Below are 226,891 nucleotides of genomic sequence, written 5' to 3' on the forward strand. Positions count from 1 at the left end.
GAGTTGCACCTACGAGATGTCCCTTGTGATCAGGTCGAATAGAAGCGTCAAGAACTTCGATTCTCCTGCACCACAAGGGATTTCTCATGCAACGACCCGCATCCAGACCGCTACGACATGATCCCGATCGGTGGATCCGGGCTTAGCCCCCAGTTCACCGTAAGTCAGATCCCCCAGCGAGGCTCCTAGCTGGTCAGGCTCGTCGAGAACACCGATCCGATCACGGTAGACAGCAAGCGCGCGATCCAGGAAGTCGATGGCACTAAAAGGAACTATCACGGGAGCCTCTCCTCGAACGTCACACCTGTCCCTGATCACCAACGGAAGCTCCCGGCCCTAACAATGACGGCTGAGCAGCCACCGCGCTACCCACACCAGAAGAAGTCCCGGACAGAGGGCGAGGACGGCAACAAGTCGGGCGATCATCATCGAGGCGGACCGTCCTAGGCGGGACAGCCGCGCCACGAGGTCCACGACGCTTGCCCCGAACACTCCTCTCACCGTTGGCGCTTGTCAATGACTCCCGGCAACCGCAGCTCCGCACTGCAGGACACTCCACCTCTCACCTCTGTAGAACCTCTCACGCATTCTCAGACGGCACCCACCCACGCCTCCCGGGCCAAGACCGGATCCGGTCCTCGCCGACACCGTCGACCCACCGGAATGCTACGTAGAGACGCTGAGCGCCGGGGACGAGCCACGAGTTCCATGCCTATCGCTGTGTTGGGGGGCACGCCCACGTCGGTGGCCTGCTCATTGGCTAGGTTCGATGCGTGACGACCTCGGACCGGCTCTACTCGGCCCTGATGAGACGCGACCTCGAGGCCGAGCAGGAATTGCCCGGCGACGTCCGCGACGATGTCGCACGAAACGGGCTGCGTCAGGTGGCGGCCCAGACCTTCCAGTCGTCGGGAGACCAGACCGTCAACGCCTCGACCGTGCTGCCGTGGCTGTTCCAGGCGCTCGGCGTGCCATCGGCCCTCGTCGGGCTGCTCGTGCCGATCCGCGAATCGGGGTCGATGCTGCCCCAGGCGTTCATCACTCCCCTGGTTCTGCGGGTGCGCCACCGACGATGGGTCTTCGTCGCCGGCGCCCTCGTCCAATCGGCCGCCGTCGCCGTGATGGCGGCGACTGCGGCCCTCGGGAACGGGCTGTCGGCGGGCGTCGTCATCGTGTTCGCCCTCGCGGTCTTCGCCCTCGGGCGCAGCCTCTGCTCGATCTCGTCCAAGGACGTTCAAGGCCGCACGGTCCCCAAGGGAGAGCGGGGCCAGATCAACGGGCTGGCGACGACGGCGGCCGGCCTGACGGCGGTCACCCTCGGCCTGGCCATCCGCTACCTCGGCGGCGCCGGCCTCGACCCCGCGAGTCTGGCGCTCCTCCTCGCCTTTGGGTCCGCACTGTGGGTCGCCTCCGCGATGATGTATGCGGGGGTCTCCGAGCCCGAGAACCTCACCGAGGCGGAGCGCGAGTCCGACGGGGCCCGACCGTCTCTGGCGCTCCTGCGCGAGGACGCCGTCCTACGCGGGTTCGTCACGGTCCGCAGCCTGCTCCTGGTCTCGGCGCTCAGCCCGCCCTTCGTCGTGGCCCTGTCGCTGGCCTCCGGGGTGGACAGCCTGTCCGGTCTCGGCGCGTTCATCATCGCTTCGGGCGTCGCCGCCCTGCTGGGAGGTCGGCTCTTCGGGCGGTGGGCGGACCGCTCGAGCCGCAGCCTGATGAGCGTCGGAGCCGCCGTCGCCTCCGCCGTGGTCGTGACCCTGGTCGTGCTCGTCACGGCGTTCGACGTGACGGGTTCGAGCTGGAGCGACGTCCTCTTCGTCGGCGCCTACTTCCTCCTCACCCTGATGCACACCGGCGTCCGGGTCGGCCGCAAGACCTACGTCGTCGACCTGGCCGAGGGCGACCTGCGCACGACCTATGTCGCGGTGTCGAACACAGCCATGGGCATCATCCTGCTGGTCGTCGGCGGCATCAGCTCACTCATCGCCGCGTTCGCCGTCGAATGGGCGCTCCTCTTCCTCGCCGCTCTGGGACTCGTCGGGGTGGCCGCTTCGGCCCGGTTGCCCGAGGTCTCACGTCGAACCGCCACCTGACCGGCTGGCACGGGCGAAGTCGGACTCAGCCCTCGGAGCGACTTCGCAGCAATCCGGGACAGATGACCCTCGCCATGGGCTCCGAGCCCCACGACCATGGACTCCAGCCGAAGGGAGCCGTGTCCGTGTCAGCGCCTGCGCCAATGCCTCTGCCGTCCCTCTCACGTCCTCTACCGTCCGTATCGCGGTCGCCGTCGACGCTCGCCCACCCTCCCGTCACCCTGACAGCCTCGACGCGCCGTCTCGACGACGTCGTCATCCTGTCACTCACTGGCCGACTGGACACGCAGCACCCACTTGTGGCCGGCCAGTGCGTCGAACGCACCCTCGGACAGATCGACGCGTGTCTCGCCGAGCGTCCGCGGGGCGTCATCGTGGACCTCTGGGACGCGGAGCCTACCCGCTTCGTCGTCGCGCTCCTCGGACTGGTCAGGCGTCGGGCGGAGCGCTGGAAGACACCGCTGGTGCTGGCTGCGCCGGAGGGCTGTCGAGACCTTTTGGAGGAGGTGCAGGTCGCGTCGCTGTACGCCGTTCACCCAAGCCTGGACTCCGCACTCGACGCCCTCGCCGCGCCGCCCCCGCCGCGCCCGCGCGGCCGGTAGCAGTCGCCGGAGTCGCAACCCTCGCCTCTCGACCGATACGGACCGGCCGACGGAGCTGACGGGCACTCGTCAGCCTTCCTGTGACCGCTCGTCGAACCGTCCGGGCACGTCGAACCTTCCGGGCGCGTGCCGCCGGATCGCGTCGAGGAGCTCATGGCCGTCCGCGACCTTGAGGACGAACTCATCGGCTCCTGCGGCCCGGGCCCGGTCCTCTCCTTCGCCGTCTTCGGCGGTGTGCACGACGAGAGCGACGTCGAGAGCCGCACGTCGGATCATTTGGCACAGATCGAGTCCGAAGCCGTCGGGGAGTCGGTTATTGACCACCGCGACGTCGGGGTGGTGCGACATGATCGCGTGGTAGCCGCCCCGGACCGTGCTCGCGGTCGCCAGCACGGTGATCCCCTGTACGGCCAAGAGATCGACCACGGCGGCGAGCAGTGCCGGATGGTCGTCGACGACCACGACGGTGACCGGCTGTCGGCCTGGCGGGGCGGCTGCTGTCGCCCTCTCAGTCACCGTGACGGCCGAGTACTCCGAGCCCGCAGATCGCTGCGTCGCCGACCGCATCCGTGCCGTCGCTCATGACCTCGCCTCCTCCACATCAGGGTGCGAGTCCCCCGCGCCGGCGCACAGTGCCGAAGGTCCTACCGGCGGCGCGGGCAGCGCTGGAATGCCACAGGTCACACATCGACCCGGGACGGTTGTCCCGGGGTCGGCTCCGGACGGCCTGCTTAGCATGAGGATGTGTTGGAGAAGGACCCATCGGCCGAGGAGCTCGTCCGCGTCTACCTCGTCGATGACCACGCACTGATCCGCAGGGGGCTGCAGGATCTCCTCGACCGCTTTCCCGACATCGAGGTCGTCGGCGAGTGCGCCAGCGCCGAAGAAGCCAAGCGCGCGATCCCGGTCACGCGGCCTGATGTCGCGGTCCTGGATGTCAGGCTCACGGATGGGTCCGGGATCGACGTCTGCCGACATCTTCGGTCAACGTGTCCGTCGGTGGGAGTGATCATGCTGAGCTCGTTCCATGACGAGGCAGAGGTGATGGCCGCCATCGTGGCCGGAGCGAGTGGGTACGTCTTGAAGGCCGCCTCCCCGCATGGCCTCGTCGACGCGGTGCGTCGGGTGGCGGCAGGACAGAGCGTCCTCGACCCGGTTGTGACGTCCCGTGTTCTCGGACAGGTTCGGGACGGTCGCGCGGGCAGCCTGGCCCACTCGCGGCTGACGACCGGCGAGATGCGTATCCTCGGACTCCTGGCCGAAGGTCTGACCAACCGCCAGATCGCGGGACGGCTGCACCTGTCCGAGAAGACGGTCAAGAACTACGTGTCGAACGTACTCGCCAAGCTCGGCCTGCAGAGTCGCACACAGGCGGCCGTGTATGCGGTCGAGCACCGATCCGAACTGGCCGCCGCCGGCGTCGGCTGAGTTCCGGTGGAGACTCAGAGCCCGGACCTCCGCTCGGACGACCGCGAAGAAGTGACCCTGTGCGCGGGGCGCCTCCGCCTAGAATGGTGGGGCTGGGCACGAACGGAAGGGCGCATATGACCGGATCCGGCCGGGAGTCGGCAGGACCCGACACGGCCGAGCGCCACGAGGTGCGGGTCTTCGTGGTCGACGACCACGAGCTGATCCGCAGGGGTTTCCGAGATCTGCTCGACGCGGATGCGGGTATCGAGGTCGTCGGTGAGTCGGGGTCCGCCATGGAGGCGATCCGGCGGATTCCAGCCCTGCGTCCGGATGTCGCCGTCCTCGATGTGCGACTTCCCGACGGCTCCGGAATCGAGGTGTGCCGGTCGGTCCGGTCCCGGGATCCGAAGATCAGGGTTCTCATGGTCACCAGCTACGACGACGAAAAGTCGCGCACCGAGGCCCTGCTCGCCGGCGCATCCGGCTTCCTGCTCAAGGAGGTCCGCGGTCACGAACTGGTCGACGCGGTCCGACGGGTGGCCGCCGGGGAGGACCTCCTTGGGCGCGACAACGGCGCCACCCGCTCGACGGCGGTGAGGATGGACGAGCTCGCTCTCTCCTCGCTCACTCCGCGGGAGCGTCGCATCCTCGATCTGATCGTGGCCGGGCTGACCAACGCTCAGATCGGCGAACGTCTCGGCATCTCGGAGAAGACGGTGCGCAACCACGTGACGAGCGTGCTCGCCAAGCTCGGCTTCGTTCGCCGCACCCAGGCGGCCGTCTTCATGGCACGGCGGGGCTCCTGAGGACTCCTGCGGTCCCACGGGCGATGGCGATGGTCGAGTAGACACACCCCACCGCCCCGAGGCCGGTCGTCTCGTCATCGTGGGGGGCGACCACCGCATACCGGATCCTGAGTCGGTCGAGGCGTTCGATGAGGCGGTCGACACCACCACTCTGGCGCCGGCGGCGGCCGGCCGAGAGATCGAGGATCACCATGTGCACTCGGGCCCGCAGGGCGCGTTCGAGCAGAACCCAGGGTCCGGAGTCGTCAGCGCCGTCCCAGTCGGACGGGATCCTGACGACAGCCACCCGGCCGCTGCGCCCCGAGTGGAGGGTCACGTCCGGCTCGGGCGCCGACCGCGCACCGCCTTCGCTCGACGAGCTCGGCAGACACGTCCCGATCGCTGCACTCAACATCCCGGACGTCCTCCCTCATCGGTGGCGACATGGGCCGCGCTGCCCGCACCGTGTCGAGCATGCGGCCCTCCTGCGGCTGCGCGCCAGTGACAGGTGTCCCGGGACGTCGGCTAGGGGTTGTTGAACGGCGCCTGCCGCGGACAGGTCCAGATCACCCGGGTCCCGGCGTCCGGGAGGCCGGCGACCTCCACGTGACCGCCGTGCCGTCCCGCTCGGTCCTTGAGGTTGGCCAGACCGTAGCAGCCCCCGGCGGCCCCCTCGGGGCCGACACCGTCGTCCTCGACGACGAGGATGACGGCATCCGAGTCGACCGAGAGGGAGACCGCGCTGTGGGTGGCCCTGGCATGACGCGCGACGTTCGAGAGCGCCTCACGCAGCACGGCGATCACATCGTCGACGAGATCGGGGGGGAGATCGTCGACCGGACCTGCGATGGTGAGCAGGGGGAAGTGACCGAGGACCCTGGATGCCTCACTGACCGTCTCGGTGACCTCGGCCGCGGTCGAGGTCCTCCGCACCGTGGCGCGGAGCTCGAAGACGGCGCGTCGGAGATTCCTCGCCGCAGCCTCGAGCTGGGCCACCTTCTCGAGGTCCCGCACCTGCCGACGCGGATCGGACTCGACGTCCACGTCGGCGCTGATCTGCATACCCACCGCGATGACGTCCTGGATCACCGTGTCGTGCAGGTCCCTGGCGATGCGCTGGCGTTCCTCGAGCACGGCCAGCCGCGCCTCGGCGGCCCGCGCCCGCGCGAGGCGGACGGCGACCTGCGCCTGGGTCACCATCCGCGTCACGCGGTGGTCGTCCTCGATACTCAACGCGGACGCGCCCTGACCACGGCAGGCCGCGACGAGACCGTGCGGATCCGAGCTGCTCTCGCCCAGAGGCACGAGGAGAACGGGCCCGATGTCGGGTTCCTCCGCTCCGATGGCCGTTGCCCAGCCGCTCATCGCACCGACCGCGGTCGTCGCACTCTCGACGAGGAGCTCACGACCGGCCGCGTCGACCCGCTCGATCAGGTCGACCGCTCGCGGTCCGCTCGCGCCGACCCATCGTGCCGAGGGTTCGTCGCTGTCCCCCATGAGCAGGACTGCGACTCCGTCGGCGTCGATCGCCTCGGCGACGCCGTCCGCGAGGAGCGTGAGGATGTCCTCCTCCGGCTGGTCCTCGAGGGCCGCCCTGGAGACCTCTGCGACGGCGCGGTTGACGATCGAGTCGCGACGCAGTTCACGCTCCGCGGCGACCCGCGTGCTCACATCGACGGCATGGACGAGGTAGTACTGCCCGGGGACCGGGAGGTCCAGCATCGAGACCCGCACCTCCGCCCACAGCACCGACCCGTCGCGTCGTCGGTAGCGCCGGATCACCGTCCGGTCCGGGCGGTCCGTCTCCGCCTGGGCCCGCTGCGCGGCTGAGACGAGTCTGTCCTCGGGTGCCCGCAACACCGCGATGTCGGCACCCACCAGCTCGCCCGCGGCATACCCCAACATCTCGTCGAGTGCCCGGTTCGTGCGCAGGACGCGAAGCGGCCCTCCGTCCGCCTCGTCGCGCTCGAGGAGTCCGATCCCGACGGGCGCCTGCTCGAAGGTCGTCCGGAACGACTCCTCACTCTCGCGCAGCCGCATCTCGAGGGCGAGCCTCTCGCCGACATCTCGCACCACGTTGACCAGCAGCGGGCCGTGGTCGGGGTCCTCGACCAGGGAAGCGTGCACCTCGCAGTCGACGACGGATCCGTCCCGGGTCGCCAGCCGCTGCCCGTGCAGTTGACTGCCGTCGGTCAGCAGCACCTCCCCCTCCGCGACGTGGTCCGGGGACTCATCGTGGAGTGCGGCCAGGCGTCGCACCGGCATGCCCCGGAGCTCGTCCTCGGTGTACCCGAGCAGCTCGGTGGCGGCGTGGTTGGCGTCGACGACGACCTGCAGCCGCGGGTCCACGACCAAGATGCTGTCCGGCACCAGGTCCAGCAGCTGGACCAGCCGGGCGCGCTCGGCCTCCCTCCCCCTCCAGGCGGTGGCATCGCGAACGGTCGCGAGCATGGTCGGGCGACCATCGATGACGAGTGGGGCGAGCGCGATCTCGACCGGCAGCTCGGACTCGTCCGCCCGGCGCAGATGAACCACTCGACCGGATCCCATCTGCCGGGACCGCGCGTCTCCGGAGAGGGTCTCCTCGACCAGCTCAGCATGCCGGACCCTGTGCTCGGACGGAACCAGATCCGCCAGGACCGTTCCGCCGAGCTCGGCTACCTCTCGGCCGGCCATCCTCGCCAGGGCGGGATTGACGTACACGATGCGGCCGTCCCGGACGAGAAGCACGCCATCAGGCGACTCGTCGACGAGCTGCCGCCACGTGTCCGGCCCGGAAACATTGCGCTGCCGAATCTCGGTGGCGGCGCCGGGATCGCCGGTCGCTTCCGTCTCCGGTCCGATCGTCGTTCGCTCAACCATCCGCGTAGGGCACCTCACACTTATCGCTGAGTCGCGTCGCAGACCTATCGACCACAGAGACTGACACCGAATCTTCGCCCTGCGGGGCGCCCCGCCGACCTCACGGTAACCCCGGGCCCTCTCGCGGTCAACGGATCGGCGGAAAGGTTTACCAACGGTCACAGGCAATGTCGGTGAGGCACGTCGAGGCCAGTCATGCGACGGTTCGGTCATCGCCGGGGATCAGAGCCAGAGCGGCGCGAGCCATCCGGTCACGCACGCCGAGACGAAGAGGGTTCCCACTACGAGAGCGACGATCCGCCATCGGGCGACGATCAGCATCCCGCTGACAGCGCCGATGCTCGTGCCGGCGCCGGTGACGAGGAAGGCCAGCGCCGGACCGGCGCCCATGCCGCCGTCCATCAGCGACGCGACGAGCGGCAGCGAGCCCTCGGTGTTGACGTACATCGGGATGCCGAGCAGCGCGGCGAGCGGCACGGCGGTCAGGGCGTTGCCGTCGCCGAGGTGGTGCTCGAGGAGGGCTGTCGGGACCAGTCCGATGATGAGATATCCCAGTGTCGTGAAGGCCAGGAAGTACCACGCCAGACGGCGACCGTTCGTGACGAGAGCCCGTCCGAGCTCGCGGGTTCGCGGGTCGCTGCGCACGGCGCTCAGCCATGTGGTCGCCGCTGCAGTGTCGGCGCGGGGGGTCCGCCGGTCGGGACCGGGCGTTCCACAGCAGAGAGGGTCGGCGGATCCGCACGTGCCACCGGTCGACAGTGACGGCGCCACGGCGAGGGCCGCCGGTGTGGACACCAGCGACTCGAGCGCAGCAGGGCAGCACGGAGCGCCTGCTCCCTCGACCGGCTCGAGCGAGCGGGAGGCCCGCACGGCGACCGGCGCCACCCGTGACTGGCCGGCGAGCCACCCGGCCCGCTCGAGCACCCACGCCGCCACGCCACCGACCAGCCCGACGCCGATCGCCGCGATGACGAAGGCCGTCGCGAAGCCCGGACCGAAGAGTCCGACGGAGAGTGTGTACTCTCCCGGGCTCGTGAGCGGCGAGGACGCCATGAAGGCGACGATCGGGGCCCAGGGCACGGAGGTGGCGAGCGAGCCGAGGACGACCGCCATGGTGCCGCACGAACAGAACGGCGTCAGGGCACCCAGCAGTACGGCACCCACGACGGCCACCGGAATGCTCCGGCGCATCCAGCCACCGAGTCGGTCCGCGCCGACGTAGACCTGCACGATCGAGGCAAGGACGACGCTGAGAACGAGGAACGGCCAGGTGCTCTCGAGGGTGTCGATCACCTGAGTGACCACCCGCGTGAGAAGGTCGAGCAGAGGGGTGGTCACGACATCTCCTTTACATAGACATCAATCGAATGATTAGATGACTATCTATGAACGCCATCGACCTGTCAAACCATTCCGGACAGTCCGCCTCGGAACGACTCAGCGAGCTCTGCTGTTCACCCCTGCTCGCCAGCGAGCTGGCCCAGGACGAGGCGGAGTTCCTCGCCCAGGCGCTGCGGACGCTCGGTGAGCCGGCCCGGCTGCGCATCCTCGGCCGGATCCGGACCCGCCCTCGGTCGCGCGCAACGACGACCGAGCTCGCCGCGCATCTCGGCCTGAGCCAACCCACGGTGTCCCACCACCTGGGCGCCCTGCACGACATGGGGTTCCTCCGGCGTGAGCGCGATGGCCGGCGGACCTGGTACTCGATCGAGCCGGCCGCGTTCGAGGCTCTCCAGCAGCTGCTCGAACCCGAACCGCCGCTGGGCGTGGGGGCGAGCGAGTAGTCGCGTCAGCAGGCCCCGACGTGCAGGAGCACCACGGTGTCCGGCTGCATGAGTGGCGGGCTGACGCCGACCGTGGCCAGCACCGACCCCGGCAGGACCACGCCGGCGAACTCGGCGCCCCGGTTCACCCAGCGCGGCGGGGCCGGTGGGGACGGTGCGGTGGCGCGGTCGGGGGCACCGACGTCGTCACCCCACCACGGGGGGGCAACGACGCCGGCGGGCGTGCCGACGACGACCGGCCGGACCCGGTAGCGCCGGTCGGGCTGCAGACCGGGAAGCCGGACGGCCGGGCCAGGCAGCTCGAGGAGGGCGCCGACCGTCGCGATCGCGAAGATCGCCTCGGACCGGTCCGGCCGGACCACGCCGTGGACGAACAGGTCGTCGACTCCGGTGTCCACTCGCACAAGGTCGCAGGCGAGCAGCAGGTCGCGGTGCGCCTTGTAGAACGCCACCCACTCGGCGATCTCGTCGAGGGTCGCGTCGTCGACGGTCGTGAGGTCCCACTCGATGCCCAGGTGCCCGAAGATCGCAGTGCCGGCCCGGAACGACAGAGAGTGGCTGCGTCCGGTGGAGTGCGAGTGCTGGGACGCGATGTGCGACCCCATGTACTCCGGCGGGATGAGCTGCGTGGTCCAGCGCAGCATGTGCTGACGCTCGAGGGGGTCGATGACGTCGCTCACCCAGACCCGGTCGGTCCGCTCGAGGACACCGAGGTCGACCCGGCCGCCGCCGGAGGAGCAGGACTCGATCTCGAGTCCGGGATGGGCGGCGCGGATCTCGTCGAGGAGTCGGTAGAGGGCCAGGGTCTGCTCGTGGACGGCCGGTCGGCCGCCGCGGACCTGGCTGCCGGCCTCGACGAGGTCGCGGTTGTGGTCCCACTTGAGGTAGCCGATGTCGTACTCGTCGAGGATGGCGAGGATCTGGCCCTTGACGTGCTCGTAGGCCCCGGGGGCGGTCAGGTCGAGGACCTGCTGATGGCGCGACGGGACCGGCAGGTCGTCGCGGGCTGCCATGACCCAGTCGGGGTGGGCGCGCGCGACGTCGGAGTCGAGGTTGACCATCTCGGGCTCGAACCACAGGCCGAACTCCATGCCGAGCCCGTGGACCCGGTCCACGAGCGGGTGCAGCCCGTCCGGCCACGCCTCGGGCGAGACGACCCAGTCGCCGAGACCGGCGACGTCGTGCCGGCGTCCGCCGAACCAGCCGTCGTCGAGGACGTAGCGCTCGACACCGACTCGCGCCGCCCGCTCGGCCAGCTCGACCAGCCGGTCGAGCGAGTGGTCGAAGTACACCGCCTCCCAGACGTTCAGCGTCACCGGCCGGTCCGGCGACACCGGGCGCGGCCGGGAGCGCAGATGCGCGTGGAACCGCCGGGCGACCGCGTCGAGGCCGTCACCGGCCGCGAAGAAGAGCCACGGACTGGAGTATGCGTCGCCCGCCTCGAGGCGGACCTCGCCGGACAGGAGCAGCTCGCCGGCGCCGATCAGCCGGTCGCCTGTGAAGGCGTGCTCCGCGTAGTGGACGTGGTTGCCGCTCCACGCCGCATGGACGGCGCGCACCGAGCCCCTCTCGAACCCGAAGCCGGGGGTGCCGACATGGAGCAGGTATGCGCTGTCCGCCCCCGTGCGACCGCGGCGGTTCTCCCGCACGTGCGCTCCGATCCGGAAGGGCAGCCGTTGCGGTGCCCGCTCGCCGCCCCACCGGCCGGTGAAGTCGAGGATCTCGTCGTGTCCGGAGGGCACTGGGAGTGCGAGCGCGAGACCGTCGACGGCGAACGTCCCGTCCGCGGTGTTCGTGAGCGTGGCCCGGGCCCGGACCAGCCCCGTCGCGTCGAGCCCGAGCTCGATGACGAGGGCGAGGCCGGCGTGTGCGTCCGTGGCGCGGACGGTGAGCAGCCCGGGTCCGTCGACGCGACTGCTCTCGACGGGGGACCCGTCCAGCTCCACCCGGTCGACGGTGAACCTCGTCGACCAGCCGCGGCCGTCGCGCGAGCCGGTCAGGCCAGGCCGCCCGGTCCAGCCGGTGTGATGCTCGGGGAGCACAGCCACCCGCGGTGGGACGTCGGTGAGGTTCGGGCCGGGGAGAGAAGTCTGCGCGCCCACGAGAGCGGTCAGGTCGACCACGTCGACGTGGTCGAGGCGCTCACCCCAGTGCACGACCCGGGGCAGCGCACCACCGCTGAGATCGACGACGAGCGAGACGTCGGACGCCGACAGGGCGACGACGAGGGACTCGGGGGCGGGGATGGGCATCGGTCCTCCGGAACGCGACGGGATGGGTACGCGGAGCACAGCATCCCACGCCCTCGGGACGCCGCCGCGCGGCCCTAGGATCGGTCCAGCACCGATCGCGCGCACGCTTCCGACCGCCACCAGAGGACAGGCGACCCGATGACCCACGATGCACTGCCGAGCACCGCACCTTCGCCTGCGTCGCTCCTCGACACGTTCGAGAGTCTGCACGGTCGCCCCGCCGATGGGGTGTGGTCGGCGCCCGGTCGGGTGAACCTGATCGGTGAGCACACGGACTATGTCGGCGGCCTGGTCCTGCCGATCGCGCTGCCCCAGCGCACCGTGGCCGCATGCGCCCGCCGCGGCGACGACCTCGTCCGGGTGCACTCGGCCACCCTCGACCAGACCGCAGAGATCGCGCTCGGCGAAGTGGGTCCGGGCTCACCCGGCGGCTGGCCGAGCTACGCGGCTGGCGTGCTCTGGGCGCTCCGCGAGGCCGGACACGAGGTCGGCGGCATCGACGCGGTCATCGACAGCTCCGTGCCGGTCGGCGCCGGACTGTCCAGCTCGGCCGCCCTGGAGTGCGCGGTCGGCGCGGCGGTCAGCGACCTGTTCGACCTGGCGCTGCTCGCCGACGACACGGCCCGCCGAGAGCTCATCGCCGCATGCATCCGCGCCGAGAACGACGTCGCGGGCGCCGCCACCGGAGGCATGGACCAGTCCGCCGCCCTCCTCTGCCGACCCGGGCACGCGCTCTACCTCGACTGCCGCTCCGGCGAGGTCGAGCACATCCCCTTCGACCTCGAGGACCACGGACTCGTCCTGCTCGTCACCGACACCCGAGCCGCGCACACCCTCGCCGACGGCCAGTACGAGGTGCGGCGGCGGGCCGCCGAGCGGGCCGCCGAGCGGCTCGGGTTGGCCACATTGCGCGATGTCGACCCGCATGCTCTCGACGAGGCACTCGAGACCCTGGCCGGCGACTCACCCGGCGACCGTCCCGGGAATGACGAGCTCGTCCGCCGTGCCCGGCACGTCGTCACCGAGATCGACCGGGTCCGCGCCACGGTCGCCGCCCTGCGCGAGGACGACTTCGACACCGTCGGCGAGCTGTTCACCACCTCACACGTGTCGCTGCGCGACGACTTCGAGGTCTCCTGCGCCGAGCTCGACCTCGCGGTCGAGACCGCGCTCGGAGCCGGCGCTCTCGGAGCCCGGATGACCGGCGGCGGGTTCGGCGGCTCGTCCATCGCCCTCGTCCCCGCCGAGGCCGCCGCCCACACGGCCGACCTGATCACGGCGGCCTACGCCGACCGCGGCTGGAGCGCGCCCCACTCCTTCGCCGTCACCGCCGGCGGCGCCGCACGCCGGGATCTCTAGGAACCCGTCCTCTAGAACTCGTCCTCGGCATCGACATCTTCGTCGCCGACATCGACGCCGGCGTCGGTTCGTTGCTCGATGACGTCCGCCTCGTCGGCGTCGACGGGCAGGGGTGCATCGTCCGGCAGGGTAGTGACGACGTCGTCCGGCTCGTTCTCCACCGCCTCCCTCGACAGGCTGTCCGGGTCCGGTGCCGGCCAGTCCTCCGGTTCGGGCTCGAACCCGTTCGCCGGGCCGTGGTCGGTCGTGCTCATCGTGCCCACCTCCTCGAGTCGTGCCGTGCTCTTCGACCATAGCGCGATCGGTGGCTGTCGCCCGGGCCGTTCCCGGGCTCAGCCGCCCATTCGGCGGGCATGCAGGTCGCGGACTCGCTGGGCCAGCTCGGGATCCGGCCCGTCGACCACCGCATCGGGCACGATGTCGGTGACGGACAGGGGTTGCACCGGCGAGCGGGGGAACCCGAGCTCCGCGCCCCAGGACACAAGCTGCTCGGTGGACGACGCATACACGATCCGGCCCAGCCCGACCCAGCCGTGGGCGGCTGCGCACATCGGGCAGTGCTCCCCGGAGGTGTACACGGTGCACTCACGCCGGACGTCCTCGGGCAGATGCGCGGCCGCCCACCGCGCGATCGCCAGCTCGGGATGCTGGGTCCGGTCACCACCGGACACGTGGTTGTGATCCTCGAAGAGCACCTCGCCCGTGGGCGAGACGAGCACCGAGCCGAAGGGCTCGTCCCCGGCGATGAGGGCCTCCTCCGCCAGGTCGACGGCGCGGGTGAGCAGCTGACGGTCGGCATCCGTGATGGGCATGCTCCACGCTAGCGAGGTGCACGCCCGGGCGCGCCCCTTCCGCCGTGGTCACGCGTGGCGCCCGGAGCGACGACGCCGTGCTCGTAGGCGAACACGACGACCTGCACACGGTCGCGCAGGCCGAGCTTGGCCAGGATCCGGGCGACGTGCGTCTTGACGGTGGCCTCACTGACGAAGAGGCTTGCGGCGATCTCGGCGTTGGAGTCACCTGCGGCCACGTGGACCATCACCTCGCGCTCGCGCTCGGTCAGCTCCTGGAGCGTCCGCGGCGGTGGTGACGGGCGAGGACCACGGGCGAACTCCTCGACGACTCTTCGGGTCACCGCTGGGTCGATCAGGCCCGCGCCGGCCGCAGCCGCGCGGATCGCACGCACCAGGTCCTCGGGCGCTGCATTCTTGAGCAGGAAGCCGCTCGCCCCCGCGCGGAGAGCGTCGTAGACGTGGCTGTCGACGTCGAAGGTCGTGAGCATCACCACGCGAGAGCCGGCGAATGCCGGATCACCGAGAAGCCGTCGGGTCGCCTCGATACCGTCCAACCTCGGCATCCTCACGTCCATCAGGACGACATCGGGTGTCAACCGGCGTGCCTGCGCAACCGCGGCCAGTCCGTCACCGGCCTCCCCGACGACCTCGATGTCCTGCTCGGCCGCCAGGATGAGGCGCAGCCCGGCGCGGACCATCTCCTGGTCGTCGGCGAGCAGGACCGTGATCACGGCTCGCCCCCGCCGGCCACGAGACCCCGGGCGGCCCCGAGGGCCCGGGAGTCCTCGTCACTCTCGGCGGTGCCACTCGGCGGCAGCGGGAGACACGCTCGGACCACGAAGCCACCGCGCTCGCCCGGACCGGCGACCAGGGTGCCCCCGTATGCGGTGACGCGCTCCCGCATACCGGTCAGGCCGTGACCTCGGAGCGGCTCCCCGCCCGGCGACCCCGCCCCGTCATCACGGACCTCAACCACCAGCTCGGTCGGGCGATAGTCCACTGTGACCTCGACCCGGCGCGCGCCGGAGTGCCGGCGCACGTTCGTCAACGCCTCCTGGATGATCCGGAACGCCGCCTGGTCGATGCCGTGTGGCAGCGCACGGGGCCGGCCCCGCTCGCGGTGGTCCACCCGGAGACCGGCGTCGATGGCCACGCCGATCAGTCTCGGCAGCTGACCGAGTGAGGTCGCCTCGAGGTCGACCCCGGACGGGTCGCCGCCGCCCTCACCGTCGCGAAGCACGGCGAGGATGCGGTGCAGCTCGGCGGTCGCCTCCCGCCCGGCGGCCTCTGCCGCTTCCAGCGCCGCCCGCTCGCGGACCTGGCCGGGCGCGAGGAGTCGCCGCACCCCGCCCACGTGCAGCTGCATGACACTCACGCTGTGCGCCAGGGAGTCGTGGATGTCGCGGGCGATCCGGAGCCGCTCGTCCACCAGCGCCGCGTCGGCGCGCAACCGCGAGCGCTCCTCGACGAGGTCGGCGTGGTCCCGGGCGAGGCGGGTCAGCGACGCCTGAGTGGCCAGTGCATACCCGGCGAACCACGCGCCCCCACCGAGGATCCAGCCGAAGAGGATCTCGCTCACCGCGGGAGCGTGCTCGACGGCCAGGGCGACGCCGATCAGTCCGAGGACCAGGACCAGGCCGGCCAGAGGCGGCCGCGCGTGGTAGCCGCACGAGGCCGCCGCCGCGAGACAGACCATGAGCCACCCGAGCGTCGTCGCCGCCTCGTTGCCGACGAGGGCGGGAACCACGAGTGCCCCCACGATGCTGATGGCCGTCGAGGTCAACGGCGCGACCCGCCGGAAGGCCAGACCCACGCAGCCGACCGTCAGCGCCACGGCGAGAGTGGGCGCGAGGTCACCCACGTCGACGGTCCACACCTCCACCTGCACCACCGCCAGGAGGCCCGCCGCGAGGAGTACGTCCCGTCCGGGAGGTCGCCACCGGCCCACCCAGCCAGGGTAGATCCGCCGACCCGGTCGGCGCCTCCCTCCACAGGCCGACGTCGGTCCGGCAGTCGTCATCCTCACGGATGACCGAGGACTGGCGGCGGGGCCGATGCGTCCCGGCGGCCCGCAGAGCCACCGTTGGGGTACAGGCCGGCCAGCGGGGTCGGCCGAAGCTCTCAGGAGGACACCATGACCACCGACGCACGCATCGGATCCCGTCGCGCCGACTCGCTCCGCCGCTGGACCTGCGGCCTGGCCCTGGTCGCATTCCCGGCACTCCTCGTCGTCCAGGCGGTCGTCATGCCCGAGGACGGCGACGGCGGGGCCATGTACGACGCCGCGACGAACGACCGCGGCGCGCTGCTCGCGTCGGCGGCGCTGATCATCGTCTCGGGGGTGCTCATGGCCCCGGCCGCCGCCGGCATCCTGTCGATGGCGCGAGGACGGGGCGCCGCCCTCGCGAACGTCGCCGCCGTGCTCGCGGTGCTCGGCGGCACGGGACACATCGCCCTCGGGTACTACTACGTGATGGCCTCGGCGTTGCCGGGGGGCGACCGGGCCGAGATGACCGCCTATGTCGACAGACTCGGCGCCAGCGCGCCGCTGGGGATCTTCGTGTTTCCGCTGCTCCTGTGCTTCGCCCTCGCGGTCGTCGCGATGCCGTGGGCGGCCTATCGGGCCGGCACCGTCGGGCGGTGGGCTCCGATCGTCGCCGGCGTCGGCGTGCTGCTGCACGAGGGCCTTCCCCCGGAGGTCCCGAACCAGGACCTCATCGGTCTCGGGATCCTCGTCACCCTGACCGTCGTGCACGGATACCTCGGACTGACGCTCCTTCGCGGCTCGCGGGACGTCACCTCGGCATCGCCGGCCGTCGTTCCGGTATCAGCGAGCCTCCCGGTGGCTCCTTCCTGACGTGGGCCCGCACCGGAGCGGGTTCAACACGGACAAGGAGACACCATGGCGAGCATCTGGAAGCTTCTCTCCCGCGTCGGCAGCCTGCCCCCGGAGGCCTTCGACGCGATCTTCCCGCAGGGCCCCGACCTGGTCCTCGTGGACCAGCCGACCCGGTTCCTCGGTGCAGCGAGCAGGTTCCGCGGCGCGGACGAGGTCATGCTGAACCCGCAGCCGCTCCCCCCTCACGAGGCGGCTGTCGGGGCGGCTCTGGTCGGACGCCTCCTCAACAGCGCGATCATCGTCGTCAGCGGCCGTGAGGAGAGTCCGGGTCGCGCGTTCCTCACCGAGATCGACGAATGGTGTGGCACGGGGTGGCCCCGCAAGTGGCCGCGCCCGAAGCCCCGCGGCTGGGACAACGAGGCGATGTTCACCGGCGCGGCTCTCTACGCAGCTCATCTGGCGGCTCACTACGAGCACAACCCGGACATGCAGGAGGCGCTCGGCGTGGCGGTCGACCAGCTCGTCGCGCAGGTCGCCTGACCATCAGGGCGCTCTGGAAACGACCCGAGGTATGCGGTGCGCACCGGGTGCGCACCGCATACCTCGGGTGTGTGGTCGGCGGTGCCGAAAGGGCTCAGCCCTCGCCGGACCCGTCCGTCGTCGTGCTCTCGATGGTCTGCCGACCCGAGCCGTGGCTGACCGAGATCTTGCGCGGCTTGGCCTCCTCGGCGACCGGGATGCGCAGGGTGAGGACGCCGTCGGCGTAGTCGGCCCCGATCTTGTCGAGCGCGACCCCGTAGCCCAGGGTGAGCTGGCGGGCGAACGTGCCGCTCGGGCGCTCGTGCGAGAGCCACTGGACGTCGTCACCGCTCTCGGTGCGACGCTCGGCCCGGATCGTCAGGGTGCGGTCCTCGACGTCGATGTCGATCGAGCCGGGGTCGACACCGGGCAGGTCGATGTGGGCGACGAACTCCTCGCCGGAGCGATAGAGGTCCATCGGCATCCCCGCAGCCGCGGGGGTGCGCAGCGCGCCGGACATGATGCGGTCCAGGTCGCGGAAGGGATCGAAGGTGGTGGCCATGTCTCCTCCTCACGAGAGTGGTGTCGATCCGGCACCGGCACTGCGCCGGGTCCGGCGTTCGGGCCGCCCGGCTGGCCGGCCGGAGCGGTGGGTCCGAGTCCATGATGAAACATGAGCGTGAACGACTCAACTTTGGATTGTATTCCCACGTGAGGATGAGTGCGAGCCGGCCTGTCTGCGCACCTCACGATTTCTGCGGAAACGCGGACGAACGTCGGTCGGATCCGCCATGCTGTGACTCGACGCACCAAGGGAGGTCCGCCGCCATGACATCGAGGTCATCGCTGAAGAGCCTGTTCGCCATCCTTCTCGCCGCCGCCATGATGCTGGCGGCGACACCGTCGCAGGCGGCCCCGCCCGGGGGTCCGCGCGGCGGGGCCCAGCCGGCCTCGAGCGCACCGGGCAAGCCGATCACAATGATGACCCGCAACGTCTACCTCGGCGCGGACATCAACCGGCCGATCCAGGCGGCGCTCGCCGCGCAGGCCGCGGGCGGGACCACGCCGCAGATCGTCGGTGCACTGGCGAACGGGTCCGCGGTCACCCGCGCCGTCGTCGACCAGACCGACTTCACCGTGCGGGCCCGCCTGCTGGCCGACGAGATCCTGCGCACCTCACCCGATGTCATTGGCCTCCAGGAGGTGGCCCTCTGGCGATCAGGCCCGCTCGAGCTCGGAGCGATCGGTGTTCCGAACGCACAGACCGTCGACTACGACTTCCTCCGGCTACTCCTCGACGAGCTCAACTCGGACCGCCCGCTGTATCGGGCCGAGGTGATCGGGCTGCGGGCCGACGTCGAGTCGCCCAGCTTCTTCGCGAACCCGGCCGAAGCGGGAGCCCGGGACGTCCGCCTGACCATGCGCGACGTCATCCTCGTCCGCGACACCCCGAGCCTGCGGGTGACCGGTGAGCACGACGAGATCTACGACGCGAACCTCTCCCTCGGTGTGCTCGGCGTGACTTTCGCCTTCGACCGCGGCTACCAGTGGGTCGACGTCCGCGCCGGTGGCCGGGACTTCCGGGTCGTCAACTCTCACTTCGAGGCGTTCAGCTCGAACATCGCACTCGCGCAGGCGAGGCAACTGGTCGACGAGGCGACCGCGGAGGACCGGTCGACGGTCATCCTCTGCGACTGCAACTCCGACCCGCTCGACGAGCGCATCAAGACCGGCATCGGCGACACCGTCCCGCACAAGGCGGCCTACGACTTCATCACGCAGACCTACACCGACCAGTGGCTGCAGTGGGCGCCGGCCGAGGATGGCTGGACCTCCGGCCTGAACGAGACGGTCGACGAGGTCCCGCCAAGCTGGACGCACCGGATCGACATGGTCTTCGGACGAACCGCCGACGGCGGTCCCCTCGGGGTCGACCGCGGCGAGGTCACCGGCACCGAGCTCAGCGACCGCGACCCGGCCACCGGACTGTGGCCGTCCGACCACGCGGGAGTGGTGCTACGCCTGCGCGGCCTCTGACCGCTCCGCGCTCCGAGTCCAGCCACCCTCGCCGCCGGCCGTGTAGTGCCGCCCCAGCAGATAGGCGGCCACCGCGCACAGGACGTGCCAGAGCGCGTGTCCCTGCAGCCATGACTCGGGGATGCACCAGGCCCGACCCGTCTGCGACGGCAGCCAGATCGCGAAGGCGACGAGTAGCACGCTGACCGAGGCGACCCCCCACCACGGCGTGGCCGCTCGCCGGCGGAGCAGCACGGCCTCCCCGACGACGGCCACGAGCAGCAGGACGGCGAAGAACGCGTTGCCGGGGTGACGCACCACCGGCACCGAGCCGCCGGACAGGGATGCGACCGTGCCCAGGCCGACGAGGACCACGAACAGCGCCACCGTCCGGCCGGCACCCCATCCGCTCAGCCGAGCCACCGCATACGACGCCGCGAAGCCGGCGAGCAGGTGCATAGAGAACACGTCGAGGTGACCGCCGAGGTCGCTCTCGGTCGCGTGCATCGCCATCGAGCCGGGACCCAGGAGGGCGACGATCACCGTGAACGGCACGGTCAGAGCGTCGATCTCGAGCCGACCGGACGGGAACCGGGCGCGCCACGCCAAAGCGGCGCCTGCGGCGACGAAGGCGAGGTTGCTCAGGGTGTTCGAGGGCTGGGCGAAGAAGCACCAGTGGTCGGTCTCGCAGAACCCCGCGCCGCGATCGACGTCCGGCCCGAGCCATCCGTATGCGGTGGCCAGGACGACGAGCACCACCCCACCGACTCCGGTGGCCAGGGTGACCACCACCGGGGTGAGCGAGCCGCCGGAGGTGCGTCGCGCATACCCGCTCATGGGCTCACGGTAGCGATCGGACCGGTCGGCCCTTGGGAGGACTACGGTGGGTCGCTATGAGCGGCAACACTCGCGAGATCGAGCACAGTGTCCACACCGACCTGCGCGACACGATGACCTACGGGTCGTACCTCGCGCTCGACACGCTCCTCGACGCACAGCGGCCGGTGTCCGACCCGCCGCACCACGACGAGATGCTGTTCATCATCCAGCACCAGACGAGCGAGCTCTGGCTCAAGCTCATGCTGCACGAGCTCCGCTCGGCCGCAGGGCTGCTCGCGCAGGACGAGATGCGGGTCAGCCTCAAGCGGATCGCCCGGGTCAAGCACATCCAGCGCTCGATGGTCGAGCAGTGGTCGGTCCTCGCGACGCTCACCCCGACCGAGTACGCCGAGTTCCGCGGCTTTCTCGGCAAGGCCTCGGGTTTCCAGTCCTGGCAGTACCGCGCCGTCGAGTTCGCACTCGGCAACAAGCACCCGGGCATGCTCCGCGTCCACGAACAGGACCCACAGGCCCACGCCCTGCTCGGCGAGCTGCTCGAGGCGCCGAGCATCTATGACGAGTTCCTCCGCTGCCTGGCCCGGAGGGGGTATGCGGTGCCCACCGCCGTCCTCGAGCGGGACGTCACGAGAGCGCACGTGTGCGACGACGGACTCGTCGAGCTGTTCACCCAGGTCTACGCGAACGCCCAGGACCACTGGGACGTCTACGAGGCCTGCGAGGAGCTCGTCGACCTCGAGGACAACTTCCAGCTGTGGCGGTTCCGGCACCTCAAGACCGTCCAGCGCACCATCGGCATGAAGACCGGAACCGGCGGCTCCTCGGGCGTCGGCTTCCTGCAGAAGGCGCTCGAGCTGACCTTCTTCCCCGAGCTGTTCGCGGTGCGCACCGAGATCGGCCGGATCGATCTGACGACGGAGAGCGACGGATCATGACCGGACATCAGCAGACAGGCGCAGCACTGCACGAGCGGGCCGCTTCACTCGACGCTGCCGACGAGATCGCCTTCACTCGCGAGCGGTTCGTACCCGCCGGGTCGGGCTCGACCGCGGTGCAGGCCTACCTCGACGGCAACTCGCTCGGTCGTCCGCTGAAGGCGACCCAGCGCCGGATCAACGAGCTCATCGAGGGCGCGTGGGGGACTCGGCTCATCCGGTCGTGGGACGAGGCGTGGATGGAGCTGCCGCTCACCCTCGGCGACCGCATCGGGGAGGTCGTCCTCGGCGCAGCGCCGGGACAGACCTTCGTCGGGGACTCCACGACGGTCATCCTCTACAAGCTGATCCGGGCGGCTGTCGCGGCCGATCCGGGACGCACCCGGATCGTCATCGACACCGAGAACTTCCCGACCGACCGATACGTCGCCGAGGGCATCGCCACCGAGACCGGCGCCGAGCTGGTGTGGATCGAGCCGGAGCCGAGTGAGGGCGTGACGGCCGAGCAGGTGGCCTCGGTCGTCGACGAGCGGACCGCGCTCGTCGTGGTCTCGCACGTCGCCTACAAGTCGGCATGGATCGCCGACTTGGCCGAGATCACGCGGGTCTCCCATGACGCAGGCGCGCTCGTCCTCTCCGACACCTGCCACTCCGGAGGTGTCGTGCGCGAGGACGTCGACGAGCTCGGGATCGACCTCGCCGTCGGCTGCTCCTACAAGTTCCTCAACGGAGGCCCGGGAGCCCCCGCCTACGGCTACGTGGCTGATCGTCACCAGGACCGCCTGCGCCAGCCAATCCAGGGCTGGATGGGGCACGCGGAGCCGTTTCGGATGGGTCCGGGCTACCGCCCGAGCCCGGGAATGCGGCACTTCATCTCCGGCACACCTCCGGTGCTCGGGATGGTCGGGATCGCCGACACCGTCGACCTCATCGAGGAGGCCGGGCTCGACCGGATCCGCGCCAAGGCCGTCGCACTCACGCGGTTCGTCATCGACGCGGTCGACGGCGAGCTGGCGCAGCTCGGCGTGGAGGTCGCCTCACCACGCGAGGACGACCGGCGCGGTGCGCACGTGACCATCACCCACCCGCGCAGCCGTGAGCTCTGCGCCGAGCTGTGGTCCCGCGACGTCATCCCCGACTTCCGCGAGCCCGACGGCATTCGGCTCGGCCTCGCCCCCTTGTCCACGTCCTTCGCGGAGGTCGCGACGGCGCTCGACGTCATCGCCGGGCTGCTGCGGGACTGACCGCGTCTCAGCCTGTTCCTTCCTGCGTCCCGACGTCGCCCAGACCCATCGTGGCCTGCATGTCGAGGATGCGGTCCATCTCGATGCGCTGGTCCCCGTCGATCTCCTTGACCAGACGGAAGACCCACGAGTCCTGACCGCCGTCGGCCTCGAAGAGCTCCTCCACCATCTGCACGGCGCCGGCGTGGTGCTGGTACATGAAGCGGAGGAACAACCGGTCGAACTCCTCGCCCGACGCCGCCTCGAGCCGGGCCAGCTGGTCGTCGGTGAGCATCCCGGGCATGAGCTGGTCGCCATCGTGATGGCCGCCCCGCAGGTCGTTCACGGGCTCGTTCCGCTCGCGCAGCCAGTCCTCCATGAGGTCGATCTCCTGGTCCTGCGAGATCTCGATGCGCTCGGCGAACAGTGGGATGTCCGTGCGCGCGGTGCGCTCCGGCACCAAGGAGGTGAGTTCGAGGGCCTGCGCGTGGTGCATGAGCATGTGTTGCACGAAGGTGACGTCCGCCTCGGTGACGAAGTCAGGGATCTCCGGAGCCGCTGTCAGGGTCGTGTTGGGCTCCCCGGGGGCACCGGGCTGGACAACCCGCTGGGTCGGCATCTCGGTCGACGTCGCCTGCGCCGATCCCGGGCTGCATCCGCTGAGCAGGCCCAGAGCGGCCGCGCCGAGCAGCGCGACGACGCTCTGTCTGACACGTCTCATCGATCCTCCCGGACGATCGCTGCGCTGCGTGGCCGTGCCGGGCGGCGCCCGGGACGAGGTGGACACGGTGAAGGATACGTCGCGAAAGGCCGCAGTGCGCGGGATGGCCCGATCGGATCGTGGATCTGGAGTACTCGTCGACGACGAGATGCGGCGCTAATCCCCTACCGGGCCGACACCGGGCCCTAGATTGTGACCACTGCGGCGTCCTAGGCAGGGAACCCGACGGGCGTCACGGGACTCATCAGATCCGGCCCGGATCCTGGCTCACCCCATGGCCACGGAACCGGTCCTGCACCGAAAGGCCGTTGCCCATGCCTGCTCCCTCGAGGAGTCGCGGCGCGCTCGCCCGCAGACTCCGTGCTCCATTCGCCCTCGCCGCCGCTGCGGCGCTGGGCATGACCGTGCTCCCGGCGGGTGCCACCGCCGACCCGAACCTCCCGAGCACCGACGACCCGCGCTACAGCCTCGAAGGTGACGACTCCGCCTCCCTGGGTGCCGACCTGCTCGCGAACCTCCCCAACACCGCACCGCTCGACACGGACACGTACATCAACTCGGATATGGCCTTCACCGGGGACCATGTCATCCAGGGCAGCTACGGCGGGTTCAACGTCATCGACGTGTCCGATCCGGCGAACCCCTTCGTCAGGACGTCGGTGCTCTGTCCCGGCAGCCAGGGTGACGTCAACGTCTACGGCGACCTCATGTTCACCTCGGTCCAGGCTGCGACCGCGCGGGTCGACTGCGGCACCGAGGGTGCGGGACCGTCGAGCGTCCCCAACCCGGAGCGTGCCCGTGGCGTCCGGATCTGGGACATCTCGGACCTCGACAACCCCGTGCAGCTCGCGGTCATCCAGACCTGCCGCGGGTCGCACACGAACCGACTCGTCGAGGACCCGAACGACCCCGACCACGTCTACATCTACAACAGCGGCACCTCGGGTCAGCGCGCCGCCGGCGAAGCCGTGCACACTCCGGACGGCCTCCAGTCCGGGCGCTGCGGGCAGTTGGACGCGTCGGGAGAGAACCCGTCACAGTGGATGATCGAGGTCATCAAGGTGCCGCTCAGCGACCCGGCCTCGGCCTCGGTCGTCAAGGAGGCCCGCCTCTTCGCCGACCCGGGCACCGGCGCGGTCAACGGTCTGCAGAACGGTCCGACACGTGCGGGTCACCCGTGCACGGACTTCTCGAACCCCTTCGACCCGACGAGGCCGAACGCCTGCTCGCCGGCCGGGAGCAACTACAGCCCGACGCCCAACACGAACACCTGCCACGACATCACCGCCTACCCGGAGATCGGCCTGGCCGCCGGCGCGTGCCAGGGCAACGGCATCCTCATCGACATCTCGGACCCGGCCGACCCGGTTCGGATCGACGCGGTGGCCGATGAGAACTTCGCGTACTGGCACTCGGCGAACTTCAACAACGACGGCACGACCGTCATGTTCACCGACGAGTGGGGCGGTGGCGGCGGCGCCCGCTGCATGCCGCAGCACCGCAAGGAGTGGGGCGCGAACGCGTTCTTCTCGATCGACCGCAGCGGCGCCACTCCGAAGCTCGTCTTCCAGGGCTACTACAAGCTGCCGGCGGCGCAGGATGCCGACGAGATCTGTGTCGCCCACCAGGCCAACATCCTGCCGGTTCCCGGACGGGACATCGCCGTCCAGGCGTGGTACTCCGGAGGCGCCTCACTCTTCGACTTCACCGACCCGGCGAACGTCAAGGAGATCGGCTACTTCGACCGCGGTCCCGGCGAGACCGGTGACGGCTACTGGTCCGTGTACTGGTACAACGGCGCCGTCTACGGCAACGAGATCGTCCGCGGCCTCGACACCATGCGGCTCACTCCGACCGCTGACCTGACCGCGAACGAGATCGCCGCGGCGACCACCGTGCAGCTCGCTGAGCACAACGCGATGGCGATGCGCACGTACGAGTGGGAGCTGAGCCACGTCCTCGTCCGCGCGCAGGTGGACCAGCTCGAGCGCGCCGGGGGCATTCCCGCCAACAAGGCGGCGAACGTCAACCGGGCTCTCGAGAAGGCCGAGACGGCGAACAACGCCAAGCAGGCCACCGCCCAGCTCCGCGCGGCGTCGAACCAGCTGGATCGGAACGACCCCGATCAGGCGGCGATCCTGGCTTCGATCCAGGAGCTCCTTCCTTCCTGACCGGCTCACCAACCGGGGCGTCCGATCACCGATCGGGCGCCCCGGTGGCATTCCCACCCCTCGTTCGACCTCCCCTCCCGCGCGAACGTGCGGACGAGTGTCGGAGTGACGACCTACGCTGAGATCCATGAGTCCGGCGCCGCAGCCCCACATCCCCGAGGTCGAGGCCTGGTTCGCAACCACCGGCGATCGCGAGCCCGACCTGCGCGCCGTCGACGCACTCATCCGCGAGCACGCACCGCACCTGCGGCCGGCGATGTCCGGCGACATGATCGGCTACGGACTGATCGACTACCGGCCGCGCAGCGCGAAGGAGACGCGGCAGCTGCCGATCCTGAGCCTCGCCAACCAGAAGCGGCACATGTCGCTGTACGCATGCGCCGTCATCGACGGTGAGTACGTCGCAGAGTTGTATGCGGACCGGCTCGGATCGGTCAGCTGCGGCAAGAGCTGCATCCGCTTCACCCGCGCCGACCGGCTCGATCAGGCAGGTCTCGCCGAGATGCTTGCCACCATCGACGAGCGCTATGCCCGAGGCGACACGCTCTACGGCTGAGCGGTGACCCCCTCGATGGCCGCGACGACCTCGGACCAGGCGGCCGACTCGGGGTCGATGACGTCATAGTGGTGAGCCCCGAGGACCTGCCGCACCGGGACACCGACAGCCTCCGACTGTTCCACCGGAACGACGCCGTCGTCAGAACCGTGGACGCACACGACCCGATCCCAGCGCTCCGGCAGGTCGCTCGCCAGTCTCACCGGATCGAGCCGCGCGTACCGGCTGGGTTTGGCCGCAGTGCGGTCCCCAAGCCACTCGACCACGGCGCCCTCCCCCAATCGCTGAGCGACGGCGGATCGCAGGTCGGCCACCGGCGCCAGCGCCACAGTGGGGACCGCCGGGCGGACCTGGTCGAACGCTCGCTGCAGAACGAGCGCACCGCCCGCAGAGTGCCCGACCCACACGGCCGGCTCCTCGCTCAGCGCCTCCATGAGGTCGGAGACCGCGTCGACGTCGGCGACCGCGGCCTCCGGCTGTCCCGGCACCCGCCGGTACTCCATGAGGACGACCGGCGCGTTCAGCCGCTCGGCCAGCGCCGCCGCCATCGGCCGCGCGTGGGTGCGGTCGATCGTGGGACGGAAGAACCCGCCGTGGACGACGACAACCGGCGCCCGCTCGCCCGAGGTGGTCGCCGCATACCACTCGATGACCTGGTCCGGATGCGGTCCGTACGACTCCACCCGGCCGCGTGGCACCCGCTCGGCGCGGGAGAGGAGAGCCGCGAGCGCGGCGTCCTCACGCTTCGCCGACGCGCCGGACATCGGCCTAACGCTGGCCGATCTCGCCCAGCAGGTCCTGGAACCAGCCGACCTCGGCGTCGAACTTCTTGTGCCCCTTGATCCGGGGGAACTCGATGGCGCGCAGCTCGTCGCCGCGCTCCTCGTCGTGGCCGACGACTCCGGACTCACCGCGCATGGCCGCGTCGACGGCGAGGTCGGTGCACTGCCGGATGAGCGATAGATCCTCGTCGTTGGGGGCGGCCGACCGTGAGAAGTAGCCGGACTTCTGGACCATCGTCTTCTCGGCACCGACGAGCTCGGCGAACTGCTTGGCGAACCAGGCACCGGGGTTGACCTTGTCGATCTGGACGTGCCCGAACGGGTCGACCGGCACCTCCTCCCCCTTGGCGCGCAGCTCCTCGACGATCTCGTCGACGCCCGCGCCTTCGGAGAGAAAGATGTTGACGCAGCCGATCTCGTCCATGACCGCCTTGAGGCGGTCGGCCTCGGCGTGCAGGTCGGGGTGCAGCTCGGGGACGTACACCGCATGGACGTCCCAGCAGCGCGGGTCGTTGCCGAAGCCGGCGACGAACTCCTGCTCGCCGACCCACGCGTGGTAGCGGCGGGCGGTCTCCGCCGTGAGCCAGCCGCAGTTGCGGCCCATGACCTCGTGGACGATGAGCATGCGCGGGTTCGACGAGTGCTCGGCGATGATGTTGCGCGCGAAGATCGCGCCCTGCTCGGCGGCGGTCCAGGCCCCCAGGCTCTGGCGGATCGGGACGACGTCGTTGTCGATCGTCTTGGGGAGCCCGACGACGGTCAGCTCGTAGTCGTTCTCGTGCAGGTACGCCGCCAGGTCCGCGGCCGTCGTGTTCGTGTCGTCGCCGCCGATCGTGTGGAGCACGTCGACGCCGTCCTTGGTCAGCTGCTCGGCCGCGACGTGCAGCGGGTCCTGACCCTCACGGACCAGGCCGCGCCGGACACAGTCCTCGACGTTGGTCAGCTTGACGCGACTGTTGCCGATCGGCGAGCCGCCGCGCTGATGGAACAGGTGCGCCTTCTCGCGGACCTCGGCCGTGACCTCGACCGAACGGCCGGTCAGCAGGCCCGCGTAGCCGTCGAGGTAGCCGATGATCCGGATGCTCGGGTCGAGCGCGGTGTACTTCTCGATGAGCCCCCCGACGGCGGAGGAGAGGCAGGGGGCGAGGCCGCCGGCGGTGAGCAGGGCCACGGTGCGCACGGTCATGGTCGTCGAACACCTTTCGTCGCTGAGTGGGTCGGGACAGAGTTGGATCGGGACAGTGGCGGATCGGGACTGAGGTGGATCGGGCTGGACAGGTCGGATCCATCGGGTATGCACGGGTCGCCTCCATCATGTCGCATGCGGCAGGTGCGTTGTCGTCGGAGGTGCGGCCGGTGGGAGGTCCGCTCACCCGCCGCGCACGCCGCTCTTTCGCTAGGCTCCCCACACAGCGCCACCGACCCGCGCCGGACCCGGCCGAGTCTCGACACCACCTGGGAGGCGTCGGCAGGATGCTCGAGCCACGGGACGACGTCGTCCCATCCGAGCCCCGGACCTCGGGCCAGCGCGTCGCGCTGTTCGCCACCTGCTTCAACGACACCCTCTGGCCCGAGACCCCGAAGGCGACCGTCCATCTCCTCGAGCGCCTCGGCGTGTCCGTCGACTTCCCCGCGGACCAGACCTGCTGCGGTCAGATGCTCACGAACTCCGGCTACGGCTCGTCGGCTCTGCCGCTCGTCCGGCGCTTCGTCGACGTCTTCGGAGGCTACGACGCGGTCGTCGCGCCCTCGGGATCGTGCGTCGGGTCGGTGCGGGTCCAGCACCGCCGGATCGCCGAGGAATCCGATGACGACAGCCTCGCCGACCGCGTCGCGGAGCTAGGACCTCGGGTGTACGAGCTGTCCGAGTTCCTCGTGGACGTGCTCGGCGTCGAGGACGTCGGGGCCTCGTTCCCGCACCGGGTCACCTATCACCCGACCTGCCACTCGCTGCGGATGCTGCGGGTGGACGACCGGCCGTTGCGGCTGCTCCGGGCGGTGCGCGGAATCGACCTCGTCGAGCTGCCCGAGGCACAGGAGTGCTGCGGCTTCGGGGGGACCTTCGCGCTGAAGAACGCCGACATCTCCATCTCCATGGGCTCGGACAAGGCCCGGCACGTCGTCGGGACGGGCGCCGAGGTGCTGGTCGCCGGAGACAACTCCTGCCTGGCTCACATCGGCGGCATCCTCGGGCGCTGGCGCACGGGGATCCGTCCGATGCACCTGGCCGAGATCCTGGCCGCGACGGAGGGGACCCCCGCGTGACCACGACACCGACGCCCTCCCGACCACCGGTCCCGGGACCACCACAGGACACCTCGCCCACGTTCGTCGGAATGCCGACGTTCCACCGGGCTGCTCGCGCGGCACTGGACGACACCCAGCAACGGCGCAACCTCCACCACGCGACCCGCACGATCCGTGACAAGCGGTCCCGGGCCGTCGCCGAGCTCCCGCACTGGGAGGAGCTCCGGCGAGCTGGGGCGGCCGCCAAGGACGAGGCGCTGGACCACCTCGCCGACTACCTCATCCGGCTCGAGGAGCGCCTCACGGCCGGTGGCGCCACCGTGCACTGGGCCCGCGACGCCGCCGAGGCCAACCGGATCGTCCTCGACATCGTCCGGGCCAAGGAGGCCGAGGAGGTCGTCAAGGTCAAGTCCATGGTCACCCAGGAGATCGAGCTCAACGAGGCGCTCGAGGCCGCCGGTGTCAACGCCTGGGAGACCGACCTCGCCGAGCTCATCGTCCAGCTCGGCCACGACCGGCCGAGCCACATCCTCGTGCCCGCCATCCATCGCAACCGCCGCGAGATCCGCGACATCTTCCAGCGCGAGATGGCCGCGGTCGGGCGACCGGCGCCGAAGGATCTGACCGACGAGCCCTCCCGGCTCGCAGAGGCGGCCCGGCTGCACCTGCGGGAGAAGTTCCTTCGCGCCAGGGTCGGCGTGTCCGGGGCCAACTTCGCCATCGCCGACACCGGCTCCCTCGTCGTCGTCGAGAGCGAGGGCAACGGGCGGATGTGCCTCACCCTGCCCGAGACGCTCATCTCCGTCGTCGGCATCGAGAAGGTGCTGCCGAGCTGGGACGACCTCGGCGCGCTCCTCCAGCTGCTCCCCCGGTCGAGCACCGGTGAGCGAATGAACCCCTACACGACGATCTGGAGTGGGGTCCACGAGGGCGACGGGCCGCAGGAGGTCCACGTCGTCCTCCTCGACAACGGCCGCACCCACGTCCTCGGCGACCGCCTCGGACGACAGGCGCTCCGGTGCATCCGGTGCTCGGCCTGCCTCAACGTCTGTCCCGTCTACGAGCGCACCGGGGGGCACGCATACGGCTCGGTCTATCCGGGACCCATCGGAGCGGTCCTCAACCCGCAGCTGCGCGGCACCGAGTCGGACATCGACCGGTCGCTGCCCTGGGCCTCGAGCCTGTGCGGCGCCTGCTACGACGCCTGCCCGGTCGGGATCGACATCCCCGAGCTGCTCGTCGAACTGAGATCCCGAGTGGCGGGTGACCGCGGTCGGACTGCTGAGTCGGTCGCCATGGCTGCGACGACGTGGCTCTTCTCCGACCCGCGGCGCCTCACTGCGGCGCAGCGGGCGACCGGGGTCGCCGGGCGGCTCGTCGGCGACCGCACCATCCGCTCGGTCCCGGGCCTGGGGGCCTGGACGAACGCGCGGGACCTGCCGAACCCACCGCCGGAGTCGTTCCGCACGTGGTGGGCCAGGGAGCGCGGCGGCGGGACACGTGAGGGGTCGGGCCGGTGACTGCACGCGACGAGATCCTCGCCCGCGTCCGCGCCGCGACGGCGGACGTCGAGACGACCGCCGGCGCGTGGGCACCTCTCACGGTCCCCGAGGTGGCCGCATCCCGGGCGGACACCGTCGGGACGTTCGCCGAGAATGTCGCCGACTACCGCGCCGAGGTCGTGCGGGTGCCCACGAGCGAGTCCGCGACGGCGATCATCGAGGCCCTGAAGCGGCACGAGGCCGCCACCGCCGTCGTACCCGCAGGTCTCCCCGAGGACTGGCTGGCCGCGGCGACGGCCGCGGCTCGGGTCGTCATCGACGACGGTGGGCTCACCGCGCCCGAGCTCGACCGGGTCGACGCCGTGGTCACGGCTGCGGCTCTAGGCATCGCGACGACCGGCACGATCGTGCTCGACCACCGCGCCGACCAGGGACGACGGGCGATCACCCTCGTGCCCGACATCCACGTGTGCCTGGTCCGCTCCGGCCAGCTCGTCCACGACGTCCCGGAGGCTGTCCGGCGGCTCCGGCCCGAGGACGACGCACGACCGCTCACCTGGATCAGCGGGCCGAGCGCCACGAGCGACATCGAGCTGGAGCGGGTCGAGGGCGTCCACGGCCCGCGGACCCTCGTCGTCGTCCTGGTCGACGAGGACGGTGACGCCGTATGAGCGGCCACTCGGCGCAGGGGGCCGCGGCCCGAGGCGTGCCGACGCCGGTGTTCTTCCTGGCGGGAGGCACCGGCATCTCGGCCGAGACACTCGGCAACCTCATCCTCAGCCAGTTCCCCAACGTCGAGTTCGAGCGCACCAAGATCCCCTTCATCACCAGCGTCGACAACGCGCGTGAGGCGGTGGCCAGGATGGACGCGGCGATGACCGACAAGGTCACCCCGCTCGCGTTCTCCAGCGTCGCCGACGAGTCGGTGCGGGAGGCGCTGCGATCCACGCAGTGCGCCTTCATCGACCTCTTCGGGTCCCACCTCGATGTCGTGGAGCGCGTCCTGCACGTCAACGCCAGTCCCAACGTGCCCGCCCTGCACGGGCTCGGCGACATCCGCGCCTACGAGAAGCGGATGAAGGCGGTCGAGTTCTCGCTCGAGCACGACGACGGGGCGAGCCTTCGCAACCTCGCCCACGCCCAGCTCATCCTCATCGCCCCCTCGCGCTGCGGCAAGACTCCGGTCTCCCTCTATCTCGCACTACAGCACGGCATCAAGGTGGCGAACTACCCCCTCGTCGAGGAGGACTTCCTCTCGGCCCATCTCCCGAACCCGATCCGGCAGTACGCCGACCGGTGCTTCGGCCTGCTCTCCACGCCGCGCCGCCTGAGCCAGGTGCGTGAGGAGCGCCGTCCGGGGTCCCGATATGCCTCCCTCCACCAGTGCTCCTTCGAGCTCCGGCGGGCCGAGGAGATGTACCGCGCCCACCGCATACCGTCCCTGTCCTCGGCCGCGATGTCGGTCGAGGAGATGGCGGCCGTCATCATCCAGACCACCCAGCTCACCGGACCCGGCTGAGCCCCGCCGTTCCCCGTGCCAGAACGCACCCGTCGCGACAGGCACCCGGCCGAAAGGATCACCCCATGACCGCAAACGTCCGCTGGTTCCATGAGTTGGGGCTGCACGACGTCGACTCCGTCGGAGGCAAGAACGCCTCCCTCGGCGAGATGGTGCAGCACCTGTCCGCCGCTGGGGTGGCGGTGCCCGACGGGTTCGCCACGACGGCCGACGCCTACCGCCGGTTCCTCGGCGAGACCGGCCTGGCCGACCGTATCAATGCTCTCTTGGACGACCTCGACGTCGACGACGTGCGGCGGCTCGCCGAGGTCGGCGCCGAGATCCGCGACGCTGTCGAGGCCCAGGCCTTCCCTGCAGACCTCGAGGCCGACATCCGAGCCGCCTACGACGACCTCGTCGGCGGACACGGCGAGGAGGTGAGCTGGGCGGTGCGCTCCAGCGCCACCGCAGAGGACCTGCCCGACGCCTCGTTCGCCGGACAGCAGGAGACCTTCCTCAACGTCCACGGCATCGACAACATCCTCCACGCGATCAAGCTCGTCTTCGCCTCGCTCTACAACGACCGGGCGATCGCCTATCGCGTGCACAGCGACTTCGACCACGCGCAGGTCGCGCTGTCGGCCGGCGTGCAGCGGATGGTCCGCTCCGACATCGGCGCCTCCGGAGTGATGTTCACGATCGACACCGAGTCCGGCTTCTCCGACGCGGTGTTCATCACCAGCGCCTACGGCCTCGGCGAGGGCGTGGTCCAGGGCGCGGTGAACCCCGACGAGTTCTACGTCTACAAGCCCGCCCTGCGCGAGGGCCGTCCGGCGATCCTCAAGCGCGGGATCGGAGCCAAGGCCACGAAGATGGTCTACACCGAGGACTCGACGGTGGGGCGCACGACCGAGTTCGTCCCTGTCGACCCCGCAGAGCGGCGGCGTTTCAGCCTCAGCGACGACGACGTGCTCGAGCTGGCGCGCACGGCGCTGCGGATCGAGGAGCACTACGGCCGCCCGATGGACATCGAGTGGGGCCGCGACGGCGTCGACGGGCGGATCTACGTCCTGCAGGCACGTCCGGAGACCGTCAAGTCACGGGCCTCGGGGAGCACGCTCCAGCGCTACCGGATCCAGGAGCGCGGACCGGTCGTCGTCGAGGGCCGTGCGATCGGGCAGAAGATCGGCGCCGGTGCGGTCCGCGTGCTGCGCGATGTCGCGGCGATGCATGAGTTCCAGCCCGGGGAGGTCCTCGTGGCGGACATGACGGACCCGGACTGGGAGCCCATCATGAAGCGGGCCAGTGCGATCGTCACCAACCGCGGTGGGCGCACCTGCCACGCGGCGATCATCGCCCGCGAGCTCGGCATCCCGGCGGTGGTCGGCACCGGCCTGGCGACGGTCGAGCTGCACGACGGTCGGGAGGTCACGGTCTCCTGCGCCGAGGGCGACACCGGCTTCGTGTATGACGGGCTGCGCGAGTTCGAGGTCAGCGAGACAGCCCTGGACGAGATGCCCGAGCTGCCGGTCAAGCTCATGATGAACGTCGGGACCCCTGAGCAGGCCTTCGAGTTCTCCCGGCTGCCGAATCACGGCATCGGCCTCGCCCGGCTCGAGTTCATCATCAACCGACAGATCGGCATCCACCCGAAGGCCCTGCTCGAGCTCGACGACCAGGAGCCGGAGCTCCGCGCCGAGATCGAGGAGCTCATCGCCGCATACGACAGCCCTCGGGACTACTTCGTCCGCCGGCTGAGCGAGGGCATCGCCATGCTGGCAGCGGCCTTCACCCCCGAGCCGGTCATCGTGCGGATGTCGGACTTCAAGTCCAACGAGTACGCCGGACTCATCGGCGGGCGGCGCTACGAGCCGCACGAGGAGAACCCGATGCTCGGGTACCGCGGTGCGGCACGCTACCTGTCCCCTGACTTCGAGGAGTGCTTCGCCATGGAGGCCGAGGCCCTCAAACACGTCCGCGACGACATGGGCCTGACCAACGTCAAGGTCATGATCCCGTTCGTGCGGACGGTGGCCGAGGCCGAGGGGGTCGTCGACCTGCTCGCCGAGCACGGGCTGCGCCGGGGTGAGAACGACCTCCAGGTCATCATGATGTGCGAGCTCCCCTCCAACGCCGTCAACGCCGACGCGTTCCTCGACCACTTCGACGGCTTCTCGATCGGCTCGAACGACCTGACCCAGCTGACCCTCGGCCTGGACCGCGACTCCGGCCTCGTGGCAGCGGCGTTCGACGAGCGCGACCCCGCCGTCAAGAAGCTGCTGTCGATGGCGATCTCGGCCTGCCGGGCGCGGGGCAAGTACGTCGGCATCTGCGGTCAGGGGCCCTCGGACCATCCCGATCTCGCCGAGTGGCTGCTCGACGAGGGGATCGAGACGATCTCGCTCAACCCGGACACCGTCGTCGACACCTGGATGCGGCTGGCCAAGCACGGGGGCTGAGCTCCCGCTTCGCCCGGCTGCACGACGGGTATCCCCGCGGTCACCCCACCGCCCGTCGGGGATGGCTCTCGCGCGCTCGACGGCGGAGTGTGTGTCAGACGCCGGTCAGCTCACGCGCGACGATCGCCGCGGTCTGCAGCATGTTCAGACCGGCGCCCTTGCGCAGGTTGTCGCCGCTGACGAAGAAGTCGAGGGACCGTGGGAAGTCGGGGCTCTGGCGGAGCCGCCCGATGAAACGCGGGTCGGCGCCGACCACGTCGACCGGGGTGGGGAACTCCTGCCCTTCGGTGTCGTCGAGCACGACGACCATGGGGGCCTCGACCAGGGTGCGACGGGCTCGTTCCAGGTCGATCGGCCGGGAGAACGTCGCGTGCACCGAGATCGAGTGCGACGAGATCACCGGCACGCGCACACACGTGGCCATGACCTTCAGGTCGGGGATGTCGAGGATCTTGCGCGTCTCCTCCCGGATCTTGACCTCCTCCGACGTCCAACCCTCACCGGAGTAGCTCCCGACGAACGGAATGACGTTGAGCGCCAGCGGCGCGGGGAAGCACGAGTCACCGAGCTCGTGCTCGATCAGGCGACGGATGTCACCGGGGTGCTGGGCCAGGTCGCGCTTTCCGGCGACGACGTCGACCTCGTCGAGCAGCCGTGAGATGCCCTGTCGGCCGAGTCCGGAGGCCGCCTGGAACGAGGTGACGACGAGCTGCTGCAGACCCCACCCGCGGTGCAGGACCCCGAGCGCGTCGATCATCGTCATCACCGTCGCACCCGGGTTCGCGATGATGCCGTGCGGCCGCCGCGCGGCTTCCTCGGGGTTGACCTCGGCCACGACGAGGGGCACACCGTCGCGACCCCGGTAGACGATGCTGTTGTCGATCGCGATGACCCCCCTGTCCGCCGCGTGCTCGACCCACCGCGGCGTCACGGAGGGTGGCAGGTCGAAGAGCGCCACGTCGACGCCGTCGAAGAAGTCCTCCGAGAGCGGCTGGACCGACAGCACCTCACCGGCGACGACGTGGGTCGAGCCGACGTCGGAGTCCTCCGCGCACAGCCGGACCTCGGACCAGTCGTGTCGGAACAGCGGCAGACAGGACAGAACCACGCGCCCCACCGCACCGGTCGCCCCCACAAGACCGAGGACGGGTGCGGCCCCTTGGGTCGCCATGCTCCAGCTCCCTCGATCGACAGGTGGGTCGCGGCGGCTCCGCGACCCGGTGACGTGCAGGTATGCGGTGCGAACCGCATACGCATCCTCTCACGGAGGTGGGTTCAGCGCCCCGTTCCGGCGTAGACGGTCGCCTCGCTCTCGCCGTCGAGACCGAACGCCTCGTGAACCGCGCGGGCGGCCTCGCCGAGGCGCTCCTCACCGGTGATCACCGAGATGCGGATCTCGGAGGTGGAAATCATCTCGACGTTGATCCCGGCATCGGCCAGAGCCTTGAAGAAGGTCGCCGAGACCCCGGTGTTGGTGCGCATCCCCGCCCCCACGAGCGAGAGCTTGCCGATCTGGTCGTCGTACTGCAGGCCGGTGAAGCCGACCGATCCGCGGATGTCCTCGAGCGCCTGCAAAGCCGACCGTCCGTCGCTGCGCGGCAGGGTGAACGAGATGTCCGTCCGGCCGGTCTCCACGGCCGAGACGTTCTGGACGATCATGTCGATGTTGAGGCCCGCACGGGCCACCGCCTCGAAGATCGCCGCCGCCATCCCGGGGCGGTCGGGGACTCCGACGACGGTGAGCTTGGCCTCCGAGGCGTCGTGCGCGACGCCCGCGATGATCGGGGCTTCCACGGTCTCTCCTTCGCTGTAGTCCGCGACGATCGTCCCCGGCTTGTCGGTGAACGTCGAGCGGACATGGATCGGCAGGTCGTAGCGACGGGCGTACTCGACGCAGCGCAGGTGCAGGATCTTGCTCCCGGCGGCGGCCAGCTCGAGCATCTCCTCGGCGGAGATCCGGTCCAGCTTGCTCGCCCTGGGCACGATCCGCGGGTCGGCGGTGAACACCCCGTCCACGTCGGAGTAGATCTCGCAGACCTCGGCCCCGAGAGCCGCTGCCAGCGCGACCGCGGTGGTGTCGGAGCCGCCACGGCCGAGGGTCGTGATCTCCTTGGTCGTCTGGCTCACGCCCTGGAACCCGGCGACGATGACGACGTGTCCGTCGGCCAGTGCCGTGGTGATGCGGCCGGGAGTGACGTCGATGATCTTGGCCTTGCCGTGCTCCTCGTCGGTGATCACGCCGGCCTGCGACCCGGTGAAGGAGCGGGCAGTGAAGCCCAGGTCGTGGATCGCCATCGCGACGAGCGCCATCGAGATCCGCTCACCTGCGGTGAGCAGCATGTCGAGCTCACGAGGTGGGGGCAGCGGGCTGACCTCCTCGGCGAGGTCGAGCAGCTCGTCGGTCGTGTCGCCCATCGCCGAGACGACGACGCAGACGTCGTTGCCGGCGCGCCGGGTCTCGGTGATCCGCCGCGCGACGCGCTTGATGCTCTCGGCGTCGGACAGGGACGAGCCGCCGTACTTCTGGACGACGATCGGCACGAGGGGCTCCTGGTCGAGGTGGGCGGTGGGTCGGTCTCGACGGTCGATGCTAATGCCGCGCGGGCCGCGGCCCGCGGCTCGGTCGTATCGCGGACCGCTCAGGTGTGCAGGGCGTCGAACTCGGCCTCCGCGACGACCTCGTCGTCGGCGTCGAGGCGGACATGGCCGAGGACGGTCTGCAGGACCCGCAGCGCCATCGACGCGCGCACCCCCCACTGCGAGAGGTAGCTGAACTGCCACCACCACAGCGCCTCACTGTCCCGACCCGCCTCGTGGTGCTGCAGGCCGTGCAGCAGGCACGAGGCGATCTCGGCGAGGTCGGCACACAGCGACCCGGCCGCGAGGTCGGTCGAGGTGACCGGGTCGACGAGGTCGGTGTAGTCGTCGAGACCGTCGAACTGCTCCCGGAGACCGACGAGGAGGGGGTCGAGGTCGACGTCCGGACCGGCGTCGTGCTCGAAGCGGTCGCGCGGGACGACGTCCTCGATCGCGCCGAGACGGGCGCCCATGACGAGGACCTGGGACACGGCGAGCAGCCCCATCGGGATGGCCGCCGCGGCGTTGTCGCCGGAGGCCATCTCGCGGACCGTCGTCAGGTACGACCGGGCCGAGGTGGCGCACTCCTCGGCGAGGTCCGCGACGACGTCGTCGACCGTGGTGACCTGGACCTGGTCAGGAGCCATCTCTCACTCGCTTCCCGTCGGTGCGTATGCGGTTTTCGCCTCGCGTGCGGATGCTGCGGTCTGGTCTGCGGCCGGCTCTGCGGCACTCGGGTCTGCGGCCGGCTCTGCCGCGCGCGGGTCGGCGGTCGGCGCCGGCGGCCGGGCCCGGCTCATGACGCGCCGGCCCTCGAAGGCCCGTCCGAGGGTCACCTCGTCGGCGTACTCGAGGTCGCCGCCGACGGGCAGACCCGAGGCGAGCCGGCTCACGGTGATGCCTTCGAACGAGGAGAGCAGCCGGACGAGGTAGGACGCGGTGGCCTCGCCCTCGAGGTTGGGGTCGGTGGCGACGATCACCTCGGTGACCTCGTCGCTCGCGAGTCGCGTCATGAGCTCGGCGAAGCGCAGCTCCCCCGGACCGATGCCGTCCATCGGGCTGATCGCCCCGCCGAGGACGTGGTAGAGGCCGCGGAACTCGCGGGTGCGCTCGATGGCGACGACGTCCTTGGGCTCCTCCACCACGCAGATCGCGTGCGCGTCCCGGCGCGGGTCGAGGCAGATCCGGCACCGCTCACCCTCGGCGACGTTGCCGCAGACGTCGCAGAAGCGGACCTTGTCCTTGACCGCCTGGATGGCACCGACGAGACGGGTCACATCGACGGGGTCCGCCGCGAGCAGGTGGAAGGCCATCCGCTGGGCGCTCTTGGGTCCGATCCCGGGGAGTCTCCCGAGCTCGTCGATCAGATCCTGAACCGCGCCGTCGTACACAGTGGCGAGCCTATGCGTTCGTCCCGACACCGCACCGGACGCCGTCCCGGACCGGGAGGAGACGCGACGCTGTCGGGCGTGCCATGGTCAGGCGCCGAGGGGGGTGACCAGCTCGTAGCCGCCCGCCTCGTCGAGAGCCGCGGAGACCTCGTCCTGCCCGAGGTCGCGGACGGTCGTGACGACGATCGTGGAGGCACCGTCCTTGACCACGGTCACCTCGGCTCCCTCGACGCCGTCGAGCGCGGTGAGCTCCTCCTGCACGGCGCTCGCGCAGTGTCCGCAGGTCAGTCCTGTCGCATGGAAGGTCTGGGTCGACATGCCTCCACTCTAGGCCCGTCCGCGCGGACGCCGTCCACGTGATCTCCGTCCATCGACGACCGGACCGTGAGGCCGCGGCACACCGCCGCTCCACAACTCCCCGGCATGCCATCCGCGCCACATCCCACGCCCCTGACATACCCCCAGCCACACCACAACTCCCCGGCATGCCACCCGCGCCCCTGACATACCCCCAGCCGCTCCACACCTGCCCGGCATGCCACCCGCGCCCCATCCCACGCCCCTGACACACCCCAAGCCGCACCACAACTCCCCGGCATGCCACCCGCGCCACATCCCACGCCCCTGACATACCCCCAGCGACACCACAACTCCCCGGCATGCCACCCGCGCCACATCCCGCGCCCCTGGCATACCCCCTGCCACTCCACACCTCCCCGGCATGCCACCCGCGCCACATCCCGCGCCACCGCTCGGCAGGCCATGGACACCGGCTCGCCGGTGTCGACCCGAGGGGCTAGCGTGCTGTGCGTGTTCTTCCGCGCGGTCCGACAGGTGCTCATCCCGCTGAGCCATGCCGTGTACCGGCCGACCATCGTCGGCACGGAGAACGTCCCCCGCTCCGGTGGAGTCCTCCTCGCGAGCAACCATCTGTCCTTCATCGACTCCTTCGTCATCCCGCTCGCAGCCCCGCGGCCGGTCAACTTCCTCGCCAAGTCCGACTACTTCACCGGACCCGGCATCGGCGGCGCCATCCGCCGCGAGCTGTTCACCGCCATGGGCGCGATACCGGTGGACCGCAACTCCGCGAGCGCCGCGCAGGAGTCGCTCGACTCGGCGCTCGAGGTGCTCAGGGCGGGCGGGGCCTTCGGCATCTACCCCGAGGGCACGAGGTCGCGCGACGGGCGCCTCTACCGCGGCCGGACGGGGGTCGCGTGGCTCGCTCTGACGGCGGATGCTCCCGTCGTGCCGGTGGGGCTCGTCGGCACCGAGGAGGCGCAGCCGGTCGGGGCGTCGATGCCGCGACTGGCCAAGGTCACGGTGCGGTTCGGCGAGCCGATCTCCCCCGACTCCTACGCCGGGATGCCGGCCGGTCGGGCCCGGCGCGAGCTGACCGACGACGTCATGACCGCCATCCAGGCGCTCACGGGCCAGGAGCCGGCCGGCACCTACAACGACGTGCCGGCCCGCCCCGCGGGGTAGCCACCACAGCGGGCGGCTCGTGCGGCGGCTACTCGTCGCTCTCGCGGATGACCGTGCCGCCGAGCACGCGCTCGACGACCGCCTGCCCGATCTCCCCCGATGTCTCGATGTCCTCGTCGTCGGCGCTGATGGAGTCGGGATCGTCGACGACCTCGGCGGCCTTCGGTGGAACCGCTGCGGGTGTCGCGGCGTCGCGCCCACCAGGGCCCGGCGCGCGCTCGATCGGGTCCTCGCCACCGGTCGCCCACGACGGAGCCGACGCGGCCGGGGGTGGAGCGCTGCTCCAGTCCGGCTCGCCCGTGCGGGCCGTCGCAGCGCCGGGGGTCTGTGCCGTATGCGCCGGTCGCCCACCACGCACGGGCGGCGGACCGTCGCCGGTCGGGTCCGGCGACCCGGGCCGAGCACCGATGGCTGCAACGGGGGACGCTCCGGCTCCCTCCGTGGCCGGTCCCTGACCCGCTACCCGGAAGTCTGGCGGGGCCGCCACGGCTTCCGGCCGGTCACCCCGCGATTCCGGTCGGCCACCTCGGGGGTCGTCCGGGGCGGCACCGTCGGCCGTCGACCCGACGCCGGACGCACCGGCGGCCCGCTGAGCAGCCGGATGGTCGGCCGGCCCGGACGCATCCTGGGCGGTCTGCGGTGGACGTGCGCTGAGCGCGGCAGGAGTCGTCACCGGCCCACCTCGGATCCCTGCCGAGTGCCGCGCCGCGTCGGGCGCATCCGCGTCGACGACGCACTCGACCCGGGCGTCGAGGCCCAGGACCTCCATGAGCGCCTCCTGCACCCACGCGGGGTGGGCGCCACGACGGAAGGTCTCCGCGAGACCCGCCGTCTCGATGGCGAGCACCAGCCGTGACCCATCGAACGACGTCGGCTGGGCGCTCGCCGAGACCAGCGTCCAGGTGACGCGCTTGTGCCGGGACAGCCAGTCGAGGATGTCGGGCCAGGCGCGCACGATCGCGGCATGGTCGAGTCCGCCGGCTGTCGGTGCACGTGTCGGTTCAGGTGCAGGTGGTGACGCTGGTATCGACTCGGGGACGGACGCGGACGCGGGCTCAGCCACCCGCGCCGACGGGGTCTGCTCCGGGGCCGCGCCGCTCGAGTGCGACAGAGCATCGCCGCTCGACTCCGACCGCTCCTTCGGGGGAGTGTCGGTCCTGCCGTCGGGTGCCGGTGACGCCGACAACCCGTCCGTCGGCGAGGCCGTGACGGGGGGCACGCCCGCGGTCGGAGGCAGGGCCGAACCTGCGGCCGGTGCGGTCGCCGAGGACGCGGACGCGGCGTCCTCGGACACTGCGGTCGAGGGCTGCGCTGCCGGCGCCACCTCACGGGCAGGAGGGGCCATCCCGGACCCGACCCCCATCTCGAGGCGCCGCTCGACGCGGTCCAGGCGCGCCGCATACCCCTGCGGGCCGGAGGCCCCGGGCAGAAGCAAGCGGGCGATGATCAGCTCGAGCTGCAGCCGGGGCGCGGTCGCCCCGGTCATCTCGGTCAGGCCGGCGTTGACGATGTCGGCCGCCCGGGAGAGACCTCCGGGGCCGAAGGCAGCGGCCTGGACGTGCATCCGGTCGAGCTGGTCGCTGGGCACCCCCCGCAGCACGCCGGCGGCGCCGTCCGGCACCGCGGCGCAGATGATGAGGTCGCGCAGCCGCTGGAGCAGGTCCTCGACGAACCGACGGGGGTCCAGGCCCGTCTCGATGACCTTGTCCACCTCGCCGAACGCGGCCGCGGCGTCACCGTGCCCGATCGCGGTGATCGTCGCGTCGAGCAGCTCGGCGTCGGTGAATCCGAGCAGCGCCGCGGCACCGGCGTAGGTCAGACCCTGCTCCCCGGAGCCGGCGATCAGCTGGTCGAGCACCGACAAGGAGTCACGGACCGACCCGCCGCCGGCGCGCACGACGAAGGACAGGACACCCGGCTCGACCGGCACGCCCTCGGACGCGCACACGGTCGACAGGTAGTCCTGCAGCTGGGCGGGCGGCACGAGCCGGAACGGATAGTGGTGGGTGCGCGAGCGGATCGTGCCGATGACCTTCTCCGGCTCGGTCGTCGCGAAGACGAACTTCACGTGCTCGGGCGGCTCCTCGACGATCTTGAGCAGGGCGTTGAAGCCCTGCGGCGTGACCATGTGCGCCTCGTCGATGATGTAGATCTTGTAGCGGCTCTGGGCCGGGCCGTAGGACGCGCGCTCGCGCAGCTCGCGGGCGTCGTCGACGCCGCCGTGCGAGGCCGCGTCGATCTCGATGACGTCGACGGTTCCGGCACCGCGGCGCGCCAGGGCGACGCACGAGTCACAGACGCCGCAGGGGGTGGCGGTCGGCCCCTCGGCACAGTTCAGGCAGCGCGCCAGGATGCGGGCGCTCGTCGTCTTGCCGCATCCGCGCGGGCCGCTGAAGAGGTAGGCGTGGCCCACCCGCCCGGTCCGCAACGCCTGCTGCAGCGGCTCGGTCACGTGCTCCTGGCCGATGACGTCCGCGAACGTCTCCGGGCGGTAGCGGCGGTAGAGGGCCTGGGTCACGTTCGCAACCCTAACCGCCGAGGCCGACGGTGCACCGCCCGATCCACAGGCGCCTGCGGCGCCACCGGTCCGTACGCCGACATCGCGGCCTCACCGCCGCCGGAACCGCCGCCGGAGCCGTTCGGTCCGGGTCCCCGCGAGGGCCCGCACGACGGCGCCCCCGTCGCGGGCCGCCGCGCGCCAGTCACCGTTGAGGGTGTCGACGACGGTACGCACCATCTCCGGTGTGAGCCCACCCTGGAGCATCATCCGCGGCACGACCTCGCGCGCCAGGTCCCGGGCGTCGCCGGCGAACACGGTGCCGTCGCCGGCCATGTCCCTCGCCAGGGCGCCCGCGACGAGGTCGTGCAGGCGCCGCCCGGCGGCACTGTGCAGCACGTCCGCGAGGGGCGTGTTCTCGGTGAACTCGCCCGGGCGGTCGGCGACGTTGTCCGGGAGGTCCTCGTCGAGCAGGTCCTCGAACGCCCGCCGGGAGAACACGTGGTGCGGATGGAGGGACCGGTATGCGCGGCACGTGGGCGAGCAGTCCGGCTCGGCCCCGCCGTGGGTCACGACCCGATGGCTCGCGCGGACCTCGCTCGACGACGCCGAGACGTGGACCTGCCAGGCCCCGTTCTCGACGACGAACGCTCCGCTCGCGACGTCCCAGTGGTGAAACGCCGCGACGTCCACGGGGATGGTGACCCGCTCGCTCTCCCCCGCCAGCAGGTGGACCTTCGCGAACCCGGCCAGCGTGCGGCGCGGCCGGTGGATACCGACGTCGGTGCGTTCCGCATACACCTGGACGACGTCCGAACCGGGGCGGGTTCCGGTGTTGGTCACCGTCACCGACACCTCGAGCCGGCCGTCGGTGAGCTCGGCGGGCGTGACGTCGGCGGCGCTGAGCGACGAGTCGGTCCACTCGAACGTCGTGTACGAGAGTCCGTGCCCGAAGGGGAAGGCGACCGGCACGTCCGCGGTGTCGAACCACCGGTAGCCGACGAACAGCGACTCGCGGTACTCCGCCTGACGTGGGCCGTTGGGGATCGCCGCGACGGGGTGGTCGCCGAGAGCGGCGGGGAAGGTCTCCGCGAGCCGTCCGCCGGGGTCGGTCGCGCCCGTGAGCACGTCCGCGAGGGCGGCCCCGGCGGCCTGGCCGCCGAGGTAGGCCTGGAGGATCGCCGGGACCTCGTCCCGCCAGGGCAGCGTGACGGGGGCTCCGCTCACGACCACGACGACCGTACGTGGGTTCGTGGCCGCGACCGCCCGCACGAGTGCGTCGTGAGGGGCGGGCAGGTCCATCGCGGTGCGGTCGAGACCCTCGGTCTCGTGGCTCTCCGGCAGCCCCACGACGACGACCGCGACATCGGCCTCTGCCGCCTCGCGCACGGCGACCTGTCGCAGGGGTGGGCTGTCGACATCGTCGTGGCGGCGATAACCGGGCACGTAGTGGATCTGGCTGAACGGCAGCCGTTTGCGCAGCTCGGACCGCAACGTGGCCACCCGGGTCGGCACGACGCGGGAGCTGCCGGAGCCCTGGAACCGCGGCTCGCCGGCGAGAGCGCCGATGAGCGCGATCCGGTAGGGCGCCTGCAGTCGGGGTGCGAACGGCAGCACCGGCGCGCCGTCGACGGGCTCGTTGCGCAGGAGCACCGTCCCGGCCGAGGCGGTCAGCCGGCCGAGGTGGTGGTGCGCATCCTCGTCGAACGGCTCGACAGGGTCCGCCCTGCGCTCCTCGGCGCGCTGGATCAGCCGCAGGACGGCGCGGGCGGCACGGTCCAGGTCGGCCTCGTCCAGGCGACCCCCTTCCACGGCGTCGACGGTCTCGGCCACGCGGTCCGCCCCGTCGCCGGGCATCTGCAGGTCCATCCCGGCGGCGAGCGAGGCCACCCGGTCGTTCACCGCGCCCCAGTCGGAGATCACCGCGCCGTCGAAGCCCCATTCCTCCCGGAGCACCCGGGTCAGAAGCGTCGGGCTCTCCGTGGCGTAGGTGCCGTTGACGCGGTTGTATGCGCTCATCACCGTCGCGACCTGCGCACCGACGGCGGCCCGGAAGGCCGGGAGGTAGATCTCGCGCAACGCCCGCTCGTCGACGATGGCGTCGACGGAGAAGCGCCGGTGCTCCTGGTTGTTCACCGCGAAGTGCTTCACGCAGGCGTCGACACCCGCTGACTGGACCCCCTCGATCCAGGCCGCTCCCGCGACCCCGGAGAGGAGCGGGTCCTCGCTGAAGTACTCGAAGTTGCGGCCGCACAGCGGTGACCGCTTGATGTTGACGCCGGGTCCGAGCAGGACGTCCACCCCGGCGGCCCGGGCCTCACGTCCGAGGGCCTGGCCCACGCGTCTGACGACCTCGCGGTCCCACGTCGACCCGAGGAGCGAAGCGGTCGGGAAACACGTCGCCGGTGCGGTCCCACGCCCCCGGGGGTCGCCCTCGGTCCGAACCTTGCGTACGCCGTGCGGACCGTCGGCGAGGGACAGTCCGCGGACGCCGTGCTCGGGGAGGGGTGCCACGGCCCACGCGCCCAGCCCGATCGTCAGCGCGGCCTTCTCGGCGATGGTCAGGCGGCTCAGCACGTCCTCGACGTCGAAGGTCACGCCCGGGTTCACCATGTCCGGATTCAAGCAGACCCAGGTGCCGTGCCGGGCACCACCTCTGCGACACTAACGTGATGGCCACGGACGTCAAGGACCGGACGGCACGCACCCGAGAGGTGATCTCGGACTTCGTCGACGTCGTCCATGCGCGGGACTACGACCGGATGCGGTCGATGCTGACCCCGGACTTCACCGCGGAGTACCCCCACACGGGGGAGGTGTTCGACCTCGACAGCTATATCCGACTCAGCCGGGACTACCCCGGAGGGCCGTGGCGGATCCACATCGAGGAGCGGGTCGTCGAGGGCGACCGCGCGGTGTGCAGGGCGACGATCGAGAACGGGCAGGCGACGTTCTTCATGGCCTGCTTCGTCACCGTGGACCCCTCCGACCGGATCAGCCGGATCATCGAGGTGTGGACCACCGAGGTCGCTCCCCGCCAGTCGGAGTACCGACCCGGCTGACCGAACCAGGCCGAGGAGCGGGGCCGCAAAACCCCGCGACCGGGTCCGTGGCGCGTACGGTCGATGATGACCTACGGGAGGACTTCGATCATGTCGGTGCGATCTATGAAGGGGCGGGCTGTCGCCGCGATCCTGACGGCCGGCGCGCTCGCGCTGAGCGGCTGCGGGAGTGGTGCGCCGGACGGAGCGGAGGTCGGCGAGGCAGTCGAGTCGGCGGTCGCCGAGGCCACGGACGCGGTGACCGACGGCTCGCTGGAGGAGATGCAGCAGGACGCCGAGCAGATGGCCGAGGAGATGGCCGAGGGACTCGAGGCGCAGCAGGAGGCTCAGGGTGGTGGCTCGGCCACCCTGACCGCCGGCGACCAGACCTGGACCTTCGACCGCGTGCTGTGCGCGTTCGGCGAGGAGGAGATCGGCCAGGAGGGAGCGGAGTTCGTGCTCTCCTCGATCCAGGACGGCCTGCAGTTCTACGTCTCGATCGACGAGTTCGGCCACTTCGTCAGCATCGACGACGTCGAGGACTTCGAGAACCCGTCCGTCGCTCTCTCCAACGACGGCGCCGCCGGGGAGTTCATCACGCTCGACGGCAAGGACGTGAGCGGTGAGGTCACGATGGTCGACGACACCGGCGCCGACGACGTCGAGGCGAGCTTCGAGGCGACCTGTCCCTGAGCCGGACTCGACCCGCGCGAGGTCGGCGGATCAGCGGAGGCGGACGACCGCATACCCTGGAAGGCGTGCGTATCGATGTCTGGTCCGATTTCCTCTGCCCGTTCTGCCACCTCGGCCGCCGTCAGCTCGAGCTGGCCCTGGCCGAGTTCGAGCACGCCGACGACGTCGACGTGGTCTGGCACAGCTTCCAGCTCGACCGCACCGCCCCGGACGTGATCGACACCCCGAACGTCCAGCGGGTCGCGGACAAGTACGGCGTGAGTATCGAGCAGATGGAGGAGACACACCGGCAGATGGCCGAGTCGGCCGCCCAGGTCGGGCTCGACTTCCAGTGGCAGCGGACCGTCGGCGGCAACTCGTATGCGGCGCACCGGCTGCACCACTACGCCCGGTCCGCGGGACGCGAGCAGGAGTTCATGGACCGGCTGATGCGCGGGTGGTACAGCGAAGGCGCGTCGATCGGCGACCACGAGACGCTCGTCCGCCTGGGGCTCGACGCCGGTCTGCACGCCGGTGAGATGCGTTCGGTGCTCGAGTCGGACGACTTCGGCCAGGACGTCCGCACCGACCTCGCCCTGGCGAGCCAGATCGGGATCACTGCCGTGCCGACCTTCGTCCTCGACCAGAAGTACGGAGTGTCCGGTGCCCAGGGTGTCGAGCCGATGCTCCAGGCGATCCGCTATGCCTGGGAGGACCAGGGCAACCGGCCGGAGCCTGTGTCCGGCGGCTGCGGCGGCGGATGTTGTGGCGGGGCGTGTGGTTCCGGCGAGGGCGCCGACGTCAGCGGGTCGGCGGAGACCGAGGTCGACGCGGCGGCGGGTTGCGGCGGGGGCGGATGCGGCGGCATGTGCGGCACCCACGAGGACGCCGCGACCCACTGAGGCGACCACGGCGGGTCGTCGGAGACGAGGACACCCCGCGTACCTGGAAGAGCTCACCTGCCCTTGCTGCATTCCTGCCCTGGGGGAGTTCAGTGAGGTACCACCACGCGGGGTGCCGGGAGCCAGTCTAGGTCGGAGCATGGTCGGAGGCGAAAACGGGCCCGGCTCGGCTGCGTGGAACGGATCGCCCTCGCCGCGGCGCAGGGCCGGGAGGCTCCTCCTGTCCGTGCGACGGATTTCGTGGCCACACCGGGACTCGGGTAACCTCCTCCGTTGGAGGATTCGCATAGTGGCCTAGTGCGCACGATTGGAAATCGTGTTGGGATAAAACCCTCGGGGGTTCAAATCCCCCATCCTCCGCCACACGACTCAGCCCCGGGAGCATGCGACCGGGGCTTTGTCGTGGGCGGGGGAGGGTGATGCTCGATCCCCATCCTCCGCCGACGACGGATGGTTGTGCACACGTTTCAGGCGTCGAACCGTGAATGGAACCATCTCTCGTCGGACGTGAGAGCGTCAGCGAGTTCCTGCCGCTCGTCGCCCGCGAGGCGCCGCCCACGGACCGGGGTGACCCACGCCCTAGCCAGGCCGAACCCGGCCCAGCAGGATGGCGATCATGGGCAACGGCGCGTACACCACCGCATACGAACAGGCACTCACCGACCCCAACGCCTTCTGGGGGGAGGCCGCGTCGGCGATCGACTGGATCACGCCACCGACGACGGTCCTGGACGACAGCAACCCGCCGTTCTACCGGTGGTTCACCGGCGCCACGCTCAACACGTGCTTCAACGCGCTCGACCGGCACGTCGAGGGCGGCCGCGGCGAGCAGGTGGCGCTGTACTACGACAGCCCCGTGACCGGCACCACGGAACGGTTCACCTACGCCGAGCTGCTCGACCAGGTCAGCCGGTTCGCCGGCGCCCTCCGCAGCCTCGGCGTCGAGAAGGGCGACCGCGTCGTCATCTACATGCCGATGGTCCCGCAGGCCGTCGTCGCCATGCTCGCGTGTGCCCGGCTCGGGGCGATCCACTCCGTCGTCTTCGGCGGCTTCGCCCCGGCCGAGCTCGCCGCCCGCATCGAGGACGCCAACCCCAAGGTCATCGTCTCCGCATCCTGCGGGATCGAGCCGACCCGCGTCGTCGAGTACAAGCCGTACCTCGACGCCGCGATCGAGCGCAGCAGCCACAAGCCCGAGCGGTGCGTCATCCTCCAGCGTGAGCAGGCCAGAGCCGAGATGGGCGTGCGGGACCTGGACTGGGACGAGCTCATGGCGAGCGAGGCGGCCCGGCCGACCGAGTGCGTCGACGTCGCGGCGACCGACCCGCTCTACGTCCTCTACACCTCGGGGACCACGGGCCGCCCGAAGGGGATCGTCCGCGACAACGGCGGCCACGCCGTGGCGCTGCGGTGGTCGATGGAGAACGTCTACGGCATCGGGCCCGGCGACGTGTGGTTCACCGCCTCCGACGTCGGGTGGGTCGTCGGCCACTCCTACATCGTCTACGCACCCCTCCTCACCGGAGCCACGACCGTCCTCTACGAGGGCAAGCCGGTCGGCACGCCGGACGCCGGCGCCTTCTTCCGGGTCATCGCCGACTACGGGGTGAAGGCGATGTTCACGGCACCCACCGCATACCGCGCCATCAAGAAGGAGGACGCGGCCGGCGACCTCATGCGCCGGCACGACCTGTCGTCACTGCAGACCCTGTTCCTCGCGGGTGAGCGCCTCGACCCCGACACCTACGAGTGGGCGAGCGAGCGGCTCGGGATCCCGGTCGTCGACAACTGGTGGCAGACCGAGACCGGGTGGCCGATCGCGGCGAACCTGCGGGGTCTGGAGCCGATGCCGATCAAGCCCGGCTCCCCCTCGGTCCCGGTGCCCGGGTACGACGTGCACGTCCTCGACGAGCTCGGCGGGCAGGTCGAGCCCGGCCACGAGGGCGCCATCTGCATCCGCCTGCCCATGCCTCCGGGCACATTGCCAACACTGTGGAACGACGACGAGCGGTACGTCGCCGGGTACCTCTCGACGTTCGAGGGCTACTACCTCACCGGCGACGGCGGCCTGATCGACGAGGACGGCTACCTCTTCGTCATGGGACGCACCGACGACGTCCTCAACGTCGCCGGGCACCGCCTGTCCACGGGCTCGATCGAGGCGGCGCTCGCCGGCCACCCCGCCGTCGCCGAATGCGCGGTGATCGGGGTCGCCGACGACTTCAAGGGTCAGATCCCCCGTGGCCTGGTCGTCCTCAAGGGCGGGATCGACGTCGACGGCGACGGCGACCGGATCGTCGCAGAGCTCGTCCAGCGGGTCCGCGACGAGGTCGGCGCCGTGGCCGCTCTGCGCCAGGTCGACATCGTCCCTGCGCTGCCCAAGACCCGCTCGGGCAAGATCCTGCGCAAGACGATGCGCGAGATCGCGGACGGCAAGACCCCTGCCGTCCCGGGCACGATCGAGGACGCCTCGGTCCTGGACCGGCTCGCGGACACCCTGCGCAACACGCGCCACTGAGGGCTTCCGTTCGGGCAGGTCCTCCGCAGGCCGGGGGTCGTGGCCGCACCCGACCCGGTCGTCGTGCAGGCGAGAACACCGCGAGCCCGTCGCCGGCTCGCACGGGTGGCAGCATGGTGGGCATGCTCACCGTGCAGCTCGCCCGTGACCTCGCCGCCGCAGGCGTGCTGTGGCAGCCCCAGGCGGGAGACCGCTTCATCATCGACGCGGAGCTCCTCACCGGTGAGGTGTTCTGGATCTCTGACCTGACGGTCGAGGTCTACCACTACGAGGGGCAGTCGCTGCTCGGCTTCAACGGCACGACGGAGTGGGCCCTGGACGCCGTCACCCTGGACCAGGCGCTGTGGTTGCCGCGGGAGGACCAGCTGCGCGAGCTGCTCGGCGACCGGCTGCTGTGGGTCGCCCCCGCAGCGCAGGGATGGGAGGTGCGCTACACCGTCGGCGACGCACCGCGCACCCTGACCGACCTCAGCCTCGAATGCGCCTACGCCCGGGCCATCCTCTCGCTCGACGGCTCCCGCTGAGCGCTCGGTCCGGTCGGCCCCCGGGCGTCAGCGCCGGCGCGAGTTGCCGAAGATCGACCGGGTGATCTCCCGTCCGATGACCGTTCCCGCCGATCGGAGCATCGACCTGAAGGCGCTCGACTGCACGACCGACTCGACGACGCCGGGGTCCTCCTTGGCCTGCCGGGCCGCCTGCTTCTCGGCGGCGGCGCGTTGCTTCTCCGCGGCCGCACGGTCCTTCTCCGCCTGGGCCGCGGCCGCCTCACGGATGCGGGCGTTCTCCTCCTCGAGGCGCGCCTGCTCCTCCGCGGCGGTGCGCGTGGCCTCCTGCTCGGTCAGCATCTCGAGCGCGGACTCCCGCTCGACCGCCTCCCAGTACTTCGCCCGCAGCGGCGAGGACTCGACCGCGGCGTCGAGGACGGAGTCCGACGACGGGTCCATGAGTGACTGCGGCGCCCGCATCCTCGTCCACGCCACGGGTGTGGGGGCCCCCTTCTCGGACAGGACCGTGATCACGGCCTCGCCGATTCCGAGCGAGGTGAGCAGCTCCTCGAGGTCGTACTCGGTGTCCGGGTAGGTCCGCACCGCGGCCCGCAGCGCCTTCTGGTCATCCGGAGTGAAGGCCCGCAGGGCGTGCTGGACCCGGTTCCCGAGCTGTGCGAGCACATCGCCCGGGACGTCCTTCGGTGACTGCGTGACGAAGAAGACGCCGACCCCCTTGGACCGGATCAGTCGCACCGTCTGCTGGATCGCGTTCAGGAAGTCCTTGCTCGCGCCGTTGAACAGCAGGTGCGCCTCGTCGAAGAAGAACACGAGCTTGGGCTTGTCGAGATCGCCCTCCTCGGGCAGCGAGGCGAACAGGTCGGCCAGCAGCCACATGAGGAACGTCGAGAACAGCTCAGGCTTGTCCTGGACCGCGGGCAGCTCGAGGAGCGACAGCTGGCCCCGGCCGTCGGCCGCCTGTCGGATGAGGTCGTCGCTGTCGAACTCGGGCAGCCCGAAGAACACATCGGCACCCTGTGCGGCGAACGCGGTCAGCTCACGCAGGATGACCCCCGCCGTCGCGGTGGAGATCCCGCCGATCCCTATGAGCTCGGCCTTGCCGACGTCGGAGGTGAGGAACTGGATGACCGCCCTCAGGTCCTCGAGGGTGTCCAGCCACAGTCCGTTGCCGTCGGCGTAGTGGAAGATCAGCTGGAGGCTGGACTCCTGGGTCTGGTTCAGTCCAAGGACCTTGGCCAGGAGAATGGGGCCGAACTGCGAGACGCTCGCCCGGATCGGGATGCCCTTGCCCTGGCCGCCGAGCGAGAAGAACTCCGCGGGGTATGCGGTGGGCACCCACTCCAGACCGACGTCGGCCGAGCGTTCGAGCAGCTTGTCGTTGCTCTCCCCGGCGCTGGCCATACCCGAGAGGTCGCCCTTGATGTCGGCCAGGAAGACCGGCACGCCCTGCTCGATCAGCTGCTCGGCCATGAGCTGGAGCGTCTTCGTCTTGCCCGTCCCAGTCGCACCGGCGACCAGACCGTGCCGGTTCATCATCGACAGCGGGATCCGCACCCCTGCGTCGGGGAAGGCCCGGTCGTCGACCACTCCGGCGCCGAAGTGCAGCGCCGGCCCGTCGAAGGCATAGCCCTCCCGGATGGCGGCGACCAGGGCCGGCTCCCCCGAGCCGGACGGGTCCTCGGAGGTGCTCACGGCGTCTGTGCCCACGGCGTCGTCACTCACGCGCCCCAGGGTAGTGGTGCACCGGTCCCGGTACGGCGGTGGCCCGATGGGCACCCTGCCGACCTTGCGTTTCGATAACGACCGGGCTGCGCCGGCGACGGGTACGCCACGGTGAGCACCGCATACCTCGTAGGCTGCCTGAGTGATCTTCAAGGCTGTGGGCGACTCCCGCCCCTATCCCGACCACGGGCGGGTGACCCCGAAGGACTGGTCCGACGTGCCCCCGCGGATGGTGCGCCTCGACGACCTGATCACGACCAAGCGGAGTATAGACCTCGGGACGCTGCTCTCGGAGGACTCGACCTTCTACGGCGACCTGTTCGCGCACGTGGTCGACTGGGAGGGCGACCTGTACCTCGAGGAGGGCCTGCACCGGGCGCTGCGCGCCGCGCTCCAGCAGCGCGCCACCCTGCACGCCCGGGTCCTTGTTCTTCACTAGGGTTCGGTACAGGCACAGGGTCGACCAGGTCGGAGCGGACGTGCGGAAGAAGAGAGTATGAGCGACTACGTCTACGAGAGCGGCATCTCGAGCCGGAGGCGGCGGCAGCGACGCACCGCCATCACCCTGCTGCTCACGGTGGTGTTCCTCGCCGGCTCCTTCTACTGGGCATGGTCGTACATCCGTGACGGTGACAGCGCCACCGCCCAAGGTGGGTCCACGCCGACCCCGACCCCCTCCGCCACCTGCGTCGGACCGCGGGATCCCAAGACGATCACGGTGCACGTCTACAACTCGACCAGCGTCCCCGGACTCGCCGCCCGGGCCGCTGAGGAGCTGAGTGCGGCCGGGTTCCAGAAGATCGGGAACGTCGCGAACGACCCGCTCGACGCCAACGTCGAGGTGCCCATCGAGGTGCGGTTCGGTCCGCCCGGGCAGGGCTACGCCGAGACCTTCCGCGACGCGTACGTGCCCGAGGCCGTCCTCTCCGACAACATCCGCGAAGGTGGCTCGATCGACATCGTCCTCGGGTCGGGGTTCACCTCATTCGGCACGATCCCGGATCTGCCCCCTTGTGAGTAGCCCACCCGGCGGACTCCCCCAGCCTGCGCCGGCGACCAAGGCGGCGCACGTCGTCGTCCCTCTCGACGCGACAGCCGGGGAGACATTCGCCATCGCGATCGACTCCTGCCTGGATCACCTGCGGCCGAACCGGCTGTGCTGGCTCGAGACGGAATACCCGGACTGCCTGCACCAGACCAGGGTCTCCACCCGCAGGCTCCGGGCCCTGTTCTCCCTCATGCGCGTTCTCGTGCGCGATGACCCCGTGGCCCAGGAGATCAAGGTGCGCCTGCGCCTCGTGCTCACTCCCCTCGGCCCGGCCCGCGACCTCGACGTGGCGATCGCCCGGGCCCGCGACGAGGGCTGGGACACCGCCGACCTGCAGCGCCTCCAGACGGCGCGATCGGTGGCGTATGCGCGGGCCCGGTCCGCGCTCGAGAGCGTCGCCTGGGAGCGGGTCTGGGACGAGCTCGCGTGGTGGCGGAGCCGGTCGACCTGGTTGGGCCATGTCGCATCCCTGCGCGACGGGCCGGCACGCCACGTCACCGACGAGGCTCTGGACCGGCGGTACCACCGCATAATCCTCGCCGGTCCGCACCTGATGACGATGTCCGACCACGCCCTGCACCGCGTGCGGATCGAGGGCAAGAAGCTGCGCTACGGATGCCAGTTCTTCGATTCGCTGTATCCGGAGGCGGGGGTGGTCCACACCGACGACGGGGGTGCGGTGTCGGTGCCGCTGCACTTCGCCGACGCCGTCGCGGGTCTGCAGGACACCTTCGGCCTCGTCAACGACCACGCCGTCGCCGAGAACGTCCGCGACGACCTCGGCCTGGTCTCCGGCACCGACATCGCACGCCCCAGCCGCCTCGAGTGCGTGCGGGCCTGGCAGCGCGTCGCCGATCTCGCCCCGTTCTGGCGCGTGGGCTGAGGCGGTCTATGGCGTCGACCCACCTTTCTCTCCCCGGGAAGAAAAGCCCTACTTCGGGAGAGAACCCTTGTCTCCCGAACCCACGGGTTCCTTCCCGAAGTCAGGAGGACCCGGTGCTCGGCCGCGGCAGGTCGACCGAGTCCGGACCGCTGAAGAGCGGCGCGACCCGCGGCAGGCTCGCCCCGCCCTCGGTGCCGAAGACGCCGCGGGCTTGCAGATGCGGGTGCTCAGCGGCCTCGCCGAGGCTGAGCACGGGCGCGACACAGCCGTCGGTGTCGGCGAAGTGGGCGGCCCACTCGTCACGCGACCGCGTGGCGAACACCTCGGCGAGTGCCGCCCTCATCCGCGGCCAGCTGGACAGGTCGTCCTGGGACACCCGCTCGGCGGCGAAACGCTGCCCGAGCCCGAGTCCGTCGACGAGGGCGCGATAGAAGTGGGGCTCGAGCGCACCGACTGCGATGAAGCCCCCGTCGGCGCACCGGTAGGTCGAGTAGAACGGCGCCCCGCCGTCGAGCAGGTTGGTGCCGCGCCGGTCCGACCACAGGCCTTGGGCGAGGAGGCCGTGCAACATCGTCGTCAGCGCCGCCGCTCCGTCGACCATCGCCGCATCGACGACCTGGCCGACCCCGGTCCGCCCGCGCTCGAGCAGCGCCGCGAGGATGCCGACGACGAGGAACATCGACCCGCCGCCGAAGTCCGCGAGCAGGTTGGCCGGCGGCGCGGGCTGCTCCGGGGACCCGGCGAGATGAAGGGCTCCGGCGAGCGCCGCATACGTGATGTCGTGCCCGGCCCGCTGCGCGAGAGGCCCGTCCTGACCCCACCCGGTCATCCGCGCGTAGACGACCTTCGGGTGGCGGCGCAACACCTCGCGAGGGCCGAGACCGAGTCGCTCCATGGCCCCGGGCCGCAGACCCTCGACGAGGACGTCCGCACCGCGGAGCAGGTCGAGGACCTCGCGTCGGCCGGCGTCGGTCTTCAGGTCGACGGTATGCGCAGGTCGCCCGATCGTCAGGGCCCGGCCGACCTCGCCGAACGCGCCCGAGTCCGGCCGGGTGATGCGCAGGACGTCGGCCCCGAGGCCGTGCATAAGCCGGCAGGCGAACGGGACCGGCCCGATGCCGTCGATCTCGATGACGCGGATGCCGCGCAGCGGCTGGTGCCCGAGGTGCCCGGTCATGGTCGTCCTTGGGTGCGGCCGGTCAGGCGCCGAGCGCGGCAGGCTGGAGCTCCCGCAGTCCGGGCAGGACGGCGTCGGCGAAGGTGCGCAGGAACCGCTCCTGGTCATCGCCCGGTGCATGCACGACGAGGTGGGTGAAGCCGAGGTCGGTGTATTCCTTGACGGCCGCGACGATCTCGTCGGGGTCGGCGCTGACGATCCACCGCTTGGCGACCCGCTCGATCGGCAGGGCGTCGGCCTTGGCCTCCATCTCGGCGGCGCTGTGGATCGAGTGCTTCTCCTCGGCGGTCAGTGACAGCGGCGCCCAGAAGCGGGTGTTCTCCAGCGCGCGCTCGGCGTCGGGGTCCCAGGAGATCTTCATCTCGATCATCCGGTCGATGCCGGCCGGGTCGCGATCCTTGGCCGTCGCGCCCTCGACCAGCCCCGGCAGCAGCCCGTCCGCGTAGAGCTCGCGGCCCTTGCCCGAGGTGCAGATCATCCCGTCGCCGTAGCGGCCGGCGTAGCGCGCCATCATCGGCCCACCCGCCGCGATATAGAGGGGTATGCGCTGGTCCGGGCGGTCGTAGATGACCGCCTCGTCGGTGCGGTAGTAGTCGCCGTCGAAGGTCACCGGCTCGCCCTCCCACAGGTCCCGGATCACGGTGACCGCTTCGCGCAGCCGCGCGAACCGCTCCTTGAACTCCGGCCACCCATCCTCCGGGACCGAACCCACCGCGACCTCGTTGAGCGCCTCCCCCGTCCCGACACCGAGCGCGACGCGGCCGGGGGCGAGGCAGCCGAGGGTGGCGAAGGACTGCGCGATGACGGCCGGGTTGTAGCGGTAGGTCGGCGTGAGGACGGAGGTGCCGAGCAGCACCCGCTCGGTGCGCGCCGCGACGAAGCCCAGCCAGGTCAGCGCGTTGGGCGAGTGCCCGCCGGTGACGCGCCACGGCTGGAAGTGGTCCGAGATCGTCACCGTGTCCAGCCCGACCTCCTCGGCGAGCACCGCATACGACGCGAGTCGCTGGGGGTCGAACTGCTCGGCGGAGGCCTTGTAGCCGATCTTCAGCGGCATCGTCGACGGCGCAGTCATGGGCTCAGCCTATGCGTGGGTGCGCGGGCCCAGAGCCGCCGCCGGTGATTACCGATCGGCCGCCCACCTCGGGTACCCTCGTCGGCGGTGGCGTGTCCGAGCGGCCTAAGGAGCACGCCTCGAAAGCGTGTGAGGGTGCAAGCCCTCCGTGGGTTCAAATCCCACCGCCACCGCCATCGACGAGGGATGGTTTCCGGCACGACTTCGCTCGAGAAGCGTGTCAGGAACCATCCCTCGTGCGCGTCTGGTGCCGAGCCAGGCCGTTGCGGAGCCGATGGATGAGCAGGTGGCGCCGCGACGGTGTGAAGATGTCGCGCTTGTAGAGCTCCACGAGCCACCACCCCTGGTCCTCGAGCAGGAGGCGCTTGGAGTTGTCGTCCTGACGCGACGGACTCTCTTCATGCGTCGGACCGTTGTACTCACAACGCCGGACGAGAGATGGTTTCGAGCGCGATCCATGGCCGAAAACGTGTCTGAAACCATCCCTCGTCGAGGGGTGGGCGAGGTATGCAGTGGGTCGGCGCGGTGGAGGGGTGGGGGGATGGGGCAGACGACGGGTGCGGGCGGACGTGACCCCTAGTTGACGACGCCGTAGAGCCGGTCGCCTGCGTCGCCGAGGCCGGGGACGATGTAGCCGTGCTCGTTGAGCCGCTCGTCGATCGCGCCGGTCACGAGGGTGATCGGCGGGTCGATGTCGGTGAAGGACTCGCGCATGTGCTCGATGCCCTCGGGGGCGGCGAGCAGCGTGACGGCGGTGATGTCCCGGGCGCCGAGCTGGACGAGGAACCTGATCGCGTCGACCATCGATCCGCCGGTCGCGAGCATCGGGTCGAGGACGTAGACCTGCCGGTCGGTGAGGTCCTCGGGCAGCCGGTTGGCGTAGGTCGTCGCCACCAGCGTCTCCTCGTCGCGATGCATGCCGAGGAAGCCGACCTCGGCCGAGGGCAGCAGCCGCACCATGCCCTCGAGCATCCCGAGGCCCGCCCGCAGGATCGGCACGACGAGAGGCTTGGGGTTCGACAGCTTGATGCCGGTCGTCGGCGCGACCGGAGTCCGGATCTCGAACGGCTCGACGCGCACCTCGCGCGTCGCCTCGTAGGCGAGCAGGGTCATGAGCTCCTCGGCGAGCCGTCGGAAGGTCGGGCTGTCGGTCCGCTCGTCGCGCAGGTAGGTCAGCTTGTGGGCGATGAGCGGGTGGTCCGGGTTGATGACTCGCATAGGGGAAACTTAGCGCGTGAGCCCGCACGCCGAACGGTCGGACAGCGAGTGGTCGCCCGAGTGGCTGGACGAGCCGCTCCGGCTCGCGCACGAGTGCCTGGTACACGGCGACGTCCCGGTCGGTGCCGTCGTCGTCGGCCCCGACGGGACTCCGCTCGGCTCGGGCCGCAATGTTCGCGAGCGCGACCACGACCCGACCGGGCACGCCGAGATCCTCGCGCTCCGCGCGGCCGCCGCGCGCCTCGACACCTGGCGGCTCGACGGATGCACCCTCGTCGTCACCCTCGAACCGTGCGCGATGTGCGCCGGCGCCCTCATCCAAGCTCGCGTGCACCGGGTCGTCTTCGGCGCCTGGGACGAGAAGGCCGGGGCCTGCGGCTCGGTGTGGGACCTGGTCCGCGACCGGGCCGCCCTGCACACAGTCGAGGTCGTCGGAGGGGTGCGCGAGCAGGAGTGCGCCGCGCTGCTCACCGACTTCTTCGCGACCCGCCGGGACTGAGCCCGCTCCTGCCCCAACCCCGTCGTTCCGGTGCTGACGGACACGCCCGGACCACCGCATACCGAGTTCACACGAATCACTTCTGTCACACTTGCGCTTAGACCCTGCCTGTGCCGTGCGTGGACCCGCTCGGCAGACCCGCCGTGAAGGAGCGCCACGATGCCACCGATCAAGAAGATCGTCACGTGGATCCTCGTGATCTTCCTGCTGTATGCGATCCTCACCAACCCGGACGCGGCTGCGGACATCGTGGGCTCGGTCTGGGACCTCCTCTACAGCGGCATCCAGAACATCTTCGAGTTCTTCAACGAGCTCCTCCAACGCTGACGGCCGCCCCGGAGGCGAGATGGCGTACGACGAGCACGGCCCGGTCTGGTCGGACGACGACGGCGGGGAGGACTCGGCCGAGTCGATGAGCTGGCGGATGGAGCGCGACATCGAGCGCGCCGAGAACAACCCGCACCTGCGCGACCACCTCACCGAGACCGAACGGATCCGCCTCGCGACCCGTCAGCACGTCATCGTCCTGTGGCTGCCGGTCCTCGCAGTGGTCCTCGCTGCGGCGCTCTTCCTGCGCGCGGTGGCCGACGGCGGCTCCGCAGGCACGACGCAGGACTTCTTCCTCTGGCTCCTCTTCGCCGCGGTGCTCTGGCTCCTCTCCAAGTGGCTGTGGTGGCGGCGCAACCTCTTCGTCGCGACCGACCGTCGCATCCTCAAGATGTACGGCGTCCTGTCGACCACCGTCGACAGCATGCGGGTCCACAAGGTCACCGACATGCGCTACCGGCGCGACTTCATCGGCGAGCTCCTCGGCTACGGCGGCATCACGATCGAGAGCGCCGGTCAGGAGCAGGCGCTGCACGACATCAGGTTCCTGCCCTACCCGCGCGAGAACTACCAGGAGCTGTGCCACGTCATCTTCGGCGAGGCCCCCCGCAGCGGCGGGCGCAAGAAGCACCGTTTCCGTCGCCCGCTCGAGCGCCTCGCCGGCCGCCGCTGGATGCCCGAGCGGTCCCGCGCATACCCGATGGACTATCCGGACCACGACACCGTCGGCGAGGTGACGACGGGCGAGGCGAGCCAGCGCATGCTCTACAGCTCCCAAGAGCACCGGACCGCTCCGACGGGCCCGATCCCGATCTACCCGCCGGGCTTCTTCGACGGCCGCGACGACGACGAGGGCGAGACGCAGACCGACCCGACCCGGCCCTAGGGCAGGTCAGCCGAGGACCCGATCGAGGTAGTCGTTCGAGAAGACCCCCGCGGGGTCGAGCCGCTCGCGCAGCGCCCGGGCGTCCGCGAGCCGGGGGTAGAGCCGACCGAGCCGCTCGGCGTCGAGCGTGTGCAGCTTGCCCCAGTGCGGTCGCCCGTCGTGCTCGGCGACGATCGCCTCGAATGCGGCGAGATAACGGGACATGTGCCGGCGGTGGTACTGGTGGATCGCGACATAGGCGCTGTCGCGGCGGTATGCGGTGCTCAGGGCCACGTCGTCGGCCGCGGCGAAGCGCACCTCGACCGGGAAGGCGATGTGCTCGCCACTGCGCTCGATCCAGGCGTCCAGCTCGCGCAGCACGGGGGCGAGGGAGGCGCGCGGGATCGCGTACTCGCTCTCGACGAAGCGCACCTCCCGACGGGTGCAGAACACGCGGTGGGATGCGTCGGTGAACTCCCGCCGGCTCAGCGCACGGGCGCTGACCTGGTTGATCCGCGGGGCCAGACCGGGGAGGCGGGTGACGAGTCGGTTCAGACCCTCGAAGAGGACGTTCGAGAGGAGGTGGTCGTCGAGGTGCTCGCGCCAGCGGGGCAGCGGCGTGCCGGCACCGTCCTCGGCCGGGTCGTTGCGCTTCGTGAGGACCCGGTCGGTGTGCGGGAACCAGTAGAACTCGAAGTGCCGGTGCGCGGCGGCGATCTCCTCGGCGTCGTCGAGGACCGCCGCGAGCGGCTCCGGCCGCTCCACCGCATGCAGCCGGTAGGCGGGCAGGACGTCGAGCTCGAGCTCGGTGACGATGCCGTATGCGCCGAGCCCGACCGCGAGCAGGCTCACCAGGTCGGGGTCCCGGTCCCGGTGGACCCGGTGGACGGTCCCGTCACCGGCCACGAAGGTCAGGCCCCGCACCGCCCCGGCGAGACCGGTGAGCCCGGCCCCGGTGCCGTGTGTGCCGGTCGAGACCGCCCCGGAGATGCTCTGCCGGTCGATGTCGCCGAGGTTGACCATGCCCAGACCGATGCGCTCCAGCGCCGGGCTGAGCTCGTGCAGCGGCGTGCCGGCGGCTACCGTGACGCTGCCGGCGGCGAGGTCGGCGGCGAGGATGCCGCACATGAGGTCGAGTCGGACGTGGGCGTCGATCGGCTCGGCGATCGGGGTGAAGGAGTGACCGGACCCGACCGGGCGCAGCCGCTCACCCCGCTCGAGAGCACCTCGGACGAGGTCGACGACCTCCGCGGTCGAGGCCGGCGTGTGGACCGCGGTCGGTTGCGCGGTGACCGTGCCGCCCCAGGTCCGCCAGGTGGTCGGCGGGCTCGCTGCAGTCGTCGACGCCCGCGCCTCGCTCATACCCGATGGCTCCGGTGTCGGCTAGCGCGCCGTGACGACGTCGGCCGCGAGCGCCTGGACGATGTCCTCGACACGGTCCTTGGCGTCGCCGAAGAGCATCTGGGTGTTCTCCCTGAAGAACAGCGGGTTCTGCACGCCGGCATAGCCGACGGCCATCGACCGCTTGAAGACGATGACGTCGTGGGCCTCCCAGACCCGCAGCACCGGCATCCCGGCGATCGGCGAGGTCGGGTCGTCCATCGCGGCCGGGTTGACGGTGTCGTTGGCGCCGATGACGAGGACGACGTCGGTGTCGGCCAGGTCGTCGTTGATCTCGTCCATCTCGAGGACGATGTCGTAGGGCACCTTGGCCTCGGCGAGCAGGACGTTCATGTGACCGGGGAGCCGGCCGGCGACGGGGTGGATGCCGAAGCGCACGGTGACACCGCGCTCGCGCAGTCTGCGGGTCAGGTCCGCGACGGGGTACTGCGCCTGGGCGACGGCCATGCCGTAGCCGGGGGTGATGACGACCGAGCGCGCGCTGCGGAGCAGGTCGGCCGCCCCGTCGGCGGTGATCTCGCGGTGCTCGCCGTAGTCGGTGTCGCCCGAGACGACGACCTCCTGACCGAACCCGCCGGCGATGACGGAGATGAACGACCGGTTCATCGCCCGGCACATGATGTAGCTGAGGATCGCACCCGAGGCACCGACGAGGGCACCGGTGACGATGAGCAGGTCGTTGCTCAGCATGAAGCCGGCGGCGGCCGCCGCCCACCCGGAGTACGAGTTGAGCATGGAGACGACGACCGGCATGTCGCCGCCGCCGATCGACGCGACGAGATGCCAGCCGAAGGCGAGCGAGATGGCCGTCATGACGAGCAGCGGGACGATCGAGTGTGACTGGATGTACCAGACCATCAGTGCGAAGGACACGAGCACGGCGACGAGGTTGAGCCAGTGCCGGGCGGGGAGCATGAGCGGGGCGGACTTCATCCGGGCGCTCAGCTTGAGGAACGCGACGATCGACCCGGTGAAGGTCACCGCGCCGATGAAGACGCCGAGGAAGATCTCGACCGAGTGCACGGCGGTGTACTCGCCCGCGGCCTCGGCCTCCAGGTGCGAGGTGTAGCCGACGAGCACGGCGGCGATGCCGACGAAGCTGTGCAGCATTGCCACCAGCTCGGGCATCTGGGTCATCTCGACGACGCGGGCCCGCCACAGGCCGATCACCGCGCCGATGAGCATGGCGACGACGATCAGGCCCAACGTGACCGTCGGGTCCGCCGCCCGGGAGAGCGACAACCAGATCGTCGCGACGAGGGCGATGGCCATGCCGGTGACGCCGAAGCGGTTGCCCTCCTTGGCCTTCTCGTGTTTGGACAGGCCCGCGAGGGACAGGACGAAGAGGATCCCCGCGATGAGGTACGCGGACTGGACGATGGTCTCGGTGCGCATCTGCTTCAGTCCTTCCGGAACATCTCGAGCATGCGGCCGGTCACCGCGAAGCCACCGAAGATGTTGATCGAGGCGACGAGCGTGGCCACGAAGGCGATGCCCTGGATGAGCGGGTCGGAGCTGCCGAGCTGGAGGATCCCGCCGACGAGGATGATGCCGGAGATGGCGTTGGTCTCGGCCATGAGGGGCGTGTGAAGGGCGTGGCTGACGTTGCTGATGACGTAGAACCCGACGATCACCGCGAGCGCGAACACCGTCAGGTGTCCGAGGAACGTCGGCGGGGACACCGCGCCGACGAGCAGCAGCGCGACGCCGGCCGCCGCCATGAGCGCGTACTTGCGGGACGGCGAGCGCGGCGCCGGCGGAGCGGCGGCGACCGGCGCGACCGGCTGCGCCGCGGGGGCCGGCGCTGCGGACACCTGGACCGGGGGCGGCGGCCAGAGCAGCTCGCCGTCGCGGGACACGGTCATGCCGCGCTGGACCGGGTCGTCGAGGTCCAGCCGGAGCTCCCCGTCCTTCTCCGGCGTGAGAAGCGTGAGGAGGTTGACGAGGTTGGTGCCGAACAGCTGCGAGGCCTGGGTCGGCAGCCGCCCCGGGAGGTCGGTGTAGCCGAGAATGACGACGCCGTTCTCGGTGAGGACCCGCTGGTCGGGGACCGAGCCGGCGACGTTGCCACCGCTGCCGGCGGCCATGTCGACGACGACCGATCCCGGCTTCATCGCCGCGACCATGTCCTCGGTGATCAGGCGGGGTGCCGGTCGGCCCGGGATGAGCGCGGTCGTGATGACGATGTCGACGTCCTTGGTCTGCGCGGCGTACAGCTCGGCCGCCTTCCGGTTGAAGTCCTCGCCGGTCTCCCGCGCATACCCGTCTGCGGAGACCTCCTGCTCGACGTCGATCCGGAGGAACTCAGCACCCATCGACTCGACCTGCTCGGCCACCTCGGGACGGGAGTCGAAGGCACGGACGATGGCGCCGAGCGAGCCCGCGGTGCCGATCGCGGCGAGACCGGCGACGCCCGCGCCGACGACGAGGACCTTGGCGGGCGGGACCTTTCCCGCTGCGGTGACCTGGCCGGTGAAGAACGAGCCGAACTCGTGCGCGGCCTCGAGGACGGCGCGGTAGCCGCCGATGTTCGCCATGGACGAGAGCACGTCCAGCGCCTGGGCGCGCGAGATGCGGGGGACGGCATCCATCGCGAGCGCCGTGACGCCCCGGGCGCGCAGGTCCTCGACGAGGTCCGGCGACAGCGCGGGCGCCAGCAGGCTGGCGAGCACCTGGCCGTCGTGCATCCGCGCGACCTCGGCGTCGGTGGGCGCGTTGATCTTCAGGACGACGTCGGAGTCCCAGACGTCCTCGACGACCTTCGCCCCGGCCTCGACGTAGGCCTCGTCGGCGAAGCTCGCCCCTCGACCGGCGTCCCGCTCGACGGCGACGGTATAGCCGAGGCCGATCAGCTTGGCGGCGGTGGCGGGAGTCGCAGCGACCCTGCGCTCCCCGGACCTGGTCTCCCTCGGGACACCGATGCGCATGGGTGACAGCCTCCGGATCGAGCACTCGGACATGGTCACGCGGTGGCGCCTGGCGCAGGGGTGCTCGGCGCGCGCCGCGTGCGGTCCCCACCCTAGGCCCCCCAGGGCGGCGAGGTGGACGAATGTGACCTGATGCGCAGTGCGGTGTCAGTCACCCACCGGCGTCTCATCTGCGCCGATGGTTCCGCGCAGGCTCTTCGCGGGAGGTCGGTCCCCGCGGATCGAGGCGACCATGTCGAGCACCCTCCGCGTGGCCCGCACGTCGTGGGCCCGGAACACCGCGACCCCGAGCCACGCTGCGACGGCCGTGCTCGCGAGCGTGCCCTCGAGTCGGTCGTCGGCCTCGAGGTCGAGGGTCTCGCCGATGAAGTCCTTGCGGGAGAGGGCCTGCATGACGGGATAGCCGAGGGCGACGGTCTCGGCCGAGTGCCGCAGCAGGGTCAGGGAGTGCCGGGTGGTCTTGCCGAAGTCGAGGGTGGGGTCGAGCAGGATGCGCTCGCGCGGGATGCCCGCGGCCTGGGCCCGGGCAGCGCCCTTGCCGAGCACCCGCAGGACGTCCGCGCGCACGCCGTCCGGCTCGGGTGGGTAGGTCACCCCTCGGGGGTCGGTCCGCGGCGCGAGGCCGCCGGAGTGGGAGACGACGAGTCCGGCCCCGAGACCGGCCGCGACATGGACGAGCTCGGGATCCGCCCCCTGCCAGGTGTCGTTGACGAGGTCGATGTACGGGCCGGCCGCGTCGGCGACCTCGGCTCGCCACGTGTCGAGGCTGAGGACGAGCTCCGGGTATGCGGTGCGCGCCTGCTCGAGGAAGGGCACCACCCGCTCGACCTCCATCTGCGCGGTGACGACCTCACCCTCCTGCCCGGCCCGGACTCCGCCGACGTCGACGATGTCGACGCCGAGCTCGACGGCGGAGTGGAGTGCGGACATCGCCGAGTCGAGGTCGGCGTGCCGGTTGCCGCCCCAGAAGGAGTCGCGGGTGCGGTTGATGATGGCCATGACCCCCGGTGCGGCGGAGGAGAACTGGTGCCCGCGCAGCCGCAGCGGCGCGGCCCCGGGTGGGACGGGGCTGGTGGGCAGGTCGGCGGCGCTCGCGGTGGACTCGGGCACGAACATCACTGTAGGGAGTGCGCGGTGGCGGCCCGCGCATACCGAGGTGACCTGCGAGGACGCGGACCGCTGACCGTGCGCAGGGGGCTGCCACGGGGTAGGTTCACTGAGGCTCCGGAGACACCGGGTCCAAAGGAGGACAGGACATGAACAGTTCCATCCTGATCGTGCTCATCGTCGCGGTCATCGCGATCATCGCGATCGCGGCGTTCTTCGCTCTGCGGGGTCGCGGCGACTCGGCGAAGCGGGAGCAGGCCGAGCGGATCCGCGAGGAGGAGGCGCAACGGGAGCAGGACCTGCGTCGCCGGGAGGCGGAGGCCGCCGAGGCGGACGCCGCAGCACGCAAGGCGGCTGCGGAGGCGGACGAACAGTCCGCGCACGCGGCGAAGCTGTCCGCGGAGGCCGACGAGCAGGCCGCACGGGCACGTCAGATGGCCGAGGACGCTCGCGTGCGGACGACCGAGGCAGAGGGAGTGCGCAGCGAGCACGCTGAGCGGATGCGCGAGGCCGACCGGCTCGACCCCGACGTGCCCACCGACAAGGCGGGCAATCGCATCGACGCCCCGGCGGCCGGTGCCGCTGCGAGTCACGGCCACGTGGACGACCGGCAGGACGGGCACGATGAGCAGGGCGCGACCGGCGACCGCGACAACGACGGAGTGCCGAACGCCGTCGACCCGAACGACCGCGGACACTCGGACGGACACACCGACTCGGCGGCCGCCGATGGTGGCCCGGTCGACCGTGACGGCGACGGCATCGACGACCGTGAGGAAGCGCACTGGGACCGCCAGACCCGGGAGCGCGACGAGCAGCGCCGCGAGCACGACGGCGTCTGACAGTACGCCTCACCTTTATCTCCCCCACCGGGAAAGGGGTTCTTCACCACGGTTAGTTCCTGTGGTGAGGAACCCCTTTCTCTCCCCTACCGGGAAAGATGATGTCGCCGGAGGAAGGGGTGAGACGGATCAGCCGGGCTTCGGGGCGCCGGGTCGGGCGTAGCGCCACCAGGTCAGTGCGATGCACATGACGGCCCACGCTGCGCCGATCCAGTAGAACGCGACCGGGCCGAGAAGGTTGAGCCCGACTCCGAAGAAGAACGGTCCGAAGGCGGCGATCGCCGCGGTCCAGCCGATCACCCCACCGGCCTGCCGGCGCTCGAAGATCATCGGCATCTGCTTGAACGTGGACGCGTTCCCGATGCCGGCGAAGAGGAAGATCGCCAGCATGCCGTAGAGGAAGTGGTTGAACCCGCCCTGGAGCGCCTCGGCCGACGAGGTGTCCGGCGTCAGCGCCGGGATGGTCGCCACGACGGAGATCGCGATGCCGATGCCGGAGATGAGCGTCCAGATCGCGCCGCCCATCTTGTCCGTGAGGGGCGAGAACGCGAACCGTGCGACGGCACCGATGAGCGGCCCGAGGAAGACGTACTTGACCGCCTCGGGCACCGCATACCCCTCGATGAGCAGTTGGGCGGAGGCTCCGGTGCCCTGGACGATCTCGGGGTTCCCCGACCCGTAGAGGTTGATCATGAGCAGGCCGAACTGGGCGGAGAGCCCGGAGAACGTGCCGAACGTCATGATGTAGAGGATCGTCATCCACCAGGTGTCCTGGTTCTTGAAGATGTCGAACTGCTGCCTGACGTTGGCCTTGACCGGAACCGACTTGAGCATCGTCCACGCCAGGACGGCGCCGACGATCATGAGGGGGATCCACACGAACGCGGCGTTCTGGTACCAGACCGTCTGGTCCGGCTGGCCCGGGAAGGTCATCTGCTGGCTGCCGCCGAAGACCGCCAGCGCGCTGATCGCGATGAGGTACGGCGTCAACAGCTGGACGATCGAGACCCCGAGGTTGCCGATCCCGGCCTGCAGACCGAGCGCCGTGCCCTGCTTGGCCCGGGGGAAGAAGTACGAGGTGCTCGGCATGAAGCCCGAGAACGCGCCGCCGCCGATGCCGGCGAGGAAGGCGAGGACCATGAGCTCCCAGTACGGGGCCGTCGGCGCCTGGACGCGCACGCCCCACCCGAGGGTCGATGCGATGAGCAGCACGGTGGTGAGAGAGACCATCTTGCGGGTGCCCATGATCGGCGGCAGGACCATCCACACGAGCCGGAAGAGGCCCGCCGACAGACCCGGCATGGCCGCCATCCAGTACAGCTGGCCCTTGCTGAACTCGTAGCCGAGCGCGGTGAGCTTGGGGATGATCGCGCTCGGCAGGAACCAGGCGATGAAGGCCAGGGTCAGGCAGAACGTGGTGATCCACAACGTGCGCCAGGCCAGAGATGAGTCCCAGGTCTGCTCGTTCTCGGGGTCCCAGGACTCGAGCCACTCCCCCTTGTACGTCGCCTTCGTCTGACTCATCGGACTGCCTCCTTGAGTTCGAGGTCACGAGCGAGCTCGGGACTCTGCCGGTGGAGCATGTGGACGACCGTCCAGTGCATCCACGCGGCGCACAGCGCCGTCAGGACGAAGAGGACGAAGAAGGTGCTGGTGGGGAACGCGGTCCAGACTTTCGTGTATGCGAACAGGGGCGGCAGGAAGAAGCCGCCCAGACCGCCGAGCATCCCGACCAGGCCGCCCACCGAGCCGACATTGTCCGGGAAGTACTCGGGGATGTGCTTGAAGACGGCGGCCTTGCCGACCCCCATCGCGCAGCCGAGCACGAAGAGCAGCATCGTGAACGGCACCACCCCCATGGTGTAGGCGAGGTGCTCGGACGTCGAGCCGTCGGGCTGGACGACGGTGATGAAGCCGTTGGGCATCATCAGGATGCCGGTGGTGACGAGCATGACGGCGAAGGTCCAGTACATGACCCGACGGGCGCCGAAGCGGTCACTGAAGATCCCTCCGACCGGGCGCAGCAGCGATGCCGGGAAGATGAAGAGGGCCGTGAGGAGAGCCGCGGTCCGCAGGTCGATGTCGAAGTTGTCGACGTAGTACTTCGGCAGCCAGGCGGCGAGGGCGACGTAGGCGCCGAAGACGGCCACGTAGTAGAGGCTGAACCGCCACACGCGCATGTGCCGCAGCGGAGCGAGCATCTCCGCCAACGGCTTGCCGGCCCCTCCCATCCGGTCCTTGCGCGGGACGACGAGCAGGGTGAGAACGGCGACGACGACGAGGGCGACGGTGTAGATGGCGGGGAAGACCCGCCAGCCGGAGGGGAATATCCCGGCCACGGTCGCCCCGCCGCCGACGACCAGCCCGGGGAAGAGCACGACGAGGAGCTTGGTGACCGAGGCACCGACGTTGCCCGCCCCGAAGAGCCCGAGCGCGAAGCCCTGCCTCTCTCTCGGAGTCCACGCGGAGTTCCACGCGATGCCGACGGAGAACAGGTTCCCCGCGAAGCCGACGAGGAAGGCGAGGATCAGCAGCGCGCCGTAGGAGCCGACCTGGGTGAGGAAGAAGCAGGGGATGGCGGTGAGCAGGAGCATCGAGATGGTGACGATGCGTCCGCCGATCCGGTCGGTGAGCATGCCGGCCGGGAGCCGCCACATCGAGCCGTTGAGCACGGCCACGGCCGAGATCCAGGCGAGCTGCGGATCGGTGAGGCCGAACTCCTGCTGGATCGGGACGCCCAGCACTCCGAACATCAGCCAGACGGCGAACATCAGGGTGAAGGCGATCGTCGACATGTACAGCACCCGGTTGGCGCCGCTCCTGTCGGCGGGCGTCGTCGCCGCGAGCGGTGGCGCCGTCGTGGTGGTCATCGTGCTCCTCTCACGTTTAGAGGATTTTTCTCCTCTAAAATGGGATCAACGCGAACCGTACACCCAGGCCGAGCGACCCGGAAATCAAGGTCGACCTTACTCCGACAAGAGATGACACGGGCGGTTGCAGTACGGGAATTCCGCTCCGTTAAATCCCCTATTCTCGACCCGATGGGCGTAGGGTGGCTCAGGTCGGTGGTCACCGGGCCGCGCCCGTCGACCTGACGAGCAGGGCGCGACCAGAGGACGGTGGAGGTGGACGTGGAGGCCGAGAGCGGCGTCGGGGCCGAGCAGAGCCACGCGCTCCTCACCTCGCCGGTCCGACGCCGGATCCTCGAGGTGCTCGAGTCGGTCGAGCCTCGCGACCCGAGCCGCCTCGGCGCCGAAGGACTGACCGCCGGCCAGCTCGCCACGCAGCTGTCCCTCCACGTCACGACGGTCCGCTTCCACCTCGACCAACTGGTCGCGGCGGGTCTGGTCGAGACCAGCTTCCACAAGCACGTGGGCGCCGGCCGGCCCCGCAAGGTGTATGCGCGGGTCGCCCAACCACGCCCGCAGGTCTCCTCGCAGGAGTCCCTCCGGCTGCTCACCGCCCTGCTCACCGAAGCCTTCGTGGCCCAGGGCGCTGAAGGCGCCCCGCTCAGCCCGGAGGAGGCCGGTCGCCGGTGGGCCGAGGAGCACGTGCCGGCCGAGGCCGGGGAGCCGGCGGTCACCGCGGGCCAGTGGATCGCCAAGCTCGGTCGGACGATCGACGTGCTCGCCGACTGGGGGTACGAGCCGGAGCTCGCCGCCGACGGCGCGAGCCGGGACGCCCGGATCGAGCTGACGCACTGCCCGTTCCGCGACCTCGCCCGCGCCAACACCGACGTCGTCTGTGGGATCCACCGGGGACTCATCGCCGGCACGATGAGCCGGCTCGGGGAGCCGGACACCGAGGTGGACCTCATCCCGTTCGCGGACGGAGACCGCTGCATCGCCCGCATCCACGCCACGGCCACCCCCGGTGGTGCCGCGGCAGAGATCGTCCCGAACCCGCCAGCACCGAATCGGACAACCACGGCCCCCGCCACCACGAAGGAGACACGATGAACTCCCCTCGCATCGACGGACCGCTCTCCGAGGCCCTCGTCGGCACTCGGCGCTACTTCACGCGCGGGGAGGTCTCCGACGACCAGCGGACCATGCACCTCGAAGGCGGCCGCCAGGGGGACAGCTTCTACCGCGACCGCTGGAGCCACGACAAGGTCGTCCGCTCGACCCATGGGGTGAACTGCACCGGCTCGTGCAGCTGGAAGGTCTACGTCAAGGACGGCATCATCACGTGGGAGGCGCAGCAGACCGACTACCCGTCGGCCGGCGCGGACCGGCCCGAGTACGAACCCCGTGGCTGCCCCCGCGGCGCGGCCTTCAGCTGGTACACCTACTCCCCGACGCGGGTGCGCTATCCCTACGTCCGCGGTGTCCTGCTCGAGATGTTCCGCGAGGCCAAGGCGGCGGTCGGCGGCGATCCCGTCGTCGCGTGGGCCTCGATCGTCCAGGACCCCGAGAAGGCGCACCGCTACAAGAGCGCGCGCGGCAAGGGCGGTCTGGTCCGCTCGACATGGGACGAGGTCGTCGAGCTCGTCGCGGCCGCACACGTCTACACCGTCAAGCGGTGGGGTCCCGACCGGATCGCCGGGTTCTCCCCCATCCCCGCCATGTCGCCGGTGTCCTACGCGTCCGGCGCCCGGTTCCTCGAGCTCATCGGCGCTCCGATGCTCTCCTTCTACGACTGGTACGCCGACCTGCCCAACGCCTCGCCGCAGATGTTCGGCGACCAGACCGACGTCCCCGAGTCCGGCGACTGGTGGGACGCGGGCTACCTCATGATGTGGGGCTCGAACGTCCCGCTCACGCGCACCCCGGACGCGCACTGGATGACCGAGGCGCGCTACCGCGGCCAGAAGGTCGTCGCGGTCGCGCCCGACTATGCCGAGAACGTCAAGTTCGCCGACGAGTGGGTGACCTGCAACCCCGGAGCCGACGGCGCACTCGCTCTGGCCATGGGGCACGTCATCCTCAAGGAGTACTTCGTCGACCGGCAGGTCCAGTTCTTCGTCGACTACAACCGCAGGTACACCGACCTCCCGTTCCTCGTCACCCTCGACGAGGTGAGCGAGGGCTCCGAAGACGGGACCGACGGGACCACCGCATACCGTCCGGGGAAGAACCTCGTGGCGGCCGACTTCGACAACCGGCAGCGCGAGAGCGAGAACGCGGTCTTCAAGCCGGTCGTGTTCGACGGCGCAACCGGCCGGCCCGCGGTCCCGAACGGGTCGATCGGGTTCCGCTACGGCGACGAGGGCTGGGGCAAGTGGAACCTCGACCTCGAAGGGATCGAGCCGGTCCTGACGATGTATGCGGGCGGCACCTCGACCTCCGACCCCGCGTCGGGCGTTGCCGAAGTGGTCCTCCCCCGCTTCGACACCGCCGACGGCCACGTGACCTACGTGCGTCGCGGTGTGCCGACGCGGCGGGTCGGCGGCCGGCTCGTCACGACCGTCCTCGACCTGATGCTCGCCCAGTACGGCGTCTCGCGGCCCGGGCTCCCGGGCGAGTGGCCGGCCGACTACGACGATGCGAGCACGCCGGCGACTCCGGCCTGGCAGGAGCCGATCACCGGCGTTCCCGCCCAGCAGGTCACCCGGCTCGCCCGCGAGTGGGCGCAGAACGCGATCGACACGACCGGGCGCGGCATGATCCTCATGGGCGCCGGCACCAACCACTGGTTCCACTCCGACCAGATCTACCGGGCGATGCTCGTGCTGACGACCATCACCGGCTGCCAGGGCCGCAACGGCGGCGGCTGGGCCCACTACGTCGGCCAGGAGAAGATCCGCCCGATCATGGGCTTCCAGCACATGGCCTTCGCCCTCGACTGGCACCGGCCACCCCGGCACATGAACCAGACCGCGTACTGGTACGTCAACACGAGCCAGTACCGCTACGACACCTTCACCGCCGACGACCTCGACGCCGGCACCGGCGTGTTCGCCGACAAGGGTGTCATGGACCTGCTGGCCCAGTCGGTGCGGCTCGGCTGGACGCCGAGCTACCCGACGTTCACGAGGAGCAGTCTCGTCCTCGCGGACGAGGCCCGCGCGGCCGGCCAGGAGCCCATCCCCTACGTCGTGGACCAGCTCAAATCCGGCGAGCTGAAGTTCGCGGTCGAGGACCCCGAGGCCGAGGAGAACCACCCGCGCATCCTCAGTCTGTGGCGCGCGAACCTGCTCGGCTCTTCGGCCAAGGGGAACGAGTACTTCCTCAAGCACCTGCTGGGGGCCGACAACGCGGTCTCGGCGGCCGAGGCGCCGCCGGAGAAGCGGCCGGCCGGCATCGTCTGGCCGGAGCACGCGCCGGAGGGCAAGCTGGACCTGCTCACGACCCTGGACTTCCGGATGACCAGCTCGACGCTGTTCTCCGACGTGGTCCTCCCGGCGGCGACGTGGTACGAGAAGCACGACCTCAACACGACCGACATGCACCCCTTCGTGCACGCGTTCAGCCCGGCGATCGCGCCCCCGTGGCAGAGCAAGACCGACTGGGACACCTGGAAGGCGGTCGCCAAGAAGTTCTCCGAGCTCGCGGTCGACCACCTGGGGACGCGAACCGACGTCGTGGCCAAGCCGCTGTGGCACGACACTCCGGAGGCGATGGCCACGCCGCACGGCATCGTCAAGGACTGGCGCACGGGAGAGGTGGAGCCCGTCCCCGGACGGACCCTGCCGGTCCTCGCGCTCGCCGAGCGCGACTACCCGGCCGTCTACGACAAGATGACGTCGATCGGGCCGCTCCTCGAGAAGGTGGGCATGCTCACCAAGGGCGTGCCCTACGACGTCACGCGGGAGGTCGACATCCTCCGCGGGCGCAACGGGGTGCGCAACGGCGGCGCCGGCGACGGCCAGCCGCGCCTCGAGACCGACATCCACATGGCCGACGCCATCCTCCACCTGTCCGGCACGGCCAACGGACACCTGGCCACCCACGGCTTCAGGAACGTCGAGAAGCGCACCGGAACGCAGCTGCACGACCTCGCAGCAGAGCACGAGGGCAAGCAGATCACCTTCGCCGACACCCAGGTCCAGCCGGTCCCCGTCATCACGTCCCCGGAGTGGTCCGGGTCGGAGTCCGGAGGCCGGCGCTACAGCCCCTTCACGATCAACGTCGAGCGGCTCAAGCCCTTCCACACCCTCACCGGGCGGCAGCAGTTCTACCTCGACCACGACTGGATCCTCGGAATGGGCGAGGCGCTGCCGGTGTACCGTCCGCCGCTCAACATGACGACGCTCTTCGGCGAGTCCGAGATCGGCGTGCAGAACGAGCTCGGGGTGTCGGTCCGTTACCTCACCCCCCACAACAAGTGGTCGATCCACAGCGAGTACCAGGACAACCTGTTCATGCTCAGCCTCTCCCGTGGCGGGCAGACGATCTGGATGTCCGACCGCGACGCGGCCAAGGTGGGCATCAAGGACAACGACTGGGTCGAGGCGGTCAACCGCAACGGCGTCGTCGCGGCTCGCGCGATCGTCAGCCACCGGATGCCCGAGGGCACGATCTTCATGCACCACGCCCAGGACCGGCTCATCGACGTCCCGCTGACCGAGACCAACCAGCGCCGCGGCGGGATCCACAACTCGCTCACCCGGATCCTCATCAAGCCGAGCCACATCATCGGTGGGTATGCGCAGCTCGCCTACTTCTTCAACTACATCGGCCCGACGGGCAACAACCGGGACGAGGTCACGATGATCCGCCGCCGCACCGACCAGAACGTCACCTACTAGAGCCGCCCGAGAACGAGAGAGGACCGATCGACATGCGCGTCATGGCACAGATGGCCATGGTCATGAACCTCGACAAGTGCATCGGGTGTCACACCTGCTCGGTGACCTGCAAGCAGGCCTGGACCAACCGGGCCGGCACGGAGTACGTCTGGTTCAACAACGTCGAGACCAGGCCGGGTCTCGGGTACCCGCGCGGGTACGAGAACCAGGAGGAGTGGCTCGGCGGCTGGGTGGCCAAGAACGGTCGCCTGTCGCTGCGGGCCGGGGGGCGGCTGAAGAAGCTGCTCACCATCTTCTCGAACCCGAAGATGCCGTCGATCCAGGACTACTACGAACCCTGGACCTACGACTACGAGACCCTGCTGGGCGCCCCGGCGCAGGAGAACTTCCCGGTGGCGCGGCCGTACTCCCTCATCTCCGGCAAGCCGATGAACGTCTCGTGGTCGGCGAACTGGGACGACGACCTCGGCGGCAGCCTGGAGCACGCCGCCAAGGACCCGATGCTCAAGGGCATCGAGGACAAGGTGACGTTCGAGTTCGAGCAGACCTTCATGTTCTACCTGCCCCGGATCTGCGAGCACTGTCTCAACCCGAGCTGTGCGGCGTCCTGCCCGAGCGGGGCGATCTACAAGCGCTCCGAGGATGGCATCGTCCTCGTCGACCAGGACCGGTGCCGAGGCTGGCGGATGTGCGTGACCGGCTGCCCCTACAAGAAGGTCTACTTCAACCACAAGACCGGCAAGGCCGAGAAGTGCACCTTCTGCTACCCGCGCGTCGAGGTCGGCATCCCGACGGTCTGCTCCGAGACCTGCGTCGGGCGGCTGCGTTACATCGGCCTGGTGCTCTATGACGCCGACCGCGTCCTGGAGGCCGCCTCCATCGAGGACGACCACGCGCTCTACGAGGCGCAGCGCTCGCTGTTCCTCGACCCCAACGACCCGGCCGTGGCCGCCGCGGCCGAGCGCGACGGGATCCCCGGCGACTGGATCGAGGCCGCCAAGCGCTCGCCCGTCCGCCGGCTCATCCAGGACTACGCGGTCGCCCTCCCCCTCCACCCGGAGTACCGCACCATGCCGATGGTCTGGTACATCCCTCCGCTGTCTCCGGTCGTCGACGTCATCAAGGACACCGGCTACGACGCCGAGGACAAGGACAACCTCTTCGCCGCGATCGAGACGCTGCGCATCCCCGTGGAGTACCTCGCCAATCTCTTCACCGCCGGCGACGTCGCACCGGTGAACCGCGTCCTCAAGCGGCTGGCCGCCATGCGGTCCTACATGCGCGACATCAACCTCGGCCGCGACCCCCGCGACGAGATCCCGGAGTCGGTCGGGATGAGCGGCGAGGCGATGTACGAGATGTTCCGCCTCCTCGCGATCGCGAAGTACGAGGAGCGCTACGTCATCCCGACCGCGCACGCCGAGCAGGCCCACGCGCTCGAGGAGCTCGCGACCGACTGCCCGGTCAGCGAGTACGGCGGCGGCCAGCCCGAGGGCATCCTCGGCGAGGGGTCCGGACGTCCCACGCCGGTGGCGGCCGAGAACCTCCGGATGCTCCAGAACCGGCAGCGAGCCGACTCTCTGGAGAACCCGCTCATCGGCGGCGGCAGCAAGCAGGGCCGGGTCAACCTGCTCAACTGGGACGGCATCGGCATGCCCGAGGGACTGTTCCCGGACCGTGACGCCGAAACGTCGCGGGAGACGAGCGGGGACCGGTCATGAGATGGCTCCGGAACCGCGGCTCGGTCCCGGCGGCGGACCCCCGCGTCATCGCCGACACCTGGCAGCTCGTGTCGCTGTTGTTGGACTACCCGGACGAGGCGCTCGTCGGGCGTGTCCCGCTCCTCCGCCCGGTCGTCGCGGATCTGCCGGCGCCGCATCGAGAGCCGCTCACCGCATACCTCGGCACGCTGGAGCGGATCCCGCTCGGTGAGCTGCAGGCGGACTATGTCGACACCTTCGACGTCACCCGCAAGTGCTCGCTGCACCTGACGTACTTCACCCACGGGGACACCCGCAAGCGCGGCGTAGCGCTCGTCGAGTTCCGCCAGGCGTACCGCAGGGCGGGCGTGGAGTTCGACATCGACACCGAGCTGCCGGACCACCTGTGCGTCCTCCTCGAGTTCGGGGCCGCTCACGACCGGGACACCGCGTGGACGCTGCTCAACCGGCACCGGGTGGGGATCGAGCTGCTGCGGATGGCACTCGCGAAACGGGAGTCACGGTGGCTGCCCGTCGTCGAGGCGCTCCGGTCGACCCTGCCGGACCTTGGGCCGGACGACCATGAGGCGCTCGCCGCGCTGATCGCCGCCGGACCGCCCAAGGAGGAGGTGGGTCTGGACTCGGCGCCGTACGCCCTCGATCCCCGCCTCTCGGAGCACCTCAATCCTCGCCCCGAGCCGTTCGACGCGACGGCGCCGCCCACGACCGACACGACCGAGTTCCTCGGCACCACCATTCCCGTAGGAGTCCCGCGATGAACACCGTGCTCTGGGTGATCTACCCGTACATCTGCCTGGCGATCTTCGTCGTCGGTCACTTCTGGCGGTACAAGTACGACAAGTTCGGGTGGACCACCCGCTCTAGCCAGCTCTACGAGGACAAGCTGCTGCGCATCGGCAGCCCGCTCTTCCACTTCGGCATGCTCGGGGTGATCGCCGGCCACGTCATGGGTCTGCTCATCCCCCAGTCCTGGACCAGCGCCATCGGCATCAGCCCGCACACGTACCACTACATCGCGCTGATCGGCGGTATCCCGGCCGGTCTCGCGACGGTCGCGGGTCTGATCATCCTCGTGTACCGCCGCCGACGCACCGGTCCGGTCTTCAGCGCGACGACGGTCAACGACAAGGTCATGTATCTCGTCCTCGGCATCGTCATCCTCCTCGGCATCTGGAACACGATCGCGGGGTCGCTCCTCCAGTTCGGGGGCGAGTACAACTACCGCGACGGCGTCTCACCGTGGTTCCGCAGCATCTTCTACTTCCAGCCGGATGCCGCGCTGATGGCCGGAGCACCCATCGGCTTCCAGCTGCACGCCTTCTTCGCGTTCCTGCTCTTCGCCATGTGGCCGTTCACCCGGCTCGTGCACGTCTTCTCCGCACCGATCGGGTACTTCACGCGGCCCTACATCGTCTACCGGTCCAGCGATGTCCGCCCCGGCGTGGGGGTGGGCACCCACGCCCCGGCGCGCGGCTGGGACCGCCCCGAACTGCAGAAGAAGGAGTAGTCCGTGTCGTCGCCGGCTGGGGCGCCACACCACGACGCGGTCGTCCTCGCCGGCGGCCGCGCCACGCGGCTCGGTGGAGCCTCGAAACCCCTCGTGGAGGTCGCGGGGCGCACCCTGTTGGATCGGGCCCTGGACGCTGCGTCCGGCGCCGACAGGGTCGTCGTGGTCGGTCCGGTTCCGGTCCCTCCGGGGGTCCTGCGAACCCTCGAGGACCCGCCCTTCTCGGGTCCGGCTGCGGCCCTGGCCGCCGGCCTCGCGGCCCTGGTCGATGCGGTCGGATCGGCCCGACCCGCACCGTGGACCCTGGTGCTCGCCGCCGACGTGCCCCGGGCCGCCTTCGCGGTTCCTGTCCTGCTCTCCGCCGCGGCGGATGACCCCGAAGCCGACGGAGTGTGCTTCCACGACGCCCAGTCGCACCCGCAGTGGATGCTGGCGCTGTACCGCAGCCCGGCGCTCCGGGCGGCCGTGTCCACGGTCTCCACGACGGACCTGTCGATGCGGCGCCTGCTGGCGCCCCTGACCCTCATGACCATCCCAGGAGAGGCGGCCGAGATCGCTGACTGTGACACGTGGCAGGACATCGAAGCGGCTCGGGAACAGGAGTCCTCGTGGGTCAGAACGAGCGAGCGGGAGGAACGACCGTGACGGATCTGGAGCAACCTCAACGACGGTGGACCGAGTGGGTAGGCGAAGCCTGCCAGGCGGTCGGGGTCGACGCGAACCAGGTCGACATCCCGGAGCTCCATCATCTGAGCAAACAGGTGGCCCACCGGCTGGAGCGACCTCTCGCGCCCGTGAGCACCTTCATCCTCGGGCTCGCCATCGGTGCGGGATCGGCTACACGCCAGGAGCGAGCGGCCGTCCTGAACCGGATTCTCGATACGCTGCCGAAGGATGAGCCGGAGACCGACCGACGAGGCACCGACCAGCCCACCTGAGGAGACTTCCATGGACGCGCAGAACGACATCCGGACCCTGGCGACCGAGGGGCAGGCGCTCCTCGAGCAGGCGCGCGGTGAGACCTCGGGACGGTCGAGCGTCTCCCTCGTGCACGAGCACCGGATCCGTGCCGTTCTCATGGGACTGACCGCGGGGGCCGGCCTCGCGGAGCACGACGCACCGCCGGGGGCCACCTTGCAGGTGGTCGCCGGGAGGGCGCGGCTGTACGTGGCCGGTGACGACGGCCGTGAGTGGCTGCTCGAGGAGGGCGACCTCATCGCGGTGCCGCACACGCGACACGGTGTGGATGCCCTCAGTGACAGCGTCCTCCTGCTCACGGTCGCGCTCGACGCCTAGGACTGCGGCCCCGAGATTTCCCGTTATCAACTCGTGACAATCGGCGTCCTCCGGGGTTAGGGTGCAAGAGCCCTCCCCCCGAGGGCCCCGGAACGGCCGCCGAGTCCTGCCACCGTGACGGGCCCGTCACCATCCGCCGGCAGGAGCGGGGAACCCATTCGCCGGGACGGTCACGTCCCTTGGGGTGCAGTCGGTGGCACGAGCCGCCGACCGGACATCTCCAGTCCGAACCCGACAGCTAACCCCGCAGGCGCTGGAGAGAGCTCATCATGTCCCCCACCGCCCCCGGACGTCACCGCGCGCCTCGGCAGCCCCTGTCCGCCCGCGCCACTCGTCTGTTCCCGCCTGCCCCAATCGTCCGCGGATCCGCGGTCGCCGCCGCCACCGGTGGCCTCATCCTGTCCTTCCCCGCCGGGGCCTCGTCCGCCCCCGCGGCGGGCGTGACCCAGCTGCCCGCCGCACCGGCGCCCGTCGTCGCTCCCGTGCTCACCCCCGCGGCGGTGCCGACTGTGACGCCGTCCCTGCCGGCCCGACCCGCAATCTCCGGAACGCTCCGGTTGGGGTCTCGGGGCGAGTCCGTGCGTGTGATCCAGCGCATCGTCGGAACCGTGCCGGACGGTGTCTTCGGGCCGAAGACCCACGCCGCGGTCAAGCGGTACCAAGCGCGCAAGGGTCTGGTCGTCGATGGCATCGTCGGCCCGAAGACGGCCCGGGCCATGGGGCTCGCCTTCGGCACCGCGGCATCCCGGTCGACGTCCACCGCGTCGCGGAGCGCGTCGCGTACGAGCACGTCGACGAGCGGCGTGCTCGCGGTCGCGGCGAAGTACACCGGCATCATGTACCGCTACGGCGGCACCAGCCCCTCGACCGGGTTCGACTGCTCGGGGTTCACCCAGTTCGTCTTCGGCAAGGTGGGCGTCAAGCTTCCCCGCACCGCGGACGCCCAGCGCAGAGCGACGACGCGGGTCTCCAGCCCTCGGCCCGGGGACCTCGTGTTCTTCGGCTCACCGGCCTACCACGTCGGGATCTACGCGGGCAACGGCATGATGTACGACTCCGGGCGCAGCGGTCTGCCGACACAGAAGCGCAAGGTGTTCTCCGGGGTCAGCGGGTACGGCCGCGTCGGCTGAGCCGAGGCCGCCCTGCGGCTACTCGGCGCGGTGGAAACCCGCCCGCTCGGCGAACCCGGCGTCGAGGAACCACACGTCCGGCTCCGTGGTGTCGTACCACTGGCTGTGCAGGTCCTGATACGTCTTGGTGTCCACGTTGGCCTTGATCGGGTGGCCCAGCGGCTGGGCACCGTCGGCGATGGGCGCTGCCGAGCCGATACCGAAGCCGCCGTCGACGACCTCGTGCAGCTCGGAGATGCGGCGGACAAGGGGCTGCTCACCCCGGGCCGACGACTCGGCGGCCGTCTCGTGGGTGGCGATAGGAGCGCTGGTCTCCTGGTCGGTGGGCACGTCGTGATCCTCCTCATCGGTTGCGGCAGCACCCCCGTCGGGTGCCGCCCCATGTGTCGCGACGGCTGCCGGGACATCCGGGACATCGACGGCACCGTCATATTCCTCCGCGTGAACCGTGGCGCCCTCGGAGTCGGTGACCCCGGAGCGCGGCTCGACCGCTGCGTCGTGGGCCTGCTCGTCCCAGCCGCGCCGTTCGCTGCTCCAGGAACCGTGCGGCTCGAGCCGGTCGCGATCCGCGAGATCGGGCTGCTCGCCCACGACCTCGGGCGCCTCGGCCGGGAGCGTCGTCCCCGCCGGGGCGCCACCCCCTCCGGCGAGCCGTTCCTCGCGCATGCTCCGGAACAGGGGGGTCGAGTCCACGTCGGGCTCGTCGAGCACCGACGGTCCCGAGCCCGGTCCCGGACGGTCGGCCATCGCCACGCCGTCGGCCTCGCCGAACGCCTCGGCCGGCGTCCGTGGAGCCGGTGTCAGCACGTCGTCGGTGTCGCCGTGGTCCGCACTGCCCGGCGCCAGAGTGCCCTCGGCCGCTGTGTCCTGGCCCGAGTCACCGAGGCGGCTCAGGCCCGGATCCGCGTACTCCTCCGCCAGATCGGCCCCGTCGGACGGGTCGCCGCCGGGCGCACCCGGGGCTGCCGCGCCGGTCTTCTCGACCTCGTTCGGGTCCGCCGGGTCGGGCGCTGCCGCCGCACCGACACCTGCCGGCACGGTCGAGTCAGGCACGGCCGCGTCAGGCACGGCCGAGTCAGGCACGGCCGAGTCCGGGTCACCGGTCCCACCGTCACGGGGATGGTCCGCGCCGACGCCGTCGGTGGCGGACCGAGCGGCCTGGGGCGCATCCGTCGATGACGACCTCGTCCTCAGCACGAGCCACACGATGAGCAGCACGACGGCGATCAGAACCAGCGCGAGCAGGACCGCCATACCGGTGTTCATGTGTCGTCGAGCCCCTCACGTGTCATGGTGCGCCACCGACTGCAGGTCACGCCTGAAAGATATCGCCCCGACCCCTCGGTCGTCGCAGCGGTCCGCGTACGATAACCCGATTCTCGGCGCAGGCCGGCCTCAACTCCCGTCCAGGCCGAGCTCGGCGGCACTCTGCTGGCGCATCTCGACCTTTCGGACCTTTCCCGTGACCGTCATGGGGAACTCCTCGACGATCTTGACGTACTTGGGGATCTTGTAGTGCGCGAGCTTTCCGCTCGCGAACTCCCTCACGCCCTGCGCGGTCAGCGGCTCGGCCCCCTCACGCATCCGGATCCAGGCGCAGAGCTCCTCGCCGTACCTCGTGTCGGGGACGCCCACGACCTGGGCGTCGAGCACGTCCGGGTGGGTGTAGAGGAACTCCTCGATCTCCCGGGGGTAGATGTTCTCGCCTCCGCGGATGACCATGTCCTTGATCCGCCCGGTGATGCGGACGTAGCCCTCGTCGTCCATGACGGCCAGGTCGCCCGTGCGCATCCAACCGTCGACGACGGCCTGCGCCGTCTTGTCGGGCTCCTCCCAGTAGCCGAGCATGACGCTGTACCCCTTGGTCCAGAACTCGCCCGCTTCTCCCCTGGGCAGGGCCTGGCCGGTCATCGGGTCGGCCACCTTGATCTCCAGATGGGGGCAGACGCGTCCCACGGTCCCGACCTTGCGGTCGAAGTCGTCGTCGGTGCGCGTCTGGGTGGACACCGGGGAGGTCTCCGTCATCCCGTAGCAGATCGTCATCTCGTCGATCCCGCTCGCGATGAGCTTCTTCATCAGCTCCGCGGGGCAGGGCGAACCTGCCATGATCCCGGTCCGCACGCTGGAGAGGTCATAGGAGTCGAAGTCCGCCAGCGACCACTCGGCGATGAACATCGTCGGCACCCCGTAGAGCGACGTGCACCGTTCCTCCTGGACGGTCGCAAGCGTGAGTGCCGGGTCGAAGCCGGGTGCGGGGATGACCATGGCCGCCCCGTGGCTGGTGCAGGCAAGGTTGCCCATGACCATGCCGAAGCAGTGGTAGAAGGGCACGGGGATGCACACCCGGTCGTGCTCGGTGTAGCGGCAGACCTCACCCACGAGGTAGCCGTTGTTCAGGATGTTGCGGTGCGAGAGGGTCGCTCCCTTGGGGAACCCGGTCGTGCCCGACGTGTACTGGATGTTGATCGGGTCGTCCGGATGCAGGCCCGCCTGGATGCCGGCGACGCGGTCCGGGTCGACGGACCCACCCGCGTCGACGAACCGCTGCCAGGACTCCGTGCCCAGGTAGACGACGCCGCGCAGGTCCGTCACTCCGTCCGCGACCTCCTCGACCATCGAGCGGTAGTCGCTGGTCCGGAAGCCCTCGACGGCGAAGAGGTATGCGATGCCCGCCTGCCGCAGGACGTACTCGAGCTCGTGGCTCCGGTAGGCGGGGTTGATCGTGACGAGGATGACGCCCACCTTCGCGGTCGCGTACTGGACGACGGTCCACTCGGCCCGGTTCGGAGCCCAGATCCCGACCCGCTGCCCCTTCTCGATGCCGGCGGCCACGATCCCGCGGGCGAGGCGGTCGACCTCGTCGGCGAACTCGCGGTAGGTCCACCTGATCCCCTGCTCCCGGTCGACGAGCGCGAGCCGGTCACCGTGCCGGGCGACCGTCGCGTCGAGGTTGTCGGGGATCGTCTCGTCCAGCAACGGTGGTTCGGTCTCGCCACGGGTGTGCGACAGCGCGGGGTCGCGCTCGTCGCCGATGACCGAGTCGTGGGTGCTCACGTGCTCACCCTGCCACGGCTCCCACGCCGAGGCGAGGCATCGGCACTAGAGGACCGCGCCGGGGTTGAGCAGCCCGAGCGGGTCGAGCGCCGCCTTGATCGCCCGGCTGACGTCCATGACGTCCTCGCCGAGCTGGGCCGGGAGCGCGGTCTTCTTCAGCCGCCCGACCCCGTGCTCGCCGGTGATCGTGCCGCCGAGGGAGATCGCGAGGGCCATCACCTCGCCGAAGGCGAGCCTGGCGTGGTCGGTCGCGACCTGGTCGCTCGCGTCGTAGACGATGATCGGGTGGGTGTTTCCGTCCCCGGCGTGGGCCACGACGGGGATGTCCACCTCGAGCCGCGCGGCGATCCGGGCGATGCCCTCGAGCAGGCCAGGGAGGACGGGGACCGGCACGCCGACGTCCTCGAGCAGCAGTGAGCCCCGGCGCTCCATCGCCGGGAAGAACGCCCTCCGGGCGGCGCAGAACAGCTCGCCCTCCTCCGGGTCGTCGGTCGTGAACAGCTCGATCGCGTCGTGCCGCTCGCACACCCGCGCCATGGCCTCGACCTCGGACGCGCGCGCCTCCCCCGGCGCGTCGGACTGCGCGATGAGCAGTGCGCCCGCGGACCTGTCCAGTCCCATCGGCCGGAGGTCCTCGACGGCGTTGATGGCCGCGTTGTCCATGAGCTCCATCATCGAGGCGCGGAGCGACGCGCCGATGACCACGACGGAGTGGGCCGCGTCCGCCACCGAGGCGAAGGAGGCGACGAGTGTCGCCGCCGGGGGCGGCGCCGGCACGAGCCGCAGCGTCGCGCCGGTGATGACGCCCAGCGTGCCCTCGCTGCCGACGAAGAGCTTGAGCAGGGACAGCCCCGCGACGTCCTTGACCCGCGGCCCGCCCAGCCGGAGCAGCCGGCCGTCGGCGAGGACGACGTCGAGTCCGAGCACGTAGTCCGTCGTGACGCCGTACTTCACGCAGCACAGGCCGCCGGCGTTGGTCGCGAGGTTGCCCCCGATCGAGCAGATCTCGAAGGAGCTGGGATCGGGCGGGTACCACAGCCCGTGCCCGGCGGCGGCCCGCTTGACCTCCACATTGAGCGCACCCGGTTCGACCCGTGCCGTTCGGGTCGCGACGTCGACCTCGACCGCGCGCATCCGGTCGAGGCTGATCGTCAGTGCGCCGGCGACAGCGGACGACCCCCCGGAGAGCCCGCTCCCGGCCCCCCGTGGGACGACCGGCGTCCTCGTCCGGGTGGCCCACCGCATCGCCTCGACCACCTGCTCCGGTGACCTGGCGCGCAGGACTGCGCACGGCATACCCACGTCGGGATCCTTGGCCCAGTCGCGCCGGTACGCCTCCATGGCGGCCGGGTCGGTCAGCAGGTCCCCCGCCCCGACCGAGGCTGCCAGGTCGGCCAGCGCGAGCCGACCGGGGCCGTGCCCGGCGGCGGCGTCAACGGCGACCTCGACCATCCCGCTCACCGTACCCGGGTCTAGAGTCGTCACGCACGAGCGGGAGGCACGAGGAGGAGCGGGAGCGAGGGATCGCGATGGCAGAGGACTTCCGCTTCCGCGACATCGCCCTTCCGGCCTACGGTCCCACGCTCGTCAACTCGCTCGGCCACGGCGCGATGATGCCCGTGCTGGCGTTGCGCGCCCGCGAGCTGGGGGCGAGCGTCGCGGTCGCGGCACTCGTCGTGGGGCTCGTCAGCGTCGGCATGCTCATCGGGTCCCTGCCCGCCGGCGCGGTCATCGCCCGGATCGGGGAGCGCCGGGCGCTCGTCGTCGCGGGTGTCCTCGACGCCCTGGCCATGGCCGCGGCGGCGGTCACGCCGACCGTCGCGTGGCTCGCCCTCGCGGTCGTGGCGAGCGGCATGATGTGGACCGTCTTCCTCATCGCCCGACAGGGCTTCATGATCGACGCGGTGCCGTTCCACCTGCGCGCCAGGGCGCTCTCCCTGCTCGGCGGCTCCCATCGGGTCGGACTGTTCGGCGGACCGCTCATCGGGGCGGCCGTCATCGCCGCCGACGGCATCCGCGCGGTCTTCCTCCTCGCGGCCGCGTTCTCGCTCCTGGCCGCCCTCCTGGCCCTCACCATGCCCGACCTCGGCGCCGAGCGGCGGATCGCCGCCAAGCACGAGGGGTATGCGTCGGTCGCCTCGGTCCTGCGGCGACACCGCCGGGAGATGCTCACGATCGGCGTCGCCGTCGCCGTCATCGGCTCGTCCCGCTCGATCCGCACCTCGCTGATGCCGCTCTGGGCCGAGCACGTGGGCATCTCCGCGAGCACGACGTCGCTGATCTTCGCCATGGCCTCGGGGGTGGAACTCCTCCTCGTCTATCCGGGAGGGTGGGTCATGGACCGGTTCGGCCGCTCGGTGACGGCGGTGCCCGTCGTCGCGAGTGCGGCGCTGGCGTGTCTGCTGCTGCCGTTCGCCGGGACCGTCGCGGCGGTGACGGCCGTCATGGTTCTGCTCGCGGTCGGCAACGGCCTCGGGTCCGGGGTCGTCATGACGATGGGCGCGGACACCGCGCCGGTGGAGTCGCGCGCCCAGTTCCTCGGTGGGATGCGGCTGTTCGGGGACATCGGCATGACCAGTGCGCCGCTGCTGCTCAGCCTGCTGACCGCAGCCCTGCCGATCGCCGCGGCCTCGCTCGTGCTCGGCGCTTTGGGGGTGGCGGGGGCCGGGTGGGTCGGGTACTGGACGAGGCACCTCGACCGGCGCCTCGGGCTGGGCGTGCGGAGGGTGACCGTACGCCGCGACTGACCGCCGTGAGCCGGTGGCTGCCGGAGGACGCTAGGCGCTCGCCAGGGCCTTCTCGAGGTCGCCGAGGATGTCGCCGGCGTCCTCGAGCCCCACCGAGAGGCGCAGGATCCCCGCGCCGGGGCGCGCGTCCGGGGGACACGGCCGGTGGGTGAGGGCGGCCGGGTGCTGGATGAGCGAGTCCACCCCGCCGAGTGACACGGCGTGGGTAATCAGCTCGACGTGTTCGGCGACCGCCGCGGCGGAGCCGAAGCCGCCGGAGAGCTCGAACGCGAGAATGGCACCGGGACCGCTCTGCTGACGGCCGATCAGCCCCTGCGGGTCGCACTCCGGGAGCGACGGGTGCCAGACCCGCGCGACGGCAGGGTGGGAGCGCAGCGCCGCCGCGACGGCGGTGGCGCTCGCCTGCTGGGCGCGGACCCGGACCGGGAGGGTGGCCAGACCCCGGTGCAGCAGGTACGCCGCCCACGGGTGCAGGATCCCTCCGGTGATCGCCCGCACCGGGCGGATCCGTTCCGCGGTCGCCTCGTCGGTCGCGACCACCCCGCCGAGCGCGTCGCCGTGTCCGCCGATGAACTTCGTCGCCGAGTGCAGGACCAGGCTCGCACCGTGCGCCAACGGGTTCTGCAGGACGGGGGTGGCGAAGGTGTTGTCCACGAGCAGCGGCACCTCACGTCCGGTGGCCGCGATGGCGTCGACGACGGCGCGGATGTCGACGAGCTCGAGGGTGGGGTTGGCCGGGGTCTCGAGGACGACGAGCCCGGTGGCATCGGTCAGCGCGGAGGGAACGTCCTCGACGCTCGCGTAGGTCACCGTCGTGCCGAGCAGGCCCGTCGTCAGGAGGTGGTCGGTGCCGCCGTAGAGCGGCCGCACCGCAACGACGTGTCGGCGATCGGGGGGCAGGGCGAGCAGGACCGCGCTCATCGCCGCCATCCCCGACGCGAAGGCGACGGCCGCCTCGGCGCCCTCGAGCGCCGCCAGCCCGCTCTCGAAGCGAGCGACGGTGCCGTTCCAGAGCCGCGCATACACCGGTGTCTGACCGGGCAGCGGCGGCGCCCCGCCCGCGAGTCGCTCGTATGCGTCGCCTCCGGCCTCAACCCCCGGCAGGGGGCTGGTGGTCGAGAGGTCGATCGGGAGCGCGTGCACGCCGAGGTCCGTGAGATCCTCGCGGCCCGCGTGCACGGCTCGGGTGTCTATGGGGGCCAGGGGCGCGCTCGGGACGGGGTGCGAGGTGGGCGTGACGGACATGGCGGACCTCCGATGCGACGGTGCACTTTCCTCCTTCAGGATCGCGCATCCTGCGGTCCTGTAGCACTCTGATCGAACAAGTCCTGCCATAATCGGTGTTATCCCGCGTATTCTTCGACTCGTGAGAGGTTCGACATGGATCTGCCGAACAGCTCGGACCCGGTCCCCCTCGACGAGGTCGACCGCGTCATCCTCGACACGCTGACAGCGTCGGGACGCCTGGCCAACAACCGGATCGCGGCCAGGGCCGGCGTCGCTCCGTCCACGGCCCTGACCCGGATGCGGGCCCTCGTCGAGCGAGCGGTGATCCGCCGGTTCACGGTCGACATCGACCTCGGGGCCGTGGGGCGCCCCGTGCAGGCGATCATCGCGGTGCGGCTCCGCTCGCACGACCGCGCCCAGATCGCGGCGGTCATGCGGCTGCTGCCGACACTGCCGGAGGTGGTGCAGAGCTTCCACGTCGCCGGCGACGACGACTGGCTCTTGCACGTCGCTGTCTCGAGCGCCGAGGACCTGCGCGACTTCGTCCTCGACCATCTCACGGTGCACGAAGCGGTCGTCCACACGCGCACGACGCTCGTCTTCGCCCACGACCGCGGCCACCCCGGCCCGCTCCCGCGCTGACCCACCGCCCACCTCTCGCGCGTGGTGCGTTGCACGGTGGTGGGGCCGCTACAGTGCGCCGAACTCAGTGCACCACACCACACCCGGCGACGCCGACGCGTCAGGGACTCGGGCGCTGCAACCGGTCCAGGAAGGCGATGAGCAGCGCTTCCCGCACCGGCGGAGGCGCCGCGTCGAGCAGCGCGTTGACCGGAGCCATCCGCTCGGGCAGCGCCGGGCCGTCCGGTCCCACGAGGCCGGCCAGCTGGAGCAGGCCGTCGAAGGCCGCGTCGTCGAGCCCGGCCGGGTCCAGCGTCGCCGCCGCCTCGGCGAGGCCCGGATCGACGTGGACCGGCCCGGCGAGGACCGAGGCCCGTACCGAGTCGACGAGGTCGCGGACGAAGTCCTCGACCGACGGCTCGGTCGCGGCGCTCACGGTGAGGTGCAGTGTCGCCGGCATGGACCGGAAGGCCATCTGCGGCTGGACGAACCAGCCCCGGGCGAGCATCTCGTCGGCCACGGTGAAGACGTCGCACGTGTCGTCGCACTCGACGGCGACGAGCGTCGAGTCCGGTTCGACGACCACCCGCAGGTGCTCGACCCCGCGGTCCCACTCGAGACCCACCGCGGCGGCGAGCGCCACGGCACCGGAGCGGGCCTGCCGGGCGAGCACCGCATACCCGCTCTCCCCGATCGCGGTCGTGACTGCCCAGGCGGCGGCGAGCGGCCCCCCGGACTTCGTCGACTGCATGGTCGAGTTCAGCATCGTGTAGCCGGGCCAGGCGGCCGAGCTGAAGTACTGCGGACGACGCAGCTCCGGCGTGCGGTGGAGGAGCAGCGAGACGCCCTTGGGGGTGTAGGCGTACTTGTGCAGGTCGACGCTGATGCTGCTCACCCCGGGTACGGCGAAGGTCCAGGCCGGCACGGATGCGCGGTCGACCGCGGTGAGGTAGGGCAGCGCCCAGCCCCCGATGCAGGCGTCTACGTGACAGCGGATGCCGGCCTCGGACGCCAGGGCGGCCAGCTCGGGAACCGGGTCGACGACGCCGTGGGCGTAGGACGGCGCGGAGGCCACGACAAGAACGGTCCGGTCGGTCAGCGCCGCCTCGGTCGCGGCCGGGTCGGCACGGTAGGTGCGCGGGTCGACGTCGACGAGCACCGGCTCGACGCCGAAGTAGTGGGCCGCCTTGTGGAACGCCGCGTGCGCGGTCGTCGGCAGGACCATCTGCGGCCGGTCGACGTCCGGTCGGGCGTCGCGTGCGGCGAGGACGGCGAGCAGCACCGACTCGGTGCCACCGGAGGTGACGGCCCCGACCGACTCGGGTCCGTCGAGGAGCCGCGCGGCCCACGCCACGAGGTCGTTCTCCATCCGCAGGAGGGAGGGGAACGCCGTCGGGTCGAGACCGTTCGTGGACGCGAACATGCCGAGCGCTTCGCGCCCGAGGGCATCGACATCGGCGAGTCCCGAGTCGTAGACATAGGCGAGCGTGCGCCCACCGTGCGTGGGCAGGTCGTGCGCGCGGAGCTCGTCGAGGCGGCGGCGGACGTCGGCCAGGCGGGCGGACGACACCTCTGCGGTTGGGTGGGACGGCACGGACGGCTCCTTCCGGACGGGCGACTTCCTCAGGTTGGCGGCTGTTGCACGGATCGCTCGGCGGCGACCGCGGCCTCGACCTCGGCCTGGTCGAGCCGGTAGCGGACGAGGGTGATCAGGGACAGGGCGACCAGGACCGCCGGCACGAGGGCGAAACCCCAGGCGATGGCTGTCAGCGCCGATGCCGGCTGGTCGGCGAGGCCGTCGGTGGAGGACACATAGCCTCCGAGGGCGAGGACCGCCGCATAGACGAGCGGCCCCAGGGCCAGGCCGAAGGTCTCACCTGCGGTCCACACCCCCGTATAGACCCCGACCCGGTTCTCGCCGGTGCGCATGCCGTCGACCGCCGCGTTGTCGGGCAGCATGGCCATCGGGAACATCTGTGCACCGGCGTAGCCGATGCCGATGACCGCCGTGGTCACCACGAGGGCGACGAGGGAGACCCGCATCGTCACCAGGGTCACCAGGGCTCCGCCGCCGAGCAGCCCCGACGCGACGAGATAGCCGGTCCGCTTCCCGCAGTGCTCCCCGAACCGCTGCCACAGCGGGGTGACGAGAAGCGCCGGCGCGACGAAGGCGAGGAAGAGCGCGGTCGACATCCCGGGTGCCTCGAGGTAGACCCGTGCCACGTAGTCGACACCGGCGAGCATCGCGCCCACCGCGAGGGCCTGGACGACGAAGGTGACGAGCAGAAGGCGGAAGCTGCGGGCGCGGGCCACGATTCGCAGCTGCTCACCGAGGCTGCCGCCGGCCTCCCCGTAGGTACGCATCGGGATTCCGCGGGTCCCCCGCCAGGCGCCGAGCGCCCCACCGAGGATGAGCAGGGCCACGAAGACCCCGACCGCGCGGTAGTCCCAGTCGGCCGGCAGGGCGTCCCGGATCGCCGGGGAGACCCCGCCGCTGACGAGGATCGCGACGGCGAGGATGGCGACCCGCCAGGTCATCAGCCGGGTCCGCTCGTCGTAGTCGTCGGTCATCTCCGCCGGCATCGCGACATAGGGAACCTGGAAGAACGCGTATGCGGTGGCGCAGGCGAGGAACGCGACCACCACCCAGGTGGCCGCGAGGCCCTGGGGACTCGTCGGACCCGCGAACAGCAGGGCGAAGCAGACCGCGAGAGCCACACCGGCCTTGAGGAGGAAGGGTCGGCGCCGGCCGCCGGGGTTGCGCGAGCGGTCCGAGATCCGGCCGGCGACAGGGTTGAGGATCGTGTCCCAGGCCTTGGGCAGGAAGACGATCAGGCCGGCTACGCCGGCGGCGATCCCGAGCCGGTCGGTGAGGTAAGGCAGCAGCAGCAGTCCTGGAACCGTGCCGAAGGACCCTGTCGCCACCGACCCCAACGCATAGCCCCTGCGCGCAGAGGGGGGTAGCGCGGTCAGGCTCATGACCCGGACCATACCCCCGCCCCGAGGGGCGTGGCTGGGGAATAGGCTGGACTCAAGGCGGCACGATCCAGCGTCCATGATCCTGCGTCCGCGCAGGACAGACCTCGCGGGGCAGAGGCTCGCGGGACGGAAGGAGCGGCACCATGAGCGACAGCGACGTCACCACCACCGAAGCGGGCCGGGTCGACTCGGTGCCGTCCGGGGCCGTGGTCGTCGGCATCGACGGCAGCGACCGCGACGAGACCTGCATCCGATGGGCGGCGGGTGCTGCATCCCGCACCGGCCGGGCGCTGCACCTGCTGCACGCCCAGGACATCGCGGTCGAGCTCGCCGCCGCCAACCCGATCGCGGCCCGCGGCCTCGCGTTCGTGCCCGACCTCGTCCTCGACAGCACCGTCCTCTCGACCGCGCTCGAGCGCGCCAGGGCCGAGTGGCCCGACCTCGACGTCACCGGCTCCGAACCCTGGATGCACCCGGAGGAGGCGCTGATCGAGGCCTCGGACGACGCATACCTGATCGTCGTCGGGTCCAGCCGGATCAGCGGCCTCGAGAGGCTGCTGCTCGGCCGGTCCGCCCTCGCCGTGTCCTTGCACGCCCGGTGCCCGGTCGTCATCCTCCCCGAAGGCGCCCGCACCGACGCCGAGGGCCCGGTCGTGCTCGGCTTCGACGGAAGCGACGGGTCGCGTGCGGCGGCCGAGCGGGCGTTCTGGATCGCTGACGTCCGCGGCACCTCGGTCCGCACGGTGACGAGCTGGTATGCGGAGGTCGTCGACGGCTCGGTCGTCACCACCCCTGGCACACCGGCCTGGGAGCAGGTCGAGGGCGGGTACCGCCGGATGGTCGAGGAGGGGATTGCCGACCTGCGCGAACGGTACCCGGGCGTCGACGTGGACATCCGCGTCCTGCGCGGCCCGGCCGCCGCGGTTTTGACAAGGGAGGCCGCCGACGCCTCGCTGCTCGTCATCGGCAGCCGGGGCCGGGGTGGGTTCCGCGGCATGCTGCTCGGTTCGGTGTCGCACAAGGTGCTCGAGACGGCGACCTCGCCCGTCATGGTCATCCGCGGGCCGAAGCGGTGACGGTCGCTGCCCGGGACCGCGGTCGTCCGGTCGACCGCCGCTGGTGAGACGCGGCGACCGCTTCGAGGGGCACATCGCCGGGGTCGGCACGACGTCCGGGGTGCGGCTCGTCGTCGGGCGCTGGCTCCGTTCTCCCTTGCCCGCCGGTGAGGGCGGGGCGTTCGCCGACGTCATGGTGGAGCGGGCCGACGGCCACCGGATCCTGCTCGCGCCGAGCGACGAGGTCGCGGACTACGTCACGAGCACGTACACCTTCGACGAGGTTCGGGTGGAGCGGGTCGAGGTAACGGTCGAGGGGGACCTCTGGCGGGTGTCGACCCCGTCGTCGACGCTGTCGTTCACAGTCGGGCGACGGCTCCCCCTGGGCTGGGCGCTGCGGGCCGTGCCGGCCCCGGTGGCGACATCGCCTCGGTGGAGCCGGATCATCGCCCCGGTGGCCGAACGGCTCGTGCCGGGCGTCCGTACGGTGGGCATGGCACGAGAAGGACGGGTCGAGTACTACGGCGCGACCGACCTGCGGTCCGTCACGACGGCGTCCGGGGTTCTCGACGGGGAACCACTGGGTTCGCTGGCGCCCATCGACCCACCGTGCCGGTTCGGCTTCTCGTCCACCCCGCCGTGGCCGTCCCTCACGACGGTGACGACCACCGTGGAGCATCGCCGACCCAGTCCGGCCGCATCGGCTTCGTGACGCCGCGTGTGGTTCGAGCCGGCCGGGTCCTGCCGTTCGACCTACCCGCAGCGCGGATCCTGGCCACCTACCCCGTCCCCGACCACCCGCCCCTGGACGTCGCACTCATCGCCGCCATCGCCCAGAGCACCGGATCGACCATCGCCACCCGCGGCACCACGCACTTCGAACCCCTCGGTGTCAGCACCGATCGACCAGTGGGGCCAACCTGCATAGCGGCCTTCGGGCCGGCCGTCTTACCGCCGCGAGTCGACCAGCCTGACGAGCCGCCCAAGCGGTCAGCCGACCACCTCGTGGAGATGGACGCCGTTGTCCGCGGCGATTATCTCTGCCGCCTTTTCGCCGATCATCAACGCCGCAGCGTTTGTGTTGCCGCTGACGACGTTCGGCATGACACTCGCATCGGCCACGCGCAGGGCCTTGATGCCGTGAACGCGCAGCCGCGGGTCGACCACGTCGCCGATCCGACAGGTCGAGGTCTCGTGGTAGACAGTCAGCGCGTAGTGGCGTGCCAGGTCCTCCAGGAGCGCGTCACTCGGTTCGGAGCCGGCGAGGTGGCCGTGTGCCTGCGCAAGGTGCGGCGGAATGACTGGCTCACCCAGGCCGCCGCCGGGCCATGCGTTCGCGACCTCGAGGGCCTTGCGCATCACGGCGACCATGACCTTCACATCGTGCGGGTCATCGAAGTAGTTCAGCTCGATCCGCGGTGGGACCGCGGGGTCTGCGCTGGCCAGCGTGACAGACCCCTCGGAATGGGGCTGGACGGGATTGGGCAGCACGACCACCTGTCCGCGCGTCGGGTCCAAGAAGGACTGCGGGTCCTCGAAGAACGCGGAAGGCGGGAGTCGGAAGACGCTCTCCCAGATCGATGGTGTGTAGCCGGTCGCGAGGAATCCGATCTGCGCGTCGTGGGTGTGCTCGTCGCCCAACCCGGTCGAGAAGAACGCGACAGCGTCGTAGAGAGAGGATGAGGCGAGGCCGCGACCGGTGGTGAACCACTCGGCGATGCGGCGCTCTGCCTCGGCCTTGGCGGCGACGAGGGGTTCGGGCAGGTCGTCATCGTCCGCGGGGTCGGCCGGCAACGGACCAGCCGGTGCCCGCAACGCGTCCGGCCCAAGGGACATGGCCACCTCGGTCATCGGCTCGCCGATGCCGTCGGCGGCGAACATCAAGGGTGTGTGTAGATGGTCTTTGAGGTGACGCCCGACGTCCGGGAGGTCGACGATGCAGTCCACACCCACGGCGGTGAGCTCCTCGCGTGCCCCGATCCCGGAGAGGAGCAGCAGGTGCGGTGACCCGATGGCGCCTGCGCAGACCACCACCTCGGTGCTCGCTGCCACATCCTCCGCCGTGCCGTCCTGCGTCCGGTAGGCCACCCCGGTCGCGCGGACCTCGTCCCCGTCGGCATCGAGCAGGACACGCTCGACGAGCGCGCCGGTGACTACCGTGAGGTTCTCCCGGTCCATGGCGGGCTCGAGGTAGGCGTGGAAGGTCGAGCTCCGTCGGCCGTCCTTCGTCGTGGTCTGGAACAGCGAGGCCACTCCTTCAGGGCTGAGGCGGTCGCGACCGTTGTAGTCACCCTGCTTCATCCCTACCGCGCCCGCGGCGTCGACGAACTGGCTCGAGGCACGCAGGATGGGCTGTCGCACCGACACGCCCACCGGGCCGTTGAGCCCGTGCACATCGGGGTCAGCGTGGAGTTCGGGGCTGTCCACGAATCCCTCCGCCTTCCGGAAGTACGGCAGGACCTCCTCATAGGACCAGCCGTCTGCGCCCGCGGCGGCCCACGAGTCGAAGTCGCCCGGGTGCCCCCGCACGTACGCCATGTAGTTCAGGCCGGATGAGCCGCCCAGCATCCGTCCCCGGGGCACCATCATCTGGCCGCCGATCAGCCCCTTGCCCACCCCACCAGGGTCCCCGTTGTACATCCAATCGGTCGCCGGGTCGTTCTGCAGGCTGGCGACCGCGGCGGGCACCTGCTCCGAGGGCGGCGGCGGTCCGCCTGACTCGAGCAGGCACACCCGGACATCCGGGTCCTCGCTCAGCCGGGCGGCGACCACGGCGCCCGCCGATCCCGCTCCCACAATCACATAGTCGTACGTCGAGCCCATCAATCCCACCTCGTTGTGGCACCTCGCCGAACGGCGGGGATGGTCTCGCCACGCAACCACACTCACCAAGCGAAAAGCAAGGAGGCCAGTGCCCCGGATTCCCCGACGTACCGAACTCTCTTCACGAGGGGGGTGCCGCAGGCGCGCGCGATCCCACTCGAAGCGACCATGGCGCGACCTCGGGAGCCGAACCCAAGGAGCGCCCCTGGCCGAGCAACCCAGACCAATGCGTTGGCGCTGCCACGCTGGAGGCAGACAAGAAGGGCGATGACATCGTCGAACGTCACTCCGTCCCAGAGCCTGGCGATCTCAGCGAAGGTCGTCCTCGTGCCTTCGTTGACCAGCGTGAGTGTGACCTCACCCGGGGACAGCTCAGTCGGTCCGTCGTGGGAGCAGGGTTCCCTATCCGAGACGGTCAAAGTCACCGAGTCTGATGGTGTATCCGTGGTCGGGTCTCAGCCGGCGCCGAGGAACAGGGTACGCAGCCGCCTCGGCGGTGTCGTCTCCGCTGCTCGGGTAGACACCCGCCGTTGTCGCAGTCGACTCGTCGCACATGCTGTTCGACCGCGTGGGCGGAATTGACCGGTTGTACTGGAACAGATACTCGACCGTGGGGGAGCCGACCAGTCCGGTGGGGCCGGTGACCTGGACGGCACTCACGGCCGCGCCCCGACCCGGCTCAACAGCTCGGCCAGATGCGTCAGTTCGCCGTCGCTGAGATCCTTGAAGCTCGGCATCAATCGTCGGACGACGCCTCTCTCGAAGTCGGCTACCCGCGTCCGCTCGGCCTCGGTCAGCTGCAGGATGCGTGAGCGGCGATCGTGGGGGTGGGGCACCGACTCGACCAGGCCCGCTGCCCGCAGCCCGTCGACAACCTGGGTGACGGCGCCACGGGTGATGCCGAGCGTCGAGGCCACCTCGCCCGGTGTGACGACCCGTCGGGAATGGGCGAGGAGGAACAGCACCGACAGCTGGCTCGCGGTCAGGGCGACACCCTCGAACGGCGTGCGCTGTTCGGCCGTGATGCTTCGACTGAGCGCGACCACCTCGGCCAGGACCCCTCCCAACAGTTCTTCACGGTCGGCCATGGGTCAGTTGGACAGGAACGGCATCTGGTGGACGAACGTGCGGTCGTCCACCTGGGTGAGGATGAAGTCAGCCAGGTCGTCACGGCTGATCGCGGTGCCGGTGCCGACACCGACCCACCCCTGCCGATAGGTGCCGCGCCCAGGCTCCTCGGTCAGCCGCGGGCCCCGAATCACGGTCCAGTGCAGCCCAGAGGCCCTCAGCACCTCCAGATGACCCTGTGCATCGGCGAGCACATGTCCGGACAGGGTCCTGAGCAGGAACCGGATGACATGGTCGGCGACCTTCGGCCGGTCGTGCGGGTCGCGCAGGCCGCCTCCGGACAACGTGACGATGCGGCTCACGCCGGCTGCCTGCATCGCCTCGACGATGATCCTCGTCCCGTCCGTCTGCAGGGTCCTCGGCGAACCCTTCACCTGGCCGAACAGGCTCAACACCACGTCAGCGCCGGCGACCACCTCCGCCACAGCAACAGGATCCAGCACGTCACCATGGACGACGGTGAGGTCCGGGTGCTCACAGTTCAGCCTCTCCGGGTCACGAGCCAGCGCACGCACCTCGTAACCGGCCGCGAGCGCGCGGTCGAGGACACGGCGGCCGGTCTTGCCTGTGGCCCCGAACAGAGCGATCGTCGTCATGTCACTAGTTTAGCCACTAAATCATAGTGCTCAGTCGTACCGGAACGGACGCGAGGCTGCTGACATCACCGGTGCTGACGTTCTTCAGGTCATCGACCGGGCGCAGCGCCAAGCCGGTCAGGTGTCGACCTATGCGACCGCCCTCGTGCCCGACGATGAGGCGGCTCAATTTCGCAAGCCGGGGCCCGGACGAAGAGTCATCCGGCTGATTGGCTGCGATGGCAACGGCAACGCCCTCGGCGCGGGTCTCCGCGCGCGCTGCGACCTCCACCGCGTCGACGGTGTACGCGTCCTGCCGCCAGCGCCGTTCGACCTCGTCGGCGACGACGTCCAGGTCCGGGACCTCCCGGTCACGGCGGGCGGCGTCGACGGCAAGGTTGTGCAGGATCCGGTGCAGCCATGTCGCCAGCGAAGACTCCGCACGGAATGTGCCGGCGCTTTGCAGTGCCCTGGTCAGGGTCTCTTGCACCAGGTCCTCGGCGCGGCCGGGGTCGCTGGTCAGAGACCGGGCATAGCGCAGCAGCCCCGGCATCTCGGGGACCAGGCGGTCCCCGAGATCCGTGACGTCCATGCCGGCCAGGGTAGCGATGGTGCCCTACCGGCCACCGGCTCGCGGGAGCGCCGGCGAGCACCGCTGGTGCTGATACCCAGCAGCCGGTACAGCGGGCAGAACCCGACCGTCGCCGTCGCGAGCAGAACCACGGCCAGGACGAGCAGAACCAGCCCAAGTCCACTGGTCACGCCGGTCACCAACGCCCACACGAGAGCAGCCACACCCAGCACCGCCCGAGCGGCCCGGTCGACGGTTCCAACATTGCGATTCATGATGTCCTCCACAGGGGGATCGGTTGAGACGAACACCCCATAGACGCACCACACCCATAAAGGGATACATCACCGAGGTGACGTTGATGTGGCTGATCGGTTGCCGCGCGCGTCATCATCCCGAGGCGTCACCTCGACCAACGCCGTGTCCGGACGCATACGAGGTCCACGTCCCGATGGCCGGCGTCACCGGTCGCCCGCCCTCCACTGAGGGTGGTGCCGGCATCAGACCAACTCAGGGACCGGCCGGCGTGACCCGCAGAACCTTGTCGTTCTCCCCGTTGGAGGTCGTGACGTACACGGCGCCGTCGGGGCCGAGCCGGGCCGCCCGCAACCGGCCGAACTCGTCGTCCAGCTCCTCGGGCACGGACACCTCGGCGACCTCGCCGCCGTCGTCGAGCGTGAGCAGGACGGCCTTGGCTCCGCGGAGGGCGGTCACGAGGAGGGCGCCGTCCAGCGCTCCCCACTGCTCGCCCTCGAGGAACGCCGCCCCGCACAGTGCCTCGGTCATCCCACCGGTCTGCCACACGGCGGGCACCGCGTCCGGGAACCGCTCGAGATCGGTCATCGGCACCGACTCGTCGTAGCCGCCCACCTCGCCGCCCTGCGACGGGTCCCACCCGTAGTTCCCCCCGGCCACGATCCGGTTGACCTCGTCGTTCACGTTGGGTCCGTGCTCCGCCGTGTAGATCTCGCCCGTGCCCGGGCGCACCGTGACGCCCTGGATGTTGCGGTGGCCGTAACTGAGGACATAGCGCTCCCGCTCGTCCGCCGAGTCGAGGAAGGGGTTGTCCGGAGCCGGCTCACCCGTCGAGAGGTCGAGCCGCAGGACCTTGCCGCCGAGGCTCGTCAGGTCCTGAGGCACCGCCCCGTCCGCGATGTCGCCCGTCCCGACGACGAGCATGCCGGCGGCGTCGACCGTGGGCCGGCAGCCGGAGTGACGCCCGGATCCGGTCGGGATGCCGGTGAGCAGGTCGCGGACGCGCTCGGCGGAGCGGGCGTCCTCGGCGAGCCGCCAGGTGACCAGGCGGATGTCGACCGGGTCGCCGCCCTCCTGGTAGTTCATGCACACGGTGAACTCGCGGCTGGTCGCGAAGTCCGGATGGACGACCATGCCGAGCAGACCCCCCTCGCCGGAGGCGAACACTCCCGACAGGTCGGCCTCCACCCGGGACACGGTCGCCCCGGGGGAGGTCGACGAGAGGTGGCTGATCCGACCGGACCGCTCGGTCACCAGGGCTCCGCCGTCCGGGATGAACCCGATGTCCCACCCGTGCGCGAGGCCCTCCGCGACGACCTCGACCTGCAGCGCCGGCACCTCGCCCACGGGCGGGACCGTCACAGAGCCCCCCGGCTGCGCAGAGCCGGACGCCGTCTGCGGGGGGATGGGCACCTCTCCCGGGCCAGCGTCCCCGCCTCCGGCGCACGCCGCCAGCGCGGTCGCCGCGAGCACGGCGAGAGCCGCAGGGACGGATCTGGGCGAGCGTCGCATACTCCATCATGCGGCGTGCGCGGGGTGCCGAGGGCGCCCTGCCCGCCCGGCCAGCCCCAGTCCAGCGACCCTGTCCAGCCCCGTATGGTCGAGAGGTGACCATCCAGCTGAGCGGCGCGGGCGCACCCACGACGAGCGACACGGACCTGGCGGGAGCCATCCGGAGGGTGCTCGACGGGCGATGGGGCGACGTTCGTGACACGGTCCGACGGGAGCTGGGCAGCGCGGACTGGTCCACGCCGACCACCCCCCTGCCCGTCGCGGACTACCGCGAACGGACGACCGGCCAGCTCAGCCGGCTGCTCGCCGAGCCGTGGATGACGGCCGGGTTCTCGGCCGAGCCCGGTGAGCACGGCGACGTCGGCGCCTCCCTCACCGCGTTCGAGAGCCTCGGTCACGTCGACCTGTCACTGTTCGTCAAGACCGGCGTCCAGGTCGGCCTCTTCGGGGGCGCGGTCGCCGGGCTCGGCACCGAGCGGCACCACCGCGAGTACCTTGCCGGCATCGCCGACGGCACCCTGCTCGGCTGCTTCGCCATGACCGAGGTGGGCGGCGGGTCGGACGTGGCCAACCTCGAGACGACCGCGACCTACGACCCGGCGACCGACGAGATCGTCGTGCACTCCCCCAGCCCGGCCGCGACGAAGGACTACATCGGCAACGCGGCGAAGGACGGGACGCTCGCGGCGGTCTTCGCCCAGCTCGTCGTCGGCGAGGGCGAGGCCGCCCGCAGCCACGGCGTGCACTGCGTTCTCGTCCCGATCCGCGACGAGAACGGGCGGGCACTGCCCGGCGTCACCCTGAGCGACTGCGGCGCCAAGATCGGCCTGCCGGGTGTGGACAACGGCGAGATCTCCTTCGACCACGTTCGCGTCCCGCGGGCCAACCTGCTCGACCGGTTCGGCGCCATCACCGACGAGGGCACCTACGCCTCCCCGATCGACAGCGACGGCCGCCGCTTCTTCTCGATGCTGGGCACGCTCGTGCGCGGTCGGGTGTCGGTGGGCGGCGCCGCAGGGGCGGCCACCCGCAACGCCCTCACCCTCGCGGTCCGGTATGCCGCGGCCCGCGAGCAGTTCACCCGCCCGGACGGCGAGAGTGGCATCCGCCTGCTCGAGTATGCGACGCACCGGCGCCGCCTCCTGCTGCCCCTCGTGCGCAGCTACGCCCTCGCACTCGCCACGAACGAGCTCGTCGAGGACCTCCACGAGCTGACCAGCGGAGCGGGCGACGGCGGCCAGGGTGAGCCGGACGAGCTCGCCGTGCGCCGCCTCGAGGAGCGCGCGGCCTCCCTGAAAGTGGCCAACACCGCGCACGCGACCCGCACCATCCAGGAGTGCCGTGAGGCGTGCGGCGGCGCCGGCTACATGTGGGAGAACCGGTTCGGTGCGTGGAAGGCGGACTCGGACATCTTCACGACCTTCGAGGGCGACAACACGGTGCTGCTCCAGCTCGTCGCCAAGGGACTGCTCACCCAGTACAAGGACTCCTTCGACTCCTTCGACACGCGCTCGATGATGCTCTTCGCCGCCCGCAACGTCGCCGAGTCCTTCGTCGAGCGCGCCTTCGGCGGCTCGATCGTGCAGCGGCTCGTCGCCGGCGCTCCCGGCCGCGACGCAGACAACGCGCTCGAGGACCGCGGCGGGCAGGTGGCGATCCTCGAGGACCGCGAGGAGCACACCGTCGCCACCCTCGCCGCCAGGATGCGGGCGCTCCAGGGGGACGACACCGACCCGGTCGATGCTCTCGGCGCGGTGCAGCCGCACATGGTCGCGGCCGCCTGGGCCCACATCGACCGCCTGCTCCTCGAGGCGCTGGCGGCCGCCACGGAGAGCAGCGCCGGTCCCGTGCGCGAGCTGCTCGGCCGGGTGTGTGACCTCTTCGTCTACTCGACCGTCGAGGACAACGCGTCCTGGTTCCTCGAGCACGGCCGGACCTCCGCCGCCCAGTCCAAAGCCATCACGACCCGCGTCGACGAGCTGTGCGCCGAGCTCGCGCCGGACGCGCTGACCCTCGTCGACGCCTTCGGCGTCGCCGACGCCTGGGTCGGCTGCCCCCTGCTCGAGCGCGCCTGACCGCGGGACCCGGCCCGCGCATACCGGATCCGCCGGCGCGGCTGCCGCCTGCGAGGATGTGGGCATGCGCCCGATCGTCCAGAGCAAGAAGCTGCAGCACGTGCGCTACGACGTGCGCGGCCCGATCCTCGTGGAGGCCCAGCGGCTCGAGAGCGAGGGGCACAAGATCCTCAAGCTGAACATCGGCAACACCGCTCCGTTCGGTTTCGAGGCACCCGAGGCGATCGTCGCGGACATCGTCCACAACCTCCCCGACTCGCAGGGGTACGCCGACTCCAAGGGGATCTACTCCGCCCGCACGGCGGTCGCCCAGTACTACCAGGCGCGGGGACTGCGCGAGACGACCGTCGAGGACGTCTACATCGGCAACGGCGTCTCCGAGCTGATCTCGATGGTCCTGCAGGCCTTCGTCGACGACGGCAACGAGATCCTCGTGCCGGCACCGGACTACCCGTTGTGGACCGGGGCCGTCACGCTCTCCGGCGGGACGGCGGTGCACTACCGGTGCGACGAGAGCAACGGCTGGAACCCGGACCTCGAGGACATCGAGTCCAAGATCACCGAGAACACCCACGCGATCGTCGTCATCAACCCGAACAACCCGACCGGCGCGGTCTACAGCGAGGAGACGGTGCGCGCGCTCGTCGACATCGCCAGACGGCACCGGCTCGTCGTCATGGCCGACGAGATCTACGAGAAGATCATCTTCGACGACGCCGTCCATCACCACGCCGCCACGTTCGCCGGGGACGACGTCCTGTGCCTGACCTTCAGTGGCCTGTCCAAGGCGTACCGGGTCTGCGGCTACCGCGCCGGCTGGGTCATGGTGTCCGGGCCGAAGCACCTTGCGGAGGACTTCCTCGAGGGCCTGACGCTGCTGGCCAACATGCGCATGTGCGCCAACGTCCCGGCCCAGCACGCCATCCAGACCGCTCTGGGCGGCTACCAGTCGATCACCGAGCTCATCGTCCCCGGTGGCCGGTTCTACGAGCAGAGCAAGCTCGCCTCCCGGCTGCTGAACGAGATCCCGGGGGTCTCGTGCGTCGAACCGCGCGGTGCCCTGTACTGCTTCCCGCGCCTCGACCCCGAGGTGTACCCCATCGCGGACGACGAGGCGTTCGTCATCGACCTCCTGCGGGCCAAGAAGATCCTCGTCACCCATGGGACCGGCTTCAACTGGTTCGAGCCCGACCACTTCCGGCTCGTGACGCTCCCGGACACGGACACGCTGACGGAGGCGATCGGTCGGATCTCCGACCACCTCGCCACCCTGCGCACCCCGTGAGGTCGCGCGGCCACTCATGGCCGAGCCGGCGGGCCCGCCCGCCGGCGACCCTCGAACGCTAGGCTGACCGCGATGCGCAAGAGAATCCCGCTCTCCCAGCGTGAGGACTACGACGTCCTCGCCGAGTTCGAGGGCAACGACGACCCCACCGACGACACCGACTTCTTCGCCGACCGCGGCAGGATGGCGCGGTCCGCGGGTGCGACCCTGGCGCTCATGCTCCTCGCGGCCGTCGCCTTCGCCGGCGGGGTGGCCTGGGGGGCGACTCGCGAGGTGAGCGTCGCCCCCGGCAACGCGGTATGGGACATCGTCATCCACATCGGCTTCGCGGTGGCGTGCGGGCTCCTCGCCGGTGCCGCGGTCGTCGCGGTCGGGATGCTCGTGATCGGCATCCCCTACGCCCGAGGGAAGATGGCCGAGACACGCGCCCGCAACGCCCGACGCGGCTCCTGATAGATTCGTACAAAGTTTTTCCAAGGAAGTGCATCCAGACCTGCACCCTCATCGGAATACATGGGCAGGACGCACCACCGCGTCCCCTGACGAAGGGAAACGCTCATGCGCATCACCACCGCTCTTGCCCTGACCGGGGGCATGTCCCTGGCACTCGCCGCGCCGGCCATGGCCGACAACCACGAGTCCCAGGTCTCGGTCCTCCACGGCATCCCGGACGCCGTCGTCGACGTCTACGTCAACGGTGACCTCACCCTGGACGACTTCGCTCCCGGCACGCTCACCGACCCGCTGACGCTGCCGGCCGGTGACTACGACCTCAAGGTCGTCGCCGGCGACGCCGAGAACGGCGACGCGGACGCGATCGTCGAGGCCAACGGTGTCGCCGTTCCCGGCGGCGCGAACATCACCGTTGTCGCACACCTCACCGAGGGTGGCGACCCGGCGCTCACCCCCTTCGTGAACGACACGAGCGAGACCGCTGCGGGTGAGGGCCGGATCACCGTCCGCCACACCGCTGCCGCCCCGGCCGTCGACGTCCGCGCCAACGGCGACGTCGCCTTCGCCGACCTGACCAACCCGAACGAGGCCTCCGCCGACCTGCCGGCCGGTGAGATCGAGGCCGACGTCGTGCTGGCGGGCACCGACACCGTCGCGCTCGGTCCGGCCCCGGTCAACATCACCGAGGGCACGAACACGATCGTGTACGCCTGGGGCTCCGCGGAGGCCGAGAACCTCGACCTCGCGGTCCAGGTGATCGACGGTCTGCACAGCTCGCCCGAGGGCGTCCCGTCCGGAGTCGGCGGTCAGGCCGGTACCACGAACGCCGCGCCCTTCGCCGCGCTCGCCGCACTCGGTGCCGCCGGCCTCGCGCTCGTCGCGACCCGTCGTCGTGTGAGTGTCGACGCCTGACATGTCGCTCAGGTACGGACCCGGGAGGGTGGTCGCGGTCCTCGCGGCCGCCCTCCTGGCCGGCCTGCTCGTCTATGTGCTGGTAGGCGCTGGAAGCCCCAACCGGATCACCGAGGAGACCGCGGCGTCGGAGGCCCTTGCGGAGTCGACACCCACGGCGACGTCGCAGGCACCGGCTCCCACGGCGAGCTCCTCGAGCACTCCGGTCCCGACGGTCGCGGCCAAGCCCGCGACCCTCCCCCCGGTCCGCCCGGCCGCCGCCCCGACGGAGGTGGCGATCTCCAGCATCGACGCCGAGCTCTCGGTCATCCCGACCGGGGTCACCACGGACGGTCTGATGGAGATCCCCGCCGACCCCCGGGTCGCCGGCTGGTACAGGTACGGCCCCGACCCCCTCTCCGACTCCGGCGCGGTGGTCGTCTCGGCCCACATCGACAGCAAGGAGCGGGTCGGCCCGCTCGCCCGTCTCGGGCAGGTGTCGCCCGGCGACGAGGTCATCGTCACGACTGCAGGTGAGGAGGTGCGCTATGTCATCGAGCGAGTCGACAGTTATCCCAAGACGGTCATCGATCTGGATGCGGTCTTCACCCGTGATGGCGCCCCGCGACTTCACATCGTCACGTGCGGGGGCGAATGGGACGCTTCAGCCGGCTCCTACGAGGACAACATCGTCGCAGTCGCAGTGCGCTCCGACGCCGTCTCGTAGAGTGAGTCGGGTGACGGAGACCGCCTACCAGACCGACGACAGCGACCTGCTGACCCGGGTCAAGGCCGGCGACGAACACGCCTTCGCCGAGCTGTACTCGCTGCACGGACGACTCGTGCACAGTGTGGCGCTGCGCCTGCTCGGCAACCACCACGACGCCGAGGACGTCACGCAGCAGGTGTTCGTGTCGGCGTGGAAGAGCCGGGACTCCCTCCGCGAGGGAGCAGGGTCCCTTGCGGGTTGGCTGGTGACCATCACCCGACGCCGCTGCGCCGACCTCGCTGCGACGCGGGCCCGGACCTCACGCACGGAGGAGGCCGCGGCCGCTGTGGCGGTCCCCATGGCACCGGCCGACCCGGCCCGAGCGGTTGAGAAGGTCATGCTGGCACATACCCTCGCCACCCTCGGCGAACCCCGCACCACCATCGTGCGCATGGCGGTCATGGACGACCGCCGGCACGAGGACATCGCCGAGACTCTCGGCCTGCCGCTCGGCACCGTGAAATCCCACATCCGCAGGGGACTGCTCCACCTGCGCTCCCGACTCGAGGAGGTGACCCCATGACCCATCTGACCGACGACCGCCTGGTCGATATCGCACTCGGATCCCCGAGCGACGCGTCCGAGACTCAGCACCTGATCGACTGCGCTGAGTGCGCGGCCGTGCTCGGCGGGGTCACCGACACCGTCTCCCTGACGCGCACCCTCGACTCCTCCGTGCTCGTCGCGCCCCCGGCGCGGGTGTGGGAGGCGATTCAGACGGAGATCAGTTCGGTTTACCCCACACCGTCGACGAACGTGGCCACGTCTCCCGACTCGCTCCCCGGCGGGCCGGTCGACGACCGCCCTTTCGAACCGGATGCTGAGGCGACCGTCACGAGTCTCTCCTCCCGGCACCGCCGGGGACGGCGCCCGGCGCTCCCCGGGGCCTGGCTCCTGGCCGCGGCGTGCGTGCTCGGCATCGTGCTCGGCGTCGGCGGTGCAGCGATCGCCGGCCGCATGGGCACCGAGCCACAGCCGAGTGAGACGACGGTCGCAAGCACCGATCTCGCACCCCTGGACGCCCCCACGACCCAGGGCAGGGCCGTCCTCGTCGACCGCGCCGACGGACTCGACCTCAACGTGTCGACGGCCGGACTCGACCCGGGTGACGGGTATCTCGAGGTCTGGCTGATCAACCGCGACCTGACCCGGATGGTCTCGGTCGGAGTCCTTCCGAACGACGCGACGGAGATCGTGCTGCCCGTGTCCCAGGACCTCATCGACCAGGGCTACGTCATCGTCGACATCTCCCGCGAGCAGTTCGACGACCAGCCGGCCCACTCCGGCGACACGGTCGTCCGCGGCGAGCTGCCGGTCTGAGTCGTATCCCGCCGACCCCGGTCTAGACGAGCTCCGAGCTGGTCAGTCCGAGCAGGCGGCGGGCGACGACGAGGAGCTGGATCTGCTGCGTGCCCTCGAATATGTCGAGGATCTTGGCATCCCGGGCCCACTTCTCGAGGAGCTCCCGCTCGGCGTAGCCGCTCGCTCCGCAGAGCTCGACACAGGACAGGGCGACCTCCACACAGATCCGCCCCGCCTTCGCCTTGGCCATCGAGGCCTGCATGGAGTTCGGGAGACCGTTGTCGGCCATCCAGGCCGCCCGCAGCGTGAGCAGGTACGCCGCCTCGTACTCGGCCTCCATCTGCATGAGGGTCCCGGCTGCCGATTGCTGGCTGTGCGCGGGCGCGTCCCAGTCCACCCGGACGCCTTCGGCGGCCAGGAGTTCGGTCGTGCGGTCCAGACATGCCCGTGTGAGGCCGACCGCCATCGCGGCGACGAGAGGCCGGGTGTTGTCGAAGGTCTGCATGGCCCCACCGAACCCGGTCTCCGATCGGATCTCGGGGTCGCCGAGCAGGTCGGCCGCGGGAACGCGGCAGTCCTCGAGGACGAAGGCCGCGGTGTCGGAGGCCCGGATGCCGAGCTTGTGTTCGAGCCGGATCAGGCGAAGACCCGGGTTGGACCGCTCGACGACGAACGACCGGATCGCGCGCTTGCCGAGCGACCGGTCGAGGGTGGCCCAGACGACGACGAGCTCGGCCCGCTCGCCGGCGGTCACATAGATCTTCTCGCCGTTGAGGACGTAGCGGTCGCCGTCCCGGGTGGCCGTGGTCCGGATCGCGCCCGAGTCGGATCCGCAGTCCGGCTCCGTGATCGCCATCGCGGCCCAGCGCCGTCCATATCGAGCCTTCTGCTCATCCGTCGCGACGGCGGCGATGGCTGCGTTGCCGAGCCCTTGGCCCGGGAGGGACAGGGTGAGTCCGACGTCGCCCCGGCAGGTCTCGAGGACCGAGAGCACCGACGCCAGGTTGGTGCCGTTGCGGTTGCCTCGGGTGTCGCGAGGACCCTGCGAAAGGGCCTGGTCCGCCGCACTTCCGCGGCTCGTCGCCCCGCGCGCCCCGGCTCCCTGACCTGCGCCGGAGTCCCCGAGGCCGTCGATGACCGCAGCGAGGAGGTCGAGCTCGACCGGGTAGGCGTGTTCGGCCCGGTCATAGGTCCGCGAGATGGGCCGGAGCACCTCCTCGGCGACGGCCCGCGCCTGCGCGACGAGCGGGCGGAAGCGTCGGGGCACCTCGAGATCGATCATCACGCCTCCTAGACCGTCAGGGTTCCCTCGAGCAGACCGGCGCCACGCAGGTCACGGAACCAGCGCTCGTTCGCCCATTCCTTGACGAACCCGTGACCGCCGAGCAGCTGCACCGCGTTGCTTCCGATCCACGTCCCATGCCGCGTCACGAGACGACGAGCCGCGGCCACCTGCCGGGAGGCGTCCAGGCCGGCGTCGAGGCGGGCGCCGGCCCGCCAGACGACGAGCCGCAGGGCGTCCAGCTCGATCGCGATGTCGGCGACGGTGAAGGCGACCGCCTGGCGGTGGGCGATTGGCGCGCCGAAGGCGTAACGGTCCTTCACGTAGGGCACGACCTGGTCGAGGACCGCCTGGGCAGCGCCGACCGCGCACGCCGACCAGGCGAGACGTCCCCGGCGGACGAGGTCGCGGTGGTCGTCGGCCGTCCCGAGGAGGTGGTCCTCCGGCACCTGCGCCGAGCGCAGGACCAGGCGTCCGGTCGCGGCCGCGCGAAGGCCCATCGCCGGGTCGTCCTCGACGAGCACCCCCGGGGTGGCCGCGGGGAGAAGGACCAGTCGGGGCGCTCCGTCGAGGACGGCGCTCACGACGAACAGCTCGGCGGTCCGGGCGAGGGGCACCAGCGCCTTGGTTCCCTCGAGGAGGAGCCCGCCTCGCCCACGGGATGCCGTGGTCCTCGGTGCGAGCGGGTCGAACAGTGGCTGGGGCTCATGGAGGGCGATCGCCGCCCGGGCGCGTGCGCCGTCCGATGCGTTGGCACTCCGCTCCGGCCCGACCAGGTGAGGCAGGTAGGTCGCCTGGTGGTCCGCGGTGCCGTAGCGGGCGACGGTCGTGGCGACCGAGCCCCCCGCCATCAGCGCGACTGCGATGGACAAGTCCCCCCGGGCGAGCTCCTCGAGCACGAGGCACGTCGTCAGCGCAGGACTCTCGTCGGCGACCCCACCGAGCGCGGTGGGCACCCCGAGCAGACCCAGACCCATCTCCTCAGCGGCCGCATGCACGTGGTCCGGCACCCGGCGTTCGTCGTCGGCGACCCTCCCGGCGGGAGCGATGAGGTCCTCCGCGAGCCGGCGTGCGGCGGCACGGAGCATCTCCTGCTCCTCGCTGGGGCGCAGGTCGAACAGGCCGGGTGACGTCGTCGGGCGGGTACGCACGGCCTGACCGCTGGTCGTGCGGCGGGCGAAGCTGCGTCCCACCGCGGCCTGGGCCGAGAACCCGCGGGCCGCACCGCGGCTGAGCACGCGGGCGACCCGGCGTCGCACGTCGCCGTTCTCGAGGACCGGAATGGCGCCGGCCCTGCTGAGCAGACGAAGTCCGGCGCGCTGACCGCGGTCGAGCAGGGAGGGGGCGGTCATGTCGCTCGCTTTCGTCGCAGCGGTGCCATCGCGACGATCGGGAACCGTCGGTGACAGTATGCGGTACTCGCTGTGTCCGGTACCGAGCGTACTGCATATCTCGGCTCAGCCGAGGAGGGCTGCGGCCCCCGGCACGGTCGGAGCGTTGGCCACCGCAAGCATCCGCGCCGTCATGACCTGGACCCATCTCGCGGATGCGGGGTCGAGCCGCTGACAGACCCACTGCCAGTGCATGGCCACGACATCGCCGGCTCGCAGCCGGTCACCCCCCGATCCCGGCCGGATGTCACCGCCGAGATGCATGACCACGTCGACCGAGTCCGGGCCGAGGCCGAGGTGGTGACCGTCATAGGTCAACGGTCGGTATCGGACCTCGGCCTCGTGCCCGTCGACGGAAAGCACCGTCCCGGAGCGGATGCGGCACCGGTCCAGGACGTGCAGCGGCTCGTCGACGAGTCGGCCCGTACGCAACAGGCCCACCCAGGGGTACACGGCGAAGACGTGGAAGTCATGGTGCGGTACCGCGTCGGCCGTCATGCCGTCGCGCAGGTGGGCCCACGAGGCGCCCGCACGGTCGGCGAAACGCTCCTCCATGGACCGGAACAGCAGCGCGGGACTGACGGCGTCGAGGAGGCGGTTGCCCACCCAGTACGCCGAGACGACGTCGGGGTCCAGCGGGTCGGCACGACCGTTGGCGGCCGCGATGAGCTGGAGGTAGGGCCAGGCACCCTCGAACCCCTGCGCGAGGTTCCGCAGGCCGCGGTCGTCGCCGCCGTCGGCTTCGTGATGCGACAGCTCCGCGAGCAGCTCATCGCCACCTCCCGGCCCGCAGTACCCGAGCGCGTTGGGTGGATAGGCGTAGCGCGCGAACAGCGCGGGGCCGGATCGAGCCCGGAGGGCGGCGATCACCGCGGTGCTGCCTCGACCGCCGGACGCCGGGCCATTGTCGCTCCCACGAGGAGGGCTCCGGCGGTGATCGTGACGAGCCAGGGCACCTGCGGTGCGAGCGAGGCCCCGTCGAGGACGCCGGCGAGCACGGCCGTGCCCACGGCGCCGACGACGAGGATCGCCGTGACGTCGATCGCCTGCGCCCGGGCGAGGGCGGCGAACCAGAAGCCGACATAGCCGGCCAGCAACAGCCCCGTCAGGACCAGCCACTGCAGCTGCACAGCGGTCAGCGAACCGAACGCCCCGAGCTGTCCTTGCACGGCTACCCAGACGAGCAGCACGATCGAGCCCAGACCCATCCGGGCGACGGCGAGAACGGAGCTGGGCACGTCGGCGAGCAGCCTCTTGGCGACCACGACCTCGATCGACCAGAGCAGGGTCGCCGCGAAGATCATCACCGCCCCCGCGTCGAGCGGGAACAGTCCCGCGCGCGAGAGGCCGACCTGTCCGAGCAACAGGAGTCCGACAGCGGCCAGGTGCGGCCACCGCAGCCGTTCCCGCAGCACGACGGCGGCGAGGATCGCCACCCAGACGATCAGCGTCTTGTGCAGGAACGCCGCTTGGGGGGACGACGCCCGGGACAGGCCCTCGAAGAACAGCACGAACGGCACACTGCCACCGACGACCCCGACCGCCGCCAGGCCCAGCCACTGGCGCCTCCCCCGGGGGTGGAACCGTTGCCCGCTCGAGGTCCGGCTGCGCTGGGCGGAGAGGATCGCGACGAGCCCGAGGACGAGCGCCGCGACGAGGTTCTTCGCCGTCGTGTAGACGGTTGCGCTGTCGAACAGCCGGACGGCCAACCCGTTGACGTACACCGAGAACGCGCTGATGGTGGCGGTGACGAGCGCCAGGACGAGTCCGGCCCGCCTGGTCTGGTTCATGACTCCTCCTGTGGGTGAGACGACGGAGAGGACGCGTCGGAGATCGAGCCCTGCACCGACGGACCGTGGCGCCAGGAGCGGAGGGCAAGCGCCTCGACCGCCTCATCGGGCTCGAGACGATGCAACGCGAATCCCGAGTGGACGAGGATCCAGTCCCCTGGGGCCACGTGCTCGTCGAGGGTGACGAGCGACACCGCCACCACCTGGTCCCCCAGCCGGGCTCGAGCCGAGGCTCCGCTCACGGCGTCGAGTCGGACGACCTCACCGAGGCACATCGACGGCTCGACTTTCCCGACCCACCTCGGTCGCATCCGACACGAGCAGCCGGCGCACGAGCGCGACGGCTTCGGGGACGGCCGCGGCAACCGCCGCGGTCAGCCCTCTTCCCTCTGCGACGTCTCCCGCCTCGACCCCCACGAGGGTCAGCCGGGCGGGTAGGCGGCCCAGGGTGCGGGAGAGCTCGACCGCTTCGCCGAGCCCGAAGGCGTGTGTGCCGCCGAGGGCCAGGCGACTCCAGTCGCGTGCTCCGCAACCGTCCTCCGCGATCTCTGTGACCGTGACCGTACCGGGCCGTGCCCCGGATACGACGGCGTCGATGACGACGACCCAGGGCTGGCCGCCCCAGTGCAGGACGAGATCCATCGGGTCCTCGCGCTCGAGCATCTCGACACCGGGGGGTGCCTGCGGGGTGAGCAGACCGGTGACGACGGGGCCGACCGCGTCGTCGCCGCGGTCGGGGTGGCCGAGTCCGATCACGAGGGTCACGACCGGTCCACCTGCAGGTCGAGGAAGTGGGTCGCGCAGGAGATGCACGGGTCATAGTTGCGGATCGCCTGCTCGCACCGATGCGTGAGCTCGTGGTCGTCGAGGTCGATCCACGCCTGGGCCGCAGCGCGCAGGTCCGCTTCGATGCTCGCCTGGTTCTGCGAGGTCGGTGGAACGATCTGCGCGTCCGTGATCAGGCCCGAGCCGTCGAGGACGTAGCGGTGGAAGATCGTCCCCCGGGGAGCCTCACTCGCGCCGCAGCCCTCACCCGCCCGCGGTGGGACGTCGACGAACGCGACCCGACCGTCGACCCACTCGTCGATGATGCGCAGGGCCTCCTCCACCGCATACAGCAGCTCGACCCCCCGCACGATGATGGACCGGAACGGGTTGCGGCAGGACTCCTCCAGTCCCGCGGCGCGGGCGGCTTCCTGACAGGTCGGCGAGAGACGGTCGAAGCCGAGGGTGTAGCGGGCCAGCGGCCCGACGACGTAGATCTCGCCGTCCAGAGTGGCCTGGAGCGCGTTCGAGTGCGCCACGTGGTGCTCGGTGATGTGCCGGGTGAAGTCCGAGACGGGAAAGGTGAGCCCGCTCGTCGTGACCGGGGTGCCGGACTCGATGGCGTACCCCCGCTCGGCCCGCAGGGCGAGATAGGGGTAGGGCTGGGTGAACTCGGGGAAGTCGAACTCCGCGACCAGCCGGATCGCGGCGAGCGCATCGTCCCGGGCCCGCTCGAGATCGGGGACGATCCGCCCCAGCTCGGAACGCGTCGGAAGTCTGTAGAAGCCGCCGACCCGCACGTTGACCGGATGGATCGCCCGCCCCCCGACGAGGCTCATGAGCTCGTTGCCGACCTTCTTCAGCCGCAGCCCGAGCTCGACGGCCCCCGGGTGGTCGGCGGCCATCTCGACGGCGCCGTCGTACCCGAGGAAGTCTGGTGCGTGCAGGAGGAACATATGGAGGGCGTGGCTCTCGATCCACTCCCCGCAGTAGAGGAGTCGGCGAAGGGCGAGCACGTGGGGTGGAACCTCAACCCCGCAGGCCGCCTCGATCGCCCAGCAGGCGGCCGTCTGGTAGGCGACCGGGCAGATGCCACAGATGCGCGCGGTGATGTCCGGCGGCTCGGTGTGGGCGCGGCCCCGCAGGAATGCCTCGTAGAACCGCGGCGGCTCGAAGATTTCGAGCCGGACCGTCTCGACGACTCCGTCCCTGATCTCGATGTGCATGCCGCCCTCGCCCTCGACCCGCGCCAGCATGCCGACCTGGAGGACCTGACCGCCGTCCTTCATCGTGTGCGTCACGTGGACACCTCCTCGGCGGTCGCCGTGCCCGCGGTCGACCCGCTCACCACCCGCTGACTCTCTGCCCTGAACGCCTCGGCCCCCGTGTTGAACGTCCGGTACAACCGGATGACCTGCGGCTCGCTCATCCCCTGCGCGCGTAGCCGCCGGGTCATCGACGGCAGGTTCGCCGAGTCCTGCGGGCCGAAGCAGCCGTAGCACCCGCGCGCGAAGGACGGACAGAGCGCGCCGCAGCCGGCCTGGGTCACCGGTCCCAGACAGGGCGTGCCGTCGGCGACCGCGACGCAGACGTTGCCGCGCTCCTTGCACTCGATGCACACGCTGTAGGTGGGGATCCGCGGTTTGCGGCCGGCCAGCAGTGCGGCGAGGAGCTCGAGCAGCTGTCGCTTGTCGATCGGGCAGCCGCGCAGCTCGTGGTCGACGCTGACGTGGGCCGCGATGGGGGTCGAGCGATCCAGGGTCTCGACGTACTCGGGATGCGCGTAGACGACGGAGCGGAACTCACGGACGTCGCCGAGGTTGCGCAGTGCCTGGATGCCACCGGCCGTCGCACAGGCTCCGATCGTCACGAGCGTGCCGGACATCGCCCGGATCTGCTGGATCCGCTCCGCATCGTGGGGGGTGGTGACCGACCCCTCGACGAGTGACACGTCGTAGGGCCCCTCGACCACGGCCCGGGTCGCCTCGGGGAAGTACGCGATGGTCACGGCGCCGGCGATGGACAGCAACTCGTCCTCGCAGTTGAGCAGCGTGAGCTGGCACCCGTCGCATGACGCGAACTTCCAGACGGCCAGGGACGGCTTGCCCGCGGTACCCATCACAGCTCCCACCTGGACATCAGCGGCTCGAGCCGGTCGAACCCGAGCACCGGTCCGTCGACGCAGAGGAACAGCTCCCGCAGCTGGCAGTGCCCGCAGAGCCCGACGCCGCACTTCATGTTGCGCTCCATCGACAGCCGGATCCGGTCGGCGCGCACCCCGCGGTCACGCAACGCCAAGGCGGTCGAGCGCATCATGACCTCCGGACCGCAGACGTATGCGGTGGTCCGGCTGGGATCGAAACCCGCCCGCGGCACGAGGCGGGTGACCAGCCCGACGCGGCCGCGCCAGTCGTGCGGGCCGTTGTCGACGGTCACGGCGACCTCGACGTCGTGGTCTCGCTCCCACCGCTCGAGGTCCGGCGCGAAGAGGATGTCCTCGGGCGTGCGTGCCCCGTAGAGGAGAAGGACGCGGTTGTACCGCTCCCGGTTGCGAACCACCTGGAGGAGCGCCGGCCGCAGCGGCGCCAGGCCGATCCCGCCGGCGACGAGGACGACGTCGCCGCCCTCTCCGCGCTCGACCTCCCACCCCGTCCCGAAGGGTCCCCGCACTCCGAGCACTCCCCCGCGCGGCGTCGCGACCAGTGCTCGGGTGACGCTGCCGACGTTGCGGATGGTGTGCTCGAGGAGACCGCCACCAGACGGGTCGCCGCTGATCGAGATGGGCACCTCCCCCACCCCGGCCGCGAGGAGCATCGTGAACTGGCCCGCCGCGAACCTGAGCGGGTCGCCACCGACCGGCGCGAGCTCGAGCGTGAAGGTGTCGCGCGTGTCCCGCCTCGTCCTCTCCACCCGGAACGACCGCGGCAGCATGGCATCGACGGCCTGACTGCGCTCGGCGGAGAGGACCTCGGTCATCGCGTCCTCGTCCCGTACAGGTCGACGAGCCGAACGCGCGCCGCCTCGAGTCGTTCGTGCATCGTCCGGGCGACGCGCGACAGCAGGACGTACCCGACCGCCGGGTCGGCGTCGCACTTGGTGCGCAGACAGACTGCGTCGAAGCCGACCGCGCGGGTGTCCACGGTGGCCCTGGCGTCGAAGACCCACCGGTATGGCGGGACGAGCCATGAGAAGCCGAGGACCTCGCCGGCGTCGACGGTGTCGATGATGCTGGCTCCGCCGGCGACCTCGTGCAGCTGGATGGCGACCCGACCCTCCTTGATCAGGTAGAAGAAGTCGGCGGGCTGGCCCTCCTGGAAGACGAGCTCGTCGGGGCGGAAGTGGACATTGCGCGCGCATCCGGCGAGGAGTGCGACGACCTCCTCGCCGACCCCTTCGAAGAAGGGATGCTCCCGCAGGGTCTCGTCCAGGGTGCGTACCGTCATGGCTGTCTCGCCCTCCGTTCCTCGCGGTGCTCCGCGACGCGGCGCAGCTCGCCCGCCTCCGCGGTGATGTCGATGGCCGCAGGGCACCACGTGATGCACCGACCGCAGCCGACGCAGCCCGAGGTCCCGAACTGGTCCTTCCAGGCCGCCAGCTTGTGGGTCATCCACTGTCGATAGCGCGACCTCGTCGACTCGCGCACAGCGCCCCCGTGGATGTAGGAGTAGTCGGCGGAGAAGCACGAGTCCCACACCCGGTGCCGCTCGGACGTCGCGCCGGCGAGATCGCTGACGTCGGTGATCGACGTGCAGAAGCACGTCGGACAGACGAGGGTGCAGTTGCCGCAGCTCAGGCACCGGTCGGCCACGTCGTCCCAGACGGCCGACTCGGCGTTGTCGTAGAGGATGTTCTTCAGGTTCGTGTCGTCGAGCCGGCGCCCCATCCGCTGGGCCGCCTGCTCGCCCACGCTTGCGGCGTGCGCGAGGTCCTCATCCGTCGCATCGCGCGCGGCGAGCCGCTCGAGCAGTTCCGCACCGCGTGGTGATCCCGGCCGGGCGACGAAGCGGTGCGGTCCGTCCGCATACAGCTCGGTGAGGGCGATGTCGAACCCCTCACTGGGCACGGGACCGGTGTCCATGGAAACGCAGAAGCAGGTGCCGGCCGGGTCGGTGCACGTGACCGCGATGATCACGGAGTCCGTGCGGCGCGTCGCGTAGTGCGCGTCGGCGACCGCGCGTCCGGTGAGGACGCGATCGTGGATCCGGATCGCAGCCAGGTCGCAGGAGCGCAGTCCCAGGACGGCGTACGGAGGGCCGTATCGATCGTCGTCCGGCCGATCGTCGTCCGGCCGGTCGATCTGCGGGCCGTCGGGTCCGGACCGGCTGCGCCACAGCAGCTCGTCCGCGGGGAAGAAGACCGGTTTCGCGGACTGTGCACCGCAGGCGAACCCGAAGACCGCATCGTCGCCGCGGCGACGGAGTCGGTAGTGGGCACCGTCCTGCTCGTCACCCCAGCCGTGCGGCAACTGGGAGACGGACGTGAGGGGGCGGATGTCGATCGCACCGTCGACGACAGTAGGGCCCAGGACGGAGTACCCGCGGCTCGACAGGATGTCGATCAGTTCTTGCAGGTCGTCCAGGGCCAGGGTGTGAGCACCGGTCATGACGTGACCTCCGGCTCACACGCTACTCCGCACGGAGCGGCCCCGGGACGGGTCTGAGAGCACGGCCACAGGGCGGGGAGTCTGTGGTCTCCCCGCCCTGCGGGCGGCCGCTCGGAGGCGGCCGTGGATGGCGAACTCGGAGGTGGCTACACGGTCGTGGACGGAGCCAGGGCCTGGTCGCCGACCTCGTCGAGGGCCTTCGCGACGCGGCGGTGGGCGTCCCAGATCTCCTCGGGAAGGTCGTGGAACTGGTTCAGGTGCTCCTCGCGGAACCCCATCTCCGCACGCCAGCGCTCGATGTCGATGTCGAGGATGGTGTCGAGGTCCTTCTGCGGCAGCTCGAGGCCGGTCAGGTCGAGCTCCTCCTGGGTCGGGATGACGCCGACCGGGGTCGAGCGACCCGTGACCTCACCGTCGCGCAGCCGCATCAGCCAGAGCAGCGGCCGGAGGTTCTCCCGGTACCCTGGCCAGAGGAAGTGGCCCGTCTCCGGGTCGCGCTGGAACCAGTTGACGTGCGCGAAGATCGGCTGTTCCTTCGCCGCACCGACGATCTTGAACCACTGCGCCGCGTAGGCGCCTTCGGGGTAGGACATGAACGGGCGCATCGACATCGGGTCGTAGCGCAGCTTGCCCTCGACCCCCTCGGCGGCCGCGGTCGCCTCCGCGCCGAGCGTGAGGCCGTCGTAGACACCCTCGGCGAGATCGGTGATCGCCCGGATGAGCGGCTCACGGTCTCGGGTACGGCCCCCGAAGATGATCGCGTCGATCTTCACGCCGGCCGGGTCGTCGTAGTCGGCGGCCACGTTCGGCACGTTCGCCAGACTCGTCGTGAACCGGCTGTTCGGGTGCGCCCAGGGCTCGTCGCGCTCGTCCGGGAGACGCTCGGAGATGAGCTCTCCCTTCCAGTCGCGCCAACCCTCCTCGTTCGCCGGGTGGTGCTTGGTCTTGCCCTCCCACCACACTTCGTGGGTCTTCTCGTTGTAGGCCACGTTGGTGAACAGGGCGTCGGTGCCGGGCCTGATGGCCTCCAGAGCGGTCGGGTTGGTCACCTCGTTGGTGTCCTTGGCGACACCGAACACGCCGTTCTCGGGGTTCATGCCGTACAGCGCGCCGTCGGCACCGACCCACAGCCAGGCGATGTCGTCCCCGTAGAACGAGACGTGGTACCGGTCACCGAGAGCGTCCGGAGCCAGCGTCATCGCGAGGTTGGTCTTGCCCGAGGCGCTCGGGAAGCCGCCACAGATGTTCCACGTCTTCCCGGTCTCCTTGTCGGTGATCCCGAGGAGCATGAACTGCTCGGAGAGGAACTCGCCCGACGCATACCCGTCGTAGGCGGCCTGTCGCAGGCCGTGCGCGATCTTGCCGAGCAGGGCATTGCCGCCGTACGAGCTGCCGAAGTGGAGGATGGTGCGCTCGTCGGCCACGGTGACGAAGTACCGCATGTCGTCCGGAGTTCCCTGACCGAGGTTCTCCAGGTCGCCGGTCACGTGGACGGCGCGCACGAACATGTCCGGGTCGCGGAGGTTGTTGATCAGGTCGACGCCCACCCGGGCCATGCGGATCATGTGCATGACGACCGTGCGGTTGTCGGTCAGCTCCACACCGGCGGCGAACCGCTCGAGGGGGCTGCCGGGCGGCGCCATGAGGTAGGGGATGACGTACATCGTCTTGCCGGCCAGGGCACCCTTCATGTTGCCCTCGACGATCGGCCGGATCTCGTCGGTGTGGCGCCAGTTGTTGTAGACACCCTTGTCCCGGTGGCGGCTCGTCGCGACGATCGTGCGCTCCTCGGATCGCGCCGTGTCCTTGTAGTAGCTCTGCGAGTAGTAGAGCCCGTCCCCCGCCGGCTTGATCTCGCCGGCATCCAGCCCCTCCTGGATCAGGCGCGCGTCGTCGGAGGCGTTCACCACCTCGACGCGATCGGCAGCGGTGTGCTCCGCCCAGTGCCGGACGAACTCCCGCACCGCTGGGTTGTTCAGACCCGCTTCATCGAGGACCTTGTCAACATCGACCACGGTCGGCGTACCTTTCTCCGTGCTGCGCAGCCGTCGTGGGGCGTTGCTCGCCACCTGTCGCGATCGGGCGCCGTGCCCCCCATTCCACCAGAGATGGCCCACGGGGAGCACATCCGGACCGGCCAGTGTGAGGGATCCCTCGTCCGCGGCCACGGGACCCGAAAACATGCTGGTGACCTGACCAAACACGGGCGGCGCCCCGGATCCGACCGGACCCGGGGCGCCGCTTGGGGCAGTACCGTTCTAGGGCCGGTCGTGCCGGTCCTCGCCGTGCAGCTCGGCCTCCGAGAGCGTGCCTTCGGCGTGTGCGACGACGAGCTCGGAGCGCCCTGGGTAGCGGACGTCCTCGATCACCTTCTGCATCAGCGGCGTCGGCTTCGGCGTGAACTGCGAGACGACGAAGATCGTCAGCAGGTTGAGGATCATGCCGATCGTTCCCACACCCGTCGGGGGGATCCCGAGGATCGGGTCGTTGCCGAAGAAGGTCGGCAACGTCCACAGCTGGTACAGGAGCGTGAAGCTCAGACCCACGGCCATTCCGGCTGCGGCGCCGATCGCGGTGGCCTTCTTCCAGAAGATCCCGAGGAACAGGATCGGGAAGAAGCTCGCGGCCGCCAAGCCGAACGCGAGGGCGACGACCTCCGCGACGAATCCGGGCGGGTTGATGCCGAGGTAGCCGGCGATGAAGATCGCGCCGCCCATGGCGATGCGGCCGACGAGCAGCTGGCGCGCCTCCGAGGCGGCGGGGTTGATCCTCTTGTAGTAGATGTCGTTGGCCACCGAGCTCGAGATGACGAGCAGGAGACCGGACGCGGTCGACAGAGCCGCGGCCAGACCACCCGCGGCGACGAGGCCCACGATCGGCGCGGGCAGGCCGGCGATCTCCGGTGCGGCGAGGACGACGATGTCGTTGTTGACGAAGACCTCCGACGTCACACCGACGTCGGCCGCCGTCGCGGCGAAGCCACCGGCGAGGTCGATCACCGAGTTGCCGTTCGAGTCCGACACCGTGATCAGACCCACGTCGACCCACGTGTTGAACCATCCGGGGGTCTCGTCGACCGGCGTTCCGTTGATCTGGTCGATGAAGTTGAACTTGCTCATGGCGCCGATGGCAGGAGCCATCGTGTAGAGGAGCGAGATGAAGAAGAGGGCCCACAGTGCCGAGTAGCGGGCGGCTCGCACGCTCTTGGCGGTGTAGAAACGGACGATCACGTGTGGAAGGCCCGCCGTCCCGAACATCAGGGCAGCGGTGATGAGCACCATGTTGATCATCGACGTCCGGGTGAACGCCTCGGTGTACGCATCGATCCCGAGGTCCTGCTGCAGGCCGTTGAGCTGCTGGAGGATCTCGCCGAAGCTGAGGTAGGGAACCGGGTTGCCGGTCAGGTTGGCGGAGATCGCGACGACCGGGATGATGTAGGCGATGATCAGCACCGTGTACTGCGCCACCTGCGTCCAGGTGATGCCCTTCATCCCGCCGAGCACGGCGTAGAAGAAGACGATGACCATGCCGATGACCACACCGAGGGTGCGGTCGACGCCGAGGAAGCGCTGGAAGACCACCCCGACACCGCCCATCTGGCCGGCGACGTAGACGAACGAGATGACGAGGGCACAGACCACGGCGATCAGGCGGGCGGTCTCGTTGTACCGGTCACCGACGAAGTCGGGGACGGTGTACTTGCCGAACTTGCGCAGGTAGGGAGCGAGCAGGAGCGCGAGAAGCACATACCCGCCGGTCCATCCCATGAGGAAGACCGACCCGCCGTAGCCGTTCTGTGAGAAGGCGATGATGCCGGCCATCGAGATGAACGACGCCGCGCTCATCCAGTCGGCGGCGACCGCCGCCCCGTTCGCCGGCGCCGGGATACCACCGCCGGCGACATAGAAGCCCTTGGTGTCGGAGACGCGGCTCCGGTAGGCGATCCAGATGTAGAGGGAGAAGGTGATCGCGACGAAGATCGCGGTCCACAGCTGAGTCTCGCTCATGAGTGGTGCACCTCCTGCTCGTACTCGGTGATGCCGTACCTGGCATCCAGCCGGTCCATCATCTTCACGTAGACGAAGATGAGCAGGACGAACACGACGATCGAGCCCTGCTGGGCGAACCAGAACCCGAGCGGCACTCCGAGGAAGGAGACCGAGTTGAGCTGCTCGACGAAGACGATCCCGGCACCGAAGGACACGAGGGCCCAGATGGTGAGCAGGATCGCCATGAGTTTCAGATTTTCTCGCCAGTAGGCCTGGCGTTGCTGAGCATCCATAGTGCGTCCTCGTTGACGTAGTGGTGGCACCAGCCCGTGCGCGACTAGCAGGGTGAACGTAGCCGCCACACGGCACCGCACTCACTACCCCTCGCCGTCGCCTGCGGCCGGTGGGAGGGCGCGCGCGCCGAGCGGTCTGCGCGTCGCGGTGAACGGCACCGCGAGCGGTCGGTCCGACGAGGGCCGACCGTCGGGCGCCCGAAAGCCCGCGCTGCGCAGTCTCCGTCGGCCCGGCACCTGTCGCGGTGGCCGATGGCGCCCTAGGGTGGCTGACATGCCAGCAGTTCCCCGCCGCCGCATGCACCCTGGCCGCAAACGCATGCTCTGGGCGTCCATCGCTCTCTTCCTCGGCGCCTTCCTGCCCTGGATGTACACCCCTCTGGGCACCGTGTCCGCCATCGGAGCGCTGAGCGATCTCATGCTGGACGGCCAGCCCGGCGCGTGGATCCTCTACGCGTCGTTCGCCGCCCTCGCCGCAGGCGTGGCCCCGTGGCGGTTGTTCTCCGTGGTCAACGGCTTCATCGTCGCAGTCGTCGCCGTCGGCCTGCCGGTGTACCACCTCCTTCGGATGTGGAGCCAGGTCGGGTTCGCCGGCTGGATGCCCGGCCCGGGGGTCGTCCTCTCCATCGCCGGCGGGGTCCTCTGCGCGATCGGTGCGCGCGAGCTCCTGACCCTCACCGCGGAGCCCGCAGAAGCCGCCGTCAGAGCCTAGGAACCGCTAGCCGCCATCGACGCCGGACGCCGCCAGGCGCTCGGCGACGACTGCGAACTTGCGCATCCGTCCCGCACCCAGCCACTCCGCCCAGAGCCGGTGTGAGTCGACCAGGCCCGCCACCGCGTCCCGGTCGGGACCGGGCGGCACGGTCGCGAGCAGGGTCGCGTAGGACGCAGCCAGGGCGCGGGCCGTGTCGGCGTGGCTCCGAGTCCAGTCCTCTGTCCAGACCGTCCTCAGGCCCAGCTCCTCGAGCGCCGAACCGAGATCGTGGAGAGTCACCGGCCACACGGTCTCCGATGCCGGCATGCGCTCCCGCTCGAGCCCATTCAGAGGGGGGCCCTCCTCGACGGTGAACACGAACCGCCCGCCCCCGTGGAGCGCCGAGGCGATCGCCTGCAGGAGGACGTCCTTGGCTCGGAAGGCCAGCATCGTCTCGAGGAGGACGACGACGTCGAACCGTCCCGCCGGAAGCGGTGGCACCCGGGCCACCTCGAAGTCGGCTCTGAGCCCCGCTGAGGCCGCGCCCTCCCTGGCGAGGGCGATGGAGTCGGCGTCCGCGTCCACGCCGAGGTATTGGCACTCGTAGTCGCCGACGAGCAGGAGTCCGGGCCCGGCGACTCCGCAGCACAGGTCCACGACGCGGGTGCCGGCGACGATGCCTCCGTGGTGGGCCAGCGTGCGGATCTGGCGAGCCGTCACGAAGCTCTCCTGTCCGACGAACTCGCCGGGCGGAAAGGCGACCCGACGGGCCTCCCGCAGGGCCTCACCCAGCGGAGCCGTCCCAGCGGTCGTCACCGTCCGCCCTCCGGTTCGGAGTAGGTCGTCAGGAACCGGTCCCGGAACTCGTCCATAGACAAGACCGGCGCGTCGCCCGACGGACGGAGTCCCGCCTCCCAACTCCAGCCGTCGATGCGCTCCAGCACCGCCGGGTCGTCGGCGATGACGGTCACCGGCACATCCCGGTTGCCACCGAAGCCGCTGACGATCGTGCCGGGCTGATGGTCACCCACGAGCAGGACGACCATCCCGTCCCCCTCGTCTCGGATGAAGTCGAGAACGGTCCGCAGGGAGTACTGCAACGCAGACCGGTATGCGTCCGGCACCTGGTCGCGGTCGCTCCACAGGTCGGCGGCCGACGTGGCCTCGGCGCGAATCGACTCGAAGACGGATCCGTCGCCGAGGTCGGAGGGATCGACGGCGGTGGGCAGCGGGGCCCACGGTCCGTGGCTGGAGGTCAGGGCGACATGGGCCATCACGGGCGGCCGGGTCGGGTCGGTCAGCTCCTGGCGCATGAACGAGGTGAGAGCGAACTGGTCGGGCATCCCCGAGAAGCCGAAGCTCGGGCCCGCGTAACCGAGGTTCGTGCGGTCGTAGACGGTGTCCACGTCGTAGAACCGCTGGCCCTCGGGCCATGGCTCCCGGTTCGAGGGCAGCACGGCCACGGTTCGCCACCCGTTCCGGGCGAAGATAGACGTGATCGTGCTGCGTGAGCTCGAGAGCACCCGCTCGTAGCGCTGCTGGTCGTCGACCCAGAGCCCGGACATGAGCGACGCGTGGGCGAGCCAGCTGCTCCCTCCGAACGTGGGCGAGGTCAGGTAGGCGCTCCTGGCGCGATATCCGTCGGCAGCCAGCTCCTCGGTGCCGGCGTCGAGCAGCGCACGCACCGGCGCCATGTCGGGTCCCTCGAGCGCGGCCCGGCCGTAGCTCTCGACGAAGACGACGACGACGTCCTTGCCTTGGAGAGCCGACAGCTCGCCGCTCGCCGGCTGCCGGAAGGCGTCGTCCGCGATGGCACGTTCGAACCGTCGCTGGTCGCGGATGGCATCCACCGTGGCCGTGACCTTGTCGACCGCGAACCGGCCTCCGTCGACCGAGGCGACCGAGCCGCCACCCGGTTCCAGGCGGATCCCCGTAGCGGCGAGGACGACCCACGCCACCGCCAGTGCGAGCACGACACCGGCACCGGCACGAGGGCGTCGGGTGAGCACGCGGACGAGGCGCGCAGCGGCCAGAGGGACACCGACGAGCGCGACCACGGCCACCAGGCCCGCGCCCAGCAGCGCACCTCGGGCCGCCCATGGACCGGCCGACTCCCGGACGAAGTCCAGACCGGACCCCAGCAACGCGAGGTCGGTGACCACGGTGAAGGGCCGGTCCAGCACGGCGAAGGCGCCGATGTCGAGGACCTTGAGGACGGCGATCAGGCCGAGGAGGGCGCCGGCGACCCCGGAGAACAGCCGAGCAGACCGCGCGGAGCGCGATGCCAGCACGAGCACCAGACCGGCCACCACCAGGGCCTCGACGGGCAGCCGGGCGAAGGCGAGCGGGGTGATGCGATCCGGTCGGGTCGGCGCCAGCAGCGCGAACCACACGACGACAGCGGCAAGGACGGCGAGGCCAGTCCCGACGACTCGCGCGAAAGCCGTGGTGCGTCGCGGCGTCTGCGCGGCCGAGTCGACCTCCTCGGCTCGTCTCCGCCACAGCCACACGACGTCGCGACCGAAGGACTCGGCCAGCAGTGCGAGCGCGGCGAGCACGACGGCGCTCCTGGTCCACGGAGGGAGAAGGTCGATGAGAGCGATGACGAGCCCGACACCGACAGCAGCCGTGACGATCTTGCGCCAGTAGCGGTACGGGAGGGGACGCCGCATCCACGGCAGCAGGATCCCGGCCAGCGCGAAGACGTATCTCGCGAGCCCTGCGACGACGACCCACCACCCGAGGACGGAACCGACCGCCACGCTGAGCACGAGGATGAGGAAGGCGTCGACCTCGCCGTCGAGTCGAGCGCCCAGGGTCGTCGCCGTCCCGGTCCGCCTCGCGAGCCATCCGTCGACGGCGTCGAGGCCGAGGGCGGGGATGGCCAGGACCAGGATCGCGGGGGTCACGGGGTGGCCGGCGATGAGCTCGGCCGTCAGGGCCGCCACGCCGCAGGCCAGGACGGCTCGGCCCACGGTGACGCCGTCCGCGGGCCCGAGCCCGGAGCTACCGGCCCTGGACGCGGCTCGGGCGAGACCGACGCTCAACGCGACCCCGCATACCGATCCGATGACGAGCGCGACCGGGGCCAGGCCCACGAGGCGGGAGAGTGCGGCGAGGAGGACGGTGAGGGAGACGAGCCCGAGCGTGATCGTGAGCGCGACCGGCATCCGCCGCCGAGGGACCCGCCGGCCGGTGCGCACCTCGGCGACCCGGCCGGCGTCGACGGACTCCTGTGCCGTCACGTCGGCCGACACGTCATCAGCTCCCTGGTCTCTCGATTCACGTCCAGCCATCTCCCGCCGTCTCGGTGTCGAACCGGTCGGAGAGCGCGTAGCGCAGCAGCACCACGTCACCGAGGCGGCAGACGTCCGCCAGGCGGGCGCGTCGGTCACGGTTCCATGGGAAGTCCCCGTCACCGACCACGCGCGGAGCGCGCGAGTCGCCGACGAAGAAGGGGGCGATGACGACCTGGAGCTCGTCGGCGAGACCTCCCGTGAGGAACTGGGTGTGCACGGCCTGCCCACCCTCGACGAGGAGCCGCCGCACCCCCCGGGCGGCGAGGTCGGCGCTGACCGTGGTCATGCTCGGAGCCGATCCGGCGTCGACGACGGTCGCCACCTCGCCCAGTTCGCGGCGGAGCCGGCCCGCGGAGGCGGAGGCGCAGTACACGAGCTTCTCGGCGTCTCCCGAGGCGAAGAATGCCGCGGTCGGGTCCAGCGAGGAGTGCCGGGTGACCGTCACCTTGTGCGGTGACGCCGGACGGCCCTCGGCGACCCTCTGGGCTCGCCGTGCCTCGCCTCGCACGACGAGACGCGGGTTGTCCGTGCGGACCGTGACGGCACCGACGAGAATGGCGTCGCAGCTGGCGCGGACGGCGTCGACCCGGTCCAGGTCCTGGGCGTTGGACAGGACCAACCGCCTCTTCGTGCGGTCGTCGAGGTATCCGTCGAGCGACATGGCGCAGCTCAGCACCGTGTAGGGCAGGTCAGCGTCGGGCAGGTCAGGCACGGGCGCTCACCGCCGAGGTCCGCGATCGGCCGGCGAGGATGACGAACAGTCCTGGGAGCGCACCCACGAGGACCATCGATCCGTATGCGACGGAGACCGCCAGCCCCTCGCTCGCCTGGGCGCCGGTCGCCGCGAAGACCCAGGCGGCCGCACCTTCGCGCGGGCCCCAGCCGGCGAGGCTGAGGGGCACGGCGGCGACGAGCAGCACGAGGACCGCGGCGATCACCAGGTCGGTGACCGGCATGGCGGTCCCCACTGCTCGGGCGGCGACCACGAAGGTCGCCACGTGCCCGGAGATCGCGATCAGGGACGAGCCGAGGAGACCGAGGACCACGCGCGGCGAGGCGAGAGCGCGGCCGTCGGCGAGCGCGACCGTCGCCACCCGCGTCGGAAGGCCGCTCTTCCCCTCGGGCCACTTCACGGCAATAGGACCGAAACGACGAACGGTCGGACGCGGCTGAGACCCGGCGTGCCGCACGGTTGCGATCGCGAGGAGCGCGATGAGGACCAGCCCTCCTGCAACCAGGGCCCGAGCAGGTTCGGGCACCGGAGTGAACAGCACCGCCAGCACAGCGAGCCCGATGAGGACCACCTGCCCGCTGACCCGTTCCCACACGACGGCGCGCAGCGCGACCCGGACGTCGTCGACCCGACGCCCGTGCCGGACGCCCCGGTCGACGTCCCCGAGAACCCCACCGGGCAGGGTGAGGTTGAGGAGCAGTGAGCGGTAGTACGACGCGACAGCCAAGGACAGCGGCAGCCCGGCGGACAACCGGTCGGCGACGAGCCGCCACCGCCATGCGGAGCACACGGTCGTCAGAGCGGCGAGCAGCACCCCCACGACCAGGGTCGCCGTGTCCAGCGCCCGCAGACCTTCCCGGAACGCCGCTGCACCGATCTGCGCGACGACCAGCCCGAGGATCACCGCACCGACCAGGGGCCGGATCCATCGCCATCCGGACGGTGTCATCCGGACCCCCGGGGGGTCGCCAGGATGTCGACGTGGCCGACGGTGACCTCGAGGAGTCCGTCGACGAGCTGTTCGCGACGCAGAGCGAGATATGAGTCCGCGAACCCGCCCAGGCCCGGTCTCTGCTCGCATGCCGCACCGACCCAGCCGGCGAGCCACTCCTCCGTCAGCCGCCGGGTCTCGAATCCCAGCCGCCAGGGGCTCGAGGCCACCTCGACATCGGCCCGGCGGGCGGCGAACAGTTCCACCATCCGCCGCGGCGCATCGGGACCGAGGAGGGTCCGGCCATCGACGGTGCGACGCTGGTGGTCGTTGAAGGCGGACGCCAGCTCGGCATCGAGCGGATCCGGTGGCCAGAGCCCGACGTCCCCGGTGACGGACAGGGTGAGCAGGGCAGGGCAGCCCAGCCCGGTGCACAGGTCCACGAGCGTCGTCAGCTCGGCCAGAGTGAGGATGTCGGCCAGCGCGGACGTCGTCACGAGCGACGCTCCGCTGAGATCCCCCGGCACCAGTCGGGCCAGGTCTCCGGGCGCCACCTCGACGAGGACCGTGTGACCGTCAGGAGCCGCGGGCGGATGGGCTGCCGCGATCTCCAGAAGCGCCTCGTCGCGGTCGTGGAGCACCCACCGCTGGGAGGTAGGCAGCCGGGGGGCGAGCCACCGACCCATCGAACCGCTCCCGGAACCGAGGTCGTGGATCTCGGCGGTCTCACCGTCGGGCAGCTTCGCGGACACCGAAGCCACGAGCCGGTCGGAGCGTGCGAGCGCGTCGGCCCGCTCCCGCAGCCGCAGCCAGTGCGGGGTGACGCTGCCGGGGACCGTCGTCATGCGGCGGCCCGGCTGAGAACGGTGGAGATCGTGTGGCTGGTGTCGGACCAGTCGCGCAGGGTCGATCGCCGGGCGGCGGCCGCGGACCGCAGGTCGTCGCGCAGGTCGTGGTCGGTGAGCCACTCGCGGAGGGCCGATGCGAACGCCGCAGGCTGGGCCGGAGTGACGAGCAGGCCGGGACGCCGTCCGTCCGGCGCGGTCCCCAAGGCTTCGGGGACCCCTCCGACCGCTGCCGCGAGCACGGGGACCGCACGGGCCAGGGCCTCGGTGATCACCATCCCGTACGTCTCGAATCGGGACGGGACGACCAGGAGGTCGACGTCGGCGTACTCCGCAGCCACCGCCTCCGGCGGCGCCGACCCCGTGAAGGTCAGCCGCTCGCCCAGCCCCAGGGCAACTCCCCGGGTCAGGACGCGGTCGACGAACCCGGGCTCGACGTCCAGGGCACCGACGCACCGGCCGGACCACGGGAGGTCGGCGTCCTCGGCCAGCGCCTCGACGAGGACGTCCTGACCTTTCGTTGGGGTGATCGCACCCACGCACAGCAGTCGATGTCCACTTGCGCTCGGCACGGCCGGCTCGGCTGACGTCACCCCTGGAGAGGCGACCTGGATCCGCGAGGGGTCGACCGCATACGTCTCCACCAACCAGTCACGCGTCCACCGGCTCGTCGTGACGACTGTTGTCACCGCGTCGAGAACGGTTCGCTCCGCCGCGCGAAGGTCGGCGCCGGCGCCGGCGGCTGTCTCGAGCCCGTGCGGAAGATGGACGAGCAGAACGAGGTGGAGGCGCCCACCGTGTGCGGCGACGACGGGCGCGGCGCGTGCGGTGAGCAGACCGTCGAGCAGCACGAGCTCCCCGTCCGGGATGCCGTGGAGCGCGCCGGCGAGCGAGTCGCGGAGGGTCGCTCCGGTCCCGGCCCGTGCCGAGCCCTCGACCAGGCGCTCGTGGACGGCCCAGCCGAGCCGTTCCAGGCCTGCGCATACCATGCGGTGATACGTGTTCCCACCGCTGGGCCGCCGCGCGTCGGACACCTCCGCGGGGCCGACGACGTGCACGGCTCTCACACCGCTCGTTCGTAGGCGGCCCAGGCGATGTGCGACTCGTGCAGCGTGACCGAGAGGGAGCCGACATGGGCCACCCGACCCAGCTCGCCGGCCTGCATCCGGTCCGCCAGCCGATCCGCGACCACCTGAGCCAGCCGCTCGGTCGTCGTCGTCATCCCGGACAGGCTCGGGTCCTCGTCGAGGTTGCGGTAGGTCAGTCCACCGACGACCGCGGCGAGCGCCGCCGAAGCCGCCCCGATGTCGACGACGACCCCGTCGGCGTCCAGCGTCCCGGCGCGGAAGGTCGCATCGACGACGTAGGTCGCCCCGTGCAGTCCCTGCGCAGGGCCGAAGACCTCGCCGGGAAGGCTGTGGGCGATCATCATGTGGTCCCGCACCGTCACACTGAACATCGGCCCACCTCCTGGCTCATTGGTACGTCGGTCGAACCCGGCTCGTCAATCGGAGCCGAGCCGATGGTCACGGTCGCCACCGCCCTCGGGTCGGACGTCCGCCGCATCGTCGGTGTAGGTGACGACGTGGCACACCGCATCGAGCGTGCCATTCGCGAGGCAGGCCATCACCGCGGGCAGGTCGTCGAACGGCGAGGTGCCGCTCAGCAGAGCGTCGAAGGCCGGGTCCCGGAGCAGCTCGAGCGCGAGCCGCAGGCGGTCACCGGAAGTGCGCCGCGCCGACCGGGCAGGTGAGACCGTCCCGACCTGGCTGGAGCGGATCCGCAGCCGACCGGAGTGGAAGGCGCCCCCGAGCCGCAGGGTCACGTCGGCGTCGCCGTACCAGCTGAGGTCGACGACCGTGCCCTCGGGACCGAGCAGGTCCAGGGAGCGTTGCAGGCCGTCTGACGTCGCGCTCGCATGGACGACGACGTCCTGCGCCCTGTCGGCATCGACAGGGAGAGCGAAGCGGGCGCCGAGAGCCTCCACCACAGGCGCGCGGGAGGGGTCGACGTCGAGGACGGTGACCTCGGTGCCGGGGATGCGGACGAGGAGGCGGGTCACGCACAGCCCCACCATTCCCGCGCCCACGACGGTCACCCGGTCGCCGACCATCGCCTCCGCGTCCCAGAGGGCGTTCACCGCCGTCTCCACCGCTCCGGCCAGGACCGCGCGCTCGACGGGGACGTCATCGGGAACGAGGACCACGCCGGCCTCCGGCACGACGTAGGCCGTCTGATGCGGATAGAGACAGAACACCGTGCGGCCCAGGAGTCGCGGCGGCCCGTGCTCCACGACACCGACGTTGAGGTAGCCGTACTTGACCGGGCCGGGGAAGTCGCCCTCCTGGAACGGCGCCCGCATGGCGGCGTACTGGTCGGCAGGGACGCCTCCTCGGAAGACGAGCAGCTCCGTGCCCCGACTGACCCCCGACCGGAGCGTCCGGACGAGCACCTCGCCCGCGGCGGGCTCCCGAAGCTCCGCGGACCGGATCTCGCCGACGCCCGGCTCCCGCAGCCAGTACGCCCGAGCCTCCCCTGCCATCGCTCCTCCTCGTCCGCGGCGTGGGCCGATGCTATCCAGCGATCGCCGCCGGCCGCGCGTCGAGAGCCGAGTCCTCGCCGAGTGACCCGGGACACTCGCCGGGGCCGAGAGAAGGCCTCCGGCGGGACAATGAGTCGGGAGGCGCTGGAAGGGCAACCACCATGACGGCGATCGAGGTCACCGATCTGCGCAAGTCCTACGGGTCCGTCACGGCGGTCGACGGACTGGACCTCTTCGTCGAGACCGGGGAGGTGGTCGCCCTCCTCGGGCCCAACGGCGCCGGAAAGACCACCGTCGTGGAGATCCTCGAGGGGTACCGGCGCCCCGACGCCGGGACCGTCCGGGTGCTGGGGATGAATCCGCAGACCGGTGGTCGCGCCTTCCGGGAACGGATCGGCGTCGTCCTGCAGGAGGCGGGCTTCGAGGAGACCTTCACTCCACGGGAGCTGCTCCGACTGCACGCCGGCTACTACCCGGCTCCGCGCCCCGTGAACGAGGTGCTCCGGTTGGCCGGGCTCGAGGAGAAGGCGGATGCCCGCATCCGCACTCTCTCGGGTGGGCAGCGACGCCGTCTGGACCTGGCGCTCGGTGTCGTGGGCCGGCCCGAGATGATCTTCCTCGACGAGCCCACGACCGGGTTCGACCCATCCGCGAGACGCAACGCATGGCAGGTCGTCGACGACCTACGCGACCTCGGCGCGACCGTTCTGCTCACGACGCACTACCTCGATGAGGCCGAGCACCTCGCGGACAGCGTGGTGATCATGGACCGCGGGCGGGTCGTGGCAGCCGGGACCCCCGCCGAGCTGGCGGCACGCGCCGGTTCGGGAACCGTCATCTCCTTCCGGCTGCCCAGCGGTGTCGAGACGGTCGACCTCCCGATGGTGGGAACCGAGCGACGTGTCGCCGGGAGCGACGTCGAGGTGCGCACAACGTCCCCGACTGCGGACGTGGCCATCCTGTCCGCGTGGGCGGTGAACCGCGGGCTGGAGTTCGAGGACCTGACCCTGACGCGCCCGAGCCTCGAGGACGTCTACCTCGACCTCGTCGACGAGCATCCCGCACAGGAGGTCACGCGGTGAGCACCGCACCCAACGGGCGCGTTCCCGTCCTCGTCCGGCAGGTCAGGCATGAGCTCGTCTCCCTCCTGCGGACGCCCCTGACGATGATCTTGAGCGTCGGGTTCCCCCTCGTGTTCTTCGTCCTGCTCTCGGCTCTGATCGGCAACGTCGTCGTCGACGAAGGCACCGGCGTGCGACTGGTCCAGTTCCTCGCGCCGGCGCTCGCGTCGTTCGGGGTCATCATGGCGACGTTCTCGTTCCTGGCCTCAGGGCTTTCGGAGGCCCGTGCGACGGGGGTGCTCAAGCGCCAGACGGGAACGCCGCTTCCGCGCTGGGCACTCATCGGGGGCCGCATCGGGGCCGCAATCATCCTGGGCCTCCTGTCGGTGTCGCTCATCCTCGTGGTGGGCGTCGTCGCGTACGATCTCCAGCTCTTCGGCCGGTCGTTCGCCGCCATCGTCGTGACGCTGCTGCTGTCCTCGTTCACCTTCGCGGCGCTCGGCATAGCCCTGGCCCTGCTGCTGTCCAGACCACCGATCGTCATCGCGGTCACGAACGGCGTGGCGATCGTTCTCGCATTCATCTCGGGGGTCTTCATCGTCAGTGGGACCACGCCCGCCTGGATGAACTCGATCGCCTGGGCGTTTCCCCTCAAGCACATGGTGACCGTCTTCTCCGGCGCCCTCGACCCATACGCCACCGGCTCGGCCCTGCAGTGGGACCACCTCTCCGTCATCGCCCTCTGGGGGGTCGCGGGTTCGGCCGTGGCGTTGTGGGCGCTGCGTTCCGGCCGCGAGCACGCGACTGCCGCGCCGCAGCTGTCGACCAGTCCTCGCGCCCGGGCCGAGGACGCGCGCCCACGGCGGTCGACGCGACCCTCGGGCCACCGCCTCCTGGCCGGCCAAGTGGCGCACGCTCAGGCGATCCTGTGGCGCGACGCATCGTCGGTCTTCTTCGCCGTGGCCTTCCCCCTCCTCCTCGTGGCCATCATTCCGACGGTCAACGGCGGCGGTGACCTCGACCTCGGGGGAGGTCTGATCCTCGGCAGCTTCTTCGCCGCGACCATGGCGGTCTACGGCTCGGCCGTCACGTCGTTCGTGAACATGCCTCAGGGATTGGCCGAGGAGCGCGAGCGCGGGGTGCTCAAACGCACCCGAGGTACACCGCTGCCCACGGGGGTGATGCTCGCCGGACGTGTCGTCGCCGCCCTGGTCGTATCACTGCTGACCCTGGCGGGGATCGCTGTCCTCGCGGCCCTGATGTACTCGCCCCCCGTCCCCCCGGGATGGCCGACCGGTGTGCTGATGTTCGTCGTGTCGGCGACGACGTTCGCCATCGTCGGGCTGGCGGTCGCCTCACTCGTCCACGGCGCTCAGGCGGTGCTTGCGGCAACGCTCGGCACGTTGCTTCCGCTGTGTTTCATCTCCGACATCTTCGTTGCCGGCGTGGACCTTCCGGACGTCGTCGACACGGTGTCTTGGGTGTTCCCGCTGCGGCATGCGGCGCGGGCGATGACTGAGTCGGTGTCGAGCGTGGCCAACCCCTTCCCGTGGGAGCATCTCGCCGTGATTCTCGGGTGGGCCGTGATCGGCGTCATCGTCATTGCGAGGTGGTTCCGGTCCGAGGCCGTGAAGGAGGCGACGCCGCGATCCCGCGCCGGCACGGCACAGGCCGATCGTGGGGACTCGCGACCGGACTCGGAACTGACGGGAGCGGTCACACCGCTTCGCGGGTCGCACGCCGCGGATATCGCCCGCCGGAGGTGATGCGGCGACCTCGGGACGGGAGTCGAATGACTCTCACGCAGACCGCGTGAGACTCCAGCACGACGAGAGGACATGTCATGGGACTTCGCAACCGCGGACTCGACGGACCGACGTTCCAGATGCGCGAGAAGATGTTCGCGATCGGGGACGACTTCTGGATCGAGGACTCGGGCGGCAACAAGGTCTACCGGGTCAACGGCAAGGCGGTGCGCCTTCGTGACACGTTCATCCTCGAGGACGCCGGCGGCCACGAGCTCGCCAAGATTCAGGAGAAGAAGCTCAGCGTCCGCGACAAGATGACCATCGAGAGTGGGTCGACCACAGCGACGGTCCGTAAGCGCCTGATCGGCATCCGCGACCACTACATCGTCGACGTCGAGGGTGGTGGAGAGCTCAAAGCCCACGGCAACATCGTCGACCACGAGTACGAGATCGAGCGCGACGGGCAGAAGGTCGCCGAGGTCTCCAAGAAGTGGTTCCGCATGCGCGACACCTACGGCGTCCAACTGGCCCAGGGCCAGGACGTGCCGCTCATTCTCGCCATCACCGTGTGCGTCGACCAGATGTCACACGACTGAGACCGTCACGCGACTGAGACCGTCATATGACTGAGCCGGGTCGAGACCCAGAGCGCGCCCGAAGGGATTCGAACCCCTAACCTTCTGATCCGTAGTCAGATGCTCTATCCGTTGAGCTACGGGCGCCGGTGTTGCCCAGAGGATCACCCGGAGCAACGACGGACAACCATACCGTGCCCCACGGCGGCGGAGAAATCGCGACGGCGCCGCGATCCTCCCGGTCCCTCGACGCTCCGTCGAAGCCTCGGTGTGACGTATTCGGCACCCTCTGATACCGCCCCGGGCACACGAGGGCCAGCATGATCCACTACAGTGTGTAGTAGCACAGCGCACAGAACAGCGTCCGGCCGTCGGCACCGACGGCGTGAGACCTGGGTCGCCGGGGCCACCTTCAGTCGCCGCCTTCCGCCCCGGCGGCCCATCTGCGCGCCGGCGTGCCAGCGCCACCGTGGTTGGTGGCATCGGTCAGCCGGACAGGCCGATCCGCGCCAGCAGATGGGAGACCTCGGGGTCCCGCCCCCGGAACCGGCGGTAGGTCTCCAATGCCTCGATGGAGCCGCCTCGGGCGAGGAGCTCACGGCGAAAGTGCTCACCGGCCGACCGGGTCATCAGGGTCGGCCGGGAGGACCCGTCGGCCGCGGTCTCGGCCTGCTCTTCGAACCAGGCGACGGTGTCGGCGTCCATGACCTCGGACCAGAGGTAGGAGTAGTACCCGGCGGAGTAGCCGCCCCCGAAGATGTGGTGGAAGTACGTCGACCGGTACCGCGGTGGGACGAGCGGGAACGCGACGCCGGCCCGCTCCAGCGCTGCGGCCTCGAAGTCCTCGACGCCGGCGCCGGACGCGGGCAGCTCCGCGAGCGGCGTCTGGTGCCAGGCCTGGTCGAGGATCATCGCCTTGAGCAGCTCGAGGGTGTGGTGGCCGCTGCTCTGTCGCCCGGCGACCAGCGCCTCGACCCACTCGGTCGGGATCGACTCGCCCGTGCGATGGTGCCTGGCGTACTCCCTGATCAGGGTCGGCTCGAACGCCCAGATCTCGTTGACCTGGCTCGGGAACTCGACGAAGTCCCGTGGAACCGCGGTGCCGGCCCGGGAGGGGTAGCGCACATCCGAAAGCAGGCCGTGCAGGTCGTGGCCGAACTCGTGGAACAGGGTGATGACGTTGTCCCACGTCATCAGGCTCGGCGACCCCGGCGACGGCGGGGTCAGGTTGCACGTGTTCGTCACGACCGGCAGATCACCGAAGAGGCGTGACTGGTCGACGATGCTCGTCATCCATGCTCCACCCTGTTTCGTCGGCCGCGTGTAGGGGTCGATGACGACCGCTCCGAGCGTCGAGCCGTCCTCTTCGCGAACCTCGTACACCGACGCCTCGGCCGTGTAGCCGACGAGGTCGGGCCGGTGGTGGAAGGTGACTCCGTACAACGCCGTCGCCGCGGCGAAGACACCGTCGTGCAGGACCTGGGTGTACTCCAGGTACGGCTTGACGAGCTCCGGGTCCACACCCGAGGCGCCCGCCTCGCGGCTCGCGAGAAACTGCCAGTCCCACGCCTCGAGCCGGGCCTGCGGATCGATCATCCGCAGTCGTTCGGCGAGCACCTCGGCCTCACGGGCGGCGATCTCGACCACCCCTGGAGCGAGCCGGGCGAGCAGGTCGTTGACCGCATCGGTGGTCCGGGCACAGGCCACCTCGTGGACGTATGCGGCGTGATGGTCGTAGCCGAGCAGGGTGGCGCGCTCGGCGCGCATCCGGGCGATCCGGACGAGGAGGTCCCGGGTGTCGTGCTCACCGGAGAGTCCCCGCGACACCGACGCTTGGAACACCTCCTCGCGCAGAGCCCGGTCCTCGAGAGCGTCGAGCACCGGCTGCCCCGTCGTGTTCGTGATCGTGATGAGCCAGCCGTCCATGCCCCGGGCACGGGCCGACTCCCGGAGCCCGGCCCGCTCGTCCTCCGGCAGGCCGGCGAGTCGCGCCTCGTCGGACACGAGCACGGCCGCGGCGTTGCGCCCCTCCACGAGCAGCCGGTCGAAGGCGTTCGACATCCTGGCCAGCTCGGCGTTGAGCTCGCGCAAACGGTCCTGCGACTCGGGGGGAAGCGTGATGCCACCCCGCTCGTATGCGCGCAGGCGCTCGGCGAGATTGAACTCGTCCTCCGCGTCGAGAACGACCTCGCCGGCGGCGGCGCGGTCGCGCAGCTGGGTGAGGCGCGCATACAGGGCAGGGTCCAGCAGGATGGCGTCGGCGTGCTCGGCCAGCCGAGGCATGTACTCGGCCATGATCGCGTCCCGCTCCGGGTTGGTGTCCGCCGCCTTGGCGACCCAGAACGCCGAGAGCGTGCGCTCAAGCGTCGCTCCCGATCGCTCCCATGCGTGCAGGACGTTCTCGACCGTTGCAGGCGACTCGTCGTGCCCGAGCTCGCGGAGGGCGGCGAGCTGCTCGCCCATCCCGACGTTCAGTGCCTCACGGACGTGGTCCTCGGTGATCGAGGCGTAGTCCGGGAGTGAGAAGGGCAGCGTCGACGGGCTCAGGAGCGGGTTCGTCATACCACCCATCCCAACACAGGGCGGCCCCGAGTGAGGCCTACCCCCGAGCTCAGAGCGCCTGGTCGACCACCGTGAGCGCCTCGTCGAGGATCTCCAGACCCTTGGTCAGGTCCTCGTCGCCGATCGTCAGCGGCGGGACGACGTGGGTGCGGTTGAAGTGGACGAAGGGCCACAGTCCCATGCCCTTGCACGCGGCCGCGAAGTCGGCCATCGGCTTGGCCGCGGCCCCGCTGGCGTTGTAGGGGACGAGCGGCTCGCGGGTCTCGCGGTCCTTGACCAGCTCGAGCGCCCAGAAGACCCCGAGGCCCCGCACCTCGCCGACGCTGGGGTGGCGCTCGGCGATCTGGGCGAGGGCCGGCCCGATCAGGTCGGTCCCGAGATCCCGCGCCCGCTCGACGATGCCCTCCTCCTCGAAGATCCGGATCGACGCCACCGCGCTGGCGCAGGCGAGCGGGTGCCCGGAGTACGTGAGGCCGCCGGGGTAGGGACGTTCGGCGAAGGTGTCCGAGATCGCCCGGCTCATCACGACGCCCCCGAGCGGCACATACCCGCTGTTGACGCCCTTGGCGAAGGTGATGAGATCTGGCGTGACGCCCCACCGGTCGATCGCGAACCACTCGCCGCACCGGCCGAAGCCGGCCATGACCTCGTCGGCGATGAGCATGATCCCGTGCTCGTCGCAGATCTGTCGCACCCCGGCGAGGTAGCCCTCCGGCGGGACGAGGATGCCGTTGGTGCCGACGACGGTCTCCAGGATGATCGCGGCGACCGTGTGGGGACCCTCGACCATGAGGACGTCACGCAGGTGCTGCAGGGCGCGCACCCGCTCCTCCTCCGGGCTCGCGCTATGGAACGGGGAGCGGTAGGGATACGGACCCCAGAAGTGCTTCACGCCCGGGATCGAGGGCTCGGAGCCCCATCGGCGCGGGTCGCCCGTCATGGCGATCGCGCCGGCGGTGGCGCCGTGATAGCTGCGGTATGCCGCGAGCACCTTGGTGCGGCCGGTGTGCAGTCGGGCCATCCGAAGTGCGTTCTCTGTAGCCTCGGCGCCGCCGTTGGTGAAGAACACCATGTCCATGCCGTCCGGCGCCTTCTCCGAGATGAGGCGGGCGGCGGTGGAGCGCGACTCGTAGGCGAAGCCCGGGGCGAGCGTGCACATCTTCGTCGCCGCCTGCTGGATGGCCTCGACCATCTTCGGGTGCTGGTAGCCGAGGTTGGCGTGCACGAGCCCCGACGAGAAGTCGAGGTACGTCGTCCCGTGGTGGTCGGTGAACCGCACCCCCTCGGCGGACGCGATCGGCAGCGGGTCGATGACCTTCTGCGCCGACCATGAGTGGAAGACGTAAGCGGTGTCCTCGTCCTTGACGCGCTGGGCCTCGGTGCTCAGGTGGTGACTCATGGTTGCAGAGTAGTCCGCCGCCCGGATCGGTTCAGGTGGACGGTGCAGGGGACGGTCGGTTCGGATGGCTCTGGGTCGGGTGGAGTCACGAACGCGCGGGAATCCGGGCGTTCGTGACTCCAGTGGCGGGGGGCGGAGGGTGGAGGGAACCGCGCTCGCGCCCCAATCGTGCCTCGCGGGCCGGTCGCGCTCCCGGCATCCCTCCCCCCGCAGACGGCGAAGGGCCCCCTGCGCAAGCTCGGGGGCCCTTGCCGTCTGGCGGAGGTGGAGGGATTTGAACCCTCGATGGGCGGTTAGCCCAAACCGCATTAGCAGTGCGGCGCCATAGACCGGACTAGGCGACACCTCCACGGCCCGCACAGGTTATCTGCCCGGGGCGGCTCTGGCCAAAATCTGCCGACGAGTGAACCGACGTGAGGACCCGGAGGCGGATCAGCTGCAGATGTCCTCGTCGGCGGTGCGGACGGAGATGCCGCTCGTCGCCGTCGACGCTCCCAGGTTCTCGGCCGTCGCCGGCATCGGCGGCAGGGGCTCGAAGCCGAGGCGGTTCGGAACCTCGACCGGGTTCATCGCGCCGGGACCCATCTGGACGACGACCGGCCCGACGACCGTCTCGTCCTCGACGAGCTCGCTCCCCGGGAACGCCGCCTGGACGGTTCGAGCCGCCTCGGCGTTCTCCGACGAGTGCCGGATCACCGTCCCCGTCACCTCACCGACGGGCAGGTTCCCCCCGAGCATCGAGACGAACCCCTGCACCGCGAGCGCACGCGCTGTCTGTGCCGACAGGCCGCTGACGCCCGAGGCGTTGACGATCGAGACCGAGATCTGGTCGGGGCTGACGGTGAGCGGCTCGCTCGGGGTCGTCATGGACGCACTGCCCGTTGCGGACGGAGTGGGCTCATCGGCGCTGAGCGGCCGGTCGTAGCGGATCGCCTCCCACAACGCGTTCGCCTCCTCGGTCCACTGCACCCGGTTCGGGTCCTCGGGATAGACCTCGGTCGGGACGGTCACGAACTCGACCTTGCTCAGCCCGATGGACCGGACACTGTTGGCGATCCGAGCGAGCTCGGTGGTGCTCAGCTCGCTGTCGGTCGTCATCGACTCGGTCGCCGCGTCGAGGAAGGAGTACAACCGGTCCGGCCGAAGCAGCAGCGAGGTGGAGGTCGCCTTCTGGGCGACCGACGACATGAAGGCCTGCTGACGACCGATGCGACCGAGGTCCGACCCATCGCCGATCTCCTTGCGCACGCGCACGTAGCCGAGCGCCTGTTTGCCGTCCAGGACATGCCGCCCGGCCGCCAGCTCGAACTGAGCATCCGGGTCGCTCACGTCCTGCGGAAGGCAGACCTCGATCCCGCCGAGTGCGTCGACCATGCGGGTGAAGCCGGCGAAGTCGATGACGATGAAGTGGTCGATCCGGATATCGGTGTTGCCCTCGAGGGTGCGGATCACACAGGGTGCGCCGCCCTGGTTGAAGTTCATGTTCCACTGCCGGACGACGCCGTTGTCGACGGTCGACGACAGGTCGTTGCAGTCCTCCGGCGCCGGCACCATCGAGTCGCGGGGAATGGAGACGACCATGGCCCGGCTGCGGTCGGAGGAGAGGTGGACCAGCAGGTTGGTGTCCGAGTGGGCTCCACCCTCGACGGTGTCGCTGCCGTACTCCGTCGTGCCGATGCCCTGACGGGTGTCCGAGCCCATGACGAGGATGTTCAGCTGACCCTCGACGGCGGCCGTCGGCCGATCTGTCCCGATCGAGTCGAGCAGGTCGATGGTGTCGATGTTTCCGGAGAGGTTCGCGTACGCGACACCCAGGCCCAGCAGCCCGGTGACGAGCACGGCGGCGATCGCCCACCTGGTCCGGCGCCACCCCCTGGGAGGACGGCCACCTGGTGCCGACCGACGGGCGCTGTGCCGCTGCTGGACCTTGAGCGACCGGCGGGTGGGGTGACCATCCCTCATCGCCATCACCGCCGTGTCCGGCCCGGGCTCCCCGGCGCGACGCTGCGAGCGGCGTTCGGCCGCTTCGCGCATCGACCGGCGGGTGGGGAACTCTGGAACGGAGGCGCGCGAAGCCTCGTTCTCCCAACCGCTCACGCTAGCGCGCCTCTTTCTTGACGTCTCGCTGGTGCCTGTCTGTCCATGATCCGCGGGGAAGTCTAGACAGAGATTCTGAGTGCTGTCTGAAAGGCGCGCGAGACACTCGCGCCAGCCGCATACGGTATGCGCTGGTCACGCGGTCGTTGGCGAAGAGATGTCGTTGGCGAAGAGATGAGGTGCAGGAGACAACGGAAAGGCGGCCCCCACCGGGGACCGCCTTTCCGCGACCGTTGAGGTCGGAGGTCTGTCAGATCGCGCGAACCTGGTCGGCCTGCGGACCCTTGGGGCCCTCGGTGACCTGGAACTCGACACGCTGTGCCTCGTCGAGGCTGCGGTATCCGCTGGAGTCGATCGCGGTGTAGTGAACGAACACGTCGGGGCCGCCGCCGTCCTGGGCGATGAAACCGAAGCCCTTCTCAGCGTTGAACCACTTCACGGTGCCCTGTGCCATCGGGTGTAACTCTTTTCCTGTGTGTCGCTCGCGAAGGGGCACGTCGCCCGAACGCGTCAGCTGCCGATCGGGCCTCCCCGATCAAACGTGCAACCGCGCTGAACGCTAGCAGAGATGGGTATGCCGACGCCGGGTGAACGAGGGCCGGACATGCGGTCTCACGTGGCGGAATGTCCGGCGCCTGGCGTCGTGCCGGCGCGGCTGTGGGCGCACGGCTTTCGAGCGCGCTGCGCGGGTGGGTGTGCGCTCGAGCATGCGCTGCGCGCATCGCTCGATCGCGGCGGAGGCGTGGGAACCGTCGGGCTCGTTCCTCGCCCTCCTCCCGAATCCCGCATGCTGAAAGTGCAGAACCCGGGGAGCCTCGTTCCTCGGCCCCCGGAACCCGCACGCGGAGGGCGTGGGATTCGAACCCACGAAGCCGGGGCTACCGACTTAGCGGTTTTCAAGACCGCCGCACTAGGCCACTATGCGAGCCCTCCTGCGCCGCCGCATCGGCGACAGCCCCACCAGAGTACGTCGTCCGGCCCCACCCCACGGTCGAGGCGGTGTCGACACCTCCTGGGCCTGTGCCGGACGTGGAAGCGCGTCACGACCGCAGCCGAGGTCCACGTCGACTAGGGTCGAGAATCCGGCACGAACAGCCACTGACCAGCACGGAAGGATCCATCATGGCCAAGCTCTCGTTCCTCGTCGGCGCCGCGGTCGGCTACGTCCTCGGCGCGCGCGCCGGGCACCAGCGCTACGAGCAGATCAAGGCGCTGTCGTCCAAGGCGTGGCACAGCGGCCCGGTCCAACAGCAGGTCGACAAGGGCAAGGAGGCCGCGCGCACTCAGCTGGCCCCCGCCGTCGCCGACGCCGTCAGCACCGCGGCGAAGTCCACCGCCGACAGGCTGCGCAGCGAGAAGACCGTGTCCGGAGAGGCGGTGCTCCCCACGATGGAGGCGCGCGTCGAGTCCGGCGAGTCGGTCCACGAGGGGGATCCGCTCGAGCCCCCGGAGGAGACCGAGCAGCAGAGCGAGCGCTGATCCGCCGTCAGATGAAGATGGCCGGGTCGCGGAACAGCGCCTCGTAGGGGTCCTCGCCCTGCCGCTCGGGGTAGCGGACCTGGGCGGGGATACCCGTCGCGACTGCACCGTCGGGGATGTCCTTGACGACGACCGAGTTCGCGCCGATCTGCACGCCGTCGCCCACCTCGATCGCGCCGAGGATCTTCGCTCCCGCGCCGACGGTGACCCGGGAGCCGAGCGTGGGGTGTCGTTTGACCTTCGCGAGGGACCGGCCACCCAGGGTCACGCCGTGGTACAGCATGACGTCGTCGCCGATCTCGGCCGTCGCGCCGATGACGACACCCATGCCGTGGTCGATGAAGAACCGCCGTCCGATCTGCGCCCCCGGGTGGATCTCCACACCGGTCACCGACCGTGTCGCCGTCGACAGCAGCCGTGCCGCCGGCTTGAGTCGCTCCCGTCGCCACATCGCGTGGGCGAGCCGGTAGGACCAGATCGCGTGCAGGCCGGGCGAGTTGAGAGCCACATCGGCCCGGGTCTCGGCCGCCGGGTCGCGCTCCATCGCCGCATCGAGGTCCTCACGGACCCGGTCCCGGGCGGTGCGCACGAACGAGCGCACCCGCCCCACCGCGCGCGAGGCGCGACGGGAGCGGAACTCGCCATCCGCATACAAGTTCATGGTCATCGGGGTCTGGTTCCTGCCGTCGGGTTGCTTTCGTCAGTCGCCCAGACCCTCGAAGAGGATCGTGGACAGGTAGCGCTCGCCGAAGCTGGGGATGATGACGACGATCGTCTTGCCGGCGTTCTCCGGGCGGGTCGCGACGACGTTGGCGGCGGCGAGCGCGGCGCCGGAGGAGATCCCGACGAGCAGGCCCTCCTCGGTCGCGGCCTTGCGCGCCCACTCGACCGCCGTGCCGGCATTGACGTCGATGACCTCGTCATAGATCTCGGTGTCGAGGATCTCGGGGACGAAGTTGGCGCCGATGCCCTGGATCTTGTGCGGACCGGGCGCACCGCCGTTGAGGATCGCGGACTCCTCGGGCTCGACGGCGATCATCTGCACACCGGGCTTGCGCTGCTTGAGCACCTGTCCCACGCCGGTGATCGTGCCGCCGGTGCCGATGCCGGCGATGACGATGTCGACCTCTCCGTCGGTGTCCTTCCAGATCTCCTCGGCCGTGGTCCGGCGGTGGATCTCGGGGTTCGCGGCGTTGGCGAACTGACGGGCCAGAACCGCCCCGCGCTCCTGTGCGATCTCGTCGGCCTTGGCGACCGCGCCCTTCATGCCCTCCGAGCCCGGGGTGAGGACGAGCTCGGCGCCGTAGGCCCGCAGCAGGGTCTTGCGCTCCTGGCTCATCGTCTCGGGCATCGCGAGGACGACGGTGTAGCCGCGGGCCGCACCGACCATCGCGAGCGCGATGCCGGTGTTGCCGGAGGTCGCCTCGACGATCGTCCCACCCGGCTGGAGCTCCCCGCTGGCCTCGGCGGCGTCGATGATCGAGACACCGATCCGGTCCTTGACCGAGTTGGCAGGGTTGTAGAACTCGAGCTTGGCGGCCACGGTGGCCTGCGAGTCGATGATCCGGTTGATCCGCACGAGCGGCGTGTTCCCGATCAGCTGCGTGACGTCGGCGTGGATGGGCACGGAAGGCTCCTTCGGTGACTGTGATGCGGTCAGGGTCGACACGTCGATAGGTGACACGTCAAGACTTATGCCGATGATAAGTCGCTGTTATCACAGCCTATTCCCGCGAACCGGTCCGCGGACCGGGCAGGACCGGCCCGCACTCCGCGTGGCGGGACCCCGACGACCGGGTATGCGTGGGGCGAGTCTCATCACACCGCGGAGGTAAGCAAGCGCTCACCCAACGTAGACTCGCGCGCATGGACCTGAGCCCTCTGCAGATCGTGCTCATCGCGCTGTGCTTCACCATCCCGCTCGTCGGATGGGCCCTGCTCTTCCGGCAGGTCGCACGATTCTGGACGTACTTCCGGCTCGGTCAGCCGGTCCAGCGCAGCGACGACCCGAGGGCCCGGTCGCTGACCCTGGTCCGGGAGTTCCTCGGGCACACCCGGATGTCGCGGCTGCCGATCGTCTCGATCGCGCACTGGTTCACGGCCCTGTCCTTCTTCCTGCTCTTCGCCACTCTGGTCAACGCGTTCTTCCAGCTCATCTGGGCCGACTTCCGGCTCCCGGTCATCGGGCACTTCCCGCCGTTCGAGTGGCTCGTCGAGCTGTTCGCCTGGGCCGGCTGGCTCGGCATCATCGCCCTGATCGTCATCCGGCAGCGGAACCACCCGCGGTCGGCGGCCGGTGAGCAGGGCCGACGCTCACGATTCTTCGGGTCGACCTGGTGGCAGGCGTACTACGTCGAGTTCACGATCCTCGCCGTGACGACCTGCATCATCACGCTGCGCACCCTCGAGGCCGCCCTCGTGAAGCTCACCGAGCCCGAGACGAGCATCGGCCTGCACTTCCCGCTGACCGGCTGGCTCTCCGGCATCTGGTCCGGCCTCTCCGAGGACGCCATCCGCAACTGGATCTACGTCATCGCCGCGATCAAGATCCTCGTGTCGTTCGCGTGGATGATCACGATCGCGCTCCAGCCGACCATGGGGGTCGCCTGGCACCGCTTCCTCGCCTTCCCGAACATCTGGTTCAAGCGCTTCGCCGACGGCCGCACCGCCCTCGGGGCACTGCAGCCGATCCACGTGCAGGGCAAGGAGCTTGACTTCGAGGAGATCGAGGAGCTCGACGAGGACGCCGCCCTCGGCGTGGGCAAGGTCGAGGACTTCACGTGGAAGGGTCTGCTCGACTTCTCCACATGCACCGAGTGCGGACGGTGCCAGAGCCAGTGCCCGGCCTGGAACACCGACAAGCCGCTCTCCCCCAAGCTGCTCATCATGACCCTACGCGACCACGCGAACGCCAAGGCGCCCTACCTCCTGGCCACCGAGGACGAGCGCGGCGCTCTCGACGAGGCGGTGACGAAGGTCGCGCAGACCTCCTTGATCGGCGCCACCGGGTACGACCCCGCCCGGCCGCTCACCGCATACAACCCCTTCGGGAGCACTGCGGACGGGGCAGACGCCGGTGCGGTCATTGACGAGGACGTCCTGTGGTCCTGCACGACCTGCGGGGCCTGCGTCGAGCAGTGCCCGGTCGACATCGAGCACGTCGACCACATCGTCGACATGCGCCGCTACCAGAACCTCATCGAGAGCGCCTTCCCGAGTGAGCTCGGCGGGCTGTTCAAGAACCTGGAGAACAAGGGCAACCCGTGGGGTATGGGCGCGCGGGCCCGGCTCGACTGGGCCAAGGACCTGCCGTTCCCGGTCAAGATCCTCGGTCAGGACGTGGAGTCGGCGGACGATGTCGACTACCTCTTCTGGGTCGGCTGCGCCGGCGCCTACGAAGACCGCGCCAAGAAGACGACGCGCGCCGTGGCCGAGCTGCTCGACGCGGCCGGGGTGAGCTTCGCGATCCTCGGTGACGGCGAGACGTGCACCGGCGACTCCGCACGTCGCGCGGGCAACGAGTTCCTCTATCAGATGCTGGCCCAGCAGAACGTCGAGGTGCTCAACGAGGTCGGCGCCACGAAGATCGTCGTCACCTGTGCGCACTGCTTCAACACGATCAAGAACGAGTACCCGCAGCTGGGCGGGACGTACGAGGTCGTCCACCACACCCAGCTGCTCAACCGGCTCGTGCGCGAGAAGCGGCTCGTTCCCGTCGCCCGTCCGAGCGAGGCGCCCGGCATGTCGAGTGCGAAGAACCCGGCCTCGACAGCGCCGACCGTGACCTATCACGACCCGTGCTACCTCGGCCGGCACAACCACGTGTATGCGCCACCCAGGGAGCTCATCGGCTCCCTACCCGGCGTGGAGCTCACGGAGATGCCACGCAGCGGCGAGACCTCCTTCTGCTGCGGCGCCGGCGGCGCCCGGATGTGGATGGAGGAGAAGCTCGGGACGCGGGTCAACATGAACCGGACCGAGGAGGCCCTGGCGACCGGCGCCCAGCGGATCGCCATCGGCTGCCCGTTCTGCCGGGTCATGATCTCCGACGGCCTCACCGCCAAGCAGGCCGAGGGTGTCGGCGAGGAGGTCGAGGTCGTCGACGTCGCCCAGATGCTGCTCGCCGCGGTCAAGCGCGGCCAGGAGCCCGAGCCCGTCGAGGAGACTGCACCGGAACCCGCTCCCGCCCCGGCCGGCTGAGCCGAGGGGTTCGTCCCTCACGCTCGGTGGGTGTGACTCGGGCGCTCAGCGGAGCATGCCGGTGCCCTGGCCGATGGCGGACTGCATCGTCCGCACGACGAGGAACGCCTCACGCAGGTGCTCGCGTTCGAAGTCGGACAGGTCCTTGGGGTTGAGGAAGTTGGTTGCGGACTCGCCGGCCTCGATGCGGCGGGCCTGGTGCTCGAGCCGGATCGTCGCGATGACGTCGTAGGCCTCGACGAGATCGCGCCCGCCGGACTGCGAGATGACGCCCGACTCGCCCGCGGCGAGGAGTCGGTCGCGGGTGTTGACCGGGGTGAGCCGACCACGGAGCGCATACAGACGACCCAGGTCGACGATCGGGATGACACCGTTCAGTTTGAGGTCCACTGTGTTGCGGTGGTCACCGCTGCGCGGGGTGGCGATCCCCCGCAGGAATGTCAGCGGGGGGGCGTGCAGCATGGAGTTCGAGATCATGTGCGCGACGAAGATCTGGTTCGCGCTGGCCCGCCGGAGCGTGTCGTGCTGGAGTCCGGTGAACAGCGAGGTGTCGCCCGCGATGGGACGCAGGTCGAACATGACGGAGGCGAGCATCTGCGCCTTGGGGTCCGGATGCTCGATCCAGCGGTCGAAGTACTCCCGCCAGACCCGCAGCGGCTGGCGCCACTGGGCGTTGGTCGCCATCATCTCCCCGGAGCAGTACTCGTATCCGCACGCCGCCAGTCCGTCCGAGACGATCGTCGCGAGGCGGGCGAAGTAGACGTCGTGCTCCGGCCGCGCGGTGTCGTCGAGGATCAGGCCGTTGTCCTGGTCGGTGACGCCGGTCTGTTCGCGCCGGCCCTGCGACCCGCACGCCGCCCAGACGTACGGGGCGGGCGGCGGGCCCAGCTCGGCCTCGGCGAGCGCCAGGAGCCGTCGGGTGACGGCGTCCGCGACGTCGGTGACCCGCCGCGTGACCTCTGCGTGGGGGTAGCGGCTCCCGACGAGCCGGACGAGCAGATCGGGCAGCGCCCGGGTGACGTCGACCATCTCGGCGACGGACTCGGTCGCTCCGATGTCGTAGGTGAGCAGGTCCGTGGAAAGCGCCTGGACCCGCGTCAGGTCGGTCGAGGTGACCAGCCCGACCAGTCGTCCGTCGTCGGCGATCGGCACGTGGCTGATCCCCCGGTCGAGCATGAGCCGGAGCAGGTCGGCGACGAGAGCCGTGCTCGGGAGAGTGACCGGGTCGGCCGTCATGACCTCGGCGACCGGGGCGTCGGATGAGCGCCCCTCGGCGAGAACCCGGTTGGTCAGGTCGCGGACCGTGAGGATGCCCACGACCGCCCCCGCGACGACGACGGGAAGGCACGAGATGCGTTCGGCCCGCATGAGGCGGGCCGCCTCGGCGATGGGGGTCTGTGGGGAAACCGTCACCGGGTCTCGTGTGACGAGGTCCGTGGCTGGCGTGCTCACGAGGTCCGTGGCGTGCATCGCCCGCTCGGGGCGGTCGAAGGTCCGCGCGTCAGCGCGCTCCTGCGTCTCGGAGGGCTCCGCCATGTCGCTCACGCTAGCCGCATCTGCGCTCCCTCGGGTGCGGCGCCGTGGTGCGGTGCGCCACGATGGGGTGATGGCGTCGTACACGGTCAACGAGGACGCGGTCCGCTTCGTCGAGGGGCTCATCGCCACGCATCGCTATGTCCTCGACAGTGAGTGGGGTGAGGTGCAGCCCGACGCGGCGGCGGAGAACGGCTACCTCGACCGCCACCCGTGGGAGGAGTACGGACGGTGGTACCTCGGCCTGACGGACGGGGCGAGCGAGGAGACCAAGTCGCGGTACGCGTTCTGCGTCGGCGACTTCGCGCGGGTGCATCGTGCGGCACTCATCGCATGCGTCTTCCGGGCCGCCCAGTGGCGGCACAAGCGGATCGAGCTGGCCGCCCACGACCTGCTCCAGCAGCTGGACGAGGCGGCCGGGATCGGCTGAGCCGCGCGCCCCCTGTCGCGAGTGCACGACCCGCCGTATGCGCGGCGTGCGCTAGGGCGGGTCGTGCACTACCGAGTGGGTCAGGGTCGAGCGCCGGCAGGCGTCGATCGCTGGAGTCAGAGCCCGGCCTGCTCGAGGAACTCGGCTGCGACGTCCTCGGGGTTGCGCTGCTCGACGTCGGTCTGCCGGAGCATCTCGGTGACCTGCTCGGTCGTGAGCTCGGCAGAGACGGCGTTGAGGGTGTCCCGCACGGTGTCGGCGACATCGGCCCGCACGAGCGGGACCATGTTCTGGCTGCCGAACAGCTTCTCGGTGTCCTCGAGCACGACGAAGTCGTTGACGACGATCGCGGGGTCGGTGCTGAAGATGTTGGCCGCGTCGATCTGACCGTTCTGCAACGCCTGGACGAGCGCCTGACCGGTCAGCGGACGGAAGCTCGCGAACTCCACGCCGTAGGTCTCTTGGAGGCCGGAGAGACCCTGCGGGCGGGTCTCGAACTCCGGCGGCGCGCCGAAGCTGAGCTCCCCCGCCACGTCCGCGAGGTCGGGGATCGCCGCGAGGTCGTACTCCTCGGCGGTCTCCTGGGTGACGACGACCGAGTCGTTGTTCTCCGCCTCGGCGCGGTCGAGGACGACGAAGTCCTCCGGCAGCAGACCCTGGATCACGTCGTAGACCGCCTGGGGGTCGGTCTCGGAGAACTCCGGGTCGTAGAAGAACCCGAGCGCCCCGGTGTACTCGGGGATGACGTCGATCGAGCCGTCCTCGAGGGCATTCAGGTAGATCTCGCGGGATCCGATCCCGGTGTTCGTCGACGCGTTGACCCCGGCGTTGTTCAGCGCCCCGGCGTAGATGTTCGCGAGGAGGACGCTCTCGGAGAAGTTCGCCGAGCCGACGACGATCTCCTCACCACCACCACCGCCGTCGGTGGCCGCGTCGGTCGCCGTCGAGTCGTCCGTCGTCTCGCTCGAGAGCGGGTCGCTCGAGCCGCCGCAGGCGGTCAGGGTGAGCAGGGCGGCGGTCGCGAGAGCGAGCACGCCGGCCGATCGTGAGGTGCGGTGCATGGGATCTCCTTGATGCGGGACCGGTTGGATGGTGGAGCCTGGAGCAGGGTACGGGTCGGGTCGGGCACGATGGGTTGAGGCTCGGTCGATTCTGTCGTGGACGGGTGCGTCGCGGAAGGCTCGGGGCGGTCAGGTGGTGGAGGCGACAACAGCGGTGTCGCCTACATCCTTCCCGGTGAGCCCGGGAGAAACGGCGTACCGCTCGACGAGTGCCAGGACGCCGTCGACGGTCAGGGCGAGGGCGGCGACGAGGAGTGCGCCGCCGGCGGTCCGGACGTAGTCGCCCGAGGCGAGCCCGTCGATGAGGAAGCGGCCCAGGCCGCCCAGTCCGACATACGCTGCGATCGTCGCGGTCGCGATGACCTGCAGCGTCGCCGCGCGGATGCCCGAGAGCAGGAGCGGGAGAGCGCACGGGACCTCGACCCTGGTCAGGACCTGGAGGGGCCGCATGCCCACTCCCCGGGCCGCGTCGCGGGCGGCGGGATCGACGGAGGCGACCCCCGCATACGCCCCGGAGAGGACCGGGGGGATGGCGAGCAGGACGAGAACCGCGATGCTCGGGATGACGAAGGCCAGCTCGCTGCTGATCATCGGGCCGACGACGAGCGTCATGGCGAAGAGCAGGCCCAGCGTCGGCACGGCGCGAGCCGAGTTCGCAAGGGTCACGGCCCAGTTCGCGCGACCCGCGTGTCCGATGTAGAGCCCGAGGGGGATTGCGATGACGCAGGCGAGGACGACGACGATGGCGCTGTACAGGAGGTGCTCCCACAGGCGTGTGGCGATCCCGCTCGACCCGGTCCAGGACTCGGGCGACAGGAGCCACTCGATGATGCTCTGGATCACGGGCTCACCACCTCACGCCCTCGCCGTCCGGGTCCACGGCGTCAGTGCCCTGCCCACAGCGGTGATGACGACGTCGAAGACGAGGGCGAGGGCGAGGCAGGCGGCGATGCCGAGCAGGAGCTCGCCGGGGATGTTGCGGTTGAAGCCGTCGACGAGCAGGTCACCGAGCTGGCTGACACCGATGAGCGAGGCGACCGAGACGATGCTGACGTTGCTCACGGCGGCGACCCGAAGGCCCGCGATGATGACCGGGATCGCCAGTGGCAGCTCGACGACGAGGAAGCGCCGGAGCCCGCCGTAGCCCATCGCGGTCGCGGCCTGCTGGACATGGTCCGGCACCGACCCGAGACCGTCCGCGACCGTGCGCACGAGCAAAGCCACGGTGTAGACCGTCATCGCGGCGACGACGTTGACGGGGTCGAGGATCTGCGTACCGAGGATGAGCGGCATGAGGATGAACAGCGCCAGCGAGGGGATCGTGTAGAGCAGGCCGCTCGTGGAGACGATGACGGGGTAGGCACGGCGCCAGCGCCGGGCCGCCCAGCCGAGGGGGATCGCGAGGATCAGCCCGATCACGAGCGGGACGCCGGCGAGGACGGCATGCGACCATCCGAGCGGGAAGATGACCGTCCAGTTGTCCTGGATCCACGTCATGACGGCGTGTGCTCCGCGGCGGGATCCGGCGCGGGCGAACCCGCCTGGTCGTCGTCCTGCAGCTCGGGCCGGTCGGCGTCCTCGATGGCCGCGAGCACCTCGTGGGCCCGAACGGTCCCGATGAGCTCGCCGGAGTCGTCGACGATGACACCGCGCCGGCTGGGTGCGGACAGCGCCGCGTCGAGAGCGGCGCGCAGGCTGCCGCTCGCCCGGGCCACCGTGCCGCCCCGCTGCAGGTCCGCCTCGGTCACGGGCCCGCTCAGGCGGGACGGCTCGACCCAGCCCTGGGGTCGGTGCTCGTCGTCGACGACGAGGATCCACTCGTCGGTGCGGTCGGTCGCCTCTCCCATGAGGAGCGTGCGTTCCGAGTGGAGCGGCAGCCGCGGGGAGGCCTGGAACGACAGCGCGCGGTAGCCGCGGTCCCGACCGACGAAGTCCGCGACGAAGTCGTCGGCCGGGTGGGTCAACAGGTATGCGGGATCCGCCATCTGCGCCAGGCGTCCCCCGACCCGCAGCACGGCCACCTGGTCACCCATCTTGATGGCCTCGTCGATGTCGTGGGTGACGAAGATGATCGTCTTGTCGAGCTCGTCCTGGAGGCGCAGGAACTCGTCCTGGAGCTGCTCGCGGACCACCGGGTCGACCGCGCTGAACGGCTCGTCCATGAGCATGACGGGCGGGTCCGCGGCGAGCGCTCGGGCGACGCCGACCCGCTGCTGCTGTCCTCCGGAGAGCTGTGAGGGATAGCGCCTGGCGACCGACGGGTCGAGACCGACCCGCTCGAGCAGCTCCATGCTCCGCTCCTGGATCCGCTTCTTGTCCCAGCCGAGCAGGGTCGGCACCGCGCCGATGTTCTCGACGATCGTGCGGTGGGGGAAGAGGCCGGCATGCTGGATGACGTAGCCGATGCCGCGGCGCATCTCGGCCGCTTTGAGGTCGGCGGTGTCGGTGCCGTCGAGATAGATCGCCCCCGACGTCGGCTCGATCATCCGGTTGACCATCCGGAGCGACGTGGTCTTGCCGCACCCCGACGGGCCGACCAGGACGGTGATCTTGCCGGTCGGCGCCGTGAGGTCGAGCTCGTCCACCGCGACGGTGCCGTCGGGAAACCGCTTGGTCACGCGGTCGAACCGGATCATCCGTCCATACTCACTTCCCACCGGTCGGCGCAGGCGTCAGGCGTCGGTCCGTGCCAACCTAACGCAGTGCACGACGCCCGTGCTGGAGGTCGGGCGGGTCACAGCACAGGATCGTCCGGTCGGAGCGGCGCTATCGTGACGGTCATGGGCGATGTCCACGCCGAGTCCACCGTCCGGATCGAGCGTCCTGCGGATGAGGTGATCGCCGTGCTGCGGAACATCTCGGAGCAGTCGCAGTGGTGGCCCGGACAGTACCGCTCCGAGCCGCTCGAGACCGACGACCAGGGCCGGGTGATCCGGGCTCTCATCGGCAACGACGTCAAGGTCGCCCGGGACGACTTCGAAGTGGCGTACACCCACGGCCCGGGTACGACGGGCTACACGTGGGAGCTGGCCGCGCCGAGCCGTGTCCAGCGGACCCAGTCCGGCGCGTGGACCGTGCGCCCGGACGGTGACGAGGCGTGCGAGGTCACGCTGGCGATCACGATCGACTCGTCCCTGCCGCTGCCCGGCTTCCTGCTCCGCAAAGCGTTGCGGGACACCGTCGGCGGTGCGACGAACGGCCTGCGTGCCCGCTGCGAGGGGTAGGTCACAGAGGAGCACCGGTCTGGCCCGTGACTCGAACGTCACTCGAGGAGGGCGCGGATCTCCGCGGCGGAGATCCGGCCGGTGAGCGATCCCCCCGAGTCGACGACCTTGCTGAACAGGTCGCGTTTGTGCTCCTGGAGGGCGACGACCTTCTCCTCGATCGTGCCGGCGGAGACGAACCGGTAGACGAACACGGTCCGGTCCTGGCCGATGCGGTGGACCCGGTCGATCGCCTGCTCCTCGGCCGCGGGGTTCCACCACGGGTCGAGGACGAAGACGTAGTCCGCCTCGGTGAGCGTCAGCCCGAAGCCGCCTGCCTTGAGCGAGATGAGGAACACCGGCGCCTCACCCTCGCGGAACTCCCGCACGACCGAGGCGCGGTCGGTGGTGCCGCCGTCGAGGTATGCGGTGGTCAGGCCCTCGTCGTGCAGCCGGCCCTGGACCAGGCGCAGGAACCTCGTGAAGGACGAGAAGACGAGCGCACGGTGACCCTCGGCGGCCAGCTCGCGGACCTGGTCGAGGAGGGCGTCGACCTTCGCCGCGGAGGTCCGCTCGAGGTAGTCCTCGTCGACGAGCCCGGGATGCAGGGCCATCTGGCGCAGGGTGGTGAGGGAGGAGAGGATGGCGACGCGGTTGGCGTCGGGGTCCTCGGCCAGGAGACGGAGCACCCGCTGCCGCTCCCGCTGCAGGTGCTGCTGGTAGATGCGCTCGTGCGCGGCGGTCATCGGCACCGACACGACCTGGAGCTGCTTCTCCGGCAGCTCGGCCGCCACGACGGCCTTGGTGCGCCGCAGCATGAGCGGTCGCACCTTGCGTCGCAGCCGGGCGAGGGTCACCTCGTCGCCGGACTCGATGGGACGTCGGTAGGACTTCACGAAGTCGTCGGCGCGCGGGAACAGCCCGGGTGCGGCGAGGGCGAGGATCGCCCACAGATCCATCAGGGAGTTCTCCATCGGTGTCCCCGTGATGGCGACCACGCTGTCGGCGCGCAGCGAGCGCAGCACATGGTGGGTCTTCGCCTGCGGGTTCTTGACGAACTGGGCCTCGTCGCAGACGAGCAGGGACCAGAGGTGCTCACGGAACTGGGCTGCGTCGATGCGCGCAACTGCATAGGAGGTGACGACGATGTCGGCGCCGTCGATGCGCTCGCCCAGGGGCGAGCGTGCGGTGCGCGCCGTCGTGCCGGCCGTGACGACGCGCAGGTCGGGGGCGAAGCGGGCCGCCTCGGTCGACCAGGCCGACAGGACCGACGTCGGGGCCACGACGAGCACCGGCCGGTCGAGACGTCCCGCCTCCTTGAGCCGGAGCACCGCCGCCAGGGTCTGCAGGGTCTTGCCCAGTCCCATGTCGTCGGCGAGCACCCCGCCCAGGCCGGCGTCGAGGAGATGGCTCAGCCACGCGAACCCGGCCCGTTGGTACGGTCGCAGCTCGGCACGCAGACCCTCCGGCACCGGCATGCTCGTCGCGGCCTCACCGCCGTCGACGTCCGGCCCGGTCAGCTCGGTCAGGCGCCGAGCGGACTCGACCCACCGGGATGCCGCCACGTCGGTGACCGAGAGGTCGTCGAGATCATGGATGTCCGCGACCCGATGCCGGTGCAGGCGCAGCACGCCCGGACGCTCCTTGTCGCGTAGTCCTTTGGACTCCTCGATGAGCTCCATGAGGCGCCGTAGCGAGGGTTGGTCGAGGGTGAACCACACGCCCGAGGGCAGGATCATGATCTCGTCGCCGCGGACGAGGGCGGCGAACAGCTCGGCGAACGGAACCTCCTCGCCGTCGACGGTGACGGTGACGTGGAGTGACAGCCAGTCGCGGACCTCGTCGAGCGGACGGACCTCGACCTCGGCCGGCCCGTCGGCCTCCTCGAAGCCTGGCAGCTCGCCGAGCTCCTCGACGATGACGTCTGGGTGGTCCCGGAGCTCGGGCAGGGTCGTGTCGAGGAACTCGACGAGGTCGGCGCCGACGAGCACCGTGCTCGAGTCGACGAGGCGGTGGCCTCCCCGCCCGCGATGCACGAGACCGGGGATGTCGTCGAGGATGTCGAGCTCCTCGAGCAGCTCGACCTCGGCGACGGGATCGCGCTGTGGATCCCAGTCGGAGTGCAAGGCGAACCTCGAGCTCCGGGCACCGCGCGAGTAGGTCATCGAAAGGCTCACCTCGACCCGCTCGGACCCGTCCGGGCGCAGCCGGACGAGGAGGAGCGGACCCGTGACCTCCTCGATCGAACCGGTGCCTGTCGAACCGTCTGTGCCGCCCGCTCCTCCGCCGCCGCGCAGCAGCCCCTCGGGATCGCGGACGTCCACCACCGCGGCGAGCCGGGGCAGGTAGTCGCGCACGAAGTCACCGCGGTCCTCGGGCGGGATCTCGAGGGTCGTGCCGGAGACGAGCATCTCGCCCACCCACCCGGGGACCGGGGCGCGCACGGGCACGAGCCCCGCCCCGCCGAGGTCGGCCACGTAGAGTCCGTGGACCGGGTCGCCGACCGGGACGATCTGCGACATCACCCCGGCGCCGACGATCGCGAACGAGGCCTCGACACCACCGTCGGGCCGGCCGCGCACGTCGCAGACGATGTCGACCGGCTCCCCCAGCTCGACCGTTTCGGCGGGGTTGGCTCCCTGCAGCTCGATGCCGGCTCGCCGCGCCGACACGAGCACACCCCAGACGGCGGGACCGAGCCGCGCGAGCTCGAGCGTGCGGGGGACGTCGTAGGGCACCGAGCCCGCGGGAACCCGCGACGCGAGAGACACCAGCCGTCTGGCCGCGGCGGCGTGGGCGGGCAGCACGCCGGCACTCGCCGCGGGCCCCACGATCTCGGGCCAGCTCACGGTCGTGATCCAGGTGCGGACGCGGGACTCCTTGCGCGGGACGACGACGACGGTCGACACGGGTGTGTGGTCGCCGGAGCTGCGCGGTCGCTGCTCGACGAGGACTCCGAGCCCGAGGCGGTTCGTCCCCGTCGCGACCGGACCGGCCGGCGGCAGGACCTCGGCCAAGGTCTCGCTCCACGACCGACCGGCGGTGGCCGCGCGACCCCGTCCCGCGAGGATCAACGCCACCGCATGCTTGCACCGGACCCCCACGGGGCAGCTGCACCGCGAGACCCAGGACGGCCCGCGCGCGGTGTCGCCGGCGTGGGTCACGAGTGTCGAATAGGGCTCGCCCCGCGTGCCGGCGACCTCGCCGAGGAGCATGCGCCCGCGGTCGGCGCTCGTGACGGACAGGACGCGGCCGGCCAGCGCATACTCCCTCCCGCGGGTGAGTGCGCCGGTGCCGCACAGCCGGTCCAGCTCGGCGTCGGTGATCGACCCGACCCAGGCGGGCAGGACGGTTCTTGCTCCGTCACCCACCCCGGGTCCCACTGCGCCGCTCACCCGAGGAACGCTACAGACCGGAGCCGACAACGCCGCCCGCTCATCCACAACGGCTCCGGCGTATCCCACGCTCGCCACCGCCGGCACACCTGAGACACTTCACGCGTGAGTGGATTCCCCGTCGCTCCGGCCGCCCGCGAGGCCGCCCGCCGCGGGCTCGCCGACGCCGAGCCCCGCGTGTTCTGGACCAGCCAGGCCGGTCGCCCGGCTATCCGGGAGCCGCTGACCGAGATCGACCGGGTCTGCGACCTCGCGATCATCGGCGCCGGCTTCACCGGCCTGTGGGCCGCGATCCAGGCCAAGGAGGAGGACCCCGCGCTCGACGTCGTCGTGCTCGACCAGGGTCGGGTCGGCGACGGCGCCTCCGGACGCAACGGTGGGTTCGTCGACCCCTCGCTGACCCACGGACTGCACCAGGGCGTCTCGACCTGGCCGGACGAGATCGGGACCCTGGAGGCGATGGCGGCCGAGAACTTCGACGGCTGGCGGGAGAGCCTGGAGCGGTACGGGATCGAGGCGGACTTCCACCTTCCGGGTGAGATCACGATGTCCGTCGTGCCGCACCACGACGAGGCCGTCCGCGAGGCCTACGAGCTGCACGCCGCCCATGGCGGGGACGTCGCACTGCTCTCCCGCGAGGAGGCGTATGCGCGGGTCCACTCCCCGTTGTTCCGCACCGGGTTCCTCGACCGGCAGGTCGGACTCGTCGACCCGGCGCGGCTCGCCTGGGGGCTCGCCGAGGCGGCGGAGTCGCTGGGAGTGAGGATCCACGAGCTCAGCAAGGTCACCGGGTTCGAGGACGGTGGCGGCGGCAGTGGTGCCGTCGTGATCAAGACCGACTCCGGCACCCTGCTCGCCGAGCGCGTGGTCCTCGGCACCGGAGCCTGGCCGGTGCTGAACCGGACCCGGTTCTACGTGCTCCCGGTCTACGACCATGTGCTCATGACGGAGCCGTTGACGTCGGCCCAGCTGGCCGAGATCGGGTGGGAGGGCCGTGAGGGCCTGGCCGACGCGGGCAACCAGTTCCACTACTACCGGCGCACGCTCGACGACCGGATCCTCTTCGGCGGCTACGACGCCAACTACCACTTCCCCGGGCGGATCGACCCCACCCTCGAACAGAGCGAGTCGCACACCCTGCTCGCCGAGCACTTCTTCTCGATCTTCCCGCAGCTCGACGGCCTGCGCTTCACCCACCGGTGGGGCGGTGTCATCGACACGACCTCGCGCTTCACGCCGATGTTCGGCACCGCGATGCGCGGCAAGGTGGCCTATGCCGTCGGATACACCGGTCTCGGCGTCGGATCCACACGCTGGGGCGCCCGGGTGGCGCTCGACCTCGCCTTCGGCCGTGACACCGAGCGCACCCGGCTGGCGATGGTGCGGAGCAAGCCGATCCCGTTCCCTCCCGAGCCGGTGCGCTCGATCGGGGTGCGGCTGACCCGCGCGTCGCTGGCCCGCGAGGACGTGACGGGCCGGCGCAACCTGTGGCTGCGGGGGCTGGACAAGGTGGGGATCGGCTTCGACTCGTGACCGCAGCGGCGTGGTGGCTCGAGCGTGGTGCCAGACGCGGCGAGCAGCCCCCGCTCGACACCACACGGCTTTGGGGTTGTGGCTGGACCGTAGGACGATGAGACGGTGACGACCCCACCTCCGCCGCCACCACCGCCACGAGCACCCGAGCCGACGCCCCCGACGCAGTCCGGCCCCGTCCCACCAGGGTGGGGGGCACCAGGGGCGGGCTACCCGCAGCCGGCGAGCACCGCATACCCTCCGGCGCAGCCGTACGGCACCCAGGCGCAGCCCTACGGCGCGGCCTACCCCGGACCCTACTCGCAGGCACCGGCACCCGTGCGTCCTCCCGCGCTCCCGATGGAGCCGGTGGAGTACCAGCACGTCCTGCGGGGCCAGCGGCGCCGCTGGTGGCGTCCCCCGATCTCGCTGCTGCTCGTCCTCGGCGGCATCCTGGCCGCCAGCATCGCGCTGGTGATCGTCAGCGGCATCGGCTACGCGATCATGTCCGGCGGCGACCTCGACGCGTTCGAGGAGCTGGCGCTCGACTTCAACAACCCCCTGACCTTCGCCGTGCAGAACCTCTGGCTCGCCGCGCTGATCCCGATCGCCGGCCTGGCCACGTGGATCGCCCACGGCGTGCGTCCGGGATTCGTCTCATCGGTGGTCGGACGCTTCCGCTGGGGCTGGTTCGGGTGGTGTCTCCTCGTGACCGTGCCGCTGTGGATCGCCTATCTCGGCATCGCCGCGCTCGTCGACGGCGGCGACATCACCGACACCTCGGGACGGCCCTCGACGTGGGCCGTGCTCCTGCTGCTGACCTTCCTCACCACGCCCTTCCAGGCGGCCGGGGAGGAGTACCTGTTCCGCGGCTGGCTCATGCAGCAGATCGGCGCGTGGGTCAAGAACACGTATGCGGCGCTCACCCTCGCGGTCGTCCTCTCCTCGGTCGTGTTCGCCCTCGCGCACACCTCGCTCGACCCGTGGATCCTCATCGACCTGGGCGCCTTCGCGACCGCCGCCGTCCTCCTCACGTGGCGCACCGGCGGACTCGAGGCGGCCGTCGCGCTGCACGTCGTCAACAACGTCATCGTGCTCGTGCTGTCCATCCTGACGACCGGACTGCAGGACGCGTTCATCACCTCCGACACGACGAGTGACCCGCTCACGGCCGTGATGTCGGTCGTGGCGCTGACGATCACCTCGGGCGTGATCTGGTGGCTGGCCGGACGCCGGGACGTGGCTCGGACCACGGCTCCCCTCGACTCGGGTGAGCGCGCGCCGGTGCCGGCGTAGGCGCTTCCTGAGTGACTCGCTGAGGACCTCTCAGACCTGGCTGTGTCGGCTCGTCGGGTACAGCAGCCGGAAGCGCTCGAGGACGACCGGCATGTCGGGGCTGAAGCCGCGCTCGTGTGAGGCGTAGCGGGTGAAGAAGTCCTCGTGGATGCGGCGCCACGCCTCGAGGCTCTTGTCGTCCTCTCCCTCGGCCGCGGCGTGCGCGGCGTCGACCTCGTCGAAGGGCACGACGGCCACCTCGGTCGTGACGATGAGCGCACGCGGGTGCGCTCCGCCGTCCAGCACGATGGAGAGCGCCCCCACCTCGGGCAGCGGCTCACCCTCCGCCTCGTAGTCCCACAGCGCCCCCGCTGTGGCGGTCTTCTCCCCCGCGAGCACGAGGGCGACGAGCTCGTCGGCGTGGTCGGGGGTTGCGCCGAACGCCCAGGCCGGAGGCCGCAGGGACGCGAGCACGGTCGAGCCCCCGTAGACACCGATGTTGTCGAGCCTGGCGCGGGTCTTCGCCTCCGCCCAGAAGGCGTCGATCTCGTCGCCGTCGGCGGTTCCGGTCGTCATCGTCTCAGTGCCACTCATACGCCCCATTGTCCCCGCTGTCGGACGTGACCGCGCCGGTGTCCGCCATCAGCCGGGCCGGCTGTGACCGTCGGAACGCTCAGCGACCGACGTCGACGAGACACTCCCGCGGCAGGTCGAACCACCGGAGCAGCTCGAACTCGGTGTCGACGAGGTCGTCGACGAGGCTCTCGAGACCGGGGGCCGCAGCGGCGGCCATGATCCGGCGCCCCTCCTCGAGGTAGCGCCCGAGGTCGCTCTCGTCGGCCCGCACGACGGTGGCGTCGTAGACCATGGTGCCCGTCGCATACGAGATGTCGGCGAGCCGCAGGGGAGGCTCGACCACGCCCCTCCGGTGCCGCCAGAGCCCGGTGGCGGGGTCGAAGGTGTAGTCGCCCATGAGGCGCCAGCCGTCCCTGGCGACGTCCCGCACCGCCTCGATGACGTAGTCGACCTCGGCGTCCCCGACGAAGTAGTTGAGGTTGACCCGGACCCACCCGGGTTTGATGCCCTCACACCCGACGGAGATCTCACGCTGGAACTCGTGCGAGGTCGCGAGGTCGATGCCGAGCAGTCGGTGGCCGTACGGGCCGGCGCACGAGCACCCGCCCCGAGCCTGGATGCCGTAGAGGTCGTTGAGAAGCGCCACGACGTAGTTGTGGTGCAGCCGACGACCGCTCGGCGAGCGCAGCGTGAAGGACAGGATCGAGAGCCGCTCGGCCTCGAGGTTGCCGAGGACCTCGAGCGTCGGCTCGCGCAGCCACACGTCGAGCGCCCGCCGCAGGTATCGCTCCTCGTACCGCCGGATCGTCTCGACGCCGACTGCCTCCTTGAGCTGGAACACCAGCCCGGCGCGGATCGAGTCGATGATCGCCGGAGTGCCGCCCTCCTCGCGCACCTCGGGGTCGCTCAGGTAGACGTGGTCGTCGGGATTGACGTATGCGACGGTCCCGCCCCCGGGAACGTCCGGGACGGAGTTGGTCAGGAGCTCGCGCCGGACGACGAGAACGCCGGGAGTGCTCGGGCCGCCGACGAACTTGTGCGGGCTGAGGAAGATCGCGTCCTTGGCGGCGGCCGGATCCCCGTCGCGGGGGTTCATCTCGATGTCGACATAGGGCCCGGCGGCGGCGAAGTCCCAGAAGGCGAGGGCGCCGTGGGCGTGCAGGAGCCGCGTGATGGCGTGGGTGTCGCTCAGGATTCCGGTGACGTTGCTCGCCGCCGAGAACGAGCCGATCTTGAGCGGCCGGTCGGCGTGGGCGGTGAGCGCGGCTGCGAGCGCCGCCTGGTCGATGTGCCCGTCCGCGTCCTCCGGAACGGTGACGACGTCCGCGATCGACTCGCGCCAGGGCAGCTCGTTGGAGTGGTGCTCGAACGGCCCGACCAGGACGACCGGCCGCTCGCTCGGCGGGATATGGGCCGAGAGGCCGTAGCGGCGGTCGAGGTCCGCGGGGATGCGCAGGCCGAGGATGCCGATGAGCTTGGCGATGGCACCCGTGCAACCGGAGCCGGCGAAGATCACCGCGGTGCTCTCGTCACCTCGCACCGCGTCCTTGATGATGCGACGCGCCTCCTCGCGGAAGCGGCTCGTCTGCAGGCCGGTCCCGGAGGACTCGGTGTGGGTGTTCGCGTAGTGTGGCAGCACGACGGCGCGGACGTAGTCCTCGATGAACGAGAGCGCCCGCCCCGACGCGGTGTAGTCGGCGTAGGTCATGCGCCGTCGGCCGTAGGGTCCCGGCATCACCGCGTCCCGGCCGATGAGTGAGGTCGAGATCGTGTCGAGAAGGGCTGGGCGGGCATCCACAACTCCAGCGTAGGGATAGCCGTTCGGCTGAGACCCCGAAAAGAATTCTGAACACCCCCTTTACTTCACCCATACCTTCTGATTAGATCGACTTTGCCAGCAACACTGCGAATCCCTGCCTCGCAGTGCATGCGGTGCCTGATGAGGGGTCGAGAGGACTGTCACTGACAGTCCTCTCGACTTTTTCCGGGGTGAACACCTCGTCTCCGAGGTGAATCGATGACCGGGGCCTGTACGGCCTCCCCACACCGGGCGATTCAGATCACCGGTCTGCACGTCCGCATACTGAGGCGGTGTCGCCGGCCCTCCTCGTCCCCGTCGCCGTGCTGGGGCTCCTCGCCTTGCTTTTGTACCGCCGGCTGGTCCGGGCACCCGGATACACCTCTCGCGCGCTCCGCATCGGCGCGATAATCGGCCTCGTCGCGTTGAGTGCGGCGATCATCGTCGGGTTCGCCTACCAGGCGGGCGCGGTCGACGGGCGCGCGGCCCGGCTCGTCGGCGCCGTCGGCATGACGTGGCTGGCGACCGGTTTCTATCTCCTGCTCGGCATCGCTGTCGGCGCCGTCGGCGCGCTCGTCCTGCGCCTCATGGGTCGCGACCCGACGGCCCGGCGCACGTGGCACCGCCGCTCGGTGCCCGTCATCGTCGCCGCGAGCCTCCTCATCACCGGCTACGGCCTCCTCGAGGCCCGGTGGTTGCGCGTGGTCGAGAGCACCGTGACGATCCCCGACCTCTCGCCGCAGCTCGAGGGATACCGGGTCGCACTCGTCGCCGACCTGCACGTCGGCCCGCTCCGGGGCGCTGACCTCACCGGCGAGGTCGTCGGCTTGACCAACCGCGCCCGGCCCGACGTCGTCCTCCTCGCCGGCGATCTCGTCGACGGGACGACCGAGCAGTTCCCCGGGGTGCTCGACCCGCTCGCCGGACTCGAGGCGCCGGACGGCGTGTACGCGGTGACCGGCAACCACGAGTACTACGCCGGCGACGCGGCCGGCTGGGTGAAGCGGTGGCAGGAACTCGGGGTCCGCCCCCTCCTCAACGAGGCCGTCGCCGTCCTGGAAGGTGGCGCGACCCTCCATCTCGCCGGCGTGAGCGACCCGACCGGGGCCGAGGACGCCTATGCAGGCGAACCCGGGCTCGCCCCCGACCTCGGCGCGGCCCTTGCGTTCAGGACGCCCGAGGACACGACCATCCTCATCTCCCACCAGCCCGGCGCCGCCGACGACCCGATCGTGCGCGAGGCCGGGGTCGACCTCATCGTGTCGGGTCACACCCATGGGGGCCAGATCTGGCCGTTCACGCTGCTCGTGCCGCTCGCCAACCCGACGGTCGCCGGACTCGACGAGGTCGGCGGGACCACCGCATACACGACCCGCGGAGCGGGCACCTGGGGTCCGCCGACCCGCGTGGCCGTCCCGCCGGAGGTCGCCGTCCTGACCCTGACCTCGGGCGCGGCCGGCGGCTAGGGCAGGATGCGCGCGCGATAGCGGGCCGGCACCTTCTCGGCGACCGCCTTGCGCGCGATCTTCGTGTTCGCCGAGGCGAGCAGCACCGCCTGCTCGTAGCGCTCCCACCGGAACGTCCGGCGGGCGCCGGCCGTCCACGTGCGCTCGAAGATGCGCTTGGTCGCGGCGACCGAGTCCGGCGAACGGGTGGCGATGCTCCCGATCAGGTCGTATGCGGCGCCCACATGGTCGTCGGCCGTCGCCGAGGCGAGGCCGAGTCGAGTCGCCTCCGCCCCGCTGATCACCTCACCGGTCATGGTCAGGCGCTTGGCGACGTCGAGGCCGACCTGCTGGGAGAGCGACTGGATGCCGGACATGTCGGGGATCAGGCCCCACTTCGCCTCGAGGACCGACCACTGCGCCTCGGGGTTGGTGATCCGGAAGTCGGCGCCGAGCGCGATCTGGACGCCGCCGCCGTAGCAGTGGCCGTGCACGGCCGCGACGACCGGCACGGGGATCCGCCGCCACGCCCAACACGCCTCCTGGAAGGTGTTGGTGCCGCGCCACGGCCTCGGCGCGAAGGCCTTCGCGACGCCCGCAGGGTCGGACATCACGGTGCCGAAGTCCAGCCCGGCCGTGAAGCTCGGGCCCTGGCCGGTGATGACGACGCCGCGCAGGGTTCGGTCCCGGCGCAGCTCGTGGGCCGTGCTGACGAGCCCGCCCAGCATGGCCAGGGTGAGCCCGTTGAGCTTCTCGGGGCGGGCGAGCTCGACCCGGGCGATGCCGTCTTCGACGCTGCACGTGATGTGCTCGGTCCGGCTCGGTCGGGCCGCGGACGGGGTGGAGTGGGTGGGAGTGGTGCTGACGGTCTCGGCGGACATACCGCCACCGTATCGGGGCCCCCTATCGAGAGAACACGGGCCGCCACCGCAGTGCGGTGACGGCCCGTGCCGGGAACCTACGGTCGTGTCGCCCCTGCCAAGGCCACTGTCTCGTAGGTGCTTCCGTCCCGAACGGCTGTCAGGACAGCCGGTCGGTCTCGTTCGCCCAGGCCTGCGGATCGTGCTGATCGCGCGGCTTCTCGGCGGACTCGTTCACCCTAGCCTCGGGTTGGTCGGCGGCGTCGCCCTCGGGAGCGGACTCTGGCCGAACGGTTGAGTCCGGGTCGGCTGTCGAGGAATTCGTGGAGGCCCCGCCGGGCGCCTCCTCGCCGACGTGCATCGCGCCCTCGTCGACCGTCCACTCGTCGGCGGAGCCGCTCTCCCCGGACCCGGGCGAACCGGCGCCGCTGGCCCGCGCCTCCTCGATGCGGTCCAGACCGACCGCGAAGGACGCCTTGGCCTTCGCGACCTTGTCGTGGTACTTGCCCTCGGTCTTCTCGTCGATCGCGGCGCTGGCCTTCTCGATGATCTCGTCGACCTTGGCGCGGTTCTCATGGACGAGCGAGCCGGCTTGCACCTTGGCCTGCGCGAGGACGGCGCCTGCGCTCTCGGCGAGCTGGGCCAGCTTCGCGTCGAGGTCGAGCTCGTCGATCTTGGTCTTGAGCTGCTCGTTGATGTTCTTGTCGTTGGACATCGGGTGAGCCCCCTTCTCCGGGTGGATCCTGCGCAGCGGGGTGCCGCGCTCTCGTTCCATCAAACCTGGTTCCGGCGGACAGTGTTCCCCGGAGAAGCCCGGGATCGTCCCTGAGCCGACCCTGATTCCGCGGTCGGTACCCCTGCGATACTGGCCGGCGTGCCGACGACCGACCTGACCGACGCATACCGGTCATGACGCGGTCCGAGGGTTCGGAGAGCGAAGGCTCGGCGGGAGAAGGGTCGGTGGACGGCGGATCGGGCGCGAGCGCGGTCCAGCCGATGGACCCACGGTCGAGGCGGGCGAGGATCGTCGTCCCGCTCGTCATCGCCGGCCTGTCGATGATCGGGCCGTTCAGCATCGACAGCCCCTTCCCGGCGTTCGGCCGGATGGCCGCGGAGTTCGATGTCTCCACCACGCAGATGCAGCTCGTCGTCACGAGCTACCTGCTCGCGTTCGCGGTCATGAGCATCTTCCACGGGCCGCTGTCGGACGCCGTCGGCCGCAAGCCGATGCTCACCTGGGGCGTTGGGGTGTATGCGCTGGCCTCGCTCGCGACCGCGTTCGCCCCGACCTTCGGCTGGCTGCTCTTCTTCCGGGTGCTGCAGGGGCTCAGCGCCGGGGCAGGGGTCATCGTCAGCCGGACCGTGATCCGCGACCTCTTCGAGGGCAAGATCGCGCAACGGCTGATGAGCCGGGTCGCGATGATCTTCGGGATCGCGCCCGCGGTCGCCCCGATCGTCGCCGGCGGACTGCTCCAGATCGGCGACTGGCCGCTGATCTTCGTCTTCCAGGCGGGGTTCGGGCTGTTCCTCATCGTGCTCGTCCTCATCGCGCTGCCGGAGACGCACCCGCCCGAGCGCCGGACCGCGCTGCGCGTCGGCGCGATCCTGCGCAGCATGCTGCGAGTCACCCGCTCCGCCGCGGTATGGCGGCTCTCGCTCGCGTCGGGTCTGGTGTTCGGCGGCAGCTTCCTCTACATCGGCGGCGCGGCACTCGTCGTGGAGGGCCTGCTCGGTCTCGGAGAGCTCGACTACTGGCAGTTCTTCGTCCCGATGATCGGCGGCATGGTGGTCGGCGCCTGGATCAGCGGGCGGGCAGCGGGTCTGATCACCGGGCGGCGGCTCGTCAGCTACGGGCTGGCGTTCTGCCTCGCGATGGCGGTGCTGTCGATCGTCATCGCGGCGCTGCCGGCCGCTCAGAGCCTGCCGTGGGCGATCGTCGGCCCCAGTCTCGTGATGCTCGGCACCGGCATGGCCTACCCGACCCTGCAGCTGATGCTCCTCGACGTCTATCCCGCCGCGCGCGGCGCCACCGTCTCCTTCGCGACCTTCCTCACCCTCGTGATCAACGCCGTCGCGGCGGCGACCGTGACTCCGCTGGCCGCGCGGTCACTGCTCGGGCTCGCCCTGACGGCGTTCGTGATGGTCGCCCTCGGCGCACTCAGCTGGGCCCGGCACGTCGTCCTCGAGCGCCGCATACCCTGACTGCATGACTCTGCACATCGGTGGGCACGTCGACGGCTCCGACCCGGTCACAGCGGCGCGTGAGCGCGGCGCCACGCTCTCGCAGTTCTTCCTCGGCAACCCGCAGTCCTACAAGGGACCGGTGATCGAGTATGCGGCGGGGGCGGCCGCGCTCCGGGCGGCGGCGGAGGCCGAGGGGGTCGACCTGTATGTGCACGCCCCCTACCCGATCAACGTCGCCTCGACGAACAACCGGATCCGCATCCCCGGGCGCAAGCTGCTGCAGCAGCACCTCACCGCGGCGGCCGAGATCGGCGCGAGGGGGGTCATCGTGCACGGCGGCCACCTCGGGACGGACGAGGACGCGGCGAAGGGCTTCGACAACTGGCGCAAGTGCGTCGACGGCCTCGAGATGCCGGTGCCGCTGCTCATCGAGAACACCGCGGGCGGCGACAACGCGATGGCGCGGCGGCTCGAGGCCATCGACCGGTTGTGGGAGTCGATCGGCGCCGCGTCCGGCGGGGACACGGTGGGGTTCTGCCTCGACACCTGCCACGCGTGGGCCGGCGGTGCCGACCTCACCGATGTCGTCGAGCAGGTGCTGGCGATCACCGGGAGGATCGACCTCGTGCACGCGAACGACAGCCGCGACGCGTTCGACTCCGGCGCCGACCGGCACACGAACTTCGGGTCCGGCACGATCGACGGCGATGCGCTGGCGGCGGTCGTCAGGGCGGCGGGAGCTCCCGTCGTCGTCGAGACGCCGGGTGGGGTCGAGGGTCAGTCGGCCGACATCGCCTGGCTGCGCGAGCGGGTCTGAGGGGCGGCTGGTCTTTTCTTCCCAGGGAAGGAAACCCCAACTTCCGGACGCAAGGCTTCCGGCCCGAAGCACCGGGTCCTTTCCCGAAGTCGGCGGCCTGCCCTCCCGCCGGCGTTCTCCCGCCTCAGCAGCCGATGAGGTGCTGCGCGAGGTAGCTCTCGACCTTGTCGATCGAGATGCGCTCCTGCGCCATGGTGTCGCGCTCCCGGATCGTCACGGCGTTGTCCTCGAGGGTGTCGAAGTCGACCGTGATGCAGAACGGGGTGCCGATCTCGTCGTGACGGCGGTATCGCCGACCGATCGCCTGGGCGTCGTCGAAGTCGACGTTCCAGTTGCGCCGCAGCTGCGCGGCCAGGTCGCGTGCTTTGGGCGAGAGGTCGGCGTTGCGCGAGAGGGGCAGAACCGCGGCCTTGAACGGCGCCAGACGCCGGTCGAGCCGCAGCACCACCCGCTTGTCGACCCCGCCCTTGGTGTTCGGGGCCTCGTCCTCCGCATACGCGTCGACGAGGAACGTCATGAGCGAACGGGACAGGCCGGCCGCCGGCTCGATGACGTAGGGCACGTAGCGCTCCCCCGATGCCTGGTCGAAGAAGGACAGGTCCGTGCCGGAGTGCTCGGTGTGCTGGGAGAGGTCGAAGTCGGTGCGGTTGGCGACGCCCTCGAGCTCGCCCCACTCGCTGCCGGTGAAGTTGAAGCGGTACTCGATGTCGACGGTCCGCTTGCTGTAGTGGGAGAGCTTCTCCTTCGGGTGCTCGTAGTGGCGCAGGTTCTCCGACCGGATGCCGAGGTCGGTGTACCATCGGGTCCGCTCGTCGATCCAGTACTGGTGCCACTCCTCGTCCGAGCCGGGGGCCACGAAGAACTCCATCTCCATCTGCTCGAACTCGCGTGTGCGGAAGATGAAGTTGCCCGGGGTGATCTCGTTGCGGAACGACTTGCCGACCTGGGCGATGCCGAAGGGAGGCTTCATCCGCGCGGCCTGCTCGACGTTCTTGAAGTTGATGAAGATGCCCTGCGCCGTCTCGGGCCGCAGGTAGTGCAGACCGGACTCGTCCTCGATGACGCCGAGATAGGTCTTGAGCATCATGTTGAACTCGCGTGGCTCGGTCCACCGGCCGCGGGTGCCGCAGTTCGGGCAGGCGATCTCGGAGAGCGGGATGTCGTCGGGGTCGACCTCCTTGCCCTTCTTGGCCAGGCGCGCGGCCGCCTCCTCCTGGAGGTGGTCGGCCCGGTGCCGCTTGTGGCAGCTCTGGCACTCGGTCAGCGGGTCGGAGAAGGTGCCCACGTGGCCCGAGGCCACCCAGGTCTGCCGGGGCAGGATGATCGAGGAGTCGAGGCCGACGACGTCCTCGCGGGCGTGGACCATCGCCTTCCACCACTGCCGCTTGATGTTCTCCTTGACCTCGACGCCGAGGGGGCCGTAGTCCCACGCCGAGCGCGTGCCGCCGTAGATCTCACCGCACGGGAAGACGAACCCCCGCCGCTTGGCGAGGGAGACGACGGTATCGACGGTCGAGACGGGGGCAGCCATGGCGCACAGGCTACCCGGCGGGGCGAGCAGCGCTGAAACCGTTATCGCAGGCCCGCCACCGAGGTCGCCTCGGGCGTCTCCCGCCGGTCGCGACGGACGGGTATGCGGTGGTCACCACCGCCGATAGCCACCGCTACGCCGTCCGTGGCGGAGGGAGGGTCGCTCCGTCACCAGCCCTTCGGACCCGCACTTCCCGCGGCGTACGACTGCAGCGGCACCTCGTCCGCCGCCCAGGCCCGCAGGACCGGGGCGACGATGCGCCAGCACTCCTCGGCGATGTCGCCGCGCACCGACAACAGGGGGTTCCCATCGAGGATGTGTGCCAGGATCTCGCCGTAGGGCCGGACGTGACTGTCCCCGATCGTCGCCGAGAGCGTGGTGTTCTCCATCTCGAACATGTCGCCCTCGCCGTTCGTCATGACTCCGAGCTCGATCGTCTCGGGGGACATGCCGAGCTTGAGGACGTTTGGGGTGGCCTTGTTGGCCAGCCCCTCGAGATCGTGCGAGATGGGCTTGAAGTACAGGTAGATCCCGCGCCGGTCGGAGCAGAGCGCCTTGCCGCTGCGCAGCCGGAACGGCACGCCGGCCCAGCGCGAGTTGCGGATCTCGACGACGATCTCGGCCAGGGTCTCGGTTCCGCGGTCCGGGTCGACTCCGGGCTCGTCGGCATACGCAGGCACCGACCGTCGGCCGACCTTCCCCGCGGTGTACCGGGCTCGCCGCGAGGCCTCCTTCGGCGAGCCCATCAGCCGGGTCGCGCGCAGGACGTGCGCCATGAGGTCGCGCAGTTCCACCTCGTCGACGCTCGCGATCTCCTCCATCGCCATCATCGCCATGATGAGGAGGAGGTGGCTCTGGATCATGTCCTTCAGGGCCCCGGCGGCGTCGTAGTACCCCGCCCGTCCCTCGAGCGCGAGCGACTCGTCCGCGACGATGTCGACGTGGCTGATGTTGACGTTGTTCCACACCGGCTCGAAGATCCGGTTGCCGAAGCGCAGTCCGAGCAGGTTGAGCACGGCCGCCTTGCCGAGGAAGTGGTCGATCCGGAAGGTCTGCTGCTCGGGGACGACGCGGGCGAGGAGGCGGTTGAACTTCGCCGCGCTCGCCCGGTCGAAGCCGAACGGCTTCTCGATGGCGAGCCTCAGCCCCTTCGGCAGCTCCATCGTCGCAAGGAGCTCACAGGCCTTGATCGAGACCTGCGGCGGCAGCGCGAAGTACAGCACCGAGTCTTTGGGCAGGTCCTCGAGCAGCTCGCCGAGGTCGTGCCGGTCGAGCACGTTGGTCTTTCGGTATGCGGTGCTCGCCATGATCCGCTCCCGCACCTCGGCATCCGCCTTGGCCGTCGTGAGCGATCTGCGCACGCGCTTTGTCCACTCGGCCGGGCTGAAGTCCTCCATCGCCGCACCGAGGACCCGGACCCGGCGCTCCGGTTCGCTCTCCAGCAGCGTCGCCAGGCCGGGCAGGAGCAGCCGGCTCGTGAGGTCACCCGATGCACCGAGGATGACGAGGGTTCGCTCCGGGCTCGCCGCCCGCTTCGCCGCCGTCCGGCGCGACGCCGTGGACGCCGGCTTTGCCGGCTTCGCGGACTTCTTGGCCGTGGGTGACGTCGAGGGCTTCGCTGTCTCTGGGCTCACCCGTCGAGGCTAGCCGAGACGTGGCGGCGACCGGCGAACACGCGCCAGGCACCCCGACCGCTCGCCGTTTCGGTCCTATTGCCAGGAAATGGCACCCGAGCACCGCCCGACCGCTCGCCGTTTCGGTCCTATTGCCAGGAAATGGCGATCAGGTGACCGGCTCCCCCGGCACGGCGCGCTCCTTCGGCAGCACCTGCGGCAGGACGTCCTGAAGGGTCACCATGCCGAGACGCGTGCCGCCCTGGGTGACGACGGCGACGTGCACCCGCTGACGCTGCATCCGGGCCAGCGCCTCGTAGACGGTCGTGCGTGCGTCGAGCACGAGGACGCGGCGGACGAAGTTGTCGATCTCCTGGGCCGGGTCGGCGTCCATGGTGTCGCGCACGTGGACGATGCCGGTGATCCGGTCGCCGGCCATGACGAGGATGCGCAGGTGCCCGGAGGCGATGGTCGCCGCCTGGACATCCGCGACGGTCGCCTCGACGGGCACCCAGACGATGTCCTCGTCGGGTGTCGTGATCGAGTCGAGCCGGGTCTCGCTGAAGTCGAGCGCGCCGACGACGCCGCGGTGGTAGTGCACCGCGAGGGCGCCGACGCTGGCGGAGTGCTCGACGAGGTGCCGCAGGCTGGCGGCGTCCTGGGCACTGCCGACCTCGTCGGCGGGCGTCGCGCCGCTCCTGCGCACCATCCAGTTGGCCGCCCGGTTGAGGAACCGCAGGACAGGGCGGGTCAGCCACAGGAACCCGCGCATCGGCAGGGCGAGCCAGATCGCGGTGCGCTCGGGGTGGGCGAGCGAGAACGACTTCGGCGCCATCTCCCCGACGACGAGGTGGAGGAAGGTCACGATCACGAGCGCCAGGACGAACGACACGGCGGTGGCGGCCGACGACGGCAGCCCGATCGCGTAGAAGAGCGGACTGAGCGCCTCCTTGACCGCCGGCTTGGTCACGGCCCCGAGCCCGAGGGTGCACAGCGTGATGCCGAGCTGGGCACCGGCGAGCATCAGGGTCAGGTCGCTCGCGTTGCGCAGCGCGGCCCGCCCCGCCCGTGACGTCAGCGCCGACTCCTCGAGCCGGTACCGCCGGGACGCCATGAGCGAGAACTCGACCATGACGAAGAAGGCACTGCCGACGATGAGGGCGACGGTCACGAGGAATACGGTCATGTCCGCTCACCCCCGTCCCGATCTCCAACGCTGTCGGTATGCGCCGGTCGCCTCCGGTCGTCATGAGCGTCGGCGTCGTGGGCAGGGTCCCCGGGCTCGCCGGGGACGAGGAGCGCACCGTGCGCTCCCACCCGCTCCTCGTGGACGGTGAGACGCAACCGGGAGGGCACGTAGAACTCGAGCTCCAGGATCTCCGCGCGGACGAACCGGCGCGGGGGGTCCTCGCGTCCGACGAGGTCGTCAGGGTCGACGGGCAGGTCGATCTCGACGAGGTCGCCGATCTCGGGCAGGCCGCCGAAGCGCTCGATGACGAGGCCGCCGATGGTCTCCTTCTCGCCCTGGGGCAGCTCGATGTCGAGCTCTTCCTCGACCTCGTCGAGGTGCAGGTCGGCGGGCATGAGCCAGGCGCCGTCGTCGGTCGTCGTGATGACGTGGTCCGGCTCTCCGTCGTCGTGCTCGTCCTCGATCTCGCCGACGATCTCCTCGGCGAGGTCCTCCATCGTCACGATGCCGGTGAAGGTGCCGAACTCGTCGACGACGCACGCCAACCGCGAGCGCCCCTGCATCTCGCGGGCCGCGTCGGGCAGGGAGGTCACGTCGGAGAGCACGAGCGGCTCCCGGACGTGGTCGGCGATGGGCTCTTCGCAGTCCTGGTCGAGGCGGAGGATGTCGACGAGGTGGGCGACGCCGACGATCCGGTCCTCGTCGTCGATGACGGGGTACCGGGTGTGGTCGTGCGCCATGAGGTCGCGCACGTGCCCCACGGTCTCGTCGGCGCGGACGAAGTCGACCCGGCTTCGGGGGATCATGGCGTGCTCGACGTCCCGCTGGGGGAAGTCGATGATCCGTTCGAGCAGCTCGGCGAGGCTTTCGTCGAGCTCACCCTGCTCGGCGGACTCGGTGACGACGTGTACGAGGTCGGCCGCGCTGGCGGCCTGCTCGACGTCGTGGACCGGCTCCTGCCCGAAGAGCCGCAGCAACGCCTCGGCGGCGCGGTCGAAGACCCAGATGAAAGGCCCGAATGCGGTCAGGTAGAGCCGGGTGGAGGGCGCCAACCAGCGTGAGGCGCGGTCAGGCTCGGCGATGGCGTAGTTCTTGGGGTACAGCTCACCGAAGAGCATCTGGACGATCGTGGAGAAGCCGATGGCGATGATGCCGCCGATCGTCACGGCGACCGCCTGGGACACGGTGCCGTCGAGCAGGTCGCCGAAGGCAGAGCCGATGAGCGGCTCGGCGACGTAGCCGACGAGGAGTCCCGTGACGGTGATGCCGAGCTGTGCTCCGGAGAGCATGAACGAGGTGCGGCGGGTGACGTCGAGCACCGAGCGCGCCCGCTCGGCGTCGGGCCCGTCTCCGGCCGCGCGGGCCTGGAGCCGGGTCCGGTCGACGGCGAGGAAGGCGAACTCCTGCGCGACGAAGTACCCGGTGAGGACGGTGATGAGGAAGACGACGATGACGCCGACCGTGATCGACAGCGCGATGCTCATTGCTGGTCTCGGACCACCCTGGGACGCTCGGGACAGAGCCCGGACACCGACCCGTCAGGGGTGGTCGTCACGGGTAATCGGGGTGACATGGCGACAACTGTACGGCGATACGCGGCGGCCGGGTGTCCGTGCGATGAAGGCGGGCCGGCGAAAGCCGGTCAGACGAAGGGCGTGTGCGCGTCGAGCCAGCTGATCCGGCGCATGTCGTAGGCGGCGCACGCCGAACGAAGGTCGGGCCAGACGGTGCCCTCGTTCCTCAGGACGAGGCCCTCCGGCGTGAGCAGCCCGCTGGCGATGACGGTGAGCAGATGCCCCCGCCGGCCGAGCAGCACGGTGGCGAGCTCGATCGAGGACCCGGTCGGTGTGGTCACGAAGGCGGTCGTCTCCAGCGGCCGGACCCCGAAGCCGTATGCGTAGAGCAGCACCCGCCGTTCACTCGCCAGATCCACGCGCAGGGTGAGATCGGTCTGGGCCGTCGCGAAGCCCGTCGACCGCCGGGGCGCGAGGACCCGGCGGGTGGCCTTCTGCACGAAAGCGGTCGTCCCGCTCGGCTGTTCGGTCACCGCTCCGGCGCGCGCCGCATACCCCCTCGGGAGGGCCAGCCGGAGGGTGAGGCTCGGCCCGGCGCCGTCGGCGAGGGGAACGAGGACGACCGGCTCGTGGTGCGGATGGAGGAACGAGCGACCGTGCTCGAAGGCCGGCCGGGTCGGTACCGGGCGTGGGGCCACGGGGCGACGCGGCGCAGGTGGCGTGGACCCCTCGACGTCGAGGTCGTTGCTCCGGCTGATCTCGGCGAATCGCTCGCGCAGGAAGCGCGCCTGGATGATCAGCGCCTGCTCGTCGTGCTCGTTCTCGGCCCGCTCGATGTGGTGCGCGACGTCGAAGAGGAGCCGCAGCTGGGTGAGGAGGAGCTCCTGGGCGGGCGTGTGCGGACCCCGACGGGTCGAGGCGACGTAGGCGTCCAGGCTCTGCGGCACGTAGGTGCCGAGCAGGTCTCGCATCGCGGGACTGATCGGGTCTCCGAGGGGAGGCGCGGTGTCGGTGATCGCCCGCCCGAGAACGACCGCCTCGGGCGGCAGCGAGCCCGACAGGGCGTTGATCCGGCGGACGACGTCGTGTCCGGCGCGGCGGACGGGGTCCGCCGTCACGTCGCCTTCTCGCAGGTCATCGAGCACTTCGTGGCCGGTCCACCCGGTGTAGTCGCGCTCCACCCGGCGGCCCCCGAGGCGCGTGAGACGGCCGACGATCTCACCCGCGTGCTGCACCGGAGCTCTGACGGGCGCGACGAGACGGCGGGGTCGCGGTGGCGTCGGCATGCTGATCAGGCTAAGACACGGTGTTAGCGTCCCTGCCATGCAGGGAAACCGATGGACGGCAGGCGACCTGCCGGACCTCACCGGCCGGACCGCGGTCGTGACCGGTGCCACGTCGGGCATCGGGCGGGAAACCGCTCTCGCGCTCGCCGGGCACGGTGCCCGGGTGCTGCTCGCGGTCCGCAACACGCAGGCCGGCGCCGAGCTGGCCCGGGAGCTGCCGGGCAGCTCCGACGTCGTGCGGCTCGACCTGGCCTCCCTCGACTCGGTTCGGGACTGCGCGCAGAGCATCACCGAGCCGATCGACCTCCTCGTCAACAACGCCGGCGTGATGACCCCGCCCCGCCGCCGCCTGACCGACGACGGCTTCGAGCTGCAGTTCCAGACCAACCACCTCGGGCACTTCGCCCTGACCGGGCTGCTCCTCCCGCGACTGCTGGAGACGCCGGCGCCACGGGTGACGACCGTCTCGTCGATCGCCCATCGGGGCGGCACCCGCGAGCTCGTCGACGGCAACCTCACCGGGGCCTACAACCCCCAGACCGCCTACGGCAACAGCAAGCTCGCCAACCTCCTCTTCGCCCTCGAGCTGCAGCGCCGGGCCGTGGCGGCCGGCTCGACGCTCACCTCGACAGCCGCACACCCCGGGGTCACCGCGACCAACCTCGTCGCGAGTCCCGACGGCCTCGGCTCGATCCCGTTGCTCGGGGTCCTGAGCCGGCCCCTGACCAGGCTGTTCCTCCCGAGCGCGGCGCACGGTGCCGAATCCACGTTGTATGCGGCTACCGTTGCAGGACCGGGGTCCTACACCGGGCCCACGGGCATGCGCGAGACCCGTGGTCCGATCGGACCCGCCGCACTCAGTCCCCTGGCCCGGGACGCCGACCTCGCCGCCGACCTCTGGCGGGTCAGCGAGGAGCGCACCGGCGTCCGATACGAACAACTCGCCTGAGGGAGAGCCGAACACTGGTCATGCACCACCGCACCGATCCGGCACCGGCTCCGGAGATCGCCGCCGTCACTCCGGCGAGCACCTTCCGGGCCGTCGATGCCGTGCTCGATCGCACCTTCGCCGAGATGGCGGACCTGCTCGTCGAGGCCGGCGCCCGGGACCCGCGCGGCGTCGACGAGGCCGGTCTCGGCATCGATGCCGTCCGCGAGCTGGCCCAGCGCAGCGCCAACCACGGCAAGCGGGTCCGGCCGCTGCTGGCCCACTGGGGATGGGTCGTCGCGGACGGCGAGCGCACCGGGTCCGCCGACGGGCTCGCCCGCCTCGGCGCGGCGCTCGAGCTGCTCCACCTGTTCGCGCTCATCCAGGACGACGTCATGGACCGCTCCGACACCCGGCGCGGCGAGGCGACCCTCCACGTCGTCGCCGCCACCGCCCACGAGGTGCACGGCGGCCTCGGCGACCCGGTGCTCTTCGGGGACTCGGTCGCGACCCTCGTCGGGGACCTCGCCCTGAGCGAGGCGACGATTCTCGGTCTCGGCATCAGCGCGAGGGTGAGCCGGGCCTGGCGCCTGATGACGCTCGAGCTCGTCGAGGGGCAGCTGCTCGACATCACGCATACGGCGGACCGCCGCCACGACCACGACACGGCGCGACGGATCAGCCGGCTCAAGACCGGTCGCTACACCGTCACCCGCCCGCTCCAGCTCGGCGCGCTCGTCGCGGGTGCGACGGACGAGGTGCTCGCCCCCCTGACCGAGTGGGGGGACCTCGTCGGAGACGCCTTCGGCCTGCGGGACGACGTCATCGGCGTGTGGGGCGACCCCGCGGTCACGGGCAAGCCCGCCGGGGACGACCTGCGCAACGGCAAGCCCACGGCTCTGCTCGTCTGGGCCGAGTCCCTCCTTCCGAGCCGCCACCACGACCTGCTCCAGCGGTGCGCCGCCGGGGCGCTGCGGCCGCACGAGGTCGACCGGCTCGCGGACGCGATGCTCCGGTGCGGCGTCCGTGACCGCGCCGAGGAGGAGATCGACGGACTGGTCCGCGCCGCCGACGCGACGGCCGCCCGCCTCCCCACCACCCCCGAGGTGCGACACGAGCTGGATGCGGTCGCACAGTCCATCGCCTGGCGATCCCTGTAGGAGCCCCTGTTGCGCACCATCGTCATCGGTGCCGGCCTCGCCGGACTGTCCGCTGCCTGCCACCTCGCCGGGGACGGACACGAGGTCGTCCTCCTCGAGCGTGACCCCATCGTCGGCGGTCGGGCCGGTCGTCTCGACCTGGGCGGCTTCCGCTTCGACACCGGCCCGGTCGTCATGACCATGCCCGAGCTGCTCGACGACGCGATCCGCGCCGCCGGGTCCGAGCCGGCGGATCTGATCCGCATGGATCGCCTCGACCCGGCCTACCGCGCCGTCTACCACGACGGCAGCGAGCTCGAGATCGCCGCCGACATGGCCGAGCTGCGTCGTCGCATCGAGGACGGCTTCGGCCCGGAGAACGCCGCCGGGTTCGACCGGTTCCACGCCTGGCTCGAGGAGCTCTACACCGTCGAGTTCGAGCCGTTCGTCAACACCAACATCGACTCACCCCTCGACCTGGTCCGCAGCCCGCTCACCGCCGCGAAGCTGCTCCGGCTGCGAGGGCTCGGGAGCCTCGACAAGGTCGTCTCCTCGTTCTTCACCGACGACCGCCTCGTGAAGATCTTCAGCTTCCAGGCGCTCTACGCCGGCATCGCCCCCGCCGACGCCCGCGCCGTCCTCGCCGTCATCACCTACATGGACAGCGTCCGCGGCGTGTTCTACCCCGAGGGCGGGATGCACGCCATCCCGAGCGCGCTGCAGACCGCCGCCGAGAAGGGCGGCGTCACCGTCCACACCGGCGTCTCCGTCGAGGCGATCCTGCGCCGCTCCGACGGCGCCGTCGCCGGCGTTCGGACCGCGGACGGGGAGAGGATCCACGCGGACGCCGTCGTCTGCACGCTCGACCTGCCCGTCGCATACGAACGGCTCCTCCCGGACCTGCCCGCCCCCCGGCGCCTGAAGCGGGGCGCCTACTCCCCCTCGGCCGTCGTGTGGCACGTCGGCGCGAGCGGCCGGCCGGCGCCGCACGTGCGCCATCACAACATCCACTTCGGCCGGCAGTGGTCGGAGGCCTTCGAGGCGCTCATCGACCGCGGCACCCTCATGCCCGACCCGTCGCGGCTCGTCACGGTGCCCAGCGTGTCCGACCCGACCGCCGCACCGGACGGCCACACCTCGATGTACGTCCTCGAGCCGGTGCCGCACACCGGCGCCGGGCTCGACTGGTCGACCGAGGGCCCGGCCCTGCGCGAGCGGCTGCACAACGCCCTCGCCGAAGGGGGATATCCCACAGATGTTGTCGTCGAGGCCCTCGTCACGCCCGATGACTGGGAAGGTATGGGTATGCACCTCGGCACTCCGTTCGCCCTCGCGCACACCTTCTTCCAGTCCGGGCCGTTCCGCCCGGCCAACCACGAGCGTCGCGTGCCCGGCCTGGTTTTCGCCGGCAGCGCCACGACGCCCGGCGTCGGCATCCCGATGGTGCTGATCAGCGGTCGCCTCGCCGCGGAGCGGGTGGCCGAGTACGCCCGCGGGACGCGCTGAACGTGGCGAGGGGAGACCAGGCGGCCCCGGACGGAGCCGCCGACCTCGCGGCAGGCTACCGCCAGTGCGCCCGGATCACCCGGGACCACGGCACGACGTACTACTGGGGCGCCCGGATGCTGCGGCGCCGGTCGCGACACCACGTCTACGCGGTGTACACGCTCGCCCGGCTCGCCGACGACATCGTCGACAGCGCCGGTCCGACGCCCGGCCCGGAGACCGCCGCCGAGCTGACGGCGTTCGAGCAGAAGTTCTGGACCGCGCTCGACGCCGGCACCGACCCGGACCCGGTCATGGCCGCCATCGTCACCTCGGTGCGCGAGGCCCGGATCGACCCCGAGTGCTTCGAGCGCTTCTTCGGCGCGATGCGGATGGACCTGACCGTCGGCACCTATGAGACATGGGCCGATCTGCTCGGGTACATGGAGGGCAGCGCCGCCGTGATCGGCGAGATGATGCTGCCCGTGCTCCAGCCCGGACCCGGTGCCCGCGACGCCGCCCGCAGCCTCGGTCTGGCGTTCCAGCTGACGAACTTCCTTCGGGACGTCGGCGAGGACCTCGACCGCGGGCGGGTCTACGTGCCGCAGGAGGACCTCCGCCGTTTCGGCGCCGACCCCCACGCGAGGGAGGTCGACGACGCGTGGCGGGCCCTGATGGCCTTCGAGATCGAGCGCAACAGGCGCCTCTACCGCGAGGCCGACGAGGGCATCCCTCTCCTCGGCGGCGCCGCGCGGCGGTGCGTCGCCACCGCCCGCGTGCTCTATGCCCGCATCCTCGAGCTCATCGAGGAGGCCGACTACGACGTGTTCTCCGACCGGCTCCGGGTCCCGACGCGCGACAAGGCGCTGCTCGCCGGCCGCATGCTCGCCAGCCCGCGTCCGATGACGCTCGTCCAGCGCGACCGGGCCGCGACCCCGCCGAGCACCGCGGCCTGGAACGACGCACCCGTCGTCCTGCTCACCGACGACGGCGAGTCCGCGGGGATGGCGGCGAAGTCCGCGGTCCACCACGACGACACCCCACTCCACCTCGCCTTCTCCTGCTATGTCGTCGACGACGACGGCCGGGTGCTCATCACCACCCGGGCCGCGGACAAGCCGAGCTTCCCCTCCGTCGTGACGAACTCCTTCTGCGGCCACCCCCTCCCCGGGGAGCCGCTCGTGGCGGCCGTGCGCCGCCGCGCCGAGACCGAACTCGGCGTGCGGGTCGAGCGACCGCGTCTGGTCCTGCCGCACTTCCGGTACCGGGCGACCTCGAGCAGCGGGCTCGTCGAGCACGAGCTCTGCCCGGTGTATGCGGCGCGCGCCGAGAGCACGGACCTGCACCTCGACCCGAGTGAGGTCTCCACGGGCGAGTGGGTGCCGTGGGCCCAGTTCAGCGCCGACGTCCTGGACGGACGGCGGGAGGTCTCGCCCTGGTGCGCCGAGCAGGTCGCCCAGCTCGTGACCCTCGGCGCCGACCCGCTCTCCTGGCCGGAGGCCTCGGACGCCGATCTTCCCCCCGCCGCCCGATCTCTCACCGAGGTGACGTGATGGACGACGACCTGCAGCCCGCCCCGTCAGGAGAGCAACCCATGACCACGTCCATGTCGTCGTCCGCATCGTCGGACCCCGGCTCAGCCGTGACCCACACCGGTGTCGCGCCCAACGGTGTGTCGACCAACGGGTCGGCGCAGAACGGATCCGCGCCCAACGGCGCGGCGGTCGCCAACGGCTCCCTGCTCAAGGTCCCCGCGTGGCGGCTGGCGGACGCCTTCGACCGGGCGGCGCCGTCCTACGACGCGATGGTCGCGCTCTCCCCCGGGTACCACGAGCAGCTGCGCCGCTCAGCGCAGGCGCTGATGTCCCGGGCGGCCCTTCCCGTGGACCGGCCGATGCGGGTCGCCGACCTCGGGTGCGGCTCGGGTGCGTCGACGGCCGCGCTGCTCGATGCGGCCAGGTCGGCGGGCGCGGGCACAGCGTCGGGCGCGAACGACCCGGTCGTCACCGGCGTCGACGCCTCCGCGGGAATGCTGGCGGAGGCGGCGCGCAAGTCCTGGCCCGACTCGGTCAGCTTCGTCGAGACCGACGCGCTCAGCTGGCTCCGCGCCCAACCGGCGGCCAGCCTCGATGCGGTGCTCGCCGCATACCTCCTGCGCAACGTGACCGAGCGGGACGCGATCGTCGCCGAGCTGGCGCGCGTCCTCGTGCCCGGCGGCGCGGTCGCTCTGCAGGACTACTCGGTCGCGGGGCGACCGCTCGCCGGAGCGCTGTGGGCCGGGGTGTGCCATGCGGTGATCATCCCGCTCGCGGTCATCAACCGGAGCGATGTGCCCCTGCACCGCTACCTCTACCGGAGCGTGCGCGACTTCGACAGCGTCGAGGTCATCCACGACCGCCTGACCCGGGCGGGCCTCGCGGACCCTCAGCACGTGCGCCACTCCGGCTGGCAGCGCAGCATGGTCCATACGCTCACAGCTGTGGCGCCGTGAGCCGGCCCGCACCGTACCGCCCCGGCCGCGACGCCCGGGCGGTCTTCCACCCGCCGCCCGCGCCCACGGGCGCTGTGCGGCTGACGACACGCGAGGACACCCCGCACGTCGTCGTCGTCGGCGGGGGCATCGCAGGCCTGGCGGCGGCCACCGCCCTGTCCGAGCGGGGGGCCGACGTGACCCTGATCGAGCGTGAGGAGAGCCTCGGCGGACGGGTCCGCGCCTGGCCGATCACGCTGCCGGACGGCTCGTCGGCGCAGATGAGCCGGGGCTTCCACGCGTTCTTCCGGCAGTACTACACGCTGCGGGCGCTGCTGCGCCGGGTGGATCCCGAGCTGTCGGCGCTCACCCCGCTCGAGGACTACCCGCTCGTGCGCGACGGCGGCGGGTCCGACTCGTTCGCCGGGATCCCGCGGACGCCGCCGTGGAACCTCGTCGAGTTCGTCCGGCGCAGCCCGAGCTTCACCGTCGAGGGACTGCGCGGGGTCGACATCCCGGCCGCCCTCGGCCTCCTCGACGTCGACTTCCCGCAGACGTTCTCCGACTACGACGGCGTCAGCGCCGCCCAGCTGCTCGACGACCTGCGCTTCCCGGAGGACGCGCGCCACCTCGCGCTCGAGGTCTTCGCACGCAGCTTCTTCGCCGACCCGCGCGAGTTCTCGGCGGCCGAGCTGCTCGGGATGTTCCACACGTACTTCGTCGGGTCCGCCGAGGGGCTGCTGTTCGACGTTCCCGACGACGACTACGACGCCACCTTGTGGGGGCCGCTCGGCGAGCACCTCGAGCGCAACGGCGTGACGATCCGCCGCGGCACCGAGGTGACGGCGGTGCGCGGGACCGATGGCGGGGTGCGGGTCGAGACCGCGACCGGCGAACCGCTCGAGACCGATGCGGTCGTCCTCGCTCTCGACCCGCCCGCCCTGCGCCGCATCGTCGCCCGGCTCGACGGTGTCGCCGACGACACGGCAGGGCTTGCGTGGCGCGATCAGGTCGCTGCCATCCGCTCCGCGCCCCCGTTCGTCGTGTGGCGGATCTGGACCGAGGAGCCGGTGCATGCCGACCGGCCCCCGTTCCTCGGCACGAGCGGCTACGGCCCGGTCGACAACGTCTCCGCCGTGCACCTGTTCGAGGGCCACGCCCGCGAGTACGCCCGCCGCACCGGTGGTGCGGTCGTCGAGGTGCACGCGTATGCGGTGCCCACCGCCGCCGACCCCGCCACCCACGCGGAGCTCAAGGAGACGCTGCGGCGCGAGCTCGCGCGGATCTGGCCCGAGACGGACGGCATGACGGTCGTGCACGAGGAGTGGCTCGTGCACGACGACTGCGTGCTCGTCGGGCTCGAGCCGTGGGCCGACCGAGCGGGCGTGACGACTCCCGACCCGCGGCTCGTGCTCGCCGGCGACGCCGTGCGTGCAGACCTGCCCGTGGCGCTCATGGAGCGCGCGGCGGTCACCGGCGTCCAGGCCGCCGACCATCTGCTCGCGTCCTTCGGCCGGACCGGCCACGGCGTGTGGAGCGTGCCCACGTCGTCGCGGCTCGGACCGTGGCCGGGCCGGATGCGCCGGCTGCTCGAGCGCGTCACCCGCTGAGGTTCGCCAGGTCGGTCACGCGGTGCCGAACGCGGGCAGCACACCCCGCCTGACACCACACCCCCACTGACCCCACCACCGCGTGGTGCCGAACGCGGGCAGCACACCCCGCCCGACACCACACCCCCACCGACCCCACCACCGCGTGGTGCCGAACGCGGGCAGCACACCCCGCCCGACACCACACCCCCACCGACCCCACCACCGCGTGGTGCCGAACGCGGGCAGCACACCCCGCCTGACACCACGCGGCGCCCTATGTCAGTCGCCGACGGCCGTCTTCGCTCGCCGGACGATCTTGTCGTCCGCCGGATAGACGACGGAGTCGTCGCGGCCGGCGTAGTCGAACTGGTTGAGGTAGGCGCGCATCGCGTTGACCCGGCCGCGCTTCTTGTCGTTGCTCTTGATCGAGAGCCACGGGGCATACCGCTTGTCCGTGCGCTCGAACATCGCCTCCTTGGCGGCGGTGTAGGCCTCCCACTTGTCCAGGCTCTCGAGGTCCATCGGTGAGAGCTTCCACCGACGGACCGGGTCGATCTGGCGGATCGCGAAGCGGGTGCGCTGCTCGTCCTGCGTCACCGAGAACCACAGCTTGGTCACCGTGATGCCGGCCTCGATGAGCATCCGCTCGAAGGTCGGCGCCTGTCCCATGAACACCTCGTACTCCTCGTCGGTGCAGAACCCCATCACCCGCTCGACCCCGGCCCGGTTGTACCAGGACCGGTCGAACAGCACCATCTCGCCGCTCGTGGGCAACCGCTGGATGTAGCGCTGGAAGTACCACTGCCCGTGCTCGGTGTTCGACGGCTTCGTCAGCGCCACGACCCTCGCCGCGCGCGGGTTGAGATGTTCCATGAACCGCTTGATCGTCCCGCCCTTGCCGGCGGCATCCCGACCCTCGAAGACGATGACGTGCTTGTGCCCCTCGTCCTCGGACCAGTACTGGAACTTGAGCAGCTCGACCTGCAGCTTGTACTTCTCCTGCTCGTACTCCTCGCGGTCCATGAGCTCGTCGTAGGGATAGTCCTCCCGCCACGTCTCGACCGCGCTCCCATCGGGGCGGAGCAGGATGGCGTCCTCGCCCTCGCGGTTGCCGACGGTGTACCCCTCCTCCTTGAGCGAGTCGATGTACTCCCGCAGGCCCATCTTCTGGGTCATGGCTGCTCCTTGTTCCGTTCCACTGCCGCGGCCTCGTCCGGTGCCGCGAGTTCCGTTGGGTCGGAGACGTCCTCGCCGGTCGACGTCTCGACAGGCCGTTCCACCTCGGCGATGTGCACGATCGCGTCGCCCCGGTTGACCAGGGGCGCCTCGGTGCGGCCGATGACGATGCCGTCACGGTCGGCGCGGACGACCCGCAGCGTCCGGCCGAAGGAGTTGGTCAGCGACCCGAGGCGGTCCCTCTCGCGCACGACGTCGCCGAGCTCGACCTCGGTGTGCAGGATGCCGGTCGTCGTCGCCCGCACCCATCCGCTGCGGCGGCTGACGAGCGAGGGCGTCTCCGGGGCCGGTGGCGCGACGCCGGGGTCGACCATGTCGAGATGCGCCAGCACCCGCAGGACCCCGTCCACGGCCGCCTCGACCGCCCAGTCGTCCATCCGCCAGGCCTCACCGCCCTCGTAGAGGAGCACGCGGGCACCCCGCTCGCGTGCGGCGTACCGGAGCGACCCGTCCCGCAGCCGAGCGTGGTACATGACCGGGGCGTGGAACGCCTCGGCGAGCGCCCGGGTCTCGGGATCGTCCAGATCGCACCGGATCTGGGGCAGGTTGGACCGGCGGTCGGAGCCGGTGTGGAGGTCGATTCCGACACTGCACTTGTCGACGACCTCGGTCATCATCAGATGTGCGATTCGGGCGGCGAGCGAGCCGCGCGCCGATCCGGGGAAGCTGCGGTTGAGATCCCGGCGGTCCGGCAGGTAGCGCCGGCCGGCGGTGAACCCGAAGACGTTGACGATGGGCACCGCGATGAGGGTCCCCCGCAACGTGCGCGCCGAGAGTCGGCTCATCACCTGACGCACGACCTCGACCCCGACGACCTCGTCGCCGTGGATCGCCGCGTCGATCCACGCCGTGGGCCCGTCCTCGCGACCGTGGATCACGCGAACCGGAAGGCTCACCGTCGTCCCGGTGACGAGTGTCGTGATCGGGATCTCGAGCTCGCGGCTGTGGCCGGGCCGCACCCGGATGGACCCGATGCCGAACGAAGGGCGCGGGGTCCGGCGGGGGCTCACGCGTTCATCCTGCCACCCGCACCGCGTCCGGATCCGCAGCCGCGGGAATTCGCTTGCCCTTCGCGGGGACCGGCCACAGGATGAGGCGATGGAGGACGAGGCGGCAACGATCACGGACCAGACCACCGCATACCCGCTGCGCACCGAGCGGCTCGTGCTGCGCCCGGTGCGCGAGGGGGACATCGATCCGCTGACGGCATACCGCAACGACCCGCAGGTCGCAGCGCTGCAGGACTGGGAGCTGCCCTACCCGCGGGAGCGGGCCGAGCGGCTCGTGGCCGAGCACGCCGGTCGGGTGGACATCACACCGGGCACGGGGACGCAGATCGGGATCGAGCGCGACGGCCGGCTCATCGGCGACGTCTACGTCGGGCTGCACGAGCACGGCGGGGTGGCCGAGATGGGCTTCACCCTGGCGAAGGAGCACCAGGGTCAGGGGTATGCGGTGGAGGCCGTCTCCGCGGTCGTCGCCGACCTCGTGGGTCGCCTCGGCGTCCACCGGGTCTTCGCCCAGCTCTCACCGCTCAACGAGGCCTCGGCGCGGGTGCTCGAGCGGGCCGGGTTCGAGTTCGAGTCACTCGCTCCCCGCTCGTTCTGGTGGCGTGGGACCTGGGACGACAACCTCGTCTACGCCCTGAGCGCCGAGGGGTGGCGGGAGTGGCGGGACCGACCGAGGCAGGCTCCGCGCGAGGTCAGACTGGTCGAGCTCACCGACGACAACGAGTGGGCGCACCGGAGTGTGCGGACCCATCGATCGCAGCAGAGGTTCGTCGCCCCGGTCGCGCAGTCGTACGGCGACGCGATGTTCGGGGAGGAGGACGGGAGGCGGGTAGCGGCAGTGCTCCGGGGCATCGAGGCCGACGGCGAACGGGCTGGGTTCGTCATGTGGACCGATGTCGACCCGGCCGTCGCCGAGCCGTACCTCTGGCGGCTCCTCATCGACCGTCGCCACCAGCACCGCGGCATCGGGGCGCGCGTCATGGGCATGATCGTCGAGCACCTGCGCGAGCAAGGGCACCGTACGCTGCGGACGAGCTGGGTGCAGGCCAAGGGTGGGCCCGAGCCCTTCTACCTCCGGCTCGGGTTCGTGCCCACCGGTGAGTACGACGACGGGGAGGCCGTCGCGCGGCTGCGGCTGGAGTAGGGCGCGCCTAGGCCCGGCCCCAGTTCCTCCGCCGCGTCGACCGCTTGGGGCGGGGACCCGCATACGACTGCCGCGCATCGACGAGGAAGCCCTGGGCGAGCGCCTCGCGGCCGATGAGCATCCGGAACCCCATCTCGTCCCGGTCGGTGAGCGTCACCTCCGCGGTGATGCGGCGGCGAGCCAAGGTCATCCGCAGCTGCACGACGTAGCGCTCCTCGACGTGACCCGAGGAGCTGCGCACGGGGCGCCGGTCGAGCACGGGGAGGTCGACCGGAACCGCGTCCTCGTCGCTCGCCTGCCACGGGTGGATGTGGAAGCGCACCCGGCGCTCGCCGTCGAGCACGTACTCCTGCAGGTCGAAGGCGTGCAGTGAGGAGGTCTTGGCGCCGGTATCGACCTTGGCCTTGACCCACGGCACGCCCAGGGCGCTCATCCGCACCCACTCCCGCCACCCGACCACCGTCGCCCCGGTCGGTACATTGGACGGCGCAGTCACGGCCCCATCCTGTCATCCGCTCGCCCACTCCCCCGTCAGGTCCTTCATGAAGCTTGCGATCCTCTCGCGTGCCCTCCGGTCCTACTCGACGCAGCGTCTGCGCGCCGCCGCCCTCGACCGCGGGCACCAGGTGAAGGTGCTCAACACGCTGCGATTCGCGATCGACCTGTCCGGGCCGGAGCCGGACCTGCACTTCCGCGGCCGGCCGCTGTCGACCTATGACGCCGTGCTGCCGAGGATCGGCAACTCGGTGACGTACTTCGGCACGGCGGTCGTGCGCCAGTTCGAGCAGATGGACGTCTACACGCCGAACACCGCCAACGGCATCGCCAACTCCCGGGACAAGCTGCGCGCGACCCAGATCCTGTCCCGGCACAACATCGGGATGCCCGCGACCGCGTTCGTGCGCAACCGGGCCGACGTCATTCCCGCGATTGAGATGGTCGGTGGTGCGCCCGTCGTCATCAAGCTCCTCGAGGGCACCCAGGGGATCGGCGTGATCCTCGCCCCGGAGCTGAAGATCGCCGAGGCGATCATCGAGACGCTGCACGGCACGAACCAGCAGGTGCTCATCCAGGCGTTCGTCAAGGAGAGCCGGGGTCGAGACATCCGCGCGATCGTCGTCGGCGACCGGGTCGTGGCGGCGATGCGGCGGGTGGCACAGGGCGACGAGTTCCGCTCGAACGTGCACCGCGGAGGGTCGGTCGAGGCGGTCACCCTCGACCCGGCCTATGAGGAGGTGGCGGTGCGGTCGGCGCAGATCATGGGGCTGCGGATCGCCGGCGTCGACATGCTCGAGGGCAGCGACGGCCCCCTCGTCATGGAGGTCAACTCCTCACCCGGCCTCGAGGGCATCGAGTCGGCCACCCGGCTCGACGTCGCCGGGGCGATGATCGACTACATCGCCGACCAGGTCGGCTTCCCCGAGATCGACGTGCGGCAGCGACTGACGGTCTCGACGGGCTACGGCGTGGCCGAGCTCGTCGTCCACGCCGGTGCGGACCTCGTCGGCAAGACGCTCGGTGAGTCGGGGCTGCGGGACCGCGACATCAGCGTGCTCACCCTCCATCGGGGCACGACGGTCATGCCGAACCCTCGCGGCAACCGCAAGCTCGAGGACGGCGACCGACTGCTCTGCTTCGGCAAGCTCGACGAGATGCGCGACCTCATCCCGGACCGCAGGCGCCGTCGCCGTCGGGTCAAGAAGCTGCCGAAGCAGCCGATCCACGACTGACCCGGCACACCGCCGAATGTGTCCGGGCCGTCGCCTCAGCCCGCGCCGAGTCGCTCGGCGAGCATCGCGGCGAGGCGGTCCAGCTGCTCGACGTGCGCGTCGTCCCCGTCGCTCTGGAGCACCGCGGGGCCGACGGCGTCGCTGATGACGGCCACCGCATACCCGTCCAGCAGGCCCATCTGCCGGGTCTCCGTCGTCGGCGTCAGCCAGCCGCCCTTGACCGCCGCCGCCCCGACGCCGCCCAGCCCCCAGCTCTGCGACTCGACCGGCTGCATCGCCGCGATGAGGTATGCGCTGGTCGCCGGAGAGACCACCTCACCCCGGGCGAGGGCCGCCATGAACAGCACCTGGTCCTCCACGCGCCACTCCATCGTCCCCTCGCGGTCCGCCGGCGCGATGGTGCGCTCGTCACCGACGGAGCGCAGGATCGCGGTCATCCGCTCCCCGCGGTCACCGCTGATCGCGCGACGCATCGCCAGCAGCGAGTCCATGTCCGACTCGCTCAGGGCGCGGGCGACCCACGCGCGCTGCTGCTCGTCGAGGCGGGTCGGGTCCCCGTCGACGACGTCCTCGAGGAAGGCCGCCGCGACGAGCACCTTCGACGTGGACCAGGCGCGCTGGCGCGTCACCGACCCCTCGAGGACGACGGCGCCCGGGTCGTCGACGGGCGTGAACGCCCACGCGTTGGCCGTATCGCCGACGAGCGAGGGCTCGCTCCGCTCGGTCGGCGTCGCCCGGGTCGGCGTGGGCGTAGGCGTGGTCGGCGTCGTGGTCGACTGCGCGGGCGTCTGGCTCACCGGCACCTCCGTGGTCGCGGATCTCTGGGTCGACGTCGGCGCGTCGGCGGGCGTGGCGCACCCGGCCAGCGCCAAGCCCACGGCGAGGGTCGCCGCGAGGGCCGGCCCGCGCATACGCACTCTGGACAGACTAGTTCCGGCTCGGGGGCGCGAAGTTCTGCCGGTCGGTGGGCGCCAGCCGCAGCCCGCCGACCAGCAGCGCCTCTCGGCGGAGCAGGCGGGTGACGAGACGCAGGCGCCGGACCGGATCAGCTTCGTCGAGCACGGCCTGACGGTCGGACACCGGCAGCGCGGCGGACGTGGCGAGCTGGTAGGCGAGACGGGCCGGCGGTGCCCCCGCGACGGGGTCGTCGTCGTCGCCGACCGCGATGACGTACTCGTCGTATGCGCGGGTCGCCTCGGCCGCTGCCCGCGCCAGCTCCTCGGGGTCGGCTGCCGAGTCCTCCAGCCAGGTGACCTCGCCGACGTAGTAGGGGGTGTCGGTGGCGTCGAAGGACTCGAGGCGGAACCGGTCCGACCCGACCGTCTCGATGACGAGGACGACGCCGGTGGGGCCGCCCTGGGCGCTGCGGATGCTGGTCAGCCGTGCCGTGGTGCCGGTCGGGGCGAGGACGGGGTGGCCATCGGCGCCGACCTCGTTGCCGCGCTGGAGGGAGACGACCCCGAACACCCGCTCGCGGGGCTGTCGCTCGGCGAGGTCGCGCAGCAGCTGCACGTATCGCGGCTCGAAGACCTGCAGCGGCAACGGCGAGCCGGGGAAGAGCACCGTCCCGAGGGGGAAGAGCGGCAACCTGGCCATACCCCACCGTAGGCCCGTGCACGCCTGTGGGAGACGCTTCCTCCGCTACGGGACCCTTGCTCCGCCGAACCCGAGGAGCAATATCGGTCGCGCGTCGGAGGTTTTGTCGCCCGGGAGAGCAGCTGTCCAACGCAGGAGCGACCGTCGCGCCGGCCCTCCCCCGACACAGCACAGCGCCCGGGGCCGTTCGGGCCCGGGCGCTGCGTCGAGGAGGACCGGCGATGCGGTCGGAGTCCTGATCGGGGTGGGATCAGGCGGTCTTGATCGCGGAGATGTCGAACTCGAGGGTGACCTTCTCGCTGACCAGGACGCCACCGGTCTCGAGCGCGGCGTTCCAGGTCAGGCCGAAGTCCTTGCGGTTGACGACGGTCGAGCCGGAGAAGCCGGCGCGGGCGTTGCCGAACGGGTCGGTCGCGGCACCGTCGAAGGTGAAGGGGATGGTCACCGACTTGGTCGTGCCCTTGATGGTGAGGTCGCCGGTGAGGTCGAAGGAGTCGTCACCGGTCTTGGCGACGGAGGTGGAGACGAAGGTGATCTTCGCGTGGTCCTCGGTGCCGAAGAAGTCGTTGCTGCGCAGGTGGGCGTCGCGGTCGGCGCTGCGGGTGTCGACACTGTTGGCGTCGATCTCGACCTCGACGCGCGAGTCGGCGAGGGACTCGCCGACGACGGCGGTGCCGGAGTAGTCGTTGAACGCGCCGCGGACCTTGGTCACCATCGCGTGGCGGGCGACGAAGCCGACGCTCGAGTGCGAGGTGTCGATGGTCCAGGTGCCCTGGAGGGTGTCGAGGGTGGTGGGGGTGATGGCCTCGGTGCTCATGGGAGTTCCTTTCGGAGGTGTTCTGGTTGTCCTGGGTGGAGGTCCAAGTGGTTGACCTGTCACCTACATAGTGCACCAAGGTTTGATGATGTGTCAACTATTCCGTATGCTGGACACATGACGGAATGGCTCACCCCCGACCAGCAGCGCGCCTGGCGCGCGCTCCTCGGCATGAACACCCAGCTGCACGCCCACCTCGCCAAAGCGCTGCAGGACTCAAGTGACCTCTCGTACGCCGACTTCGCCGTTCTCGTCCAGCTGACCGACGCCCCCGACGGCCGGGCCCGGATCTCCGAGCTCGCCGACCTACTGCAGTGGGAGCGCAGCCGTCTCTCGCACCACCTCAAGCGAATGGAGGCGCGCGGTCACATCGAGCGCAGCAGCTGCCCCGAGGACGGCCGGGGCTCGTACGTCGCCGTGACCCCGGTGGGTCGCGCGGCCATCGAGCAGGCCGCTCCGGCTCATGTCGAGCACGTCCGCGCCCTCCTCTTCGAGGGGATGAGCGACGGGGAGATGCACGCGCTCACCGACATCAGCGAGCGCGTGATGGACCGCCTCTCCCGCGTCCCGTGACCGGGACCGTTCCCAGTCAGGTCCCGCAGAAGGTCACGTAGGTCGCCGCGAACCGCTCCGGCGCCGGCTCCGCGTAGCGCTCGAGCCCCGGACGTTCCACGAACGGCTCGCGCAGGACGGCGACGAGCTCGTCGAAGGGCCGCAGGTCGCCCTGTCTTGCTGCGTCCAGGGCCGCTTCGACCAGGTGGTTCCGCGGGATGTATGCGGGGTTCACCGCGTCCATCGTCGCTGCCGTCTCCTCGGGCCGGGTGAGCAGCGGACGCCACGCGTCGACCCAGTCCTCGAGGCCCACCGGAGCCCCACCGTCGCGCACTGAGCGCGACAGCGACCGGAACGTCCCGGTGAAGTCGAGCGACCGACGGCGCATCGTCTCGAGCAGCGAGCCGACGAGCCGGTCGACCTCGTCGGTGTCGGTCACGTGTCCCAGCCCGAGCTTGCGGGACATGTGTGCTCGGAAGGCCACCGCATACCTCTCGGCGAAGCCGTTGACGCGCTCGGTGGCGGTCTCGACCGCCTCGTCCGGGTCGCCCCCGACGAGCGGGAGGAGCGACTCGGCCAGGCGGGCGAGGTTCCACCCGGCGATGGAGGGCTGGGCGGAGTACCGGTAGCGGCCCGCGGTGTCGATGGAGCTGTAGACGGTGTCGGGGTCGTAGCGGTCCATGAAGGCACACGGTCCGTAGTCGATCGTCTCTCCCGACAGGGCCATGTTGTCCGTGTTCATGACCCCGTGGATGAAGCCGAGCGACATCCACTGCGCGATGAGGTCCGCCTGGCGAGCAGCGATCTCGTCCCACAAGCCCCAGACGTCGCCGGGTTCGAGGTGCGGATAGTGCCGCCGACGGACGTAGTCGACCAGGTCCCGGAGCTGCTCGACCGAGCCCTGGGTGCGGACCAGCTCCAGCGTCCCGACCCGCAGGTGCGAGTCGGCGACGCGAGTGAGCACCGCCCCCCGTTCGGGGCCGTTGTCGCGCCAGACCTGCTCACCCGTCGCGGCCGCCGCCAGAGCCCGGGTCGTCGGGACGCCGAGCGCGGACATCGCCTCGCTGACGATGACCTCGCGGAGCACCGGCCCGATCGCGGCACGCCCGTCCCCACCGCGGGAGAAGACCGTCCGCCCCGAGCCCTTGAGCGCGATGTCGCGCCGCCGGCCGGCGCGGTCGACCACCTCGCCGAGCAGGTGCGCGCGTCCGTCCCCCAGGCGCGGGCTGAAGAAGCCGAACTGGTGCCCGGCGTAGGCCTGGGCGACCGGCTCCGCCCCCTCCGGAACGGCGCTGCCGGCGAGGACCCGCACCCCGTCCGGCCCGGCCAGCCACCCCGGGTCGAGCCCGAGATCCTCGGCGAGACTCTCACCCAGGTAGAGCAGGGTCGGTTCGGGGACGGGAACGGGCGCCATGGCCGCTCCCAACCACGGCAGGTCGCGGGCGTAGGTGTTGTCGAAGCCCCAGTTCATCCCTCCAGGGTGCCACTGCGCGCCGAGAGCGGCTGACGGCCGCGGACCCGAGGTGGCTGGGATGTCGGACGCCGTGGGATCGATGGGGATCGAGTGCGTCAGCCGCTGCGCTCGTTCGCGAGGGCGTCGAGCGAGCGGGGGAGGCGACGCATCCGGCTGAGCGGAGAGAGCAGGACGGGCGCGGAGGAGACGAGACCCAGGAGCGCGCCGATCCACATGGTCGTCAGGGCGCCGAACGCCTCGCCGAGCACGCCCGAGAGGAACGCCGCGACCGGGATGGGCCCCCAGACGAGGAACCGGATCGAGCCGTTCATCCGACCCAGCAGTCGCGGCGGACACAGGCGCTGACGGAAGCTGACCTGGTTGACGTTGTAGACGACGATCAGCCCACCGCTGAGGAACACGCCGACCAGCAGCACCGGCATCGGGGAGGCCACCGACGCCGACAGTGGCACGGTGAGCATGGCGGTCGAGGCAGCGAGGAGCGAGAGCGGGATGACCCGGCCCTCGCCGACCAGGCGGCCCAACCGGTCCGAGCCCACCGCGCCGAGGATCCCGCCCATCGCCATGACGCTGAAGAGGAGCCCGAGGTCGGTCTCGTTGATGCCCAGTTCCCGGAGGGCGAACAGGACGAACAGGGTCGTGGTCACCGCACTGGCGAAGTTCGACAGGCCGGTCGATGCGACGATCCGGACCAGGATCGGGTGGCGGACGACGAAGGCGAGGCCGGCGCGGATCTCCTGCACGAGCGGCTCGCGGGTGGCTGGGTTCGGGCGGGCCGAGGGGGTTCGCACACGACTGACGAAGAGCGCGGACAGTCCCATGCAGACCGCGGTGACCCCGACGGCCCACGGCCCGCCGACGACCCGGACCAGCCACGCGGCGACCGTCGGGCCCGCGACCCGGGCGGTCTGCTGGCTCGCGCTGAGCTTGGCGTTGCCCTCGGAGATCTGCTCGGGGGGCACGATCTCGGGAAGGTAGGACTGGTTCGCGACGTCGAAGAACACGGTGATGCAGCCGACGAGGAACACGACGACGTAGAGCTGGGTCATCGACAGCACGTCCAGCATCCAGGCCGCAGGGAGGGTGAGCAGCACTGCGGCGCGCAGCAGGTCCCCGCGGATGATCACGTGCTTCTTGCGCATCCTGTCGACCCACGCGCCGGCGGGCAGGCCGATGAGGAGGAAGGCCAGCATCTGGGCCGTCGCGAGCAGCCCCATCTGGAACTCCGTCGCGGCCAGCGCCGTGACGGCGATGATCGGCACGGCGAACCCGACGATCTCCACGCCGAACACGGAGACGGTGTCACCCATCCAGACCTGGCGGAAGTCGTGGTGCCGGAACAGGGTGGTGCCCCGACCCGGCACGACGGCAGGATCGTGGGCCGAGGTCATGACACCACTATGGGCCGTTTCGCCGGGAACGGCGCGCCGAACGCACCGATCGGACGGTTCCGGACGGCGTCGTTCCTCACGCCGACCCGGGCCGGTGACCCGCGACGGACGGTTGAGCGGTGGCTATGGGCGACGATGACCACCGCTGAGCCGTCCGTCGCGCGCAGGAGGTGTCGCCGTCCTCAGCCGCTGCGGACGGGTGCGCCGAGCGCGGCGGGGAGCACCGCATACCCCCGCAGGACCCGGGTGCCGCGGCGACGGGCGCCGGGCGTGAGGTCCAGGTCGGGGTAGCGCCCGAACAGCGTGCGCAGCCCGACCTCGCCCTCCATCCGGGCGAGCTGGGCGCCCAGGCAATGGTGCCGGCCGGCGGAGAAGGCGAGATGGTCGCGCGCGTTCGCCCGGGCGACGTCGAAGCGGGCGGGCTCGGGGAAGACCTGCGGGTCGCGGTTCGCGCCCCCGAGCACGGTGAGGACCGCCGCACCCGCCCGCACCCGGCGCCCGGCGAAGGTCGTGTCGCGCACGGCGAACCGCCCGGTGAACAGGACCGGCGGGTCGACCCGCAGCGCCTCGTCGGCGGCGTTCGCCCAGAGCTCGGGCTCGTCATGCAGCCGGTCGAGCTCGCCGGGGTTCTCGGTGAGCAGGACGATCGCGTTGCCGAGCAGGTTGACCGTCGTCTCGAAGCCCGCGACGAGGACGAGTCCCGCCGTCGAGCGCAGCTCGAGGTCGGTGAGCGCGACACCGTCCTCGCTCGCGCGGGCCAGATGATGCAGCAGCGAGTCGCCGGGCTCGCGGCGCACCCGTTCGAGGTGCTCGCCGAGCCACCGGTCGAAGTCGCGCAAGGCCCCGTCGACGACGCGGTACTCCCGCCACGGCAGCCCCAGGTCGAGGCTGGCTGCGCCGGTCGAGCCGAGCCGCAGGACGAGGTCTCGGTCGTGCTCGGGGACGCCGAGGATCTCGCAGATCACGGTGAGCGGCAGGCGGCTGCAGTATGCGCGCACCAGGTCCACCGGCGCCGCGCCGGCCGGCATCCGGTCGAGGAGGTCCGCGGCGATCTCCTCGGTCCGGTGACGCAGGGCGAGCACGGCCCGGTGGGTGAAGACCTTCGTCACGAGGCGGCGGTAGCGGGTGTGGTCCGGGGGTTCGGTGACGAGCAGCGACGGCGGCTGCATGGGGTTGATCCAGCGCGAGGCCGACAGGCGGTTGAGACGTTCCATCGAGCCGCGCGCGTCGGGTGCTCCGGTGCGGAAGTCCGGCGAGGACAGCACCTCCTTGCACACGGCGTGGTCGGCGGTGACGTACGCGAGACCGGAGCGCACGAGCGGGCCGGCCGCGCGGACCTCCTCGACGATCGGCCAGACCTCGTCGGCCCGGCCGTGCATGGCGGTCATGACGAGCCGTCCGTGGAGGTCGCCCCGGCGGGCGGCCCGCCGGAAGATCAGGTCCGGGATGCCGTGGGCCAGCCCCCAGCGCACGACCTGGCGTGCCTGGTCACCGGGCCTCACGACGGCTCGCCATCCGGGCCCGGTTCACCCCGCTGAGCCGGCGCGTCGACAGCGAGGTTGCGGTGCCAGGACTGGGTCCGGTACGTCGTCTCCCAGCCGAGCGACGCATACAGCCCGTCGGCCCCGGTCGGGCTGTCGGCGTCCACCTCCAGACCGACCCGGCCCCGGCCCCGCTCGGCCGCGTCCGCGATGACCGTGTGCAGGAGCGCCTTGGCCACGCCACGGCCCCGGGCTCGGCGATGGACGCCGATGTAGTCGACGTAGCTCCCCTCCCGCCCGGAGGCGTCGGGACCGATCACCGACGAGACGAGCGCCCCCGCGGGCAAGGTCCCCTCGTCGGTCTCGACGGTGGCCAGCCACCAGTGGTCCCACCGGTGCCCGGCGTCCTCGCGCAGGCGCATGACGAACTCCGGGAAGCTCTCCCGGTAGGAGCTGAAGTGGTCGGCGAAGGACTCCTCGAGCACCTGGTGGACGGCCTGCAGGTCCTGGGCCACGGGGAGACCGTCGGGGTGCTGCTCGACGCGGCGCACGGTGACGCCCTCCCGCGGACCGGGCATGGAGTGCGCCTCCTCGGCGCCGACCGGGCGGGACATCTGCAGCCACGTGCGCACGTGCTCGTAGCCGGCCTCGAGGAGGAAGCGCTGCTGGCGCTCGTCGGACTCGTAGGCACCGGAGTCGAGGACGGTCCACCGCAGCGTGCGCATCGCGGCGATGTCACGGGCATAGCGCTCGGCCGCTCGGAACAGCTCGGCCGCGAGCTCGTCCGCTGCACCGGCGGCGAGGTCGGGGTCGACGAGGAGGTCGACGATGGTGCGCCCGGCGGCCCGGTCGTGGACCGACAGCCACGCGACGATCCGGCTCGAGGAGCGCTCGCGGACCAGCGCCTGACGGCGGGTCCAGGAACCGATGCCGGTGAGCGTGGTCAGAACCCCTTCCTCGCTCGCCGACGACGAGCCCTTGCCACGGCGCTCGTGCTCGGCGAGGAGGGTCGCCACCTCGGCCGCATCGTCCGCGCGAGGGCGGGCCGCCGTGTAGTCCTCGGGAAGTCCGGCGATGTCGACGTCCTCGGCGCGCATCCCACAACTCTGTCACCCCGCCACCCCATCGCGCTGCCACGGCGACGAGAATGTACGGATGGGCAGCGTGCAGTCGGTCGCCGTCGTCGGGGCGGGCATGGTCGGTCTGGCCACCGCGTGGCACCTGCAGGAGCACGGGGTGCAGGTCACGGTCCTGGACCGGGAGGGGGTCGCGGCCGGGGCATCGTGGGGGAACGCCGGGTGGCTGACGCCCGCGTTCGTCGCGCCGCTGCCGGAGCCGGCCCTGTTGCGGTACGGCCTGCGCGCCCTGGTCTCGCCGAAGTCGCCCGTGTATGCGCCCCTCGCCGCCGACCGCAACCTCGCCCGGTTCATGGCCGGCTTCCTGCGGCACAGCACCCACGCCCGCTGGCAGGAGTCGATGCGCAGCCTGCTGCCGCTCGTGCGCGAGGCGCTCCCGGCGTTCGACCACCTCCGCGCGGAGGGCGTCTCGGGCGAGGTGCTCCGGGCCGACCCGGTGGTCGCGGCCTTCCCCCGCGTGGCGCAGGCCGGGCCGCTGACCGACGAGCTCGAGCACATCGCCGAGGTGGGCGGCACCGTGGCCTATGAGCTCGTGTCGGGCCAGGTCGCGAGGCGGCTCGCCCCCGTGCTCGCCGACTCGATCCAGGCGGCGGTGCTCGTGCGGGGCCAGCGCTTCATCAACCCGGTGACCTATGTCCACTCCCTCGCCGACGCCGTCCGGGCGAGGGGTGGCTCGGTCGTCGAGGGGGCCGAGGTCGTCGGGGTGCGGTCGGGGCCGGACGGCGTGGTCGTCGAGGTCGGTGGTGCCGAGGGCTCTGCCGAAGGAGGCGGTCGCTTCGACGCCGTCGTCGTCGCGACCGGCGCCTGGCTCGGACGGCTCTGCGCGCCGCTCGGGGTCACGCGCGTGGTGCAGGCCGGGCGCGGCTACTCGTTCAGCGTGGCCGCCGACCCGGTGCCGGAGGTGCCCGTCTATCTGCCCACGGCACGGGTCGCCGTGACGCCGCTCGGGGACCGGGTGCGGGTCGCCGGGATGATGGAGCTGCGCCGACCCGATGCCCGCTTCGACCACCGCCGCGTCACCGCGATCGTCGACTCGGTGCGACCGCTGCTGCAGGGCGTCGACCTCGACTCACGGCGCGACGAATGGGTCGGCTCGCGCCCGGTGACCATCGACGGGCTGCCGCTGATCGGCGCGACCGAGGCGTCCGGAGTCTTCGTCGCCGGGGGACACGGGATGTGGGGTGTCACTCTCGGCCCCGTCACCGGCCGCCTGCTCGCCGAGCAGGTCGTCACCGGCCGCACGCCCGACGCGCTGCGTCCGTTCGACCCATTGCGCTGAGGCCCCCGGCGGGAGCCTTTTCTTCCGTGGGAAGAAAACCCCACCTTCGGGAAGGGAGTCTTGCTTCCCATACCTGTCGTTTTCTTCCCGAAGCCGCCCAGCCCTCATGGGCGGTCGCCGAGTTGGGCGGCGCCGTGGACATCGAGGACGATGCTCGGAGTCCGTCCCCCACCCCGCCACCCCCACATACCTCTCGGGAGCCCACATGCCCAGTCTCACCGACTTCACCGCCCGCACGATCGACGGGACCGACAAGCCCCTCTCCGACTACGCGGGCCAGGTCGTCCTCGTCGTCAACACGGCGAGCCAGTGCGGTTTCACCCCGCAGTACGCCGGCCTCGAGCGGCTGCATCAGACCTACGGCGACGAAGGCTTCGCGGTGCTCGGCTTTCCGTGCAACCAGTTCGGCGGCCAGGAGCCCGGCACCGAGGACGAGATCGCCGCGTTCTGCGAGACGAGCTTCGGCGTGACGTTCCCGATGTTCGCCAAGGTCGACGTCAACGGCTCCGACGCCGACCCCCTCTTCGAGTGGCTGAAGTCGGAGAAGGGCGGACTGCTGGGGGACCGGATCAAGTGGAACTTCACGAAGTTCCTCGTCGGCCGTGACGGTCAGGTCATCGAGCGGTATGCGCCGCAGACCGACCCCGCCGACCTCACCGAGGACATCGAGGCGGCTCTGCAGGCCTGACACCCGCAGTGGGTGGCGCCGAACGAGGGCTGTCCGCCTCCCCTGGCACCACCGCGCCACAGCCGAATGTTGCGCACGCCACATCGCGGACTCTTGCCGCCCGGCTCGGCGCGGGACGACACTGGACTAAGCAAGCGCTTAGTCACGGGCGCTGTCGTCCTGCCCTGGAAGGAGCCCAGATGGGCCACTACACCGCCAACCTGCGCGACATCGAGTTCAACCTCTTCGAGGTGTTCGGCCGCGGCGAGCTCCTGGGCCACGGCCCCTACGAGGAGCTCGACACCGACACCGCTCGGGAGATGCTCAAGGAGATGGCCCGGCTCGCCGAGAACGAGCTCGCCGAGTCCTTCTCCGACGCCGACCGCAACCCGCCCGTCTACGACCCCGCGACCCAGCACGTCACGATGCCGGAGTCGTTCGCGAAGTCCTTCCGCGCATACCGCGACTCGGGCTTCTGGAACATCGACGTGCCCGCCGAGCTCGGCGGCACCGTCGCCCCGCCGAGCTTCCGCTGGGCGATGAACGAGATGATGCTCGGCTCCAACCCGGCCGTCGCGATGTTCGCCGCCTCCTACGGTTTCGCGGCCCTGCTGCAGCGCTACGGCACCGAGGACCAGAAGAAGCTGGCCCACTGGATCGTCGAGAAGAACTGGCACTGCACGATGGTGCTGACCGAACCCGACGCCGGCTCCGACGTCGGCGCCGGCCGCACCAAGGCCATCGACAACGGCGACGGAACGTGGCGGATCGAGGGCGTCAAGCGCTTCATCACCAGTGCCGAGTCCGACATGGTCGACAACGTCGTCCACTTCGTGCTCGCCCGCCCCGAGGGCGCCGGCCCGGGCACCAAGGGTCTGAGCCTCTTCGTCCTGTCCAAGTACGACGTCGACCTCGAGACCGGCGAGCTCGGCGAGCGAAACGGCGTCTACGTGACCAACGTCGAGAAGAAGATGGGCCTGAAGGTCAGCACGACGTGCGAGCTCACCTTCGGCGGCGAGCGGCCCGCCATCGGCACGCTCTACGGCGACGTCCACGACGGCATCGCGCAGATGTTCCACGTCATCGAGAACGCCCGGATGATGGTGGGCACCAAGGCCATCGCGACCCTCTCGGCCGGCTACCTCAACGCCCTGTCCTACGCCAAGGACCGGGTCCAGGGCGCCGACATGACGCAGATGACCGACAAGTCCGCCCCGCGCGTGACGATCACCCACCACCCCGACGTGCGCCGCAGCCTCATGCTGCAGAAGGCCTACGCCGAGGGTCTGCGTTCCCTCGTGCTCTACACCGCGACCCAGCAGGACGCGGTCGATCTGGCCCGCTTCGAGACCGGCTCCGAGCAGCTCGAGCGCGGCACCCCCGGTGAGATCGCGAGCCGGGTCAACGACCTCCTCCTGCCGATCGTCAAGGGCCTCGGCTCCGAGCGCGCCTGGGTGCTGCTCGGCACCGAGTCCCTCCAGACCTTCGGCGGCTCCGGGTTCCTCCAGGACTACCCGGTGGAGCAGTACGTCCGCGACGCCAAGATCGACACGCTCTACGAGGGCACGACGGCCATCCAGGGCCTGGACTTCTTCTTCCGCAAGATCATCAAGGACAAGGCGGAGTCCCTCGGCCTCCTGGCCAACCAGATCCAGGAGCTCGCCAAGGACATGGGCAGCCATGGCGGTGCGCTCGACCGCGAGAAGGGTCTGCTCGGCGAGGCGCTCGAAAGCGTCCAGGGCATCCTCGGCTTCATGGTCGGCGAGCTCATGAAGTCCGACCCGCGCGCTGAGGGCGGCGATGTCCGCAACCTCTACAAGGTCGGCCAGAACACGACCCGCTTCCTGCTCTCGGCCGGCGACCTCGTCGTCGGGTGGCTGCTGCTGCGTCAGGCCGAGGTCGCGCTCGACGCGCTTGAGCGGGACGGCCTGAGCGAGAAGGACCGCGACTTCTACACCGGCAAGGTGGCCGCCGCCAAGTTCTACGCCCGCCAGGTGCTGCCCCGCCTCGCCGCCGAGCGCGCGATGGCCGAGGTCACCGACAACGAGCTCATGGACGTGCCCGAGTCAGCGTTCTGACACACGCCTCCCGTCCGGTCGCCCCCGACCGGACTCACATGGCCCCCGACCCCGCCGCTCATGGCTAGGTTGGGGGTCATGTCGTTCGCCCACGTCTCACCCGCCCCGCCGATGGACCTGGCGGGCCTGGCCACCGCATACGAGCAGACGGCGCGTGCGGTCCTCGCGCTGGGCCGCGGCTGTCCACCCGAGCGGGCCGGCGACCCGACGCCGTGCCCCGGCTGGGACGTCTTCGCGCAGGTCGCGCACGTCGAGTCGCTGGAGTCGATGTTCCTCGGCGAACCGCCGCCGCAGGTCGACATCGGCCGGCCTGAGCACGTGCGCAGCGACATGGGAGGGTTCATCGAGCAGCTCGTCGAGTCCCGGCGCGGGATGTCGCTGGCCGACCTGTGCGACCGTCTCGAGTCGGCCATCGACAGGCGCGTGCGCCATTGGCGCACATCGGGACTCACGCTCGAGGCCCGGGAGCCCGGACCGTTCGGGATGTCGACCGTCGGGGACGTCCTCTCGATCCGCTGCTTCGACATCTGGACCCACGAGCAGGACCTGCGCGAGACCCTCGGCGAGCCCGGCGGCCTCGACTCACCGGCCGCGTCGATCGCCATGTCGAGGTTGTATGCGGCGCTCGGCCGGGTCGTCGTACGCGCCGGTGTGCCGGTGGGAGAGTCGGTCGTGGTCGAGCTGAGCGGACCGGTCACCGGCCGACAGGGAGCGCGCGTGGCGGAGGTCGACGGGAGGCTCCGCGGAGTGCTCGAGGACGTGTCGGACGAGGACGCGCGGTGCGTGCTCACGCTGGGCACCCGGGAGATGGGACGGCTCGGCGCTGGACGCGTCCCGATGGGCGAGGCCGGCGGCTTCCCGTGGACGGCGACCGGAGATCTCGGGACGGCCGCGGCGCTCGTCGCCCACTTCGCCGTCACCCCCTGAGGCGATCCGCCGTCCCTAGCGCACGGGTTGTACGCCCCTGGCGCACGGGTTGCACGCGACTTATAGTTGCATGGTGCAACCAACCATATCCCCCCGACTGGGCGACGAGCTCGTGCGGGTCCTCAAGCTCATGCAGGCCGCCCGCAGCCGGTGGCCCGGACCCGCAGAGGGGCTCGACAGCTCGGCCTTCCCGATCCTCTTCGTCCTCTCGCGAGAGCCACAGCGGGTCAGCGAGATCGCGGACACCATCCACTCCGACGTCTCGACCGTGAGCCGGCAGGTCGCTGGGCTCATCCGCTCCGGGTTCGTCGACCGGACCCCCGACCCCGAGGACCGACGAGCCCAGGTGCTGACGCTCACACAGGACGGTCGCGACATCATCGCCACCCATCGGCGGCTCCGCGACGAGTGGCTCAGCCGACTCGTCGGTGACTGGCCCGACGAGGACCTCACCGCGCTGACGAACCTTCTCGCCCGGTTCGGCGACTCCCTCCAGGACCACCTCGGCGGCCCGCAGGACGGCATCTCATGAGCGCCGCGGCACAGCCGGCCCCCACGACGCCGGCGACCGAGCTCACCCACCGCGAGGTGGTGACGATCCTCCTCGGGCTCATGACCGGGATGTTCCTCGCCGCACTCGACCAGACGATCGTCGCGACGGCGATCCGGACGATCGCCGACGACCTGCAGGGTCTGCAGCACCAGGCGTGGGCGACCACCGCATACCTCATCACCTCGACGATCGTCACGCCGCTCTACGGCAAGCTCGGCGACATCTACGGGCGCAAGCGCCTCTTCACCACGGCGATCACGATCTTCATCTTCGGCTCGGTGCTCTGCACCTTCGCGACGTCGATGGAGAGCCTCGCCGTCTCCCGGGCCGTCCAGGGCCTCGGAGCGGGCGGCCTGTTCTCACTCGCCCTCGCGATCATCGGAGACATCGTCCCGCCGCGCGAGCGGGCGAAGTACCAGGGCTACTTCCTCGCCGTGTTCGGCACCTCCTCGGTGCTCGGTCCGGTCATCGGCGGCTTCTTCGCCGGTCAGGAGACCCTGCTCGGCATCGACGGCTGGCGGTGGGTCTTCCTCGTCAACGTGCCGATCGGCATCGTCGCGCTCCTCGTCGTCCGACGCACGCTGCACCTGCGCCACCAGCGTCTCGACCACCGCATCGACTGGGCGGGCGCCGTGCTGCTCTCGCTCGCCCTCGTCCCCCTCCTGCTCGTCCTCGAACAGGGACGCGAGTGGGGCTGGGACTCGCCGCGCTCGATCGCCGCCTTCGTCGTCGGCGGCCTGGCGGCTCTGGCCTTCCTCTGGCAGGAGTGGCGGATGGGCGAGGAGGCGATCCTGCCGCTCAGGATGTTCCGCAACAGGACCGTGGGCGTGGCGTCGGTGGCGTCGGTGCTCATCGGCATCGCGATGTTCGGCGGACTGGCGTCGATCCCGCTCTACCTGCAGATCGTCAAGGGTGCGACGCCAACCGAAGCCGGACTGCTCCTCCTGCCGATGACCCTGGGCATCATGTTCGGCTCGGTGTTCTCGGGCCAGCTCATCTCGCGAACGGGTCGCTACCGACACTTCCCGATCATCGGCGGAGCCCTGCTGGCCGTCTCGCTGTTCGCGTTCGGCTGGGTGGCCTACGACACTCCGCTGTGGCAGACGATGATCATCATGGTGTTCTTCGGAGTCGGACTCGGCTTCAACTTCCAGCCGCTCACCCTCGCCGTCCAGAACGCCGTGCCCCCTCAGCAGATCGGCGTGGCGACCTCGACGGCGACCTTCACCCGGCAGATCGGCGGCACCATCGGCACCGCGGTGTTCCTCTCGATCCTGTTCGGCCGCCTGCCGGAGACCATCGCGGCGGCGACCCAGCGGCTGTCGGGGACCGCGGACTACCAGGCTGCCCTGCGCGACCCCGCCAATGCCGAGTTCGCCGCCCAGCTGGCCCAGGCCCAGGCGAGCGGCTCCAACGCCGCGGCGAGCAGCGGCATCCTCGACGACAGCTCGTTCCTCAGCCAGTTGGACGAGCGGCTCGCCCGCCCGTTCCTCATCGGGTTCTCCGAAGCGATGGACACCGTGTTCCTCGTCGGCGCGGGCGTCATGGTCGTGGGCTTCCTCGTCCTGCTGCTCCTGCCGCACGTCGAGCTGCGCAAGGGGTCGGCGTACTCGGAGCGGGACTCCGCGGTCGCGGCGGCACCGAGCGAGGGCTGAGCGCCCGCGCGCTCTGGAGCAGCCCGGACGACGAACGGCGCGGACGCACACTCCCTTTGGGGTATGCGTCCGCGCCGTCGGTGCGAACGTGCGACCTGCGTCAGCGCGGGTCGACGTCCGTGCGGTCCACGCGCGACCCGGTGTTCGGGTCGACGTGCGACTCACGCGTCGTGCTGTAGCCGCCGGCGCGGCGACCGCGCATCGCGAACGAGAGGGCGATGGCGAGCAGACCGCCGGCGATGAGGATCCAGCCGAGCATGTTCTCGCTCACGCCGGGGATGTCGACGGTGATGACGTCGAAGGCGAAGATCGCGCCGAGGACGATGAGGACCACTCCGAGTCCGATGTACATATCTCCTCCTGAGGAGATCTGGGAACAGAACGCCCCAGCGTAACCCCAGAATCTCTCCTGACCTGCACTGACGCTTCGGGGGCGGAGGTGCGGACGGCCCGTGAGACTCGTGACCCGGAAGCGCGGTACCGCAACGAATCCTCCGGTCCGAGACTCTTGCTCCCTGGTGGGACCGCTATGTCCGACGATCAGCGGAAGGTCCCGCGATCCGCGGAGCAAAGGTCGCGCGAGCGGGACCGCAGCCGCCGGACGGTATGCGGTGGTCGCCCGAGCGGTCAGAGTCGCCGGTCGGCGAGTACGGGGAACGCCTCCCGCGCGGCTGCCACCTCGTCGAGGTCGATGACGACGTCGAGGATCTCCTCCCCGGTCCCGGCCTCGGCGAGCACCTGTCCCATCGGGCCGACGACCTGGGAACGGCCGCCCATCGGCGTGCGAGCGTGGGTGCCGGCGGTGTTCCCCGCGATGAGGAAGGCTTGGTTCTCGATGGCCCGGGCCCGGCCGAGTGTGCTCCAGGCCTCGACCCGCGCCGCCGGCCACGCCGCTGGGACGAGGAAGACCTCGGCACCGGCGTCGAGCTGGGCGCGGTAGAGCTCGGGGAAGCGCAGGTCGTAGCACGTCGACAGCGCCGCGTGGTGCCCGGTCGGCAGGGTGAGGCCGACGATGACCTCGCCGGCCTCCATGAGGAGGGGTTCTCCTGCCCCGAAGCCGAAGCGGTGGACCTTGCGATAGACCGCGAGCTGCTCCCCGTCGGCGGCGTACACGAGCGAGGTGTTGGACAGCTGCTTGCCCTCGACTCCGGGCTCCGCGAGCCGCTCGACGATCGAGCCGGCATGCAGCAGGATCCCGCATTCGCGCGCGAGGGCGCTCATCGCCTCGGCGGTCGGCCCGTCGACCGGCTCCGCCAGCTCGTCCCACAGCTGGTAGCCGAACCCGCTCTGCGGCCACAGCTCGGGCAGCATCACCAGATGAGGAGCATCGCCGGCGGAACCGGAGCAGACCGAGCGCACGAGGTCGGAGACGCGGGAGGTGCGGTCGGCGACCGACTCGCCGTCCGCATACCCGAGCTGGACCAGGCTGACGCGCAGCGGTGAGGTCACCGCCCGCCTCCCGTCCGCCCGCCGCCGCTCCTGCGCTCGGCGAGCATCGCGTTGTAGGCCGCCAGCTCGGCGTCGCCGTCGCGGTCGGCCTGACGGTCCTTGCGGCGGGTCTCCGCCCGATCGCTCTTGACCCAGTTGACTGCGACGAGCAGAGCGAGGATCAGGGTGGGCGCCTCGCCAACCCCCCAGGCGATCTCGCCCGCCGTGTGCTGGTCGGCGAGCGGGTCGGTGAGCCAGGGCAGGTTTAGGTTGGCGAAGTAGTTCGCCGCGAGCAGCGTGTCGGTGCCGGTGAGGATGACGCCGAAGAATGCGTGGAACGAGACCGTGACGAACAGGATCGTCAGCAGCACCAGCGGATGCCAGCGGCGCGGGCCGGGGTCGATGCCGATGAGGACCCACGTGAAGAGGTATCCGGTGATGAGGAAGTGGGCCATCATGAGCAGGTGCCCGGTGTGCGTCGTCAGGGCGAGCTCGAACGCCGGGGAGTAGTAGAAGAGGGCGAGCGAGACGAAGAACAGCATCGCCGCGACGACCGGGTTGGTCAGGACGCGGTTGGCGCGGGAGTGGACGATCTGGAGGATCAGCTCGCGCGGTCCCCACGTCTTGTCCTGCCGCGGCTTGAGTGCGCGGAGGGCGAGGGTCACGGGCGCGCCCGGCACGAGGAGCAACGGCACAAACATGGCGACGAGCATGTGCATGACCATGTGCGTTGAGAACAGAACACGACCCCAGATGCCGGGAGCGCCGCTCGTCGCGTAGATGAAGAGCAGCCACCCGGCGATCCAGACGGCGGTGCGCAACCACGGCCAGTGGTCACCGCGGCGGCGCAGGCGCACCACCCCGGCCACGTAGAGACCGATCGCCACGAGGGCGATGGTCGTCAGGAGCCAGTCGATCCGCCAGGAGAGGAACCAGTCGGCCGTCGTGGGCGCCCCCGGGTCGGGGTAGCCGGACAGGGTCGTGACGAGATCCGCCGGCGGGACCTCACGCAGGTCCGGGGGAACCGCCCGGGACAGGGCGACCCCCAGCGCCGTCGCCGCGGCCATCAGCGTCACCTCGACGGTGACGAGCCGGGCGAAGGCACCCCGGGCCTGCTCGGAGGAGCGCAGCCGGCCGACGATCGATCGGCGCTGCTGCCAGCCGATCGCACCGAGCACCGCGATGATGCCCACCTTGACGAGCACGAGGATGCCGTATGCGCTGGTCACCCCCTCGAGGCCACCGATCCGCAGCCAGGCGCTCTGCATCCCGGACAGGGCGATGGCGACGTAGGACCACAGCGCTAGCACGGAATAGCGCTCGACGGTGGCGGCGAGGTCGGCACCTCGTCCCGGCTCGAGCAGATGCGGGCGCATGAGGACCAGCCCGATCAGCCCGCCCACCCAGACCGTGAGGCCGAGCAGGTGGAAGCCCATCGCGTTGACCGCCTCCTCATGACCGACCGCGTTCGCGGCGTGGCCGGTCAGCGCCGTGACGACCACACCGAAGATCGCGAGGAAGGTCAGCCAGGCCAGAGCCGCGCGCGACGTCGCCGACGATGCGCCGACCGTGACGACGAGCCCGCTCAGCGTGGAGATCGCCAGGACCCGGGTGAGCTCGAGACTGAAGACGAAGGAGCCGATCTGGGTCAGCACCTGGCCCGAGCTCGGCGGTGCCCCGACGAGCTCGGCGAAGGTGAGGAGAACCGTCAGGGCGCCGGCGGTGACCCAGACGACGCCGGCGCGCACCGCATACCGAACCGCCGTGGCGCGCCGCTGCGTGCTGCCACGCTCCGGCATGAGGAACGCCGCGAGGCCGAGCAGGCCGGCCGTGGTGAACGCGGCCAGCTGCCACACGAGGGTCGTGACCGGCAAGCCCCAGCGCACGAGCGGGCCTGGGTCCCCCAGGGTGGGCGGTTCCGTCGAGCCGGTCGCGAGCAGCCCGGCGACGAGCACACCCAGGCCGACCGCGATCGCGCCGCCGAGCACGGTCGGGGTGCTGACCCGAGGCCGCGCCGGGGCGGTGGTCGTCGACATGGGACAAGACTACGTTCGGGTGCCGACGGTGTGCCCGTGAGCCGGTGCGGTTGACCTCGCCGAGCGCCGGGAGCACGATCGACGGTATGGCGACCGCACTCCCCGAGCGGCTGTCGGCCGCGGACGCGTCGAACATCGAGATCGACTCACCGGACCAGGTCAACTCGTTCCTCATGGCTGGGCACCTCGGCGTGGGCGGCTTCGTTCGCGGCCCGGACGACGTCGACCTCGACCTGCTGCGGGCGGCGATCCGCGAGCGTATCGAGCCGTCCGCCTCAGGCGCCGGCGACCTGGTTCGCTTCACCCAGCGGGTGCGTCTGCACCCGCGGCCGCTGGTCTGGGAGGGCTGCGAGCCGGACCTGACGTGGCACGTCCGTCGCACCGAGCCGGTCGCAGGTGAGCAGGGCTTCGCGACGCTCGTTGCCGAGTCGATGACGACACCGCTCCCGCTCGACCGCCCGCTGTGGGAGCTGCTCGTCGTCCCCGGCGCCACCGCCACAGGACCGGGCGTCGTCCTCAGGCTGCACCACTGCGTCTCCGACGGCGTGGGCGCCGTCTCCCTCGTCGGACATCTGTTCGGCGCGGATGCGCAGCCCGAGGAGCGGTCCCGTGCGGCGCCGTCCGCGCAGTCGCCCCGGCCGGGATCGCACTCTCCCCGGCCCACCCGCCCGCGCACCCGGGGCCGGGACCGGCTGCGCACGCTGGCGGCCTCCGTCGCACGGACGACCGCTGTCTTCCGGGCGACCGTCCCGCGCACGGTCCTCCTCGGCCCGATCGGAGGGCACCGGGGCGTGGCGCTCGTCGACGTGCCGGTCGAGCCGCTCGCCGCGGCCGCGAGGGCGCAGGGCGCGACGGTCAACGACGTCCTGCTCGCGGCGGTCGCCGGCTCCGTCGAAGCGACGCTGCGGGCGGACGGCCATCCGGTGCCGGACGTTCTCCCGGCGAGCGTCCCCGTCGCGCTGGCCGAGCGGGGTTCCTCCGGCAACGCGGTCGGCGTGATGCTCGCCCCCCTCCCGAGCGGGGTGGACGACATCGGCCGGCGGATCAGGCTCATCGGCGCCGTGACCCGGACCGCCAAGGACGCGGCGCGGGCGCAGGGCACCTTCGAGCTGACCCGCAGCAGGTTGGGGTCGCGCGCGTTCGCGTGGCTGGCCAGACGGCAGCGCTTCATCGCCTTGTTCGTCACGAACGTGCGTGGTCCTGCGCAACGGATGCACCTGGCCGGCGCGCCGCTGCTGCGAGCCTGGCCGGTGGCGCCGATCCAGGGCAACGTGCGCTTCGGGGTGGCTGCGATGTCCTACGACGGACGGCTCGGGGTGGCGGTGCATGTCGACGCGGACGCTCTCAAAGCGGAGGTCGCCGGCCGCGCTCTGGAGGCCGAACTGCGGCGGGTCGCCGAGTGGGACGGGTGATGCGCGCCGCCGGCAGCGTCCCCGACGGCGCCGTGGTTCAGGTCCCGGAAGCCGCCCGCTCGGCCCGCAGCAACGGCCGGTAGCGGAGGCCGGCCAGGAGGACCGCGACGAGGCCGGCGCCCACCGGCACCGCATATGCGGCGTGCGCCCCGAGGCGGTCCACCGCGATGCCGCCGACCGCCGCACCGAGCGAGATCCCGATGAGGATGCCGGTGACGGCGATCGCCATCCCCTCGGTCATCAGCGCCCGTGGCACGAGATGCTGCGAGAGCGTCATCGCGGTGATGAGCATGGGGGCGGTGGCGCACCCGGCGACGAGCATGACGAGGACGAGCCCCCAGAGGTTCCACAGCTCTCCGACGACCAGTGCGGGAGCCTCGAGGACGAACATGCCGACCGCCGCATACAGCAGTCTGCGGGTGAGCGACATGCGGAAGGTGATGGCTCCGAAGACGATTCCCGCGATGGTCGATCCGAGCGCGAACGAGGCGAGGATGACCGAGGACATCCGCGGCTGCCCCGCCTCGTCCGCGACGGCGACGGCGACGACCTCGTTGGCTCCGAAGATGATGCCGGTCATGACGAGCACGACCGCGACGGGCAGCAGGCCCGCGTGACGGATCGCGAGGCCGGGCGGACGATGCTCGCGATCGGTGACCGGCGGCTCGGTGCGCCTGGCGAAGAGGAAGATGATCATGCCGGTGCCGAAGAGCAGGCTGGCGCCGAGCAGCCCCGCCTCCGGGAACCACGTCGTCGCGAGGAGCACGGCGAGGACCGGGCCGAGGACGAAGGACGCCTCGTCGAGGACCTGCTCGAACGACATCGCGGTGTGCAGTCGGTCGGGACGGTCGCGGAAGATGTGCGCCCAGCGGGCACGGGACATCGGCCCGAGCTCCGGGGTGATCGCCGAGATCGCGTATGCGAGGAAGACCGCCCAGATCGGCGCCAGCTCGGCGGACAGATAGACCGTGACGAGCGCGCCCGTGACCGAGAGCAGGACGAACGGGAGGGCGGCGCGGCGCTGGCCGTGCTTGTCCGCGAGCCGGCCGATGACGGGTCCGGCGATGGCCAGGACGAGGATTCCGACGGCGGAGACGGCGCCGGCCAGGGTGTAGGACCCGCGCCGCTGGCTAAGCATGACGATGACGGCGACGCCGAACATGGCGCCGCCGGTGCGGGCGAGGATGCCTCCGAGCACGAACGGCCAGACGTTGGGGGCCGTGAGGACGGGGCGATATGCGGTGAGCATTGCCGGCTCAGTATGCGGTTCGCGCCTCCGGGGACGCCAACCGGTTCCGCGGACCGGGGGTCGGTCCTGCGCGAACGCCGGGTTCGGGATGCCTGCGCGCTGGCCGCTGGAGCCCGGCAGACGCGTCAGAAGAGGTGGAGGGCCCGGCGCGGGCAGGCCCGAACCGCCTCCCGGGCAAGGATCTGCTCCTCGGCCGGAACCGGCCCCAGGATGACCGGATAGCCCCACTCGTCGAGGAGGATCCGTTCGGGCAGCAGCTCGGCGCAGAGCCCCCGGCCCTCACACCGGGGCCAGTCGACCTTGAGCGCCTTCCCCTCCGCGTTCACAGCGCCTCCACCGCCAGGTCGGCGTGGCACGAGCACCGCTGGCGCAGGTGGGCTTCCACATGGTCGTCGAGGGTGGTCAGCAGTGAGGCGACGAGCCGGGCCGTCCCGTCGGGGTGCGCACAGGCGCCGCGGCCCCGGACGAGTCCGGTGAGCTCCTCGATTCTCGGCCTCGAGTCGACTCCGTGCGCGAGCGCCTCGACCTCCCGGGCGAGGGCGGGGAGCCCGTTCCTGCACGGACCGCACCGACCCGCCGTCTCGGCAGCCAGATAGGCGGTGTAGCGCGCCGTCTCGGCGACCGGGCAGGCACCGGTCGCGAGAGACAGCACCGATCCGGCCCCCAGGGACGCCCCGACTCGGCGGAGGTGCGCGTTCGACCAGCGCACGTCGGCGACGTCATCCGGGTGCACCCAGGACCCGTGGAACCCGCCGATCAGGAGGGGCGCGCGGAGCGCCTCGTCACCCAGTACCGACCCGGCAGGCGCGCCGTGCTCGACCTCGACGACGCGGACTCCCGCGAACCGCCCGTCCGACTGTGGCGGGGTGGTCAGCGTCAGGAGCGTCGTTCCCGGCTCCGCGGCGGTTCCGTGGGAGGCGTATCGCTCGGCTCCCCACCGGACGATCGCCGCCAGGTGTGCAAAGGACTCCGCGTTCGAGAGCAGCGTCGGCCTGCCGCGGTGTCCGTCGACGGCCTCGGGAGCCCAGGACGTCACGGGCAGTCCGGTGCGGCCGGCGATGAGCTCGAGCACGGCGCGGGCCTGCCCCGAGACGAACCTGGGCTCGGCCTCGTGCCACTGCCAGCGCACACCCCGGTCCTGACGGTCGGCGATCGCGGTCGTGACCGCCGTGCCCGCCCACTGTCGATCGGCGGCCGTCACGACGTGGATGGACCGGGCGCCGATGGCTCGGGCGGCCAGCACGGCCCCGTCGAGCACGAGGTGGGGAGCGACCTCGAGCAGCGCCGTGTCCTTGGCGCTGGCCGGTTCTCCTTCGGCGGCGTTGACGACGACCACGGGGCGGCGTCCGGGCAGGCTGCTCCGGCGCTCCAGCACCGTCTCGAGCTTGCGCGCCATCGGGAAGCCGGCGCCCCCGCGGCCCCGGACCGCGAGCGGCGCGAACTGCGCCAGAAGATGGTCCGCGTCGGGGTCAGGAAGCGGACCGAAGCGGGACAGGTGGGCGGCCGACCCGGGTCCGCCGCCGAGCCCGGAGAGCAGGAGCGGGCCGGGAGCCACGTCGACGAGAGCGGGAGGACGGATCATCGTGCACCTGCCGGGTCGGCTCCGAGGAGGTCCTCGAGGTGCGCCTCGTCCGCGTCGCCGGGACCGGTCCGATGAACGGCGCCCACTGCGAGGATCGCTCGGCGCCGCCGGCCTGCTGACACCAGCCGCGCTCCGACCGCCAGGGCGACGGCCGCCACGCATCCGGCGGTGATGGCCGCCAGCCAGCTGCTGCCGGCATCGGTGCCGATGCCCACGCCGTGGACGACACCTGCCGTCCAGGCGGCGTAGGTCGTCAGGTGGACGAGGAACCAGGCACGGTGGGGAAGCCGGCCGCGGGCGAGCGACGTCGCCGCGACGACGAGCGTGAGGTCGAGGGCCAGGGTGCCGAGCCCCAGCCAGACGGGCTCGTAGCTCGCTCCGACCGGCACGACGGCATGCCACCAGCGGATGTCGACGTACTCGTCGACGACCGCGGTGATCGCGTGTGCGGTGAGGAGGAGCACCGAGAGAGCCGCAAGGGTCCGGTGCAGGCCCTGGGTGACGAAGCGGGGCCACAGCGGACTGGCCCCGCGACCGGTCGCGAGCACGCCGAGCACCACCGAGAGCGTGAAGAGGACGAGGAGGACGACACCGGTCCCGCGGTTGAGGTACCAGAGCAGGGGCGAGCTCATTCGGACACCTCGAACCCCGACGCGTCCCAGGCCGGTGTCGTCAGCACACGGTCGTCGACATCCACGAGCCGCGCCGCGACATCGCGCGCGAGCAGCCAGGGCCATGCGGCGTCACCGAGCACCATGGCGGCGGTGCTCGCCGTGTTCGCCGCGACCGCGGTGCGGCCCCAGGCGGTCACGGTGCGCAGCGGGCCGTCGGCGGGGGCACCCGTCCTGGGGTCGACCAGGTGGTTCCACTGCCGACCGCCCCGTGACCACCGGCGCGCGGCCGTGCTCGAGGTCGCGAGACCACCGTCGCGCAGCCGCACCCTCGGGGGAGTCCCATCCGTCTCGAGATCGGCGACGGTGCCGGCCAGAACGACCGGGTAGGCCGGCACTGATGTGACGTTCCCGTCGTCCGGGCCCGCGACCCGGACGTCTCCGCCCACACTGACGAGGGCGGGAGCGCCGAGCTCATGCGCGATGGCGAGAGCCACGAGGTCGGCGGCGAGCGCCTTGCCGGTCGCTCCGAGGTCGAGCTCGGACCCGGGTGGCACGCACACTCCGTCGTCCCCGACCTGCACGTTTCGCCAGTCGCGCCGGGGACGCGGAACAGAGGTGGGCGCGGGGTCGTCCGCAGGGACGAGGGCGAACGTGCGGTCGTATCCGGCTGCGGTGAGCACCGTCCCCAGCGTCGGGTCGACGAGGCCGTCGGTCTCGTCCGCTGCCTCGAGCGCGACCTGCACCGCGGCGACGAGGAGGGGGGACACGGACACGATGCTGCCGGCGGCCCGGTTGGCGTGGCTGAGGTCACTGTCGGCGCGGAAGCGGCTGCAGGCGAGATCCACCTCGTTCAGGATGTCGACGGCGAGCGCCACCGCGGAGGCGATCGCGTCCGGTGTCGTCCGCAGGTCGACATAGGTACCCAGCGCCCGCCACGAGGCGGCGCCGAGATCGGCGTCCACGGCCAGGACGGGTGGGTCGTCGGCCGCCGTGGTGGTCGGGCGGGTCCTCGCGGTCATGGCGGTCATGGCGGTCATGGCGGTCACGAGCCGGTGCTCTTGGCAGGCGGGGCGGGGGGCGGCGGGGGCGTGTCCACTCGGCCCTGCGAACCCGCGGACGATGGTCGGCCCCCGACGGTGGCACTCCCCGAGGAGGATGCTCCGACACGCACCTCGGGGCCCACGACGGTGCGCTCCGGTCGCGGCGTCACCACCACGACCGGGTTCTCGGCGGCCCACTCGGCGAGCGCCTCGGCATGGGCACGGGCGGCCTCCGCCTCGGCCGCGGCGGCCCCGAGGGCGTTGTCGGTCTGGTCCTGTGCCGTCTCGTGCGCCGCTGCGGCGGTGGCCGCCACGGTCCCGGCTGCCGTCGCGGCCGCGAGGGTGCCGCTGAGAACCTGCAGGAGCAGGCGGGAACGGTTGCGTTGAGCGGGGCTCAGGAGCGGTCTCACGGGTGGGTCCTCACGGCGGTCGGGACAGGCACCGGACGGTGCCACCGACCCCACGATCCGGCTCCCCTCGGCAAGGGCGCCTCATCGGTCCGTTAAGGAATCGTCATGCTCGCGATCCCCCGGGCTCCGACGACGGCGCGTCGCCGGTGCGCACACCGTGTGGACGGCGCTGGGGCCCAACCGCCCACGGGGCGACCAGGGCAACTCCTTGATCCTGTCTTGACACGCCCGCGAGGCGCTCTTGACGCGGCGGCCGGGAGCCTGGAGGCAGTCCCAACCGTCCAGTCCCGGAGGTCATCGTGTCGCTGTCCGCCCCCATCGGCGCTGGTCTGCTCATCGGCGGCCTCGCCGCCTTCGCCGTGTACTCCTCGGCAGCGCCGATCGACGAAGCAGCTGTCGGCGTGCCGACCTCCACCCCGACCCTCGCTGCGACGGCGCGGCCGACGGTGACGCTGATGGCGCCGGGGTGTGAACCCCCTGCCGTGCTCGTGGAGGGTGAGTGCCTCGTCACCGTGCCCGGACCCACGATCGCGGTCCCCGGTCCCGGATGGTCGTCCCAGGCGACCGACGAGGAGTGGGAGGACGACGACCATGATGACGACGACCATGATGACGATGATGACGATGACCACCGCGACGACGACCACCACGACCATGACGACGACTGACCAGAGCGCGGAGCCCTCTCACCTCGTCAGGAACGACTCCGCGACTCCGAGTCGACCGACGACCCTTCCTGCGCCGGGAGGGTGACGGTGACGTCGAGGCCGCCGAGGTCCGAACGGTCGAGACTCACGGACCCGCCGACACCTTCGGCCAGACGGTGGACGATCGCGAGCCCGAGCCCGGTCGATCCCGCGTCGCTGTGGCCGCGTCCGCGGTACGGCTGGTGCAGACCGGGACCTGCGTCAGCGACGGTGAGGCTCAGCCCTGCCTGTCGTGCCTCCTCGACACCAGCGGCACCCTCGACACCGGCGGGACTGTCGACACCACCGGAAACGTCGATGATGACCGGACGGATCGTGACGCGGACCTCGGCGCCCTCCGGCGTGTGCGCGAAGACGTTGTCCAGGAGGATGTCGACGATCTCTCGCACGTCCTCGGCCGGCAGCCCGACCGGTGTTCGCACGGTCACGGTCGCGGCGGTCCGGGGGTCGGTCACCGCGCCGTCGTCGACCGCCACGGTCATTCGCCTCCCCTGGTCCTCGGCGAGAGGCGACCAGAAGGCGACTCGAGCGGCGACCACCGCCGGCAGCTCGCTGGACCTCGGGAGCTCGTCACGCACGGCCCGTCTGGCGTCGCGCACGACGTCGTCGATACTGCGCTGGAGCTCGTCGACGTGGGCCCGCAGTCGGCCGGCCAGCTCCTCGTCCGTCACGAGGTCGGTGTCCAGCCGCAGGGCCGTGACGGGAGTGCGGAGCCGATGACCGAGATCTGCGACGTTCTCCCGCTCGGCGGTCACGAGCTCGTGGATCCGGTCGGCGAGCGCGTTGAGCGCACGACCGAGCTCCGCGGTCTCCGGCGGGCCGCCCGGCACTGCTCGGGCGGTCGAGTCGCCCTCGCGCAGCCGGTGTGCGACACGGGCCACCTCGACGACCGGCTCACTGGTGCGCCGGCCCAGTCGGAAAGCTGCCGCCACCGACAGGGCCACCAGTCCCAGGCCGAGGACCGAGATCGTCACCCATGCCCCCAGGACCCCCTCGCGGAGCTCCTCGGCGGGCACCGTGGCAACCACCACCTCGAGACCGCGGGAGGTCGCCACCGGCACGACGGCGTCCAGCCCGTGATCCTGGTCGATGGTGAACGCGCCCTGCTCCTCACGGGCACGCGCGACAGCAGCCCAGGTGTCACGGTCGAGCGTGTCCGCCGTGGGCACACCGTCCCGGCCGAGCACCGTTCCATCGGCCTCGACCACGATGACCTCCGGTCCGCGGATCCCGGCGTCAGCCACGGTGCGGGCGAGGGTCTCCCTGTCCTCGAGGCTGGCCACCAGCGTCGCGACGCTCTGGGCCTGCTCCCGAGCGCGGGTCGTCGCCCGGTCCGTAGCAAGGTTGGCGACGAGGAAGCACAGGGGGACGATGAAGGCCAGCACGACCGCAGAGGTCGTGGCCGCCACGAGGAAGGCGATGCGGCGCGTCACGAGTCAGGATCCTCGCGGGTGTCGCTCGGAGAGGTGAGCCGCACGCCCACGCCACGCACACTGTGGAGGTACACCGGATGAGCGGCCGTCTCGCCCAGCTTGCGACGGAGCCACGACAGGTGGACGTCGACGGTGCGCTCGCCCCCGCCGTACGGTTGGTTCCACACCTCGGCGAGGATGTCTCGTTTCGTGACGACCTCACCCGCGCGGCCGGCGAGCAGGTGGAGCAGATCGAACTCCAGTCGCGACAGGTCGAGCTCGGTCCCGCGCAGGGTCGCCTGCCGGGTCATGGGATCCACGACCAGGTCCCCGACCCGGAGCGGCTCCGGCGCGCCGCCGCCGGCGGTCCGGCGCAGGACCGCCCGGATGCGCGCCTCGAGCTGGTCCATGCCGAAGGGCTTGACGACATAGTCGTCGGCGCCCGCATCGAGAGCCCGCACCACCGAGGGGTCGTCGTCGCGGGCCGTCACGACGATGACGGGCGTGCTCCGCACCGCGCGGAGCATGGTCAGGAGGCTGTGTCCGTCGAGGTCGGGGAGTCCCAGGTCGAGGAGGACGACATCTGGCTGCTCGTCGAGCGCCTGCTGCAGACCTGTCAGCCCCGCCGGAGCGCTCGACACGACGTGGCCGCGATCGGTCAGCGAGCGGATCAGGGACGAGCGGATCGCCGGGTCGTCCTCGATGACGAGCACGTGTGTCACAGTGGGCACACTATGGCAGAGCGGACGTGAGCAGAGTGGGGACGCGACAACGCCGACTCGTGGCGATGGCTCTCGGATGGGTGGCAGTCGTCGTCGCCGTCGCCGTCGTCACCTTCATCGTGGTCGACCGGGCAGGACGGGGGGTGGGGCAGGCCACCGGGGCGCCCACGCTGCCGGACGTCGCCTCCTCGACCGGCACCCTGCCTGCGGCGACGGTGTCAGGCACCGCCGGCTCACCCGGCTCCACGGGGACCCCGACAGGCCCGACCGAGTCCACCGGGGGGACGGCACGCACCGAGTCCTTCACGACGGCCGGTGGCACCGTGGTCGCGTCCTGCGACGGGGAGCAGGTCACCCTCGAGTCCATCACCGTGCGGGACGGCTGGCGGTTCGAGCAGGAGGCCGAGCGGGGACGGCTCGAGGTGAAGTTCGAGAGCCGTCTGGACGACGACGTCGACGATGCCGAGCTCCACCTGGTCTGCGTCGCAGGCACTCCGACCCCCGTCGGCGACTGACACCCACTGGCCGATGGCTATCCTGCCCGGGTGATGGCTGTCCTGCTGGGAGTGCGCTTCGTCGCCGAGCTCGGGATGCTCGCGTGCCTGGGTCTGGCCGGGTGGCGACTCGGGGACTCGTGGCCCACGTCGCTGGGCGTGGCCGTCGTCCTCCCGCTGGCGGGAGCCGTCGCGTGGGGACGTTGGGTGGCCCCGCGGGCCTCACGTCGACTGTCCGACCCCGCACGGCTGATGCTGGAGGTCGCTCTCTTCGGCGCCACGCTGGTGACGGTCCTGCTGGCCGAGCCCGCGCGCTGGCTCGTCGTCCTCGTCGTCGCGGTGTGTGCGGCGTTCCTCGTGAGCATTCCGGCGCGTCGGCACGAACCGGGCCCCGTACCGCCCGCGACCGGCACCGGCGCGGCTCTCGGGACAAACGGACGGGACTGATCGGACATGGCGGGACGCCACGCCCATCCACCTGCGTCCGAAGGTCGGACGCCACCTGCGGTCCTCGCCGTGGTCGCGGCCCTTCTCGTCGTCGTCGGGCTGGCCATGGTCGCCCTGTGGCCCGACGGGGCGACCACATCGGTCGGGACGCCGGCGGGCGACCAGGTCACCGGGGTGGTCGAGAGCGTCGACCCGCAGCCGTGCCCGGATCCGGACGCAGAGGACTGCGGCACGGCCACCGTTCGCCTGACGTCTGGCGACCTCGAGGGGGACACGGTCACCGTCCCGATCCCGGGCGGCGTCGGTGCGCCGACGATCGGCCCGGGTGACGGGGTGGCGATGTCCTACGTGCCCGACAACCCGCCCGAGACCCGTTATGCCATCGTCGACCAGCTCAGAGGGACCCAGCTGTGGGTGCTCCTGATCGCGTTCGTTCTCGCGGTCCTCGCCTTCGGACGGTGGCGAGGCCTCACCGCTCTGCTCGGGTTGTCGGTGTCCTTCGCGATCATCCTCGGGTTCGTCATCCCGGCGATTCTCGACGGCAAACCACCCCTGGCCGTCGCGATCGTCGGATCCGCGGCGATCGTCCTCTCGGTGCTCTACCTCACCCACGGCCTTGGGCGCACCACGACTGTGGCCGTTGCCGGGACACTGGTCAGCCTCGTCATCACCGGACTCCTCGCCGTGGTCGCGGTCGATGCGCTGAGCCTCACCGGCGCCGTCGACGACAGCGCGCTCGCCGTCGGCCAGCTCCAGGGCGTCGACCTGCGCGGCCTGCTCCTGGCCGGCATCTTGATCGGGTCGCTGGGCGTCCTGGACGACGTCACGGTCACCCAGGCGCACACGGTCGAGGAACTCGCCACCGCCAACCCCGGGTACGGCCTCTCGGAGCTCTACGGGTCGGCGATCCGCGTCGGCCGCTCCCATATCGCCTCGGTCATCAACACCATCGTGCTCGCCTACGCCGGAGCCTCCTTGCCGCTCCTCGTGCTCGTCGTGGCCCTCGACGACCCGATCGGCGACATCCTCACCGACCAGCTCGTCGCCACAGAGCTCGTCCGGAGCGCCGTCGGCACCATCGGGTTGATCGCCGCCGTCCCGATCACGACCGCCGCCGCCGCTCTCGTCGCCTCCCGGGGACGACGCGCCCAGAAGGCGTCTGGGGTGCAGGAGTAGCGTGGCGTGAATGCGGGCGTCCTTCTCCGGTCACGGTCGACCCGAGACGCGCTATGCGCAGACACCGCACGGCCACATCGCCTACCAGGCCTTCGGGTCCGGCGACCGCGACATCATGTTCATCACGGGCGCCATCACCAATCTCGACGCCATCTGGGACGAGCCCACAGCGGTTCGGTTCCTGGATCGGCTCGCCGACCTCGGCAGGGTCATCACCTTCGACATGCTGGGTTCGGGGGTCAGCGACCCGATCCCGGGACGGTCGATGTGGCTGCCTCTCGAGGCGAACGTCGACACCGTGATCGCGGTGCTCGACGCGGTCGGGTCGGAGCGGGCCGTCGTCTACGGAGACACCGAGGGCGGGCTGTCGGCGATGATGCTCGCCGCGAGCTTCCCCCACCGGGTCACCTCGCTCGTCCTGGTCAACGCCTTCGCGAAGCTGCTACGGGCCGACGACTATCGGATCGGGATGCCCGAGACCGCCGCGGAGCAGCTGTCCGCGCAGTACTCGACCCAGCACGGGACGACCGGCGACATGCTCGAGCTGACAGCGCCGAGCGTGGCCGACGACCAGCGCTTCAGGACATGGTGGACGCGCTACCAACGGCTGTCCGTCCCCCTCGGCCTGGCCCGGAGCACCTTCGACTGGTACCGGGAGATCGACGTGCGCGCCGCCCTGCCCCTCGTCCAGGCGCCCACCCTGGTCGTGTCCCGACGGGACGCCAGGTTCCACCGCCTGGCCCACGGCGCCTACCTCGCCGAGCACATCCCGGACGCCGAGCTCAAGGTCGTCGAGGGTGCGGACACCGTTCCCTTCCATGCCGGTGACGTCGGGCCGACGCTCGACGCCGTCGAGGACTTCGTGGCCGGACGCCCGGAGAGTGCCCGGACCGAGCGAGTGCTCGCGACGGTCCTGTTCACGGACATCGTCGGGTCGACGTCCCAGGCGTCCCGTCTGGGGGACCAGCGCTGGCTGGACCTGCTGGCCGACCACGACCGCATCGTCCGGTCCCAGGTCGACCGCTACCGGGGCCGGCTCATCAAGATGACCGGTGACGGAGCGATCGCGACCTTCGACGGTCCGGCCCGGGCGATCACCTGCGCAGTGGCCATCACCGAGATGGTCTCGACCCTGGGGCTGCCGGTCCGCGCCGGAATCCACACCGGCGAGGTCCAGCTGCGTGACGGCGACGCCTACGGCCTCGGCATGCACATCGCGGCCCGTGTCATGGACCATGCAGGCGACGGCGGCATCGTCGTGTCGAGCACCGTCAAGGACCTCGTCTTCGGCTCCGGGATCCAGTTCGAGCCGTGCGGGGTCGTCGAGCTCAAGGGACTCTCCGGCGAGTGGCAGCTCTTCGAGGTCACCTCGCTCCAGACACCGACCTGATGCCGTGACGTCGAGATGCCCGCGATGTCGAACAGCCTGGTAGGAATGAGTCACCCAGCCGAGATGAGGTGAGTGGCATGCCGGGTCGAGTGAGGATCGGCACCGTTGCGGAGTTCTCCGACGGCGAGCTCCACACGGTCGAGGTCGACGGCACGTCGATCGTCGTCGGGGCCTCCGGGGACGCGGTCTGCGCAGCGCTCAACCGGTGTCCTCACCTGGGCCTGTCGCTCACCAAGGGGCCCGGCGGCACGCGGTTCTCCGATGGTGAGGTCGTCTGCCCGTGGCACAACTCCCGGTTCGACCTCGCCTCCGGCGAGAACCTGGACTGGACGCCGGGCGTGGCCGGACGGCAGATGCCGCGCTGGTCGCGGCGGATGATCGCGCTCGGCAAGCAGCCGGCCCCCCTGACGACCTATGAGGTCGTCGTCGACGGGAATGACGTCTTCGTCGTGCTCTAGCCGGCGAGGACCTCGGACACGAGGGCGGCGACCCGGCGCTCCCGGGTGATCGGCCGCTTCGCGGACTCGATCGCCGCGAGCCGTTGCCGGCGGACAGCGGGCCGGAGGAGCTCCCACCGGTCCGTCGCGCCGGCGGCGGCGAGCGCGGACTCCACGTCGGCGGGCAGCTCGACCAGGTCCGGATCAGCCGGGGCCAGCACACAGTCGACGACGTCGCCGGGGTCCGCCTCGATCCGGCGCCGCAGGCCCGGACCGACATAGACGTACGGATCGGGGAGGGACGAGACCCGCGTCAGGCCCACGTTGACCCGCTGGTCGTTCAGCGTGCCCGCCGCGCGCCGGGTCCCGAGGGCGAGCGCCTCGGAGTACAGGCCGGCCGGGACGCGAAGGATCACGTACGTGCTACCTCCCCAGGCGAACGGTTCGAGGACCGAGGGAAACTCGTGCGCGTCGGGTTCCCACCGCATACCGTCCGCGGTTCCGGATCCCATCGCCCACCTCGCGTCGCCCTGGTCTTCCGCGGCCAACGGTAGGCGCGTCCAACGAGCCGCGGCGAGGGGCGGGAGCCGCGCGGAACCTAGACGTGCAGGTTGTCGTGCTCGACGAAGAACGCCTCCAACTCGTCGGGGGTGGGGGTCCAGCGGCCCTCCGCCAGGTCGACGAGCCCCTCGAAGTAGGCCTCACGCGGCGCTCCCGGGACGAACAGGATGAGCATGGAGGCCGGCCCGCCCGACTCGTTCCGGAACCCGTGGATCCCACCCTCCGGGACGTACATGAAGTCGCCCGGGCCGCCGACGCGCCAGCGGTCACCGTCGAAGAGCCGGACCCTGCCGGAGAGGACGAAGAAGGACTCGGTGATCGTCCGGTGGAAGTGCGGCCGGGCCCCCGCCGCGTCCGGCCCCATGTCCCAGCGGTAGAGACCGAAGCGTCCGCCCGTGGAGGCCCCCGTCGCGAGATAGCTCGCCGCGCCGCCGGGACGCGGCAGCTCCGGGGGTGCGTCGACCGGACGGAACCGGGCCAGCACGGCTCCGTCCCCGACGTGGACCGGGTCCGGATAGGACATGGACGACACGCTACTGCCGGTATGCGCCGGTCGCGCAGGGTCCTCTCCCTTTCGGGCCGCGCGGGGCGGGCTAGACGTGCTCGCCTCCGCCTGCGGCGTCGAGCCGTCGCCGGGCCCGCTGGACCGCCTCGAGGGCCGAGCGCTCCGCCCGGGTCGCGGCGATCTGGTCGCGGCGGGCGGCCGACTCGGCCTCGGTCGCGTCGTGGACCCTGCGCTCGAGCTCGTCGACCTGCCGCCGGAGCTCCGCCAGCTCGGACGCGAGGTCCTCTCGTCGCCGTCCTGCCTCCACCGCCTGTCGGCGTGCCGCCTCGCACTCGACACGGGCCACCTCGGCGGCCCGTTCGGCGACGTCCAGTTCTCGCTGGGCGCGGACGACCGCCTCCGCGCGTTGCCGCTCTCGGTCCGCCGCGTCGTGGCCGCCTGCGCGAGTTCCGGTCGTAGCCGCAACCGCCGACGTCAACCCGGCCGCTCCCCCGACCGCCACCGCGCCGGTCAGGTCGACCGGCTCCAACCCCGTGGAGCTGAAGGTCGTGACGAGGAGTCCGGTCGCCAGGGCCGCGCCGGCGTCGGCGTCGACCATCGCCGACCGGAGGGTCTCCTCGACATCGGCGACGACCTGGGCGGAGACCGCGCGTCCGGCCTGGCGCCCGATGTCGGCCGCCTGCTCCGCCACCGCTCGGGTCAGCTGTCGTCGCCGCTCGCCGAGAGCCCGCAGCTCGGCCGCGCCGAGGGTTCCCTGCGCGGCGCGGAGTCGCTCCCCCAGCTCGAACAGACGCTCCACCTCGTCGACGTGCAGCCGCACCAGCTGGTTGAGCAGCCACGCGCCGGCCGTCGGCTTGCGCAGCCCCTGGACCGCAGCGGCGAGGTCGGCCTCGCCGCCCGCCTTGAGGGCCTTGGCCCGGCTGTTCCGGGCGCCGGTGAACTCCTCCGGCGGCAGGCCGTAGAGCTCGGCGGCGATGCTCTCGAGGTCCACGGCGGCGGTCTTCGTCTGCTCCGGCGGTCAGCGCGAGGCGCCGAACCCGAGGAGTGCGGCCAGACCGAGCGCCGAGCGCGGGTCGTAGGCAGCGCGCCACAGCCCACCGTGCACGGCGGCGTGCGCTTCGTCCACCCACGGGTGGCCGAGCGAGGGCCTGGGTCCGGTCATCACGTCGTGGACGAGAAGCGCCGCCATGAGCGTGTTCGACGTGCCGGGCTCGAAAACCTCGATGCCGAACCGGTGCGCTCCGGCGTAGGCCGCCGCGAGGGCCCGGTTCTTGACCACGGAGCGCGTGCGGGTCGGCGGCGCGATGTGGAAGGAGACCGGGACGCCCTCATCGCGGGCCACCGCGGCCCGCCACCGCTGGATGCGCTTGGCGAGCAGGTAGTTGGGACCCTGCTGCGTCACCACGGAGTCGTTGATGCCCGGGTCCTCGCCGGGCACATAGTTGCGGCGCAGCAGCCGTCCGCCCGAGAGCGTGCGCAGGGGGACCCGCAGCGCCTTGCTGGTCCGGCGCTGCGCATGCGACTCGACGGAGGCCTCCACCGCGTCCCCCGGCACAGCGAAGACGTCCGTGGGTGTGGCGAGGAAGCTCATCCCCACCTCCCCGGGGGGTCGGAGGCGGCGGAGGTGCTCGGTCAGGGCGTCGACGGCCGCCGAGACGCGCACGTTCATCGCTCCGTCGGCGTAGACGTAGTTGCCGAGCACGAGGTGACCGTCGAGCCCGGCCACCCATGACCCAACGGTCGACAGGTCGTGGATGAGGTCGCCCCCGGCCCGGGCGGCGAGCGGCCGGTCCCCGGGTCGGGCCGGGACCAGCAACCGTCCCGACGTCTCGCCCGCCTCCGCCAGCAGCGGCTCCCACAGGCCGGGGCGCGGCAGGTCGACCGCTGCGACCGTGCCCCCCCACCGCAGGAGGCTGCGCAGCGGACCCATCTCGGCGGCCGCCCCGAGGACGACGACCGTCCGGTCCGGCAGGGCGAGCCACTCGGGGTGGTCGATGACCTCGCCGACGACGTCGGCCAGCGACGGCTCCGCGACCCCCGCAGCGATCCACGCGTCGACCTGGCGACGCAACGCGTCGCCGCGTAGCCGCTCACCGCGGTACGGCACCGACAGGTCGGGCTCCCGTTCACCGGTGCCGCGGACCTCCTCGGTCGCGACGGGGGCGGGCGGATGCCCGAAGGCCCTCGCGAGCGGCTCGTCCGCGGCGTCCGGGTCACCCCACTGCAGGCGGGTGTGCACCGAGGCCAGTCCGTCACGGGCGATCGTCAGGGCCGCCTCGGCCGAGGGCAGGCCGGCCTCGACGAGCCGGCGGAAGTGGACGAGATAGCCTGCGCGCCAGTTCGTCTCGCGCTCGGTCGCGTTGGCCCCGATGGGGTCGACCCGGCGCAGCGCGTCCGCCACGATCGTGCGACCGGTCGCGGCGGTCGACCGCCGGCCGTCGACCAGAGGGAAGACGACTCCCGTGGACTCACTCATGGGATCACCCTGTCAGAGAGGTGCACGGCGCGGCGAGACGAACCTGGATATTGCAGAGTCCGTCCCGCCCGCACTGGGGCGAAAGGCCTCAGGCGAAGAGCAGGGCGCGCGCCGGGTCCTCGAGGATGCTCGCCACGTCGGCGAGGAACCGGCTGCCGAGCTCGCCGTCGATGTGCCGGTGGTCGAACGAGAGCGCCAGCTGGCTGACCCAGCGGGGCACGATCTCCTCCGTCACGCCGGATCCGGTGTCGGTCTCGACCACCCACGGCATGCGGCGGACCGCACCGAAGGCCATGATCGCGGACTCACCCGGGTTGATGATCGGCGTGCCGAGGTCGACGCCGAACACCCCGACGTTGGTGATGGTGATCGTCCCGTCCGCCATCTCGGCCGGCTGGGTCCGTCCCTCGCGGGCCGTGGCGGTGAGCGCGCCGATCGACTCGGCCAGCTCGACCAGTCCCATCGCGTCGGCGTCCTTGATGTTCGGGACGACGAGCCCACGCGGGGTCGCCGCGGCAATGCCGAGGTTGACGTAGTGCTTGACGACGATCTCCTGGGCGTCCTCGTCCCACGTCGAGTTGATCATCGGGTGGCGCCGGACGGCCAGACACATGGCCTTCGCGAGCACGAGCATGGGAGTGACCTTGACCTCGCGGAAGGCCCTGTCCTTCTTCAGGCTCTCGACCAGCTCCATCGTCTTCGTGACGTCGACGGTGATCCACTCGGTCACGTGCGGCGCACCGAAGGCGGACCCGACCATCGCCTGAGCCATCATCTTGCGCACGCCCTTGATCGGCTCGCGGGTCTCCCGCTCGCCGGGTGCGGCGCTGCGGACCGCCGCATCGGTCCCAGGTGCGGTATGCGCGGGCCCGGCCGCCGCATACTGCTCGACGTCGGCGCGGGTCACGACCCCGCCCTCGCCGGTTCCGGTGACCTCGCCCAGGTCGATCCCGAGGTCCTTGGCCAGCTTGCGCACCGGCGGCTTGGCGAGGGGGCGGTCGCCGCGAGGGGCCTCGGCGGTCATCGCTGCAGCGGGTGCGACGGAGGGGATCGGCGACCCCGCCGGGCGCTTGGACTGGGCCACCCGGGTCGGGTTGAGGCGGACCTCGTGACGACCGCCGATCTCACCCTCCGGCTCGGGGACGTCCGCCGTCGCCTTGCGCGGACGACGCTTGGCCTCGGTGTTCTTCACGCCGTAGCCGACCAGGACGGCGGTGCGACCGGTCGACGTCGTGCCGCCGATCTTGCCCTCCTCGATCTCCTCGGCGACGTCCTTGTCGCCGGCCGTGTCGTCGCCCTGCTGTGATGCGGCCTGCTGCGGCGTGGACTCCCCCGCGGGCGGCGCGGCCTCGGCGCCGGGGGCGGAACCCGTCTCGACCGAGATGATCGGTGTGCCGACCTCGACCATGTCGCCCTCACTGACGAGGAGGGCGGCCACGGTGCCCGCGAACGGGACGGGCAGCTCGACGAGCGACTTGGCCGTCTCGACCTCGACGACGATGTCGTTGACCTTGACGGTGTCGCCGACCTTGACCTTCCAGGTGACGATCTCGGCCTCGGTCAGTCCCTCGCCCGGGTCGGGGAGGCGGAACTCCTTGGTAGCCACTGGTGTCGAGCTCTCTTTCGTTGCGGGCGTGTCGGTCGTGGGCCCGTGCGCAGGCCATAGGGGTTCGGCGGATCAGTACTTCAGGGAGCGGTCGACCGCGTCGAGGACCCGGTCCAGGTCAGGGAGGAAATCCTCCTCGACGCGGCTCGGCGGGTACGGGACGTTGTATCCGCCGACGCGGAGCACCGGAGCCTCGAGGTGGAAGAAGCAGTCCTCGGTCAGGCGGGCGGCGATCTCACCGCCGAGCCCCCCGAAGGTGGGCGCCTCGTGCACGACGACGACCCGGCCGGTGCGCCGCACCGAGTCCGTGATCGTCGGCAGGTCGAGTGGCGACAGCGTGCGCAGGTCGATGACCTCGAGGCTCGTGCCCTCCTCCTCGGCGACCTGGGCCGCCTGCAGGCAGGTCTTGACCATCGGCCCGTAGGCGAGCAGGGTCAGGTCGCTGCCCTCCTTGACCACCCGCGACTCGAACAGGTCGCGGGGCGCGGCCGAGGTGTCGACCTCGCCCTTGTCCCAGTAGCGCCGCTTGGGCTCGTAGAAGATGACCGGGTCGTCGGTCTCGACGGCCTGCTGCATCATCCAGTAGGCGTCCTCGGGGTTGGCGCAGCAGACCACCTTCAGGCCGGCGGTGTGGGTGAAGTACGCCTCGTTGGACTCGCTGTGGTGCTCGACCGCGCCGATCCCGCCGCCCACGGGGATGCGGATGACGATCGGCAGCGCGACCGTTCCGAGCGAGCGGGCCCGCATCTTGGCGACCTGGCTGATGATGTGGTCGAACGCCGGATAGACGAAGCCGTCGAACTGGATCTCGACGACGGGACGGTACCCGCGCAGGGCCAGACCGATCGCGGTCCCGACGATGCCGGCCTCCGCCAACGGGGTGTCGATGACGCGGTCCTCGCCGAAGTCCTTCTGGAGGCCCTCGGTGACCCGGAAGACCCCGCCGAGCTTGCCGATGTCCTCGCCCATGAGGAGGACCTTCGGGTCGTTCTCCATGGCTGCCCGCAGGCCGCTGTTGATGCCTTTGGCGATGGTCATGGTCTGGGTGCTGCCGGCCCTGGTGCTCACGTCGGTGCTCATCGGTGCGCCCCCTCGAAGCTCTCGAGGTACGACCGCATCTCCTCGCGCTCGGCATCGACGACCGGGTGGTCCTCGACGTAGACGTGGTCGAACATCGACAGGGGCTCCGGATCGGGCATCTCGAGGCACCGCTCGCGGATCGAGGCGGCCAGCTCGTCGGCCTCGACATCGAGCTGCTCCAAGAACGACTTGTCGGTGATGCCCTCGCGGCTGAGCCAGGCCTTGAACCGCGCGATCGGGTCGCGGTGCTTCCACACCTCGACCTCGGCGGAGACGCGGTACTTCGTCGGGTCGTCGGATGTCGTGTGGGCCCCCATCCGGTAGGTGAAGGCCTCGATGAACGTCGGGCCCTGGCCGGCCCGCGCATCGTCGAGGGCGGCCTTGGTCACGGCGTAGACCGCGAGGACGTCGTTGCCGTCGACGCGGATGCCGGGGAAGCCGAAGCCGTTGGCGCGCTGGTAGAGCGGGCTCGGGATCTGCTTGTCGTTCGGGACCGAGATGGCCCACTGGTTGTTCTGGCAGAAGAAGACGACCGGGGCGTGGTTGACGCCGGCGAAGACGAGGGCCTCGTTGACATCGCCCTGCGAGGTCGCGCCGTCGCCGAAGTAGGAGATCGCGGCGGCGTCGCGGTCCTCCTCCCCGGTGCCGACCGAGCCGTCCCGCTGGATGCCCATCGCGTACCCGGTCGCGTGCAGTGCCTGGGCGCCGATGACGATCGTGTAGAGGTGGAAGTTCTTCTCGTGCGGGTCCCAGCCGCCGTGGTTGACGCCGCGGAAGAGCCCGAGCAGGTTGACCGGGTCGACGCCGCGGCACCACGCGACGCCGTGCTCGCGGTAGCTCGGGAAGGCGTAGTCCTGCGGGCGCATGGCCCGACCGGAGCCGACCTGGGCGGCCTCCTGCCCGAGCAGGGAGGCCCAGATGCCGAGCTCACCCTGCCGCTGGAGGGCGGTGGCCTCGGCGTCGATGCGCCGGATGAGGACCAGGTCGCGCAGGAAGCCGCGCAGCTCGTCGTCGCTGAGGCCCTCGAGGATCGGGTCGTAGGTCTCGTTCCGCAGGCGCTGACCTTCGGGGGTGAGGATCTGGACCATGTCGGGGCCACCGTCACCGACCGCGGGGCTGGCGTTCATGGCCGCGAGTGGGTCGTTGGTGCGGGGCGGAGCGCCGCCCTGGCCTCCGGCCTGCTGGCCTCCGGCCCCGGACTCGTACTCAGGCTCGGTCGCGTCGGTGTCGACGGAGGTGTCGGTCACGGCACTCCTTCCCCGCTGGGACATCGTTGGTCAGCGGTCGGTGCACACCGGTGTCACGGTCGGTGACGGTGTGTGCGGATCGTCATGGGCGGCGCTCAGGGGTGCGACCGCGGCCACATGTGGGTCGCTCATAACGTACCCAAAGTGACCGGAAATCTCATCATCCGGACGTCACCTCCGGTGGACGCCCCCTCTGTCGTGACGGACGATTGACGTATGCGCCCCGTCCCACTCGTCCGTCTCGCCCCCGTCGTCGGGCTGGCCGTGCTGGTCGCCGCGTGCGGCAGCGCGACCGAGTCGCCGGAGGAGCCCGCGGCCACGTCGTCGGTGGCGAGCGAGTCCCCGAGCCGCACCGTCGGGCCCACGCAGACCCCGACCGGCCCGATCGCGACGATCTCCCCCGGGATGGGTTCGCTCGAGAGGGTCACCGTGACGGGCGTTCTCGAGGAAGGCGTCGAGTCCGGCTGCGTCGTCATCACGGACGTCGAGAGCGGCCAGGTGTACACCGTCACCGGCACCGGTCTGCCCGAACGCCTCGGCGAGCGCGTCACCGTGACCGGGACCGTCGACCCCGACATGGTCTCCTACTGCCAACAGGGTGCCATCATCCTCGTCGACGAGGTCACCCCCGCCCCTCCGCAATAGGAACGCCACAGCCGGTCGGAACCGACACACAAGGAACGTCCGGCCGCACGAGAGCCGGTCAGGACCGGGGTGCGGTCAGTGCGCGAGCCAGCGCGCGCATACCTCCAGCAGTCGGTCGTTCGCCTCGGACTCGCCGATCGTGACACGCACGCCGTCCGTGCCGTACTGGCGCACCATGAGCCCGGCGGCCTCGCACGCCGCGGTGAACTCCGAGGACTCCTCCCCGAGGTCGAACCACACGAAGTTGGCCTCGCTCGGCGCCAGATCCCAGCCCTGGTCGCGCAGCCCGTCGCCCACCCGGCCGCGCTCCTTGACGAGGGCGTCGACGCGCTGGCGCATCTCGTCGGCCGCGTCGAGCGAGGCCACGGCGGCGGCCTGGGCGATCGAGTTGACGCCGAACGGCACGGCGGTCTTGCGCAGTGCGGTCGCCATCTCCGGGTGCGCGACGGCATAGCCGACCCGCAGGCCGGCCAGGCCGTAGGCCTTGCTGAAGGTCCGCAGCACCATGACGTTGGGGTGCTCGCGCCAGATCGCGAGCGCGTCCGGAGCCTCGGGATCCTGGACGAACTCGAGGTAGGCCTCGTCGATGACGACGAGCACGTCCCGCGGGACCTGCGCCAGGAACTCGCGCAACTCGGCGTCGTGGACGACCGTCCCGGTGGGGTTGTTCGGCGTGCAGACGAGCACGACCCGGGTGCGCTCGGTGATCGCCTCGGCCATCGCGTCGAGCCGGTGCCGATGGCCGTCGTCGAGCGGCACCTGCACCGGTACGGCACCGGCCACCGTCGTGACAATGGGATACGCCTCGAAGGAGCGCCACGCGTAGACGACCTCGTCGCCGGCGTCGCAGCAGGCCTGGATGACCTGGCCCAGGACCCCGACCGAGCCCGTGCCGGTCGCGATGCACTCGGCCGGCACCCCGAGCGAGTCGGCGAGCGCCTGCGTGAGCGCCGAGACCGCCATGTCCGGGTAGCGGTTGACCGCACCCGCTGCGTCATGGATGGTCGCGAGGACCGACGGCAGCGGCGGATAGGGGTTCTCGTTGGAGGACAGCTTGTATGCGGTGAGCCCCTCGGGCGCGGCCGCGGGCTTCCCCGGGACGTAGGCGGGCAGGCGCGAGAGCACCTCGCGGATCCGGGGATGGGTCGACTCGCTCATGGCGACCACTGTAGGGCGGTGCCCCACAGGTCCTTGTTCGTGGCGACGCGGGATCGCCCTGCGCGGTGCGGCCGTCGCACGGTGGGCATCTGCCACGATGGGCACATGCAGGCATTCCTCATCAAGACGGCCGTCAACGGTGTGGCCCTCTGGGTGGCGGCGTTGGCCGTTCCTGGGATCCACCTCGGCGAGGACGACCCCGAGCTGTCGACGCGGCTGCTGACGATCGCACTCGTCGCGCTGGTCTTCGGTGTGCTCAACGCGTTCATCAAGCCGATCCTGTCGCTCTTCTCGATCCCGTTCATCATCCTGACGCTGGGGCTGTTCACGCTCGTCCTCAACGCGTTCATGCTCCAGCTGACGGAGTGGATCGCGCAGCCACTCGGCCTGGACTTCACGATCGACGCGTTCTGGTGGGACGCCGTGATCGGCGCGATCGTCATCACCCTGGTCTCCATGGTGCTGAACGTCCTGCTGCCCGACGGGAAATAGCGCTACCTGCCCGACGGCGGAGTCTCGGTGCGTCCGGCCGTTGTCTCCGCCGGAGATATGGGCCGGCTTCACAAGACATCCGGAGTCCGGTGAAGGCCGAGCTTCCCTTGTGAACCGACGGTCGGTCACGCCCCTGGCATGCCCGCAGCCCAGTTAAGAGTCACCGGCATGCCAACCGCGCGACATGGCGTGCCCTTGGCAGGCCCGCAGCCCAGTTAAGAGTCACCAGCCTGCCAACCGCGCGACATCCCACGCCCCTGGCATGCCCCCGACCACCCACCGCCACACCAGCATGCCAACCGCGCGACATGGCGTGCCCTTGGCATGCCCGCAGCCCAGTCAAGAGTCACCAGCCTGCCAACCGCGCGACATCCCACGCTCTTGACATGCCGGAGCGCCACGACGTCAGGCCAGGTGTCTCACCTTTCCCTCCTCAGGAGAGAAAGGTGAGACTCACGTGAAGGAGAAGCGGGGCGACGACCCGCGAGCCGGCCGCTACGACACGTGGCGGCGCGTGGCGACGACGCGGAACCGCGGCGCCACGAAGGCCGCGTCGGTGTAGGCAGCATTCGCGGCGGGGTTGGCACCGGTGCCGTGGAAGTCGCTGAACGCCGACGTCTGGTTGACGAACACCTGCCCGGTGAGGTTCTCCGACAGCGCCACCCCGGCGTCGAGACTGGCCTCGCGCGCCGCCGCGAGCACCTCCTCCGACGTCGAGTAGACCGCAGCAGTCATCGCCCCGTGCTCGCGCACCGTGTCGACGAACTGCGCCAGTGACTGCTCGGTCGAGTCGGTGACGATGAGCAGCGCCACCGGGCCGAAGCACTCCCGCGTATACACGTCCTCCCGCGCCGCATCCACCCGCACCACTCCCGGCGTGCGCACGACGGCCTCCGGATAGGCCGGATGCTCCACTGCTCGCGACTCGACGACGACCTCGCCGCCGGCCTCCTCCGCGAGCGCACCGAGTCCGGCCGCGGTTGACCGCACCCCCTCGTTGACCGTCGCGCCGAGCAGCTCGACCGCCCGGGCGTCATCGCCGGTCAGCCGGCCGATCGCCTCGCCCAGCCGAGCCGCCAAGTCCTCGACCGACACCGGCCCATCCGGCGTCTGCAGCCCGGTCCGCGGCAGGTAGAGGTTCTGCGGCGTCGTGCACATCTGGCCGGAGTACAGCGTCAGCGAGAACGCCAGGTTGCCGAGCAGCCCACGCAGGTCGTCGGTCGAGTCGAGGACGATCGAGTTCACCCCGGCCTTCTCGGTGAACACCGCCTTGCCGTGCGCCGCACCCTCCCGCTCCAGCCAGCCGCCGAACCCCGGCCCGCCGGTGTAGTCGATGATCGCCACGTCGGGATGCAGCGCGAGCTCCTTGGCCAGACCTTCACCGTCGCCTTCCGCCGCGAGCTGCACGAGCGCCGGCGCGAACCCCGCCTCCGCGAGCACCTCGCGGCACACCTGCACCGTGATGGCGAGCGGCAGCACCGCCCGCGGGTGGGGCTTGACGACGACCGCGTTGCCGGTCGCGAGCGACGCGAACAGCCCGGGGTACGCGTTCCACGTGGGGAAGGTGTTGCAGCCGATGACGAGGGCGACCCCCCGCGGCACGCACACGTACTCCTTGTCCATGACGAGCGGCGCGTCCTTGCCGGGCTTCTCCCACCGGGCGGTCGCGGGGATCCGCTCCTGCTCCACGAGCGCGGCGACGACGGCCTCGAGCGCCCGGTCCTGCGCCTGCGGCCCACCCGCCTGGAACGCCATGACGAACGGCTGCCCGCTCGTGTGCATGACCGCGTGCGCCAGCTCGAAGGACCGCGCGTGGAGGCGGTCGATGATCTCCACGCACACCGCGGCCCGGGTGCGCGGACCGGCGGCCCGCCACCCGCGCATAACGTCACGCGCAGCGGCCATGGCCGCATCGACGTCCAGGCGCGGATAGGTCACCCCCAGCTCCGGCCCGTAGGGCGAGACCTCGCTCCCGACCGACTCACCGGTCGTCGGCTGGTCACCGAGGTCGAACGGTCGCCCGAGGTGCGACTCGTATGCGGCGAGCCCCTTCTCCGCCGCACCCTCGCCGTGGACGCGTGGAGACGGGGAGTCGGGGTAGCGCTGGTAGAAGGAGCGCGCTGCGAGCGCGGCGGCGGCGTCGCCGAGGACCTGCTCGTGGCGGTCCCGCAGCTCGGCGCGCAGGTCGGACGGGTCTGCCGGTGACTGCACTGTCATACCGGCACTGTAACCAGACGCCACCGGCGGCCGCCCTGCCACGGGTCCTCGCAGTTGGGAGCCTCGCGACGGCCCCGGTTACCATGACAATGCCCGGTTCCGCACGCGAACCGGCGCCCCTGCCTCCACCTCATCCACCGGACCGCCACCTCATGCCGCGACAGAACCGAGGACGCCACGCCAGCGCCCCGACCTCACGCTTCTCGCCCGTGATCGCGGTCATCGCGGCCCTCGCGGTCGTCGCCCTCGTCGTCGGAGGCGTCTTCCTCGCGACCCGCGGGAGCGGGACGGACGACTCGGCAGAGGCCACCGCGGGAGACGGTGGCGCATGCGTCGAGCCGGTCACGGTCAGCGTCGCCTCGGCCCCCGAGGTGACTCCCGCGGTCCAGCTCGCCGCGGACGCCGTGAGCGACGAGTGCACCACGTACGAGATCACCGCCACACCGGCTCGGGACGGCGCGGCGGCGATCGAGGCCGCCCGTGTGCCCGACGTGTGGGTGCCCGACGCAGCGGACTGGGTGACCCGGATCACCGAGCACCGCTCCGGCGACTCGGCGTTCACGCTCGCCGACCTCACCCCGCCGGCCGAGGACCTGCCGGCCGAGCAGACCGCCGCCGGCTGGACCTCGCTCGGGTCGGTCGCCAGGACGCCCATCGTGCTCGCCGTGGGAGCCGACCCCTCCGCCGGCAACGAGGTCACCCCGGACATGACGTGGCGCGACATGTTCACGACCTCGGTCGCGATCCAGATGGCCCAGCCGAGCACGAACGCCGCCAGCCGTCTCGCCCTCGACGCTGCCCGCGGAGCCGTCCCCGCCGAGACCGACGACTACATCGACCTCGGCCAGCGGATGATCTTCCTCTCCCGATTCGCCGCCGAGAGCGACACGGCCGCCTTCACCAGCGAGGATCCCGCGACCGG

The 226,891-nt window shown here is 70.8% G+C and carries 204 protein-coding genes, 5 tRNA genes, 1 other RNA gene, 1 pseudogene and 1 riboswitch (1 of these 212 cut by a window edge); of the genes and pseudogenes, 91 read left to right on the forward strand and 120 right to left on the reverse strand.

The window, feature by feature from the left end; all coding sequences use genetic code 11:
• The first annotated feature begins 773 nt into the window (after positions 1-773).
• Together GA707_RS09895 and GA707_RS09900 are read left to right on the forward strand one after the other, a co-directional pair.
• Positions 774-2,090 carry an MFS transporter gene (locus GA707_RS09895; RefSeq protein WP_152178290.1) on the forward strand — a complete coding sequence of 439 codons (1,317 nt, stop codon included), beginning with the start codon at positions 774-776 and terminating at the stop codon, positions 2,088-2,090.
• 299 nt (positions 2,091-2,389) lie between these two features.
• Positions 2,390-2,692: a hypothetical protein gene (locus GA707_RS09900; RefSeq protein WP_152178291.1), complete on the forward strand. Its 303-nt coding sequence runs from the start codon at positions 2,390-2,392 to the stop codon at positions 2,690-2,692.
• 69 nt (positions 2,693-2,761) lie between these two features.
• Here the strand turns inward: GA707_RS09900 and GA707_RS09905 are convergent, their stop codons facing one another.
• Positions 2,762-3,208 carry a response regulator transcription factor gene (locus GA707_RS09905; RefSeq protein WP_193315270.1) on the reverse strand — a complete coding sequence of 149 codons (447 nt, stop codon included), beginning with the start codon at positions 3,206-3,208 and terminating at the stop codon, positions 2,762-2,764.
• Positions 3,209-3,436: 228 nt separating this feature from the next.
• On the opposite strand from GA707_RS09905, the gene GA707_RS09910 reads away from it, so the two are divergent.
• Together GA707_RS09910 and GA707_RS09915 are read left to right on the forward strand one after the other, a co-directional pair.
• Entirely contained in the window at positions 3,437-4,120 is a 684-nt protein-coding gene (locus GA707_RS09910; RefSeq protein WP_226963699.1) for a response regulator transcription factor, read from the forward strand.
• Between the two features lie 116 nt (positions 4,121-4,236).
• Entirely contained in the window at positions 4,237-4,908 is a 672-nt protein-coding gene (locus GA707_RS09915) for a response regulator transcription factor (protein WP_152178293.1), read from the forward strand.
• Here GA707_RS09915 and GA707_RS09920 read toward each other — a convergent pair.
• From GA707_RS09920 to GA707_RS09930, 3 genes are all read right to left on the reverse strand, one after another.
• Positions 4,886-5,302 carry a hypothetical protein gene (locus GA707_RS09920; RefSeq protein ID WP_152178294.1) on the reverse strand — a complete coding sequence of 139 codons (417 nt, stop codon included), beginning with the start codon at positions 5,300-5,302 and terminating at the stop codon, positions 4,886-4,888. The genes GA707_RS09915 and GA707_RS09920 overlap by 23 nt on opposite strands.
• A gap of 110 nt (positions 5,303-5,412) precedes the next feature.
• On the reverse strand, positions 5,413-7,749 hold the full coding sequence (locus tag GA707_RS09925; RefSeq protein ID WP_193315271.1) for a PAS domain S-box protein: 2,337 nt from the start codon (positions 7,747-7,749) through the stop codon (positions 5,413-5,415).
• A gap of 222 nt (positions 7,750-7,971) precedes the next feature.
• Positions 7,972-9,087, reverse strand: a complete 1,116-nt coding sequence (locus GA707_RS09930) for a permease (protein WP_152178296.1) — start codon at positions 9,085-9,087, stop codon at positions 7,972-7,974.
• Between the two features lie 47 nt (positions 9,088-9,134).
• Between GA707_RS09930 and GA707_RS09935 the strand changes: the two genes are divergently transcribed.
• Positions 9,135-9,533, forward strand: a complete 399-nt coding sequence (locus GA707_RS09935) for a helix-turn-helix transcriptional regulator (RefSeq protein WP_152178297.1) — start codon at positions 9,135-9,137, stop codon at positions 9,531-9,533.
• A 5-nt stretch (positions 9,534-9,538) separates the two neighbouring features.
• Here GA707_RS09935 and GA707_RS09940 read toward each other — a convergent pair whose 3' ends face one another.
• A complete protein-coding gene (locus tag GA707_RS09940) occupies positions 9,539-11,785 on the reverse strand; it encodes an alpha-galactosidase (protein ID WP_152178298.1) in 2,247 nt (748 codons plus the stop codon).
• Between the two features lie 138 nt (positions 11,786-11,923).
• Here GA707_RS09940 and galK point away from each other — a divergent pair, with 138 nt between their 5' ends.
• The gene (gene galK, locus GA707_RS09945; protein WP_152178299.1) at positions 11,924-13,144 is read left to right on the forward strand and encodes a galactokinase; all 1,221 of its coding nucleotides are present in this window, start codon (positions 11,924-11,926) and stop codon (positions 13,142-13,144) included.
• Positions 13,145-13,155: 11 nt separating this feature from the next.
• On the opposite strand, the gene GA707_RS09950 is transcribed toward galK, so the two are convergent.
• From GA707_RS09950 to GA707_RS09965, 4 genes are all read right to left on the reverse strand, one after another.
• Positions 13,156-13,398 carry a hypothetical protein gene (locus GA707_RS09950; RefSeq protein WP_152178300.1) on the reverse strand — a complete coding sequence of 81 codons (243 nt, stop codon included), beginning with the start codon at positions 13,396-13,398 and terminating at the stop codon, positions 13,156-13,158.
• Between the two features lie 78 nt (positions 13,399-13,476).
• On the reverse strand, positions 13,477-13,956 hold the full coding sequence (locus tag GA707_RS09955) for a nucleoside deaminase (RefSeq protein ID WP_152178301.1): 480 nt from the start codon (positions 13,954-13,956) through the stop codon (positions 13,477-13,479).
• Positions 13,957-13,964: 8 nt separating this feature from the next.
• Positions 13,965-14,669, reverse strand: coding sequence for a response regulator transcription factor (locus tag GA707_RS09960; RefSeq protein ID WP_152178302.1), 705 nt, complete (start codon positions 14,667-14,669; stop codon positions 13,965-13,967).
• Entirely contained in the window at positions 14,666-15,886 is a 1,221-nt protein-coding gene (locus GA707_RS09965) for a sensor histidine kinase (protein ID WP_193315272.1), read from the reverse strand. Before GA707_RS09965 ends, GA707_RS09960 begins: the two co-directional genes overlap by 4 nt.
• Before the next feature lie 186 nt (positions 15,887-16,072).
• Between GA707_RS09965 and GA707_RS09970 the strand changes: the two genes are divergently transcribed.
• Both GA707_RS09970 and GA707_RS09975 read left to right on the forward strand, forming a co-directional pair.
• The gene (locus GA707_RS09970; RefSeq protein ID WP_152178304.1) at positions 16,073-16,795 is read left to right on the forward strand and encodes a hypothetical protein; all 723 of its coding nucleotides are present in this window, start codon (positions 16,073-16,075) and stop codon (positions 16,793-16,795) included.
• Positions 16,796-16,840: 45 nt separating this feature from the next.
• Entirely contained in the window at positions 16,841-17,317 is a 477-nt protein-coding gene (locus GA707_RS09975) for a hypothetical protein (protein ID WP_152178305.1), read from the forward strand.
• A 94-nt stretch (positions 17,318-17,411) separates the two neighbouring features.
• Here the strand turns inward: GA707_RS09975 and GA707_RS09980 are convergent, their stop codons facing one another.
• Complete coding sequence (locus GA707_RS09980; RefSeq protein WP_152178306.1) at positions 17,412-17,858, reverse strand: Hsp20/alpha crystallin family protein; 447 nt, start codon at positions 17,856-17,858, stop codon at positions 17,412-17,414.
• Between the two features lie 266 nt (positions 17,859-18,124).
• On the opposite strand from GA707_RS09980, the gene GA707_RS09985 reads away from it, so the two are divergent.
• Complete coding sequence (locus tag GA707_RS09985; RefSeq protein ID WP_152178307.1) at positions 18,125-19,333, forward strand: endonuclease/exonuclease/phosphatase family protein; 1,209 nt, start codon at positions 18,125-18,127, stop codon at positions 19,331-19,333.
• On the opposite strand, the gene GA707_RS09990 is transcribed toward GA707_RS09985, so the two are convergent.
• Positions 19,313-20,149 carry a ceramidase domain-containing protein gene (locus GA707_RS09990; protein WP_152178308.1) on the reverse strand — a complete coding sequence of 279 codons (837 nt, stop codon included), beginning with the start codon at positions 20,147-20,149 and terminating at the stop codon, positions 19,313-19,315. The two genes, GA707_RS09985 and GA707_RS09990, sit on opposite strands and share 21 nt — an antisense overlap.
• A gap of 56 nt (positions 20,150-20,205) precedes the next feature.
• Between GA707_RS09990 and kynA the strand changes: the two genes are divergently transcribed.
• Together kynA and GA707_RS10000 are read left to right on the forward strand one after the other, a co-directional pair.
• Positions 20,206-21,084: a tryptophan 2,3-dioxygenase gene (gene kynA, locus GA707_RS09995; protein ID WP_152178309.1), complete on the forward strand. Its 879-nt coding sequence runs from the start codon at positions 20,206-20,208 to the stop codon at positions 21,082-21,084.
• Positions 21,081-22,328 (forward strand): kynureninase, encoded by a 1,248-nt coding sequence (locus GA707_RS10000; protein WP_152178310.1) that lies wholly within the window; start codon positions 21,081-21,083, stop codon positions 22,326-22,328. The genes kynA and GA707_RS10000 overlap by 4 nt, the downstream gene beginning before the upstream one ends.
• A 7-nt stretch (positions 22,329-22,335) precedes the next feature.
• Here GA707_RS10000 and GA707_RS10005 read toward each other — a convergent pair whose 3' ends face one another.
• Positions 22,336-23,028: a DUF305 domain-containing protein gene (locus tag GA707_RS10005; RefSeq protein WP_152178311.1), complete on the reverse strand. Its 693-nt coding sequence runs from the start codon at positions 23,026-23,028 to the stop codon at positions 22,336-22,338.
• 314 nt (positions 23,029-23,342) lie between these two features.
• Between GA707_RS10005 and GA707_RS10010 the strand changes: the two genes are divergently transcribed.
• Complete coding sequence (locus GA707_RS10010; RefSeq protein ID WP_152178312.1) at positions 23,343-25,199, forward strand: LVIVD repeat-containing protein; 1,857 nt, start codon at positions 23,343-23,345, stop codon at positions 25,197-25,199.
• Positions 25,200-25,326: 127 nt separating this feature from the next.
• Positions 25,327-25,755, forward strand: coding sequence for a DUF1801 domain-containing protein (locus tag GA707_RS10015; protein WP_152178313.1), 429 nt, complete (start codon positions 25,327-25,329; stop codon positions 25,753-25,755).
• On the opposite strand, the gene GA707_RS10020 is transcribed toward GA707_RS10015, so the two are convergent.
• Entirely contained in the window at positions 25,746-26,519 is a 774-nt protein-coding gene (locus GA707_RS10020; protein ID WP_152178314.1) for an alpha/beta hydrolase, read from the reverse strand. The genes GA707_RS10015 and GA707_RS10020 overlap by 10 nt on opposite strands.
• 4 nt (positions 26,520-26,523) lie before the next feature.
• A complete protein-coding gene (locus GA707_RS10025; protein WP_152178315.1) occupies positions 26,524-27,723 on the reverse strand; it encodes a pyrophosphate--fructose-6-phosphate 1-phosphotransferase in 1,200 nt (399 codons plus the stop codon).
• Positions 27,724-28,010: 287 nt separating this feature from the next.
• Here GA707_RS10025 and GA707_RS10030 point away from each other — a divergent pair, with 287 nt between their 5' ends.
• The 5 genes from GA707_RS10030 to ppsA all read left to right on the forward strand — a co-directional run bounded on the left by GA707_RS10030 (position 28,011) and on the right by ppsA (position 34,243).
• Positions 28,011-28,802 carry a (Fe-S)-binding protein gene (locus tag GA707_RS10030; RefSeq protein WP_152178316.1) on the forward strand — a complete coding sequence of 264 codons (792 nt, stop codon included), beginning with the start codon at positions 28,011-28,013 and terminating at the stop codon, positions 28,800-28,802.
• A gap of 71 nt (positions 28,803-28,873) precedes the next feature.
• Positions 28,874-30,304 (forward strand): LutB/LldF family L-lactate oxidation iron-sulfur protein, encoded by a 1,431-nt coding sequence (locus GA707_RS10035; RefSeq protein WP_152178317.1) that lies wholly within the window; start codon positions 28,874-28,876, stop codon positions 30,302-30,304.
• Entirely contained in the window at positions 30,301-30,957 is a 657-nt protein-coding gene (locus GA707_RS10040) for an LUD domain-containing protein (protein WP_152178318.1), read from the forward strand. Before GA707_RS10035 ends, GA707_RS10040 begins: the two co-directional genes overlap by 4 nt.
• A complete protein-coding gene (locus GA707_RS10045; RefSeq protein WP_152178319.1) occupies positions 30,954-31,805 on the forward strand; it encodes a pyruvate, water dikinase regulatory protein in 852 nt (283 codons plus the stop codon). The genes GA707_RS10040 and GA707_RS10045 overlap by 4 nt, the downstream gene beginning before the upstream one ends.
• Positions 31,806-31,870: 65 nt before the next feature.
• Entirely contained in the window at positions 31,871-34,243 is a 2,373-nt protein-coding gene (gene ppsA, locus GA707_RS10050; RefSeq protein WP_152178320.1) for a phosphoenolpyruvate synthase, read from the forward strand.
• A gap of 94 nt (positions 34,244-34,337) precedes the next feature.
• Here the strand turns inward: ppsA and GA707_RS10055 are convergent, their stop codons facing one another.
• The 5 genes and pseudogenes from GA707_RS10055 to GA707_RS10075 form a co-directional block, all read right to left on the reverse strand.
• A complete protein-coding gene (locus tag GA707_RS10055) occupies positions 34,338-35,414 on the reverse strand; it encodes an aspartate-semialdehyde dehydrogenase (protein WP_152178321.1) in 1,077 nt (358 codons plus the stop codon).
• A gap of 104 nt (positions 35,415-35,518) precedes the next feature.
• A complete protein-coding gene (locus GA707_RS10060) occupies positions 35,519-36,784 on the reverse strand; it encodes an aspartate kinase (protein ID WP_152178322.1) in 1,266 nt (421 codons plus the stop codon).
• 98 nt (positions 36,785-36,882) lie between these two features.
• Positions 36,883-37,467 (reverse strand): DUF5063 domain-containing protein, encoded by a 585-nt coding sequence (locus GA707_RS10065; protein WP_152178323.1) that lies wholly within the window; start codon positions 37,465-37,467, stop codon positions 36,883-36,885.
• Between the two features lie 150 nt (positions 37,468-37,617).
• A pseudogene (gene recR, locus GA707_RS10070) lies at positions 37,618-38,211 on the reverse strand (recombination mediator RecR); the annotation flags it as partial.
• Between the two features lie 87 nt (positions 38,212-38,298).
• Positions 38,299-38,529, reverse strand: coding sequence for a heavy-metal-associated domain-containing protein (locus tag GA707_RS10075; RefSeq protein ID WP_152178325.1), 231 nt, complete (start codon positions 38,527-38,529; stop codon positions 38,299-38,301).
• A gap of 486 nt (positions 38,530-39,015) precedes the next feature.
• On the opposite strand from GA707_RS10075, the gene GA707_RS10080 reads away from it, so the two are divergent.
• Positions 39,016-39,693, forward strand: coding sequence for a lysophospholipid acyltransferase family protein (locus GA707_RS10080; RefSeq protein ID WP_370460040.1), 678 nt, complete (start codon positions 39,016-39,018; stop codon positions 39,691-39,693).
• A gap of 28 nt (positions 39,694-39,721) precedes the next feature.
• On the opposite strand, the gene GA707_RS10085 is transcribed toward GA707_RS10080, so the two are convergent.
• Positions 39,722-42,211 (reverse strand): DNA polymerase III subunit gamma and tau, encoded by a 2,490-nt coding sequence (locus GA707_RS10085; RefSeq protein ID WP_152178327.1) that lies wholly within the window; start codon positions 42,209-42,211, stop codon positions 39,722-39,724.
• 90 nt (positions 42,212-42,301) lie between these two features.
• Positions 42,302-44,803 carry a glycoside hydrolase family 3 C-terminal domain-containing protein gene (locus GA707_RS10090; protein ID WP_152178328.1) on the reverse strand — a complete coding sequence of 834 codons (2,502 nt, stop codon included), beginning with the start codon at positions 44,801-44,803 and terminating at the stop codon, positions 42,302-42,304.
• Positions 44,804-44,862: 59 nt separating this feature from the next.
• On the opposite strand from GA707_RS10090, the gene GA707_RS10095 reads away from it, so the two are divergent.
• The 3 genes from GA707_RS10095 (at position 44,863) to GA707_RS10105 (ending at position 46,805) form a co-directional block, all read left to right on the forward strand.
• A complete protein-coding gene (locus GA707_RS10095) occupies positions 44,863-45,252 on the forward strand; it encodes a nuclear transport factor 2 family protein (protein WP_152178329.1) in 390 nt (129 codons plus the stop codon).
• A gap of 90 nt (positions 45,253-45,342) precedes the next feature.
• Entirely contained in the window at positions 45,343-45,924 is a 582-nt protein-coding gene (locus tag GA707_RS10100; RefSeq protein ID WP_152178330.1) for a hypothetical protein, read from the forward strand.
• A 65-nt stretch (positions 45,925-45,989) separates the two neighbouring features.
• The gene (locus GA707_RS10105; protein ID WP_152178331.1) at positions 45,990-46,805 is read left to right on the forward strand and encodes a DsbA family oxidoreductase; all 816 of its coding nucleotides are present in this window, start codon (positions 45,990-45,992) and stop codon (positions 46,803-46,805) included.
• Between the two features lie 23 nt (positions 46,806-46,828).
• On the opposite strand, the gene ffs is transcribed toward GA707_RS10105, so the two are convergent.
• An RNA gene (gene ffs / locus GA707_RS10110) (signal recognition particle sRNA small type) lies at positions 46,829-46,925 on the reverse strand.
• Between the two features lie 155 nt (positions 46,926-47,080).
• Between ffs and GA707_RS10115 the strand changes: the two genes are divergently transcribed.
• The 3 genes from GA707_RS10115 (at position 47,081) to GA707_RS10125 (ending at position 49,847) form a co-directional block, all read left to right on the forward strand.
• Positions 47,081-47,168 (forward strand) — tRNA-Ser (locus GA707_RS10115).
• Positions 47,169-47,421: 253 nt separating this feature from the next.
• Positions 47,422-49,323: a propionyl-CoA synthetase gene (locus tag GA707_RS10120; RefSeq protein ID WP_152178332.1), complete on the forward strand. Its 1,902-nt coding sequence runs from the start codon at positions 47,422-47,424 to the stop codon at positions 49,321-49,323.
• A gap of 122 nt (positions 49,324-49,445) precedes the next feature.
• A complete protein-coding gene (locus GA707_RS10125) occupies positions 49,446-49,847 on the forward strand; it encodes a hypothetical protein (RefSeq protein WP_152178333.1) in 402 nt (133 codons plus the stop codon).
• A 27-nt stretch (positions 49,848-49,874) separates the two neighbouring features.
• Here GA707_RS10125 and GA707_RS10130 read toward each other — a convergent pair whose 3' ends face one another.
• Positions 49,875-51,521 carry a helicase HerA-like domain-containing protein gene (locus GA707_RS10130; protein ID WP_226963750.1) on the reverse strand — a complete coding sequence of 549 codons (1,647 nt, stop codon included), beginning with the start codon at positions 51,519-51,521 and terminating at the stop codon, positions 49,875-49,877.
• A 172-nt stretch (positions 51,522-51,693) separates the two neighbouring features.
• Between GA707_RS10130 and GA707_RS10135 the strand changes: the two genes are divergently transcribed.
• Genes GA707_RS10135 through GA707_RS10145 form a run of 3 tightly spaced genes read left to right on the forward strand, consistent with a single transcriptional unit; the run spans position 51,694 to position 53,482 of the window.
• Positions 51,694-51,990, forward strand: a complete 297-nt coding sequence (locus GA707_RS10135; protein ID WP_152178335.1) for a type II toxin-antitoxin system VapB family antitoxin — start codon at positions 51,694-51,696, stop codon at positions 51,988-51,990.
• A gap of 57 nt (positions 51,991-52,047) precedes the next feature.
• Positions 52,048-52,572 carry a LytR C-terminal domain-containing protein gene (locus GA707_RS10140; protein ID WP_152178336.1) on the forward strand — a complete coding sequence of 175 codons (525 nt, stop codon included), beginning with the start codon at positions 52,048-52,050 and terminating at the stop codon, positions 52,570-52,572.
• Positions 52,565-53,482, forward strand: coding sequence for a CHAD domain-containing protein (locus GA707_RS10145; RefSeq protein ID WP_193315273.1), 918 nt, complete (start codon positions 52,565-52,567; stop codon positions 53,480-53,482). Before GA707_RS10140 ends, GA707_RS10145 begins: the two co-directional genes overlap by 8 nt.
• 100 nt (positions 53,483-53,582) lie before the next feature.
• Here the strand turns inward: GA707_RS10145 and GA707_RS10150 are convergent, their stop codons facing one another.
• Both GA707_RS10150 and fgd read right to left on the reverse strand, forming a co-directional pair.
• Positions 53,583-54,659, reverse strand: coding sequence for a CaiB/BaiF CoA-transferase family protein (locus GA707_RS10150; RefSeq protein WP_152178338.1), 1,077 nt, complete (start codon positions 54,657-54,659; stop codon positions 53,583-53,585).
• Positions 54,660-54,681: 22 nt separating this feature from the next.
• Positions 54,682-55,713, reverse strand: a complete 1,032-nt coding sequence (gene fgd / locus GA707_RS10155; protein WP_152178749.1) for a glucose-6-phosphate dehydrogenase (coenzyme-F420) — start codon at positions 55,711-55,713, stop codon at positions 54,682-54,684.
• Between the two features lie 104 nt (positions 55,714-55,817).
• Between fgd and GA707_RS10160 the strand changes: the two genes are divergently transcribed.
• Positions 55,818-55,907, forward strand: a tRNA-Ser gene (locus GA707_RS10160).
• Between the two features lie 400 nt (positions 55,908-56,307).
• On the opposite strand, the gene upp is transcribed toward GA707_RS10160, so the two are convergent.
• Positions 56,308-56,949 (reverse strand): uracil phosphoribosyltransferase, encoded by a 642-nt coding sequence (gene upp / locus GA707_RS10165; RefSeq protein ID WP_152178339.1) that lies wholly within the window; start codon positions 56,947-56,949, stop codon positions 56,308-56,310.
• Between the two features lie 16 nt (positions 56,950-56,965).
• Between upp and tadA the strand changes: the two genes are divergently transcribed.
• From tadA to GA707_RS10175, 3 genes are all read left to right on the forward strand, one after another.
• The gene (gene tadA / locus GA707_RS10170; protein WP_152178340.1) at positions 56,966-57,448 is read left to right on the forward strand and encodes a tRNA adenosine(34) deaminase TadA; all 483 of its coding nucleotides are present in this window, start codon (positions 56,966-56,968) and stop codon (positions 57,446-57,448) included.
• A gap of 159 nt (positions 57,449-57,607) precedes the next feature.
• Positions 57,608-57,775 (forward strand): hypothetical protein, encoded by a 168-nt coding sequence (locus GA707_RS20815; protein ID WP_193315274.1) that lies wholly within the window; start codon positions 57,608-57,610, stop codon positions 57,773-57,775.
• A gap of 19 nt (positions 57,776-57,794) precedes the next feature.
• Positions 57,795-58,661 (forward strand): PH domain-containing protein, encoded by an 867-nt coding sequence (locus tag GA707_RS10175; RefSeq protein WP_152178341.1) that lies wholly within the window; start codon positions 57,795-57,797, stop codon positions 58,659-58,661.
• Between the two features lie 6 nt (positions 58,662-58,667).
• On the opposite strand, the gene GA707_RS10180 is transcribed toward GA707_RS10175, so the two are convergent.
• The 4 genes from GA707_RS10180 to folP form a co-directional block, all read right to left on the reverse strand.
• Positions 58,668-60,002 (reverse strand): D-arabinono-1,4-lactone oxidase, encoded by a 1,335-nt coding sequence (locus GA707_RS10180; protein ID WP_152178342.1) that lies wholly within the window; start codon positions 60,000-60,002, stop codon positions 58,668-58,670.
• A gap of 21 nt (positions 60,003-60,023) precedes the next feature.
• Positions 60,024-61,436 (reverse strand): Re/Si-specific NAD(P)(+) transhydrogenase subunit beta, encoded by a 1,413-nt coding sequence (gene pntB, locus GA707_RS10185; RefSeq protein WP_152178343.1) that lies wholly within the window; start codon positions 61,434-61,436, stop codon positions 60,024-60,026.
• Between the two features lie 5 nt (positions 61,437-61,441).
• On the reverse strand, positions 61,442-62,968 hold the full coding sequence (locus GA707_RS10190) for a Re/Si-specific NAD(P)(+) transhydrogenase subunit alpha (RefSeq protein ID WP_152178344.1): 1,527 nt from the start codon (positions 62,966-62,968) through the stop codon (positions 61,442-61,444).
• Positions 62,969-63,115: 147 nt separating this feature from the next.
• Positions 63,116-64,078, reverse strand: a complete 963-nt coding sequence (gene folP / locus GA707_RS10195; RefSeq protein ID WP_226963701.1) for a dihydropteroate synthase — start codon at positions 64,076-64,078, stop codon at positions 63,116-63,118.
• A 146-nt stretch (positions 64,079-64,224) separates the two neighbouring features.
• Between folP and GA707_RS10200 the strand changes: the two genes are divergently transcribed.
• The gene (locus GA707_RS10200) at positions 64,225-64,917 is read left to right on the forward strand and encodes a hypothetical protein (RefSeq protein ID WP_152178346.1); all 693 of its coding nucleotides are present in this window, start codon (positions 64,225-64,227) and stop codon (positions 64,915-64,917) included.
• Between the two features lie 129 nt (positions 64,918-65,046).
• Here the strand turns inward: GA707_RS10200 and GA707_RS10205 are convergent, their stop codons facing one another.
• Complete coding sequence (locus tag GA707_RS10205) at positions 65,047-66,441, reverse strand: MFS transporter (protein ID WP_152178347.1); 1,395 nt, start codon at positions 66,439-66,441, stop codon at positions 65,047-65,049.
• A complete protein-coding gene (locus tag GA707_RS10210; RefSeq protein WP_152178348.1) occupies positions 66,438-67,787 on the reverse strand; it encodes a nitrate/nitrite transporter in 1,350 nt (449 codons plus the stop codon). Before GA707_RS10210 ends, GA707_RS10205 begins: the two co-directional genes overlap by 4 nt.
• A 255-nt stretch (positions 67,788-68,042) precedes the next feature.
• Here GA707_RS10210 and GA707_RS10215 point away from each other — a divergent pair, with 255 nt between their 5' ends.
• From GA707_RS10215 to GA707_RS21630, 9 genes are all read left to right on the forward strand, one after another.
• Positions 68,043-68,876, forward strand: coding sequence for a metalloregulator ArsR/SmtB family transcription factor (locus tag GA707_RS10215; RefSeq protein WP_226963702.1), 834 nt, complete (start codon positions 68,043-68,045; stop codon positions 68,874-68,876).
• Entirely contained in the window at positions 68,873-72,610 is a 3,738-nt protein-coding gene (locus GA707_RS10220; RefSeq protein ID WP_152178349.1) for a nitrate reductase subunit alpha, read from the forward strand. Before GA707_RS10215 ends, GA707_RS10220 begins: the two co-directional genes overlap by 4 nt.
• Before the next feature lie 32 nt (positions 72,611-72,642).
• Complete coding sequence (gene narH, locus GA707_RS10225) at positions 72,643-74,331, forward strand: nitrate reductase subunit beta (protein WP_152178350.1); 1,689 nt, start codon at positions 72,643-72,645, stop codon at positions 74,329-74,331.
• Positions 74,328-75,089, forward strand: a complete 762-nt coding sequence (gene narJ / locus GA707_RS10230) for a nitrate reductase molybdenum cofactor assembly chaperone (RefSeq protein WP_152178351.1) — start codon at positions 74,328-74,330, stop codon at positions 75,087-75,089. Before narH ends, narJ begins: the two co-directional genes overlap by 4 nt.
• Positions 75,086-75,838 (forward strand): respiratory nitrate reductase subunit gamma, encoded by a 753-nt coding sequence (gene narI / locus GA707_RS10235; protein WP_152178352.1) that lies wholly within the window; start codon positions 75,086-75,088, stop codon positions 75,836-75,838. The genes narJ and narI overlap by 4 nt, the downstream gene beginning before the upstream one ends.
• A gap of 3 nt (positions 75,839-75,841) precedes the next feature.
• Positions 75,842-76,483 carry a molybdenum cofactor guanylyltransferase gene (locus GA707_RS10240; RefSeq protein WP_152178353.1) on the forward strand — a complete coding sequence of 214 codons (642 nt, stop codon included), beginning with the start codon at positions 75,842-75,844 and terminating at the stop codon, positions 76,481-76,483.
• The gene (locus GA707_RS10245) at positions 76,480-76,776 is read left to right on the forward strand and encodes a DUF6457 domain-containing protein (protein ID WP_152178354.1); all 297 of its coding nucleotides are present in this window, start codon (positions 76,480-76,482) and stop codon (positions 76,774-76,776) included. The genes GA707_RS10240 and GA707_RS10245 overlap by 4 nt, the downstream gene beginning before the upstream one ends.
• 10 nt (positions 76,777-76,786) lie before the next feature.
• Positions 76,787-77,134 (forward strand): LuxR family transcriptional regulator, encoded by a 348-nt coding sequence (locus GA707_RS10250; RefSeq protein ID WP_152178355.1) that lies wholly within the window; start codon positions 76,787-76,789, stop codon positions 77,132-77,134.
• A 124-nt stretch (positions 77,135-77,258) separates the two neighbouring features.
• Positions 77,259-77,402, forward strand: a riboswitch (cyclic di-AMP (ydaO/yuaA leader).
• A 1-nt stretch (position 77,403) separates the two neighbouring features.
• Entirely contained in the window at positions 77,404-78,264 is an 861-nt protein-coding gene (locus tag GA707_RS21630) for a C40 family peptidase (RefSeq protein WP_152178356.1), read from the forward strand.
• An 18-nt stretch (positions 78,265-78,282) separates the two neighbouring features.
• Here the strand turns inward: GA707_RS21630 and GA707_RS10260 are convergent, their stop codons facing one another.
• The 3 genes from GA707_RS10260 to GA707_RS10270 form a co-directional block, all read right to left on the reverse strand.
• Positions 78,283-79,530 (reverse strand): hypothetical protein, encoded by a 1,248-nt coding sequence (locus tag GA707_RS10260; protein ID WP_152178357.1) that lies wholly within the window; start codon positions 79,528-79,530, stop codon positions 78,283-78,285.
• Positions 79,531-79,659: 129 nt separating this feature from the next.
• On the reverse strand, positions 79,660-81,318 hold the full coding sequence (locus tag GA707_RS10265; protein WP_304650374.1) for an AMP-binding protein: 1,659 nt from the start codon (positions 81,316-81,318) through the stop codon (positions 79,660-79,662).
• A 45-nt stretch (positions 81,319-81,363) separates the two neighbouring features.
• Positions 81,364-82,770, reverse strand: a complete 1,407-nt coding sequence (locus tag GA707_RS10270; RefSeq protein ID WP_152178358.1) for an FAD-binding oxidoreductase — start codon at positions 82,768-82,770, stop codon at positions 81,364-81,366.
• Positions 82,771-82,847: 77 nt separating this feature from the next.
• On the opposite strand from GA707_RS10270, the gene GA707_RS10275 reads away from it, so the two are divergent.
• A complete protein-coding gene (locus GA707_RS10275) occupies positions 82,848-84,065 on the forward strand; it encodes an MFS transporter (protein WP_152178359.1) in 1,218 nt (405 codons plus the stop codon).
• 30 nt (positions 84,066-84,095) lie between these two features.
• On the opposite strand, the gene GA707_RS10280 is transcribed toward GA707_RS10275, so the two are convergent.
• On the reverse strand, positions 84,096-85,310 hold the full coding sequence (locus GA707_RS10280; RefSeq protein WP_152178360.1) for a PLP-dependent aspartate aminotransferase family protein: 1,215 nt from the start codon (positions 85,308-85,310) through the stop codon (positions 84,096-84,098).
• A 135-nt stretch (positions 85,311-85,445) separates the two neighbouring features.
• Here GA707_RS10280 and GA707_RS10285 point away from each other — a divergent pair, with 135 nt between their 5' ends.
• The gene (locus tag GA707_RS10285) at positions 85,446-85,934 is read left to right on the forward strand and encodes an Lrp/AsnC family transcriptional regulator (RefSeq protein WP_152178361.1); all 489 of its coding nucleotides are present in this window, start codon (positions 85,446-85,448) and stop codon (positions 85,932-85,934) included.
• Between the two features lie 100 nt (positions 85,935-86,034).
• Here the strand turns inward: GA707_RS10285 and GA707_RS10290 are convergent, their stop codons facing one another.
• Entirely contained in the window at positions 86,035-87,507 is a 1,473-nt protein-coding gene (locus tag GA707_RS10290) for an aminotransferase class V-fold PLP-dependent enzyme (protein ID WP_226963703.1), read from the reverse strand.
• 29 nt (positions 87,508-87,536) lie between these two features.
• Entirely contained in the window at positions 87,537-88,892 is a 1,356-nt protein-coding gene (locus tag GA707_RS10295; protein ID WP_152178362.1) for an MFS transporter, read from the reverse strand.
• Positions 88,893-89,035: 143 nt separating this feature from the next.
• On the opposite strand from GA707_RS10295, the gene GA707_RS10300 reads away from it, so the two are divergent.
• Together GA707_RS10300 and GA707_RS10305 are read left to right on the forward strand one after the other, a co-directional pair.
• The gene (locus tag GA707_RS10300) at positions 89,036-89,968 is read left to right on the forward strand and encodes a universal stress protein (RefSeq protein WP_152178363.1); all 933 of its coding nucleotides are present in this window, start codon (positions 89,036-89,038) and stop codon (positions 89,966-89,968) included.
• A gap of 43 nt (positions 89,969-90,011) precedes the next feature.
• Positions 90,012-90,659: a hypothetical protein gene (locus tag GA707_RS10305; protein ID WP_370460037.1), complete on the forward strand. Its 648-nt coding sequence runs from the start codon at positions 90,012-90,014 to the stop codon at positions 90,657-90,659.
• Positions 90,660-90,937: 278 nt separating this feature from the next.
• On the opposite strand, the gene GA707_RS10315 is transcribed toward GA707_RS10305, so the two are convergent.
• The 6 genes from GA707_RS10315 to GA707_RS10340 form a co-directional block, all read right to left on the reverse strand.
• The gene (locus GA707_RS10315; RefSeq protein ID WP_152178364.1) at positions 90,938-92,770 is read right to left on the reverse strand and encodes a GMC family oxidoreductase; all 1,833 of its coding nucleotides are present in this window, start codon (positions 92,768-92,770) and stop codon (positions 90,938-90,940) included.
• 656 nt (positions 92,771-93,426) lie between these two features.
• On the reverse strand, positions 93,427-93,858 hold the full coding sequence (locus tag GA707_RS10320; RefSeq protein ID WP_152178365.1) for a MarR family winged helix-turn-helix transcriptional regulator: 432 nt from the start codon (positions 93,856-93,858) through the stop codon (positions 93,427-93,429).
• Positions 93,859-93,861: 3 nt separating this feature from the next.
• Positions 93,862-94,494, reverse strand: coding sequence for an NAD(P)-dependent oxidoreductase (locus tag GA707_RS10325; RefSeq protein WP_152178366.1), 633 nt, complete (start codon positions 94,492-94,494; stop codon positions 93,862-93,864).
• 16 nt (positions 94,495-94,510) lie between these two features.
• Positions 94,511-95,065 carry a sigma factor gene (locus GA707_RS21540; RefSeq protein ID WP_152178367.1) on the reverse strand — a complete coding sequence of 185 codons (555 nt, stop codon included), beginning with the start codon at positions 95,063-95,065 and terminating at the stop codon, positions 94,511-94,513.
• Positions 94,993-95,319 (reverse strand): DUF2892 domain-containing protein, encoded by a 327-nt coding sequence (locus tag GA707_RS21795; protein ID WP_152178368.1) that lies wholly within the window; start codon positions 95,317-95,319, stop codon positions 94,993-94,995. The genes GA707_RS21540 and GA707_RS21795 overlap by 73 nt, the downstream gene beginning before the upstream one ends.
• 235 nt (positions 95,320-95,554) lie before the next feature.
• On the reverse strand, positions 95,555-96,811 hold the full coding sequence (locus tag GA707_RS10340; protein WP_152178369.1) for a sorbosone dehydrogenase family protein: 1,257 nt from the start codon (positions 96,809-96,811) through the stop codon (positions 95,555-95,557).
• A gap of 95 nt (positions 96,812-96,906) precedes the next feature.
• Here GA707_RS10340 and GA707_RS10345 point away from each other — a divergent pair, with 95 nt between their 5' ends.
• The 7 genes from GA707_RS10345 to GA707_RS10375 all read left to right on the forward strand — a co-directional run bounded on the left by GA707_RS10345 (position 96,907) and on the right by GA707_RS10375 (position 103,604).
• The gene (locus GA707_RS10345) at positions 96,907-98,886 is read left to right on the forward strand and encodes an acyl-CoA dehydrogenase (RefSeq protein WP_226963704.1); all 1,980 of its coding nucleotides are present in this window, start codon (positions 96,907-96,909) and stop codon (positions 98,884-98,886) included.
• Between the two features lie 64 nt (positions 98,887-98,950).
• Positions 98,951-100,171 (forward strand): pyridoxal phosphate-dependent aminotransferase, encoded by a 1,221-nt coding sequence (locus tag GA707_RS10350; protein WP_152178371.1) that lies wholly within the window; start codon positions 98,951-98,953, stop codon positions 100,169-100,171.
• A gap of 72 nt (positions 100,172-100,243) precedes the next feature.
• On the forward strand, positions 100,244-100,624 hold the full coding sequence (locus tag GA707_RS10355) for a hypothetical protein (RefSeq protein ID WP_152178372.1): 381 nt from the start codon (positions 100,244-100,246) through the stop codon (positions 100,622-100,624).
• A 105-nt stretch (positions 100,625-100,729) separates the two neighbouring features.
• Positions 100,730-101,536, forward strand: coding sequence for a DUF4397 domain-containing protein (locus tag GA707_RS10360; protein WP_152178373.1), 807 nt, complete (start codon positions 100,730-100,732; stop codon positions 101,534-101,536).
• 1 nt (position 101,537) lies between these two features.
• The gene (locus tag GA707_RS10365) at positions 101,538-102,242 is read left to right on the forward strand and encodes a class F sortase (RefSeq protein WP_152178374.1); all 705 of its coding nucleotides are present in this window, start codon (positions 101,538-101,540) and stop codon (positions 102,240-102,242) included.
• 10 nt (positions 102,243-102,252) lie between these two features.
• Positions 102,253-102,807, forward strand: a complete 555-nt coding sequence (locus GA707_RS10370) for an RNA polymerase sigma factor (RefSeq protein WP_226963705.1) — start codon at positions 102,253-102,255, stop codon at positions 102,805-102,807.
• Positions 102,804-103,604, forward strand: coding sequence for an anti-sigma factor (locus GA707_RS10375; RefSeq protein WP_152178376.1), 801 nt, complete (start codon positions 102,804-102,806; stop codon positions 103,602-103,604). The genes GA707_RS10370 and GA707_RS10375 overlap by 4 nt, the downstream gene beginning before the upstream one ends.
• A gap of 22 nt (positions 103,605-103,626) precedes the next feature.
• Here GA707_RS10375 and GA707_RS10380 read toward each other — a convergent pair whose 3' ends face one another.
• From GA707_RS10380 to GA707_RS10445, 14 genes are all read right to left on the reverse strand, one after another.
• Entirely contained in the window at positions 103,627-104,868 is a 1,242-nt protein-coding gene (locus tag GA707_RS10380) for an acyl-CoA dehydrogenase family protein (RefSeq protein ID WP_152178377.1), read from the reverse strand.
• A gap of 8 nt (positions 104,869-104,876) precedes the next feature.
• The gene (locus tag GA707_RS10385) at positions 104,877-106,220 is read right to left on the reverse strand and encodes an acyl-CoA dehydrogenase family protein (protein ID WP_152178378.1); all 1,344 of its coding nucleotides are present in this window, start codon (positions 106,218-106,220) and stop codon (positions 104,877-104,879) included.
• Between the two features lie 105 nt (positions 106,221-106,325).
• Complete coding sequence (locus tag GA707_RS10390; protein ID WP_226963706.1) at positions 106,326-107,129, reverse strand: DUF6390 family protein; 804 nt, start codon at positions 107,127-107,129, stop codon at positions 106,326-106,328.
• A complete protein-coding gene (locus GA707_RS10395; RefSeq protein WP_152178379.1) occupies positions 107,126-108,049 on the reverse strand; it encodes a DMT family transporter in 924 nt (307 codons plus the stop codon). The genes GA707_RS10390 and GA707_RS10395 overlap by 4 nt, the downstream gene beginning before the upstream one ends.
• Positions 108,046-108,324 (reverse strand): HypC/HybG/HupF family hydrogenase formation chaperone, encoded by a 279-nt coding sequence (locus GA707_RS10400; RefSeq protein WP_193315275.1) that lies wholly within the window; start codon positions 108,322-108,324, stop codon positions 108,046-108,048. The genes GA707_RS10395 and GA707_RS10400 overlap by 4 nt, the downstream gene beginning before the upstream one ends.
• Complete coding sequence (locus GA707_RS10405; protein WP_193315276.1) at positions 108,311-108,814, reverse strand: hydrogenase maturation protease; 504 nt, start codon at positions 108,812-108,814, stop codon at positions 108,311-108,313. Before GA707_RS10405 ends, GA707_RS10400 begins: the two co-directional genes overlap by 14 nt.
• Complete coding sequence (locus GA707_RS10410; RefSeq protein ID WP_226963707.1) at positions 108,811-110,115, reverse strand: Ni/Fe hydrogenase subunit alpha; 1,305 nt, start codon at positions 110,113-110,115, stop codon at positions 108,811-108,813. Before GA707_RS10410 ends, GA707_RS10405 begins: the two co-directional genes overlap by 4 nt.
• Entirely contained in the window at positions 110,112-110,933 is an 822-nt protein-coding gene (locus GA707_RS10415) for an oxidoreductase (RefSeq protein WP_152178382.1), read from the reverse strand. Before GA707_RS10415 ends, GA707_RS10410 begins: the two co-directional genes overlap by 4 nt.
• On the reverse strand, positions 110,933-111,790 hold the full coding sequence (locus GA707_RS10420) for an FAD/NAD(P)-binding protein (protein ID WP_152178383.1): 858 nt from the start codon (positions 111,788-111,790) through the stop codon (positions 110,933-110,935). The genes GA707_RS10415 and GA707_RS10420 overlap by 1 nt, the downstream gene beginning before the upstream one ends.
• Positions 111,787-112,257 carry a cyclic nucleotide-binding domain-containing protein gene (locus tag GA707_RS10425; protein ID WP_152178384.1) on the reverse strand — a complete coding sequence of 157 codons (471 nt, stop codon included), beginning with the start codon at positions 112,255-112,257 and terminating at the stop codon, positions 111,787-111,789. Before GA707_RS10425 ends, GA707_RS10420 begins: the two co-directional genes overlap by 4 nt.
• Positions 112,254-113,417, reverse strand: a complete 1,164-nt coding sequence (locus GA707_RS10430) for a 4Fe-4S dicluster domain-containing protein (RefSeq protein WP_152178385.1) — start codon at positions 113,415-113,417, stop codon at positions 112,254-112,256. Before GA707_RS10430 ends, GA707_RS10425 begins: the two co-directional genes overlap by 4 nt.
• A 146-nt stretch (positions 113,418-113,563) precedes the next feature.
• Positions 113,564-115,432 carry a phosphoenolpyruvate carboxykinase (GTP) gene (locus tag GA707_RS10435; protein ID WP_152178386.1) on the reverse strand — a complete coding sequence of 623 codons (1,869 nt, stop codon included), beginning with the start codon at positions 115,430-115,432 and terminating at the stop codon, positions 113,564-113,566.
• A 243-nt stretch (positions 115,433-115,675) separates the two neighbouring features.
• Positions 115,676-117,424, reverse strand: a complete 1,749-nt coding sequence (locus tag GA707_RS10440) for a sodium:solute symporter family protein (RefSeq protein ID WP_152178387.1) — start codon at positions 117,422-117,424, stop codon at positions 115,676-115,678.
• Positions 117,421-117,699, reverse strand: coding sequence for a DUF4212 domain-containing protein (locus GA707_RS10445; protein WP_152178388.1), 279 nt, complete (start codon positions 117,697-117,699; stop codon positions 117,421-117,423). The genes GA707_RS10440 and GA707_RS10445 overlap by 4 nt, the downstream gene beginning before the upstream one ends.
• A gap of 274 nt (positions 117,700-117,973) precedes the next feature.
• On the opposite strand from GA707_RS10445, the gene GA707_RS10450 reads away from it, so the two are divergent.
• Positions 117,974-118,411 carry a hypothetical protein gene (locus GA707_RS10450; protein ID WP_152178389.1) on the forward strand — a complete coding sequence of 146 codons (438 nt, stop codon included), beginning with the start codon at positions 117,974-117,976 and terminating at the stop codon, positions 118,409-118,411.
• Between the two features lie 6 nt (positions 118,412-118,417).
• Here GA707_RS10450 and GA707_RS10455 read toward each other — a convergent pair whose 3' ends face one another.
• From GA707_RS10455 to GA707_RS10485, 8 genes are read right to left on the reverse strand one after another with little or no spacing between them, the layout of a single operon-like run.
• Entirely contained in the window at positions 118,418-119,209 is a 792-nt protein-coding gene (locus GA707_RS10455) for a cyclopropane-fatty-acyl-phospholipid synthase family protein (RefSeq protein ID WP_193315277.1), read from the reverse strand.
• Positions 119,206-121,650: a CDP-alcohol phosphatidyltransferase family protein gene (locus GA707_RS10460; protein WP_152178391.1), complete on the reverse strand. Its 2,445-nt coding sequence runs from the start codon at positions 121,648-121,650 to the stop codon at positions 119,206-119,208. Before GA707_RS10460 ends, GA707_RS10455 begins: the two co-directional genes overlap by 4 nt.
• Before the next feature lie 25 nt (positions 121,651-121,675).
• The gene (locus GA707_RS10465; protein ID WP_226963708.1) at positions 121,676-122,404 is read right to left on the reverse strand and encodes a dihydrofolate reductase family protein; all 729 of its coding nucleotides are present in this window, start codon (positions 122,402-122,404) and stop codon (positions 121,676-121,678) included.
• Positions 122,397-123,374 carry a lysylphosphatidylglycerol synthase transmembrane domain-containing protein gene (locus tag GA707_RS10470; RefSeq protein WP_193315278.1) on the reverse strand — a complete coding sequence of 326 codons (978 nt, stop codon included), beginning with the start codon at positions 123,372-123,374 and terminating at the stop codon, positions 122,397-122,399. Before GA707_RS10470 ends, GA707_RS10465 begins: the two co-directional genes overlap by 8 nt.
• Complete coding sequence (locus GA707_RS20825) at positions 123,371-124,201, reverse strand: SAM-dependent methyltransferase (protein WP_193315279.1); 831 nt, start codon at positions 124,199-124,201, stop codon at positions 123,371-123,373. Before GA707_RS20825 ends, GA707_RS10470 begins: the two co-directional genes overlap by 4 nt.
• Positions 124,198-125,268 (reverse strand): glycosyltransferase family 4 protein, encoded by a 1,071-nt coding sequence (locus GA707_RS10475; RefSeq protein WP_226963709.1) that lies wholly within the window; start codon positions 125,266-125,268, stop codon positions 124,198-124,200. Before GA707_RS10475 ends, GA707_RS20825 begins: the two co-directional genes overlap by 4 nt.
• A complete protein-coding gene (locus tag GA707_RS10480; RefSeq protein WP_152178393.1) occupies positions 125,265-125,660 on the reverse strand; it encodes a 6-carboxytetrahydropterin synthase in 396 nt (131 codons plus the stop codon). The genes GA707_RS10475 and GA707_RS10480 overlap by 4 nt, the downstream gene beginning before the upstream one ends.
• Before the next feature lie 45 nt (positions 125,661-125,705).
• A complete protein-coding gene (locus GA707_RS10485) occupies positions 125,706-126,743 on the reverse strand; it encodes a zinc-binding alcohol dehydrogenase (protein WP_152178394.1) in 1,038 nt (345 codons plus the stop codon).
• A 161-nt stretch (positions 126,744-126,904) separates the two neighbouring features.
• On the opposite strand from GA707_RS10485, the gene GA707_RS10490 reads away from it, so the two are divergent.
• From GA707_RS10490 to GA707_RS10500, 3 genes are all read left to right on the forward strand, one after another.
• Positions 126,905-127,825 (forward strand): ABC transporter ATP-binding protein, encoded by a 921-nt coding sequence (locus GA707_RS10490; protein WP_152178395.1) that lies wholly within the window; start codon positions 126,905-126,907, stop codon positions 127,823-127,825.
• The gene (locus GA707_RS10495; RefSeq protein ID WP_152178396.1) at positions 127,822-129,570 is read left to right on the forward strand and encodes an ABC transporter permease; all 1,749 of its coding nucleotides are present in this window, start codon (positions 127,822-127,824) and stop codon (positions 129,568-129,570) included. The genes GA707_RS10490 and GA707_RS10495 overlap by 4 nt, the downstream gene beginning before the upstream one ends.
• Before the next feature lie 77 nt (positions 129,571-129,647).
• A complete protein-coding gene (locus GA707_RS10500; protein WP_152178397.1) occupies positions 129,648-130,148 on the forward strand; it encodes an LURP-one-related/scramblase family protein in 501 nt (166 codons plus the stop codon).
• A gap of 53 nt (positions 130,149-130,201) precedes the next feature.
• Here the strand turns inward: GA707_RS10500 and GA707_RS10505 are convergent.
• The 7 genes from GA707_RS10505 to GA707_RS10535 form a co-directional block, all read right to left on the reverse strand.
• Positions 130,202-130,274: transfer RNA gene (locus GA707_RS10505), tRNA-Arg, on the reverse strand.
• A 339-nt stretch (positions 130,275-130,613) separates the two neighbouring features.
• The gene (locus GA707_RS10510; RefSeq protein ID WP_152178398.1) at positions 130,614-132,689 is read right to left on the reverse strand and encodes a M3 family metallopeptidase; all 2,076 of its coding nucleotides are present in this window, start codon (positions 132,687-132,689) and stop codon (positions 130,614-130,616) included.
• A gap of 49 nt (positions 132,690-132,738) precedes the next feature.
• The gene (locus GA707_RS10515; protein WP_152178399.1) at positions 132,739-134,088 is read right to left on the reverse strand and encodes an aspartate aminotransferase family protein; all 1,350 of its coding nucleotides are present in this window, start codon (positions 134,086-134,088) and stop codon (positions 132,739-132,741) included.
• 256 nt (positions 134,089-134,344) lie between these two features.
• Positions 134,345-134,437 (reverse strand) — tRNA-Ser (locus GA707_RS10520).
• An 83-nt stretch (positions 134,438-134,520) separates the two neighbouring features.
• On the reverse strand, positions 134,521-136,185 hold the full coding sequence (locus GA707_RS10525) for an LCP family protein (protein WP_226963710.1): 1,665 nt from the start codon (positions 136,183-136,185) through the stop codon (positions 134,521-134,523).
• Positions 136,186-136,435: 250 nt separating this feature from the next.
• Complete coding sequence (locus tag GA707_RS10530) at positions 136,436-136,639, reverse strand: cold-shock protein (RefSeq protein ID WP_152178400.1); 204 nt, start codon at positions 136,637-136,639, stop codon at positions 136,436-136,438.
• A 389-nt stretch (positions 136,640-137,028) separates the two neighbouring features.
• Positions 137,029-137,118, reverse strand: a tRNA-Ser gene (locus GA707_RS10535).
• A 189-nt stretch (positions 137,119-137,307) separates the two neighbouring features.
• Here GA707_RS10535 and GA707_RS10540 point away from each other — a divergent pair.
• Positions 137,308-137,664, forward strand: coding sequence for a protoporphyrinogen oxidase (locus GA707_RS10540; RefSeq protein ID WP_152178401.1), 357 nt, complete (start codon positions 137,308-137,310; stop codon positions 137,662-137,664).
• A gap of 7 nt (positions 137,665-137,671) precedes the next feature.
• Here GA707_RS10540 and cysE read toward each other — a convergent pair whose 3' ends face one another.
• Both cysE and cysK read right to left on the reverse strand, forming a co-directional pair.
• Positions 137,672-138,325, reverse strand: coding sequence for a serine O-acetyltransferase (gene cysE, locus GA707_RS10545; RefSeq protein ID WP_152178759.1), 654 nt, complete (start codon positions 138,323-138,325; stop codon positions 137,672-137,674).
• Positions 138,326-138,364: 39 nt separating this feature from the next.
• On the reverse strand, positions 138,365-139,291 hold the full coding sequence (gene cysK, locus GA707_RS10550; RefSeq protein ID WP_152178402.1) for a cysteine synthase A: 927 nt from the start codon (positions 139,289-139,291) through the stop codon (positions 138,365-138,367).
• Positions 139,292-139,536: 245 nt separating this feature from the next.
• Here cysK and GA707_RS10555 point away from each other — a divergent pair, with 245 nt between their 5' ends.
• Positions 139,537-141,864 carry a (Fe-S)-binding protein gene (locus GA707_RS10555; RefSeq protein ID WP_152178760.1) on the forward strand — a complete coding sequence of 776 codons (2,328 nt, stop codon included), beginning with the start codon at positions 139,537-139,539 and terminating at the stop codon, positions 141,862-141,864.
• A 45-nt stretch (positions 141,865-141,909) separates the two neighbouring features.
• Here the strand turns inward: GA707_RS10555 and GA707_RS10560 are convergent, their stop codons facing one another.
• Positions 141,910-143,400 (reverse strand): DUF294 nucleotidyltransferase-like domain-containing protein, encoded by a 1,491-nt coding sequence (locus tag GA707_RS10560; protein ID WP_226963711.1) that lies wholly within the window; start codon positions 143,398-143,400, stop codon positions 141,910-141,912.
• A gap of 70 nt (positions 143,401-143,470) precedes the next feature.
• Here GA707_RS10560 and GA707_RS10565 point away from each other — a divergent pair, with 70 nt between their 5' ends.
• Complete coding sequence (locus GA707_RS10565) at positions 143,471-143,827, forward strand: hypothetical protein (RefSeq protein WP_152178404.1); 357 nt, start codon at positions 143,471-143,473, stop codon at positions 143,825-143,827.
• 116 nt (positions 143,828-143,943) lie between these two features.
• Here GA707_RS10565 and GA707_RS10570 read toward each other — a convergent pair whose 3' ends face one another.
• The 4 genes from GA707_RS10570 to GA707_RS10585 form a co-directional block, all read right to left on the reverse strand.
• Positions 143,944-144,888 (reverse strand): ABC transporter substrate-binding protein, encoded by a 945-nt coding sequence (locus GA707_RS10570; protein ID WP_152178405.1) that lies wholly within the window; start codon positions 144,886-144,888, stop codon positions 143,944-143,946.
• Between the two features lie 129 nt (positions 144,889-145,017).
• A complete protein-coding gene (locus tag GA707_RS10575; protein WP_193315281.1) occupies positions 145,018-145,731 on the reverse strand; it encodes an ABC transporter permease in 714 nt (237 codons plus the stop codon).
• A 12-nt stretch (positions 145,732-145,743) separates the two neighbouring features.
• A complete protein-coding gene (locus GA707_RS10580) occupies positions 145,744-146,385 on the reverse strand; it encodes an ABC transporter permease (RefSeq protein ID WP_152178406.1) in 642 nt (213 codons plus the stop codon).
• Positions 146,382-147,524, reverse strand: a complete 1,143-nt coding sequence (locus tag GA707_RS10585) for an ABC transporter ATP-binding protein (RefSeq protein WP_152178407.1) — start codon at positions 147,522-147,524, stop codon at positions 146,382-146,384. The genes GA707_RS10580 and GA707_RS10585 overlap by 4 nt, the downstream gene beginning before the upstream one ends.
• Positions 147,525-147,668: 144 nt before the next feature.
• Between GA707_RS10585 and GA707_RS10590 the strand changes: the two genes are divergently transcribed.
• The gene (locus GA707_RS10590) at positions 147,669-148,112 is read left to right on the forward strand and encodes an SRPBCC family protein (protein ID WP_152178408.1); all 444 of its coding nucleotides are present in this window, start codon (positions 147,669-147,671) and stop codon (positions 148,110-148,112) included.
• A 38-nt stretch (positions 148,113-148,150) separates the two neighbouring features.
• Here GA707_RS10590 and GA707_RS10595 read toward each other — a convergent pair whose 3' ends face one another.
• Complete coding sequence (locus tag GA707_RS10595; protein ID WP_152178409.1) at positions 148,151-151,486, reverse strand: DEAD/DEAH box helicase; 3,336 nt, start codon at positions 151,484-151,486, stop codon at positions 148,151-148,153.
• Positions 151,487-151,591: 105 nt separating this feature from the next.
• Between GA707_RS10595 and GA707_RS10600 the strand changes: the two genes are divergently transcribed.
• Together GA707_RS10600 and GA707_RS10605 are read left to right on the forward strand one after the other, a co-directional pair.
• On the forward strand, positions 151,592-153,019 hold the full coding sequence (locus GA707_RS10600) for an FAD-binding oxidoreductase (RefSeq protein WP_152178410.1): 1,428 nt from the start codon (positions 151,592-151,594) through the stop codon (positions 153,017-153,019).
• Between the two features lie 105 nt (positions 153,020-153,124).
• Positions 153,125-154,294, forward strand: coding sequence for a CPBP family intramembrane glutamic endopeptidase (locus tag GA707_RS10605; protein WP_152178411.1), 1,170 nt, complete (start codon positions 153,125-153,127; stop codon positions 154,292-154,294).
• A 30-nt stretch (positions 154,295-154,324) separates the two neighbouring features.
• On the opposite strand, the gene GA707_RS10610 is transcribed toward GA707_RS10605, so the two are convergent.
• Entirely contained in the window at positions 154,325-154,867 is a 543-nt protein-coding gene (locus GA707_RS10610) for an ASCH domain-containing protein (RefSeq protein ID WP_226963712.1), read from the reverse strand.
• A gap of 79 nt (positions 154,868-154,946) precedes the next feature.
• The gene (locus GA707_RS10615; protein WP_226963713.1) at positions 154,947-156,647 is read right to left on the reverse strand and encodes an aminotransferase class V-fold PLP-dependent enzyme; all 1,701 of its coding nucleotides are present in this window, start codon (positions 156,645-156,647) and stop codon (positions 154,947-154,949) included.
• A 293-nt stretch (positions 156,648-156,940) separates the two neighbouring features.
• Here GA707_RS10615 and GA707_RS10620 point away from each other — a divergent pair, with 293 nt between their 5' ends.
• Positions 156,941-158,113, forward strand: coding sequence for a metallophosphoesterase (locus tag GA707_RS10620; RefSeq protein WP_152178412.1), 1,173 nt, complete (start codon positions 156,941-156,943; stop codon positions 158,111-158,113).
• Here the strand turns inward: GA707_RS10620 and GA707_RS10625 are convergent.
• Positions 158,110-158,973 (reverse strand): crotonase/enoyl-CoA hydratase family protein, encoded by an 864-nt coding sequence (locus GA707_RS10625; RefSeq protein ID WP_152178413.1) that lies wholly within the window; start codon positions 158,971-158,973, stop codon positions 158,110-158,112. The two genes, GA707_RS10620 and GA707_RS10625, sit on opposite strands and share 4 nt — an antisense overlap.
• Before the next feature lie 139 nt (positions 158,974-159,112).
• Positions 159,113-159,727 carry an Rv0909 family putative TA system antitoxin gene (locus GA707_RS10630; RefSeq protein WP_152178414.1) on the reverse strand — a complete coding sequence of 205 codons (615 nt, stop codon included), beginning with the start codon at positions 159,725-159,727 and terminating at the stop codon, positions 159,113-159,115.
• Between the two features lie 134 nt (positions 159,728-159,861).
• On the opposite strand from GA707_RS10630, the gene GA707_RS10635 reads away from it, so the two are divergent.
• Both GA707_RS10635 and GA707_RS10640 read left to right on the forward strand, forming a co-directional pair.
• A complete protein-coding gene (locus tag GA707_RS10635; RefSeq protein WP_226963714.1) occupies positions 159,862-161,154 on the forward strand; it encodes a multidrug effflux MFS transporter in 1,293 nt (430 codons plus the stop codon).
• A gap of 4 nt (positions 161,155-161,158) precedes the next feature.
• Complete coding sequence (locus GA707_RS10640; RefSeq protein WP_152178415.1) at positions 161,159-161,953, forward strand: deoxyribonuclease IV; 795 nt, start codon at positions 161,159-161,161, stop codon at positions 161,951-161,953.
• A gap of 124 nt (positions 161,954-162,077) precedes the next feature.
• Here the strand turns inward: GA707_RS10640 and GA707_RS10645 are convergent, their stop codons facing one another.
• The 5 genes from GA707_RS10645 to GA707_RS10665 form a co-directional block, all read right to left on the reverse strand.
• A complete protein-coding gene (locus GA707_RS10645; protein WP_152178416.1) occupies positions 162,078-163,484 on the reverse strand; it encodes a glycine--tRNA ligase in 1,407 nt (468 codons plus the stop codon).
• Between the two features lie 167 nt (positions 163,485-163,651).
• Positions 163,652-165,118 (reverse strand): glucose-6-phosphate dehydrogenase, encoded by a 1,467-nt coding sequence (locus tag GA707_RS10650; protein ID WP_152178417.1) that lies wholly within the window; start codon positions 165,116-165,118, stop codon positions 163,652-163,654.
• 148 nt (positions 165,119-165,266) lie between these two features.
• Complete coding sequence (locus tag GA707_RS10655) at positions 165,267-166,283, reverse strand: hemolysin family protein (RefSeq protein ID WP_152178418.1); 1,017 nt, start codon at positions 166,281-166,283, stop codon at positions 165,267-165,269.
• The gene (locus GA707_RS10660; RefSeq protein WP_152178419.1) at positions 166,280-167,770 is read right to left on the reverse strand and encodes a hemolysin family protein; all 1,491 of its coding nucleotides are present in this window, start codon (positions 167,768-167,770) and stop codon (positions 166,280-166,282) included. The genes GA707_RS10655 and GA707_RS10660 overlap by 4 nt, the downstream gene beginning before the upstream one ends.
• Before the next feature lie 158 nt (positions 167,771-167,928).
• Positions 167,929-169,086: a hypothetical protein gene (locus GA707_RS10665; protein ID WP_152178420.1), complete on the reverse strand. Its 1,158-nt coding sequence runs from the start codon at positions 169,084-169,086 to the stop codon at positions 167,929-167,931.
• A gap of 37 nt (positions 169,087-169,123) precedes the next feature.
• On the opposite strand from GA707_RS10665, the gene GA707_RS10670 reads away from it, so the two are divergent.
• Genes GA707_RS10670 through GA707_RS10700 form a run of 6 tightly spaced genes read left to right on the forward strand, consistent with a single transcriptional unit; the run spans position 169,124 to position 176,718 of the window.
• Positions 169,124-170,035, forward strand: coding sequence for an oxidoreductase (locus tag GA707_RS10670; protein ID WP_152178421.1), 912 nt, complete (start codon positions 169,124-169,126; stop codon positions 170,033-170,035).
• Positions 170,036-170,055: 20 nt separating this feature from the next.
• A complete protein-coding gene (locus GA707_RS10675) occupies positions 170,056-171,174 on the forward strand; it encodes a polyprenyl synthetase family protein (protein ID WP_152178422.1) in 1,119 nt (372 codons plus the stop codon).
• 9 nt (positions 171,175-171,183) lie between these two features.
• A complete protein-coding gene (locus GA707_RS10680; RefSeq protein ID WP_226963715.1) occupies positions 171,184-172,659 on the forward strand; it encodes an NAD(P)/FAD-dependent oxidoreductase in 1,476 nt (491 codons plus the stop codon).
• A 2-nt stretch (positions 172,660-172,661) separates the two neighbouring features.
• Positions 172,662-174,191 carry an isopentenyl-diphosphate Delta-isomerase gene (gene idi / locus GA707_RS21275; RefSeq protein WP_226963716.1) on the forward strand — a complete coding sequence of 510 codons (1,530 nt, stop codon included), beginning with the start codon at positions 172,662-172,664 and terminating at the stop codon, positions 174,189-174,191.
• 41 nt (positions 174,192-174,232) lie between these two features.
• Positions 174,233-175,129: a class I SAM-dependent methyltransferase gene (locus GA707_RS10695; protein WP_226963717.1), complete on the forward strand. Its 897-nt coding sequence runs from the start codon at positions 174,233-174,235 to the stop codon at positions 175,127-175,129.
• Positions 175,126-176,718 carry an FAD-dependent oxidoreductase gene (locus GA707_RS10700; RefSeq protein ID WP_152178424.1) on the forward strand — a complete coding sequence of 531 codons (1,593 nt, stop codon included), beginning with the start codon at positions 175,126-175,128 and terminating at the stop codon, positions 176,716-176,718. Before GA707_RS10695 ends, GA707_RS10700 begins: the two co-directional genes overlap by 4 nt.
• Before the next feature lie 261 nt (positions 176,719-176,979).
• On the opposite strand, the gene ppk2 is transcribed toward GA707_RS10700, so the two are convergent.
• Together ppk2 and GA707_RS10710 are read right to left on the reverse strand one after the other, a co-directional pair.
• Complete coding sequence (gene ppk2, locus GA707_RS10705; protein WP_152178425.1) at positions 176,980-177,876, reverse strand: polyphosphate kinase 2; 897 nt, start codon at positions 177,874-177,876, stop codon at positions 176,980-176,982.
• On the reverse strand, positions 177,873-178,946 hold the full coding sequence (locus GA707_RS10710) for a succinylglutamate desuccinylase/aspartoacylase family protein (RefSeq protein WP_370460038.1): 1,074 nt from the start codon (positions 178,944-178,946) through the stop codon (positions 177,873-177,875). The genes ppk2 and GA707_RS10710 overlap by 4 nt, the downstream gene beginning before the upstream one ends.
• An 88-nt stretch (positions 178,947-179,034) precedes the next feature.
• Between GA707_RS10710 and GA707_RS10715 the strand changes: the two genes are divergently transcribed.
• Positions 179,035-180,090 (forward strand): GNAT family N-acetyltransferase, encoded by a 1,056-nt coding sequence (locus GA707_RS10715; protein ID WP_193315282.1) that lies wholly within the window; start codon positions 179,035-179,037, stop codon positions 180,088-180,090.
• Between the two features lie 7 nt (positions 180,091-180,097).
• Here the strand turns inward: GA707_RS10715 and GA707_RS10720 are convergent, their stop codons facing one another.
• The gene (locus GA707_RS10720; protein WP_226963718.1) at positions 180,098-180,586 is read right to left on the reverse strand and encodes a RimK/LysX family protein; all 489 of its coding nucleotides are present in this window, start codon (positions 180,584-180,586) and stop codon (positions 180,098-180,100) included.
• Positions 180,587-180,632: 46 nt separating this feature from the next.
• Between GA707_RS10720 and rimK the strand changes: the two genes are divergently transcribed.
• Positions 180,633-181,820 carry a 30S ribosomal protein S6--L-glutamate ligase gene (gene rimK, locus GA707_RS10725; protein ID WP_152178428.1) on the forward strand — a complete coding sequence of 396 codons (1,188 nt, stop codon included), beginning with the start codon at positions 180,633-180,635 and terminating at the stop codon, positions 181,818-181,820.
• A gap of 35 nt (positions 181,821-181,855) precedes the next feature.
• On the opposite strand, the gene GA707_RS10730 is transcribed toward rimK, so the two are convergent.
• From GA707_RS10730 to GA707_RS10740, 3 genes are all read right to left on the reverse strand, one after another.
• The gene (locus tag GA707_RS10730; protein ID WP_152178429.1) at positions 181,856-182,737 is read right to left on the reverse strand and encodes a hypothetical protein; all 882 of its coding nucleotides are present in this window, start codon (positions 182,735-182,737) and stop codon (positions 181,856-181,858) included.
• Between the two features lie 10 nt (positions 182,738-182,747).
• Complete coding sequence (locus GA707_RS10735; RefSeq protein WP_152178430.1) at positions 182,748-183,416, reverse strand: LON peptidase substrate-binding domain-containing protein; 669 nt, start codon at positions 183,414-183,416, stop codon at positions 182,748-182,750.
• Between the two features lie 250 nt (positions 183,417-183,666).
• Positions 183,667-184,233 (reverse strand): YceI family protein, encoded by a 567-nt coding sequence (locus tag GA707_RS10740; RefSeq protein WP_152178431.1) that lies wholly within the window; start codon positions 184,231-184,233, stop codon positions 183,667-183,669.
• A gap of 117 nt (positions 184,234-184,350) precedes the next feature.
• Between GA707_RS10740 and GA707_RS10745 the strand changes: the two genes are divergently transcribed.
• Entirely contained in the window at positions 184,351-184,806 is a 456-nt protein-coding gene (locus tag GA707_RS10745; protein WP_152178432.1) for a MarR family winged helix-turn-helix transcriptional regulator, read from the forward strand.
• 16 nt (positions 184,807-184,822) lie between these two features.
• On the opposite strand, the gene GA707_RS10750 is transcribed toward GA707_RS10745, so the two are convergent.
• From GA707_RS10750 to GA707_RS10765, 4 genes are all read right to left on the reverse strand, one after another.
• Positions 184,823-186,256: a YdiU family protein gene (locus GA707_RS10750; protein WP_152178433.1), complete on the reverse strand. Its 1,434-nt coding sequence runs from the start codon at positions 186,254-186,256 to the stop codon at positions 184,823-184,825.
• A 98-nt stretch (positions 186,257-186,354) separates the two neighbouring features.
• Positions 186,355-187,650 (reverse strand): MFS transporter, encoded by a 1,296-nt coding sequence (locus GA707_RS10755; protein WP_152178434.1) that lies wholly within the window; start codon positions 187,648-187,650, stop codon positions 186,355-186,357.
• Between the two features lie 182 nt (positions 187,651-187,832).
• A complete protein-coding gene (locus tag GA707_RS10760) occupies positions 187,833-189,152 on the reverse strand; it encodes a cytochrome P450 (protein WP_152178435.1) in 1,320 nt (439 codons plus the stop codon).
• Complete coding sequence (locus tag GA707_RS10765; RefSeq protein ID WP_152178436.1) at positions 189,149-190,228, reverse strand: N-acetyltransferase; 1,080 nt, start codon at positions 190,226-190,228, stop codon at positions 189,149-189,151. Before GA707_RS10765 ends, GA707_RS10760 begins: the two co-directional genes overlap by 4 nt.
• A gap of 58 nt (positions 190,229-190,286) precedes the next feature.
• Here GA707_RS10765 and GA707_RS10770 point away from each other — a divergent pair, with 58 nt between their 5' ends.
• From GA707_RS10770 to GA707_RS10795, 6 genes are all read left to right on the forward strand, one after another.
• Entirely contained in the window at positions 190,287-191,546 is a 1,260-nt protein-coding gene (locus GA707_RS10770) for an FAD-binding oxidoreductase (protein ID WP_226963719.1), read from the forward strand.
• A gap of 205 nt (positions 191,547-191,751) precedes the next feature.
• Positions 191,752-192,234: a glutathione peroxidase gene (locus GA707_RS10775; protein ID WP_152178438.1), complete on the forward strand. Its 483-nt coding sequence runs from the start codon at positions 191,752-191,754 to the stop codon at positions 192,232-192,234.
• 179 nt (positions 192,235-192,413) lie between these two features.
• Positions 192,414-194,291: an acyl-CoA dehydrogenase gene (locus tag GA707_RS10780; protein ID WP_152178439.1), complete on the forward strand. Its 1,878-nt coding sequence runs from the start codon at positions 192,414-192,416 to the stop codon at positions 194,289-194,291.
• 78 nt (positions 194,292-194,369) lie between these two features.
• Complete coding sequence (locus GA707_RS10785; protein ID WP_193315283.1) at positions 194,370-195,218, forward strand: maleylpyruvate isomerase family mycothiol-dependent enzyme; 849 nt, start codon at positions 194,370-194,372, stop codon at positions 195,216-195,218.
• A gap of 73 nt (positions 195,219-195,291) precedes the next feature.
• Positions 195,292-195,750, forward strand: coding sequence for a MarR family winged helix-turn-helix transcriptional regulator (locus tag GA707_RS10790; RefSeq protein ID WP_193315284.1), 459 nt, complete (start codon positions 195,292-195,294; stop codon positions 195,748-195,750).
• Positions 195,747-197,426, forward strand: coding sequence for an MDR family MFS transporter (locus GA707_RS10795; RefSeq protein WP_152178442.1), 1,680 nt, complete (start codon positions 195,747-195,749; stop codon positions 197,424-197,426). The genes GA707_RS10790 and GA707_RS10795 overlap by 4 nt, the downstream gene beginning before the upstream one ends.
• A gap of 100 nt (positions 197,427-197,526) precedes the next feature.
• Here GA707_RS10795 and GA707_RS10800 read toward each other — a convergent pair whose 3' ends face one another.
• The 3 genes from GA707_RS10800 to GA707_RS10810 all read right to left on the reverse strand — a co-directional run bounded on the left by GA707_RS10800 (position 197,527) and on the right by GA707_RS10810 (position 200,890).
• Complete coding sequence (locus tag GA707_RS10800; RefSeq protein ID WP_152178443.1) at positions 197,527-197,778, reverse strand: DUF6458 family protein; 252 nt, start codon at positions 197,776-197,778, stop codon at positions 197,527-197,529.
• A gap of 275 nt (positions 197,779-198,053) precedes the next feature.
• Positions 198,054-198,875, reverse strand: coding sequence for a carbon-nitrogen family hydrolase (locus tag GA707_RS10805; protein WP_226963720.1), 822 nt, complete (start codon positions 198,873-198,875; stop codon positions 198,054-198,056).
• Positions 198,872-200,890 carry a cytochrome c oxidase assembly protein gene (locus tag GA707_RS10810; RefSeq protein ID WP_152178444.1) on the reverse strand — a complete coding sequence of 673 codons (2,019 nt, stop codon included), beginning with the start codon at positions 200,888-200,890 and terminating at the stop codon, positions 198,872-198,874. Before GA707_RS10810 ends, GA707_RS10805 begins: the two co-directional genes overlap by 4 nt.
• Before the next feature lie 86 nt (positions 200,891-200,976).
• On the opposite strand from GA707_RS10810, the gene GA707_RS10815 reads away from it, so the two are divergent.
• The gene (locus tag GA707_RS10815) at positions 200,977-202,302 is read left to right on the forward strand and encodes a wax ester/triacylglycerol synthase domain-containing protein (protein ID WP_152178445.1); all 1,326 of its coding nucleotides are present in this window, start codon (positions 200,977-200,979) and stop codon (positions 202,300-202,302) included.
• Positions 202,303-202,339: 37 nt separating this feature from the next.
• Here GA707_RS10815 and GA707_RS10820 read toward each other — a convergent pair whose 3' ends face one another.
• The 6 genes from GA707_RS10820 to GA707_RS10845 all read right to left on the reverse strand — a co-directional run bounded on the left by GA707_RS10820 (position 202,340) and on the right by GA707_RS10845 (position 207,197).
• Positions 202,340-203,551, reverse strand: coding sequence for an MFS transporter (locus GA707_RS10820; protein WP_152178446.1), 1,212 nt, complete (start codon positions 203,549-203,551; stop codon positions 202,340-202,342).
• Positions 203,552-203,676: 125 nt separating this feature from the next.
• Entirely contained in the window at positions 203,677-203,877 is a 201-nt protein-coding gene (locus GA707_RS10825) for a ferredoxin (RefSeq protein ID WP_152178447.1), read from the reverse strand.
• On the reverse strand, positions 203,874-205,133 hold the full coding sequence (locus GA707_RS10830) for an NADH-ubiquinone oxidoreductase-F iron-sulfur binding region domain-containing protein (protein ID WP_193315285.1): 1,260 nt from the start codon (positions 205,131-205,133) through the stop codon (positions 203,874-203,876). The genes GA707_RS10825 and GA707_RS10830 overlap by 4 nt, the downstream gene beginning before the upstream one ends.
• Positions 205,130-205,765: a ferric reductase-like transmembrane domain-containing protein gene (locus tag GA707_RS10835; RefSeq protein WP_152178449.1), complete on the reverse strand. Its 636-nt coding sequence runs from the start codon at positions 205,763-205,765 to the stop codon at positions 205,130-205,132. The genes GA707_RS10830 and GA707_RS10835 overlap by 4 nt, the downstream gene beginning before the upstream one ends.
• Entirely contained in the window at positions 205,762-206,784 is a 1,023-nt protein-coding gene (locus tag GA707_RS10840; protein WP_226963755.1) for an FAD:protein FMN transferase, read from the reverse strand. Before GA707_RS10840 ends, GA707_RS10835 begins: the two co-directional genes overlap by 4 nt.
• A gap of 5 nt (positions 206,785-206,789) precedes the next feature.
• Positions 206,790-207,197, reverse strand: a complete 408-nt coding sequence (locus GA707_RS10845; RefSeq protein WP_152178451.1) for a hypothetical protein — start codon at positions 207,195-207,197, stop codon at positions 206,790-206,792.
• 299 nt (positions 207,198-207,496) lie between these two features.
• On the opposite strand from GA707_RS10845, the gene GA707_RS10850 reads away from it, so the two are divergent.
• Entirely contained in the window at positions 207,497-207,865 is a 369-nt protein-coding gene (locus GA707_RS10850; RefSeq protein ID WP_152178452.1) for a hypothetical protein, read from the forward strand.
• A gap of 26 nt (positions 207,866-207,891) precedes the next feature.
• Here GA707_RS10850 and GA707_RS10855 read toward each other — a convergent pair whose 3' ends face one another.
• Positions 207,892-209,337: a HAMP domain-containing sensor histidine kinase gene (locus tag GA707_RS10855; protein WP_152178453.1), complete on the reverse strand. Its 1,446-nt coding sequence runs from the start codon at positions 209,335-209,337 to the stop codon at positions 207,892-207,894.
• A complete protein-coding gene (locus GA707_RS10860) occupies positions 209,334-210,038 on the reverse strand; it encodes a response regulator transcription factor (protein ID WP_152178454.1) in 705 nt (234 codons plus the stop codon). Before GA707_RS10860 ends, GA707_RS10855 begins: the two co-directional genes overlap by 4 nt.
• A 26-nt stretch (positions 210,039-210,064) precedes the next feature.
• Here GA707_RS10860 and GA707_RS10865 point away from each other — a divergent pair, with 26 nt between their 5' ends.
• The 5 genes from GA707_RS10865 (at position 210,065) to GA707_RS10885 (ending at position 214,003) form a co-directional block, all read left to right on the forward strand.
• Positions 210,065-210,553, forward strand: coding sequence for a hypothetical protein (locus GA707_RS10865; protein WP_152178455.1), 489 nt, complete (start codon positions 210,065-210,067; stop codon positions 210,551-210,553).
• A gap of 33 nt (positions 210,554-210,586) precedes the next feature.
• The gene (locus GA707_RS10870) at positions 210,587-210,979 is read left to right on the forward strand and encodes a YrdB family protein (protein WP_152178769.1); all 393 of its coding nucleotides are present in this window, start codon (positions 210,587-210,589) and stop codon (positions 210,977-210,979) included.
• 6 nt (positions 210,980-210,985) lie between these two features.
• Positions 210,986-212,155, forward strand: a complete 1,170-nt coding sequence (locus tag GA707_RS10875; RefSeq protein WP_152178456.1) for a YibE/F family protein — start codon at positions 210,986-210,988, stop codon at positions 212,153-212,155.
• A gap of 10 nt (positions 212,156-212,165) precedes the next feature.
• Complete coding sequence (locus tag GA707_RS10880) at positions 212,166-213,545, forward strand: adenylate/guanylate cyclase domain-containing protein (RefSeq protein WP_152178457.1); 1,380 nt, start codon at positions 212,166-212,168, stop codon at positions 213,543-213,545.
• Positions 213,546-213,622: 77 nt separating this feature from the next.
• Positions 213,623-214,003 carry a Rieske (2Fe-2S) protein gene (locus tag GA707_RS10885; RefSeq protein WP_152178458.1) on the forward strand — a complete coding sequence of 127 codons (381 nt, stop codon included), beginning with the start codon at positions 213,623-213,625 and terminating at the stop codon, positions 214,001-214,003.
• Here the strand turns inward: GA707_RS10885 and GA707_RS10890 are convergent.
• From GA707_RS10890 to pdhA, 7 genes are all read right to left on the reverse strand, one after another.
• The gene (locus GA707_RS10890) at positions 214,000-214,494 is read right to left on the reverse strand and encodes a YdeI/OmpD-associated family protein (RefSeq protein WP_152178459.1); all 495 of its coding nucleotides are present in this window, start codon (positions 214,492-214,494) and stop codon (positions 214,000-214,002) included. The two genes, GA707_RS10885 and GA707_RS10890, sit on opposite strands and share 4 nt — an antisense overlap.
• A gap of 86 nt (positions 214,495-214,580) precedes the next feature.
• Positions 214,581-215,066, reverse strand: coding sequence for a cupin domain-containing protein (locus GA707_RS10895; protein ID WP_152178460.1), 486 nt, complete (start codon positions 215,064-215,066; stop codon positions 214,581-214,583).
• Positions 215,067-215,136: 70 nt separating this feature from the next.
• Entirely contained in the window at positions 215,137-216,039 is a 903-nt protein-coding gene (locus GA707_RS10900; protein WP_152178461.1) for a hypothetical protein, read from the reverse strand.
• Positions 216,040-216,066: 27 nt separating this feature from the next.
• Positions 216,067-217,524, reverse strand: a complete 1,458-nt coding sequence (locus GA707_RS10905; RefSeq protein ID WP_152178462.1) for a hypothetical protein — start codon at positions 217,522-217,524, stop codon at positions 216,067-216,069.
• Between the two features lie 88 nt (positions 217,525-217,612).
• Positions 217,613-219,130: a dihydrolipoamide acetyltransferase family protein gene (locus GA707_RS10910; RefSeq protein ID WP_152178463.1), complete on the reverse strand. Its 1,518-nt coding sequence runs from the start codon at positions 219,128-219,130 to the stop codon at positions 217,613-217,615.
• A gap of 72 nt (positions 219,131-219,202) precedes the next feature.
• The gene (locus tag GA707_RS10915) at positions 219,203-220,210 is read right to left on the reverse strand and encodes an alpha-ketoacid dehydrogenase subunit beta (RefSeq protein WP_226963721.1); all 1,008 of its coding nucleotides are present in this window, start codon (positions 220,208-220,210) and stop codon (positions 219,203-219,205) included.
• On the reverse strand, positions 220,207-221,337 hold the full coding sequence (pdhA, locus tag GA707_RS10920) for a pyruvate dehydrogenase (acetyl-transferring) E1 component subunit alpha (RefSeq protein ID WP_152178771.1): 1,131 nt from the start codon (positions 221,335-221,337) through the stop codon (positions 220,207-220,209). The genes GA707_RS10915 and pdhA overlap by 4 nt, the downstream gene beginning before the upstream one ends.
• Positions 221,338-221,673: 336 nt before the next feature.
• Here pdhA and GA707_RS10925 point away from each other — a divergent pair, with 336 nt between their 5' ends.
• On the forward strand, positions 221,674-222,102 hold the full coding sequence (locus tag GA707_RS10925) for a hypothetical protein (protein WP_152178464.1): 429 nt from the start codon (positions 221,674-221,676) through the stop codon (positions 222,100-222,102).
• Between the two features lie 75 nt (positions 222,103-222,177).
• Here GA707_RS10925 and hisC read toward each other — a convergent pair whose 3' ends face one another.
• Positions 222,178-223,260, reverse strand: a complete 1,083-nt coding sequence (hisC, locus tag GA707_RS10930; RefSeq protein WP_152178465.1) for a histidinol-phosphate transaminase — start codon at positions 223,258-223,260, stop codon at positions 222,178-222,180.
• A gap of 105 nt (positions 223,261-223,365) precedes the next feature.
• On the opposite strand from hisC, the gene GA707_RS10935 reads away from it, so the two are divergent.
• Positions 223,366-223,752 carry a phage holin family protein gene (locus tag GA707_RS10935; protein ID WP_152178466.1) on the forward strand — a complete coding sequence of 129 codons (387 nt, stop codon included), beginning with the start codon at positions 223,366-223,368 and terminating at the stop codon, positions 223,750-223,752.
• 495 nt (positions 223,753-224,247) lie between these two features.
• On the opposite strand, the gene paaN is transcribed toward GA707_RS10935, so the two are convergent.
• Positions 224,248-225,969, reverse strand: coding sequence for a phenylacetic acid degradation protein PaaN (gene paaN, locus GA707_RS10940; protein ID WP_152178467.1), 1,722 nt, complete (start codon positions 225,967-225,969; stop codon positions 224,248-224,250).
• A gap of 209 nt (positions 225,970-226,178) precedes the next feature.
• Between paaN and GA707_RS10945 the strand changes: the two genes are divergently transcribed.
• Positions 226,179-226,891, forward strand: the beginning of a protein-coding gene (locus tag GA707_RS10945) for a substrate-binding domain-containing protein (RefSeq protein ID WP_193315287.1). 967 nt of this gene lie beyond the right edge of the window; 713 of the gene's 1,680 nt are visible here — the first part of the coding sequence; it begins with the start codon at positions 226,179-226,181; its stop codon lies beyond the right edge, outside the window.

This window comes from Nostocoides sp. F2B08, assembly GCF_009184895.1.
Classification (GTDB): Bacteria; Actinomycetota; Actinomycetes; order Actinomycetales; family Dermatophilaceae; genus F2B08.

What these genes read in the sequence shown, in the direction of transcription:
- narJ (WP_152178351.1), top strand. Translation starts at nt 74,328, where the DNA reads ATGAGATGGCTCCGGAACCGCGGCTCGGTCCCGGCGGCGGACCCCCGC.
- GA707_RS10415 (WP_152178382.1), bottom strand. Translation starts at nt 110,933, where the DNA reads ATGGGTACCGCGGGCAAGCCGTCCCTGGCCGTCTGGAAGTTCGCGTCA.
- narH (WP_152178350.1), top strand. Translation starts at nt 72,643, where the DNA reads ATGCGCGTCATGGCACAGATGGCCATGGTCATGAACCTCGACAAGTGC.
- GA707_RS10745 (WP_152178432.1), top strand. Translation starts at nt 184,351, where the DNA reads ATGACGGAATGGCTCACCCCCGACCAGCAGCGCGCCTGGCGCGCGCTC.
- GA707_RS10770 (WP_226963719.1), top strand. Translation starts at nt 190,287, where the DNA reads ATGGGCAGCGTGCAGTCGGTCGCCGTCGTCGGGGCGGGCATGGTCGGT.
- GA707_RS10075 (WP_152178325.1), bottom strand. Translation starts at nt 38,529, where the DNA reads ATGTCGACCCAGACCTTCCATGCGACAGGACTGACCTGCGGACACTGC.
- GA707_RS10360 (WP_152178373.1), top strand. Translation starts at nt 100,730, where the DNA reads ATGCGCATCACCACCGCTCTTGCCCTGACCGGGGGCATGTCCCTGGCA.
- GA707_RS21540 (WP_152178367.1), bottom strand. Translation starts at nt 95,065, where the DNA reads ATGGACGTCACGGATCTCGGGGACCGCCTGGTCCCCGAGATGCCGGGG.
- GA707_RS10715 (WP_193315282.1), top strand. Translation starts at nt 179,035, where the DNA reads ATGGAGGACGAGGCGGCAACGATCACGGACCAGACCACCGCATACCCG.
- GA707_RS10795 (WP_152178442.1), top strand. Translation starts at nt 195,747, where the DNA reads ATGAGCGCCGCGGCACAGCCGGCCCCCACGACGCCGGCGACCGAGCTC.
- cysE (WP_152178759.1), bottom strand. Translation starts at nt 138,325, where the DNA reads ATGAACTTGTATGCGGATGGCGAGTTCCGCTCCCGTCGCGCCTCGCGC.
- GA707_RS10055 (WP_152178321.1), bottom strand. Translation starts at nt 35,414, where the DNA reads ATGGCGACCCAAGGGGCCGCACCCGTCCTCGGTCTTGTGGGGGCGACC.
- GA707_RS09940 (WP_152178298.1), bottom strand. Translation starts at nt 11,785, where the DNA reads ATGCCCATCCCCGCCCCCGAGTCCCTCGTCGTCGCCCTGTCGGCGTCC.
- GA707_RS10750 (WP_152178433.1), bottom strand. Translation starts at nt 186,256, where the DNA reads ATGAACTGGGGCTTCGACAACACCTACGCCCGCGACCTGCCGTGGTTG.
- GA707_RS10010 (WP_152178312.1), top strand. Translation starts at nt 23,343, where the DNA reads ATGCCTGCTCCCTCGAGGAGTCGCGGCGCGCTCGCCCGCAGACTCCGT.
- GA707_RS10530 (WP_152178400.1), bottom strand. Translation starts at nt 136,639, where the DNA reads ATGGCACAGGGCACCGTGAAGTGGTTCAACGCTGAGAAGGGCTTCGGT.
- GA707_RS10150 (WP_152178338.1), bottom strand. Translation starts at nt 54,659, where the DNA reads ATGACCGGGCACCTCGGGCACCAGCCGCTGCGCGGCATCCGCGTCATC.
- GA707_RS10045 (WP_152178319.1), top strand. Translation starts at nt 30,954, where the DNA reads ATGAGCGGCCACTCGGCGCAGGGGGCCGCGGCCCGAGGCGTGCCGACG.
- GA707_RS10590 (WP_152178408.1), top strand. Translation starts at nt 147,669, where the DNA reads ATGGGCGATGTCCACGCCGAGTCCACCGTCCGGATCGAGCGTCCTGCG.
- GA707_RS10430 (WP_152178385.1), bottom strand. Translation starts at nt 113,417, where the DNA reads ATGACCGGTGCTCACACCCTGGCCCTGGACGACCTGCAAGAACTGATC.
- GA707_RS10125 (WP_152178333.1), top strand. Translation starts at nt 49,446, where the DNA reads ATGCTCACCGTGCAGCTCGCCCGTGACCTCGCCGCCGCAGGCGTGCTG.
- ppk2 (WP_152178425.1), bottom strand. Translation starts at nt 177,876, where the DNA reads ATGACCCAGAAGATGGGCCTGCGGGAGTACATCGACTCGCTCAAGGAG.
- GA707_RS10510 (WP_152178398.1), bottom strand. Translation starts at nt 132,689, where the DNA reads ATGACGAACCCGCTCCTGAGCCCGTCGACGCTGCCCTTCTCACTCCCG.
- GA707_RS20815 (WP_193315274.1), top strand. Translation starts at nt 57,608, where the DNA reads ATGCCACCGATCAAGAAGATCGTCACGTGGATCCTCGTGATCTTCCTG.
- GA707_RS10640 (WP_152178415.1), top strand. Translation starts at nt 161,159, where the DNA reads ATGACTCTGCACATCGGTGGGCACGTCGACGGCTCCGACCCGGTCACA.
- GA707_RS10035 (WP_152178317.1), top strand. Translation starts at nt 28,874, where the DNA reads ATGCCGACGTTCCACCGGGCTGCTCGCGCGGCACTGGACGACACCCAG.
- GA707_RS10395 (WP_152178379.1), bottom strand. Translation starts at nt 108,049, where the DNA reads ATGAACCAGACCAGGCGGGCCGGACTCGTCCTGGCGCTCGTCACCGCC.
- GA707_RS10585 (WP_152178407.1), bottom strand. Translation starts at nt 147,524, where the DNA reads ATGATCCGGTTCGACCGCGTGACCAAGCGGTTTCCCGACGGCACCGTC.
- GA707_RS10205 (WP_152178347.1), bottom strand. Translation starts at nt 66,441, where the DNA reads ATGAGTCAGACGAAGGCGACGTACAAGGGGGAGTGGCTCGAGTCCTGG.
- GA707_RS10540 (WP_152178401.1), top strand. Translation starts at nt 137,308, where the DNA reads ATGGCCAAGCTCTCGTTCCTCGTCGGCGCCGCGGTCGGCTACGTCCTC.
- GA707_RS10905 (WP_152178462.1), bottom strand. Translation starts at nt 217,524, where the DNA reads ATGAGTGAGTCCACGGGAGTCGTCTTCCCTCTGGTCGACGGCCGGCGG.
- GA707_RS10645 (WP_152178416.1), bottom strand. Translation starts at nt 163,484, where the DNA reads ATGGCTGCCCCCGTCTCGACCGTCGATACCGTCGTCTCCCTCGCCAAG.
- GA707_RS10630 (WP_152178414.1), bottom strand. Translation starts at nt 159,727, where the DNA reads ATGGAACGAGAGCGCGGCACCCCGCTGCGCAGGATCCACCCGGAGAAG.
- GA707_RS10925 (WP_152178464.1), top strand. Translation starts at nt 221,674, where the DNA reads ATGCGCCCCGTCCCACTCGTCCGTCTCGCCCCCGTCGTCGGGCTGGCC.
- GA707_RS10180 (WP_152178342.1), bottom strand. Translation starts at nt 60,002, where the DNA reads ATGAGCGAGGCGCGGGCGTCGACGACTGCAGCGAGCCCGCCGACCACC.
- GA707_RS10800 (WP_152178443.1), bottom strand. Translation starts at nt 197,778, where the DNA reads ATGTACATCGGACTCGGAGTGGTCCTCATCGTCCTCGGCGCGATCTTC.
- GA707_RS10500 (WP_152178397.1), top strand. Translation starts at nt 129,648, where the DNA reads ATGGGACTTCGCAACCGCGGACTCGACGGACCGACGTTCCAGATGCGC.
- GA707_RS09980 (WP_152178306.1), bottom strand. Translation starts at nt 17,858, where the DNA reads ATGGCCACCACCTTCGATCCCTTCCGCGACCTGGACCGCATCATGTCC.
- GA707_RS10780 (WP_152178439.1), top strand. Translation starts at nt 192,414, where the DNA reads ATGGGCCACTACACCGCCAACCTGCGCGACATCGAGTTCAACCTCTTC.
- GA707_RS10295 (WP_152178362.1), bottom strand. Translation starts at nt 88,892, where the DNA reads ATGAGCCTGACCGCGCTACCCCCCTCTGCGCGCAGGGGCTATGCGTTG.
- GA707_RS10665 (WP_152178420.1), bottom strand. Translation starts at nt 169,086, where the DNA reads ATGCCGACGCCACCGCGACCCCGCCGTCTCGTCGCGCCCGTCAGAGCT.
- GA707_RS10210 (WP_152178348.1), bottom strand. Translation starts at nt 67,787, where the DNA reads ATGACCACCACGACGGCGCCACCGCTCGCGGCGACGACGCCCGCCGAC.
- GA707_RS10895 (WP_152178460.1), bottom strand. Translation starts at nt 215,066, where the DNA reads ATGTCCTATCCGGACCCGGTCCACGTCGGGGACGGAGCCGTGCTGGCC.
- GA707_RS21795 (WP_152178368.1), bottom strand. Translation starts at nt 95,319, where the DNA reads ATGAATCGCAATGTTGGAACCGTCGACCGGGCCGCTCGGGCGGTGCTG.
- pdhA (WP_152178771.1), bottom strand. Translation starts at nt 221,337, where the DNA reads ATGAACGCCAGCCCCGCGGTCGGTGACGGTGGCCCCGACATGGTCCAG.
- GA707_RS10485 (WP_152178394.1), bottom strand. Translation starts at nt 126,743, where the DNA reads ATGGCAGGGGAGGCTCGGGCGTACTGGCTGCGGGAGCCGGGCGTCGGC.
- GA707_RS10285 (WP_152178361.1), top strand. Translation starts at nt 85,446, where the DNA reads ATGGATCTGCCGAACAGCTCGGACCCGGTCCCCCTCGACGAGGTCGAC.
- GA707_RS10515 (WP_152178399.1), bottom strand. Translation starts at nt 134,088, where the DNA reads ATGAGTCACCACCTGAGCACCGAGGCCCAGCGCGTCAAGGACGAGGAC.
- GA707_RS10820 (WP_152178446.1), bottom strand. Translation starts at nt 203,551, where the DNA reads ATGCTCACCGCATATCGCCCCGTCCTCACGGCCCCCAACGTCTGGCCG.
- GA707_RS10565 (WP_152178404.1), top strand. Translation starts at nt 143,471, where the DNA reads ATGGCGTCGTACACGGTCAACGAGGACGCGGTCCGCTTCGTCGAGGGG.
- GA707_RS10325 (WP_152178366.1), bottom strand. Translation starts at nt 94,494, where the DNA reads ATGACGACGATCGCTCTGTTCGGGGCCACAGGCAAGACCGGCCGCCGT.
- GA707_RS10350 (WP_152178371.1), top strand. Translation starts at nt 98,951, where the DNA reads ATGCGCCCGATCGTCCAGAGCAAGAAGCTGCAGCACGTGCGCTACGAC.
- GA707_RS10365 (WP_152178374.1), top strand. Translation starts at nt 101,538, where the DNA reads ATGTCGCTCAGGTACGGACCCGGGAGGGTGGTCGCGGTCCTCGCGGCC.
- narI (WP_152178352.1), top strand. Translation starts at nt 75,086, where the DNA reads ATGAACACCGTGCTCTGGGTGATCTACCCGTACATCTGCCTGGCGATC.
- GA707_RS10065 (WP_152178323.1), bottom strand. Translation starts at nt 37,467, where the DNA reads ATGGCTCCTGACCAGGTCCAGGTCACCACGGTCGACGACGTCGTCGCG.
- GA707_RS10935 (WP_152178466.1), top strand. Translation starts at nt 223,366, where the DNA reads ATGCAGGCATTCCTCATCAAGACGGCCGTCAACGGTGTGGCCCTCTGG.
- rimK (WP_152178428.1), top strand. Translation starts at nt 180,633, where the DNA reads ATGAAGCTTGCGATCCTCTCGCGTGCCCTCCGGTCCTACTCGACGCAG.
- GA707_RS10025 (WP_152178315.1), bottom strand. Translation starts at nt 27,723, where the DNA reads ATGACCGTGCGCACCGTGGCCCTGCTCACCGCCGGCGGCCTCGCCCCC.
- GA707_RS10000 (WP_152178310.1), top strand. Translation starts at nt 21,081, where the DNA reads ATGACCGGACATCAGCAGACAGGCGCAGCACTGCACGAGCGGGCCGCT.
- kynA (WP_152178309.1), top strand. Translation starts at nt 20,206, where the DNA reads ATGAGCGGCAACACTCGCGAGATCGAGCACAGTGTCCACACCGACCTG.
- GA707_RS10580 (WP_152178406.1), bottom strand. Translation starts at nt 146,385, where the DNA reads ATGACGTGGATCCAGGACAACTGGACGGTCATCTTCCCGCTCGGATGG.
- GA707_RS10735 (WP_152178430.1), bottom strand. Translation starts at nt 183,416, where the DNA reads ATGGCCAGGTTGCCGCTCTTCCCCCTCGGGACGGTGCTCTTCCCCGGC.
- GA707_RS10675 (WP_152178422.1), top strand. Translation starts at nt 170,056, where the DNA reads ATGCACCACCGCACCGATCCGGCACCGGCTCCGGAGATCGCCGCCGTC.
- GA707_RS10635 (WP_226963714.1), top strand. Translation starts at nt 159,862, where the DNA reads ATGACGCGGTCCGAGGGTTCGGAGAGCGAAGGCTCGGCGGGAGAAGGG.
- GA707_RS09970 (WP_152178304.1), top strand. Translation starts at nt 16,073, where the DNA reads ATGACCACCGACGCACGCATCGGATCCCGTCGCGCCGACTCGCTCCGC.
- GA707_RS10440 (WP_152178387.1), bottom strand. Translation starts at nt 117,424, where the DNA reads ATGAGCGAGACTCAGCTGTGGACCGCGATCTTCGTCGCGATCACCTTC.
- GA707_RS10755 (WP_152178434.1), bottom strand. Translation starts at nt 187,650, where the DNA reads ATGACCTCGGCCCACGATCCTGCCGTCGTGCCGGGTCGGGGCACCACC.
- paaN (WP_152178467.1), bottom strand. Translation starts at nt 225,969, where the DNA reads ATGACAGTGCAGTCACCGGCAGACCCGTCCGACCTGCGCGCCGAGCTG.
- GA707_RS10815 (WP_152178445.1), top strand. Translation starts at nt 200,977, where the DNA reads ATGGCGACCGCACTCCCCGAGCGGCTGTCGGCCGCGGACGCGTCGAAC.
- GA707_RS10375 (WP_152178376.1), top strand. Translation starts at nt 102,804, where the DNA reads ATGACCCATCTGACCGACGACCGCCTGGTCGATATCGCACTCGGATCC.
- GA707_RS10355 (WP_152178372.1), top strand. Translation starts at nt 100,244, where the DNA reads ATGCGCAAGAGAATCCCGCTCTCCCAGCGTGAGGACTACGACGTCCTC.
- GA707_RS10890 (WP_152178459.1), bottom strand. Translation starts at nt 214,494, where the DNA reads ATGGGATCCGGAACCGCGGACGGTATGCGGTGGGAACCCGACGCGCAC.
- GA707_RS10015 (WP_152178313.1), top strand. Translation starts at nt 25,327, where the DNA reads ATGAGTCCGGCGCCGCAGCCCCACATCCCCGAGGTCGAGGCCTGGTTC.
- GA707_RS10740 (WP_152178431.1), bottom strand. Translation starts at nt 184,233, where the DNA reads ATGAGCACCGAGGCCATCACCCCCACCACCCTCGACACCCTCCAGGGC.
- GA707_RS09985 (WP_152178307.1), top strand. Translation starts at nt 18,125, where the DNA reads ATGACATCGAGGTCATCGCTGAAGAGCCTGTTCGCCATCCTTCTCGCC.
- ppsA (WP_152178320.1), top strand. Translation starts at nt 31,871, where the DNA reads ATGACCGCAAACGTCCGCTGGTTCCATGAGTTGGGGCTGCACGACGTC.
- GA707_RS10880 (WP_152178457.1), top strand. Translation starts at nt 212,166, where the DNA reads ATGCGGGCGTCCTTCTCCGGTCACGGTCGACCCGAGACGCGCTATGCG.
- GA707_RS10190 (WP_152178344.1), bottom strand. Translation starts at nt 62,968, where the DNA reads ATGCGCATCGGTGTCCCGAGGGAGACCAGGTCCGGGGAGCGCAGGGTC.
- GA707_RS10785 (WP_193315283.1), top strand. Translation starts at nt 194,370, where the DNA reads ATGTCGTTCGCCCACGTCTCACCCGCCCCGCCGATGGACCTGGCGGGC.
- GA707_RS10400 (WP_193315275.1), bottom strand. Translation starts at nt 108,324, where the DNA reads ATGTGCCTCGGTGAGGTCGTCCGACTCGACGCCGTGAGCGGAGCCTCG.
- GA707_RS10490 (WP_152178395.1), top strand. Translation starts at nt 126,905, where the DNA reads ATGACGGCGATCGAGGTCACCGATCTGCGCAAGTCCTACGGGTCCGTC.
- GA707_RS10420 (WP_152178383.1), bottom strand. Translation starts at nt 111,790, where the DNA reads ATGACCGAGGTCCTCTCCGCCGAGCGCAGTCAGGCCGTCGATGCCATG.
- GA707_RS10260 (WP_152178357.1), bottom strand. Translation starts at nt 79,530, where the DNA reads ATGAACACCGGTATGGCGGTCCTGCTCGCGCTGGTTCTGATCGCCGTC.
- GA707_RS10250 (WP_152178355.1), top strand. Translation starts at nt 76,787, where the DNA reads ATGGACGCGCAGAACGACATCCGGACCCTGGCGACCGAGGGGCAGGCG.
- GA707_RS09915 (WP_152178293.1), top strand. Translation starts at nt 4,237, where the DNA reads ATGACCGGATCCGGCCGGGAGTCGGCAGGACCCGACACGGCCGAGCGC.
- GA707_RS10380 (WP_152178377.1), bottom strand. Translation starts at nt 104,868, where the DNA reads ATGATCGATCTCGAGGTGCCCCGACGCTTCCGCCCGCTCGTCGCGCAG.
- galK (WP_152178299.1), top strand. Translation starts at nt 11,924, where the DNA reads ATGACCCACGATGCACTGCCGAGCACCGCACCTTCGCCTGCGTCGCTC.
- GA707_RS10775 (WP_152178438.1), top strand. Translation starts at nt 191,752, where the DNA reads ATGCCCAGTCTCACCGACTTCACCGCCCGCACGATCGACGGGACCGAC.
- fgd (WP_152178749.1), bottom strand. Translation starts at nt 55,713, where the DNA reads ATGCCGCTGAAGATCGGCTACAAGGCCTCCGCCGAGCAGTTCGACCCC.
- GA707_RS10280 (WP_152178360.1), bottom strand. Translation starts at nt 85,310, where the DNA reads ATGTCCGTCACGCCCACCTCGCACCCCGTCCCGAGCGCGCCCCTGGCC.
- GA707_RS10885 (WP_152178458.1), top strand. Translation starts at nt 213,623, where the DNA reads ATGCCGGGTCGAGTGAGGATCGGCACCGTTGCGGAGTTCTCCGACGGC.
- GA707_RS10200 (WP_152178346.1), top strand. Translation starts at nt 64,225, where the DNA reads ATGAACAGTTCCATCCTGATCGTGCTCATCGTCGCGGTCATCGCGATC.
- GA707_RS10340 (WP_152178369.1), bottom strand. Translation starts at nt 96,811, where the DNA reads ATGCGACGCTCGCCCAGATCCGTCCCTGCGGCTCTCGCCGTGCTCGCG.
- GA707_RS09925 (WP_193315271.1), bottom strand. Translation starts at nt 7,749, where the DNA reads ATGGTTGAGCGAACGACGATCGGACCGGAGACGGAAGCGACCGGCGAT.
- GA707_RS10220 (WP_152178349.1), top strand. Translation starts at nt 68,873, where the DNA reads ATGAACTCCCCTCGCATCGACGGACCGCTCTCCGAGGCCCTCGTCGGC.
- GA707_RS10610 (WP_226963712.1), bottom strand. Translation starts at nt 154,867, where the DNA reads ATGAGTGGCACTGAGACGATGACGACCGGAACCGCCGACGGCGACGAG.
- GA707_RS10835 (WP_152178449.1), bottom strand. Translation starts at nt 205,765, where the DNA reads ATGAGCTCGCCCCTGCTCTGGTACCTCAACCGCGGGACCGGTGTCGTC.
- GA707_RS10875 (WP_152178456.1), top strand. Translation starts at nt 210,986, where the DNA reads ATGGCGGGACGCCACGCCCATCCACCTGCGTCCGAAGGTCGGACGCCA.
- GA707_RS10300 (WP_152178363.1), top strand. Translation starts at nt 89,036, where the DNA reads ATGAGCGACAGCGACGTCACCACCACCGAAGCGGGCCGGGTCGACTCG.
- GA707_RS10445 (WP_152178388.1), bottom strand. Translation starts at nt 117,699, where the DNA reads ATGGATGCTCAGCAACGCCAGGCCTACTGGCGAGAAAATCTGAAACTC.
- GA707_RS10030 (WP_152178316.1), top strand. Translation starts at nt 28,011, where the DNA reads ATGCTCGAGCCACGGGACGACGTCGTCCCATCCGAGCCCCGGACCTCG.
- GA707_RS10655 (WP_152178418.1), bottom strand. Translation starts at nt 166,283, where the DNA reads ATGACCGTATTCCTCGTGACCGTCGCCCTCATCGTCGGCAGTGCCTTC.
- GA707_RS10570 (WP_152178405.1), bottom strand. Translation starts at nt 144,888, where the DNA reads ATGCACCGCACCTCACGATCGGCCGGCGTGCTCGCTCTCGCGACCGCC.
- GA707_RS10270 (WP_152178358.1), bottom strand. Translation starts at nt 82,770, where the DNA reads ATGGTCGAGGTCGCCGTTGACGCCGCCGCCGGGCACGGCCCCGGTCGG.
- GA707_RS10275 (WP_152178359.1), top strand. Translation starts at nt 82,848, where the DNA reads ATGGCAGAGGACTTCCGCTTCCGCGACATCGCCCTTCCGGCCTACGGT.
- GA707_RS10090 (WP_152178328.1), bottom strand. Translation starts at nt 44,803, where the DNA reads ATGGTGAACCCGGGCGTGACCTTCGACGTCGAGGACGTGCTGAGCCGC.
- GA707_RS09955 (WP_152178301.1), bottom strand. Translation starts at nt 13,956, where the DNA reads ATGCCCATCACGGATGCCGACCGTCAGCTGCTCACCCGCGCCGTCGAC.
- GA707_RS10830 (WP_193315285.1), bottom strand. Translation starts at nt 205,133, where the DNA reads ATGATCCGTCCTCCCGCTCTCGTCGACGTGGCTCCCGGCCCGCTCCTG.
- GA707_RS10020 (WP_152178314.1), bottom strand. Translation starts at nt 26,519, where the DNA reads ATGTCCGGCGCGTCGGCGAAGCGTGAGGACGCCGCGCTCGCGGCTCTC.
- GA707_RS10175 (WP_152178341.1), top strand. Translation starts at nt 57,795, where the DNA reads ATGGCGTACGACGAGCACGGCCCGGTCTGGTCGGACGACGACGGCGGG.
- hisC (WP_152178465.1), bottom strand. Translation starts at nt 223,260, where the DNA reads ATGAGCGAGTCGACCCATCCCCGGATCCGCGAGGTGCTCTCGCGCCTG.
- upp (WP_152178339.1), bottom strand. Translation starts at nt 56,949, where the DNA reads ATGCGAGTCATCAACCCGGACCACCCGCTCATCGCCCACAAGCTGACC.
- GA707_RS10095 (WP_152178329.1), top strand. Translation starts at nt 44,863, where the DNA reads ATGGCCACGGACGTCAAGGACCGGACGGCACGCACCCGAGAGGTGATC.
- GA707_RS10915 (WP_226963721.1), bottom strand. Translation starts at nt 220,210, where the DNA reads ATGAGCACCGACGTGAGCACCAGGGCCGGCAGCACCCAGACCATGACC.
- GA707_RS10385 (WP_152178378.1), bottom strand. Translation starts at nt 106,220, where the DNA reads ATGACCGCCCCCTCCCTGCTCGACCGCGGTCAGCGCGCCGGACTTCGT.
- GA707_RS09975 (WP_152178305.1), top strand. Translation starts at nt 16,841, where the DNA reads ATGGCGAGCATCTGGAAGCTTCTCTCCCGCGTCGGCAGCCTGCCCCCG.
- GA707_RS10425 (WP_152178384.1), bottom strand. Translation starts at nt 112,257, where the DNA reads ATGACGGTACGCACCCTGGACGAGACCCTGCGGGAGCATCCCTTCTTC.
- GA707_RS10660 (WP_152178419.1), bottom strand. Translation starts at nt 167,770, where the DNA reads ATGAGCATCGCGCTGTCGATCACGGTCGGCGTCATCGTCGTCTTCCTC.
- GA707_RS09935 (WP_152178297.1), top strand. Translation starts at nt 9,135, where the DNA reads ATGAACGCCATCGACCTGTCAAACCATTCCGGACAGTCCGCCTCGGAA.
- GA707_RS10320 (WP_152178365.1), bottom strand. Translation starts at nt 93,858, where the DNA reads ATGGCCGACCGTGAAGAACTGTTGGGAGGGGTCCTGGCCGAGGTGGTC.
- GA707_RS10870 (WP_152178769.1), top strand. Translation starts at nt 210,587, where the DNA reads ATGGCTGTCCTGCTGGGAGTGCGCTTCGTCGCCGAGCTCGGGATGCTC.
- GA707_RS10120 (WP_152178332.1), top strand. Translation starts at nt 47,422, where the DNA reads ATGGGCAACGGCGCGTACACCACCGCATACGAACAGGCACTCACCGAC.
- GA707_RS10695 (WP_226963717.1), top strand. Translation starts at nt 174,233, where the DNA reads ATGACCACGTCCATGTCGTCGTCCGCATCGTCGGACCCCGGCTCAGCC.
- GA707_RS10840 (WP_226963755.1), bottom strand. Translation starts at nt 206,784, where the DNA reads ATGACCGCCATGACCGCCATGACCGCGAGGACCCGCCCGACCACCACG.
- GA707_RS10100 (WP_152178330.1), top strand. Translation starts at nt 45,343, where the DNA reads ATGTCGGTGCGATCTATGAAGGGGCGGGCTGTCGCCGCGATCCTGACG.
- GA707_RS09920 (WP_152178294.1), bottom strand. Translation starts at nt 5,302, where the DNA reads ATGTTGAGTGCAGCGATCGGGACGTGTCTGCCGAGCTCGTCGAGCGAA.
- GA707_RS10480 (WP_152178393.1), bottom strand. Translation starts at nt 125,660, where the DNA reads ATGTTCAGTGTGACGGTGCGGGACCACATGATGATCGCCCACAGCCTT.
- GA707_RS10560 (WP_226963711.1), bottom strand. Translation starts at nt 143,400, where the DNA reads ATGGCGGAGCCCTCCGAGACGCAGGAGCGCGCTGACGCGCGGACCTTC.
- pntB (WP_152178343.1), bottom strand. Translation starts at nt 61,436, where the DNA reads ATGCGCACCGAGACCATCGTCCAGTCCGCGTACCTCATCGCGGGGATC.
- GA707_RS09990 (WP_152178308.1), bottom strand. Translation starts at nt 20,149, where the DNA reads ATGAGCGGGTATGCGCGACGCACCTCCGGCGGCTCGCTCACCCCGGTG.
- GA707_RS20825 (WP_193315279.1), bottom strand. Translation starts at nt 124,201, where the DNA reads ATGACGACGGTCCCCGGCAGCGTCACCCCGCACTGGCTGCGGCTGCGG.
- GA707_RS10315 (WP_152178364.1), bottom strand. Translation starts at nt 92,770, where the DNA reads ATGGGCTCGACGTACGACTATGTGATTGTGGGAGCGGGATCGGCGGGC.
- GA707_RS09950 (WP_152178300.1), bottom strand. Translation starts at nt 13,398, where the DNA reads ATGAGCACGACCGACCACGGCCCGGCGAACGGGTTCGAGCCCGAACCG.
- GA707_RS10810 (WP_152178444.1), bottom strand. Translation starts at nt 200,890, where the DNA reads ATGTCGACGACCACCGCCCCGGCGCGGCCTCGGGTCAGCACCCCGACC.
- GA707_RS10670 (WP_152178421.1), top strand. Translation starts at nt 169,124, where the DNA reads ATGCAGGGAAACCGATGGACGGCAGGCGACCTGCCGGACCTCACCGGC.
- GA707_RS10450 (WP_152178389.1), top strand. Translation starts at nt 117,974, where the DNA reads ATGCCAGCAGTTCCCCGCCGCCGCATGCACCCTGGCCGCAAACGCATG.
- GA707_RS10005 (WP_152178311.1), bottom strand. Translation starts at nt 23,028, where the DNA reads ATGAGACGTGTCAGACAGAGCGTCGTCGCGCTGCTCGGCGCGGCCGCT.
- GA707_RS10140 (WP_152178336.1), top strand. Translation starts at nt 52,048, where the DNA reads ATGAGCGACTACGTCTACGAGAGCGGCATCTCGAGCCGGAGGCGGCGG.
- GA707_RS10625 (WP_152178413.1), bottom strand. Translation starts at nt 158,973, where the DNA reads ATGTCCGCCGAGACCGTCAGCACCACTCCCACCCACTCCACCCCGTCC.
- GA707_RS10765 (WP_152178436.1), bottom strand. Translation starts at nt 190,228, where the DNA reads ATGCGCGCCGAGGACGTCGACATCGCCGGACTTCCCGAGGACTACACG.
- GA707_RS10470 (WP_193315278.1), bottom strand. Translation starts at nt 123,374, where the DNA reads ATGACACCGTCCGGATGGCGATGGATCCGGCCCCTGGTCGGTGCGGTG.
- GA707_RS21630 (WP_152178356.1), top strand. Translation starts at nt 77,404, where the DNA reads ATGTCCCCCACCGCCCCCGGACGTCACCGCGCGCCTCGGCAGCCCCTG.